Source organism: Pseudomonas sp. ok272 (assembly GCF_900109995.1).
Classification (GTDB): domain Bacteria; phylum Pseudomonadota; class Gammaproteobacteria; order Pseudomonadales; family Pseudomonadaceae; genus Aquipseudomonas.
In genome coordinates this window covers 55419-230936 of record NZ_FOCB01000009.1, presented here as the reverse complement: position 1 = coordinate 230936, position 175518 = coordinate 55419, and the positions used below count along the sequence as shown (strand labels likewise).

Here is a 175518-nt window from a genome sequence, read left to right as displayed (position 1 = left end):
GCAGCCTCTGTTACTGTCAAGCGGTTATTTTAAGAAGCTTTCAAAGTTTCCCTTGCAACTTCAACCACTTGCGCTTCCAATCTCTCGTCAGCGGGAGGCGAATTCTACAGCGTTACACGCTGCTGTCAACACCTCTTTCTCGCCGCTTTCGACCGAGAAGATCGAACCGTTGATAGTGTCAAACCAGCCGACCCTAACAACTCCTTCCAGGCTTCGATGAACTGAAGCAACCTGCTGCCGAAAACTGCATAACTCTTTGTTTACCAAGGAGTTTTCCGTTTCGACTGCGCCGGAAGTGGGGCGAATTATAGACTTCCAGGATCTCCCGTCAAGCATTGATTTGATTTATCTATCGAAAACGGCGGAACGCCCTAAAAACAGGGCTATCACACAAAACGACACAAACACTGCGCAGTATATTGCTCAAGCTGTTGCACTTGAGCATGATGTGCTCCATGCACACCACCTTGCTTCCTTATTACCTGGACGACGCCCCTCAATGAATGACCAACCCCGCAGCCTTGCATCGACTCTGTTCCCGGTTGGCCTGCTATTAATCGCCATGGCATCAATCCAGACCGGGGCATCCCTGGCCAAAAGCATGTTCCCGGTCGTGGGCGCGCAAGGCACTACGACCCTGCGCTTGATATTCGCCAGTGTGATCATGATTTTGCTGTTGCGCCCCTGGAAAGCTCGGCTCACCGCCCAGTCCCTGCGCACGGTCGTTGTCTACGGGGCGGCGCTGGGCGGCATGAACCTTCTCTTCTATATGTCACTACAGACCGTTCCACTCGGTATTGCGGTTGCGTTGGAGTTCACTGGCCCACTCGCGGTAGCTATATATGCATCACGCAAGGCCATCGACTTTCTATGGATCGGCCTGGCGATCGTTGGCTTGCTCCTGCTGATACCGACCGATGCTGCGAGCGCGAGTATTGACCTCGTGGGGGCAGGATACGCGCTGGCGGCCGGTGTTTGCTGGGCGCTGTATATCCTGTTTGGCCAGAAGGCCGGTGCCGACAACGGTGTTCAGACCGCCGCGCTCGGCGTGATGATTGCCGCGCTCTTTGTCACACCTTTCGGGATCGCCCATGCAGGGACTTCGTTGCTGACCTTTTCCATCATCCCCATAGCTCTTGGCGTGGCCGTGCTATCGACAGCCCTGCCATACACCCTGGAGATGATTGCCCTCACACGATTGCCCGCCCGTACCTTCGGTACCCTGATGAGTATCGAGCCCGCGTTTGGCGCGCTATCGGGCCTGGTTTTTCTCCACGAATACCTGTCTTTTGCGCAGTGGATGGCCATCTGTTGCATCATTCTGGCTTCCGTCGGGGCGACCCTGACCATGCGCCCTGAATCAAAACCCTTGATCGCCGCCGATTGAGATACATTCCTATAGGGGTCTGGTATTTGCCGGCCAATTAGGCCATGTTTAGCAACCACTTAATGGCTGGTATGGATTTTTCGAGTAGGAAAATCGAACAGAGCACAACGAAAGCGCACGCTGTCAGACTCGGGCATAAGACCCGAGACCGTATTAGGGAAGGGAATGAAGCGATTTTTGGTGTTTGTAGCTGTACTGGCTATCGCAGGTTGTGCGGCGACGTCTAAAACCGAAGTCAAACGCGGAAAAAAGGGGCTGCATATCAGTTGCTCCGGCCTCTCGTCCTCTTGGGATCAGTGCAACAAAACGGCTGCCAACGCCTGCGGCCCGAAAGGTTACAAGGTCATTGCCAAGTCCGGGGACGCCGGCGAAGAGCCGGGGGACTACCTCTTTGGCCTGAACCCAGCGGGTTACACCAGCCGCAGCATGATAGTGATCTGCAAGTAGCGTCTGCATCACTCCGTTGTTTTCTGACGTGCAATCTGGCGCCCTATTTCATCCTGGCTGGATTGCAAGACACTACGCTGCAGGTCCGTGTTCACCAGCATCCGCGCAACCACCAATGCGCCTACGCACTGCGAGAGAATCGCCCACGCCAGACTTTCGCTCTCCAGGATACGCGCCCAGCTCTCGTGCAGCCGGCAGATCCATCGCTCGGCTTGCTCGCGCACATCAACGGTAGAACGAGCAATCTCGGCCCCCAATGCCGGCAGCGCACAGCCTGACTCCGGGTGTTCGACATGGGCCATGCTCAAGTAATGCTTGAGACAACGCTCCAACTTGGCCCCGCTCAACTCCCCTTCCCCACTCAAGCGCGCCAGACTCTGACGCAGTTCACGCTCGACAATCGATGCAAACAGCTCATCCTTCGACGCGAAGTGGCTGTAGAACGCGCCACCACTCAGCCCAATGGCTTTCATCAAGCCGTCGACACCCACCGTAGAGAAACCTGCCGCCTTGGCCGACACCGAACTGCTTTCCAGCAGCTTCTCCCTGGTTTCCAGTTTGTGACTGGCCGAATAACGCATCGCTCTACCTCGAAATTTCATCGCCTTGACGTTCGCTGGATCGTAGCATAACGTTCGTTTAGCTAACGACCGTTTACCAAAGAGCGATAACGATGACTACTGCTATCAACAACAAGAAAGTCGTACTGGTTGTCGGTGCCGGTGATGCCACCGGCGGCGCCATTGCCAAGCGCTTCGCCCAGGAGGGTTATGTCGCGTGCGTCACCCGCCGCAGCGCCGACAAACTGCAACCCCTGGTGGAGGCCATCAAGGCCACGGGCGGTGAAGCCCATGGCTTTGCCTGTGATGCGCGCAAGGAAGAGGATGTCGTTGCCCTGGTCGAGCGGATCGAAACCCATATCGGCCCGATTGAAGCCTTCGTCTTTAATATCGGCGCCAATGTGCCCTGCAGCATTCTCGAAGAAACCGCCCGCAAGTACTTCAAGATCTGGGAAATGGCCTGCTTCTCCGGGTTTCTCAATGGCCGAGAAGTGGCCAAGCGCATGGCTACCCGCCAACGGGGCACCATCCTGTTTACCGGCGCCACCGCCGGCCTGCGCGGCGCCGCAGGTTTTGCTGCGTTTGCCGGCGCCAAGCATGGCATCCGCGCCCTGGCCCAAAGCATGGCTCGCGAACTGGGCCCAATGAACATTCACGTCGCCCATGTGGTCGTCGACGGGGCCATCGACACCGACTTTATCCGTAACAGCTTCCCGGAAAAGTACGCCCTCAAGGATCAAGACGGCATTCTCAACCCCGAGCACATCGCTGAAAACTACTGGTACCTGCACCGTCAGCCCCGCGACGCGTGGACGTTTGAACTGGACCTGCGCCCCTGGAATGAACGCTGGTAAGCCTGCCCCTACAACAATAATCAGAGTCCATCGACCATGAGCAAGAACGTAGAGTTTTACTTTGACCTCGGCAGCCCGGCAACTTACCTGGCCTACACCCAACTGCCGGCGATCTGCGAGCGCAGTGGCAGCCAACTGATCTACCACCCGATGCTGCTGGGCGGTGTATTCAAGGCCACCGGCAACGCCTCGCCGGCAGCGATCCCAGCCAAGGGCCGCTACATGTTCCTCGACCTGGAGCGCTACGCCAAACGCTATGGCGTACCGTTCAAGCTCAATCCGCACTTCCCCATCAATACCTTGCTGCTGATGCGCGCCGTCACGGGTATTCAACGGCGCCAGCCCGAACGTTTCCTCGACTTTATCGACTGCTTGTTCCGGGCGATGTGGGTAGACGGGCGCAACCTGAACGATCCGGCGACCGTTGCCGCGGTGTTGAGCGAGCACGGTTTTGATCCCCATCAGGTGCTGGCCCTGACGGCGGACGAGCAGGTGAAAGCCGCACTCAAGGACACGACCGAGCACGCGATCAAGCGAGGGGTGTTTGGCGCACCGAGCATGTTCGTCGATGGCCAGTTGTTCTTTGGTCAGGACCGCCTGGAGTTTGTTCGAGAGGCCCTGAGCTAAGGGCAATGCGCCGCCCGCCACAACGGGCGGCGCAATCCGGACTCAGATCGCGGCTGTACGAGCAGTCAGCCACGCCAAGGCGGCACCGTCCAGCAATGGGCTCAGTCGTCGGCGAACTTCGGCGTGATAGCCATTGAACCACTGGCGCTCGTCCTCGCTCAGCAACGACACATCCAGGCAACGTGTATCGATCGGGCACAGGGTCAGGGTTTCGAATTTGAGAAACTCACCGAACTCACTGCTACCCGCCACGCAGTTCAACACCAGGTTCTCGATCCGCACCCCCCAGCGGCCTGGACGATAGGTGCCCGGTTCGATCGAGGTGATCATCCCCGGTTGCATCGCGGTTTGTGGCGCGGGCGCCGCTTGATAGGCGATGACCTGTGGGCCTTCGTGCACATTGAGGAAGTAACCCACGCCGTGCCCGGTGCCATGACCGTAGTCAACCTGGTCGGCCCAGATCGGTGCGCGCGCGATGGCGTCGAGCAGCGGCGACAGAATGCCCCGTGGGAACTGCGCCCGGGACAAGGCAATCACGCCCTTGAGCACCCGGGTGCAATCGCGTTTCTGCTCAGCCGTCGGCGTGCCGACTGGCACCATCCGGGTAATGTCAGTCGTGCCACCTAGGTACTGGCCGCCGGAGTCGATCAACAACAGGCCATCACCCTCGATCACCGCATGCTCTTCGGGCGTCGCGTGATAGTGCGGCATCGCGCCGTTGGCGTTGTAGGCCGCGATGGTATTGAAGCTCAGCGACACATAGCCCGGCCGCCGCGTACGCGCAGCCGTCAGGTGCTCGTCGATGGTCAATTCGGTGATGCGCTCGCGCCCCAGTGCGCTGTCGAGCCAGGTGAAGAACTCGCAGAGCGCAGCACCGTCCTGCTCCATGGCCAGACGAATATGCTCGGCATCGGCCAGGCTTTTCTGCGACTTGGCCAGGGTGGTCGGATTCAACCCTTCTATCAGCCTGACGCCGCTATTGAGGTTGTCCAGCAAACCCACGGTCACCCGCGCAGGGTCGACCTGTAGGCTGGCACCCTCGGGTATCGCGGCCAGGGCCTGCACCACTTCGCTGTAGTCGCGCAGGGTCACGCCATCGTGTTCAAGCGCCGCACGCAGTGCCGTATCCACCTTGCTCAGGGCAACGAACAGGGTGGCCTGCTGCTGGCCGATCAGGGCAAAGGAAACGAATACCGGGTTGAACGACACATCGCCGCCCCGCAGGTTGAACAGCCAGGCGATGTCGTCGAGGGTGGCCATGAAGTGCCAGTCGGCACTACGCCCGCTCAGGGCTTCGCGCAACGTCGCGAGCTTTTCGCCACGGCTAACGGTGGCCTGCGGTGGCAAGTGCGGGTAGATCGGCTGCATCGGCAGGCTCGGCCGGTCGCTCCAGACTTCACTCAACAGATCGATGTCGGTGCGCAGGCGAGCGCCCCGCTCGGTCAGCTTGCTGCCCAAGGAGCGTGCCGAGGCCAGCGCCATCACCGCACCATCCACCGCAACAACACCCCCTTCAGGGGTTTGCTCGGCCAGCCACTCCAACGGCCCTGGCTGGCCTGGTTGCAGCTTGACCAACTCGATGCCACTGCCCTTGAGTTCCTTGGTCGCCTGTTCCCAATAGCGGCTATCGGCCCAGACCCCGGCGAAATCCTGGGTCACGATCAATGTGCCAACCGAGCCATGAAAGCCCGACAACCACTGGCGCCCCTGCCAATAACCCGGCAGGTATTCCGACAAGTGCGGGTCAGCCGACGGCACGAGCAACGCGTGGATGCCCTCCCGCGTCATCAGCTCACGGGTTTGCGCCAGGCGCTGGGGAACCGTTCCTTGGGTCAAAGGCTGTGTGCTCATCATGTCTCCTGCTAACCACTTTGATTGTGTTATAGCGCGCTGACTTATGGTCGGCGCATCAGGGTTGGGCGGTCGCCCAGAACGCCGGTGCAGTGGCGATTGCTGCCTTGATCAAATGAGCGGCCTGGTCGATATCCGGCTCGGTGGTGAAGCGCCCCAGGCTCAGGCGGATGGTCCGCCCCGCCGCCCGTGCGTCATGCCCCAGGGCCAGCAGCACATGGGAAGGCGCGTTGCTGGCGGAGTTACATGCCGAGGTCGCCGAGAATGCAATTGACGCGCTCAAGGCCTGGGAATTGAACTCGCCGTCATTGAACGTCAGGCTCAAGGTATGAGGGATGCGCTGGGTCGGGCTGCCGTTGAGTTGCAGGCCGGCGATACTGCCAAGCTGCTCAAGCAAGCGCGCGCGCAGCCGCGAGATGGCCTGGTGTTCTTCGGCAAAATGCTCGGTGGCCAACGCGAAAGCGGCGCCCATGCCAGCGATCTGATGGGTCGCCAGTGTGCCGGAACGCAAACCACCCTCGTGCCCGCCACCATGGATCTGCGCCTGTAAGCGCTGCTGGGCACGCGGGCCAACGTAGAGTGCACCGATGCCTTTGGGCCCATAGACCTTGTGCGCAGAAAACGACATCAAGTCCACCGGCCACTGGGCCAGGTCAATCGCCACTTTGCCGGCGCCTTGTGCGGCGTCGACATGGAACAGCGCACCGTGCTCACGCACCCGCTGGCCGATGGCCGGGATGTCGTTGACCGTGCCCAGTTCGTTGTTGACCAGCATCAGCGACACCAGGAAGGTGTCCTCGCGCAACGCCTCATTGACGGCCTGCACCGTGATCACGCCATCGGCGTCCGGCAGCAGGTAGGTGACATCGACCCCGCTCCCCTGCAGTTGCTTTGCCGTATCGAGAATGGCCTTGTGCTCGATTTGGCTGGTGATGATATGCCCGCCAGACACGCTGCGGGCCTGGGCCACGCCTTTGAGCGCGAGGTTGTTGGATTCAGTGGCGCCGGAGGTCCAGACGATCTGCTGGGCTTGCGCGCCCACCAGGCCAGCGACTTGCTCACGTGCCTGCTCGACCGAGCACCGGGCCTGCTGGCCAAACGCGTGGGAGCTGGAGGCCGGGTTGCCGAAGTTGCCGTTGAACCCCAGGCAATCAACCATCACCTGGATGACCCGCTCATCCACCGGCGTGGTAGCGGCGTAATCAAAATATAAAGGACGCTTATTCATAAAAGACTCGCAGAGCATGTTCCGGGATCAGCTGTATTGAATGGAGTCGCCGTACGGCGCCAACGGTAGATGGCGCACGGTAGCAGGCGTTCAGCAATACCCGATCGGATGCAGTTAAAGAAGCACAACTTCATTTAAAAGTGCGTAGGAACGCTCCTGAAGTTGAGCTTAACAGGCATCGGACACCCGGTTGAAGCGCCAGTCCGCTAAAGCGCGGGTGCCGCATCGGATCCGAGAGGGCCACCCACGGCGAGGCGATGCTCCAACTGAGCAGGCGCCGTCAGTGGCGAGAACCCTCGCGCTCGCTCGTCGTTATCGACTTTTGCTCAATTCACCAGGCTGCAGTGCAAGGCATTGTCGGCACTGCGCTCGATGCTGCGCAGCACTTGGAACGAGCCGAAGGTAACGCCCTTGGCCTGATGTGCACGGATCAACTGCCAAAAGTCCTGCTCACCGCTCTCGAAACGCTGGAATGCCGCCTCGCCCGCCTCCCGTGATTGCCATTGCAGGTAATTGAGCACGCGCCGCCCGTCATCGCTGGCCTGCACGCTGGCGCTGAGAAAGCCGGCGTGATGCTGGGCCAGGTGCTCGGTTTGCGCCGCCAGCGCACTCACCAGGCCCTGCTGCTGATGGGGCTCGATGTCGAACTCGATCAGTTGGGTGAAACTGCGATTGTTCTCTTGCGGTTGCATGAGGATTCCCCCTGGCGTGTAAGTCGCGTCTTGCGAATCAATGGCTGGCAGGATAAAACCTCTAGTTAAGTCAAGGTCAAGCGGTAAATACACATGATTAGCAGCCAGCACCTGCACAAAGAACTCACCGTCGGCCAATTGGCCGCACGCAGCGGCGTCGCGGTTACCGCCCTGCACTTCTATGAGTCCAAGGGGTTGATCAAGAGCAACCGCAACCCAGGCAATCAGCGGCGCTATCCCCGGGAAGTGCTGCGCCGGGTAGCACTGATCAAGGTCGCCCAACGCCTGGGGATCCCACTGGCGGAAATCGGCCAGGCGCTCAAGTCCCTGCCCGACCATCGCGCGCCCACGGCAGCCGACTGGAAACAACTGTCGGCACAGTGGAGCAACGACCTCGACGAACGCATCAAGCAATTGACCTTGCTGCGCGACAAGCTTAATGGCTGCATCGGTTGCGGCTGCTTGTCGATGGAGGCGTGCCCGCTGCGCAACCACGGGGATGCGCTGGCGGAACAGGGCCCGGGCGCGCAGTTACTGGAGCCGGGAGCCCATAGCGCACACATGCCCGACTGAGACGGTGCAGTTCGTCGGCTATCACGAGGTACTCAAGCCACCGGCCTATAGTGAATCGACCGCAAATCGGCGAAGGATTTGCACCCCTCCTCAACCGGCAATCAGGGAGAACCGTCATGAGCGTCAAACCCATCCCAGAGGGCTTCAACGGCATTACCCCCTACTTGGGCATCCACAAGGCCGCCGAGGCCATCGAGTTCTACAAGAACGCCTTCGGCGCCATCGAAACCATGCGCCTGGCGATGCCCGACGGCAGCGTCGGCCATGCGGAGCTACGGATCGACGGCTTCGCCATCATGCTTGGCACGCCCTGCGATGAAGGTCCGCTGAGCAACCCCGACACATCGCCTTCTGTCGGCTTGCATCTGTATGTCGACGATGTGGACAAGCGCTTCGCCCAGGCCATCAAGGCGGGGGGCATCGTGGTGTCTGCGGTCAAGGATCAGTTCTACGGCGACCGTTCGGGCACCTTGAAAGATCCCTTCGGCCATCTGTGGTTCCTGGCCACCCACAAGGAAGACCTGACCCAAGCGCAGATCGAACAGCGGGCCCGGGAGATGTTCAGCCAATAACCAAACCACCATCACCCATGTGGAGCGAGGCTTGCCCGCGAAGGCGGTAAACCTGACGACATTGATGTTGGATGGACTGGCCGGTTCGCGGGCGAGCCTCGCTCCTACGGGCTCAACCCAGATTCTTGCTCGCAATGGCGGTGACGAGCGACATGGCTAAGACAGTTGCTCCCACAGTGGGTTGAGGACAACCGCTAAAGATGAGTCGACTGGCAGGCTGTCTTCGCGAGCAAGCCCGCTCCCACCCTGGTCCTCGGCGAACACACATCCAGGGAGCAGCTCAATTCCTTGTAGGAGCGAGGCTTGCCCGCGAAGGCGGTAAACCTGACGACATTGATGTTGGATGGACCGGTCTCTTCGCGGGCAAGCCTCGCTCGGGCTCAACCCAGATTCTTGCTCGCGATGGCGGTGACGAGCGGCATGGCTAAGACAGTTGCTCCCACAGAGGGCTTCAGCGAGCACACGATCTGGGCCCGGCACCGCCCCCTTGTGGGAGCGAGCCTGCTCGCGAATGCCGTGGATCAGTCGCCCGATACGTTGACTGACACTACGCCTTCGCGAGCAGGCTCGCTCCCACAGGGAATTGAGAGGTAGGCGAGTCAGGCGGGTTGCAGGGGCATGGTCAGTTCGACCCGCAAGCCATCGGGGCGGCTGTCGAAGTGCAGCCCGCAACCGCAGCGCTGGACGATCGCATGGACAATCGCCAGGCCCAGGCCACAGCCATTGCTGGTGCCGTTGCGCCAGAAGCGTTGGGTCAGGTGTTGCAGATCGTCGTCCGGGATGCCCGGGCCATGGTCACGCACCAGGAAGCGTACGTGATTGCCAGAGGTTTCCAGGCTCAGCTCCACCGGCGTATCGGCCGGGGTGTGGCGCAAGGCGTTGTCCAGCAGGTTGCGCAGGGCGGCAATCGACAGTACCGCCGGCATGTGGACCGGGGCGTGCGAATAGCTGTCCGGCAAATGCAGTTTGATCCGCGTCGGGTCACCGTTGGCGGCGTCCTGGATGGCCAGGCGCGCCACCTGTTCGGCGTTGCACTGCACGCCATCGTCGAACGACAGGCTGCCCTCCACACGCGCCAGCAACAGCAATTGCTCAAGGGTCCGGTGCATGCGGTCGGCCCCCTCCTCGGCGCGGGCCAGGGATTGATCGCGGGCCGCGCCCTCGGTCATGCGTGCCACCTGCAAGTGGGTCTTGATCGCGGTCAGCGGGCTGCGCAGTTCGTGGGCCGCGTCGCCAGTCAGCCGCCGCTCGCGCTCGATGGCCTTGCCGATGCGCTGCAACAGTTGGTTCTGGGTGTCCAGCAGCGGTTGCAGCTCACGGGGTACCGGCGGGATCTGCAACGGCTCAAGGGAATCGGCGCTGCGCCGCTTCAAGGCATCGCGCATCCGATTGAGCGGCGCCAGGCCCTGGCCAATGCCCAGCCACAGCAGGCACAGGCAAACGAGCAAGGCCACGCCGACCGGCACCGAAGCGGCCAGCAAGATCGACATGTTCAACGCCTCGCGCTCGACCTGGCGGTCGGCGGTGGTGATGCGCAAATCGCCTCGGGCCAGGGTGAAGCTGCGCCAAACCGCGCCGTCGATCATCTGGTCGTGGAAGCCGATTTTTTCCGCCTCCAGGGTCTGTTCGGGGGTGGAGTGGCTACGGGCGAGGATTTCCCCGCGCAGGGAGCTGACCTGGCACGCCATCCCCCCGGGAATATTCAATTGCTCGGCACTCAAGTGGGTGCCCTCGCCTTTGCTCGCCAGCGGCGGCAGTTGCTCCAGCAGCCCGGCGACCATACGGGCCGACGCGACCAGACGCTGGTCGAGGGAAAACATCATCTGGTTACGCAGATCGCTGAGCATCCAGGCCGCGGCCAGCGCCCAAATCAGTGCAAAGGCGGCGCCCAGGGTCAGGGTCAGGCGCAAACGCAGACTCATCACTTCGATTGTTCTCCATCATCGGCCGGCCCCAGGCGATAGCCCAGGCCGCGCACCGTCTCGACGATGCCGTTGCCCAGCTTGCGGCGCAGGTGGTGGATGTGCACGTTGAGGGCGTTGCTTTCCAACTCATCGTTGAAGCCGTAGACGCTGTCCTTGAGTTGCTCGGTGGACAGCACCCGGCCACGGTTGTGCAACAAGGCTTGCAGCAACGATTGCTCGCGGCGCGACAGGTCGACGGGTTGCCCGGCGAGCAGGGTTTCGCGGGTGCTGGGGTCGTAGGTCAGGGCGCCGTGCTCGATCAGGTTGACGCTGCGCCCCGCGACGCGGCGCAGCAAGGTATGCAGGCGCGCAGCCAGTTCGCGCAGGTCGAAGGGTTTGAGCAGGTAGTCGTCCGCCCCGGCTTGCAGGCCATCGACCCGGTCGGTGACCGAATCGCGGGCGGTGAGGATCAGCACCGGGATCTCCAGGCCCTGACGACGCAACTGGGTCAGCAGCTTCAGACCGTCTTCATCGGGAAGTCCCAGGTCGAGCACCATCACGTCGAATTCCGCCACCTTGAGCATCGCCCGTGCCGCCGAGGCCGTCGCCACATGCTCCACGGTCAGACCCTGGGCCGTGAGGCCGGCAACAATGCCACTGGCGATCAACTCATCATCTTCACAAACCAGTACGTGCATGGGCGAACTCCATGGGCAAAGACGTGATTGCAGCAGGGGGGGATTAAGGCGCAATTATGGCAAGGACCACCGCAGACGAACAGCAAGCGTTTGCAACACCTTCCCCGGCGCCTCTTCTCCGCCCTATTGGTACTGGCAACGATTAACCATCGAAACATTCGCCTATCAAATAGTGCAGTTAAAATGCCGGGCAACACGATAGCCTTGGCGTGCAATACCCAACTCACTAACTTAACCATCCACCTGAAAGGAATCAGGCCATGCCTAAACTTGAAAACGTCGTCGCCGTGGATTGGCGATCCGGAAAAGACCGCTGCTATTTCTTCTTTAAAGACAGCAATACTTACACCCGCTTCAACATCGGCGACAACCAAGTCCCCGACGACTACCCCAGCGACGTAAAAGAAAGCAACTGGGGCGCGTTTCACCCCCACGTCAAGCACCTGCGTTTTGGCTTCAGCTCCAATGGAATCATGGGTGATCACGTTAAAGGTATCGACGACGATTTCCTTTGGCTATTTTACAAAGACAACGGCACACCCATGGTCTGCAAGTACGATCAAGATAAGGATAACGTGGCTGGCATGTACCCCCTGGCAACGACTTTTTGGGCACCGTTACTTCCTTACTTCGATCGAATCATTGCCGGAACTTGGTGGAAAGTATCAGGCTATCCTTATTTATTCCGCTTCCTTATGAACGACGGACGCTCCATTCAATTTGAGCCTCCTTGGAACAACTTCAAAGTCGAAACTATCAACTCACACACCTGGCCCGGACTGAGCCCTTATAAAGACCGGATCATTACCGCCGTGCAAAATGACCGTACCTTTGCCGACAGCTACTACTATGTGTTCCTGACCAACAATCAATACATTCGCTACAACATCGAAGAAAACAAGGCAGATTCCGGCCTGATCGATGTCGACGACGAGTCCTGGCCCGGGCTGCTGAGGGACTGACGACTCACCCAGGCGCCTTCGACGACGATGGCGCCTGGGTGTTGACGCCTGCGCGCCAAGGCGGGTTAATCACGGGTTAATCGCCACCCTTCATCGTGCACGCAATTGCACCTGGTACAAGGCTTACCCATGCGTCGTCTGTTCACACTGTTGCTGTTTGTCTTTGCTGGCCTGGCCCAGGCCGCGTCGAATCCATTCGAGACCAAAGCCGAGTTCTTGCCCGTGGCCAAGGCGTTCGTCTTCACCTCGGAAAAACTGGAGTCGGGCGAAACCCAGTTGTTCTGGCAAATCGCCGATGGCTACTACCTGTATCAGAAGCGCATGACCTTCAGCGGCCTGCCCGAGGCCCACAAACCCGCGCTGCCCGAGGGCGAGGCCCATAGCGACGAGTTCTTCGGCGACCAGCAGGTCTATCGCCAGGGCCTGGAACTGAAGATCCCGGCCGGGGCCAGCGGGCAGATTAAAGTCGGCTTCCAGGGCTGTGCCGATGCCGGCCTGTGTTACCCGCCGCAAACCCAGGTGGTGGACCTGGGCGGTGGTGCCGCGACAGTCACGACCAATGCGTCCCAAGCCCCGGATCAAGCCCTGGCCAGCGGCCTGCAACAGCGTGCGCTGGGCTGGAGCCTGTTGGTGTTCTTTGGCCTGGGCCTGTTGCTGGCCTTCGCCCCTTGCTCGTTGCCGATGCTGCCGATTCTCGCCGGCCTGATCGTCGGCAGCGGTGCCAGCCCCAAGCGCGGCTTTGCCCTGGCCGGCAGCTATGTGGTGAGCATGGCCCTGGTGTATGCGGCGCTGGGCGTGATCGCCGCGCTGCTGGGGGCCAACTTGCAGGCGCTGCTGCAGAACGCCTGGCTGCTGGGCAGCTTCGCGGTGATCTTTGTCCTGCTGTCGCTGCCGATGTTTGGCTTCTTCGAACTGCAACTGCCAGCGGCCCTGCGTGATCGCCTGGAAAACGCCAGCCGCAAACAAGGTGGCGGCAGCCTGCTCGGCGCCGGGGTCCTTGGCGCGTTGTCCGGCCTGCTGGTTGGCCCGTGCATGACCGCCCCGCTGGCCGGCGCCTTGCTGTACATCGCCCAAAGCGGCAATGCGCTGCACGGCGGGCTGATCCTGTTCGCCATGGGCCTGGGCATCGGCTTGCCGCTGCTGCTGCTGGTGACCGTTGGCAATCGTTTCCTGCCCAAGCCCGGTGCCTGGATGAACCTGCTCAAAGGCATCTTCGGCTTCCTGTTCCTGGGCACCGCCTTGGTGATGGTGCGCCCGGTGTTGGATGAGTCGCTGTGGGTCGGTCTGTGGGGTGCGTTGCTGCTGATCGTTGCCTACTGCGCCTGGCGCCAGACCGCTGGCTTTGGCCGCGCCGCCCATGTGTTCGGCAGCGTCGCGCTGCTGTCCGGGTTGTGGGGCAGCTTGCTGGTGATCGGTGCGGCCGGTGGCAGCGATGACCTGTTCAAGCCCCTGCAGGTGTTCCGCGCCCCCGCCTCAAGCGGTATCGCCAGCCCTACGGCCCACGACGCCTTCACCACGATCAAGGAGCCCGCCGCCCTGCAACGCGAACTGGACGCCGCACGCGCTCAAGGCCAGTGGGTACTGCTGGACTACTACGCCGACTGGTGCGTGTCGTGCAAGATCATGGAGAAACAGGTGTTCGGCAAACCCCAGGTGATGGAGGCGCTCAAAGACGTCCGCCTGTTGCGCCTGGACGTAACCGCCGACAACGCCGCGAGCCGCGAGCTGTTGGAGCGCTACAAGGTGCCTGGGCCTCCCAGCTTCGTGTGGATCGCCGGTGACGGCGAAGAACGCCGCAGCCAGCGCATCACCGGGGAAGTGGACGCCACCGGTTTCCTGCAACGCTGGAACATCACTCGGGACGCTCGCTGATGCTGACCTTCACCCTCGGCACCTTTGCCATTGCCCTCAACCACCTGCTGCTGATCAGTGCCCTGGTACTGGCGACCTTCGTCGGCTGGCGGGTGGCCAAGCGCGGCGGTGAAAACCCCGAGTCGGCGTTGTTCGGTTTGTTCCTGCTGGGCCTGCTCGCCGCCCGGATCAGCTTTGTCCTCGTCTATTGGTCTTACTACCGCAATGACGCCTGGCAAATTGTCGACCTGCGCGATGGCGGCTTCCTCGCCTGGCCCGGTGTCGTGACCCTGCTCCTGGCCTCCGCCGCCTGGGGCTGGCGACGCCCGGCCCTGCGCAAACCCCTGGGGTTCGGCGTGGGTAGCGGCGTGGTGTTCTGGGTGCTGGCCAGCCTGTCGCTGAACCTCTACGAACAAGGCACCCGCCTGCCCGACATCACCTTGCGCAATGCCGCCGGTGAAACCGTGCAGCTCACCGACTACAAGGGCGGGCCGTTGGTGATCAACCTCTGGGCCACCTGGTGCCCACCGTGCCGGCGAGAAATGCCGGTGCTGGAAAACGCCCAACAAAAGCGCTCCGACCTGACGTTCCTGTTCGTCAATCAGGGCGAAAGCATGCAAAGCGTCAGCACCTTCCTCGCCACCCAGGGCCTGAGCCTGTCCAACGTGTTGTTCGACAGCGGTGGCCGGCTGGGCCAGGCGGTGGGTTCCATGGCCTTGCCCACGACGCTGTTCTATGGCGCTGATGGGCGGCTACTGGGTAGCCACCTGGGCGAGCTGTCCGAAGCCAGCCTGGCCCGCGCCCTGGAAAACTTTGACGACGCCCCTCTTTCCGACACACCTTCAAGGAAAAAACTGCCATGCCCCGCTTCCGCCACCTGCTGACGCTGACCCTGGGCGCTGCCCTGTTGCACACACCCTGGGTCCAGGCCGAAGAACTGCCTGCGGCGATCCAGAAGATCCAGGCCAAAGGTGCCAAGATCATCGGCAGCTTCGACGCCCCCGACGGCCTGCGCGGGTATGCCGCGCAGTACCAGAACCGCGGCATGGCCCTGTACCTGACGCCTGATGGCAAGCATGTGTTGCTGGGTAACCTGTACGATGCCGACGGCAAGGACCTGAGCGCCGAGCCCCTGCAGAAGCTGGTCTACGCACCGATGGCCAAGGAAGTCTGGGCCAAGATGGACGCCAGCCACTGGATCGCCGACGGCAACAAGGATGCACCCCGGGTGGTCTACCTGTTCAGCGACCCGAACTGCCCTTACTGCAACATGTTCTGGGAGCAGGCTCGCCCGTGGGTCAAGGCGGGCAAGGTGCAGTTGCGGCACATCATGGTCGGCATCATCCGCGAAGACAGCCCGGGCAAATCCGCGGCCCTGCTGGCCAGCAAGGACCCGAGCAAGGCCCTCGACGAGCACGAGAAGGCCGGCAAGCAAAGCGCCCTCAAGCCACTGAAAACCATCCCGGCCGAGGTCCAGGCCAAGCTCGACGCCAACATGGCATTGATGGACGAACTGGAGCTGTCGGCCACCCCGGCGATCTTCTACATGGACGACAAGGGCGAGTTGCAGCAGCAACAAGGCGCGCCATCGCCAGACAAGCTGGCGAAGATCCTGGGGCCGAAGTAAACACCGGTTTGTGCTAAGGCCTGAGCGTCTACGACTGCCTCTGGGCGAGAAACCTGAGCAACGCCTCGGTGACAAACGAGGCGTTCTCCAGGCTGGAAATATGTCCGGCCTGCGGCACCAACACAGACGGGCAACCAATCAACCTAGCCATTTCCCGGGTCTCCTCGGGCGGCCTGGGTTGATCCTCTTCACCACACATCACCAGGGTGCTCAGCGGATCCAACGAACACAGCCGCGCCCGCACGTCGTCACGCCCAAACGTAATACGCCCCAGCGGCACGATACTCGAACGCAGGCGGTCCGAGGGCAGCGCAGCCAGTGACGCGCGAAACCCTTGGTAAAGTGCTGATTGAGGATCGATGCCCGGCCGGAAGAATATTGGCACGATGATGTCGAGCAGGTGCGGCGCAATCTCACCCGCATCGAAGATGTGTTGGAGCAGCGCGAAGTAGTAGTGTCGAGTCGCCTCGGGCTCGGCCCCGGCATAGGTGTCCATCAGCACCAAGCCGTTGACGCGCTGCGGGGCCGAAAGCACCAGGCGCACGCCCCACATGCCACCGACAGAAAGCCCCACGAGCGTCACCCGCTCAAGTGCCAGATGATCCAACAACGCCAGTGCCTGGCGCGCCACATCATCCAGCGAGGCGGTCTTCTGCGGCAGCGGCCCGGAGTCGCCGTGTCCCCACAGGTCCAAGGCAATGACCCGATAGAGTTGGGACAACGCCGTGATCTGCGGCGCCCACATGGTCTGGTCCCATAAATAACTGCCGGCCAGCAACACCGCCGGCCCCGCCCCTTGATCAATGTAGTGAAGCGATTGTCCATCAATCGTTACGAAGGGCATCCGTTCTCTCCTTTCAAATCGAATCGCCAGCCTGCCCCGCAAGGAAATGAGGGTCAATTCAAGCTTCGATAACGGATGTAACAACACTCAGGGCGCGCAAGACCGGTCATTGCCAAAAGCAGTTGCCAGATGGAATGACTCCTCCACCTCAATTGACAACGATTATCATTAAGCCTAGCTTGTCCGTCGACGCGTAGGACGGATCCGAACCGCTGACCGTCCTATTCCCTTTTTGCAATAAGGTGATTTCCATGACGGAAGCAGTATCCACAAGCAGGTGTGATTCACCGTTACTTCAAGCGTTCGTTGAAAACCGACTGATCCTGGTCAAGATCGCAGCCCGTATCACCGGCTGCCGCTCCCGCGCCGAAGACGTGGTACAGGACGCGTTCTTCCGTCTGCAATCGGCACCGCAGATCACGTCGTCGTTCAAGGCCCAACTCAGCTATCTGTTTCAGATCGTGCGTAACCTGGCGATCGACCATTACCGCAAGCAGGCGCTGGAGCACAAATACTCAGGCAGGGAGGAGGAAGGCTTGAATGTGGTCATCCATGGCGCTTCGCCCGAAACCTCGCACATCAACTTCCGCGCCCTGGAAAACATCGCCGCCGCCCTGGGCCAATTGCCTTGCCGCACCCGTTACGCCTTCGAGGCGTATCGCCTGCACGGCGTGCCACAAAAGGACATCGCCAAGGAGCTGGGCGTCTCGCCGACCTTGGTCAACTTCATGATTCGCGATGCCTTGGTGCATTGTCGCCAGGTCTCGGGGACACGTCGCGATACCGTTGCCCAGCGCCAGGATTGACGAACGCAGGTGGCGCGGCCGGACTTCAGCCCTGGGGCACCGGCACCAGCGCGATCTTGTAGGGCGCAAAAATCTTCAGCATCTGTCCGTTGTCCCGCAGACCTTGTAGCAGCTTGGCAAACGCCTCGCCGTCGATGGCCGCCGACGGACGAATCAGGGCGAAATGGTGATACACCTGATCGATGCGGTCCGAGACCAGCAACTGTGACCTGATCGGCTCATTGCGCAGCAGGTAGTCGCTCAAATAGGAGCGTGTGACCAGGGCGACGTCTGCCCGCCCACGCAAGACCATCAGCAAGTTGCTGTCGTGGGAATAGGTCAGCTTGGCGTTGTAGTTATCCGCGAGAACCCTGGGGTCGGGATTAAAATCGGCGAAGGCGTAGTGATAACCGCTGAACAGCGCCAAACGTTTGCCCCGCAGATCGGAAAAGTACGCCTGCCCTCGTGCCGGTTGCTGTTGTGCAACAAAGATCTCGGCATCCTCCAGGCCCATGTCGACGGCGGTGTGCGGCACCTCTTGCCAGCCCCAGGACGGGTTCTCGAAAACCGCCATGTCGATCCGGCCCTGCTTGAGATCACCGAAACGACGGGCCAGGGAGGTCGGCACCAACACAAAGGTAAAGTCCGTTTGCAACTGGTTGAGGGCGGCGATCATCTGCGGCAACAGGCCGGTGTCGACGCCGCTTTCAGGGCGGACCGTGTAGGGCGGAAAGTGTGCAGCGCCCACACGCACCACTTGCGAGGCCGACGTCGGCAACACGAACAGCACACCGAGGGCCATCAACAACATCCGCGAAGCCGTGCGAACCGGCAAAAACTTCAAAACACACCTACCTCTGAAATGCACCACATTGGATAAGCTAGGCGGTTTCAGCCGCTTCGACAAATGAATGATGGCTGTTGAGTACGTTTGATCCAAGCCATCACTTTTCTTCCAGCACCAGGATCAATGCTTCCTCGGCCAGTTGATCGAGGCTCATGCTGCCGTCCGCACGGAACCAGGTGGTGGTCCAGGACAGCGCCCCGGTCAAGAAGCGCCGGGTGATGAACACGTCGCCACGAATAAAACCCGCCACCTTGGCCTCTCCCAGCACCTGCAGCCAGATCTGCTCGTAGAGGTCGCGCAGGGCCAGCACCTGGGCCTGCCCGGCCTCTGACAAGGAGCGCCATTCATACACCAGCACCGCCATCGCCTCGCCGCTGCCACCCATGATCGACTGCAACTCGCAACGGATCAGCGCCAGCACCTGTTCGCGCACGCTGCCTGCCTGGGCCAGCGCGGCACGCATCAAGGCTGTGTTGTAGACCACGGTCTCCTCCATCACCGCCCGCAGAATTTCGTCTTTGCTTTTGAAGTGATGAAAGATGCTGCCCGACTGAATCCCCACCGCCCCGGCCAGGTCACGCACCGTGGTGCGTTCATAGCCCTTGTTGCGAAACAGGTGGGCCGCCATTTGCAGCAGCTTGCCGCGAGCGCTGTCCGGGTCGGTCAGTTGCCCGCTGTCGACCAGCTCACGCATTACCAACAGGGCTTTTTGCTCGTCCACCTATTGTCTCCTACAGTCGATCCAACACACATGCGGCCACGGATGAATACGCCGTGGATTGCGCGGGCAATTTAAGCTGGCCGGCGCGACCAAGCAAGCGCTTGGGTAGAAGATAGCCGACCATTTACAAACCAAGCGCTTGCTTGGTAGTCTCGACCCACTTCTGCCGGAGGCTTGCCATGAACAAAACCGTGCGCATTGGTTGCGCCAGTGCTTTCTGGGGCGACACCTCGACCGCCGCCGCCCAGCTCGTACACGGCGCCACGCTGGACTACCTGGTGTTCGACTACCTGGCAGAGATCACCATGTCGATATTGGCCGGGGGGCGCATGAAAGATCCCCAGGCCGGTTACGCCACCGACTTCATCGACGTCCTCGGCCCGCTCCTGGGCCAGATCAGCCAACAACAGATCAAGGTCATCAGCAATGCCGGCGGGGTCAATCCACTGGCCTGTGCGGCGGCGCTGCAAGCCGCGTGCGACCGGGCCGGCGTGCCGCTGAAGATCGCCGTGTTGCTGGGCGATGACCTGCAGCCGCAGTTCAAGCAACTGGCCGCCCACGCGGTGCGCGAGATGTTCAGCGACGAACCGCTGCCCGCCCTGTGCGTGTCCGCCAACGCCTACCTCGGCGCCCCGGGCATCGTCGAAGCCCTGCGCCTGGGGGCGGATATCGTCATCACTGGCCGCGTGGTCGACAGCGCCGTGGTCAGCGCCGCGCTGGTGCATGAATTCGCCTGGTCGTGGCAGGACTACGACAAGCTCGCCCAGGCCGCGCTGGCCGGGCACATCATCGAATGTGGCGCGCAATGCACCGGCGGCAACTTCACCGATTGGCGCCAGGTGCCGGACTACGAGCACATTGGCTTTCCCATCGTCGAAGTCAGTGCCAACGGCCAATTCACTGTCGGCAAGCCCGCGGGCAGCGGCGGGCTGGTCAGCACCCTGAGCGTCGGCGAGCAACTGCTGTATGAAATCGGCAACCCCCGTGCCTACCTGCTGCCCGATGTGGTCTGTGACTTCAGCCAGGTCCAGCTCCGACAACAGGGCCAGGACGTGGTCCACGTGCAAGGGGCCAAGGGTCTGCCGCCGAGCGCGCAGTACAAGGTCAGCGCCACCTACCCGGACGGCTTTCGCTGCACGGCCAGTTGCCTGATCGCCGGCATCGATGCGGTGGCCAAGGCCCAACGGGTGAGCGAGGCGATCATCAACAAGACCTCGGAGATCTTCAGGCAACGCGGCTGGGCGCCCTACAGCGAAGTGCACATCGAACTGCTCGGCAGCGAAGCCACCTATGGCCCCCACGGCCAACGCCAGGACAGCCGCGAAGTGGTGATCAAGCTGGGCGTGCGCCATCCGAGCAAACAGGCGCTGGTGCTGTTTTCCCGGGAAATCGCCCAGGCCGCGACCGGCATGGCCCCCGGCCTGACCGGTATCGTCGGCGGTCGCCCGACGGTGTATCCACTGATCCGCCTGTTCTCGTTCCTGATCGATAAAGACACCTGCACCCTGGAAGTCGATCTGCAAGGCCAGCGCCATGCCTGCGCCCTGCCCGCCCTCGATCACCTGGACAGCCGCGACCTGCCACTGCCCTTCACCCCACCCAAACCCCGGGGCCGGGCCGACGCCAGTGTGCCGCTGGTGAAACTGGCCGTGGCGCGCTCCGGCGACAAGGGCAATCACAGCAACATCGGCGTCATGGCCCGCCACCCCGACTACCTGCCGTGGATCGCCGAGGCGCTGACGCCAGAGGTGATCGTCGACTGGATGCGCCACGTGCTCGACCCGATCCACGGGCAAGTCCAGCGCTGGTACCTGCCCGGCAGCCACAGCCTGAACTTTCTGTTGGAGAACGCCCTGGGCGGCGGTGGCGTCGCCAGCCTGCGGATCGACCCGCAAGGCAAGGCGTTTGCCCAGCAACTGCTGGAAATCCAGATCCCGGTGCCGCAAAGCATCGCTGACCAAGTCAACTAGAGGGCGTGCACCGTGGCTTTTGATTCGATCTTCAAACCTGATCTGTTCGCCGGCCAGACCCTCATCGTCACCGGGGGCGGCAGTGGCATCGGCCGCTGCACCGCCCATGAACTGGCGGCCCTCGGCGCCCATGTGCTGTTGGTGGGGCGCAAGCCAGAGAAGCTGCAAGCCGTTGCCGCTGAGATCGCCGAGGACGGCGGCAAGGCCAGTTGGCAGGCCTGCGACATTCGCGACGAAGAGGCGGTCAAGCAGTTGGTGACACAACTGATCAAGGATCACGGGCCGATCCACGGCTTGGTCAACAATGCCGGTGGCCAATACCCGGCGCCCCTGGCCTCGATCAATCAAAAAGGATTCGAAACCGTGCTGCGCACCAACCTGGTGGGCGGCTTCCTGATGGCCCGGGAAGTGTTCAACCAGTCGATGAGCAAGACCGGTGGCGCCATCGTCAACATGCTGGCCGACATGTGGGGCGGCATGCCGGGCATGGGGCATTCGGGGGCGGCGCGTTCGGGCATGGACAACTTCACCAAGACCGCCGCGTTCGAGTGGGGCTACGCCGGGGTGCGGGTCAACGCGGTGGCACCAGGCTGGATTGCCTCCAGCGGCATGGACACCTACGAAGGCGCGTTCAAGGCCGTCATCCCGACCTTGCGCGAACACGTGCCGCTCAAGCGCATCGGCACCGAGTCCGAAGTCAGCGCGGCCATCGTGTTCCTGCTCAGCCCTGCCGCGTCTTTTGTCAGCGGCAGCACCTTGCGCATCGACGGCGCGGCGAGCCTGGGCAGTCGTGCGTGGCCGCTGCACAAGGCGCAGCACAGCGCGTCGTTCAATGGTTTCCATCGCGCCTATTTACCGGATGTGCTCAAGGGCGAGGACTGACCGATGCCGCAGATTGACTCCCAACTCGACCCCCACAGCCCGCAGTTCGCCCAGAACCGCGACGCCATGCTCGCCTGCATCGAACAGGTCCGCCACCTGGAGCGCAACCTGCTGGCCAAAGCGGCGGAGGCCAAGGCCAAGTTCGACCAGCGCGGGCAACTGCTGCCCCGCGAACGCCTGAACCTGCTGCTCGACCCCGGCGCGCCGTTCCTCGAACTGGCCAGCCTGGCCGGCTACAAGCTGCACGACGACAAGGACGGCAGCCAGGCCGGCGGCGGCCTGATCGCCGGGATTGGTTTTGTGTCCGGCGTCCGGGTGCTGGTGGTCGCCAACAACAGTGCAATCAAGGGCGGAACCATTTCCCCCACCGGCCTGAAAAAAACCCTGCGCCTGCAACAGATCGCCATGGACAACAAACTGCCGGTGATCACCCTCGCCGAGAGCGGCGGGGCCAACCTCAACTACGCCGCCGAGATCTTCATCGAAGGTGCGCGCAGCTTCGCCAACCAGGCACGGATGTCGGCCATGGGCTTGCCGCAGATCACCGTGGTGCACGGCTCGGCAACTGCCGGCGGGGCTTACCAACCGGGGCTTTCGGATTACGTGGTGGTGGTGCGCGGCAAGGCCAAGCTGTTTCTCGCCGGCCCCCCGTTGCTCAAGGCGGCCACCGGCGAAGTGGCCACCGACGAAGCGCTCGGTGGCGCCGAGATGCACGCGCAGATCGCCGGCACCGCCGAGTACCTGGCCGAAAATGATGCCGACGGCGTGCGCCTGGTGCGCGAGATCGTCAGCCTGCTGCCGTGGAATGCTCGACTGCCCGCACGCACGGCACCTGACTTCGATGAACCGCGCTACCCCATCGAGGAACTGCTGGGGCTGATCCCCGATGACCCGAAGAAACCCTACGATGTGCGGGAAATCATCGCGCGCATCGCCGACGGCTCGCGGTTCCTGGAGTTCAAGGCTGAGTTCGACCAACAAACCCTGTGCGGCCACCTGCAGATCCAGGGCCGGCCGTGCGGCTTCATTGGCAACAACGGCCCGATCACCCCGCAAGGTGCGAGCAAGGCGGCGCAGTTCATCCAACTGTGCGACCAGAGCCAGACCCCGCTGCTGTTCTTCCACAACACCACGGGCTTCATGGTGGGGACCGAGTCGGAGCAGCAAGGAATCATCAAGCACGGTTCCAAGCTGATCCAGGCCGTGGCCAACGCCCGGGTGCCCAAGCTGACCCTGGTGGTCGGCGGTTCCTACGGCGCCGGCAACTACGCCATGTGCGGGCGCGGCCTGGACCCACGTTTCATCTTCGCCTGGCCCAACAGCCGCACCGCCGTCATGGGCGGCGCGCAAGCCGGCAAGGTGCTGCGCATCGTCACCGAGGCCAAGCAGGTCAAGGACGGCCTGGTCCCCGACCCGAAGATGCTCGACATGCTCGAACAGGTCACCGCGCAGAAGCTCGACAGCCAATCCACCGCCCTGTATGGCAGCGCCAACCTGTGGGACGACGGGCTGATTGATCCACGGGACACGCGCACCTTGCTCGGCTACTTGCTGGACATCTGCCATGAGGCCGACGTCCGTCAACTGCAACCCAATAGTTTTGGCGTCGCCCGGTTCTGAGCCGGCCACAGGAGAACAATAAAAATGATCTTCACCCAGGAACACGAAGCCCTGCGTCGCACCATCCGCCAGTTCGTCGACAACGAGATCAACCCGCACGTCGATGAGTGGGAAAAGGCCGGGGGCTTTCCGATCCACGAAGTCTTTCGCAAGGCCGGCGACCTCGGCTTGCTGGGCATTTCCAAGCCGGAAAAGTTCGGCGGCATGGGCCTGGACTACAGCTACTCGGTGGTCGCCGCCGAGGAGTTCGGCACCATTCGTTGCGGCGGCGTCCCGATGGCGATCGGGGTGCAGACCGACATGTGCACCCCGGCGCTGGCCCGCTTCGGCTCCGATGCGCTGCGTGAGGAGTTCCTGCGACCGGCGATCACCGGCGAGCAAGTCGGTTGCATTGGCGTCTCGGAAGTCGGTGCCGGCTCCGACGTCGCCGGGCTCAAGACCACCGCCCGCAAGGACGGCGACGACTACGTGATCAACGGCAGCAAGATGTGGATCACCAACTCGCCGAGCGCCGACTTCATTTGCCTGTTGGCCAACACCTCGGACGACAAGGCGCACATCAACAAGTCGCTGATCATGGTGCCGATGAATACCCCCGGGATCAGCTTGAGCCCGCACCTGGACAAGCTCGGCATGCGCAGCTCGGAAACCGCCCAGGTGTTCTTCGACAACGTGCGCGTGCCCCAGCGCAACCGCATCGGCCACGAAGGCGCCGGCTTCATGATGCAGATGCTGCAGTTCCAGGAGGAACGCCTGTTCGGTGCCGCCAACATGATCAAGGGCCTGGAGTACTGCGTCGACAGCACCATCGAGTACTGCAAGGAACGCAAGACCTTCGGCAATGCCTTGATCGACAACCAGGTGATTCACTTCCGCCTGGCCGAGCTGTCGACTGAAATCGAATGCCTGCGGGCGTTGGTCTACCAGGCCACCGAGCAGTACATCAAAGGCCAGGACGTCACGCGCCTGGCGTCCATGGCCAAGCTCAAGGCCGGGCGCCTGGGCCGCGAAGTCACCGACAGTTGCCTGCAATACTGGGGCGGCATGGGCTTCATGTGGGACAACCCGGTGTCGCGCGCCTACCGCGACGTGCGCCTGGTGTCGATTGGCGGCGGTGCCGACGAGATCATGCTGGGGATCATCTGCAAACTGATGGGCACCCTGCCCGGGAAAAAAAAATGAGCCGCCTGCCCGCTTGCCAAACCCTGTTGCTGGAACTGCACAACGGCGTGCTGCACATCACCTTGAATCGCCCTGAATGCCGCAATGCCATGAGCCTGCAAATGGTCGCCGAGTTGCGCGCCGTGCTGGCGGCGGTGCGCGCTGACCGAGAGGTCCGCGCGTTGGTCCTTGGCGGTGCCGGTGGGCACTTTTGTGCCGGCGGCGACATCAAGGACATGGCCAACGCCCGCGCCCAGGGCGCAGACGCGTATCGCGACCTCAACCGAGCCTTCGGCGCCCTGCTCGAAGAAGCCCAGCACGTGCCGCAGGTGCTGATCAGCGTGCTGCAAGGCGCGGTGCTCGGCGGTGGCCTGGGCCTGGCCTGTGTCAGCGACGTAACCCTGGCTGACCACAACGCGCAGTTCGGCCTGCCGGAAACCAGCCTCGGCCTGCTGCCGGCGCAAATCGCCCCGTTCGTGGTGCAACGCATCGGCCTGACCCAGGCCCGGCGCCTGGCGTTGACCGCGGCGCGGTTCGACGGTATCGAGGCGCGGCGCCTGGGCCTGGTGCACTTCGTCGAGCAGGATGCACAGGCCTTGGCCGAGCGTCTCGATGGCGTGCTGGCCCATGTGCTGTGCTGCGCGCCAGAGGCCAATGCCCGCACCAAAAAACTCCTGCTGGCCAGCGCCGGGCAGCCCTCCGGTGCCCTGCTGGATGAAGCGGCGCAGTGGTTCAGCGAGGCGGTGACGGGGGCCGAAGGGACGGAGGGGACCCTGGCCTTTATGCACAAGCGCAAACCGAGTTGGGCGCCCGAATAGCTTCGCGAGCAGGCTCGCTCCCACCCTGGATCTTCGGTGAACACATAGGTTGCGCTCGACGATGATCCACGGTGGGAGCGAGCCTGATCGCGAAGAGGCCCCCACAGACACCGCACTCACCAAGGGAACCGACTATGCCCACCCTGCGCAAAATCCTCATCGCCAACCGCGGTGAAATCGCTTGCCGCATCCAGCGCACCGCCCAGGCCCTGGGTTATCGCACGGTGGCGGTGTTCAGCGACGCCGACGCCGATGCGCTGCACGTACGCCTGGCGGACGCAGCCGTACACATCGGCCCCGCCGCCGTGTCCCAGTCCTACCTCAACGGCCCGGCGATCATCGACGCGGCACGGCGCAGTGGCGCGGACGCGATTCACCCCGGCTACGGCTTCCTGTCGGAGAACGCCGGCTTCGCAACCGCCTGTGCCGAGGCGGGCCTGACCTTTATCGGTCCGAGCCCGGCCGCCATCGAACTGATGGGCAGCAAGCGCCTGTCGAAAATCGCCATGCTCAAGGCGGGCGTGCCCTGTATCGACGGCTATCAAGGGGCCGAGCAGGACGACGCGACCCTGAGCCGCGAGGCCGAACGTATCGGTTATCCGCTGATGATCAAGGCCAGCGCTGGCGGCGGCGGACGCGGCATGCGCCTGGTCTACGGCGCCGACCAGTTGCTCGCGCTGATCCGTACCGCCCGCAGTGAAGCCCAACATGCCTTTGGCAGCGCCGAGCTGATTCTCGAACAGGCCCTGATCGATCCGCGCCACGTGGAAATCCAGCTGTTCGGTGATCAGCACGGCAACCTGATCTACCTGGGTGAACGCGACTGCTCGATCCAACGCCGCCATCAGAAGGTCATCGAGGAAGCACCCTGCCCGGTGATGACGCCTGAGCTGCGCCGGGCCATGGGCGAGGCGGCGCTCAAGGCCGGTCGCGCGGTAGACTACGTCGGCGCCGGCACCGTGGAGTTCCTGCTCGATGCAACCGGCCGATTCTACTTCCTGGAAATGAACACGCGCTTGCAGGTCGAGCACCCGGTGACGGAGTTGATCAGCGGTGTGGACCTGGTCGCCTGGCAACTGGATATCGCCGCGGGCTCGCCCCTGCCGCTGCGTCAGGAGCAGGTCGAACTCAAGGGCCACGCCATGGAAGTGCGGCTGTATGCCGAAGACCCGGCCCACGGTTTCCTGCCGCAGACCGGCCAGGTCCAACGCTGGGAGCCGGCCATACGCGAGGGCGTGCGCATCGACCACGGCCTGCTGGAGGGGCAACAGGTCAGCCCGTTCTACGACCCGATGCTGGGTAAGCTCATCGCCCATGGCGCCACCCGCGAAGAAGCCCGGCGCAAGTTGCTGCGAGCGGTTGAGGACAGCGTGCTGCTGGGCGTGCAGACCAACCAGCGCCTGCTTGCCGGCCTGCTGCAGCACCCGCAATTCATCGCCGGTGATTTCAGTACCGGGTTTATCCCCGAGCACTTTTGCGATCACCCAAGCCTGCACCCACAAGCGCCCAGCATCACCGAACTGGCCATCGCCGCAGCGATCTTCCATGAACACTCGGCCCGCGCCCACAGCTCGGTACTGAAGGGCTGGCGCAACAACGCCGGCACGCCGTTGCAACAACCGATCGGTCTCGACGACCAGCGCTGGGCGAGCGAAGTCAGCGTCCTGGCCGATGGGCAGCTCGACATTCAAACGGCCGGGGAAACCCGGCGACTCAGGCTGATCGGCCTGGACGCCGGCTGGGCGCACCTGGAGATCGACGGCATACGCCAACGCTACGCCTATCAACTGGATAACGGCGCGTTGTGGTTGTTCACCCGCCCCGGCGCCCTGCGATTAGAGGACCTGCGCCTGGCCCCCGTCAGCGCCCTGGCCAGCGCCAGCAGCGGGACGCTGAAAGCGCCGATGGATGGCGCCATCGTCGAAGTGCTGGTGAACGAAGGCGCAACGGTGAGCAAAGGCCAGCTGTTGCTGGTGCTGGAAGCGATGAAAATGGAACATCCGCTCAAGGCCGGCATCGATGGCGTGATCAAGCGCTTGCAGGTCAGCCAGGGAGACCAGGTCAAGAACCGCCAGATTTTGCTGGAGGTTGAATAAGCCACTGGGCGGATCCGCCGAGGTTGGCTACGCTCTGCCTCATCAGGACGCGGATACCAGGAACCCTGCAATGCCTCATTGGCTGGTCATTGATCTCGAAGCGACAACAGATGAGGGTGGCTGGCCCGTCACCGAGATGGAGATCATCGAAATCGGCGCCACGCTGGTCAATCGCGCGGGCCGCGAGCTGGATCATTTCCAGCGCTTCGTCCGGCCGTTGCGACGACCACTGCTGACCCCTTTTTGCCGAACGCTGACACGCATCACCCAGGCCAACATCGACACCGCCCAACCCTTGAGCGAAGTGTGGCCGGTGTTCGAACGCTGGCTCGGCCAGCATCAGGCGCGCCTCGAAGGCTGGGCCAGTTGGGGCGACTACGACCGCAAGCAACTGCTGCAGGAGTGGCAGCGCCTGAACCTGGACAGCCTGCTAGGCCAGGTGCCCCACATGAACCTCAAGCAGCGGTTCGCCAAGGCTCGCCGCCTGGAACGCCCGCTGGGTCTCAACGGCGCCCTGCAACTGGCCGGCCTGCAGTTCAGCGGCCAGCAGCACCGCGCCCTGGAAGATGCTCGAAATACCGCGCGCCTGCTGCCGCTGATTCTTCCTTGAGGGCAACAGGTGACGGCTGAAAAGGCCTTGTGCATACTGGCCAGCCTTTTTAGCCCATTTCGAGGAATCGCCCATGTTTAAAGTCAACGAGTACTTCGACGGCACCGTCAAGTCGATCGCTTTTGGCACCGCCGAAGGTCCGGCCACTGTCGGCGTCATGGCACCGGGCGAATACGAATTCGGCACCAGCCAGCATGAAATCATGCACGTGGTCTCCGGCGCCCTGACCGTCAAACTGCCGGACAGCGGCACCTGGGAAACCTTCGCCGCCGGCAACCAGTTCAACGTACCCGCCAACAGCAAGTTCCAGCTCAAGGTGGCCGTCGACACAGCCTACCTGTGCGAATACCGCGGCTAAGGTTTTCAGCGTAAAAAAATGCCCGAGTCCAGCCAGGACCCGGGCATTTTTTATGGCTGGCGCCTTACTCCAGGATCGTCACCGGCATGCCGACCTCAAGACGGCCATTGCCATCGTTGACCAGGTTCTGGCCAAACATCGCCCCATCTTCCTGGGCCCGGTACTTTTGCAAAGTGGCCAGCGGCTCACGGTCATCGCTGCGCGAGCCGGTCTGCGGGTCGATGGTGGTCAAGATGCAGCGCGAGCATGGCTTGACCACGCGGAACTCGACATCGCCAATGCGGATGCGCTTCCAGCCATCCTCGGCAAAGGCCTCGCTGCCCTCGATCACCAGGTTGGGGCGAAAGCGCAGCATCTCCAACGGACGACCGACCTGCTGCGACAAATCGTCCAACGAAGCCTGGCCAATCAACAACAGTGGATAGCCATCGGCGAAGGCGACCTTGTCGTCATCCTTGCCGTAGCCCGCCTCCGTGGTGCGCGCCCGCTCTTCAGGTACTTGCACCAAGCGGGTGGGCTTGCCGATGAACTGGCTGACCCAGGCGGCGGCCGCGTCACCGGCATCCGGCACGCGCAAGGTATCGCGCCAGATGGTCACGCCCCGCAACGGGGCATCGGTTGCCGGCAAGGCCACCTCAATCGGCGGCTGCCCCGGCGCGCCCAGGGTCAGGCCACCGCTGGCATTCCACAAGGCCGAGAGTTGGCTCATCTGCGAGACGGCGCGTTGTGTCAGGAAGCGCCCGCTGGCCTCGTCCACCAGCATCCAGCGTCGATCACCGGCCAGGCCCAGTTTGTCCAGGTCGGCGTGCTGCATGACCTCGCCCTTGCCGGACTTGAGTGGATAACGGTACAGCGCGCTGAGACGCAACATGGCCTACTCCCTGATGGGCAAAAACGCCACCCTATACGAGCTTGATCGACGAATCAAAGGCTGACGTCACGCCAGCCGGCTGACCGTCCGATCAGGCCGGGACTTCATCGAGCATCAGGCGCTGGCGCACCACGTCGACCAACTTGTCCGGCTGGAACTTGGAGAGGAAATTGTCGCACCCCACCTTCTTCACCATCGAATCGTTGAAACTGCCGGACAGCGAGGTATGCAGCACCACATACAGCCCGCGCAGACGCGGATCGTTACGGATCTCGGTGGTCAGGCGGTAGCCGTCCATCTCCGGCATCTCGGCGTCGGTAAACACCATCAGCAACTTATCGGTCATGTTCACCCCGGTATCCGCCCAGGCCTTGAGCATGTTCAGGGCTTTGAGGCCGTCGCTGGCAATGTGCATCTTCACCCCGAGCTGGCCCAGGGTGTCACGCAGTTGCGACAAGGCAACATTGGAGTCGTCCACCAGCAGCACTTCGCGCCCGCGCGCACGCGCCAGGAGCGGGTCTTCAAGTTTTTCGCGCGAGACCTTGGCGTTGTACGGCACGATCTCGGCCAGGACTTTCTCGACATCAATGATCTCGACCAACTGGTCGTCGACCTTACTGATGGCGGTGAGGTAATGCTCGCGACCGGCACTGGCGGGCGGTGGCAGAATCGCTTCCCAGTTCATGTTGACGATGCGGTCCACACCACCGACCAGGAATGCCTGCACCGAACGGTTGTACTCAGTGACAATGATGGTGCTGCCGGGGCCCGGCACCAGCGGGCGCATGCCGATGGCCTGGGACAGGTCAATCACCGGCAGGGTCTGGCCACGCAGGTTGACCACCCCGCAGACAAACGGATGACGTTGCGGCATCAGGGTCAGCTTGGGCAGTTGCAGGACTTCCTGCACCTTGAAGACGTTGATCGCGAACAACTGCCGACCGGCCAGGCGAAACATGAGGATTTCCAGGCGATTCTCACCCACCAACTGGGTGCGCTGATCTACCGTGTCGAGAATGCCGGCCATTGATGACTCCTGGGCTTTTCTGATGAGTGACTCGGGCACGTTATCGGCGGGCTGCGCGACTTCTTGACCCTTGGATAAAATGCCATGCAAATCAATTGATGTCACATTAACATCATGCTCTACTGAGTTGCCCAACTCCGCTGTTTCCAGTCGGCGCCGCATCACGACCTATAAATCCGCCTTAGGTTCCACGGCATCAGGGATTCCCCTAGCCACAATCAGGACCACCCTGATATTCGCGATATCCAATAGCCATTAATGTGACGCCATTCTCACTGCACGAATGGAGTCAGGCTTTTGTTTGTGATCACCGAGTCAGCGCCAGGCCTAGACTTGAGCCCGCCACAAACAGTTGCCCACACTTCACGGCGGCACGTCACGAATTTTTGTCGTGACGCCAGCAAGGCGACTAACTCCATGTCGGACATGTCCATACCGAACGTCGTCCCGCACAAAAACTCGGAACGGTCCTACAGACTTTCGTTCTCCAGCAGCAGTAACTTACGCCCATTCACCAGACGCCAAATCGCACAATCAGACTTGATGGCGGGGAGAAAAGCATGCTGAACGATCGTATGACCCAACGCAGTCAACGCCTGCCCGATTTTCTCATCGAGGCTGAAATGCTCCTGGCCAAATCCGAAGAGTGTCTGGTCCACCTGCAACTGATCAACAACGATCAGGACGCCATCAATTGCATGCTCGATACGCTGCTGACCCTGGCGAACCGCGCAGATGCACTGGCGCTGGTTGCCGTGTCGTCATTCGCCAGATCCATTCATGCCGTGCTCAATCGCACCCACCAGCAGATCGACCTGCAAGACAAGGCACTGCGTGCGCTAAAGGAATGCTTCATCTTGATGGCATGGCAGCTTGAGCTGGTCGACATCAATACCGGAAAACTGGGCCTGGATGATGACGAACAGGCGCGCTTGCTCGCAGCGTTCATCGAGGAGATCGGGCGCACCCCGTTGCGCTTTCCCGTCCCGGCCCGAGACTATGCCTGCACCGCACTCCCGGCCAGGCATGCCTAGAACCTGCTATCGAACCCGTTAATTATCGACACTATTTGCAATAGTTGCGCGCGTCGTTTTTGAGAACGTCTTATCTTTTAACGACGCAAGTGAAATAAACCCCAACTACGCCTGGGCACTTTAAAGCATCCCGTGTGCCAATCCGGGCTTATATGTATAGCGAGCGCGACCAACCTAATCTTAAGTGGTAATATGCGGCCCAATTAATTGACGCTACATTAATGGCACTCTGACTCCAGATAAGCTCTTACCTCTGGAAAGTGCAAAACTCGATTTTGACAATCAGACTGCATTCACTTGAAGCCGATCACTCACCCAACCGCGTCTTCCAGACACCCCCCTGTCTCCCCTCATGACCGGCCTTTGGCTCCATCCACGCTGTACGCTCGCCTCAAATTCCTCATGAGCTGGCCGCCCTCGCGAAACAATGTACGCCGTTTCACGCTGACGCTCTGCATCGCTTCGGCGGCGGGTAGCCTGCTGATGTACTGCCTGTCCAGCCAGTTTCCGTTGGCATTGCTGGTGTTGAGCTTCGCCGCCACCGCGGGGGTCTGGATGCAGCATCGCTACTTGCTGAAATCCATCAAGTTCCAGCCACAGGAGCTGGCCGACCGCTTGCTGCAGGTACAGGAAAACGAGCGCCACCGCCTCAGCCGTGAACTGCACGACGATATTGGCCAGTTGCTGACCGCCGCCAAACTGCAAAGCGAATGGCTCAAGCGCCGTTTGCCGGACGAGCTGCAAAGCCACTGCGCGACGCTCTGCGAAACCCTGGAAGAAACACTGGCCAAGGTTCGCGACGTCTCCGCCATTCTCAATCCAAGGCAACTGGCCAGCCTTGGCCTGGAGGCCAGCCTACGGGCGCACCTGCTCAAGACCCTGGCCAACACAGGGGTGAACTGGAGCCTTGAATGCCAGCAACGACTGACCGGCATCCCGGAAGAAATGGCCGTGGCGGCCTTCCGTATCACCCAGGAAGCCGTCACCAATATGCTGCGCCATGCCCAAGCGATCAATCTATTGGTTCGCTTGCAACGCTCCCCTGACGGTCTTGTCCTGTTTATTAGCGATGACGGGCTGGGTTTCTATCCTGCCGCTCATCCCGGCAGCGAAGGGCAGCGCGGGATGGCCGGGATGGCCGAGCGGGTCGAACAACTGGGGGGCAAGCTGGCGGTCAACAGCGAACCGAGCAAGGGCACTCGGATCGAAGCGCTGTTTCCCTGGGCACCCCGCGCCCTCGAACGCGCCAGTGCCGATAGGGTTAGACCGTGATTTGTAACTTGCTTTTGGTGGATGACCACTCGCTCATCAGGGCCGGCGTGCGGGCGCTGGTGATGGACATTCCCGGCTATGCCGTGGTTGGCGAAGCCAATGATGGCGCCCAGGTGCTGGAGATGGTCGAGCAGTTGCACCCGGACATCATCTTGCTGGACCTTTCGATGAGAGAAATCGGCGGGTTGCAAGCACTGCAAACACTCAAGGCCGCCCACCCCAAATGCAAGGTGCTGATCCTGTCGATGCACACCGATCCGGCCATGATCATGCAGGCCCTTGAGTCCGGCGCCCATGGCTACCTGCTCAAGGACACCACCGCTACCGAACTGGCCCATGCACTTGACGCCTTGCGCAACAACGAGCGCTACCTCAGCCCTGCCATTGCCCATACAGTGATCAACCAGGCGCTGGACCGGGCACAAAACCCGCAAGGCCCCGACCACCACAATCTGACGGCGCGCCAACTGGAAATCCTGCGCTTGATCGTACGCGGCAAATCCACCCGGGAAATTGCCAACGGCTTGAGCCTGAGCATCAAGACGGTGGAGACCCATCGCTCGCAAATCATGAAGCGCTTGCAGATCTTCGACGTAGCAGGCCTGGTACTCTTTGCCGTGCGCGAACAGATCATCAGCCTCGACGACTAGTCAGCCGCTGACGTGGAGCAATGGCGAGCCCAATGGCAAATGCACGCGCAACACCTTGGGCCGCACGGAAAAACGCAAACGCTCGCCCTCCAGTGGCTCACCGTCGAGATTGATGTGCAGCCCCTCCGAGACCTTGATCTCGACCCACGGCAAGCGGGCGCGCACAAACATATTGTCGATCCCCCAACCTTCCGCCATCAAATCCCTGAGGGTGCCAACCCATTCCTGAGGCGCAGGCAAGATACTGATATCCAACAAACCATCATTCACCAACGCGTCTGGACACAGCACATGGCCGCCACCGGCCTGGCGGCCATTGCCGATCCCCAACGCAAGCAGGTCGCCCTGCCACTGAAAACCGGGGCCGTGCAGCTCACCGTAGGCGGCATGCAACTCGCCAAATCGCGTCAGCCCGGTGAAAAGATAGGCGGCACCGCCCAGAATCCTCTTCAACTCCTCAGAGGTGTTTGCCGTCACCTGGCTGCCGAATCCCCCCGTGGCCATATTGAGAAAGATCTGCCCATCGACCTCTCCCAGGTCTATGGCCTGCGCCGGCACATTCAGCAACTCAAGCGCCTCCTCCGGCACCAGAGAAATGCCCGCGGCACGGGAAAAATCATTGGCGGTGCCCAGTGGCAAGATCACCAGGCTGGCCTCACCCGGGTGCAGGGCCATCGTCTCGGCGATGTCGCGTAACGTGCCATCGCCACCGCCGGCAATCAGCTGTGTGTACCCCGCCGTCAGCGCCTCGCCCACCAGGCGCTGTGCGTCGCCCGCCTCCCACGTCAGGCGCACAGCCAGCTCCCAACCCTGCTGACGCTTGCGCTCAACCGCCGCGCGAACCTGTTCGTTGAGCGCCTGTTTACCATGCAAAATCAACAACGCCTTGCGTTCACTCATGAGTATTCTCCCGGCTGATCGAAGCACTCCTGACAGCTATTGACCTCACCCGCGCGTGAAAGAGCCACAGCGACGACGCCAATTAAAGAATCGGTCCGGAGCGCTCAACCGTTTCCACAGGTCGCGTTTTTTCGTACACGTTGTGAAGAATGCGCTGAATTGACGGTCATTGGAGATTGGTACACCTTGTGGCTGTCATTTTCTGAAATCGCTTGGGACTCACAAGGATGTGTACGCATATGGACAACACCGTCTTCGATGCCTTGAACCGCTCTGCCCGCACTACCACAGGTGATGTTGCCCATGCACAGCCATAATGAACGAATTCAGGCAGGCTCGACGGCGCCACCAATGGAGGATCGCCAGCCCCCTTGTGACTGCAAGTCCGCTCGTGCCAACGCGCTGGAATCCCAGCTCAAGAACCTACGCAGGGACCTGGAGAAAGTCCGGCTTGACGCCAGGTCGACCAAGTACCGACTTGCCTACTCGACAGGCACGGTGGTGGTCATCATCGGGCTTGTGGGCTGGATCGCCAACAGCCGCTTCGATCAGTTGGTCATGTTGCTCAATTGACCCACGAACGCACATTCGATCAGGCCCGACCCCATCAATCGATTGATCGCGAGCCTGATGGCCTAACCCAGAACCTCGCTCAACGGAATGAAGTTCACCCAATCGCCCTCAACCAAGGTGCGCTCCTCCAACACCTCCACCAGCCCTTCAGCCCAGGCTGCGCTACGCAGAACCCCCGAACTCTGGTTCTTGTAGATGATTGCCCGCCCTTGCTCCAGGCGGCCGCGCAAATACTCGCGACGATTACCGGCCTTCGGCCAGACAAACCCCGCAGGGACCTGAAACTGCATGGGCATCACGTCTTCTACACCCTGACGGCGCAGCAGGTAGGGCCGTGCCAGTAACGCAAAAGTCACCAGTGTCGATGCCGGGTTGCCCGGCAAGCCAATGACCGGTACCCCCTGAAAATGGCCGAAGGTCAGCGGTTTACCGGGTTTTATCGCCAGTTTCCACAACGCCAGCTCGCCCGCTTCGCGTAGCGCGATGCCGAGAAAGTCAGCCTCACCCACCGAAACACCACCCGTTGAAAGGATCAGGTCGACATTGTCCAGCGCCGAAAGGCGCGCACGGGTGGCGTCCAGATTGTCCGGTAAAATTCCAGCGTCAATCACTTCACAGCCCAGACGCTGCAGCCAACTGCACAGCAACACTCGATTACTGTTGTAGATCTGCCCCGCCCCCAACGGCTGTCCCGGCTCGACCAACTCATCTCCGGTCGACAGCACCGCAACACGGACCTTGCGCACGACCTCAAGCTCTGCACAGCCCAGCGATGCCGCCAGGCCTTGCTCAATCGGGCCCAGACGCGTGCCGGCAGACAAGATCAACTCACCCGCGGTAGCTTCCTGCCCCTGGGGACGTATGTTCTGTCCGGTGCGCATGGGCTCGGTAAAACGCACCCGAGAATCAGCCTGAACCTCGGTGTTTTCCTGCATCTCAACGTAATCGGCACCCACCGGAAGCGGTGCACCGGTAAAGATGCGCGCACATGTCCCCGGCGCCAATGGCTCCGGAACTTGCCCGGCATAGATCTTCTGGCTTACTGCCAGCGGCTCCCCCATCCAATCAGCCACGCACAAGGCATAACCGTCCATCGCGCTATTGGGCCAGGGTGGAAGATCAAGCGTCGATACCAAGTCATTGGCCAGCACCCGCCCTTGAGTCGCCGCCAACGGCAACCGTTCGCGCTCGACTATCGATGACGCTTCGGCCAATTCCAGCAACCGCGCCAACGCCACCTCGACCGGCATCAAGCTACCCGTCTTGCCCGGCTTACCCACGGGATTCACAAGGTGCCGCCTGTTTCAAGTGTGCGACGAAGTTGCACGGACGATGCCGCGCATCCAACTGCTCGGCGAGGATGCCATCCCAACCGGTGCGCACCGCATTGGTGGAGCCTGGCAAACAGCAGACCAACGTGGCGTTGGACAAGCCCGCCAATGCGCGGGACTGCACGGTCGAAGTGCCGATGTCGGCAACCGAAATCTGTCGGAACAACTCGCCGAATCCATCGACCTGTTTGTCCAGCAGGCAACTGACGGCTTCAGGGGTACTGTCACGCCCGGTGAAACCCGTCCCCCCCGTGATCAATACGACTTGCACCACATCGTCCGCGATCCACGTCGCAACTTGCGCACGGATTTTGTACAGGTCATCTTTAAGCAGAACGCGAGCCGCCAGGCTGTGTCCGGCCGCATTCAAGCGGTCGACGAAGACCTGCCCCGACGTATCAGTGTCCAGGGTTCGAGTATCACTGACGGTCAGCACAGCGATGTTCAGGGGTACGAAAGGTGCATCAGCCTTGGCTTTCATCGGCTCGTCCGGTTGTAGGAGAAACAGCCCGGTGTTATATCACAGCGCCTGATTTTTTTGCCGCACCCTGGAGAGGCGACATGCCCCTGAATACGCAGTTACCACCGTGCTCCATCCTGCTCCTGGCTGGCGGGCGCGGCCAGCGCATGGGCGGACAGGACAAGGGGTTGGTGATTTGGCAGGGGCAACCCCTGATTGCTCACGTGCATGCACAGACCCGTCCACTGACTGATGACCTGATCATTTCCTGCAATCGTAATTCGGCACAATACACGCGCTATGCCGATCAACTGGTGCACGATGACGAGGGGGATTTCCCCGGGCCATTGGCGGGTATCCGCGCCGGCCTGAAAGCCGCCCGGCACCCTCACCTACTGGTGTTGCCCTGTGATGCGCCATGCATTGATGCCGGACTGCTCGACTCGATGCGGGAAACCGCCAGCCAGCATCCCGAAGTGCCCTTGATGGTGCGCCAGGGGAACCACTGGGAGCCGTTGCTGAGTGTGATTCCATTGCGCTTGGCTCATGCTTTCGAACACGCGTGGCACGCAGGTGAACGCAGCCCCGGGCGCATCATGCGCAACCTCGGCGCCATTGCCCTACAGTGCCCGGAGAACGACCCTCGCCTGGCCAACCTGAATACCCCCGAACTGTTAAGCCAGCCTGTCCGCATGTCAGAATGACGGCATCAAGGAACTTGCACTTGAGCTTTACGTCTCAAGTGCGGCAATCAACAAATTCAATCTCTGGAGATCCCTCATGACTCAACGGACCCTCGCTACTCTCACGCTTGCCTTGGGCCTGGCTACCCTCGCGGGTTGCTCATCGCCAGCAGTCATCACCTTGAATGACGGTCGCGAAATCCAGTCGGTCGACACCCCTGAATTTGATTCCAAGACAGGCTTCTACGAATTTGAACAACTGGACGGAAAGCGAACCCAAATCAACAAGGATCAGGTGAGCACCGTTAAAGACCTGTGAGTCTTGATGCCCTATGACAGAGCCCGCATTACGCGGGCTCTGTCATGTATGGGTGGAAGAACATCCGGGCAGCGGCCAGCTACCAGGCCAGGCTGATCTGGCTTTCAAATGTCCGCTCCGATCCATTCAACGGGTCAATGAAGCGCAACCCTTTGGCCAATAGCTTCAATGGATTGGCGTAGTCGTCCACGGCATCTTTCACGACGTCGGGATAAAATGGGTCATTGCAGATTCCCGCCCCCAGTGCCGCCATGTGAACCCGCAATTGGTGCTTTTTACCGGTCACCGGAAACAGCGCGTAACGCCAGAGATCCGCTCTCGTTTCCACGACCTCAATGGCTGTCTCGGTGTTGCTCGCACCAGGTCCCTCTTGCATGCGAAAGAACGGTTCGCCATCGACCAGGCGACTCTTGTGCACCCGAGGGAACGACAAGTCGGGTAGCGCACGCGCGATGGCTTCGTAGTGTTTGTCGATTTTACGAGTTGGAAACAAAGACTGGTATGCCGAGCGGCTCGCGGGGTTAGCCGAAAACAGAACGAGTCCGGCGGTGTGTCGGTCAATACGGTGCAAAGGCACCAGGTGGGGATTATCCAGACGACGAATCAACCGGCGGAGCAAGGTTTGCTCGACGTATTCACCCGCGGGGGTGACCGGCAGGAAATGGGGTTTGTCGGCAACCACCAAGTGCTCATCCGCGTACAGGATTGTCTCAACCACCGGGATGTGTTTCTCATCCGGCACTTCGCGAAAGTAATGAATCCGCAATCCTTCCCTGTAGGCCAGATCCACGGCAATCCCACGCCCTTGAGCGTCCAGCACGCGACCACGGGCAATCCGGTCCAGCCACTGCTCGCGACCGATGGCGCTGAAGTGTTCACACAGGCAATCAAGTACCGTGGACCAGTTGCCCGAGGGCAGATACAGCGTGCTCGCCTGGTTCTGCGCTGCGCAAAATGCTGAGGTGGACATACGAAAACTCTTACCGTTAATGCAGGAAGGCATTATCCAGCAATGGCCTGAGCGTACCTAGCGAAGATTCCATACTGACAACGGCGAAGCCACCTACGCAGTGACCGGCTCGCGCAGTGCCGCGGCCTCGGTGAACTCCTTCAACCAACGCAGTACATCTACAGCCTCCCAACGAACGGGATCGTACAGGGCATACAACAGACCTTGATAACCGACGACATCCAATTGCCGGTGATAGCCAGCCCGTTGAAACAGGGCCTCGATCTCGGCAAAGCAGGTGTTGAAATGCAACTTGCTGAACGGTGTCTTGCCTTCCGTCACCAGCCCGTCCAGGCGTAATTCCTGTACCGCCTCACGCACCACCTCCGCCGACATTTTGTTCACGCTGGCTTTCAACTGTTCGACATTGACCATGCTGCATCCCTCTGATTTCGTATATCGCCCGCTTTGACGCAGTCGCTCAACCTTGCCCCACTCAGAACCGGCGCTTAAGTATCGATTGAGCTGGAAAGGGCAGCACGTTGAAGCGAGAGCAATCGCGACCGCCCGAAATACTGTATGCGCGTACAGTAGCCGAATAATCGAGAATACGCCAATGCATTTACCCGGCGACGCGACGCGCGGACCTACCGCGCCGGCAGACGAGAAACAGTCAGCCCAGGAATGCCACAATCTGTTCGGCGTCAAAGGGCCAGCCCAATTCTGCGCCGGTATCCACGCGCCGCAGCACCGGAATCCGCAAGCTGTAGGCTTCGAACAGCGATTCGCTGTCGGCTATATCCACCAACTCCACCAGCAGGCCGTGCTCGACCAACGGCATCAATTGCGCTTCAACCAGCTCACAGAGATGGCAACCAAGGGTGCCGAACAATTGACATTCAGGGGGCATGGCGAACAGACCGATAAGAAAGTGCTGGCCATTTTAGGCCCCTCGTCCATGGTCGTCGAGCGGAGCGGCCCGTTCGCGCCCCCCGTACAGTCAGATAGACGAACACTACACCTAACAGCGCCGCAGACCGTTGCGCAGTCTGTGGACCCCGCTTTCGCACCCGGTTGACAGCAAGCCGATTGGGCGCAAAAAGCTCAATAAAATCGATCATTGCCTCGATGTTCCCGCGGGGTTCGATTATTTAGGTTAAGGTTTTCATCATGCGCGCCCGGTTTCGGCGATGCCGAGCCCATTGGCGCAGCGCGACACGGCAAAAGCGGCACCCGCCACTTGCGCTGAACCTTCGCGCAATGCTCATACTCGAACCCTTCACACGCCACTTATGGAGATCACCATGGCTCGCAAAACAGCAAAGACTGCTCAAGAAATCCTGATGGAAGACTTTCAGACCCTGGTCAGCGACACCGAGCGCTTGCTGGAGCACACCGCCAGCCTGGCCGGTGATCAAGCCGATGAGCTGCGTGGTCAGATTCACGAAAGCCTGTTGCGAGCCCGCGAAACCCTGCAACTGACTCAGGACTCCCTCAGCGAGCGCGGCAAGGCCGCCGTCACCGCCACGCAAGACTACGTCGAGGCCAACCCTTGGCAGTCGGTGGGCATTGCTGCCGGGATCGGCTTTCTAATCGGCCTGCTGGCCACGCGTCGCTGATATGGCTATTGGTGAATCCGACGCGTCGGAAACAGGCACCCTTTCCTCACCGCGACGCCTAGGCGCCGCTTTTCTGGGGTTGTTGCATAGTCATGTCGAATTGTTCGGCATTGAACTGCAAGAGCAAAAAGCGCGCACCGTCAGTCTGTTGCTGTTCGCTGGACTTGCACTGGTGTTCGCCCTGTTGCTGTTGGTGGGGCTTTCAGCGCTGGTGTTGATTTTACTGTGGGACACCTATCGACTGGCCGGGATCATCGGCCTGTGTGTGTTCTATTTGCTGGCAGCGCTGTACTGCGCCTTGCGCTTGAAAGCAGCGATCTTCGATGAATCATCTCCGTTCAGCGCCACCCTCGAAGAGCTGGCCAACGATAGGGAGCGCCTGCTGCCATGAACTTGCCTGAAATCCCCAGGAACAGCTCTCGCCAGGAGATGCGCAAGGCACTGATCCGCCTGCGCATGGAAATGCATCGCCAGGAGATTCGGCACGAGTCCCGGCAACTGCTGCAACCCTTGCAGCGCGTACGCGGGCTTGGCCAGAGTTTCCAGGACGGCCTGGGCATCAAGCACGCGCCACTCTGGGGCGTCGCGGCGGTTACCTTGCTCGGATTTTTCACGGGCAAGGGGACCAAGGGCGGAGGGTTGCGCAACGTTTCTCGCCTGGCCAGGCTGGGTGCGGTGCTGTTGCCGCTGATCAAACTGGTGATGCAAGGTGGCTCGCACAAGTCCTGACTCACCGACAGGCAGGCTCCCGGCAATGGCTGGTGCCTGCCCAGAGAGAGGCACACCGGGTGGTCGTTCCACTTGCAGCCTGTGGCATGAACCGGGAAGCTAGGGCACCAGTCACCTGACGGAGAAACCAGCCTTGGATTGGCAAACCCTGCTGAATCGTGAACGCCTCGGAAAACCGGTGCACAGCCCACAAGAACTCGGCCGCAGCCCTTTTCACAAGGACCACGACCGCGTCATTTTTTCGGGAGCCTTCCGCCGCCTCGGCCGCAAGACACAGGTTCATCCGGTCTCCAGCAACGATCATATCCACACGCGCCTGACCCACTCACTGGAAGTCAGTTGCGTCGGTCGCTCACTGGGGATGCGTGTCGGTGAAACCATTCGTAGCGCCCTGCCTGACTGGTGCGAACCCAGTGACCTGGGCATGGTGGTGCAATCGGCCTGCCTGGCCCACGACATTGGCAACCCCCCTTTTGGTCACTCCGGCGAAGACGCCATCCGCTACTGGTTCCAACAAGCGGCGGGTAAAGGCTGGCTGGACGCAATGAGTGAGGTGGAGCGTGACGACTTCCTCAATTTCGAGGGCAACGCCCAAGGTTTCCGGGTCCTGACTCAACTTGAGTATCACCAGTTTGACGGTGGCACGCGCTTAACCTACGCAACGCTGGGCACATACCTGAAATACCCATGGACCGCGCGCCATGCCGACTCCCTGGGGTACAAGAAACACAAGTTCGGCTGTTACCAGAGCGAGCTGCCGCTGCTGGAGCAAATCGCCCATAAACTTGGCTTGCCGCAACTGGACGAGCAACGCTGGGCTCGACATCCTCTGGTGTACCTGATGGAGGCTGCCGACGACATCTGCTATGCCTTGATCGACTTGGAAGACGGCCTGGAAATGGAGCTGTTGGACTACGCCGAAGTGGAGTCCCTGCTGCTCGACCTGGTGGGCGATGATCTGCCGGAAACCTACCGTCAACTGGGGCCCACCGACTCTCGGCGCCGCAAGCTGGCCATCCTGCGCGGTAAAGCCATCGAGCACCTGACCAACGCCGCCGCACGCGCATTCGTCGAGCAGCAAGACGCACTGCTGGCAGGCACCCTGCACGGTGATCTGGTGGAGCATATGCATGGTCCGGCCAAACGCTGTGTGCTGAACGCCAAAGACATGGCGCGTAAGAAAATCTTCCAGGACAAACGTAAAACCCTCCACGAAATCGGTGCTTACACCACCCTGGAGATTTTATTGAACAGTTTTTGCGGCGCCGCCCTGGAGCAGCATGGCGGACGGGCTGCTTCGTTCAAAAACCGACGCATACTCGACCTGCTGGGCAACAGTGCGCCTGACCCCCATGGCTCGCTGCACGCCTCGTTTCTGCGAATGATCGACTTCATCGCAGGCATGACTGACAGCTATGCCAGCGAAATAGCGCTGGAAATGACTGGCCGCTCGGGACGCCTGTAACCTCAACCTCGATCAGTCGCTGTGGAAGTCCACTGCCGGCTGATCGGAGTTCCTACAAACTGTAATACTGGGAAATCCCCCTACAACTTACCCAGAGCAAACTGACTATTTGTTCTATACACATACGAAATATTCGTTCTATGCTATTTGGAGTCACCGAGAATGTCATGACCCAAAGATTTCCAGCAACAAAAAATGATACTACCTGCCACAACAACAATACGGCATCGATCACAACCTGAAATTGGTTAACTTGCATGGAACGCTCAATGACCCTATATAACCTGCGCATTATGCTGGTGGAGGACCACCCCTTTCAGTTGAAGGCCACCCAATACCTTCTCGAAAGTTATGGCTTCACTCAAGTCACTGCCGTCGACAATGCCGCCAACGCATTACAGTCAATGATACAGATGAACCCTCCCTTTGAGCTTTTACTGTGCGACCAATGCCTACCGGATCTTCCCGGCCTCGACTTGATTGGCATTGCGAGTCACCAACGGCTGATTCAGTACGCCATTCTGCTGAGCAGCCTTGACTCGAATGAACTGGACACACTCAAGCAGCGGGCACACGAACAACGCCTTCCACTACTGGGCTATTTGCCAAAACCGTTGAAACAATCGGAATTCTTAAACTTGCTGACGCCTACTGACGCAAACAACAACAAAAAGCATTGAACCTCATTCAACACCGACACAACAGACCACACGAACCCACATCAAATCGTAACTCTCCTACAAGATAAAAGCATGCACCCCGGCTGACAGATGGCTGTAAACCCCATCTTCTTTGCCGCATCTCTAGTTTACATGTAGTACCTTACCTTTTTTATTGTAGGAAATATCCTATATTGCACCCTTGACCCCGTCGGTTCATACGTCGCTTCCTTTATCTGAGCTAAGGTGCTCGCCTTATTTGCGCATGTTAGGGACTTGATTATGAACTCAGTTTTTATTGTCGACGATCACCCAGTCATTCGCTTGGCAGTCCGCATGTTGCTGGAACATGAGGGTTACAAAGTCGTCGGTGAATCCGACAACGGTGTCGACGCAATGCAGATGATTCGTGAGTGTATGCCAGACTTGATCATCCTCGATATTGGCATCCCAAAACTTGACGGGCTGGAAATACTCTCTCGCTTCAACGCAATGAGCACCCCGATCAAAACACTGGTATTGACCGCACAGACACCCACGCTTTTCGGAATCCGCTGCATGCAATCCGGTGCCTGTGGATATGTCTGCAAGCGAGAAGCGCTCAGCGAACTGGTCAGTGCGATCAAGGCCGTATTGTCTGGCTACAACTACTTCCCCAGCCAAGCGCTTAACCCAGTACACAGCGATGACCAGCAATACGCCGAACTCGAACTTTTCAAGTCGGTGAATGACCGGGAGCTGATGGTTTTACAACTGTTTGCCCAAGGTCGAACCAACAAGGAAATTGCCAAGGGCATGTTTCTCAGCAACAAGACCGTCAGCACCTACAAAAAACGGCTTATGCAGAAACTCAAAGCCCAGTCCTTGGTCGAGCTGATTGAGATGGCAAAACGAAACGCGCTAGTGTGAGAACCAGGATGCCCAAGCGTTTAAAGGACTATTTACTGTATTTGAGCACGGGATTTTTCCTGAGTACTCCGGTGTCGATTGCCGACACTGGCGTTGCCAACTACACGCTGCTCAGTCGCTCGGCGACCCGTCATATGGAGATCCAATTCGACCCCTCAAAATACCCATGGATACAGAGCAAACGCGAACTGATCCTGGGGACATCCGCGCCCGACTACCCACCTTTTGACTTGATGACCAACGGACGCGAATACGAGGGGATTACCGCCGACTACGCAGGCATTCTCGGCAATACCATCGGCTTACCCATCAAGGTCCGTCGCTATCTCTCACGAGAGGCGGCCATGCAGGCGCTGGAGGATGGCCAGATCGACCTGCTTGGCACGTCCAATGGATTCGAGGCCAGGCAATCGGGCATCGAACTGTCGACCCCCTATGCCATCGACCAGCCCGTTCTGGTCACGCGGGATGCCGAGACCCGCTCGCTCACGGACGGCCTTGCCGGGATGCGCCTGAGCATGGTCTATCACTACCTGCCGCGAGATGAAGTTGAAAAGCTCTATCCCAAGGCCATCATTACCTCATACCCGTCTTACCAGAACGCCATCAACGCCGTCGCGTTCGACCAGGCCGACGTCTTTCTTGGCGATACCATTTCAACCCACTACATGATCAACAAGGGGTATCTGAACAACGTTCGGATGGCCAATTTCGGCAAGCACGAGGCGCACGGGTTCAGCTTCGCGGTACTGAAAGACAATCAGCCCCTGCTGCAAATCCTCAACGCGGTGCTTGAGCAGGTCCCCACCAGCGAACGGGAAAACATTGCCAAACGCTGGAGTGCCGGCAGCGATATTCTTCTGACAGATCACAAGCTGCAATTGACCGACCGTGAACAGCGCTGGCTGGCGCAACATCCCGTCGTTCGCGTTGCGATCAACGAAACGTTCGCCCCTCTCACCTTTTTTGATGCCGACGGAGCGTTCAGGGGGATCGCCGCCGATCTTCTGGAACTGATCAGGCTGCGCACCGGTTTACGCTTCGAGGTTCAACGCAGTACCAGCGACCGCGAAATGATCCAGCAAGTACAAGACCATCGCGTTGACCTGATCGCCGCGATAATGCCCAGCACCGAGCGCGAGGCACTCTTGAGTTTCACCCGTCCCTACCTGGAGAACTCATTCGTACTGCTTACCCGCAAGACCGATACCAACCCCCTGAGCCTCGAACAACTGGACGGCAAGAGCCTGGCTATCATCCAGGGCAGTCCGCTGCTCGACTACCTGCGCAATCAGCACCCCGCGATCCACCTGGTCGAAACACCGGATACCTTCAGCGCCGTCGCATTGCTCGCCAAGGGCCAGGTCGAGGGGGCCGTCAGCTCACTGGTGGTCGCCAACTACTTTGTCTCATCACAACCCTTCGAGGACCAACTGCAGATCAGCGCAACCCTGGGCACTCAGCAAGCCGCCTTTTCGCTGGCAACGGCGAGCGACGCCCCGGAGCTGAACTCAATCCTCGACAAAGCCCTGCTGAGCATCGCCCCTGACGAGTTGGGCATCATCAATAGCCGCTGGCGTGGCTACACGGGCGCTGCCAACAGCGCCTGGCGCACCTACCATCGCCTGTTTTATCAAGTCATCGCGGGCAGTAGCCTGATGTTGCTGGTGCTACTGGCCTGGAACACCCATATGCGTCGACAGATCAAGCAGCGACAAAAGGCCGAGCGCGCGCTTCATGACCAGTTCGAGTTCATGCGCACGCTGGTCAACGGTACGCCCCATCCCATTTATGTCCGTGATCGCGACGGGCTGCTGGTCAGTTGCAACGACAGCTATCTGGCCGCTTTTTGCGCGAGGCGCGAAGACGTAATCGGCAAAGGCGTCATGCATGGGACCCTAAGCAATGCCTTTGAAGCCCAGGAGTTCCAGGCAGACTACCAACGCGTCATGGCCGAAGGGACGCCGTTGATTGTCGATCGATCGCTGCACATTGGCGGCAAGGACCTGACGATCTATCACTGGGTCTTGCCCTACAGGGACTCGACAGGCGAGGTCCAGGGCATCATCGGTGGCTGGATCGACATCAGTGAGCGGCGCCAATTGTTCGAGGAACTGCGATGCGCCAAAGAACAAGCGGATGAAGCGAACCGGGCCAAAAGCACCTTCCTGGCAACCATGAGCCATGAAATCCGCACGCCGATGAACGCCGTGATCGGCATGCTCGAACTGACACTCAAGCGCGCCGACCGGGACCACGTCGATCGTCCGGCCATCGAAACGGCCTACAGTTCGGCCAAGGACCTGCTGGGGCTGATTGGTGACATCCTCGACATTGCCCGAATCGAATCCGGACGCTTGAGCCTCGTACCGGAGCGCGTCAACCTGGGCAAGACGGTGGAAGCTGTCGTGCAAGTATTTGACGGCCTGGCCCGACAAAAAAACCTGCGCCTGGTCCTGGCGTTTCCCGCGGCCGCCGAACAGCCCGACGTTCTGACGGACCCGCTGCGCCTCAAGCAGATTCTGTCCAACCTGATCAGCAATGCGATCAAATTCACCGCCCAGGGCGAGGTCAATGTCACGTTGTTGCTGCAACAGGCTGCGGAACCTGATCAGTTGGAAATGCAGTTGCAGGTCGCCGATACCGGGGTCGGCATTAGCGAAGCCGATCAGCGACGCTTGTTCCAGCCCTTCTCCCAGGCTGACAACAGCGGGCAAATGGCCCGAAGTGGTGCCGGCCTGGGGTTGGTGATTTGCCGCAACCTGTGCGAGATGATGGGCGGCAGCCTGCACCTGACCAGCGAACTCGGGGTCGGCACGCAAGTCCGGGTGTGCCTACCGATGAGCGCCCTGCCCGACCAGGTCAGCGAAGAGGCGCCAGAAGCAGACATCATCGGTACACAAACGCCCCTCAAGGTCTTGGTGGTCGATGACCATCCGGCCAATCGTCTGCTGATGTGCGAACAATTGGGCTACCTGGGACATCAGTGCGTGACGGCCAACAACGGTGAAGAGGGTTTACATGCCTGGAAAGACGGCTGCTTCGACCTGGTGATCGCCGACTGCAACATGCCTGTAATGAACGGATACCAACTCACCCAGGCCATCCGCCGCCTTGAACAGGATGAACAACGCCCAGCCTGCACTGTACTGGGCTTCACCGCCAACGCCCAACCTGAAGAAAAACAGCGATGCCGCGATACCGGCATGGACGACTGCCTGTTCAAACCCATCAGCCTGGCGACCCTCAGCCAGCACCTTCGCACGCTCGAACCGCTGGCCTGTAACCAGGCCTTCAGCATGGACAGTCTGCGATCACTGACCGCAGGTGACCCGACGTTGGCTCAGCGGCTGCTCACCGAACTGCTCAACAGCAATCGCCTGGACCTTGAGGAGCTACTGGCGCTACCGCTGGACGGCAATCGGCAGGACTTTATCGACCTCGCACACAAGATCAAGGGCGCAGCGCGCATTGTCGCGGCCTCACGCTTGATGGACAGCTGCGAAGCACTGGAGCGGATGTGCCACGAACGCTTGCCCCAGGACCAACTCGAAACCCGCCGCCATGCGATACAACAGGCCATCCAGGCACTGGAGCAAGCCTTGCAAAGGCAGCTCGATATTCACCACCACCAGAAAGATGGAGGAATCAAGGCAGACTGATCTTGCCTTAACTATGCTTGGTCGCAGTGGCGTGCGTACCGACCATGGAGACACCTGCAATGACCAGCCCACCGCGCCCGGACCAACGTCGATTCCCGCTGCACGTGCACATCAGCGTCATGTTTACCTTGCTACTGCTGCTCACAGGCGTGGTGCTGGGCGTGTTCAATTATCGGCAAACTACCCGGATCATCCTCTCCAGCAGTGAAAAGCTGTTCGAACGTATCGAGCAGGGTGTGCGCCTTGACCTGCAAAACACCTACCGGCCCATTCGTCACCTGTTGAGCTTGTTGGTAGGCAGCCCCTCGGTAGAGGCCACCAACCTTGAGCAGCGCTTGGCGTTGCTCAAGCCCTTCACGCAAGCACTCAAGGACACCCCCGAGCTCGCATCGCTGTATGTCGGGTATGCCAATGGCGATTTTTTCATGGTTCGCCCACTGCGCAACGACCCGCTGAAGCAAACCCTCAAGGCGCCTGAAGGCGCCGCCTATCAAGTCTGGAGCATCGAGCGTGGTGTTCCCGGTGCGAATGTGCGCTCTGAGTCACTGTTCTACGATCCATCGCTGGCCCTGCTCGAACGCCGGGAAAACCCCGACGAGGCTTACGACCCGCGTATCCGCGCCTGGTTCGGCAAGGCAAGCCGCAACACCGACCAGATCACCACCGAGCCCTACATTTTCTTCTCCACCCACAACATCGGCACCACCCTCGCCCGCCATGGCAGCCCCAACACCGTGATCGCCGCCGACCTGACCTTGGCCCAACTGTCCGCGACGCTGGCCGAACATCAAGTGACCCCCAACACCGAAGTCGTACTGTTCGATGGCCAGGCGAACGCAATTGCCTACTCCAACAGTAACCCGTTGATTGTCGCTGGCCAGGGCGCACACCTGGCCAAAGTCCGGGACCTGAGCCCGGCATTGGCAGCGTTGCTCGACAACACCAACAGCCATGACAAACGGTTGAGCGTTGCCGGTCATCCCTGGATTTTTACCCGCACCAGCCTTCAGGAGGGCGGGCCACAGGGCCTGGAACTGGCCATCATGGTTCCCGAAGAGGAACTCCTGGCCGACGCCTATCGCATGCGCTGGCACGGTGCGTTGATCACCCTGGCAACCTTGCTGCTCTGCCTGCCATTGGGCTGGTTGACCTCCAGGGTCCTGGTCAAGCCCCTGCGGGCCCTAGTCCAGGAGGCCGACGCCATCCGTAGCTTCGACTTCAACTATCCCGTCACCCGACGTTCCCCCGTACTGGAAGTCGACCAACTCAGTGTCTCGATGGCACGCATGAAAGACACCCTGGCCAGCTTCTTCAAAATCACTGACAGCCTTTCGGCGCAGACCCGTCTCGAACCCCTGTTGCAACGGGTGCTGTTTGAAACGGTGAAGATTGGCCAGGCCCGGGCTGGGTTGATCTACCTCAGCGCCAACGATGGCAACCGATTGGAGCCCTACGGGCTGATCATCGACGACCAACCCCAGGCCCTTGCCGCATTCGACATCAAGGGCCATGACCCGGACGCACCTCACAGTCATCCCTGGCTCCAGTCGCTGCTCAGCCAGAACTCATTGGTGACCACCCTTGGCTTCGAGCAGGCGGGCGATCTGCAACGCGTGTTGCTGGAAATCAAATGCCCTAGCGTTCACCTGATCGGGATTCGCTTGCACAACCGCCACAACGAAACCGTCGGTGTGCTGGTCCTGCTCCTGGCTGATTCCGGCGCTGAAGCGGACCTGGATAAGCTACGCCCGGATCGAATCGCCTTCATTCAGGCGGTTTCCGGCGCAGCGGCCGTGAGTATCGAAAGCCAGCGCCTGCAGGCCCGGCAAAAGCAATTGATGGACTCATTCATTCAGTTACTGGCGGGCGCGATCGATGCCAAGAGTCCCTATACCGGTGGTCATTGTCAGCGCGTACCGGCGCTCACCTTGATGCTGGCCCAAGCCGCCGCCGCAAGCCAGGCCCCCGAGTTCATGGGCTACAAACCCAGCGACGACGAGTGGGAAGCGCTGCACATCGCGGCCTGGCTGCACGATTGCGGCAAAGTGACCACCCCGGAGTACGTGGTCGACAAAGCCACCAAGCTGGAAACACTCAACGACCGTATCCACGAGATCCGGACCCGCTTCGAAGTCCTCAAGCGCGATGCCTGGATCGACTACTGGCAAGGCATGGCAAACGGCGGCAGCGAGCCGCAATTGAGTGAGCAACGCGTGGCAACGCTGAACGCCCTCGACGACGACTTCGCGTTCGTTGCGCGCAGCAACCTGGGCGCCGAGGCCATGGCAGACACCGATCTGCAACGCTTGCAAAGCATCGCCCAGCGCACCTGGACCCGAACGCTGGATGATCGCCTGGGCGTGTCATGGGAGGAAAACCGACGCCAGGCACGTACGCCTGCGCCTGCCCTACCGTTCAGTGAACCCTTGCTGGCGGATAAACCCGAGCACCTGTTCGAACGCGCAAGCAGCGAGCTGATCGCACACGACAATCCCCAAGGCTTCAAGCTCGACGTGCCGCCGTACAAGTACAACCGCGGCGAACTCTACAACCTGAGCATCCCCCGCGGTACCCTGACCCGTGAAGAGCGCTACATCATCAATCATCACATGGTCCAGACCATCCTGATGCTCAGTCACCTGCCCTTCCCCAGCCACCTGAGCAATGTCGTGGAAATTGCCGGAGGGCATCACGAGAAAATGGATGGCACCGGTTATCCGAAACGCCTCAAGCGTGAAGAAATGAGCCTGTCGGCGCGGATGATGGCGATTGCCGATATCTTTGAGGCGCTGACCGCGGCCGACCGGCCCTATAAGAAAGCCAAGACCCTGAGTGAGGCCCTGGGCATCATGGCCTTTATGTGCCGCGATGCGCACATCGATCCGCAGTTGTTTGCGTTGTTCGTCAAGGAGCGAATCTATCAACAGTACGCTGACCAGTACCTTGAGCCCCAACAAGTCGATGCCGTGGACCCGGCAAGCCTGCTCGCCAAAGCAGGCTTGCGCAGTTGATCAGCAGTCGGTCAATCGCAGGAAGATCTCGACCAAACGCTCGATCCCGGCCTGGTCGTCGGCGCTGAAGCGCGCGAGCGACGGGCTGTCCAGATCGAGTACACCGATCAGCCGCCCGTCCTTGACCAACGGCACCACCAACTCGCTGTTCGAGGCGCTGTCGCAGGCGATATGCCCGGGGAAGGCGTGCACATCCTCGACCCGCTGGGTACTGCGCGTAGCGGCCGCCGCACCACAAACACCACGCCCGAACGCGATACGTACACACGCTATCTGTCCCTGGAAAGGCCCGAGCACCAACTCTTCGTCACGGTTGAGGTAGAAGCCAGCCCAGTTCAGGTCATCGAGTTGATGGAACAAAAAGGCCGAGAACTGCGCGGCATTGGCAATGAAGTCACGCTCATCGGCCAGCAGCGATTCCAACTGCGCCCACAGCAGGCCATACCCCTCAAGGCCGGCGCCGGTCTTTTGCAGATCGATCATGCCTTGTTCTCCAACAACTGGAGGCCGACCCAGTAGCGGGCGAATTGGTAGGCACAGCGGCCATTGCGGTTACCGCGCCCCGTCGCCCAGCGCACCGCGAGAATATCCAGCGCTTCATTACGCTCCCACTCAAGGCCGGCCTTGCGGGCCAGCTCGCCTACCCAATGTTCGACAACATTGAGGAAGTGCTCCTGGGTGAACGGATAAAACGACAGCCACAGACCAAATCGATCCGACAGGGCGATCTTGTCCTCGACGGCTTCGTTGGGATGGAGTTCGCCGTCCACTCTCTTCCAGTTTTCGTTATCGCTTTCCTTCTCCGGTACCAGGTGTCGGCGATTGGAGGTGGCATACAGCAACACGTTGTCCGGCGCCTGCTCCAGCGATCCGTCGAGTACGCTCTTGAGGACCCGATAATCACCTTCACCGGACTCGAAGGACAGGTCATCGCAAAACAACACGAAGCGCTGCGGCAACTTGGCCAGTTGCTCGACCACACGTGGCAGGTCCGCCAGATGATCGCGCTCAATCTCGATCAGGCGCAAGCCGGCCTGGGCGTGCTCAGCCAACAGGGCACGCACCAATGAGGATTTGCCGGTGCCACGCGAACCCCACAGCAACGCATGGTTGGCAGGCATGCCATCGAGGAACTGCTGGGTGTTTCGCCCCAACTGCTCCACCTGCTTGTCCACACCGATCAGGTCCGAAAGACGCATGTCCAGGCTGACCTCAAGCGGCAGCAGAAAACCACTGCGCCCCTCACGCTGCCAGCGGGCAGCCAGGCAGTGTGTCCAGTCGATGGCCGTACGCGGCGTTGGCAGCAATGGCTCGATACGAGCCAGCACCGCATCGGCGCGCTCAAGAAAAGCATTCAATCGGGAGTCCACGGTTTCTCCTCGGGCACGTTCACAATAATGATGACGATAGAAAAGGATACGCAGCGCAAGAGCAGCCCAATCAGGATAATGGCCCCTTAGCCTCGACCGATAACCGGTCATGTTCAGCTATGCTTCGCCCAGAAGGGAAACAAACGTGGTCCAGCATCCGATGGATATCAAGCTCACCAACCGCCTGTCTTTCAAACAAGCCAGGCTCACCGTGCTGGTGGGTTTTATTCTGGGAACACTGCTCAGCCTGCTGCAAATAGGCATCGATTATGCCAGCGAAGACGCATCCATCAATCAGGAAATACGCTCGCTACTGGAAATCAGCCACAGCCCTGCCTCACGGATCGCCTACAACATCGATGCAGAACTGGCCCAGGAACTGACCCTCGGCCTGTTGCGCTCGCCCGCCGTGATCGGTGCGACGTTAATCGACAACAACGATACGGTCCTGGCCAACGTATCGCGCCCCGAATCACAAAGCGCCTACCGGGTCATCAGTGACTTCCTGTTTGGCGCCAATCGACATTTCAACGACCGCCTGTTCCTGGAGCACTCGCCCGATGAGACCCTGGGGACACTGCAACTGAGTGTCGACACCTACGCGTTCGGCAGTCGCTTCCTACGTCGGGCAGAGGTCACCTTGATCAGCGGCTTTGCCCGAAGCCTGATACTCAGTGCGATTCTGCTGGCGTGTTTCTACGTAATGCTGACCCAGCCGCTGGTACGGATCATCCGCGAACTGAGCGGGCGAGCCCCCCACAGCGCGCAGCAGCCACCACTGGAATGCCCGGCGGCGCACGAGCACGACGAAATCGGCGTACTGGTCCAGGTCGCCAACCAGCAGTTCGAAAACATGACCACCGAAATCCAACAGCGACGCCGCGCCGAGAACCGCCTGACCGACTACCTGGAGCAGTTGGAAATCATGGTCTCCTCGCGGACCGCCGAACTCAAAGCCAGCAACCGCTGCCTGACGGCCTCTAACGAAGAACTGGAACACGCGCGCAAGACCGCCATGGACATGGCCCAGGCGCGCGCCGAGTTCCTGGCCAACATGAGTCACGAAATCCGCACGCCACTCAACGGTCTGCTGGGGATGATCGCCCTGTCCCTGGACAGCCCGTTGACCGCCGAGCAGCGCCAACAACTGTCGATCGCCCATGACTCCGGCAAGGTCCTGGTTGACCTGCTCAACGATATCCTCGACCTGTCGAAGTTCGATGCCGGGCACATGGAACTCGAACACATCCCCTTCGATCTCGGCTCATTGGTCGAGGACACGGCCAACCTGCTCTCGCAAAACGCCGCCCCCAGCGTCGAGTTGACCTGCCTGATCGACCCACAGTTTCCGGCCATGGTGCTGGGCGACCCGACCCGGGTGCGGCAAATCGTCAGCAACCTGTTGTCCAACGCCCTCAAATTCACCCGCTTTGGTCGGGTAGACGTGCGCCTGAGTGCCAATGGCGAGGGTGTGCGGATTGAAGTGTGCGACACCGGGATCGGCATTGCCGAGGATGCCCAGGTAAAGATTTTCCAACCCTTTACTCAGGCCGGAGCCGGCATCACCCGCCAGTTTGGCGGCACCGGGCTCGGATTGGCCCTGACCTTCAACCTGTGCAACGTCATGCAGGGTCGCTTGAGTATCCATTCGGAGTCCGGGTTCGGCAGCCAGTTCTGCGCCGACCTGCCCTTGCCGACCCACACACCGGCGGTGATGCCCGCCCCGCTTCAGGGACGGATCGTGGCGATCACCACGCCTGGCAGTGGCCTGGGCGAATTGCTCGGCAGCCTGCTTCCCGGCTGGGGTCTGGACTATCTGCAGCGCACCATCGATGACTCACTGATCGGGCTTGAGCCTGATGTGCTGATCACCGACTGCCCGGAATGCCTGTTCGGCCTGCGACCGACCTTCAGCGCGCCTATCCTGCTCGTCACCGCCTATGGCAACTTCCTGCCCAGCGAACAGACCACCGCCCTGGCCCCCCTGCAACAGTTGGCGCGTCCACTGGCGCGCAATGCGCTCTACCAGACACTGCGACGCATCGTGCAAGCCGACGGGCCCGTGGATAGCACGGGACACCTGCCACACCTGTCGCCCCAACGCCGGGCGCGAATTCTTCTGGTGGAAGACAACCCAGTCAATCAACTGGTGGCCAAAGGGATGCTCGGCAAGCTGGGCTGCGAGGTGATGGTCGCCGCCCACGGCGGCGAAGCCCTCGACCAGTTGGAGTTGAATCACTTTGACCTGGTGTTGATGGACTGCAACATGCCGGTCATGGACGGTTATGAGGCCAGCCGGCACATCCGCCGTAGCGGTCGCTGGCCGGACCTGCCGATTGTCGCACTGACCGCCAACGCCATGCCCGAAGAGCGCGAGCGCTGCCGGGCGGCGGGCATGAGCGACTACCTGGCCAAGCCGTTTCGCCGTGAAGAACTGGCGGCCTTGCTGGACTTGTGGGTACCCGCTAGTGTCCTGTCTCGGAAATAAGCTGTTCCCTTTTGACGGCACCTGTCGCCGCCATGCTGCGTTGCCACTCCTCGCCATAGCCCTGCTATGACTCGTCGCGGCGCCTTGCCTGGCAGCAACAGATGCTCGTCAAAAAGGTAACGTATTTCCAAGACAGGACACTAGGAAAGGGCCTTGATCTGCCCCAGCAACTGGTCAAGACCGGTACGCAATTCGCTCAAGTGGCGCAGATCGGCGCCGCTGTCACACAACAGTCGCGCCTTCAACGGGCCTACCTGCTCACGCAACGCCAGCCCTGCGGGGGCCAGGCTCAAGTGAACTTCACGCTCATCACGGGCCGAGCGCTGGCGTTGGACCAGTTGTAATTGCTCAAGGCGCTTGAGCAGTGGCGTGAGCGTGCCGGAATCCAGCGACAACCGCTCGCCCAGGGCCTTGACCGTCGGCTGCTCGGGCGCACGCTGCTGCCATTCCCACAACACCAGCATCACCAGGTATTGCGGGTAGGTCAGGCCCAATTGATCCAGCATCGGCTTATAGCCGCGGATCACCGCACGGGAGGCTGCGTACAACTTGAAGCAGAGCTGACTGTCGAGCGCCAGCGAATCGGCGGAGAAGTCATTCATTTGAGCAAGGCTTCAATCTCGGACGTCAGGTCCTCGGGCTTGGTGGCCGGGGCGAAGCGCTTGACCAACGTACCGTCGCGACCGATCAGGAACTTGGTGAAGTTCCACTTGATGCCCTGGGAACCCAATACCCCCGGGGCCCGCTTTTTCAGTTGAACGAACAGCGGGTGGGCATCGCTACCGTTGACGTCGATCTTCTTGAACAGTGGAAAACTCACGCCAAAGTTCAACTCACAGAACTCGGAAATCGCCCCTTCGTTACCCGGCTCCTGCTTGCCGAACTGATTGCAGGGAAAGCCCAGCACCACCAAGCCTTGATCCTTGTAGGTCTGCCACAACGCTTCCAGCCCTTTGTACTGTGGCGTGAAGCCACATTTGCTGGCGGTGTTGACCACCAACACCGCCTTGCCAGCGTAGTCGGCCAGGGTCTTTTGCTCACCCGTGATGGTGGTGCAGGGAATGCTCAGCAGGTTGTCGCTCATGGGGGTGGCTCCAAATGAGGGGGAAGTGCAGATAACCATAGCGAGCAATTAGATTGCGTGCAATTTAATTGCCTGGATTGTTACCCACTCCTCAGCAGCCGCGCTGGCCGGCGACGGCCCCTTCGCCTGCCAGCGCACTCCTAAAAGGCTGGTACTACTCGCGCGGGACCAGGTCCAGGCAGACCGAGTTGATGCAGTAGCGCAAACCGGTGGGCGGTGGGCCGTCCGGGAACACATGCCCCAGGTGCGCATCACATTTGGCGCAGACCACCTCGGTGCGGATCATGCCGTGGCTGACATCCCGAATCTCGACCATCGCACTCTCGCCGATGGGCGCGTAGAAGCTCGGCCAGCCGCAGCCTGAGTCAAACTTGGCGGTTGAATCGAACAGTGGCTCGTTGCAGCAAACGCAATGATAGACACCCTCGGTCTTCGTCCCGTTGTACTTGCCGGAAAACGGACGCTCGGTGCCCTTCAGGCGGCACACGTTGTACTGCTCCGGGTCGAGCATCGAACGCCATTCTTCCAGGGTTTTTTCCATCTTTTCCATCGTCTCACCTCGGCAACTGAAAAAGCCCGATCTGTACCTTTTCCACGGATCAGGCGGCACGTATGATTGCGCCTCGTTCGGACGCCAGTCTGGCAGTCGCGGTACACGCACTCAAACGGATTTTGATGCGCGCGCCTGGCTTGTGTCGGAACGCAGGATTCACAGTACGGTAGTTCTAAGCGTCTGGATCGTTCATTTTCGGGAACACATCGCCATGCAGGTCAGCAAATCGAACAAGCTCGCCAACGTCTGTTATGACATTCGCGGCCCAGTGCTCAAGCACGCCAAACGCCTGGAAGAGGAAGGCCATCGCATCCTCAAGCTGAACATCGGCAACCCGGCGCCCTTTGGTTTCGAAGCCCCCGATGAAATCCTCCAGGACGTGATCCGCAACTTGCCGACCGCCCAGGGCTACAGCGACTCCAAGGGCCTGTTCAGTGCGCGCAAGGCCGTCATGCAGTACTACCAGCAGAAGCAGGTCGAAGGCGTCGGCATCGAGGACATCTACCTGGGCAACGGCGTTTCCGAGCTGATCGTGATGTCGATGCAGGCCCTGCTCAACAACGGCGACGAAGTCCTGGTGCCGGCACCCGACTACCCGCTGTGGACCGCGGCCGTGAGCCTGTCGGGTGGCAACCCGGTGCACTACCTGTGTGATGAACAAGCCAACTGGTTCCCGGACCTGGCCGACATCAAGGCCAAGATCACCCCAAACACCAAAGCGCTGGTGATCATCAACCCGAACAACCCGACCGGGGCGGTGTATTCGCGCGAAGTGCTGCTGGGCATGCTCGAACTGGCGCGCCAACACAACCTGGTGGTGTTCTCCGACGAGATCTACGACAAGATCCTGTACGACGATGCCGTGCACATTTGCACCGCGTCCCTGGCACCGGACCTGCTGTGCCTGACCTTCAACGGCCTGTCCAAGTCCTATCGGGTGGCCGGCTTTCGCTCCGGCTGGATCGCCATTTCCGGCCCCAAGCAACACGCCCAGAGTTACATCGAAGGCATCGACATGCTGGCCAACATGCGCCTGTGTGCCAACGTGCCAAGCCAACACGCGATCCAGACTGCGCTGGGCGGCTACCAGAGCATCAATGACCTGGTCCTGCCACAAGGCCGCCTGCTGGAACAACGCAACCGCACCTGGGAGTTGCTCAACGACATTCCGGGCGTCAGCTGCGTGAAGCCGATGGGAGCGCTGTACGCTTTCCCGCGGATTGACCCGAAGGTATGCCCGATCCTCAACGATGAGAAGTTCGTGCTTGACCTGCTGCTCTCGGAAAAACTGCTGGTGGTCCAGGGCACGGCCTTCAACTGGCCATGGCCGGACCACTTCCGCGTGGTCACCCTGCCGCGGATCGACGACCTGGAGATGGCCATCGGCCGGATTGGCCACTTCCTCAAGTCCTATCGCCAGTAACCGCTGGTGCGCCGAAGGCCTTGCACAGGTCTTCGGCGATCCATTCAGCAACACATTACGAATTCTTCATCACGCACGCAGCCGCAACGCCCCAGGTTGTGCATGACAACGCATCAGCCCCAGCAATGACGGGCACTGCGAATGCACAATCGGCTTGAGAGTCGGTTCGATCACTCTCGGAAATGTCCTGCAAGCATCTACAATTTTGCTGTAGGACACAGTTTGAAATAGTCACCCGGTTGAATAGCCCGGTGTGGCACCTTATATACCCCGCAGTACGCGACATATTTAGCTTGAGGAGATTTCTACAACCATGATGCGCATCCTGCTGTTTTTGGCCACTAACCTGGCGGTCGTGCTGATTGCCAGCATCACCCTGAGCCTTTTCGGCTTCAACGGGTTCATGGCGGCCAATGGGGTTGATCTGAACCTCAATCAGCTGCTGATCTTCTGTGCGGTCTTTGGTTTCGCCGGCTCGATTTTCTCGCTGTTCATCTCCAAGTGGATGGCGAAGATGAGCACCAGCACCCAAATCATCAGCCAGCCGCGCACTCGCCATGAACAATGGCTGCTGCAGACCGTCGAGCAACTGTCCCGCGAAGCCGGGATCAAGATGCCTGAAGTCGGGATTTTCCCAGCCTACGAGGCCAACGCCTTCGCCACCGGCTGGAACAAGAACGACGCACTGGTCGCGGTCAGCCAGGGCCTGCTCGAACGCTTCTCGCCTGACGAAGTGAAAGCCGTGCTGGCCCACGAGATCGGCCACGTTGCCAACGGCGACATGGTCACGCTGGCACTGGTGCAAGGCGTGGTGAACACCTTCGTGATGTTCTTTGCGCGGATCATCGGTAATTTTGTCGACAAGGTGATCTTCAAGAACGAAGAAGGCCAGGGCATTGCCTACTACATCGCGACCATCTTCGCCGAACTGGTACTGGGCTTCCTGGCCAGCTCGATCGTCATGTGGTTCTCGCGCAAACGCGAATTCCGCGCAGACGAAGCCGGTGCTCGCCTGGCCGGTACTGCCGCCATGATCGGCGCCCTGCAACGCCTGCGCTCGGAACAAGGCTTGCCGGTGCACATGCCGGACACCTTGAACGCCTTCGGCATCAACGGTGGCATCAAGCAAGGGTTCGCTCGCATGTTCATGAGCCACCCGCCACTGGAAGAGCGTATCGAAGCGCTGCGTCGTCGCGGTTAAGCGCAACGGCAACAAACAAGAAGGGGCGACTGCAGTCGCCCCTTTTTTTGCCTGGATTACGCCCGGCCCAACCGATAGACCCGCTCTTCAAGGCGCGTTACACCGCCTTTGAGAAACTTCCCACTCTCAGCCAGGATATCTCGCACCTCGAGCACCTCGAGCTGCCAGCGAGCGCTGAGCAACGCCTGGACCTCTTGATCCGTCACACAAAACGGTGGCCCATCCAACTGCGTCTGGTCGTAGTCCAGGGTGATCAACAGGCCTGCGCAAGCCGGGGATAGAATCCGTAGCAGGTGCGCGACGTATCGCTCACGCATCTCAGGTGGCAAGGCAATCAACGCCGCACGGTCGTAGAGCGACGTACAGTCGGCCACGTCTTCGGCCGCCAAAGCAAAGAAGTCACCACACCACAATTCAATCGGGCCCGCAGCGTAGACCTTGAACACACCGCGCTCAGTGATGATCGGCGTCAGTTGGTGCTCTGCGAAAAACTCCCCCACCGCCTTTTCCGACAGCTCGACACCCAGGACGCGATAGCCCTGCCCCACCAGCCACACGAGGTCGAGACTTTTCCCACACAGGGGCACCAGCACCCGCGCCTCGTCCTGCAGCGCCAATCCTGGCCAGTAACGCTGTAAATAGGGGTTCACATCGGCTTGGTGGAACCCGATCTGATTGAGTTCCCAGCGCTTTTGCCAAAACTGCGGTTGCATAAGTCATCCTAAAAATTCGATCAATATGCGCTAAAACTAATATTAGATTTAGATCGTTGACCTGATTGAAGATGAGCCATCTTAACGCTCAGGAGCGCATCCATGTTTCCCAGCCTGTTTATCTCTCACGGCTCACCCATGCTGGCACTGGAACCCGGCGCCAGTGGACCGGCGCTGGCGCGCCTGGCCAGCGAGCTGCCAACGCCCAAGGCGATTGTGATTGTGTCCGCGCACTGGGAGAGCCAAGACCTGCGTGTCAGCAGCGGCGAGCACCCAGACACCTGGCATGACTTCGGCGGCTTCCCCGCCGCACTGTTTGCCGTGCAATACCCTGCCCCCGGTCAACCGCAGCTCGCGGCGCAGGTGGTCGAGTTGCTCAAGGCTGCCGACTTGCCCGCACAACTGGATGAGCAGCGCCCCTTCGACCATGGTGTCTGGGTGCCGCTGTCGCTGATGTATCCGCACGCGAACATCCCCGTGGTGCACGTCTCACTGCCAAGCCGCCAAGGTCCGGCCTTGCAAACCCGCATTGGCCGAGCGTTGTCCAGCCTGCGCGAACAGGGCGTCCTGCTGATCGGCTCGGGCAGCATCACCCACAACCTGCGCGAGCTGGACTGGCACGCTGGCCCGGAAAGCGTCGAACCCTGGGCCAAGGCGTTTCGCGACTGGATGATCGACAAGCTCGCGGCAAACGATGAGGCCGCGCTGCACGCCTATCGCCAGCAAGCGCCGTACGCGGAGCGTAGCCACCCCAGCGACGAGCACCTCCTGCCGCTGTACTTCGCCCGTGGCGCCGGTGGTGCGTTCAGCATCGCCCACCAAGGGTTCACCCTCGGTGCGTTGGGAATGGACATCTACCGGTTTGGCTGACCGGCACGCCGAATCACCCCTATCGCGAGCAGGCTCGCTCCCACAGGTGCGGCAGATAAAACGCGGGGGCGAACCTGCTCGCGATAGCGGGCAACCCCGCACAAAACACCAGGCATAAAAAATCCCCGAACCAGTCGGGGATTTTTTATGGTCGATCAATCAGCCCAAGGGCGGATCAATCTTCGCGGTAACGACGCAGCTTCAGCTGCTTACCGGCAACACGGGTGTCCTTCAGCTTGGTCAGAAGTTTCTCCAGACCATCTTCCGGCAGCTCCACCAGGGAGAAGCTGTCACGCACCTGGATGCGACCGATTGCTTCGCGAGCCAGGCCACCTTCGTTCAGGATGGCGCCCAGCAGGTTCTTGGCAGCGATACCATCACGCGCACCCAGCGCGGTACGGCAACGAGCACGACCTTCGGCCAATGGGACCGGCGCACGACGCTCACGATCACCACGGTCCGGACGATCACCGGAACGCTCTGGACGATCGCCACGCGGTGCATTGTTCGGCACCAATGGACGCTCTTTCTCGATAGCGGCCAGGGTCAGTGCTTGACCGTTGGTAGCCTTGCGCAGCAGGGCTGCAGCCAGTGCACGCGGCGTGCAACCGATATCGGCGGTCAGGCGATCCAGCAGGTCACCGTGGGTCGATTCGGCATCGGCTACCAGTGGCGACAGGCTGTTGGTCAGTTTCTTGATGCGCGCATCCAGAACAGCTTGGGCGTCTGGCAGGCGAACTTCAGCAACCTTCTGACCGGTGACACGCTCGATCACTTGCAGCATGCGGCGCTCACGCGGCGTCACCAGCAACAGCGCACGACCTTCACGGCCCGCACGACCGGTACGGCCGATACGGTGAACGTAGGATTCCGGATCGTATGGCATATCAACGTTGAACACGTGAGTGATACGCGGAACGTCCAGGCCACGAGCAGCAACGTCAGTCGCCACAACGATGTCCAGACGGCCATCCTTGAGGGATTCGATCACACGCTCACGTTGGTTCTGGGCGATGTCACCGTTCAGCGCAGCGGCTTTGTAGCCTTTGGCTTCCAGGGCACTGGCCAGGTCCAGGGTCGCTTGCTTGGTGCGCACGAACATGATCAGGGCGTCGAAGTCTTCCACTTCCAGCAGGCTCAATACAGCCGAAGTCTTCTGGTCAGCGTGAACCAACAGGTGAGCCTGTTCGATCGCAGTAACGGTCTGGGTCTTGGTCTGGATCTTTACGTGTTGCGGATCGCGCAGGTGGCGTTCGGCAATGGCACGGATCGATTGCGGCAAGGTGGCCGAGAACAATACGGTCTGGCGGGTCGGTGGCAAGGCCTTGAAGATAACTTCCAGGTCGTCCATGAAGCCCAGCTTGAGCATTTCGTCGGCTTCGTCGAGAACCAGGTGGTTCACGGTCGCCAGTACTTTTTCGTCGCGACGCAGGTGGTCGCACAGACGGCCCGGAGTGGCGACAACGATCTGTGCGCCATTACGGATTGCTTTCAATTGTGGGCCCATCGGCGCGCCGCCGTAGACAGCCACAACCGTTACACCTGGCATTTGCTTGGCGTAGGTTTCGAAAGCAGTTGCAACTTGCAGCGCCAACTCGCGGGTTGGCGCCAGGATCAGGGCTTGCGGCTCGCGCTTTGCAGGATCGATGCGATGCAGGATCGGCAGGGCGAACGCGGCGGTTTTACCCGTACCGGTTTGCGCCTGACCAATCATGTCGTGACCGGCCATGATGATCGGGATCGATTGCTGCTGAATAGCCGAAGGCTCTTCGTAGCCAGTCGCGATGACGGCTGCAAGAATGTTCGGATTAAGATTAAAAGCGGCGAAGCCGCCGGTTTCCTGGGTCATGGGTCTGCCTCTAAGTGCATCCGCAAAGACCCATGCTCCAAAGCTGCGCGTGCCGTGTTGAGACTCAAGAGTCGCCCTGGCAGCTTTGTCGGCGGGGATTTGCGAAAACGAATGAATGAAAAGAATCGTCAAGGAAGAGTCCGCTTTGCGGACGTGCAGCCGAAGCTGGCTTCGGGGAATTGCTCTGCCTAAACGCGGCCCGGCTAAAGGCCGGCGCGCACTATACCGGAATTCGCCAAAAAAGGGAGGTTTTTTTATCGGAAAACGCCAACGGACACAGGAGCGTCACAGGCTTTGCGGATAATCGTACAACGGTCTATTTTGCAAAGGCCCGGCCCCGTTGGTCATCGAGCTTAAACGGTTCATCTTGCAGCCGTCGACCATTGGTCCGAGAGCCCCTTCCCCGCCCGAGGATTTACCCATGAATCAAGCCGGTTGCAGTCGTGTCAGCCAAGAAAAACGTGGTCATGTACTGCTGCTGGGGTTGGACCGGGTGGCCAAGCGCAATGCGTTTGACCTGGACCTGCTCAATGCCCTTAGCCTGGCCTACGGCGACTTCGAAGCCGATGACGAAGCACGGGTGGCCGTGGTCTTTGCCCATGGCGAGCACTTTACCGCAGGCCTGGACCTGGCCAACGCCAGCACCGCTTTGGCCCAGGGCTGGCAGATTCCCAGTGGCGGCTGCGATCCGTGGGGCGTGTTCGCCGGCGCCCGGGTCAACAAACCGGTGATTGTTGCCGCCCAAGGCTACTGCATGACCATCGGCATTGAATTGATGTTGGCCGCCGATATCAACCTGTGCGCCAGCAACACCCGCTTCGCCCAGATGGAGGTGCAACGAGGACTTTTCCCCTTTGGCGGTGCCACCTTGCGCCTGCCCCAGGTGGCCGGATGGGGCAATGCCATGCGTTGGTTGCTGACCGGCGACGAATTCGACGCCCACGAAGCACTGCGCCTGGGCCTGGTGCAAGAGGTCATGGCCAGCGAGGACCTGCTGCCTCGCGCCATCGAATTGGCTCAACGCATCGCGCGCCAGGCCCCGCTGGGGGTTCAGGCCACCTTGCAATCGGCCCGCCAGGCGCACGTCGAAGGTGAGGCCGCGGCGGCATTGGCGCTACCGGCCCTGGTCAAGACGATCCTGGGCAGTGAAGATGCGAAGGAAGGCGTGCGATCACTGATTGAGCGGCGCTCCGGGGTATTCAAAGGTCTCTAGCTGGAAACCATCGCGAGCAGGCTCGCTCCCACACAGGATCTACCGCGCTCCCAATCCACTGTGGGAGCGCGCCTGCTCGCGATGAGCGCCCGCCACTTACGTGGCGGGGCGAATGGCCTTGATCAGGTTCTGCAGCGAATAGCCCAAGCGTGGCGCCAGCGCTTCTGCGCGCGCGGTCAGGCCTTGCATATCCAGCGTCTGGTCCAGTTCGGATGGCACCAGCAGGATCACGTTGCCCTCCTTCACCGGCAGCTCCCAGTAATGGCGGTGGTAGAGCCCACGCAACAACGCCGCCCCCAACGGCTTGCCATCATCGGTGGCCCACTGGTTGATCACCAGCCATCCACCGGGATTCAGGCGCTTCTGGCAGTTTTCCAGGAAACTCCAGGCCAAATGACCAACGCCCGGCCCGACATCGGTGTACAGGTCGACGAAAATCAGGTCCGCAGGCTCGGCGGTCTCAAGCAACTCAAGGGCATCGCCGATGCGGATGTACAGGCGTGGATCATCGTCCAGCCCCAGGTACTCAATGGCCAGGCGTGGCACGTCCGGTCGCAACTCAATCGCCTCGACGTCTTCGAGCGGCAAAAACTTCAGGCAGGCCTGCGTCAGGGTACCGGCCCCCAATCCCAGGAATAACGCGCTTTCCGGCTGCTCATGGCACAACGCACCAATCAACATGGCGCGGGTGTAGTCGTACTCCAGCCAGCTCGGGTCCGCCGTGAACACACAGCTTTGCTCGATGGCATCGCCAAACTCGAGAAAGCGATAGTCCGCCACTTCCAGCACGCGGATCATGCCGAACTCATCGTGCACCTCGGCGAGCAAATGCTCGACGCGCTCCTCAGTCATTTCGTCTCCTGATATTGCCCGGCGCTTGTCCCGGCAACGCAATCATTCGTCCCGCATTGCGCGGCAAAGGCGCGATTGTCTGCCAAGCGCGAGGAACAGGTCACGCACTAATTGCTGATAACATGAGGCCCCGTGCGTAAACCCTAGAGAACGTGATGAGCCAACCCTGGAGCCCTGACAGCTGGCGCGCCCTGCCGATCCAGCAACAACCCCGTTACCCTGACGCCGCGCATTTGCAGGCCGTCGAGCAAAGCTTGGCCAGTTACCCGCCACTCGTCTTTGCCGGTGAGGCCCGGGAGTTGCGCCGCCAGTTTGCCGAGGTAACGCAGGGTCGGGCGTTTCTATTGCAGGGTGGCGACTGCGCAGAAAGCTTCGCCGAGTTTTCTGCGGCCAAGATCCGCGACACCTTCAAGGTGCTGCTGCAAATGGCGATTGTCATGACCTTCGCCGCCGGTTGCCCGGTGGTCAAGGTCGGGCGCATGGCCGGGCAGTTCGCCAAGCCGCGCTCGGCCAACGACGAGACGATCAATGGCGTGACCCTGCCGGCCTACCGGGGCGACATCGTCAACGGCATCGGTTTCGACGAAAAGAGCCGCGTCCCCGATCCCGAGCGTCTGCTGCAGTCCTACCACCAGTCCACCGCGACCCTGAACCTGCTGCGAGCCTTTGCCCAGGGCGGCTTCGCCGACCTGCACCAGGTGCACAAATGGAACCTGGACTTCATCGCCAACTCGGCCCTGGCCGAAAAGTACAGCCACCTGGCCAACCGCATCGATGAAACCCTGGCCTTCATGCGGGCCTGCGGCATGGACAGCTCACCGCAACTGCGTGAAACCAGCTTCTTCACCGCCCATGAAGCCTTGCTGCTGAACTACGAAGAGGCCTTCGTACGCCGTGACAGCCTGACCAATGACTACTACGACTGCTCGGCCCACATGTTGTGGATCGGCGACCGCACCCGTCAGCTCGATGGCGCCCACGTCGAGTTCCTGCGCGGGGTGAACAACCCGATCGGGGTCAAGGTCGGCCCAAGCATGAACCCCGAAGACCTGATCCGCCTGATCGACGTGCTCAACCCGGACAACGATCCCGGCCGCCTGAACCTGATCGCCCGCATGGGCGCGAACAAGGTCGGCGATCATCTGCCGCAACTGATTCGTGCGGTGGAACGCGAAGGCAAGCAGGTGCTGTGGAGTTGCGACCCGATGCACGGCAACACCATCAAGGCCAGCAGCGGCTACAAGACCCGGGACTTTGCGCAGATTCTCGGCGAGGTCAAACAGTTCTTCCAGGTGCACGAGGCCGAAGGCAGCTATGCCGGTGGTATCCACATCGAGATGACGGGGCAGAACGTCACCGAATGCATTGGCGGCGCACGCCCGATTACCGAAGATGGCCTGTCGGATCGCTATCACACCCACTGCGACCCGCGGATGAACGCCGATCAGTCGCTGGAGCTGGCGTTCCTGATTGCCGAGACCTTGAAGCAGGTGCAGCGCTGAGTCGCTAGCGCGTTCAGACGCGGCCCTGCGCCAACGCCACTCGTAACCGTGCCGCACTCGCCCTTGGGCAATTGAGTTGAATCTGCGTCAGGCCCAGCCAATCGGCCAACTGACGCAGGTTCAGCGCCAACGCCTGCATCCCTTCATCATCCAGGCCTTGCGGCTCTTCGTGCACCGCATGCACCGCCAACCTGCCAGCCGCTCGCTCGGCGCGCAGGTCAACCCGCGCGGCAATCCGTTCATGGTGCAGGAACGGCAGCACGTAGTAGCCGTACACCCGCTTGTGTGCCGGGGTGTAGATTTCCAGGCGATAGCGAAAGTCGAACAGGCGCTCGGTGCGGCTGCGCTCCCAGATCAATGAGTCGAACGGTGAAAGCAATGCACTGGCCGCGACTTTACGCGGCACCTTTGGGCTTGGCAGGCAGTACGCCTGTTGCTTCCAACCCTGCACCTGGCACCGCTCCAGCGCGCCCTCCTCGACCAGCTCAGCCAAGCCATTTCGACACTCCACCAGGCTCAGGCGAAAGTAGTCACGCAAGTCCTTTTCAGTCGCGACGCCCAGCGCCTGGGCGGCATGCAGCAACAAGCCTCGCTGTGCACTGGCTTCGTCAAGCAAGGGCTGCCTGAGAATCGGCTCGGGAATCACCCGCTCCGGCAGATCGTACAGCCGCTCAAAACCACGCCGCCCCGCGACAGTCACTTCGCCTGCCGAAAACAACCACTCCAGCGCCTTTTTTTCCGCGCTCCAGTCCCACCAGGGGCCGGCCCGTTCCTGGCGCGTCGACAAACTGCCCGCGCCCAGCGCCCCTCGCTCCTGGACCGCAACCAGGACCCGACGAATGGTGTCTTGCTGCTCGCGCCCGAAACGGGCCAGTTGCTGGTAGATCCCCTCGCCTTGCGCCGCACGCTGCATCCGCCAGCGCAGCAACGGGTACATCGACAGCGGCAACAACGAGGCTTCATGCCCCCAATACTCGAACAAGGTGCGCTGGCGGCCCTGGCTCCAGGCGGCCTGGTCGAGTAGATCGGCGGAGTAACTGCCCAGGCGAGAAAACAGCGGCAGGTAGTGCGAACGCACCAAGGCATTGACCGAATCAATTTGCACCAGCCCCAGGCGCTCCATCAGGCGGTTAAGGTGGGCCGCCTTGACCGCCGCTGGCGGCTGGCGCCCGGAGAAACCTTGGGCAACCAGCGCCAGCCGACGAGCCTGCTGGAGGGAAAAGGACAGTTCTGCGGGCATGTGGATCTCCTTGTCTGCTCGCAAACTACCTCAGTGCGCAGCCGCTTGTGTAGGGTTGGCGTACTCATTTATGCATCGCGTCGTCCCAGAACGGCCGGACCACTTCACGCGCCACATCGGCCCGACTCATGCCAATATCCTTGTCTGGGCCCAGGCGCAGGGTTTCTGCCCCAATGAGCAAACGCCGCTGCCGCTGGCGATGTTCAACAGCGATTGTTTTTGCCGGCTGTGGGCCTGCAATGCGCTGGACACCAGCGGGCGTGAGTATCGGATCGCCTACAACAGCTCCAGCCTGTCAGCGATCATGGCGGTGGTCAGCGCCGGCCTGGCCGTCACTGCCCAACTGGAAAGCCTGATCACCGCCGACCTGCGCATCCTTGGCGAAGATGAGGGCCTGCCACTGCTGCCCGAGGCCAGCATCATGCTGCTGCGCAACCCGCACCGCCCCTCGCCCATCACCGAGTGCCTGGCCGAGCATATTGTCGAGGGCTTCAAACTTTAAAGGCGAGCATCACCGCGCACAGCACCAGGAACCCACAGAACAAGCCGCGCAACCATCGCTCCGGCATGGCATGGGCGACTTTCACCCCCCAACTGATGCTGAGCAGGCCGCCCACCGCCATGGGCAGCGCGATGCCCCAGTCAACCTGATCGTGGGCGGCATAGGTCACCAGGGTCACGCCCGTGCTCGGCAGGGCCAACGCCAGCGCCAGGCCTTGGGCGACCACTTGCGTGGTGCCGAACACGCTCGTCAGCACCGGGGTCGCCACCACCGCGCCGCCCACACCAAACAACCCGCCCATCGCCCCCGAGGCAGCCCCCAGCACACCCAGCCACGGCCATGCGTAACGCATCTGCGCACTGGCGGGCACTGGCGCCATGAACATGCGCACCAGGTTGTACGCCGACAAGGCCAACAGAAACGCGACAAACCCGATGCGCATGAGCTGCGCGTCGATGCCCACCGCCCAGATCGAGCCGATCCAGGCAAAGCAGAAGCCCATCGAGGCCAGGGGCAAGGCGTGGCGCAGTGCGATACGGTTGCGCTGGTGATAACGCCACAGCGCCAGCATCACGTTGGGCACGACCATCACCAATGCTGTCCCCTGGGCAATCTGCTGGTCCAGGCCGAACAACACGCCGAGCACGGGAATGGCGATCAAGCCGCCGCCAATCCCGAACAAACCACCCACCGTGCCAAGGGCCGCGCCCAACAGCAGGTACATCGCTAACTCAATCACAAACCCGCTCCCCTGACGCTTGCCATAAAAAAACCCGACTCGACGGTCGGGCTTTTTCTTTCCAGCAAAGAGCGCTGCTTACTTAGCACGGCCTTTGTAGGAACCGCCTTCGCGGGTGTCGATCTCGATCTTGTCACCGATTTCGATGAAGTCAGCTACTTGCAACTCAGTACCGTTGCTCAGCTTGGCAGGCTTCATGACTTTGCCGGAAGTGTCGCCGCGAGCGGAACCTTCGGTGTAGTCGACGACGCGCACGATGGTGGTCGGCAGCTCTACGGAAACCAGGCGGTCTTCGAAGAATACGGCTTCACATACGTCGGTCATGCCTTCTTCAACGAAAGGCAGAACGGCTTCGATGTCTTCAGCGTTCAGCTCGTACATGGTGTAGTCGGTGGTGTCCATGAACGTGTAGCTGTCGCCGCTGATGAAGGACAGGGTCGCTTCTTTGCGGTCGAGGATCACGTCGTCCAGCTTGTCGTCAGCGCTGTAAACCGTTTCAGTCTTGTAGCCGGTCAACAGGTTCTTCAGCTTGGTCTTCATGATCGCGCTGTTACGGCCGGACTTGGTGAATTCAGCTTTCTGAACCAACCAAGGATCGTTGTCGATACGGATAACCATACCGGGCTTGAGTTCTTTACCAGTTTTCATTGCGAATATCCGAATTTGGATGGGATTTACATAAATCTAGGCCGCGTATCATATCTAATTTAGGTAAAACTGTACCAGCGCTGAGGCAAGATCGGTTTGCAACCCCTGTTCCAGACACCACGACCGGGCATGGTCCTGCAGTTGCGGCCAGTGTTGTTGCGCCGCAATCCACGCCGAAGCCATCCCCGAACCGCTGTTCCAGGCCCGCCACAATCCCTCCAGCGCCACCTTTGCCGCAGGCGACAGGCCTTGGGTGTACAACGCCAGGAAGGCTTCCAGCTTGTCCAGGTGGACATCATCTTCCTGCTGGTAAATGTGCCACACCATCGGACGAGCGGCCCATTGGGCCCTGACGAATGAGTCCTCGCCACGCACGGCATTGAAGTCGCAGCACCAGAGCAGCAGGTCGTACTGGTCCTGCCGGACGAATGGCAGCACCTGCACCGTCAGGGCGCCACGTGTTTGCACGGCACCGACCGGTAGTTCGTCGACGCCCAGCCAGCGCGCCACATCCCCAAGAATCCGCCCCTCTGGCACCAACAGATGAGTGGCCTGCGCATCACCGGCCATGACGTCCAGCCATTCCCCCAGGCCTGGGTTCTCGTAGGCGAACAACGAGATCAGCCGCGCGCCCTCGACACGTTCGACGCCCAGCCCCTGTAGCCACTCGCGCTGCGCCTGCGGGTTGGCCTGGAACTGTTCGCGGCGCAGTAACAGGTCGCGCTCGCGCAACAAGCCGCCGGTGCCCGCCTCGAAGCCAGGGAAGAAGAAATACTTTTGCACGTGCTTGTACTTGACCGAAGGCAAACCGTGGCAGCCGACGATCCAGTCTTCGGCGCTCAGGTAATCGAGGTTCAGCCAAAGCGGCGGCGTGTCTCGGAGCGCCATGGATTCCATGTAGGCGCCCGGCAACTGGCAAGCGAATGCCGCGATCACCACGTCGGCGGCCTCGGTCGGCTGCCAGTCAGCCAGCCACTGGCACACCTGCACGCCTTGCTGCCATTGCTGGCCGACGTTGATATCGAGCTCAGGACACAAGCGCTCGAATGCCCGCAGGTCGTCGACCCACAACCGCACCGCACACGAATGCTCGGCCACCAACTGGCGAGCCAGGCGCCAGGTCACGCCAATGTCACCGTAGTTATCGACGACCGTACAAAAGATATCCCAGCGGGTTTTCAGTTCAGGCATTCCAGGCTCCCGTTGGCAAAGGCACCGATTGTCCGCATAAATTACCCCGCGCAGAAGGGCCGACGACGATTAATCTTCATGCGACAATCGCCCCTCGCCCGCGACCATCCGCCAGGAGGCAGCCATGCCCTACCGTCCCGCCCCGCGCCATCCATTACAGATCCGCCTCAGAGCCCTGCCATTGAGTGCCAGCATTGCCCTGGGAATGTGGCTGGGTTTTATCGCCATCGCCCTGACCTGCTGGCTCGCGTTGCGTGTGCTGTTCACCGAACAATTGGCCCCCGTCGCCCAGGCCGTGCAGCAACTGGCTCAACCACCCGTTGAGCGCCCCGTACCGGACATTCCGTCACAGAGCCCACTGTTCGAACACTACACAGAGAACCTGCGCAAGAACGCGCAACAACAGGCGCTTGACCAGGCACGCAGTAACAGCCGCAACCTGTCGAACCCCAACTGCCAATTCTGGTTGCAACAAGACCAGACCGCGCCGAGCGAAAAGAGCCGCGCCAACGTCCTGCAGTTTTGCGACTGACCATGAACAAACACATCGTTCACCAACTGATCCTCGACAAGCTGCGCATTGACCTCGACATTGCGCAGCGCGCCGCACAGACCGCCTACGAAACCGCGACCCACGAAGAGAACATCGCCGAGAACAAGTACGACACCCTTGGCCTGGAAGCGTCCTACCTCGCGGCAGGGCAGGCCAAGCGCGTGGAGGAAATCAGGCAGTCGCTGGCATTGTGCGAAAGCCTGGTATTGCGGCCTTATGACGAAGAAAGGGGGCTTGAAGTGGGTGCCCTGCTCGGCCTGGAGGACGAAAAGGGTCGTGAACAGTGGCTGTTCCTGGCCCCCGACGCGGCAGGCTTGAAGGTCGATCTGGTGGGGCAGCAAATTACCGTCATCACCCCGCGCTCACCGCTGGGCAAAAGCCTGCTGGGCAAGTACGAAGGCGATGAGGTCGAGATCGTGGTGGCGGGTACTCGGCAACAGTTCACTGTCACCGAGGTGATCTGAGGTTTAGTGAACCGGTAGTTCAACGCCATCGAACAGTTCTTCCAGTTCCTGCTTGTTGTGGCACTGGATGGCTTTGGCCATGACTTCGCGGGTCAGGTGCGGTGCGAACTTCTCGATGAAGTCGCACATGAAGCCGCGCAGGAAGGTGCCGCGACGGAAGCCGATCTTGGTGACGCTGGACTCGAACAGCTCGCTGGCATCAAGTACCACCAAGTCGCTGTCGAGCTTGCTGTCGACGGCCATCTTGGCAACGATGCCGACACCCAATCCCAGGCGAACATAGGTCTTGATCACGTCGGCATCCGCTGCAGTGAACACCACTTTCGGGGTCAGGCCGCGATGGCTGAAGGCCTCGTCCAACTTCGAACGACCGGTGAACCCGAACACGTAGGTCACGATCGGGTATTCAGCCAGTGCCTCCAGGGTCAGCTTCGGCAGCTTGGTCAACGGGTGGCCTTGTGGCACCACCACACAACGGTTCCAGCGGTAGCACGGCATCATCACCAGGTCACCGAACAACTCCAGGGCCTCGGTAGCGATGGCAAAATCCACGGTGCCGTCCGCTGCCATTTCGGCGATCTGCATCGGTGAGCCCTGGTGCATGTGCAGGGCTACGTCGGGATACTGCTTGATGAAGTTACTGATGACCGGCGGCAGCGCATAACGTGCCTGGGTATGGGTGGTGGCGATCGACAGGGTGCCTTTTTTCTCGTTGGAGAACTCCTGGGCGATCTGCTTGATGCTCTCGACCTTGCGCAGGATTTCGCCTGCGGTGGTGATGATCCGTTCGCCGGCCGGGGTCACGCGGGTCAGGTGCTTGCCGCTGCGGGCAAAGACCTCGACGCCCAGTTCATCTTCCAGCAGACGGATTTGCTTACTGATACCCGGTTGGGAGGTGTACAGGCTTTGGGCAGTGGCGGAAACGTTGAGGTCGTGGTGCGCCACTTCCCAGATGTAGCGCAATTGTTGGAGCTTCATATGAATCCCTCAAAGCAGATAGACGCCACGGGCATCAGCGACGGTATATAACTATATTAATGGTTTGAAGAATAAATCTAGAACTTTTCAATCAAAAGGCCAGCATGCTCGCCTCAACTGTCTCCGTGGCGCCGGCGCTGCAACAAAGGCACCAGGTAAACCGGCACCTGGGACAACTGCAAGACTCGCGTCGCTGTGCGCCCCAAGGGGGCCTCACCGCCTGCACCATGACTGTGGCTGCCCAAGATCAGCAAATCCACCGAGAGTTTCTGCACCTGCTCGAGAATCACCTGCGAAGGATCCCCTTGGAAGACTCTGACCGATTGAATCAGTTCCAGGTCCTGCTGCCCCTCACCCAACTCCTCGCGAATGTTATCCAGCACCCGCTGCTCGATATTGGCCATCACTGCACTCAAGCCCTGGCGATGAAATTCATTCAAGGCCTGCTCGTCCAGGTAGCTCTGCAACACTGACTCGGCAAACAACCCCATGGGTTCAACCGCATGAACCACATAAAGGTCAGCCTTGAAGGTTCGTGCCAAAGCCAGTGCATGTTGCATCACAAATGGAGCGTAGAGGCCGAGGTCAGTGGCGTACAACATCGAATGAATCATATGACCTCCTCAAGTGCCAAGGTGGCGGAGATTGATTCAGCTTAGCAGTGCCGCGCCAACTGCGAGATGCCACACCTGAGCGCTCAATTCTTCAGTTCATTACTGATGCCATGGGGAACATGGCCGGTGGCAACCACTTCACGCGCCAGCTCGCAATGACCGGCCTGATCGTCGAAGAACACATCGGCGGCGAAGGCTTCGAGGAAGGCCGACTTGGTCAGGCCACCCAGGAACAGGGATTCGTCGAGGCGGATGTCCCATTCACGCAAGGTACGGATCACCCGCTCATGGGCGGGCGCCGAACGCGCGGTCACCAACGCCGTGCGTATCGGGCAACTGTCGTCCGGGAACTCGCGCTGAAGGGCATTCAGGGCCGCGAGAAACCCTTTGAACGGGCCGCCGCGCAACGGCTCGCGCGCCGCCTCGCGCTCACTGGCCTGGAACGCCGCAAGGCCTCCGGCCTGATAGACGCGCTCGGACTCATCGGAAAACAGCACCGCATCACCGTCAAACGCGATGCGCAACTCCTCGCTCGCCGCGCGGCTCGCGCCCCCCGACAAAATGGTCGCGGCCGCAAAACCGGCGTCCAACGCGCTGCGCACGTCATCGGCATGGGTGGAGAGAAACAGGTCGCAACCAAAAGCTTTCAGGTAGGGATACGGGCTACGCCCACCGACAAACGCTGCCCGGGAAATCGCCAGGCCGTAGTGATGGATCGAGTTGAACACCCGCAAACCGGTGTCGGCACTGTTGCGCGACACCAGCACCACTTCGACCCGATCCTTGCCCAGGCTCACATTGAGATTGAGCAACTTTTGCACCAGGGGAAAGGCATCGCCAGGCGCGAGCATCTCGTCTTCATGCTCGATCTGGTACTGCCGATACGCCTCGACCCCGCTGGCTAGGTAGACCTTGTGGCTCTCACTCAAGTCGAACAGCGCCCGCGAAGAAATCGCCAGGACCAGTTTGTTGTCTATGCCTTTTGCCACGTGTGCTCCCCCAGGTTGAAAGCCTCAACCGTTACGCCGCTCAGTAAACCGCAAGGCCAGATACAACGCTGGCAAGTCATGGCAACTCCTCTGGATCCCGGCTTAGCGCCAACCGCAACGCCGCGTTCAGCTCGGCACGGCTCAGGCGCGACTGCAGCGCCCCATAAAACTCACCGTCGCGCACCACAAACAGCGCCGGCAAATGAAACACCTGATAGCGCTGCACCACACCGCCGTTGTTCCCCGCATCGATCCAGCACAACTGGTCGATCTCAAGCCCCAACGCCGGGAGTTGCTGGCGCGCCCAGCGACAGCTGGAGCACCCCACACTGGTAACCACCACCAACGAAACCCCGCTCATGGCCAACAGCCGCTGATCGGTATCGAAATCGGTCAGCTCCCATTCGGCCACTATACTGGGGGAGATCATGTCGAATGACCGACACTTGGAGTCTGCATTCATGGGGCGTTTTATTCCTCATCCTGACGACGTGCCCGTCGAGTTAACCTTGCGCAAGCACCAGTGCATTTCCCGACAAGAGCTGCACACTATCAGCCTCGGCGGCGTGGCTTGCAATTACCACCGCGCCTGGCGCAAAGGAACGGCCCTGCAAGTGCGCATGCCGACCTTGAGCGAAAATGTCTGCTATCTGGGCTATGTCGCCTGGTGCCTGCGCCGCAAGCATGGCTATCTGGTTGGCATCGCATTCATCGATGAGCAAACCTTGTTCCAGGCTCGGATGGGCGAGCAGGTTTGCCAGATCGAACGCTACTGCCGGCTGCACCCTCCTCGCACGGAGCCACAAAACGTCCAGGCGCTTGCGCTGCAATGGGTCGATCAACACGCCAGCGAGTACTCCAACGAGACTGTTCACCAGGCATTTACAACGCCTGCTGGGCATTAAACCCGTGCCTGCCCATTGTCGAGCAACTGTGTAACGCGCTAAGGTTCGGCTCCCCGCTGCGCTTAAATCATGCTGTGCTCCGCCGCGCGGGGATCGCTGGCGGCCGGCACCCGTGACCTGACGAGTAACACGATGGCTGATTTACCGATCAATGACCTAAACGTCGCCTCCAACGAGACGCTGATCACTCCTGACCAGCTCAAGCGCGATATCCCTTTGAGCGACGCTGCCTTGCAGACCGTGACCAAGGGCCGCGAAGTGATTCGCAATATCCTGGATGGCACTGACCACCGCCTGTTCGTCGTTATCGGGCCTTGCTCGATCCACGACCTCAAGGCCGCACACGAATATGCCGAGCGCCTCAAGGTCCTCGCCGCTGAAGTGTCCGATACCCTGTATCTGGTCATGCGGGTCTATTTCGAGAAGCCGCGCACTACCGTCGGCTGGAAAGGCCTGATCAACGATCCGTACCTGGACGACTCCTTCAAGATCCAGGATGGCCTGCACATCGGTCGCAAACTGCTGCTGGACCTGGCCGAAATGGGCCTGCCGACCGCGACCGAAGCCCTCGACCCGATTTCGCCGCAGTACCTGCAGGACCTGATCAGTTGGTCAGCCATTGGCGCGCGTACCACCGAATCCCAGACTCACCGGGAAATGGCCTCGGGCCTGTCCTCGGCTGTCGGCTTCAAGAACGGCACCGACGGCGGCCTGACCGTTGCCATCAACGCCCTGCAATCGGTGTCCAGCCCGCACCGCTTCCTGGGGATCAACCAGGAAGGTGGCGTATCGATCGTCACCACCAAAGGCAACGCTTATGGGCATGTCGTCCTGCGCGGTGGCAATGGTAAGCCGAACTACGATTCGGTCAGCGTCGCACTCTGCGAGCAAGCGCTGAACAAGGCCAAGATCAAGCCCAACATCATGGTCGACTGCAGCCACGCCAACTCCAACAAGGATCCGGCACTGCAGCCGCTGGTCATGGAAAACGTCGCCAACCAGATCCTTGAAGGCAACCAGTCGATCATCGGCCTGATGGTCGAGAGTCATTTGAACTGGGGTTGCCAGGCGATTCCTAAAGACCTCGCCGAGTTGCAATACGGCGTGTCGATCACCGATGCCTGCATCGACTGGTCCGCCACCGAAACCACCTTGCGCAGCATGCACGCCAAGCTCAAGGACGTACTGCCTAAACGTCAACGCTCCTGAACGACGTTTAGCTAGCGCACACAAAAACGCCGGGCAATGCCCGGCGTTTTTTATCGGGGAACCCCGTCAGAGCTTGGCAGCATGCCGCTGGTGGCGCTCCATGTAGCGCTCCACATAGGAGCACGACGGAATGACGGTGTAACCCATTTGCTCCGCATACTCGAGCGCCTGCTCGGTCAACGCCGCCGCGATACCACGGCCACGCAGTGCGTTCGGCACAAACGTACGATAGATATCCAGGGTTTGCTTACCCAGGTCCATATAGGTCAGGTAGGCACGATGACCGTCCACATTGGTCTCGAACTGATGACCAGCCTGGTCATGGTGGATGGACAACGCCTCGCTCATCACTGCTCCTCGCGGGTCTTGAATTGACCCCTACCTTACCGATGTTTTTCCGGCGAAGGAACCTCTACGCCACCCCGTGCCTGCCTGGACACCGAGAAAAAGCTGTACCCATCCCGCAGGGCTTGCACGTATCAAATAGTAGGCACCAAAGGCAAAATTGCTCAAGGCACGCTCGTCATCACGTCATCTGCGCTGATTCGACACAGCTTGGCTCAAGGCAGCTCGACCGAACATCCCAAGGGTCGATAGCCTGAACATTGCCGGATATTGAGACGTGAGACGAGCACCGCTAGTTAAAGTCACCTCAACAGGCAAAAGTGACGTGAGAAACCCCACAATCGCTAAACGAAAGTGTAGATAAGTCAATATAGAACAGCTTTAGCTCTACACTGTGAAATTGCGGTCAGCGAGTGTCGAGGTTTTTTCAGCGGATCGCTCAGGACGGGCGTCCTGCCTGGATGCTTTTCATACAGCCCACTCAAAAAGTTGCTCGAAAAAGAATCAGCGCCTACAATTTTTTTGCTTCTTGCGCTACGTCAGTTTACTTACTACAACTAATGGGTAGTATGTACGCCGGCTGTTTCCTCACTCTGGGGAGATAGCCATTAAATAGAAAGTCCTTGAAGGGGAACACGATGAACAACGTTCTGAAATTCTCTGCTCTGGCTCTGGCCGCAGTTCTGGCTACCGGTTGCAGCAGCGTATCGAAAGAAACCGAAGCACGTCTGACCGCTACTGAAGACGCAGCTGCTCGCTCCCAGGCTCGTGCAGACGAAGCTTACCGTAAAGCTGATGAAGCTCTGGCTGCTGCTCAAAAAGCACAACAGACTGCTGACGAAGCTAACGAGCGTGCTCTGCGCATGCTGGAAAAAGCTAGCCGCAAGTAATAATCCCTAGGGATTGTTATCAAGCCGATCCGTTTTTTGGGTCGGCTTTTTTATTGCCTGGCATTTGTCACTGCAATAAAAAACCCGCCGAAGCGATCAGGCTTCGGCGGGTCGATTGAAGCCGTTACTGCAGGTCGAGTGGCACGCTAGAAGCGACCGGCGCAGTGCCAGCGGGACTCGCCACCGCGATCTCAACCGGCAAGCCATCTTCAGCGGCGACCACGTCACGCACCACATCCCAGTTCATGCGCATGTTGCCGGTGATGTCTTCGCGCTTGAGCATGGCGTTGATTACCGCGGTGTGCTTATCGACCACCGACGGGTTGCCCTTGTCGTCGATCGGCGTATGCGCCTCGAGGTAGACGTTCCCGCCACTCACGCCGAATTTGTACGGTTCATTGAGAATGCGTACCGAAGTGCCCACCGGCACCATGCCCGCCATCTCCAGCACGTTGTCGTTGAACATACGGAAGCAACCGTGGCTGGTCCGCATGCCGATGCCAAACTTCTTGTTTGAACCATGGATCAGGTAACCGGGCGTGCCCAAAGTGAACTTGAACGGCCCCAACGGGTTATCCGGGCCAGCAGGCACGACGTTTGGCAACGGATCGCCATCGGCGGCGTGCTCAGCCTTGATCGAGGCCGGAGGGGTCCAGGTCGGGTTCGGGGTCTTGGCAACGATGCTGGTCTTGGTAATCGGCGAGCCCCAGCCTTCACGGCCGATCCCCAGCGGGAAGGTGTAAACCACGTTCCGGCCTTTGGGGTAGTAGTACAGCCGGTACTCAGCCAGGTTGATCACAATCCCTTCGCGCGGGCCTGGCGGCAATATGAAGCGGGTCGGCAGGACAATCTCGGTGCCCGCGCCTGGCAACCAGGGATCGACGCCCGGGTTGGCCGCCACCATCTCCAGGTACCCCAGGTCATAGGTGGTCCCCAGGTCGGCGAAGGTATCTTCGTACTTGGCCGTGACCGTTTGCACCTGGCCGACGATATCTTCGCCCGGCGGTGGTAAAGGCAGCTCCAACGCAGCGACAGGACCTGCCACACACAGGGCGGCAAGAGACAGGCAGCGGGCGACGGCAGGAAAGCGCGGCAACATCCGGAAAATCCTTTGCGTAAGCAACAGAGGGAGGAAAAAAGCGATTGTACACCCGCGCCTATAAATTCAGCGAACCGGGTCGATGGGCTGCCTGGGCGTCAGAGTTCGAAGCGCAGCTCGGGCCAGATCGGCGACGTACCGCGCTTTTGCGACTCAAGGATTGCCCGGCACAGCGAGCACAGGCGCTGATCCTGGAACACCCGGCGATTGACGCTCGACCAACGTGGCTGCGCTGGCAGCAAGGAACCGCACAAGGTGCGGTCGGCCGAACCGCCCAGCTCCAATTGACGCGTCACCAGATGCACCCGGACTTCCTGGCAGGCAAACAGATCCAGCTGTTCGTCAGGCTCGATCAGTTGGTAGGCAAACAGGGACCAGGCAGGACGCGGCATCAGGGGCTCCAAATCAGGGGGGCGCCACATTAGCTGAAAGACCGCGCCTAGAAAAGCGTCATAACAACGGTTTTAGCGCCGGCCAGACATTTTCCAGCAACTGGCCCTGGGCGTTGACGGCTGGATGAATGCCATCGGCCTGCATCAACTCGGGCTTGCCCGCAATGCCTTCAAGGAAAAACGGTACCAGGGCAATGTCCTTTTCCTTCCCCAGATCGGTATAGACCTGCGCGAATGCCGTGGTGTAGCGCACGCCATAATTGGGCGGCAGTTGCATACCCAGCAGCAGCACCTTGGCACCACCGGCCCTGGCACTGTCGATCATCGACGCAAGATTTTGTTTCAATTGCGTTGGCAGTTGCCCGCGCAGGCCATCGTTGCCTCCCAACTCAAGGACCACCACCTCGGGCTGATGCTCTGCAAGCAGCGCTGGCAGGCGCGCATGGCCACCCGAGCTGGTGTCTCCGCTGATGGACGCATTGATCACCGTGTCGCTGAATCCTTCCTGTTTGAGCCGTTGCTCAAGCAACGATACCCACCCTAGCCGGGTATCCAGGCCGAAACCCGCGCTGATACTATCGCCAACGATCAGGACAGTACCCGCCGCTGCGTTCTGGGCCATGCACATCAGGGCCAGGCCAGCACTCAAAAACCACACACGCATCGGACTCTCCATGGGCGCAAGCATTCTCACTGCGCGGAACCTTAGCAAAGTGGTTCCCAGCGCGGAAGGTGAACTGACCATCCTGCACCAACTCGACCTGGAACTCGACAAGGGCGACAGCCTGGCAATCGTCGGCAGTTCCGGCTCAGGAAAATCCACCCTGCTGGGCCTGCTGGCCGGCCTTGATTTGCCCAGCAGTGGCGAGGTCACCCTGGCCGGCTTCGCCTTGAGCCAGTTGGATGAAGATCAGCGCGCGCGCATCCGGGCCGAGCACGTGGGATTTGTGTTCCAGTCGTTCCAGTTGCTCGACAGCCTCAATGCCCTGGAAAACGTCATGCTGCCGCTGGAGCTCGATGGTCGCAAGGACGCCCGGGAACGAGCCACCGAATTGCTGCGCCGCGTCGGCCTGGGCCAACGCCTGAGCCATTCGCCGCGCCAGCTCTCCGGCGGTGAACAGCAGCGCGTCGCCATCGCCCGGGCCTTCGCCGCCGAACCGGATGTACTGTTTGCCGATGAACCGACCGGCAACCTCGACACCCACACCGGCGAACACATCAGCGACCTGTTGTTTGAACTGAACAAGGAAAGCGGCACCACCTTGGTGCTGGTCACCCACGATGAACGCCTGGCACATCGCTGCCACCGCCTGATCCGCCTTGAAGCCGGCCTGTTGGTCGCCCCCCTGGAGCCCTGATGGCACGCCTGCCGGTGTTGCGCTTGTTCAGCCTTGCCATCCGCCAGCTCCTGCGCGATGCCCGCGCCGGAGAGCTGCGGGTGCTGTTCTTCGCCCTCGTGGTGGCGGTCGCCGCAAGCACGGCCATCGGATACTTCGGTGCCCGTCTCAATGGCGCGATGATGATGCGTGCCACCGAATTCCTCGGCGCCGACCTGCTGCTCGAAGGCAGCTCGCCAGCCACTGAACAGCAGGTGCGCGGCGGCACGGACCTGGGCCTGCAACACGCACAGGTGGTGGAGTTTTCCAGCGTCATCGCCACCGACAACGGCATCCAGCTGTCGAGTATCAAGGCCGCCGACGAGGCCTACCCACTGCGCGGTGAGTTGAAGAGCGCGCCGCAGCCCTTCGCCCCTGAGGATGTCGGTGGCGGCCCCAAGCCCGGCGAAGCCTGGGCCGAAGCGCGCCTACTGACCGCCCTGAACCTGAAGGTCGGCGACAGCATCGACGTCGGCCTGAAAACCCTGCGCCTGAGCCGCGTGCTGACGTACGAACCGGATCGCGCCGGCAACTTCTACAGCCTAACGCCCCGAGTCCTGATCAACCTCGCCGACCTTCCGGCCACCGGCGTCGTGCAACCCGGCAGCCGGGTCAGCTACCGAGAACTGTGGCGCGGCGATGCCCCAGGACTGGAGGCCTATCGCCAACAGATCACCCCAGGGCTGGCGGCCAACCAACGGCTCCAGGACGCCCGCGACGGCAACCGGCAGATCGGTGGTGCCCTGGGCAAGGCCGAGCGCTACTTGAACATGGCCAGCCTGGTCGCGGTCTTGTTGTCGGGCGTGGCCGTAGCGCTCTCGGCCAGCCGCTTTGCCACTCGTCGGTTCGACGCCAGCGCCTTGCTGCGCTGCCTCGGCCTGTCGCGCCGGGAAACCCTGCTGCTGTTCAGTTTGCAGCTCATGGTGCTGGGATTGTTGGCCAGCCTGAGCGGCGCCTTGATTGGCTGGTTCGCGCAACTGGGGCTGTTCGCCTTGCTCGGCAATCTACTGCCCAGCGACGTACCACCGGGAGGCCTGCTGCCCGCCCTCGCCGGTATCGGTACTGGCCTGGTGGCCCTGGCCGGGTTTGCCTTGCCGCCATTGGCCGCCCTCGGGCGTGTACCGCCATTGCGGGTCCTGCGTCGCGACATGCTACCGATCCCGCCGAGCACCTGGATGGTCTATGGCGCCGCACTGGCGGCGCTGGGCCTGATCATGTGGCGCTTGAGCCTGGACCTGGTGCTGACCTTCGCCCTGCTGGGCGGGGGCGTGATTGCCGCGCTGGTGCTTGGCGGCCTGTTGCTGCTGGTCCTTAAAAGCCTGCGGCGCCTGCTGGCCCGAGCACCGTTGCCCTGGCGCCTGGGCCTGGGTCAACTGTTGCGTCATCCTTTGGCGGCGGCCGGGCAGTCCTTGGCTTTCGGCTTGATCCTGTTGTCGATGGCCCTGATCGCCCTGCTGCGGGGCGAGTTGCTCGACACCTGGCAGAACCAGTTGCCAAAAAATGCCCCGAACTATTTCGCCCTGAACATCCTGCCTGCCGACAAGCAGGCCTTCATCGATCGCCTGGTCGAACTCTCGGCCCAATCGGCGCCGCTGTACCCGGTGGTGCCGGGACGGCTGATCAGCGTCAATGGCGAGCCTGTGCGAGGTATCGTCAGCAAGGACTCCGAAGGCGACCGTGCCATCCAGCGCGACCTGAGCCTGACCTGGGCTGCCGATTTACCGCCCGGCAACAGCATCACCGAGGGGGCGTGGTGGTCGGCCGAACCGCAAGGCGATATCCCCGGCGTTTCAGTGGAAGGCAAAGTGGCCACGAGCCTGAAGCTCAAGCTCGGCGATCACTTGGTCTTCACCGTTGCGGGCGTCAACCGCGAGGCGAAAGTCACCAGCCTGCGGACGATCAACTGGGACAACTTCCAACCGAACTTCTTCATGATCTTCCAGCCCGGCACCTTGAAGGACCTGCCCGCCACCTACCTGACCAGCTTTTACCTGGCCGCTGGTCACGACCAGCAGATCATCGATTTGTCCCGGGCGTTCCCGGCCGTGACGATCCTGCAGGTCGAAGCCTTGCTGGCGCAACTGCGCAGCATCCTTGGGCAGGTAACGCTGGCGGTGGAGTATGTGCTGCTGTTCGTACTGGCGGCAGGCATGGCGGTGCTGTTTTCCGGCCTGCAGGCCACCCTGGATGAGCGTATCCGCCAGGGTGCTCTATTGCGCGCGCTGGGCGCCGAACGGCAACTGCTGGTCAAGGCCCGTCGGATCGAATTCGGCTTGCTGGGCGCGGTCAGCGGCCTGCTGGCGGCCGTGGGTTCGGAACTGGTGAGCCTGGCGCTGTATCGCTATGCATTCGACCTGCAATGGCAGCCCCATCCATGGCTGTTGCTGCTGCCATTGATGGGCGCCCTGATGGTCGGTGGCGCCGGCGTGTTCGGTACGCGCCGGGCACTCAATGCCAGCCCGCTGACAGTCTTGCGCGAGGGTTGATAGACTCAATGCTTTCTCAACACAAGAAGCCGCAATGAGCCGTTATCGCCCTCCTCGTCCCGCTGGCACGGCCCTGATCACGCCAGAAGGCGAAGCGCGGATGCGCGCCGAGTTCCATGAACTCTGGCATGTGCGTCGCCCGCAGGTCACCCAGTCGGTGAGCGAGGCCGCCGCGCAGGGTGATCGCTCCGAGAACGCCGAGTACACCTACGGCAAAAAGATGCTGCGCGAGATCGACAGTCGCGTGCGGTTTCTCACCAAACGCCTGGAAGCACTCAAAGTCGTCAGTGAAAAGCCCAGCGACCCGAACAAAGTCTATTTCGGGGCCTGGGTCACCATTGAAAATGAAGAAGGCAAGGAATCGCGCTATCGCATCGTTGGCCCGGATGAGCTGGACCTCAAGCAAGGCTTGATCAGCATCGATTCACCCTTGGCGCGAGCGTTGATTGGTAAAGCACTGGACGCCGAAGTGCGGGTGCTGACACCGGACGGCGAACAGCTCGTGTACATCACCGCCATCGACTATCCCTGAGCTTCAGCGTCGGGCAATCAGGCCCTGGCGGGCGACACGGATCAGTTGCTTGATCACCTCGCCCGCGTCCTCGGCACCCGGCGATTGAATCACCGCCAGGTCAAAGCTATCGCTGGCAAAGCGCACCAGCGACTCACCGTCCTCGACAAACTGGATCAGGAACGCTGCCGGCCCACCATTACGACGTGGCCAGCCATCCAGATAACGCAGGAGCGTGGGCTGGTGATGACCGCCAAGGAGGATTTTCGGGTTGCGTTGGGTCAGGTGAGCCGTGATCGGCGCGGGACGTACGGGAGGGCGCAATGCATTCATCATGTCGTGTCTCTGCCTCAAAAGTCTGCATGGCAGGTGAGAGGCAACACCGAACCAGCGCTTTAGCGGTATTTCGAAGCCTGTTTCGGGCTTCTATCGGTAACTGATCGAGTTACCTGGCGCCCCGCAAGTAGCTGTTTAAATCGGCGCATGGGAAACATCCTAGAGAAGCTGACGGGACAGTGTCAAGAATCCCCGGCAACAAAAAAGGCCCGCTGCGTGCGGGCCTATGGGTTGATCCAGAGCGGTTAGCCGGCGATGGCCCGGTCCACCGACAACTTGCCGGCGCCTTCGATCAGTACCGCGAGGCTGCCACCGAGCAGTGCCAGGGCAAACTCGTACCCGCCGTTGGCCATGAACAGGCCGTGGCTGATGTGCACGGTAAAAATCGCAACCAGCGACACAACGGTCAGCCCCAGCGCCGCAGGACGCGCCAGCAAGCCGATGATCAGCGCCAGGCCAGCGAAGAACTCGGTGCCCCCGGACAACATCGCCATCAGGTGACCCGGCGTCAGGCCGAGGCTTTCCATGTACTGCGCCGTGCCGGCCAGACCGCCGCCACCGAACCAGCCAAAGAGCTTCTGCGAGCCGTGGGCCGCGAAGATGATGCCGACGCAAATCCGCACTATCGTCAGCCCGTAGCCTGCGCGAGTGGAAAGTACGTTATTGACCAGTGTGCTCATGCTCTGTCATCCATTGTGAGTGTGTAGGAATTGGCCGTGATACTAATCAATAAATACCCTGTTGAAAGCGCAAAAAACCCGTCATAACCATCAGCGTAGCCGATCATTTTCGCGCAGCAACTTTCTGCTCTCTGGGCTCCAACGACGCGCGCTCCCGGTCATAGGCCAGATAATACTTGTTCACACTGTTGACGTAGCTGACCGGGCCCATTCCCACCTGTTCCATGGCAACGCGTTCGACCTGAAAGAACCATTGATTGGGGTTCAAGCCCCGCCGCTTGGCCTCGGCCCGCATGCCTTGCACCCGCTCCGGGCCGATGTTGTACGCCGCCAGCACAAAAGCCATGCGCTCGCGTTCATTGAGTTTGGGGCTGGAGAAGAACTTACGGCGGATCAACGCCAGGTACTTGGCCCCCGCCTGCACATTGCTGTCCAACGACTCGATATTCTTGACGCCCACCCGCTGCGCCGCCGACGGGGTGATTTGCATCAACCCCGTTGGCCCGCTGCCGCTGCGGGCATTGGGTTGCAGGGACGACTCCTTGAACGCCAGCGCGGCCAGGTTCAGCCAGTCCATCCCCTGCTCCTTCGCGTGCTTTTGCAACACCGGACGCACCTGCTCCAGGCGCTGGCGATCGGCACGGGCCAGCGGGTAACGCACCTGGTACAAGCGTCGGTAAATGCGCAGGAACGCCACATCCTGGTCGGACGGCGTTTTATAGGTGGTCAGGAACCGATCGATACTGGCCCGCAACATCGAGGCATCGCGGCGCACGAACCAGAACTCCTCGCCGGGGGAACTGATGCTCACTTGCCGATCGAAGCGCAACTTGGGCAGGATTTTGCCCCAGCGCTCGGCAATCGGTTGCTCGACAATGGTCAGGTGGAAGATCCCGCCCTGGACCATCTCCAGCACGTCTTCCACGGCCAGGCTCGGGTCAACCCACTCGATCTTCACCGGTGGTTGCTTGTGCAGCGCCAGCTTCTGGTTGATCTGACTGATCGCCTCCCCGGCTGCGCTCCCAGCGGGCAGCGCCAGGGTCTTGCCGGAAAGCTGCTCCAGCTTGGTGTAGCGGCGCTCACCTTTGATCCCCACCAGCAGCAGCGGGACATTGCTGATGATCGGCTCACTGCTGCTGACTGCGCGCGCAGTCTGATCGTCGAGCAACTCCCCGGGGGCGACCAGATCGCCCTCCCCGCGCTGTAACGCGCCAAGCAGTTGATCCTTGGCCTTGGGGATGATTTTGAGGGAAATTTCCTGGCCGTCGCGGGCACGGCTGTTGAGGTATTGCTCGAAGGCGCGCAGACGGTGGTACTCCACGCCAATGCTCTGGCCCTGGACCTCACCGGAACTGTTGCGGCTCTGATTGACCAGCACCCGCAGCACCCGGCTGGCGCGGATCTCTACCAGATCGCGGACCTTACCGGTGTGCACCGCTTCAACGGGCCCCGCCAGCCGAGCGACCGCCGGCAACGGCAGTAGCATCGACAAACACAGCACGAGTAAAACCTGGAGTCGCGTCATCCGTTCTCCGGAAAGAATACTGCCCCACCGCCCGAGAAGCTGGACAGGAGGACGACAGAAACAGAGCGCCTTGAGCGCTGGCAACGTGCGAAAGGTCGTAACCACGACAAGCAACACCCTTGTCGAAGCCCCCTTCCGACAGCAAAAGACAGCTTTAACTCTTTGTAGTTCTTGGCTTTTTTATTAGGTCGAGAGCTCTGGTATGCTTTCCGGCCAAAGGGCTAGGGTAGCACCATGCAACTCATCGATATCGGCGTCAACCTGACCAACCCCAGTTTTGCCGACAAACACCAGGCGGTGCTTGATCGTGCTTATGCCGCGGGTATCTGCCAGTTGGTGCTGACCGGCACCAGTGTCGAGGGCAGCGAACATGCCCTGCAACTGTGCCAGCAGTTGGATGACAGCGGGCAACGCCTGTTCAGCACCGCCGGTATTCATCCCCACTCGGCCAGTGACTGGAACGCCGACAGCGCGCGGGATTTACGCAATCTGCTCAAAGAGCCAAGCGTGCGGGCCGTCGGGGAATGCGGGCTGGATTTCAATCGCGATTTCTCCCCGCGCGCGCAGCAGGAGAAAGTCCTCGAAGAGCACCTGGCCTTGGCCGTCGAACTGCAACTGCCGGTGTTCCTCCATGAACGCGACGCCAACCAGCGCCTGCTGGAGATCCTGCGCGACTTCCGCGACCATCTGCCCGCGGCCGTGGTGCATTGCTTTACCGGCGAACAGAAAGCGCTGTTCAGCTACCTGGACCTGGACCTGCATATCGGCATCACCGGCTGGATCTGCGATGAACGGCGCGGCACCCACCTGCATCCCCTGGTACGCGATATCGCCCGTGGCCGCCTGATGCTGGAAAGCGACGCGCCATACCTCCTGCCCCGCAGCCTGCGCCCCAAGCCGAAGAACGGTCGCAACGAACCGGCCTATCTCACCGAGGTGCTGCGCGAAGTCGCGCTGCATCGCGATGAAAGCCTGGAAGACCTGGCAGCGCACAGCACGGCCTGCGCGCGCGCGTTCTTTGGATTGCCCACCGTCGATTGAAGCCACTGTTGATCCACATCAAACCAGACACCTCTGAATAGCGGCACAATAATGGCACCTTGCCAATACTGTTTCCGCTATCAGAGAAGACCTCCATGGGTGCCTGGCTTAGCAATATCTCGTTGAAGTACAAATTCTGGGCGGTCAACGCTGTCGCCTTCGTCACCACCTTGCTGCTGGTGCTGTACGCCGTGCAGCTTGAGCAACAGGCGCGCAACCAAGCGTCGCAACAGGCCGCCGCCCTACAAGCGCAGTTGATCGGCGCCTGGCCTGCCGGTCAGTCCGTGCCTCCCGCTGAACATCGGTTGCGCTTCAAAACGGGCCAGACACCCATGCTCAACGATCAGCCCATACCGGAGTTGAGCGGCGCCAGCGGCTGGGTCGAGATCAACCCAATGCCGCTGTTTGGCGACAACCTGCTGATCGGTGCCCAGGTGGTAGACCGTGCAGAGGGCGAACAGGTTGCCGTGCTCGCTTATGGTCCGAGCCTGAGCCAGGTGTTCAGTGAGCGCTTTACCCACTACGCGGTGGCCGTGTTCATTCTGATGCTGGCGATGCTCGGCGCTTCACAGCTGTTGATCCGTTTTCTGCTCAGCCAGCTCAATACTCTCAAGGACGTGATGCTTCACGTCGAAAAGACTGGTGACTTGTCCGCGCGTGTACCGCTGTCCTGTACGGACGAGGTCGGTCAGATGGCCAGCGCGTTCAACGCGATGCAGGCCGGTTACCAGCGAGTGGTCGGCACCGTGGCCAACACCGCTCGCCAACTGGACGAAGGTGCTGCCCGCCTGGCCGCCAGCATGAACGAAGTGCGTCACGGCATGCTCGGCCAGCAAAGCGAAACCGACCAAGCCGCCACCGCCATCAACGAGATGACGGCCACGGTCTATCACATCGCCCAGCATGCCGGCGCCACGCGCGACTTGTCGCAAACCGCCGATGCCCTCGCCGGCAGCGGCCAGCAGGTGGTGAGCCGGGTGCAAGTGTCGATTGCCGGGCTGTCCACCGGGGTGCAACAGACCGCCGAGATGATTCAGCGTCTGGCCGAAGACAGCCAGAAGATCAATGGCGTGGTCAGCGTGATCCACAGTATCGCCGAGCAAACCAACCTGCTGGCCCTCAACGCCGCCATCGAGGCCGCTCGCGCAGGTGAGATGGGGCGAGGCTTTGCCGTGGTTGCCGATGAAGTGCGCAACCTGGCCAAGCGGGTGCAGGCGTCCACTGACGAAATCACCCTGATGGTCTCGGCGCTGCAAGCCGGCACCCGGGATGCGGTGGACTTCATGCAGGAGAGTTCATTCAAGGCCGATGACTGTGTGCAACAGGCCCAGGAAGCGGGTATCGCCCTGGGGGAAATTACCGGTGCCGTGGCGCAGATGCGCGAGAGCAACACGCAGATTGCCGTGGCGGCGGAACAGCAGAGCCAGGTGGCCGAAGAAATGAACCGCGCCGTGGTGAGCATCCGCGACGTCACCGAGAATACCGTGCAGCAGACCGTGGAGTCCGCCACCACCAGCAACGAGCTGGCGAAGCTGGCCGGCGAACTGAGCCAGGCAATCGGGCAGCTCAAGCTGTAAGGCACCGTTCGCGAGCAGGCTCGCTCCCACAAGGACTCACAACGCAGACCCCTGTGGGAGCGAGCCCGCTCGCGAAGGCGTCAAACCAAGCGACATCGACCTGTCAAAGCCCCGCCTATCACTTCAATAGCCAATGTTGATTCGCCCTCCCCCCTGCCCCCACCTATTCTTTCGTCATGTGTCCCACACAAGATCAAGGAGTCGTCACATGGGCAAACGTCATCCCAACCTCCCCACCTGGCAATGGCGGGTCTACCCGGACAATCATCAGCACCCCACCAACCTGGTGCTGCACCTGATTGCCGTGCCGTTGTTCATCGTCGCGTTCCTGCTGATAGTGTCCGGCGTGTTCAGTCTGAGCTTCCCGAGCATCGCCATCGGTGTCATCGGTTTGCTCGCCGCCCTGGGCCTGCAACGTCATGGCCATCGCCTCGAAGCGCAAGCCTCGGAACCTTTCAGTGATCGCCAGGATGCGGTATCGCGCTTGCTGGTCGAGCAGTTCCTGACGTTCCCGCGGTTTGTCCTGAGCGGCGGCTGGTGGCGCGCCTGGCGCCAGCGTCACCGCCGCTGAGGCTTAGCCGAAGATCGTCACGGTCTGGCGGCTGAGTGCGATCAACTGGCCGTCGGCACTCCACAGCTTGGCGGCGGCGTGGCCGTAACCGCCGTGGGCGTGCTCGGTTTCCACCAGGTACTTGCACCAGTCCAGGGTGCTCAGGCCCAGCAATGGCTGGACGAATTCAATGGTCCAGGTCAGGGTGCTGCCGGCCACGAATTTCTTCAGGTGCGGCAGCACCGACGGTGGCCACCCATCCACCAGCGCCAGGATATGCGACTCCGTCAGCGGCTCATCTTTCACATCACCGCGCAAGCGCGTCCAGCCGCCCATGTCCCGTGATGTGTTACCGGTGAACGGCAAGCCACCGACGCTCCAGCGCATGGCCAAGTGACGCATGAACTCGGGGGTCATGCCCTTGATGTAAGGCAATTCCTGGCACTCGTCCCAGTGCTTCATGTCAGGCGCCGGCAGCGCCAGCACTTCGACTTCCGAAGGACGGGATGCACCGAAGCTGCCCTGTACCAGCGTCACGACCTGGCCCTTTTGCATGACACGGCCCAGCACCTGGCTAACCGCCTTGCCTTCACGCAAGACGTCCACTTCAAAGTTGACCGGCACATCGGGCTCGACCGGCCCGACAAAGCTGATCGCCAGCGAACGCACCGGACGATCGGCCGACACCTTGGCGCGCATGGCTTCGTACTGCAATGCCGCGACCAGCCCACCAAAACTGGCCCGACCCTGGGCCCACTCGGCCGGGATAGACAACTCACGGGGCGAGTTGCGTACGGCGTCGAGCAAATCTGAAAAGCGCATGAAAACCTCTGGGCTGGAAAAAGATGAGGGGATCTTAACCAGCCAACAGCCCCTGCACAGCACCTATTCCAGCCAAATAGGCTGACAGATAGGCCGCTTCAGCGTTTAAAACACGTCGCACTGAGCTTATCGAGCACCCGGTCCGCCCGCGCCTGGGCCTTGACCATCGTCGCCTGCCACCCCGTCACACACGGCTGTAAGTCGGCTTCATGCTCGGCACGGGCCAGCCATTGCCAGCAATCATGCCAATCGCCCAAGGCTTGCTGTGCAGACTTGAGACGGGGCATGGCGGCCTTGGGCAAGCGATCCAGCTCAGGGTAGGCTTCGATCGCGTAGCGCACACGCTTGATCAGCAAGCGCAGGCGATGGCGGTCGTGGGCCGGGTCATGCAGGGCGACGTCCAGCGTGTTCCATTGCTTGGCCAAGCGTTTCTCGATGCGCTGGCGCAAGCCCTTGAGCAAGCCTTGTCGCTCGCAGGCACGCAAGAACCGGGGAAACGCATCGAGAACCATCAACAACTGCGCCAACTCGGGACTGGCCGCCACCTGTGGATAAGCCTGCGCCATCTGGACCATGCGCCGCTCCGCCGCCTGGGGCTGACCGTGCTTGAGCAAATAGCTGGCCAGCACTTCGCGGTCGCGCAGCGGTGTGGTCAGGCTGCCAACACCGGCCGCCGCCGCCTCAAGCTGCTCGACACCGGGCACCCCGCGCAACGGTCGCAACAGGCTGCGCAGACGGCGCACCGCGATGCGCAGGTCATGCAGCGCCTCAGGGTCGGTGCTGGCACTCAGACGAGCCTGGCAGGCCAGCAAACGCACTTCCAACCCCAGCACCTGGGCCACCAACCGATCAACCAACACCGCCATCTCGTGCTTCCTCCTGCGTAGACACCGTCCTGTTTGCGAACCTACGCCCATGCTGGACGCAACGCCTGACGCTTACCTTGCGCCAGATCATGCCAGGCTCAACGACCCGCACGGGACTCACGGATGTAGAAGCGTGCCTTCTGGGCCTTGTTGGTGCAGCCTTCAAACGCCTCGAATTGCTGCTGGGTCTTGGCCCCGGTCAACAGCGACAACGCTTTGGAGTAGCTCACGGTGCCCGCAAAGCCTTCGGCCTTGGCCAGGTCCAGCTCTTGCCAGGCGCTGTCTATCTCAGTACCGCAACTGTCGCGATACGCAGTCTTCCCCGCGCAACCGGCCAGCACCAATGCAATCAACGGTAGACAGATCCAGGCTTTCATCAATGACACCTCAATTAGGTAGAGAAACAAGTGTGCTGGGTATGACGGCCGGCACGTGAAAAAGTGCCTCGGCCCATCCTTGGAAACTATAGCGCTCGCGAGGATACCTATGTGCCAGCATCGAGTGGCGAAAAAACCTCTCCACGCTCAAAGCACAGACCTTCTGGATTGAAGCACACCCTACAATGAGCGCATTGTTCAGACTTGTTTGCCAGAAGGACGACTACATGAAGAAGCGTGTCGCATTGGTGCTGGGCTCGGGTGGCGCCCGAGGCTACGCCCATATCGGGGTCATCGAAGAGATTGAGCGTCGCGGCTACGACATCGCCTGCATTGCCGGATGCTCCATGGGATCGGTGGTCGGGGGCATCTACGCCGCCGGCAAGCTCAAGGAGTACCGCCAATGGATCGAGAGCCTGGACTACCTCGATGTGCTGCGCCTGGTCGACGTGAGTTTTCGCCTGGGCGCCATTCGCGGTGAAAAGGTCTTCGGCCAGATCCGCAAGATCGTCGGTGAGATCAACATCGAAGACTTGCGCATTCCCTACACGGCGGTCGCCACCGACCTCACCAACCAGCAAGAGATCTGGTTCCAGGAAGGTTGCCTGCACCAGGCCATGCGCGCGTCGGCAGCGATCCCCAGTTTGTTCACCCCGGTGATCCAGGGCAATCGCACCTTGGTGGACGGCGGCCTGCTCAACCCGCTGCCGATCGTGCCCGTGGTGTCGAGCCATTGCGACCTGATCATCGCGGTCAACCTCAACGCCACCAACCAGAAACACTATCAGCTGCCGGTGATCCAGCGTCCGGCGGCCTTTAAAAACCGCTTCGACAACCTGGTCAACTCCCTGGGTTCGCACCTGCCGTTTCGCCGCAAACAGGCCGAGCAATTGCTGATACTGGAGGCGCTGCACAGCGAGGCAGCCGAGATCAACCCATGGATCGAATCCGCCGAGCCCGAGGCCCAGCAACCGGCAGCCTCGCCGGAAAACGAAGGCGCGCCCAGCTCCGCGACCGGTTCGTTCATCATCGACAACGTCGGGCCCGCGTCGCTGCTGGACTTGATCAACCAGAGTTTCGAGGTGATGCAGACCTCATTGGCCCAGTACAAAATCGCCGGGTATCCACCGGACATCCTGATCAACGTGCCGAAGCGGGTCTGCCGCTTCTTCGAGTTCTACAAGGCCCCGGAACTGATCGCCCTGGGACGGGAGATCGCCAGCGACACGCTGGATCGGTATGAACATGAGCGCGATTGACTAGCTGACGGTTTTTGGCTGGTCTGTTCGCGAGCAGGCTCGCTCCCACAAGGGATATCACTGGCCTTTGTGGGAGCGAGCCTGCTCGCGAAGGGGGCGGACCAGTCAAGTCAAACTCCAGCCTCCAACAACCGATACCCCACGCCCGCCTCGGTGAGGATAAACCGCGGTCGCGTCGGGTCATCCGCCAGCTTCTGGCGCAAGTGCCCGACCACGATCCGCAGGTAATGGCTGTCGTCGGTATGGGTAGGACCCCAGATGTCCTTGAGCAATTGCTGCTGGGTGATGACTCGCCCGGCATGCCGCGCCAGTTGCGCCAGCACCGCATACTCCTTGCGGGTCAGGGCAACCTCGACCCCGTCGAGCAGCACACGACGGTAGGCCAGGTCCACCGTCAGGGGGCCGAACTTGAGGGCCGCCTCCGCCGCTTCGCCGGCCGGTGCCTGGCGCAACAAGGCGCGCACGCGCGCGAGAAACTCCTGGATGCCAAACGGCTTGGTCACGTAGTCATTGGCCCCGCCATCCAGGGCCTCGACCTTCTGCTCCTCACTGGCACGCACCGACAGCACCAGCACCGGCACCGCCGACCACTCGCGGAACTCGCGCAGCACCTGCTGGCCGTCCATGTCGGGCAGGCCGAGGTCGAGCACCAGCAAGTCCGGCTTGTTCAGCGCGGCCAGGGCCAGGCCTTCAGTGCCGGTTCCGGCTTCAAGCACTTTGTAACCTTGGGAGGTCAGGCTGATGCGCAGGAACTTGCGGATCTGCGGCTCATCATCGATGACCAATAGGGTCGCGGTCTGGCTCATGGTTGCCCATCAACAAAATAAAGTGACGACAGAGTAGCGCAGGCACCATCAGGCTTCACTTTCGAACCCCGGCTGCGCCTGCAATGGCAAATGCAGGGTGATGCAGGTGCCGCGCCCGTCGATGCCGTCCGCCACGCTGATGCGCCCGCCGTGGGCGCCGACCATGCCCTGACAAATGGCCAGCCCCAGCCCGGTGCCCTGCCCGCCGCGGTCGCCCCGGGCGGCGGTGTAGAACATGTCGAAGATCTTCGCTCGCTCGTCCTCGGGAATCCCCGGGCCTTCGTCGCTGACCGAAAAAAACACTTCCGTGTCGGTAGTCCCGGCGCTCAACTGCAAACGACCGTTGGCCGGGGAAAACCGCGCCGCGTTCTCCAGCACGTTGACCAGCGCTTGCTCGATCAACGCGGCATGCACGTACAGCAGCGGCAACTCGCCGGGCACATCGATGCTGACCTGGAGCGGCGCCAGCACGGCGCGGAGGCGGTTGAGGGAGCTACCGACGATATCGGCCGGCGACACCCAGTCCCGCGCCAGCTTCAAGGCCCCATGGCCCAGGCGGGTCATGTCCAGCAGGTTCTGGATGTAGCGATCCAACCGCTCGGCTTCATCACGCGTGCCTTCGAGCAACTCGCGACGATCCTCCAACGGGATCGCCTCGCCCAGTGCCAGCAGGCTGTCGATGCTGCCGCGCATGGACGTCAGCGGCGTACGCAAGTCGTGGGACACCGAGGCCAGCAAGGCGCTGCGCAGCTGCTCGGTTTCCCCGTGCAAACGGGCGGCTTCCAGGTCTTCGGCCAACTGCGCCCGGGCCAATGCCTGGGCCAGCGGCTGGCTCAATGCGGTCAACAAACGGCGGCGCTGGCCGCTAAGCTGCTCGCCCTCCTTGGCACAGACACCGAGCAAACCCAGCGGCCCGTCCTCTACCGACAAGGGCCACCACCACCAACGGCCAAGCGGCAGCGTGCCGGTGCCCATGCCAGCGGGTTGATCGTGCTGCCAGGCCCAGTCGGCGGCGGCGCGTTCGGTTTCGTTAAGTGCCAGTCCCTCACCGGCTTCCACCTTCCAGCCGCCCTGCCCGTCCCGGTTCAGCAGGCACAATTGCAGATCGCTCCAGCCCATCAAGTGCTGCGCGGCGGCGCTGACCACCGCCTGCCTGTCGGTCGCGGCCGTCAGCTTGCGCGACAGATCGAGCAGTTCCGAGGTTTCCTCCTGGGTATCACGCAAGGCTTGCAACTGCCGACGCTGGCGGGCGGCGAGGTTGCCGGTCAGTGCCGCCATCAGCAGGAAGAACAGCAAGGTCAACACGTCTTCTTCACGCTGGATGGCGAAGGAAAAGTTCGGCGGGATGAAGAGAAAGTCGTAGGCCATGAAGGACAGCGCCGCGCAGGCCAGTGCCGGCCCGAGGCTGCTGCGCACCGCCACCAGCAACACCGCCGCGAGGAACACCAGGGAGATGTTCGGCAGCGGCAGCACACTCGACACCACCCAGGCCAGGCCACTGGCCAACACCGTCGCCAGCAGCGCCAGGGCATAGTCGAACCAGGCCAGTGAACGAGCCGAGCGCGTGCGCGGCTGATGCGGCTGCGCATCGCTGTCCAGCACGTTGATTTCCAGGCCCCGGGCATTGCGCAGCAAACGCGAAGCCAATCCGCCGCCCAACCAGCGACGGCGTAGGCGCGGGCGCGACTGGCCCACCAGCACCAGGCTCGCCCGACGCTCGGCGGCATGTTGAATCAGGGTCTTGGCCACCTCGCCCCCGGCACGCAGCAACACCACCTCGCCCCCCAGGCGCTCGGCCAGTTGCTGGGCGTTTTGCAGGCGTACGCGCGACTGTTCGTCACGCACACTGCCGTTGTCCACGTGCACCAGGCTCCAGGGCAAATGCCGGCGCTGGGCAACTCGGCTGGCGTGACGGACCAAGCGCTCGGCCTGGTCGTCGCCGTCGACCCCCACCAACAATCGACCCCGCACCGCTGGCGCTGCCTGCCCCAACTGGCGATAGCCGCGACTGAGGTCGTCATCGACTTGCGCCGCAGCGGTTTGCATCGCCAGTTCGCGCAGGGCGGTGAGGTTGGTCTGGGTGAAAAAGGCATCGATGGCCGCGCGGGCCTGCTCCGGCACATAGACCTTGCCGTCGCGCAGGCGCTCCAGCAACTCACGGGGCGGCAGGTCGATCAACAGCAGTTCATAGGCTTCTTGCAGGACCCAGTCGGGCAGGGTTTCGCGCACCTGCACCCCGGTGATCCCGCGCACCTGATCGTTGAGGCTTTCCAGGTGCTGGACGTTGACCGTGGTGAACACGTCGATGCCCGCCGCGAGCAGTTCCTGGATGTCTTGCCAGCGCTTGGCATGCCGACTGCCGGGCGCGTTGCTGTGGGCCAACTCGTCGACCAGCACCAGCTTCGGCTTGGCCTTGAGCAGGCCATCGAGGTCCATTTCCTCTAGCATCACGCCCCGGTATTCCGAGCGCAGCAACGGCTGTTGTGGCAAGCCGCCGAGCAGTGCTTCGGTTTCCGCCCGGCCGTGGGTTTCCACCACCCCGGCGATGACCTTCACGCCTTGGCGCAGCTGGGTATGGGCGGCCTGGAGCATGGCGTAGGTCTTGCCGACGCCGGGGGCGGCGCCAAGGAACACCTTGAGCCGACCACGACCATCGCGGGGTAGATCAGCTAACAGTGCGTCGGCACGGCCGGAGTCACTCATGCTTGGAACTCTCTTCATTCAGGTGTTGATGCAGTGATTGTTCAATCGCCTTCGCGAGCAGGCTCGCTCCCACATGGGCAGCAATGATCCTGTGGGAGCGAACCTGTTCGCGAATGGCCATCACACGGTGCTAGAGCTTCTCCAGCGCGATGTTCAATTCCAGCACATTCACCACCGGCGGCCCTACCAGCGGCTGCTCGATATGGGCATCCAGCAATCGCTGGAGCGTGGACACTGGTATGTCACGCGCGGCTGCAACCCGCGCCAGTTGATAGGCAATCGCGGCCGGTGGCAAGTGGGGATCCAGGCCACTGCCGGAGGTGGTCAGCAACGCCAGGGGGACCGGTCCCTGCCCGGGGACCACCTGCTGGTTGGCGGCCTCGATTACGCGGGTCGCCAGGGCCGGGTTACTCGGCGCCAGGTTGCTCGCACCGCTGGCCACGGTGGCGAACGCGCCCGCCGAAGGCCGTGGATGAAACCAGGCGTCACCGACAAAATCCTGGGCGATCAGCGATGAGCCGCGGACCTTGCCGTCGGCATCGCGCACCAGGCTGCCATTGGCCTGATCCGGGAACGCGACCTGGGCCACACCGGTCACCACCAACGGGTAGGCGACGCCGGTGATCAAGGTCATCAACACAAGCAGGCTCAAGGCCGGACGAATCATTGTGGACATTTCAAAACCCTCAATTCAGGTTGGAAGCCGCGCACAGGGCGCGGCGTCCAGCGGTTACACCAGGTGCAAAGCGGTCAGCAGCATGTCGATCAGCTTGATCCCCACGAATGGCACCACGATGCCACCCACGCCGTAGATCAACAGGTTGCGGCGCAGCAGATGGGCTGCGCTCGCGGCCTGTACCCGCACCCCGCGCAGTGCCAGCGGGATCAACGCGACGATGATCAGGGCGTTGAAGACAATGGCCGAGAGGATCGCGCTCTGCGGACTGCTCAGGTGCATGATGTTCAGCACGCCCAGCTGTGGGTAAATCGAAGCGAACAGCGCCGGCAGAATCGCGAAGTACTTAGCCACGTCGTTGGCGATGGAGAACGTGGTCAACGCACCACGGGTCACCAGCAACTCCTTGCCGATCTGCACCACGTCCAGCAACTTGGTCGGGTCGCTATCGAGATCGACCATGTTGGCGGCTTCGCGAGCAGCCTGGGTGCCGTCGTTCATCGCCATGCCGACGTCAGCCTGGGCCAGCGCCGGCGCGTCGTTGGCACCGTCGCCACACATGGCCACCAGGCGACCGTCATTTTGCTCATGACGAATGCGCGCCAGCTTTTTCTCCGGTGTGGCTTCGGCCAGCACGTCATCGACCCCCGCCTCAGCGGCAATCGCGGCGGCGGTCAGCGGGTTGTCGCCCGTGACCATGACGGTGCGAATCCCCAGCTTGCGCAGCTCGGCGAAGCGCTCACGAATACCCGGCTTGACCACGTCCTTGAGGTGGATCGCGCCGAGCAACTTGCCCTCGGCACACACCAGCAATGGCGTCCCGCCGCTCTGGGCGATCTTGTCGATCTCGCGGGACATCGGCGCCGGTACCTCGGCACGGGTCAAGCCGACGAAGGCCAGCACCGAATCGACAGCGCCCTTACGGTACACGCGGCCTTGATAGTCCACGCCGGACAAGCGAGTTTCGGCAGTGAACGGCACGGGCGTCAGCACCTCGGCGCACGGCTCTGCTTGTGGATAGAGCTCGCGCAGGTACTCGACAATCGACTTGCCTTCAGCGGTGTCATCAGCCAGGGACGCGAACAAGGCGCCTTCGGCCAGTTCCTTGGTGCTGACGCCAGGTGCTGCATAGATGGCGGTGCAACGACGGTTACCAAAGGTGATGGTGCCGGTCTTGTCCAGCAGCAGCACATGCACATCACCCGCCGCCTCGACCGCACGGCCGGACTTGGCGATCACGTTCAAGCGCACCAGGCGGTCCATGCCGGCAATACCAATGGCCGACAACAAGCCGCCGATGGTCGTCGGAATCAACGTGACCAGCAGCGCCACCAGGAACACCAGCGGCAGGTTGCCGTTGGCGAAGTGGGCGAACGGCTGCAAGGTCACGACCACCACCAGGAAGATCATGGTCAGGCCGATCAGCAGGATGTCCAGCGCCACCTCGTTCGGGGTCTTCTGCCGCTTGGCACCTTCCACCAGGGCGATCATCCGATCCAGGGTCGACTCGCCGGGATTGGCGGTGATACGCACCATCAACCAGTCGGACACCAACCGGGTATTGCCGGTGACCGCCGAACGGTCGCCACCGGACTCTCGAATCACTGGCGCCGACTCACCGGTAATCGCCGCTTCGTTAACGGCGGCGATGCCTTCGATCACCTCACCGTCGCCGGGAATCATTTCTCCGGCTTCAACCCGCACCACATCACCTTTGCGCAGGCTGGCGGCCGGTACCACCTGAAAGCTGCCATCGGCTTTTTTGCGCCGCGCGCTCAAGCCTTCGCTGCCCGCCTTGAGGCTGTCGGCCCGCGCCTTGCCACGGCCCTCGGCCAAGGCTTCGGCGAAGTTGGCGAACAACACGGTGAACCACAGCCACAGGGCAATTTGCGCCGCGACAAAGGTCGGTACGGCCACATCCGGAATAAAGCACAGCACGGTGGTGAGAATGGCGGTCAACTCGACCACCAGCATCACCGGCGAGCGCTTGAGCTGCCGAGGATCGAGCTTGACGAAGGCTTGTACCAGCGCCGGCCGCCACAGGGCCGAGATCGCGGTTTTCGGTTGCTCCGGGGCCTTGGCGACCACCGGTTTGTTCGTTGCGGGCATGTTCATTATCCAGCTCCTAAAACGAGGCTCAGAAGCCCAGGCTCAAGTGTTCGGCAATAGGCCCCAGCGCCAGGGACGGCAGGAAGGTCAGGCCGCCCACCAGCAAGATGGTCACGGTCAGCAGGGTGACGAACAGCGGGCCATGGGTCGGGAAACTATTCTGGCCAGTTGGCGCGCTCTTCTTCATCGCCAGGCTGCCGGCCAGGGCCAGTACCGGGAGGATGTAACCGAAGCGGCCAATCAACATGCCCAAGCCCAGCATCAGGTTGTGGAAAGGTGTGTTCGCGCCCAGGCCGGCAAAGGCCGAGCCGTTGTTGGCGCTGGCTGAGGTGTAGGCATACAGCAACTGACTGAAACCATGAGGCCCGGGGTTCGTGATCGTGGCGGCGGGGCCTGGCAGGCTGGTCGCAAGCGCGCCCAGTACCAGCACGCCGACCGGCATCACCAGCAAGGTGACGACCAACAATTGGACTTCCTTGGCCTGCAACTTCTTGCCCAGGTATTCCGGCGTGCGACCGATCATCAGGCCCGCGAGGAATACGGCGATCAATACGTTGAGCAGCATCCCGTAGAGACCGGCACCGACACCGCCGAAGATCACCTCGCCGACCATCATGTTGATCAACGCCACCATGCCACTGAGCGGGTTGAGGCTGTCATGCATGCCATTGACCGAACCGTTGGACGCCGCCGTGGTGGTCACCGACCAGAGTACGGTGGCGGTAGTGCCAAAGCGCGATTCCTTGCCTTCCAGCGGGGCCGTCTGTTCAACAGCAACGTTGTTCAGGGTGGGGTTCGGCTGGTACTCCGCCCACAGCGATAGCGCACCACCAATCAAGAACAACGCAAGCATGCAGGCGATGATTGCCCGGCTCTGGCGCAGGTCCTTGACGTAGTGACCGAAGGTGAACACCAGGGCGACCGGGATCAGGATGATCGAAGTGACTTCGAACAGGTTGCTCCAGGCGGTCGGGTTCTCGAACGGGTGCGCCGAGTTGACGCCGAAGAAACCACCTCCGTTGGTGCCCAACTGCTTGATCGCAATCTGGCTGGCGGCCGGGCCCAGTGGGATGACCTGGTCAACGCCCTGCAGGGTCAGCGCGCTGACATACTGCGCGAAGGTTTGTGGCACGCCCTGCCACACCAGAAACAGTGCCAGCAGTAGGCACAGCGGCAACAAGCCGTAGAGGGTGGCGCGGGTCATGTCGACCCAGAAATTGCCCAGGGTCTTGGTCGACTTACGGCCAATGCCCCGGCACAAGGCAACCAGCACAGCCAGGCCGGTGGCGGCGCTGACGAAGTTCTGCACGGTCAGGCCGACCATCTGGCTCAAGTAGCTCAGGGTCGCTTCACCGCTGTAGGACTGCCAGTTGGTATTGGTCATGAAGCTGACGGCGGTGTTGAACGCCTGCGTCCACTCCTGGCCCGGCAGATTCTGCGGGTTGAGGGGCAAGTAGTTCTGGAACAGCAGGATGCTGAACAACAGCAAAAAGCCCGCGAAGTTGAACGCAAGCAAGGCCAAGGTGTACTTCTGCCACGTCTGTTCACTCTGCGGGTCGACCCCAGCCACGCGATAACAGCCGCGCTCCACTGGCCCGAGGATCGGTGTTAGCCAGGTGCGCTGGCCCTCCATCACCTTGTAGTAGAACTTGCCCAGGAACGGTGCCGGAATCAGCACCACGGCAAAGAAGGCGATGATCAGCCAATAGTCATAACTGTGCATAGCCGCTCCTAGTTCTGATCCGCGCGCAATAGCGCGACCAATAGATAAATGAACAGTCCCACCGCCAATAGCAGGGACACCCCGTCCAGAACGCTCATGGAATTTCTCCGTCGTACGGCGACTGCCGCGTGTGGAGCCATTGTCCGCAGCCAGGCTGTAAAGGAACGAGACCCAGAGGGCGCTCGCGGCATAAAGAAAGCGTAAAGAGTGGCTTTACGTCGGGGTTACGGGCCTGCGTATCGAGGCAGATGAGCGCTTGGGTGAGGTGATTGCAGCAGAACAGGCCTAGAATGAAACCCATGAGAAAGGCAACGACTCATACGTGGATAAGCACGGCGCTCGCGCGAAATCCTTCGCACGCGCCCCTGCACTTGAGGAGAGCCCTATGCCTTGGTATGCCTGGATGATTCTGATCGTAGCCATCGGATCGATTGTCGGTGGACTGATGATGCTGCGCGATACCGCGAACAAGGTCGAGTTGACCGACGAACAGCGCAGGCGCGTGGCCGAACGCAACGCGGAAATGGATGCCAAGGACGCAAAGGATCGTTGATCGTCCATTAATCCATGAGTTTTCACTGCACGTGCCAGCTGTTTCCGTGAAGTACAGCTAAGTTGGACGCATCTGCATGCTTTTTAGAAGTAGAAGTACAGTCACCATTCCATGATCCGTGGTTAATATGGCGCATCGTCGTGGAGATCTTCAGATGCGCTACTCACAGGACCACAAAGCCCAGACCCATCAGCGCATCATCAACGAAGCCTCAGCGCGCTTTCGTCGCGACGGCATCGGCGCCACCGGCCTACAGCCCCTGATGAATGCGCTCGGCCTGACCCATGGCGGCTTTTACTCGCACTTCAAGTCCAAGGACGAACTAGTAGAAAAGGCCCTGCAAGCGGCTGGCAGCGAGCTGGACGGCCTTTGCGCGCAGCTGTTCGCGCAAGCGCGCCCCCTGGATGCATTCATCGACAGCTATCTGTCAGAGTGGCACAAGACCTCGCCCCATGAAGGCTGCCCGCTACCGACCATGTCCTCGGAAATGGGATTGCGTGGCCAAGCCAGCTCGACGACCGATGCGGTGCTCAATGCCCGGCTCGAACAGATAAAACAATCGCTCAACAACGAAAACGCCGCTGATGAAAGTATCGTCATCATGTCGACCCTGGTCGGCGCGCTGCTGCTGTCGCGCAGTGTCGAGAACGCAGAGCTAGCTCAGCGGATTCTCGATGTCACACGTGAACACCTGAAACGCCGGGGTCAGGACGAGTAGCGCGAAGCCGCGACGCGCCTGGCGCACCAACAAAAAGGCCGGTCAATGACCGGCCTCTGGCGCCTATGCTTCTACATCCTCAGTTCACTTCGAGTTTGTCGCGGTTCTTGTCCAGAATCGCCTTGCCGATGCCTTTGACCTCCAGCAACTCATCTACCGACGAAAATGGCCCATTACTATCACGGTACGCAACAATCGCCTTGGCTTTAGCCTCTCCAACTCCAGAGAGTCCGCGCTGCAACGTGACAGAGTCCGCTCCGTTCAAATTGATCCTGGCAGATTCAACCGGCGCCGACGCCTGCACCGCCAGTGGCATTGCACTCGTTTCAAGCTTGGCCGCCGGCTCTGCAAAAGCGGCAATTGAAGCGCTGGTCATCAGAGCAAAAACCAGAGAATAGAAGTAGCCTGTACGCATAAATGACACTCCATGACATTGATTTGGGAGAAGCAACTTTTCCGAAGTTGCCTTCCAAACCTAGGTCATGGGGTGATTCTGTCAAAAATGTGTCCGTTACAGGGTATGTAACAGTCAGGGCTCGAGACGACGCTGCTGGTAGATCCAGTCGACGATTTCACTATCGGGGGTATACCCGCTGACCGTTTCGCGCAAAAGTTGGCGCACGCGGGGGTAGTCATCGCGCTCGACAGCGCTAAGAAGCTCGCTCAACTTCTCCTTGAGCACCTCCCACGCCAGATGGTCTTCGTTTGCCGTCATGATCATAGGATGCTGGGTGGCCGCAACGTTGTCACCGATCAGCAACTCCTCATACAGCTTTTCGCCCGGACGCAGCCCCGTAAATTCAATCGCAATTTCACCATTGGGATTCTTTTCCGAGCGTACGCTCAGGCCGGACAGATGAATCATCTTTTCCGCCAGCTCGGCAATCCTCACCGGTTCGCCCATGTCCAGCACGAACACATCACCGCCCTGCCCCATTGAACCGGCCTGGATGACCAATTGGGCCGCTTCCGGGATGGTCATGAAGTAACGCGTGATCTTCGGATGAGTGACGGTGAGCGGTCCGCCTGACTTGATTTGGCCATGGAACAGCGGGATCACCGAACCCGACGAGCCCAGCACATTGCCAAAGCGCACCATGGTGAATCGAGTCTTGTTGACGCGCGATACATTTCCCTTCTCACCAAACAGAACGGGGGCCATCTCCCGACTCAACGCCTGCAACGTCAACTCCGCCAAACGCTTGGTGCTGCCCATCACGTTGGTCGGTCGCACCGCTTTATCGGTAGAGATCAGCACAAAGTTAGCCACACCCGCCTGCAACGCAGCCTGTGCCGTGTTGAGCGTTCCCATCACATTGTTCAACACGCCTTCAGCGATGTTGTGCTCGACCATCGGGACATGTTTGTACGCTGCGGCGTGATAGACCGTATCCACACTCCAGGTTTTCATCACATCCAACAGCTTGTGGGGATGGCGAATCGATCCCAGGATAGGCAGCAACCGAACAGGCGAAGACTCACGCGTACCGCGCTTTTCAAGCTCGGACAAAATGCTGTAGAGGTTGAACTCACTGTGCTCGAACAGCAGAAGCGTGGCCGGCCCGATGGAGAAAATCTGCCGACACAGCTCCGCGCCAATTGAGCCACCGGCGCCAGTCACCATCACGGTCTTACCCTTGATACAGCGGGCCAACAGATCAGGCTGTGCCGGAACCGAATCCCTTCCCAGCAAGTCCGCGATATCCACTTCCTGGATATCCTCGACCTTGACCCGCCCACTGGCCAGATCAGTGAAATTAGGCACACTGCGCACGTGAAGAGGAAACGCCTCCAGCAGATTGAGAATCTCCCTACGCCGTGCCCGAGTGGACGATGGCAGCGCCAGCAGAATCTCCTGCGCACCGGTGACATCGATCATTTGTTGAATATGCTGGGGCTGGTAGACCTGTAAACCTGCGATCGAGCGTTCCGCAATGCTTGCGTCGTCATCGATAAAAGCCACAGGGCGCATCACCCGCCCCATGCGCAGCGCGGCGACAAGCTGATTACCCGCGACACCCGCCCCGTAAATCGCAACCTTGGTCAAGCCATCGTCGCGGTTGGTGAACGGCACATGCTGCGCAGCATTGAACCAGTCACCGAGGAAGTACTGGCGCATGCACAGGCGCAGGCCGCCAATGATGACCAGGCTTAGCCACCAGTAGTTGAAGATGATGGAGCGCGGCACGACAGCTTGATGATTGCTGTACCAGTAGACCACCACTGCCAGCAGCAACGACGAAAGACTCACCGCCTTGACGATGGCGATGAGCGCGTCATTGCCGAAGTAACGCATGACGGCCCGGTACATGCCGAAGCGGATGAAGAGAGGAATGGCGATGATCGGGGCGCAGATGAACAGCCAGAAATGGATCCTGACAGGGTTGTACATATCGTCGATGCCGAGGCGGACGATGAAGGCTAGCCAGAGGGAGATCCAAACCAGAAGGACATCAGTCAGAACCTGAATCAGCCTTTTTTGTCTGCGAGGCAACCCTAGCAAGAAAACACGAGTTTTATCCATACACCTCAACCGGATTGGTTTGATCCATCTTGAATCTGCGGTAATTGTACTGCAAGGAGAACGCGAACCTGATTTTTTGATATGGGTGTTTATACCCTCGTACCCCGACCCTGGTCTAGAAGAGGAGCCATGGCTTTTCTCGCATAGTCACCACGCCCCTGCAGACGAGCAAACAGGTATGGCTAGAATCTATGTATGCGATCCACAAACCCCACTTATCCTATGGCCGTGGTATGAAATCAGGTATCCGACTCGGATACGTGCTCCACTTAGGGTCTTACCCCAAATAACGGGTCGGCTATCTGCTGACCTCGCTCCAGCCCTTCAGCCGTCAACCAAATCGACTTGTTCTTGGCGCAGATGAGAGCTTTGGCGCCGAAATGATACTGGTTACCTTTCTTGGCTTGATGCATTTCAGGGTCGCGTTTGCCATCTTTGTTCCTGGTCGAACTAGGTTCTGTACGAAATCCTTTGAAACCGCCGTCACCGCACTTGAATACCGATATTCGGTAGAGTTCGCGCCCATCGAAGGCAGGAGGCCACGATGGTGAAACGGTACGAAATTCCCGATGCAGCCTGGGAGCTGGTTGCTGACCTCTTTGAACAACCCCGGCGCAATGGTCGGCCGAGAGCCGATGATCGTTTGATGCTCAATGGCGTGCTCTGGGTGCTTTGCTCAGGCGCCGCATGGCGCGACATGCCCGAGCGCTTCGGGCCGTGGTCAACGGTCTACCAACGGTTTCGGGATTGGCGTAACCAAGGAACGTTCGACCTGATGCTCAGGCGGCTGCACATTAAGCTGAACGAGCAAGGATTGATCGACCTGGAAACATGGATGATCGATTCCACAGCTGTACGCGCACCCCGAGCTTCATCAGGCGCCGGGAAAAAAGGGGGCCTGATGAACCTGCAGACCATGCGTTAGGCCGCAGTCGCGGAGGCCTGACGACCAAGATTCATATGCTTTGCGACGCCAACGGTATACCGCTGCGTTTTCTACTTTCGGGCGGACAAGCCAGTGATATCTCGTATGCCCAGCCACTGCTCGATGAAGCCTATATCCCCAGTTTGCGCGGTCGTCCTCGCAAACGATGTCGCTGGCTTTTGGCCGACAAAGGCTACGATGCTGAGGCTCTGCGTCGCTACTGTGACCGTTACCGGATGCAGCCGGTAATCCCTCTGCGATCCATGAAACGCAAACCCAAGCCCGGTTTGCCTCGCTTGTTTGATCGGCCAAAATACCGGCAGCGCAACATCATCGAGCGCATGTTCGGCTGGCTGAAAGAAAACCGCCGCATCGTCACACGCTTCGACAAGCTCGCGAAAAGTTGTGCAGCGATGGTCTCGTTAGCTTGTGCTATGCGGTGTTTGCGACATTACTTTTCGTACAGTGCCTAGGTTGCCTCCCTGTGTAATCGGGGATTGACCAATAGACAGCAACAGTGCCCGAACCGACACGCGAACGGGTGCCAGCATCGTACCTGGACAGACATTTCGACCCATCCTCTTTAAAATACGACTTTTACGACTCCACGGACAGGTAGACAATACGGATAGCCTTGGCAACTCAGAAAACAGCTCTGATTTGATTGCGTTTTCCGTCGAGACTAGGAAATTACACACTTCGTTCCCTTACTGGGTATTCCGACTCGGTAATATTTGAGATTGAGAATGAACACGCAGTCACATCACACGTTAGGCACACTTCGTAACAAAGACGCTATGGAGCTTGCCAACGTAAAGGTCGCGATATTACTTTGCACTTACAATGGCGCCGAGTTTCTAGACGAACAACTGCAATCAATCATCAGACAGACACATAAAAATTGGGTTATCTACGCATCCGATGATGGGTCTGATGACGATACTTTAGGCCTCCTTACATCAGCTCAACAATCGTTAGGAGAGAGTCGTCTAGTCATTTTTAATGGCCCTCGCCAAGGCTTCGCCAAAAACTTTCTCTCACTTATCAAAAACGAGTCCATCACGGCAGACTACTTCGCATTCAGCGATCAGGACGATATCTGGTTCGAAGACAAGCTGGAGCGAAGTATCACCCAACTGCATTTTGCCTCCGGGACACCTGCGTTCTATTGCTCCAGAACACGTCTGATATCGGCTGACAAACGTGTTTTGGGCTTTTCCCCCTTATTTTCAGCACCACCTCACTTTTGCAACGCCTTGGTTCAAAGCATCGCTGGGGCCAACACTATGCTGATCAACACCCAGGCTCGAGCCTTACTAGCGCTAACGCCGGAAGATGCGGTAATCGTGGCCCACGATTGGCTGACTTACCTTCTCATCACCGGCTGCGGGGGTAAGGTTATCTACGACCCATTGCCCACTCTCGATTATCGTCAGCATAGTGGCAATCTGATAGGTGCCAATGCAGGTTTTAACGACAAACTGGTACGAATCAGCAAAATGTGGTCAGGCCGATTCAGTGAGTGGAGCAATCAAAACTTGCTAGTTCTCGAGAGTTTCCAACAAAAACTGACTCAAAATAGCCAATTAACACTCGACAGATTCAAGACTGCTCGTAAAAGCTCTTTTTTTCAAAGAATACGCTTGATGAAGAAAGCGGGGGTTTACCGTCAGACTGCTCAGGGTAACGTCAGCCTTTTTGCCGCTGTATGCCTGAACTGTATCTGACAGATACTCCTGAAGACTGCAGTTTGGACAACGGCCATCGGAGAAACTCTGACTGACCAGCAACCTTAGACGTAGATGCCCCTACACTCCACATATGGTAAGGTTCCGCCCGCCAGCGGCGAGGGCTGATCATCAAATTGCCATCAGCCTTTGAGTGAAACAGATGAGTTCGGGTGGTGGTCGATAATGATGGACCGGCATGTCTGAACTGAAGGCATCCACAGCAAAACGATCAGCCAAACTAGCGATGCGCTCTGGAGGCATTTTGCCCTTGGGAAAGAAACCTAACCTAGCCATCGCTCACTCTGCCGCTAGTGTCATGTGAAAGGACGCTGCGACATCCGACCAAATCAACGCAAGAGAGACCGAGGGAACGAGATGAGACGAGTTGGCGTGACTCCCGCTGCACAGTCAGGTAATAAACAGCTTTGTGTGAGAGCGGTCCCCTCACTTTTTCACTGCCAAGCATCAGAAAAACCAGCGTCTTGGAACGATACCCTTTGCCTTTGTGTCTACACCGGGCGCGCCTTAAAAATCCTGATAGCTTTACAAGTGCGTCTTTCCCCCTGCTCGGCGAAAGGCCCTCACCCGCACTCTCAACGAAGCTCCTTTACCATAAAAGACCGCTGCCAAATTCTGAATGAAACACCTTTGCTCCCTAAAGGTGCCATTTTCTTCCACCCTGATCCTGTATAAAAACAGACTGGAAAAATCTTGCAACATCGGAGGCATCTAATTAATGCGATCGTATAGCTCTAACCCTGTGGAAATACCGAAAAGCATATGGAAATATTCGGGGTTGATTTTCGAGTTAATCAAACGCGAGGTCGCCGGAAAGTACAAAGGGTCTTTTCTTGGTACATTTTGGTCCTTCTTTAACCCGATACTGATGCTGACCGTCTACACCTTTGTTTTTAGCGTCGTTTTCAAAGCACGCTGGAATAATGTCGAAAGCTCCAAAGGTGAATTTGCACTAATTTTGTTCTCCGGGCTTATCATCTTCAACATGTTTGCCGAATGCTTCACTCGGGCGCCCAGTACAATTTTGCATAACGCCAACTATGTAAAGAAAATCGTTTTCCCGCTAGAGATACTTCCAATTATCTCAATGGGTGCGGCCCTATTCCATCTTTTTATCAGCCTTATCGTGTGGCTACTGTTCCACTTCGCTATTCTGGGCTTACCCCCCATCACTAGTCTTCTGTTACCCATCACGCTACTTCCACTCATATTCATGACATTGGGCTTTTCGTGGTTTTTGGCATCCATGGGTGTATACCTAAGAGACGTGTCACAAATCATCGGTATATTAACAACTGCACTAATGTTCCTCTCTCCAATTTTTTATCCGCTTTCTTCATTACCAAAAGAGTATCAGAGTCTTTTCTTACTCAACCCATTAACTTCAGCCATAGAACAGTCCAGATCTATCCTCATCTACGGAAATCTACCTAACTGGAAAATGTTTGGGGTTTCAATGGTCATCTCATTAGTTATCTTGTGGCTCGGTTTCGCCTGGTTCCAAAAAACACGCAAGGGGTTCTCTGATGTGCTCTGAAACAGTTGTCAGCGTAAAAAATTTGAGCAAATGCTTTCAGATTTATGATTCCCCTAGAGACAGACTAAAGCAGTTCTTGTTTCCCCGCTTCAGTTCGTCCGAAAAAAAGTACTTTAGAGAGTTCTGGGCCCTAAAAGATTTGTCATTCGATATAAAACGTGGTGAAACGATTGGAATCATTGGGCGTAACGGCGCCGGAAAGTCCACACTGCTGCAGATTATCTGCGGAACGTTGTCCGCATCTTCGGGCAATGTAGTCGTACACGGGCGAATAGCTGCTCTGCTGGAGTTGGGAGCAGGGTTCAATCCGGACTTTACCGGCAGGGAAAATGTTTATCTAAATGGTAGTGTACTTGGCCTGTCAAAAACCGAGATAGATAATCGCTTCGAAGAAATTGAAAAATTTGCGGATATTGGGGATTTTATCGATCAACCCGTAAAGTCGTATTCCAGTGGGATGTATGTAAGGCTAGCCTTTTCCGTACAAGCTTGCGTTGATCCTGAGATATTAATCGTCGACGAAGCACTTTCAGTTGGAGATATTGGTTTCCAATACAAATGCTTCAAACGAATGGAGCAACTTAAGAAACAGGGTGTAACCATTATCATGGTCACGCACTCTACCGGCAGCATTCTGGAGTATGCAGATCGCTGCATCGTTGTCGATGGCGGGAAAATAATCATCGATACTGAGGATGTCCTGGCTGCGGTGCTAGCCTATGAAAAAGGGATGCTAAAATCTCAGGTAGCTATCGAAATAGAGAGTAAAACTAATTCGAAAGACAACATTCATAGCAATACCGACTTGAAAAAACTGCAGCAGTCCGAGCAGAATAAAGACTTCAATGAAAAACGATTCGGAACCGCCCGCGCGATCATACGAAAACTCGACATTATAAAATCAGATGGTAGTTACTTCAACGAAAGCCCGGTTATTCGTTGCGGAGAAGAAATAACATTCAGAATGGAAGTTACATCATCAGAAGACATAGATGATGTGATATTAGGCATCTCACTCTCCAAGGCACAGGGAGGCGACGTCTGGGGTGACAACAACCTAAACGCATCGCAACCACTTCATCTGAAAATTGGTACTCAAGTTTTTGAATACCTAGTCAAGCTACCGATCAGTCCCGGAGAGTATCTCGTACACTGTGGCTTGTCCTGTAATGCTCGTGGTGAACGCGAGGAACTCGACCAAAGACGCCCTATGGAACAAATCAAATTCTGGTCAGCTCGCAATCAAGTAGGCGTAGTGTTTGCTCCGATCAAGGTTCTACAAGGGGTAGAAAAATGATTGCTGTATTCCTTCCACCTTATGCATTTAGGGGTGTTCCCGCACCCTACCTGTGGGTTTTTTACCGTTTTCTGAAAATTCATGATGAAAAGATCATGTTCATTGTTGGTGAGGAATACTTGCCCGAGCGCACCAGCGAGCAATCAGCGGCGCGCTGGGAATTTCTGGAAAGCTCACAAGAAAGGCTAGGCTACACAATCCCGACCTCTGAAGATATCGCTAGGCATGACCTGTGTTTTTTGTCACCCAATCTATTCAATGAGTTTTTATCGAATCACAACGGTAATCCAAACGCGACATTTAAAGAACTTCTGACACAACAAATTCCCGAATTAACATCAGAAATCGAAACCATTCTTAGTCCTTATAAAGGGAACCTCGAAGCTATTATTACATGGTGTAACTGCCCATCTCTGTCGGCTGCTGCCAATAAGTTTTGCGTTCCTGTCATACATCTTGAACTCGGCCCATTGCGAGACCCTGACTATCAATCGACTATGTACGTTGACTTTAGCGGCGTCAATGGCAATACCGAGGCGCAATCCCGCTATGAGGCGCTCCAAAAGCCGATCAACATGAGGATTTCCACCCGCCAACTTCTGGACTACTTCCTGACGAAAAAGGCGGTAAAGCTCGCGGAAGTTGTTGATGCCCAAAACCTTAAAATAGGGATCGTGCATCAAGTGGAGGATGACTCAAACTTGATTGCGTTTGGCAATGGCTTCGACAATCGAAGTACACTCTCGTATGCGCAGCTAAACTTTCCAATCAATGAAATATTAGTTAGAAGTCACCCCGGCAGTTTATTTCAAGTCAAGCCAGGTGACTTTGCTGTGGACGAGTCGGAAAACAGCATAAAATTTATAGAGAAATGCAAAAAGCTTCTCACGATCAACTCGAGTGTTGGACTGGAAGCCCTACTACAATCAAAGACTGTAGAGGTCTTGGGTGAGTGCTCCTACAAATTTATAATTGAAGCAGAATCTGCCAAGGAACAGACAGACCGTCTTACTTTCTATTTATTTGCTTACCTGGTTCCTTCTGGGCTCGCATTTGACTTTAACTATATAAGATTCCGCATCCGCACGAAAAACGAATCAGACATAGTTAAATACCATCTTAGTCATTACTCATCAGACAAAAACATTTTAGAACAAAAAGAATCACTCAACGACATGATAGAAGCCGAAGTTTACGCTCAGAAGATCACAAACCTTAATAAGTCCATCGACGAACGCAACAAGACCGTCGACGACCTAAATAAAACCGTCGAGAACCTCAATCAAGCTATCCAGTCGCATTCAGCAGACCTCAACACGCTCACACGGAAGGTTGTGTCGACCGAACAGCACGCAGTTCTATTGTCATCTGCCATGAGAAAAGAGAACGAAGAACTCGAAAAACAATTACAGGATGCACTACAAAACCTAAAGGCCGTCGAACGACTTTTATTTATTTCCCAAGCTCATGTCGATGGCCTGCTGAAGAGCACATCCTGGAGTATAACTCGCCCACTGCGCGCAATTCGAAACCAACTGTATAGAATACAGCAACTCAAAAAAGCATTTTCGATAGCACGCTTACACTTTGGTTCTCCTGTTACACTCGGCAAAAAAGCCTTCACCATTTACCGCAGAGAAGGGCTCAGTGGCGTACGTGCCCGCGTGAAACATCTACTTGAAAGTAGTTCCTTAGGGACACAAATCCCGGAGCATAGAGCGCGTAGTGAGTCACGCGAGATTCAACGCCATGCATCGTCGGTAGATATCATTGTCTGTGTGCACAATGCACTTTCTGATGTAAAAAACTGCCTGGAATCCATCAACTGCTACACCCTGCCACCATTCCGCTTAATTATCGTTGATGACGGCAGCGCTGCAGAGACTCAGGAGTTCTTGTCTGACTATGCCAAACACCAGGGCTGTGTCATTCATAGGAATGAAATCGCAGGCGGCTATACGAAAGCAGCCAACTGTGGCCTAAAGCTATCGGATGCCGAATACTCAGTTCTTCTCAACAGTGACACTATCGTAACACCGTACTGGCTGGAAAGACTGCTGGATTGTGCCAATAGCGATTCAAAAATTGGCGTAGTCGGCCCACTCAGCAATACGGCATCCTGGCAATCGGTACCTGAGATTTTCGACGCGAAAGGTGATTGGACCGACAACCCGTTGCCCAAAGGACTAACGATCCAAGAGTACGCAGACGAAATCGCCAGAGAATCTCTACGCATCTATCCTAAAGTCGGCTTCATCAACGGCTTCTGCTTTTTAATAAAACGCAGTCTTATGGCCGAAATCGGTATTTTCGATGAGGAAGTGTTCGGTCGCGGCTATGGTGAAGAAAACGATTTTTGCTTGCGCGCGGCGAAAGCCGGTTGGCAACTCGCTATCGCGGACGATGCCTACGTTTATCATGCACAGTCCAAGAGTTATTCACATGAAAGGCGAATGGAACTTTCTAAAGCGGCGGGGGTGAATCTCGCCAACAAACACGGACAAGCGATAATTGATCAGCAACTCAACATCACCGCCAACCACCCAGCACTCGAATACATCAGGAAGCGCACGTCTTTAATAGAAGAAAAAATGGAGACTCGCAAATCTCTCGAGTCATTCCAAGGAAAAAGATTGCTGTTTGTGCTACCAGCAAGAACTGCAGGTGGCGGCGGAAACATCATTCTTTTGGAGGCAGCTAAACTCATTGCTAATGGAGTGGATGCGCACATAGTAAACTTGCGTTCCAACAAAGAGATTTTCGAGGCCAACCACCCAGACAACAAAGTACCTACTCACTACATATACAACCCCGAAGAACTCCCAGATATCTCCCAGCACTTTGATGCCGTAATAGCCACCTTGTACCTGACCGTAGAATGGATACTGCCACTAGTCAAACAAAACAGCACTGCGATATTTGCATACTATATACAGGACTTCGAGCCAAACTTCTTTACTGAAGGTTCGACGGAGTATATACGCGCCTGGAATAGCTATACATTGATCGACCAAATGAAATTAGTTACTAAAACCAAATGGAATCGCGACATACTGAAACAACATTTGGGAGTGGACTGCAAAGTCATTGGTGCAGATTTTGACGATAAAAAGTTCCATCCGGACTCTGTTTTCCGTATCAATAGTCAATCACTGACTATTACCGCGATGGTTCGCCCGGCTACACCGCGTCGATCCCCAGAATTAACGATGCGAGTATTACGTCGTTTGAAATCCACACTGGGGAACGCCATCACCATCAAAACATTTGGAGCAGAACAGTCAGATCCGGCCTATCAGAGCTTAACGAATGACTTTCAGCATGAATGCCTCGGGGAACTCAATGCCGTGCAGGTTTCTGAGTTACTCAGAGAGACTGACGTATTCCTCGATTATTCGGCATTCCAGGCAATGGGGCTGACTGCAATGGAGGCCTCTTCAAGCGGAGCTGTCAACGTCGGCCCCATCAATGGAGGGCTCTCGGAGGTCATCATTGACGACGAAACAGGTATTCTGGTTGATACCCGTGATGAAGAAGTGTGCTTCATCAAAACATTAGAGATCATTCGCGATACTCAACGGCGTATTGACATCGGTAAGAAATCCTTGGACATGACAAAATACTACCCTGAGCAAGCGGTGCTTAAACTGATGACCAGTCTTTTTAACGATCACGCGGGGATACAAAGATGAGTCCTTTATCTCCTATCAGAGTGCACGTGCTGTACGAAAGCTCAAACGGCGCAGAACCCCACGGCTGCAGCGTTATTCGGTTGTTACGCCCATTGTCACACCCATCGATCAGCGAACAGATAGAACTAACCTATGGCACCAAGATTCCTGAGCACCCGATCGATGTGGTGATTATCGAAAGGCTCTGGGTACATCAGTTCAATACAATTGAGCTATTACTACAACTCAGAAGTTTAAAATCTCGCGACATAACAATAATTTACGAAACGGACGATGACTTATTAAATGTCAACTCTCGAATTGGTGATCGCGAGTGGCCTACGCCGGACCAAAAAAATATAATCCGATTGTTAGCCAGAGAAGCCGACGGCATAATAGTCTCCACTAAAAACCTCGCAAAAACTTTTTCAATGCTGAATAGCAATATTCATGTAATTGAAAACTCTTTGGACGAAACACTTTTTTATCGAAATACTAAAACGACAATCAATAAGAAAATAAAATTCGGCTACATGGGTACATTCACGCATTTGGAAGACCTGATATTTGTATCCGCAGCCATTAAAAACGCGCTAATAAGATTCGAACCCAACGTAGAGTTCGAAATTGTCGGAATTGGTGACGAATACACCATACAAAATATTTTTGGAGAGACTCCGGTATCGATTAAGCGTGTCCCCGAAAATAGTGTTCCGTACGAAAAGTTCTGCCACTGGATGTCTGAAAATTTACAATGGGACTTTGGTATAGCACCACTGCTTAAATCTATATTCACAGACTCCAAATCTGATATTAAATTCCTTGACTACTCCTTAGTCGGAATCCCTGGAATATACTCTAATGTTCCTGCCTACGCAGACACTGTGCAGAATAACATCACGGGGATTTTATGTGACAACTCTATAGACCAGTGGACTACGCAGATAGAGAGAATGATCACTTCAAAAAATTTGCGCCTCCAATTATCGGATGCTGCATATGAACACACGAAAAATAATAGAACTTTACAACTCAACGCGACTTTATTTCTTCAAGCAATACTTGCCATTAAAAACGCTTAAGCTTACGAAAAAGAGGGCCTTAGGCCCTCTTCAGCTACTCCGTTCAACTGCTTATCCAACGAACACCGCCAGCCAAACTCAGGGCATCCGCAGAACGACTCTCAGCTTCTCTATTGTATAACGTAACGGTGCAGTAAACTTCCAGCTACTGGAGTTTTTAAGCGCTGCTACCACCATACGACTGTCCGCAAGTTCTTGCTTAACTACCTCCAACTCATGCTTAACTTTCTCCACTTTCAGTTCAAGCGGTTCTTTTTCTCGTTTTGATTTTGAGTGCTGCCCCTCTAACCCCCTTCGAGACCCAACTTTTTCCTCCTTTCGATATTGCTCCAACACCACAACCTCAGCAACATAATGTTGGAACAAGGGAGAGGTTACACAAGCTTCATTATTGATTTTTTGGAGCAAGGCAAGACGTTGTTTATAAAAATCTTCATTTATCCACTTAGCCTGCTCTGCTTTATTACGAAAATGCACATGAAACTCACCACCCATTGCCTCGATACTTAAGAGGTCGAGTTTAGTCAAACCAAGAAAGCTCAACTCTTTAAAAATAAGCTCAAATGACGACGGTGTAAACGTCCAGCAGTGGACGTCTATATATGCCGTATCTTTGGATAAGACTCGTGCTTTCCAAATATCAAATGTCTCAGCAAGTGTTTCAAACGGCTCAATATTGGTGGCCTTTACCCCCGTATGAAATCCGCTGACGGAAACACCGTCCAACACTTGCCTTGCATAAAGGGAACTGTGTTCAAATATTTGTGCTGCACTGGGTTGGACTCTGTTAGTAAAGTGTGAATCCAACACATCAGCCAGCGAGCTATTGGGACGAAAAAAATCAAAACAACCGCGTCGGTCTGGAATGGCCATACTCAGCACACCACCAGGTTTCAAAACTCTCTCACACCCTTGAAAGAACTTTATAAGGTCCGGGACGTGCTCAAGATTATGAGAAGAAACGATATAATCAAATGCGCCGAGCGCATTAATACCTTCTACCAACTCTGCGATCTGCGAGGAGGATCCTACGAGGTCGACATCTTCGATATCACCTTCCTGCTCTTTGCTAATTGAAGGGTCGGCGTTAGCTCGAGCCTTAAGCGTCAAGGTGTCAAAGACATCCAGAACAGTACAATCATAACCTGCGCTTTTCGGCGTAAGTGGATTACACCACGGACCAATTTCAATACCTTTGGCTCCAGGTAAAATAAATTGCGTGACTTTCTGACGACGGTCCATCTACACCTCGTATTTTTATAGTTATTTATCTCACCAATCGCTAATGCCAAATAGCCTGCCTACCTCAGCGATCATCACTGACGACAAACAACCTACCGACATGCATACTTCTCCAGTAGTTCAGAAACATAACTGCTCAATGCCATCAATAGCAAGAAACATTCTAGCGCTCCCTCTAACAAACCTCTCTGAAAAAATTCATTCCAAGCCTGCCACACGGGCTATCCACTCGCCCATTATTACCTGCCGCCGGCTTTAAACTATCACTTATATACACTGTTCAAGCTCAGACTCTCCCGCCTTGAACACACAAACCATCCACATAATCGGTGTATAAGCCAAACACAAACCCAAAGGACCACTCAGCGATCCTGAGCCGACCCAATACGCAATCGGAAAAAGCCACAATACGTTAACACCTACTACCACAGCAGTTACGACCCCGTGACTTTTAAACTTTCGAGATGCATATTGATAGGCGTGGGATCGATGAGCGTTATACACTTTCTCGCCACGCACCAAACGCCGAATCAACGTCCAGGTAGCGTCCACGATAAACACACCAAGTAATATCAACCAACTCCATAACAATTCACTTGCAATAGTGGCGGCATGAAGAGCGAATATACCTAAAACAATGCCGAGAAATCCGCTTCCGGCATCCCCCATAAATATGCGTGCAGGTGGAAAGTTCCAATAGAAAAAGCCAGAAACCGCTACGGCCAAAAAAAGTGGCGGCCATACAAGCCCGGTATACCCATTCAACCAGTACACTATGCACATCGCTGCGCATACGCTGATCGCTTCAGCGCTAGCCAAGCCATCAATACCATCCATGAAGTTATAGAGGTTAAGCATCCAAACCAGATAAATCAAAGTCAGGGTATTACCGAACCACCCCAGGTCGACGAAGGCCCCGAAAAACAGGAGAGGGGGGAGTCCGCTCAACCAAAAAAGAGCCCAACTTGCAGCAATGAAATGCCCCAGAAGACGCCATCTCGCAGCTATATGACCGTGGTCATCAGCAAATCCAACAGTGGCAATTATCAAGCCAGCCCCCATCACGCCGAACACAAGGACTGGCTCCAGCAACCCCAGCATAGCAAGGACCGGTAGCGCCAGAAGAAAAGAAATGACAATGGCCACTCCTCCCCCACGAGGGGTAGGAACGATATGTGAACTCCGCTCATTGGGTATGTCCATCAGGCTCTTGGACAAAGCGTAATAGCGCAATCCATGCGTCAATACCCAAGAGACGGCAAGCACCGCCATTAGCAACCACCAAACTGTCATTTCGTTTACTTTCCCAGATAGTAACCCGCGGTCTGATACACGGATTTGTCCATGTTAATGGCTAGTGTCCACGCCAACAATTCGCGTTGTTTATTGATATCGGCTTTAAGTGAATCGCAGATATGTTGAGTTATGGTTCGCTTGCTCAATGTAGCGGCAACCAGGCTCAATAGCCATCCAGGTATCGCTTATCATTGCGCACTGAACCAGTTTCAGCGTAGCTTTCACATTGACCTTGCGAAATTCAGCCAATACATCCACCGCAGTTACGTTCAAGGCATGCACTCGGGCAACCAGGAATGACTAGCTGAACATCATCGAGTGCGGATGAGGCCGACGAAAGCCCAGGATATAGCCCATGTAACCGGGTAGCGCGCGTACCGCTGCGATCGGTTTTAGCTCCTTGCCCACCAACTGCCCGAAGACTAACGCCTCTCCAATATACCCACTTGCCTCGGTGACCAATACCTTAGAGACGGTCATTTGCTTTTCTTCCCTATCAATGCAGTAGCCCAGCAAATACAAAAGAAGAGTACTTTATCCCGTACTCTTCGCCGGCAACGCCACGCACTGAAGGAAAGTTGGATCAGTTGAATTCGGTGCAATTTCAGCCATGTTTGCACGAAAGGATCGCCCCCCTGCCCTACCGACAGCGCAATTAACTGAACCTGACTGAACCACCAACCGTCGTGAATGGTTTTGTAGCGAGCAATCAACGGGCTCAAGCCTTTGTTGGCACCTATTTGGTTACGGTCATGCTGCCGATAATCCATAGACGGCACAGGATCGATATACCAGCGGTAACCATGGCTACGTGCGAAGGCATAGCAATACCAGTCATGCAGGCTGACATCTTGCAACTGCTGCCAATTAGCGAGCAATGACCCCTTTAGCAAGTCCGCCAGCTTCTTGCTCATCACGTAGGTACAGCCGGGGCCGGCCGCTTCGAACAGGAAGTCCCATGCAACTTGAGGTTGCGCCTTATTCAGCACATGGGTACTGCCGTCCGGCCAGAACGCCGTGACATTGCTGGAGTAGCCTTCTACATGATGAGCTAGAATAGCTTGGGTAGCACGCTGGAGTTTATTCGAATGCCAAACATCATCCTGATCGGCAAAGGCGACAAAATCATAGCTTTCAAAGTCGATATCACGAATGAGGCGGAAGAAGTTGCGGGAGGCTCCGCCAAAACTACCAGAAGTCGGCAAAATTAAAACCTCGGGGTGCTTAGCGGCATATGCCGCGCACCAAGCTTCGGTACCGTCAGTGGAAGGATCGATACTGATATAAACGGTTACTTCGACAGCTAACTGGTCGAGAATCGAGGCTACCTGCTCCTCGATCCACTGCATACCATTATACGCAGCCAGCAAAACCACAACCTTGGGATGTTTTACTCGCACGCCATTCCTCCCAAGGCTGGTTAAACGCTACTATTCGAAGAGATTGAGCTTCCGAATCAGAGGGAAGGCAAGTCCAGAAGTTTCTGCAAGTACTGACCATAGCCCGTTTTCTTCAGAGCGTCTGCCTGAGCCCCCAACTGCTCGGCAGTGATCCAACCGTTGTGATAAGCGATCTCTTCGAGGCACGCCACCTTCAGGCCTTGACGCTGCTCGATGGTGTGCACGAAGTGACTGGCTTCGAGCAAGGAGTCATGAGTGCCGGTATCGAGCCAGGCGAAGCCACGGCCCAGCATCTCTACGTTGAGCGCTTTTCGATCGAGATAAGCGAGGTTTACATCCGTGATTTCCAACTCGCCGCGCTCTGATGGCTTGATGCTTTTAGCAATCTCGACAACATCATTGTCATAGAAGTACAACCCGGTAACTGCGTAGTTGGACTTAGGCTTGAGAGGCTTCTCTTCGATACTCAGCGCGCGACCGGTTTTGTCGAACTCAACAACCCCAAAACGTTCCGGATCAGACACATGGTAGCCGAAGACCGTTGCGCCACTCTGCTGCGTACTGGCTGAACGCAAATTGTCAGAGAAGTGCTGACCATAGAAAATATTGTCGCCCAAAATCAGACAGCACGGATCCTTGCCAATGAACTCCTCACCGATAATGAAGGCTTGTGCCAGACCGTCCGGGCTAGGTTGTTCCGCGTAGGTCAACTTAATGCCGTAGAGGCTGCCGTCACCCAGCAACTTACGGAAGCAAGGCAGGTCTTCAGGCGTCGATATAATCAGAATCTCGCGCATGCCTGCCAGCATCAGTACCGACAGCGGATAAAAGATCATCGGTTTGTCGTAGATCGGCAGCATCTGCTTCGAGACACCAAGGGTCAACGGGTGCAGCCGCGTGCCTGAACCACCCGCGAGAATGATGCCTTTACGATTTGTCGTGTTGATCATTTATTGAGAACTTCCATAAGCATTCGGGTTACACCACTTTGCCAATCCGGCAAGTGTAGAGAAAAATTGTCACGCAGCTTCTGAGTGTTCAAACGTGAGTTCAAAGGGCGGCGCGCAGGTGTTGGATAGGCTACGGTCTCGATCGGGTTAAGCGTTGTCACAGCCAGTTGCTCGCCCTGGAGACGGGAAAAACCGATAACGTGGCTAGCATAGCCGTACCAGGACACTTCACCACCAGCGGCCAAGTGATAAAGCCCCCCGAGCTCAGGATTTTGCACGACTTTTTGAAGGGCTAGCGCGGTGATATCGGCGATCAGGTCTGCACCCGTAGGGGCTCCTACCTGATCAGCAATTATGCTCAACGTCTCGCGATCCTTGGCCAATCTCAGCATGGTCTTGGCAAAGTTATTACCGCGCGCAGCATAGACCCAACTGGTACGGAAGATCAGGTGCTTGCAACCGGAGGCAATGATGGCCTGTTCGCCCGCCAGCTTGCTGGCACCGTAGCGATTCACCGGGGCGACTGCGTCGGTCTCCTCCCATGGCTTCGTACCCTGCCCGCTAAAGACATAGTCGGTGGAGTAATGGATCAGCCAGGAGTCGAGCGCTTTGGCTTCCTCAGCCATGACCTGGCTCGCCTGGCCATTCACACGGTCAGCAAGCTCTGCTTCGGACTCAGCCTTATCGACAGCCGTATAAGCCGCGGCATTGACAATGACGTCGGGCTTGACCTGACGAATCGTTGCACGAAGCGCATCGAGATCAGACAGGTCACCGCTCAAACCATCGGCCGGATGGCGGTCAAGTGCGATCAACTCACCAAGCGGTGCGAGGGAACGCTGGAGCTCCCACCCCACTTGGCCATTTTTTCCCAGCAGAAGGATTTTCATGCCTTGCTCGAACGATCCGCGTAGTTCTGATCAATCCACTGCTGGTAGCTGCCGCTCTTCACGTGCTCTACCCATTCAGTGTTGCTGAGGTACCATTCGACCGTTTTGCGAATACCGGTTTCGAATGTTTCTTCCGGGGTCCAGCCCAACTCACGCTGGATTTTGCTTGCATCGATTGCGTAGCGCTGGTCATGCCCTGGACGATCCTGAACATAAGTGATCAGGCTGGCGTGCGGACGATGAGCCGAATCAGGGCGCAGTTCGTCCAACAGTGCACAAAGCGTATGCACCACTTCGATATTTTGCTTCTCGTTATGGCCGCCGATATTGTAGGTCTCCCCCAAAACACCTTCGGTCACGACTTTGTACAGTGCACGAGCGTGGTCTTCGACGTAGAGCCAGTCACGAACCTGGTTGCCTTTGCCATAGACCGGCAATGGCTTGCCTTCCAGCGCATTGAGAATGATCAATGGGATCAACTTCTCAGGGAAGTGGCACGGGCCGTAGTTGTTCGAGCAATTGGTGACCAAGGTTGGCAGGCCGTAGGTACGACTCCAGGCACGAACCAAGTGATCTGAACTGGCTTTGCTGGCCGAGTATGGCGAGCTAGGCTGATAAGGCGTGGTTTCAGTGAAGAGGTCTTCCGGACCTTCAAGGTCTCCGTAAACTTCATCAGTCGAAATGTGGTGGAACCGGAAAGCCGCTTTACGCTCACTTCCCAAGGCCGCCCAATAGTGGCGCGCGGCCTCTAGCAACGTGTAGGTACCAATGATATTGGTCTGGATGAACTCAGACGGACCGGAAATCGAACGGTCGACATGGGACTCAGCGGCCAAATGCATGATTGCATCCGGTTGATGCTCACGCAGCACACGGTCGATCTGGTCACGATCGCAGATGTCAACTCGCTCGAAGACATAGCGCGCACTCTGGCTAACTTCGGCCAATGACTCAAGGTTACCTGCATACGTCAACTTGTCGACGTTCACGACAGAGTCAGTTGTATTGGAGATGATGTGACGAATGACAGCCGAGCCAATGAATCCAGCGCCGCCAGTTACTAGAATTTTCACGCAAACCATACCCTTGAGTTACAGGCCTCACCCTTAACCGGGCGCTGCCTAATCCATGAATGCAAAAACCTTCAAGCCGGGCCGAGCCTTTACAGAGTCCGTACTTGCCGAACCAGAGACACATCGCAGTTCGGACAGGCGCGACATTTTACAGTTTAATCGGGGTTTTACTAATGGATATAGACAAACTGTAGCGCGGTCTCTTTGCTAGATGCTGCCAGATTAGACGCGCTTTCTGCGTAAGGTTCGACGCAAGAACCAACTGAGTCCAGGCCCGAGCAACATTCCGACGAGTAGCGCCAAAACCATCATGACGGATATCGGCAACTGCGGCCCAGCCCACCCCAGGAACAACAAAGAAACGGGCTGCTGATTCTCCAGCACGAATGCGAGCACCACCAGAATCAACAACAAAATCAAAGCAACAAGGAGCACTTTTTTGAGGTTACGCATGATTCACTCCTTGAGCGCCGAGTATCAAACCCCCTCCTCCTCTTCCTCATTCACTCGATCACGCAATTCCTTGCCCGGCTTGAAATGCGGCACAAACTTGCCATCAAGGCTGACGGACTGACCGGTCTTAGGATTGCGACCTACACGCGGGGCGCGGTAGTGCAGTGAGAAGCTGCCAAAGCCACGGATCTCGATGCGATCACCGGTAGCCAGGCACTGGGACATTTGTTCAAGCATAGTCTTGATGGCCAACTCCACATCCTTGGATGAGAGCAGCCCTTGATGGGTGACAATTCGTTCGATCAACTCCGACTTCGTCATATTTTTCCCTTCTTTTTCAAGCAGCTAGATCAGCGCTTCAAAGGTTTTAGCATGCCCAACGGAATTTGAAAAGCCCAAGCATTGACTTATCTGCGCGACCGCTCAAGTGACATTTCCAGAACACCAGATCCAGCCTGAGCAAACAGTACCCCATGTATTAACTACCTACAGATGACCAACATAGTACGGGTGAGGTATCCCGCCGGATTCCAGCCAAACGGGTAGTCCTGATCCTCCTCCCTGGCATCACTGGACCTGGCAACAACCTTGTACCCGTCAGCCCTGCACTCGCTGTCTGCACGCGCGTAACACCGCTCCCAGCCCGAACCAAGCCCCGAACAGTCGATCTCAACCCCACTGACCCCACGCACCACGTGGGTCTTGGCATTGGTGGTGCAGCCCACCAGAGTCAGCACAACGAACACTACTAAAAACCTGCCCATTCGCCTCCCAAGGACCACACCCTTCATCCGACCAGCCCTAGCTTCAGGCTAAGCCTAGCCCAAATAAAGAAACCTCTACCAAAAAAGATCTGCGACTTCAGAGACTTGGTTTCAATACCTCCACCACAACCGACAAATCGCAGGCACAAAAAAGGGCGACCGAAGTCGCCCTTTTTCTATGGTCTGACAGAACTTAGTTCTGCTTTTCCATCTGTGCACGCAACAGGTCGCCCAGAGTGGTAGGACCAGCAGCAATGTCAGAGGTAGCTGGCTTGTCGCGCAGACTCTGGATTGCTTCTTTCTCTTCAGCATCGTCTTTCGACTTGATGGAGAGCTGGATTACGCGGCTCTTGCGGTCAACGCTGATGATCTTGGCTTCTACTTCTTCGCCTTCTTTCAGAACGTTACGCGCGTCTTCAACGCGGTCACGGCTGATTTCGGAGGCTTTCAGAGTCGCTTCGATGTCGTCAGCCAAAGTGATGATGGCGCCTTTAGCGTCAACTTCTTTCACGATGCCTTTAACGATTGCGCCTTTGTCGTTCTCTTGAACGTACTCGGAGAACGGATCGCTTTCCAGTTGCTTGATACCCAGGGAGATACGCTCGCGCTCTGGGTCAACCGACAGGATAACGGTGTCCAGCTCGTCGCCCTTCTTGAAGCGACGAACAGCTTCTTCGCCCACTTCGTTCCAGGAGATGTCGGACAGGTGAACCAGGCCGTCGATGCCGCCGTCCAGACCAATGAAGATACCGAAATCGGTGATCGACTTGATGGTGCCGGAGATTTTATCGCCCTTGTTGAACTGGCCAGAGAAATCTTCCCATGGGTTAGATTTGCACTGCTTGATGCCGAGGGAGATACGACGACGCTCTTCGTCGATGTCCAGAACCATAACTTCCACTTCGTCGCCGACTTGTACGACTTTCGAAGGGTGGATGTTTTTGTTGGTCCAGTCCATTTCGGAAACGTGTACCAGGCCTTCAACGCCTTCTTCCAGCTCAGCGAAGCAGCCGTAGTCGGTCAGGTTGGTTACACGCGCGGTAACGCGGGTGCTTTCTGGGTAACGGGCTTTGATAGCAACCCATGGATCTTCACCCAGTTGCTTGAGGCCCAGGGAAACACGATTGCGCTCGCGATCGTACTTCAGAACCTTGACATCGATCTCATCGCCAACGTTGACGATTTCCGATGGATGCTTGATACGCTTCCAAGCCATGTCGGTAATGTGCAGCAGGCCATCGACGCCACCCAGATCGACGAATGCGCCGTAATCGGTGAGGTTCTTGACGATACCTTTGACTTGTTGGCCTTCCTGCAGGGATTCCAGCAGAGCTTCACGCTCAGCGGAGTTCTCGGCTTCGAGGACGCTACGACGGGAAACAACAACGTTGTTGCGTTTCTGGTCGAGCTTGATGACCTTGAATTCCAGCTCTTTGCCTTCCAGGTGCGTGGTGTCACGCACAGGACGGACGTCAACCAGAGAACCAGGCAGGAACGCACGGATGCCGTTAACGTCGACAGTGAAGCCGCCTTTAACCTTACCGTTGATAACGCCCTTGACCACTTCTTCGGCTGCGAAGGCTGCTTCCAGAACGATCCAGCATTCAGCGCGCTTGGCTTTTTCACGGGACAGCTTGGTTTCACCAAAGCCGTCTTCAACCGAATCCAGAGCAACGTGAACTTCGTCACCGACGTTGATGTTCAGCTCGCCAGCGTCGTTGTAGAACTGCTCAAGCGGGATGAGTGCTTCAGACTTCAGGCCAGCGTGAACGGTTACCCAACGAGCCTGGTAATCGATATCAACGATAACACCGGTGATGATGGAGCCTGCCTGAAGATTCAGGGTTTTTAGGCTTTCTTCAAAGAGTTCCGCAAAGCTTTCGCTCATTTTAATTCCTGTTGATAAGGGCGAAGAATACGCCCATCTGCCACATCCCAGACGATGTGGGTTACGTTCATATAAAAGAAAGACCGCAAGACTATGACTGGTCCCCCGCGGTATTTCTTGGTCATCCGGCGATATCGCGCAGGGCGATTTCGCTCATGATGCGTTCCATTACCTGCTCGATGGACAACTCCGTGGAATCCAGTTGAATCGCGTCGACCGCCGGCTTGAGCGGGGCTACCGCTCGCTGGGTGTCGCGCTCATCGCGCACACGGATCTCATCTAGCAGACTCGACAGACTAACATCCTCGCCCTTGCCCTTCAACTGCAAATATCGACGGCGTGCCCGTTCTTCGGCGCTGGCCGTCAGAAAAATCTTCAAGGGGGCGTCGGGAAACACCACTGTGCCCATGTCGCGGCCATCGGCCACCAGCCCTGGAGCCTCCTGAAATGCCCGCTGGCGCTGCAACAAGGCATCACGCACCGCCGGCAACGAAGCGACCATGGAGGCCCCGGCCCCAACGGTTTCGGTACGGATCACGCTGCTGACATCTTCACCCTCAAGGATAATCTGCTGCAGTTTGCCCGGTTCGGCACCAATGAACTGCACATCCAGGTGGGCAGCCAGCTTCACCAACAACTCTTCATTGGCCATGCCGACGCCATGATTGGTAGCCGCGAATGCCAACAGACGGTACAGCGCACCAGAATCCAGCAGATTCCAACCCAGTTTCCTGGCGAGCATTCCAGCGACGGTACCCTTACCGGAGCCACTAGGACCGTCAATGGTGATAACCGGTGCAATGCTGATCACGACTGAGCCTCTTCGGCGACACGAATACCGACCTGCGCGCACAGCGCGAGGAAGTTGGGGAACGACGTTGCGACGTTGGCGCAGTCATGGATGCGGATCGGCGCATTGGCGCGCAACGAAGCAATGCTGAACGACATGGCAATCCGGTGATCGCCGTGACCATGCACCTCGCCACCGCCGATCTGGCCGCCATCAATGATAATGCCGTCCGGAGTCGGCTCGCACTTGACGCCCAATGCCAGCAGGCCATCCGCCATCACTTGGATCCGATCAGACTCCTTGACCCGCAGCTCTTCGGCGCCACGCAAAATGGTCCGCCCCTCAGCGCAAGCCGCGGCAACGAACAGCACCGGGAACTCATCGATTGCCAACGGAACCAGCTCCTCGGGAATCTCGATACCCTTGAGTTTAGCTGCCCGTACGCGCAGGTCAGCCACAGGTTCGCCACCGACTTCACGTTGATTCTCCAGGGTGATGTCAGCCCCCATCAAGCGCAGGATATCGATCACACCGGTACGAGTCGGATTGATCCCGACATGCTCAAGCACCAGGTCCGAACCTTCGGCAATCGAGGCGGCCACCAGGAAGAACGCCGACGAGGAGATATCGCCTGGCACTTCGATGTGGGTGGCGCTGAGCTTATGGCCAGACTCGACCGACGCCGTAGCGCCTTCGACCGCCACCGGGTAACCAAAACCACGGAGCATGCGCTCGGTATGGTCGCGGGTTGGCGCAGGCTCGGTGACCGTGGTCTTGCCTTCGGCATAGAGACCCGCCAACAGCAGGCAGGATTTAACCTGGGCACTGGCCATTGGCATGGTATAGGTCAGGCCTTTGAGCTTGCTGCCACCGCGAATGATCATCGGAGGACGACCTTCGGCAGCGGTCTCGATCACTGCGCCCATTTCACGCAATGGGTTCGCCACGCGATTCATCGGGCGCTTGGACAACGATGCGTCACCCGTCAGGGTGCTATCGAAGCTTTGCGCAGCCAGCAGACCGGACAACAGGCGCATCGACGTACCGGAGTTACCCAGATAGATCGGGCCAGGCGCCGGCTTCAGGCCGTGCAGGCCGACGCCGTGCACGGTCACACGACCATGGTGCGGACCTTCAATCACCACACCCATGTCCCGGAAGGCCTGAATCGTAGCCAGGGCGTCTTCACCTTCAAGAAAACCCTCGACCTCGGTAACACCCTCGGCCAGGGAGCCAAGCATGATCGAGCGGTGGGAAATCGATTTATCGCCCGGTACACGAATCCGCCCAGTCAGGCGGCCACCAGGTTGTGCCAGGAAAATCAGGTCGTTGGAGTTCATAGCGTCCACATAGGCCCGGCGGGCCAGGATTTTACTGAAATGCTCGCGGGCAACCCGGGCGCGAGTGAAAACGCCCAGCAGTTGATGCCCGTCCCCTGCATCGACCGCGTCGCGCAAGGCGTCGAGGTCGCTGCGAAATGTATCAAGTGTGCGCAGGACAGCGTCGCGGTTAGCGAGAAAAATGTCATGCCACATCACCGGGTCGCTACCGGCGATTCTTGTGAAATCGCGAAAGCCACCCGCAGCGTAACGGAAGATCTCAAGGTTTTCATTGCGCTTGGCCAACGAGTCGACCAGACCGAACGCCAGCAAATGCGGCAGATGGCTGGTCGCAGCCAGCACCTCATCGTGACGCTCGACCTGCATGTGCTCGACATCGGCACCCAGCTCCCGCCAGAGCCGGTCAACCAGCGCCAGTGCGGCAGGGTCGGTTTGCTCCAGCGGCGTGAGGATCACCTTGTGCCGGCGGAAAAGCTGGGCATTCGACGCCTCTACCCCACTCTGCTCGGAACCCGCGATCGGATGCCCCGGCACGAAGCGCGCCGGCATGCCGCCGAACGCCTCGGTGGCTGCACGCACCACATTGCCCTTGGCGCTGCCGACGTCGGTCAGGATTGCCGAACCCAAGTCCATGCCAGCCAGGCGCACCAGGAGTTTTTCCATGGCCAGGATCGGCACAGCCAATTGAATGACATCCGCCCCAACGCACGCAGCCGCCAGATCATCCTCACAACGATCCACCACCCCCAACTCAACCGCCAACTGGCGCGATTGCGGGTCAAGGTCGACACCGACGACTTCCTGGCACAGGCCGCTCTCACGCAAGCCTTTGGCAAACGACCCACCGATCAACCCCAGGCCGACCACCACCAGGCGGCCAATTCCGGGCACAGCAGGTTGCACGGTCATGACATCAACCACGAGCCAGAACCTTGGCCAGCGCCTGAAGGAACCGGTTGTTTTCGGCTGGCAGGCCGATGGTGATGCGCAGATGGTTCGGCATGCCGTAGTTGGCCACCGGACGCACGATCACACCCTCGCGCAACAAACCCTGGAAGATCGGCGCGGCCTCCTGGCCCAGATCAACGCAAATAAAGTTGCCCTTGGAAGGAATCCAGCCCAACCCCAGCTCGCGAAAACCCAGCTCAAGCTGCTGCATGCCAGACTCGTTCAGGCGCCGGCTTTCAGCCAGGTATTCGTCGTCCCTTAGCGCAGCGCAGGCCGCAGCCAGCGCCAGACTGTTCACGTTGAAGGGTTGGCGAACGCGGTTCAGCACATCAGCCACCACCGCCGTCGACAGACCATAACCAACGCGCAGCGCTGCCAGGCCGTAGGCCTTGGAGAAGGTCCGCGATACCAGCAAGTTCGGGTAAGCGGCGAGGAAATCCAGGCCGTCAGGCAACTCGCTGCCTTCGGCGTACTCGATATAGGCCTCATCCAGCACCACCAGTACACGCGCTGGCACATCCTGGAGAAACTCATCCAGGGCCTCGGCGCTAAACCAGGTCCCGGTCGGGTTGTTCGGGTTAGCGATAAACACTACGCGAGTGTTGCTGTCGATCGCCTCCAGCATGGCGGACAGGTCATGCCCCCAGTCCTTGGCCGGAATCACGCGCGCATCGGCACCGACCGCCTGGGTGACGATCGGATAGACCGCAAAGGCGTGCTCGCTGAACACCGCATTCAAGCCCGGCGCCAGATAGGCGCGCGCCACCAACTCAAGAATGTCGTTGGAGCCATTGCCCAGCGTCACTTGATTGAGTTCGACACGGCATTGCTCGGCCAACAGGGTCTTGAGCGCAAAGCCATTGCCATCCGGATAGCGGGTCAACTCGGCCAGCGCTTCACGAATGGCCGCCAGCGCCTTGGGACTGGCACCCAGCGGATTCTCGTTGCTCGCCAGTTTGACGATGCTGGCCGGATCGATGTCCAGCTCGCGAGCCAGTTCGTCCACGGGCTTGCCCGGAACGTAAGGCGAAAGTTGTTGCACGCCCGGCTGTGCCAGAGCGAGGAAGTCGCCACTCATTTGTTAACGCCCTTAGAGAACTGCTTTGGGGTAGGAACCCAACACTTTAAGTGCCACTGCTTCCTGACTGATTTGTTCCAGCACGCTCTTGACCAGCGGGTCGCGATGGTGACCGACGAAGTCGATGAAGAACACGTAGGTCCACTTGCCACTGCGCGACGGACGGGTTTCGATCCGCGTCAGGTCGATGCCATTGTCGTGGAACGGCACCAGCAACTCGTGCAGCGCACCCGGCTTGTTGCTCATCGACACAATGATCGAGGTCTTGTCGTCGCCGGTCGGCGGCACTTCCTGACTGCCGATCATCAGGAATCGCGTGGAGTTGTCCGGGCGATCCTCGATTTTCTCCGCCAGGCGAGTCAAACCATACAGGCCTGCAGCCATGTCGCCGGCAATCGCTGCCGAATTCCACTCACCCTTGACCCGCTTCGCCGCTTCAGCGTTGCTCGATACCGCCACGCGCTCGACGTTCGGGTAGTGCGCGTCCAGCCATTTGCGACACTGCGCCAGGGACTGGGCGTGGGAGTAGATGCGACTGATACTGTCGGTCTTGGTGTTCTCGCCCACCAGCAGATGATGGTGAATGCGCAGCTCAACTTCGCCGCAGATGACCATATCGTGCTCAAGGAAGCTATCGAGGGTGTGGTTGACCGCACCCTCGGTAGAGTTTTCCACCGGCACCACACCAAAGTTCACCGCGCCGGCCGCCACTTCACGGAACACTTCGTCAATTGCCGCCATCGGCTTGCTGATCACGGCATGACCGAAATGTTTCATGGCCGCGGCCTGGGTGAAGGTCCCCTCAGGACCGAGGTAGGCCACTTTCAGCGGCTGCTCCAGCGCCAGGCACGACGACATGATCTCGCGGAACAACCGCGCCATCTCTTCGTTGCCCAGCGGCCCCTGGTTGCGCTCCATCACTCGCTTGAGCACCTGGGCTTCACGCTCGGGACGATAGAACACCGGCACTTCGCCTTCAGCCAGCGACGCCATTTTGACCCGGGCGACTTCCTGGGCGCAGCGCGCACGCTCACTGATCAGCTCCAGGACTTTGGTGTCCAGGGCATCAATGCGAACGCGCAGGGCCTTGAGTTCTTGCTCAGACATTAGCCGTGTTCCTTCTCGAACTCTGCCATGTACGAAACCAGCGCATTGACGGCATTGATGTCGACCGCGTTGTAGATAGAGGCACGCATGCCGCCCACCGAACGGTGACCCTTGAGGTTCAGCAAACCGCGCGCCTCGGCACCAACCAGGAACGGCTTGTCGAGGCGGTCGTCGGCCAGGCGGAAAGGGACGTTCATCCACGAGCGGTCGGACACGTTAATGGGGTTGCTGTACAAGCCGCTGGCATCGATAAAGCCGTACAGCGTGCGCTGCTTGACCTCATTGAGCTTGCCGATGGCTTCGACACCGCCCTGCTCTTTCAGCCACTCGAACACCAGGCCGGACAAGTACCAGGCCAGGGTCGGCGGGGTGTTGTACATCGAGCCGTTGTCGGCCGCGACCTTGTAGTCAAGCATGGTCGGGCACAGCGAGCGCGCACGACCCAGCAGGTCTTCACGCACGATGTTGACGACGATGCCGCTCGGGCCGATGTTCTTCTGGGCACCGGCGTAGATCATGCCGAAGCGCGAGATATCCACTGGGCGCGAGAGAATGTCCGAGGACATATCCGCCACCAGCGGTACATCGCCGGTTTCCGGGATCCACTGGAACTCCAGGCCGCCAATGGTTTCGTTCGGCGCGTAGTGTACGTAGGCCGCGTCTTGCGACAGCTTCCATTCGTTCTGACCGGGAATCGCGAAGTAGTCGTAAGGCTTGGCGGTCGCAGCTACGTTGACGTGGCCGTAGCGCGAGGCTTCTTCGATGGCTTTCTGCGACCAGATACCGGTGTCGATATAGTCGGCCGTACCGCCTTCCGGCAACAGGTTCAGAGGAATTTGGGCAAATTGCTGGCTAGCGCCACCTTGCAGGAACAGCACTTTATAGTTCGAGGGGATATTCAGCAGATCACGCAGATCCTGCTCGGCCTTGGTCGCAATGGACACGAACTCATCGCTGCGATGGCTCATTTCCATGACCGAGAGGCCCTTGCCGTGCCAGTCGAGCAACTCGGACTGGGCACGCAACAGGACAGCTTCAGGCAGCGCAGCGGGACCTGCGCAGAAGTTATAGGCTCGTTTGCTCACATCCACTCTCGCTATGCAATCACGGTAGCGGACAGAGCAAACACTCTGCCCTGCTACGATTTGGTTAGTCTTGCGGCTCTTCTTCGTCAGCGGCATCAGCCTGCTGGCTTTCGATCATGTCGTCCGGCTCGGCGCCTGCGTCAATTTCCACGCCCTCCAGCTCAGCACCCTCTTCGCCTTCGAGCTCTTCGCCCTCGACTTCCGACGGTTCCTGAACCCGCTCAAGGCCAACCAGCGTTTCATCGCTAGCCAGCTTGATCAGCGTGACGCCCTGGGTGTTGCGACCCAGGCTCGACACTTCGTCAACCCGGGTGCGCACCAACGTACCCTGGTCGGAAATCAACATGATCTCCTCGCCATCGAGCACTTGCACCGCGCCGACCAGACGGCCGTTACGGTCGTTGCTGACCATGGCGATAACACCCTGGCCGCCACGCTTGTACTCAGGGAACTCACTGATAGCGGTACGCTTGCCATAGCCACGCGCCGAAGCGGTGAGGATCTGGCTGCCATCTTCCGGGATCAGCATGGAAATCAGCTTCTGGCCTTCCGGCAGACGCATGCCGCGCACACCGCGGGCAGTACGGCCCATGGCGCGAACGTCGGATTCCTTGAAGCGCGTCACCTTGCCACCGTCGGAGAACAGCATGACTTCGCGCTCGCCATCGGTGATGGCGGCCGAAATCAGTACGTCGCCCTCGTCCAGCTCCAGCGCGATCAGGCCCACGCTGCGCTGACGACTGAAGGATTCCAGCGGCGTCTTCTTCACGGTGCCTTTGGCAGTGGCCATGAAGATGAAGTGCCCTTCGGTGTATTCCTCGACCGGCAGCATGGTGGTGATGTACTCGTCACTGTCCAACGGCAGCAGGTTGACCAACGGACGACCACGGGCGGCACGAGATGCTTCCGGGATTTCGTAGGTTTTCAGCCAGTAGACCTTGCCCTTGCTGGAGAACAGCAGCAGCGTGGTGTGGCTGTTGGCGACCAGCAGGTGAGCAATGTAGTCCTCATCCTTGACGCCGGTAGCCGACTTGCCTTTACCGCCACGACGCTGAGCCTGGTACGCAGCCAACGGCTGGGTCTTGGCGTAGCCACCGTGGGAAATCGTCACGACGCGCTCTTCTTCCGGGATCATGTCACCCAGGGTCAGGTCCAGGCGCGCATCGAGGATCTCGGTGCGGCGCACGTCGCCGTATTCGGCACGGATCACTTCCAGCTCTTCGCGGATCACTTCCATCAGGCGCGTGGCGCTGCTGAGGATGCGGATCAGCTCGCCGATCTGGTTGAGGATCTCTTGATACTCGGCCAGCAGCTTCTCGTGCTCCAGGCCGGTCAGGCGGTGCAGGCGCAGCTCCAGAATGGCTTGTGCCTGTTCTGGCGACAGGAAGTACTTGCCCTCGCGCAGGCCGTATTGCGGGTCCAGGGTCTCTGGACGGCACGAATCGGCGCCGGCACGCTCGACCATCGCTACCACGGCGGAAGATTCCCAGGCAGTGCTGATCAGCGCTTCCTTGGCTTCCGACGGCGTTGGCGAGGCCTTGATCAGGGCAATTACCGGGTCGATGTTCGACAAGGCAACTGCTTGACCTTCAAGGATGTGACCACGCTCGCGCGCCTTGCGCAGTTCGAACACGGTACGACGGGTGACGACTTCGCGACGGTGACGTACGAAGGCTTCCAGCAGGTCCTTGAGGTTCAGGATCCGCGGACGGCCGTCGATCAGCGCCACGATGTTGATGCCGAACACCGCCTGCAACTGGGTCTGGGCGTAGAGGTTGTTAAGAATCACCTCTGGCACTTCACCACGACGCAGTTCGATCACCACGCGCATACCGTCTTTATCGGACTCGTCGCGCAGCTCGGTAATGCCTTCGAGCTTCTTCTCCTTGACCAGCTCGGCGATCTTCTCGATCAGACGCGCCTTGTTCAACTGGTACGGGAGTTCGGTGATGACGATCTGCTGGCGACCACCGACCTTGTCGATGTCTTCGATCATCGAGCGGGCGCGCATGTAAATGCGACCGCGACCGGTACGGTAGGCTTCGATGATGCCGGCGCGACCGTTGATGATCGCGGCGGTCGGGAAGTCCGGACCCGGGATGTAGTGCATCAACTCATCGATGGTCAACTCAGGGTTGTCGATGAGGGCCAGGCAACCGTCGATGACTTCACCGAGGTTGTGCGGCGGGATGTTGGTCGCCATGCCCACGGCGATACCGCTGGAGCCGTTGACCAGCAGGTTGGGAACACGGGTCGGCATGACCGCGGGGATCATTTCGGTGCCGTCGTAGTTCGGCACCCAGTCCACGGTTTCCTTGTGCAGGTCAGCCAGCAGCTCATGCGCCAACTTGGTCATGCGCACTTCGGTGTATCGCATCGCCGCGGCGTTGTCGCCGTCGACCGAACCGAAGTTGCCTTGACCGTCTACCAGCAGGTAACGCAGCGAGAATGGCTGCGCCATACGAACGATGGTGTCGTACACCGCGGTATCACCGTGCGGGTGATACTTACCGATCACGTCACCGACAACACGGGCAGATTTCTTGTACGGCTTGTTGAAGTCGTTACCCAGCTCGCTCATCGCGAACAGCACACGCCGATGCACGGGCTTCAAGCCATCGCGCGCATCAGGCAGTGCCCGACCGACAATTACGCTCATCGCGTAGTCGAGGTAGGACTGTTTCAGCTCGTCTTCGATATTGACCGGGAGGATTTCTTTGGCCAGTTCGCCCATGAGAAGCCTGATTCCTTTTTCTGGTGAAACCTCGTCACATCCAAATGGGACGAACGAAGCTCGCCGACGCAGACTGAGTGCCATGCACCGACTTACGACAAATCAACAAGTTAAGCCATGGATTTGCGCAGTAAGGACAACCCCGCGGGACTGCCTTGGAAACCGCCGGATGTTATCACAAGAGCCGCCACGCACCTATCCCCCTGACGCGCATGGAGCATAGTTAGTTGACCGATGACAGCCTTAACGGGGACGAGAGAGGCTCAGAGCAGCGTTGACTGGAGAATCCAGGGCTGAATGCAGCCGATTTATTGACTTTTCCGGCTCCTTCGCGAGCAGGCTCGCCCCCACAAGAGATCGTTCGAGCCCGCGCGCCAATCAAATGTGGGAGCGAGCCTGCTCGCGAATGAAGTTGATCGGGCCCGCCGCCGTGTCAATGCAAGCGCTTGCGGCACATCAACTGCGCCATCTTCGCCGCATCCGGGCGCTCGACGATGCCTTTTTCGGTAACGATGGCATCAATCAAGTCGGCCGGCGTCACGTCGAACACCGGATTGAAGGCCTCGACATCCGCCCCCACGCGCTTGCCGCCCACCTCCAGCAACTCGCTGCCGTCGCGTTCTTCAATCGGGATCTCGTCACCGCTGGCCAGGTTCATGTCGATGGTCGAACTGGGGGCCACCACCATAAAGCGCACACCATGGTGCATCGCGTTGACCGCCAGTTGATAGGTGCCGATCTTATTGGCAACGTCACCGTTGGCGGTGATCCGGTCCGCCCCCACGATCACCCAGGTAATGCCCTTGGTCTTCATGATGTGGGCCGCCGCCGAGTCGACATTGAGGGTCACCGGGATGCCTTCGTTGGCCAGCTCCCACGCGGTCAGGCGCGAACCCTGTAGCCAGGGCCGGGTTTCGTCGGCATACACCCGCTCGACCATGCCTTCTATAAAGGCGCCGCGAATCACCCCCAAGGCCGTCCCGAAACCACCCGTGGCCAGTGCGCCGGTGTTGCAGTGGGTCAGGATCGCCTGCGCATTGCCCTGGTGCTTGCGGATCAGCTCCACCCCCAGCTGCGCCATGGTCAGGTTCGCTTCGCGATCACTCTCATGAATCGCCAGCGCCTCGGCCTCAAGCGCTGCCAGGGGATCGGCATGGCTCTTCAGTCGCGCCAGGCGTTCGCGCATACGGCCCAGGGCCCAGAACAGGTTGACGGCGGTCGGCCGCGAATCGGCCAGCAGGGCAAAATCCTGTTCCAGCGCGGCCTGCCAATCGCCGCCCTCGGCAAACCGTGCACGAGCGGCCAGCACCACGCCATAGGCGGCGCTGATGCCGATAGCCGGCGCCCCCCGCACCACCATCGAGCGAATGGCCTCGGCCACGCCGGCGGCGCTGGTGTAGGCAATCCACGTTTCCTCGAACGGCAAAATGCGCTGATCCAGCAGGTACAGGGCACCATCGCGCCAATCGATGGCCTTCACCTTCTCCGCAGCCAACAGTCGATCGCGCATCTCTCACCCCGTACTCATCAACAAAAGCGGCTGATTATAGCGATCCCCCCGCGAAGACGCTCGGGTATACTTCGCCATCCTTTATAAAAGCACTGGACCGAACCTTCGATGCCGACCCCCGCTGCTGCGCTCGACCTACTCTTGCTGCCGACCTGGCTGGTGCCCGTGGAACCGGCTGGCGTGGTGCTCAAGGATCACGGCCTGGGCATTCGCGACGGGCGCATTGCCTTCATCGGCCCGCGCGATGCCGCGCTCAAGCTCATGGCAACCGAGGTCCGCGAGCTGCCGGGCATGTTGCTCAGCCCCGGCCTGATCAATGCCCACGGGCATGCGGCGATGACACTGTTCCGCGGCCTGGCCGATGACCTGCCCTTGATGACCTGGCTGGAGCAACACATCTGGCCGGCCGAGGGCAAATGGGTCGATGAAGCGTTCGTGCGCGATGGCACCGACCTGGCGATTGCCGAACAGATCAAGGGCGGGATTACCTGCTTCTCAGACATGTACTTCTTCCCCAAGGTTGCCAGCGAACGCGTGCACAACAGTGGCATTCGCGCACAAATCGCCATTCCGATCCTCGACTTCCCGATCCCCGGCGCCAGCAGTGCCGACGAGGCGATTCGCCAGGGCGTCGAGTTGTTCGGCGAACTCAAGCATCACCCACGGATCAAAATCGCCTTCGGGCCCCATGCACCGTACACCGTGAGCGATGAGAACCTGGAAAAGGTCCGGATCATCACCGAGGAGCTGGACGCCGCCATTCACATGCACGTCCACGAGACCGCCTTCGAGGTGCAGCAATCGCTTGAGCAGCGCGGCGAGCGTCCCTTGGCCCGCCTTGCACGCCTGGGTTTGCTGGGTCCGCGCTTGCAGGCCGTGCACATGACGCAAGTCAGTGAGCAAGACCTGGCGTTACTGGTAGAAAGCAACACCAGCGTGGTTCATTGCCCCGAGTCGAACCTCAAGCTGGCCAGCGGCTTTTGCCCGGTGGAGCGACTGTGGCAGGCCGGGGTCAATGTGGCCGTTGGCACCGATGGCGCCGCCAGCAACAATGACCTGGACCTGCTGGGCGAAACCCGCACCGCCGCGCTGCTGGCCAAGGCCGTTGCCGGTTCGGCCACCGCCCTGGATGCCCATCGCGCCCTGCGCATGGCCACCCTCAACGGCGCCCGGGCACTGGGCCTGGAGAGCGACGTCGGGTCGCTGGAAGTCGGCAAGTGTGCCGACCTGGTGGCCTTTGACTTGACTGGCCTGGCCCAGCAACCCATCTATGACCCGGTTTCACAGCTGATTTATGCCACCAGCCGGGACTGCGTGAAACACCTTTGGGTGGCTGGCAAGCAATTGCTCGACGACCGGCGCCTGACGCGCCTTGATGAACACCAGATCGTCGCCAGCGCTACCGCCTGGGGCCGACGTATCGGCGGCCACACCGAATAGACCCAAGCCTTGAGCTGAACCTCAAGGCCGACAGCACAATTCTTTAGATTCAAGAGGACCATCCATGAGCAACGTCGACCACGCTGAAATTGCCAAGTTCGAAGCCCTGGCCCACCGCTGGTGGGACCGCGAAAGCGAGTTCAAGCCACTGCACGACATCAACCCGCTGCGGGTCAACTGGATTGACGAACGCGTCAAGCTGGCCGGCAAGAAGGTCCTGGACGTCGGCTGCGGCGGCGGCATCCTCAGCGAATCGATGGCCCAGCGCGGCGCCACCGTGATGGGCATCGACATGGGCGAAGCACCGCTGGCGGTCGCGCAGCTCCATCAACTGGAGTCCGGCGTGAGCGTGGAATACCGGCAGATCACGGCCGAAGCCCTGGCCGAAGAGATGCCCGAGCAGTTCGACGTCGTCACCTGCCTGGAAATGCTCGAACACGTACCGGACCCATCGTCCGTGATTCGCGCCTGCTTCCGCATGGTCAAGCCGGGTGGCCAGGTGTTCTTCTCCACCATCAACCGCAACCCCAAGGCCTACCTGTTCGCGATCGTCGGCGCCGAATACATCATGAAGCTGCTGCCGCGCGGCACCCACGACTTCAAGAAGTTCATCCGCCCTTCCGAGCTGGGCGCCTGGAGCCGTGCCGCGGGCCTGAGCGTCAAGGACATCATTGGCCTGACCTATAACCCGCTGACCAAGCACTACAAGCTGGCGTCCGACGTCGACGTCAACTACATGATCCAGACCCTGCGCGAGGAGTAAGCCGATGGCCATCAGAGCAGTTCTTTTCGACATGGACGGCACCCTGCTCGACACCGCGCCGGACTTCATTGCCATCTGCCAGGCGATGCGCGCCGATCGCGGCCTGCCGCCGATGAATGACCAGCACATCCGCGACGAAATTTCCGGCGGCGCCCGGGCGATGGTTGCGGTGACGTTTGCCATGGACCCCGAGTCCCCGGGCTTCGAGGCGCTGCGCCTGGAGTTCCTGGAGCGCTACCTGATCGGCTGTGCGGTGCACAGCAAGCTGTTCGATGGCATGGCTGAATTGCTGGCGGACATCGAGAACGCCAACCTGATCTGGGGCGTGGTCACCAACAAACCGCTGCGCTTCGCCGAGCCGATCATGCAACAGCTGGGGCTGGCCGAACGCTCCGCGCTGCTGATCTGCCCGGACCACGTGAAGAACAGCAAGCCAGATCCGGAGCCCCTGATCCTGGCGTGCCGCATGCTCGATCTGGACCCGGCCACCGTCCTGTTCGTGGGCGATGACCTGCGTGATATCGAATCAGGCCGCGATGCCGGCACCAAGACCGCCGCGGTGACCTACGGCTACATTCACCCGGACGACAACCCCAAGCATTGGGGCGCCGACGTGGTCGTGGACCATCCGCTGGAGCTGCGCAAGGTGCTGGATAACGCACTGTGCCGCTGCTGAGTCCCGACCGGCCTGCTTAATTTTTGTAGAGGTATTTTATGTTTGATTACACCGCCCGCCCTGAACTGCTCAAGGACCGGGTCATCCTGGTCACCGGCGCTGGCCGCGGGATCGGCGCTGCCGCCGCCAAGACCTACGCGGCGCACGGCGCCACCGTGCTGCTGCTGGGCAAGACCGAAGCCAACCTGACCCAGGTCTACGACGAAATCGAAGCCGCCGGCCACCCACAGCCAGCCGTGATTCCGTTCAACCTGGAGACCGCGCTGCCACACCAGTTCGACGAACTGGCGGCCATGATCGAAACCGAATTCGGCCACCTCGATGGCCTGCTGCACAACGCCTCGATCATCGGCCCGCGCACGCCCCTGGAGCAGCTATCCGGCGAAAACTTCATGCGCGTGATGCACGTCAACGTCAATGCCATGTTCATGCTGACCAGCACCCTGCTGCCGCTGCTCAAGCTGTCCAAGGACGCCTCGGTGATCTTCACCTCCAGCAGCGTCGGCCGCAAAGGTCGTGCCTACTGGGGTGCCTACGGCGTCTCGAAGTTCGCCACCGAAGGTCTGATGCAAACCCTCGCCGATGAAGTCGAGACCGTCGCCCCAATGCGCGCCAACAGCATCAACCCGGGCGCGACCCGCACCAGCATGCGGGCGCAGGCGTACCCAGGGGAAAACCCGCTGAACAACCCGACGCCCGAAGACATCATGCCGGTCTACCTGTACCTGATGGGGCCGGACAGCACCGGCGTCAATGGCCAGGCGTTCGACGCTCAATAACCCCCGCCGCTATCGCCGCGACGGCTTTCCGTCGCGGCATGCTCGTCTTTACCCCACAAAGCAGTCTAGACTCTAGCCAAACGTCCTACGGGACTGATGGATCAGTATGATGCGCAGCTTCTCCGCCCTCACCCTGCCTGTAAGACAGCATTCCTGCCTAGGGCCCATGCCATATGAAATCGCCGATCCAGACCAACGCAATTGACTTTGATAGCGCCAAATTGCAGCGCCTGGGCTTTGGACAAATTCCTCCGCTGTTGGCACGCCCCGCGAGCCTGGGCGAGTTGCGCCAGCAGATGGGCCAGCAATTGCAAACCAGCCTGGAACCACAGCGCATCCTGGGCCTGTTCTTCCGCGAAGTTCAGCGCCTGGTGCCACTGGACGCACTCAGTTATGAACACAAGACTAGCGATCTGCGCCTGGAGTTCGGCCAGCGAGGGCACCATTGCGCGAGCTACAGCCTCAGCCATGAAGGTCAAGACCTTGGCGAACTGGTGTTCCGGCGCAACCAGCGCTTCAGTGAACAGGACCAGGCCAACCTGGAGTCGCTGCTGTCCGCGCTGCTGTTCCCGATCCGCAATGCCTTGCTCTATCGGGCCGCGACCCAAAGCGCATTGCGCGATCCGCTGACAGGCGCCGGCAACCGCATCGCCATGGATCAGACCCTGCATCGGGAAATCGACATGGCGCGCCGGCACATGCAACCGCTGTCACTGCTGATGCTCGACATCGACCACTTCAAGCGCATCAATGACAGCCACGGCCATCGCACTGGCGATGAAGTGCTCAAGGCCGTTGCGATCTCGATCAAGCATCAACTGCGTAACGTCGACATGGTGTTTCGCTTTGGCGGCGAGGAGTTTTTGATCCTGCTCTCCAACACCAGCCGTGAGGCGGCCGCCATGGTGGGAGAGCGCCTGCGGTATGCCGCACAAGCACAGGACTTTCGGGTCGATGAGATGCTGCTCGAACTGACCGTAAGCTTGGGCTGCTCGACGTTACTGCCGGGAGAGTCGGCGCAAAGCTTGCTGCGACGCGCCGACAGTGCGCTTTATGTGGCCAAGCGCGAGGGACGCAATCGCCTGGCAATGGCCGGATAAGGCCGGGGGCAATACCTGTGGGAGCGAGCCTGCTCGCGAAACGGGGGGTGCCAGTCAACACCGGTGTAATCCCCATCTTCGCGAGCAGGCTCGCTCCCACAGTGGTTTTGAGTTAAAGAATCAACCTTCGACCAACGCCATTCGCTCACGCGCTACCGAAGGTTTCACCTGGTGCTCCAACTGCATGCAGCGCTCCAGGAACAGGTACATATAGTCGTAGCTTTTACACACCGCCTGACGCAACTCGAGCTGTAGCGCGTGGGTGGGGTTGTGGCCCGCCAGGGTGCAGATAATCTCCAGGGCTTCCCAAGGGTGGGCATCGTCGTACTGGGCGTGCATCTTCAGCCACTTCATCGCGCGCTTGCGGTCGTCCTCGGGAAACGATGCCGCGTAGATCCCGTTGGAACATACCAGCGCCGACCACTCCCCCGTCGCACCTTCGATCGCATAGTTGGTCGCGGCAATGGCGACGATCAGCGAATCCGCCGAGCTGGTATGCCAGCACCAGTGACTCAGCGCATGCAGCTCAGGGGCCACTTGCTGCGCCTGCAGGTCCTCCAGGCTGACGCCATGCGCACGGCTCCAGTGCAGCCAATAGTCAGCGTGGTTGAGTTCGACTCGAATGTTACGCATCAGCCAGCGACGCGCCATGTCCTCGCCAGGGTGGCGGGCGAAGCGGGTCTTGGTGAGGTTTTGTGCCATGTACAAGGCAAACTGCTCGACGACCGGCCAGCCACCGATCAGGTACTGGCGCATGGTCCTGGCACTGAGCTTGTTATCACGCATCCGCTGATACAGTTCATGCTCTACAACCCGACGCTTGCTCTCGCTGCAGTCCTGGATCAATTGCTGAGCCCAGGCAGGGTAACTTGCAGCTTCCATAAGCGGGCCGGATCTGTTGAAAGTATCGATCACTGTCGCACTCCTTTTGATTGTGATTGTACGGATCAACAAGAGACTTCAACGGAACGTACCAGGCGCCTTGAATAACAGCGGCTGCGGTCTGGTGGGCCGACATTGCAAACTGTCACAGGTAAACAATTGAGGGCGCTGGATAGTGTAGCCCTGGGCATAATCCACGCCGATCTCCAGCAATGCCTGCTCGATCTGCGGTGTTTCAACAAACTCGGCAATTGTGCGCTTACCCATGACATGTCCGATGTGGTTGATCACTTCGACCATTGCACGGTTAATCGGGTCGTCCAGCATATCCTTTACGAAACTCCCATCGATCTTCAGGAAGTCTACAGGTAAATGTTTCAGATACGCGAAAGAGGACATTCCGGCACAAAAGTCATCCAGGGAAAAATGGCAGCCTAACCCTTTGAGCTCATTAATAAATCTGATTGCACTGCCCAAATTGGAGATGGCGCTTGTCTCAGTGATTTCAAAACAAATCATTTCAGGCGCAATGCCATAGGCAATGAACTGCTCACGCAGGAAGACCAGGAAGGCCTCATCGCCGATGGTGGTGCCTGACAGATTGATCGCACACATGGCCAGCGGCCCTTCGCGATTTTCCGCCCTGCACTGGGCGATAATCTTGAACACATTCTCGACCACCCAACGATCCAGGGAAGTCATCAATCCGTAGCGCTCGGCGGCCGGAATGAAACTGTTGGGCAAAATCATCCGCCCGGCTTCATCGTGCAGGCGCAGCAGGATTTCGATGTGCCCGCCACCGTTCTCCACATGCCCCAGCGCGCAGATCTCCTGGGCATACAGGCAGAAACGATTCTCTTCGAGCGCGATATGCAGGCGTTGTACCCAGGCCATTTCACCAAAGCGCAGGGACAGTTCGGAGTCGTCGGCGTGATAGACCTGCACCCGGTTGCGGCCTTTTTCCTTGGCCATGTAGCAGGCCATGTCGGCGGCACGCAACGACGCTTCAAGGGTGGTCGGGGTCTGCGCAATGTGGACCATGCCGATACTGACGGTGGTCACGAATGGCCGCCCCTTCCAGACAAAGTGCAGGTTCTGCACGGTCTGGCGCAGGACTTCGGCGACTTTTTCCGAGGCCTCCGGTGAACAGTTTTCCAGCAGGATGCCAAACTCATCCCCCCCCAGCCGCGCCAGGGTGTCACCTTCGCGCAACCCCGACTGCAGCAGCGCACAGATATGGCGCAACAGCTCGTCACCCGCGGCATGCCCGCAGGTGTCGTTGACCAGTTTGAATTGATCCAGGTCGAGGAACATCAAGGCGTGTCGGGCCGGCTGGCGCGTCAAGCTGTGCAGCGCCTGCTCCAGGCGGTATTCGAACTCGCGGCGGTTGGCCAGCCCGGTCAGCGCATCGTGCGTGGCTTGCCACGACAGGTTAGCGATGTACTGGCGCTCCTGGGTCATGTCATGCAGCACCAGCACCGTGCCGCTGACTTTGCTGGCCGTGTGAATCGACGAACCCACCAGTGTGACGGAAACGGTGCTGCCATCCAGGCGCTGGATCAGCTTGGCGTGATCGCTGCCAGCGCTGAGCTGACCGCTGAGAATATGCTCGATCAGGGTAAAGCCATCGGCCTGGGCGTTCTCATCCAGCAGATTGAACAGTGCCGCCAGCGGTAGCCCCACAGCCTGCTCGGCCTTCCAGTGCGTCAACAGCTCGGCCGCCGGATTCATGTAGGTGATAACGCCCTCCACATCCGTGGTGATCACCCCGTCACCAATAGACTGCAGGGTGATCTGGGCCCGCTCTTTTTCCAGTTGCAAGGCACTGGCAAACTCATGGCGCTGCGCCAGGAGTTTGCGGGTACGCAGCAAGGCAAGGGCGATGAGACCGAGCGCGGTGGCCAGGTTGGTGAATAACAACAGCCGCAGAATGACGCGGGAGCCCTCGCCCAGGGCATCACTGAACGCCTTGGCGGCCGGCGTCACGTCTTCGTTGATGGCAAAAATCTGCGCCTTCCAGCGCTGGATATCGGCCTGCGTCGCCTGATTGCCCTGGATCTGCCCGTGCATCTCGCGAGCGACGTTATCCAGCTGCATCAAATAGGCATCGCCCACCGTCCAGTGCTTGATGGCGGTTTCCAGATAGCTGAAGTGACGGAAGTTCAGGTACAACCAGATCAGGCTCGGCACGTCGTCCGGGTGGTTGCCGCCCTGGAGAATGCCACGCCGTGCCGCCTCCAGATCCGGCGGCTGATGGTCCAGGGCAAGGCGCATTTCATGATCGCCCCGGGGAATCGCCATGACGTCCTGGTATTTGAGGAATATCGACGGGTCGCGGCTATCGGCATAAAAGTTGAGGTAGTAGATGGCATCCTTCTGGCCCTTGGACCACAGGCTCTCGCCAGCGACATAGCCGCGCACCGCCGAGAGCACATACAGGCTCACCCCACCCAGCAATGCTTGAAAGAGCACGACGGCAATAAATGGCCAGACGATGCCCAACAACCGTGGAGTTCCGAGCGTCCGCTTTTGCTTCATGAGGTCCCTTGTCCAACACTGCCCGATGAACACCTGAAAGCACAGATTAGGCTAATTTTCGCCGTGGTGGCGGCAATCGGCTTCGATCAAAACCGATTGAGCGACAACGCTGTGATCAATAGGCATCCGCTGCTGATCCCCTGCTGGAGGGCTCGCGCAGTAAACACAGAAACCGCAGTAACACTCAAGGCCGCTGTGCTTGCTGCAAATGCCCATAGAGCTTGGCGTACAACCCACCGTCCGCAATCAACTGCTGATGGTCACCGTCTTCGGCGATCCTTCCGCCATCGAACACCAGCACGCGGTCAGCTTGTTTCACCGCCGATAGCCGATGGGCAATGATCAGCGTGGTGCGCGCCTTGAGAAACAGCCCCATGGCCTGGTGCAGGTTGTATTCGGTCGCGGCATCGAGGGCCGAGGTGGCCTCGTCGAGAATCACCACTTTAGGTTCGGCCAGGACCATACGGGCGATGGCCAGGCGCTGGCGCTGGCCACCGGACAACCGCACCCCGGAGCGCCCGACGATACTGTCCAGCCCCTGCGGCAGCGCCTTAACCGTCGCTTCGAGTTGGGCGATCTCCAGCGCCTTCCAGCAGGCGTCGTCACTGCGTTCACGGCCCATGGTCAGGTTGGCGCGAATGGTGTCGTTGAACAGCGCCGGGTGCTGCAGCACCACCGCGACATTCTCCCGCACGGTGTCCAGGCCGATGTCTTGCTGGGTCACACCACCGAAGCGAATCGTCCCGGCCTGGGGCGTATACAAGCCCAGCAGCAATTGCACCAGGGTACTTTTGCCGCCGCCGCTGGCGCCGACAATGGCGACTTTTTCACCGGGGGCGATGGACAGGTTCAACTGATCCAGCACCGGTTCTTCGCCATAACCAAAGCTCAAGCCCTGGACGTCGATGCCTACGGTCTGACGCCCTTTGAACGGGTCCACACCGCCTGGATACTGCGGCTCGTCGGCCCGCGACAGCAGCTCATTGATCCGCGTCAGCGCGCCACCGGCCGCGTAATAGGCGTATTGCAGGTTGAGCAGTTGTTCGACCGGACCAATCATGAACCACAGGTAGCTGAACACCGCCAGCATCTGGCCGATGGACAGGTCGGAGAACAGCACCGTCAGCATGGCGGCCGCGCGGAAGATATCGATGCCGAACTGGAACAGCAAACCGCTGGCGCGACTTGAGGCGTCACTCTTCCATTGTGAGTTGACCGCATAGTTGCGCACGTCTTTGGCCCGTGCACCGAGCCGGCCCAGGAAAAAGCCCTGGCGGTTGCCGGCGCGTACTTCCTGGATCGCATCCAGGGTTTCGGTCAGGGCCTGGGTGAACCGCGACGTGCTGTCGTTTTCCAGCTTTTTCAGGTGCTTGACCCGCTTGCCCAATTGCACCGTGGCGTAGATCACCAGCGGGTTGAACAGCAGGATCAACAACGCCAGCTTCCAGTGCATCCACATCAGGATCCCCGCCGTGCCCACCAACGTAAGCATGGCTACCAGGAAGCGGCTGAGGGTTTCACCGACAAACTTATCGATCGTGTCCAGGTCCGTGACCAGGTGCGTGGTGACGGTTCCGCTGCCCAGGCTTTCGTATTCCCCCAGGGAGATCCGCTTGAGCCGCTCGATCAGCCTGATCCGGATACGGTAGACGATGTCCTTGGCCAACCCGGCAAACAGCTTCGCCTGCACCACGTTGAATACCAACGCCGCACAACGCAGGCCGAGGGTCACCACCAACATCAAGCCGATGTAGCCGGCGGCACTTTGCCAGCCGTCAGGCAGGAAGCGGTTCATCACTTTCAGGGCAGAGTCGCCATGCCCCAGCAGCACTTCGTCCACCAACAACGGCAAGAGCAGGGGAATGGGCACGCTGCACAGGGTTGCCAGTACCGCGACACCATTGGCGGCCCACAGGGCTTTCTTGTGCTTGAGCGCCATGGCGCGGATGTTGGCCCAGCTCAGTCGATCAAGATGCGTGGGGGGTAGCACATCGTCAGGCAACTCAGACACAGGTCGCGCGCTCCAGCCAGCGACCGAGCAATGGCGACAATTCACTGAGGGGTTGGTAACCGTTGGTCAGTAGCGCCAACTGCCCGTTGCGCTCGGCCAGCAGGGTCGGGAACCCGGCGATCCCCAGGTCCTGGACCCAGGTGAAGTCCGCCACAGTCGCGGCATGCTGGTCGGCACGATCAAAGGCGGCCGCGAACTCGATACGCGGCAACCCCGCCTGCTCGGCCAATTCCACCAGCACGCTGGCATGGGTCACGTCGCGCCCTTGCGCGTAGAAAGCGTGCTGGATGAGCTTGAGCAGGCGCCACGCGCAATCCGGCGCCAGGCTACGGGCCGTGACCAGCGCCCGGCAGGCCGGCTCGGTGTCGTAGACAAAACCGTCGGGCAACGCGCCTTCGAGCTTGAATGGCTGGCCGGTCGCGGCGGTCACCGCCTGCCAGTGTTCGAGGATATAGCGCCGGGTGGAAGGCTCCAGGGCTGCACCGTTGCCCGTGCGCAAGCCACCCACCACCACGTGCACGTCAACGCCGGCGGCGTGCGCCTGCTCTACCAACGCCTCGGCCACCGGGGCAAAGCCCCAGCACCAGGAACACATCGGATCCATTACATAGAGCAGGCGCGCGGACATGGTTCAGGCCTCGGTGTTGGATTGCTTGTAGTTGTAGCCAATCGGATGCGGCTGGTTGCGGGCCTTGGCCAGTTCAATCTGCTTTTGCCGGTCGATTGCACTGCGACGGGTCTTCTCACTCAGCTTATCCCAGCAATGTGGGCAACTGATGCCAGCGACATAGTGCTCCGATACCCGGTCTTCGATGCTCACCGGCGTACGGCAGGCGTGGCATTGATCGTAGTCACCCTCGCTCAGGTCATGACGCACGGTGACGCGGTTATCGAACACAAAGCAGTCACCCTGCCATTTGGTCTCTTGCTGCGGCACTTCTTCGAGGTACTTGAGAATCCCGCCCTTGAGATGGAACACCTCATCGAAGCCTTGGCTGAGCATGTAGCTCGACGCCTTCTCGCAACGGATACCGCCGGTGCAGAACATCGCGACCTTCTTGTGTACGGCCGGGTCGAAGTGGGCTTTGATGTAGTCGGGGAATTCGCGGAAGCTGGTGGTCTTTGGGTCGATTGCCCCTTCAAAGGTGCCGATCGACACTTCATAGTCGTTACGGGTATCGATCAACAGGACTTCGGGGTCGCTGATCAACGCGTTCCAGTTCTGCGGCTCGACATAGGTGCCCACCTGCTTGTTCGGGTCGACGCCGTCGACACCCAGGGTCACGATCTCTTTCTTGAGCTTGACCTTGGTGCGGTAGAACGGCTGCTCGTCGCAGTACGACTCTTTATGGTCGATGTCGTCCATGCGCGGGTCGTTCTTGAGCCAGGCCATCAGCCCGTCGATGCCTTCGCGGCTACCGGAGACGGTGCCGTTGATGCCCTCTTCGGCGATCAGCAGGGTGCCCTTGATGCCGTTGTCGACCATCGCTTGCAGCAATGGCTCGCGCAGGGCGACGTAGTCTTGCAGGGTGACGAACTTATACAGTGCCGCCACGACAATCTGTTGTGTCATGGGTATTTCTCCAGGTGGCTACCCTCGTAAAGGGTGAACCGGATGCGAAAAAAAACGCGCCGGCTAAGCGGCGCGTTGCGGATTCTAGCAAAAAACCCAGGCTTAATGCTTGCTACCGCCGGCACAGGTCGGCGAGGCAGGTGCCGCGCCGGTCTTGGCCCACTCTTCAGGCGTGTAGGTGTGCAGCGCCAATGCGTGGAACTCCCCCATCAGCTCACCCAGGGTCGCGTAGACCTTCTGGTGGCGCTTGACGCTATTGAGCCCGGCGAACTGCTCGCTGACCACCACGGCCTTGAAGTGGGTCTGCAACCCACGGCTGTGCATGTGGCTTTCATCCAGCACCGCCAGATGCGCCGGGTGCAAGGCCTCCAGCACCGACTCAATACGTTGTTGCATGCTCATTGCGGGCTCCGCTTAAGGCTTTTTCTTGGCTGGGGTCGCGGCTTTCGGCTCAAGCTCGCTGGTCATGTCGGCCAGCAGCTTGTTGACCACAGGCACTGCGCTTTCCAGCTTGGCCTGGGTCAGTTGGGCCGATTGCTGGGTCAGCTGAGGCATTTTTTCCAGGACCTTCTTGCCCAGTGGCGACTGGTAGAACGCGACCAGGTCCTTGAGCTCGGACTCGCTGAAGTTGCTGGTGTACAGCTTGACCATATCGGGCTTGAGCTTGTTCCAGCCAATGGCCTGGTCCAGCGCGGCGTTGGCCTTGGCCTGGTAGGTTTCCAGCAGGGCACGCTTGGATTCAGGGGCCTTGGTTTGCTCGAAGCGCTGGGCAAACATTTGCTGCACTTGCATGTACACCGGGGTGCCCAGCTTGTCAGCGTGCGCCAGGGTCAGGAAGGTCTCGGCACTGGCGTTGTGGCTGGCGGTGTCGGCAAGAACCTGGCCGCTGGCACACACCAGAGCAACTGCGGTACAGATGGCGCGAAGACGGGTCATCGAGTTTCCTTTTTCAATCTGGCGAGGTAAAACCCCAAGGGGGGCCATTCTGCACCTAAAAAACTCGGGGGCTCAACCCCTACGCCTGATCCCGCTTGATTGGCAAGGCATGAACGGTAGAAAAAGCGACTGATGGAACCCCAGCCGACAATCACGACCTAAACTTTGCTCTCAGCCCTGAAGGAATGTGACCCATGAGCCGTATTGAAACAGACAGCCTTGGTCCGGTCGAAGTCCCGGATCAAGCCTACTGGGGCGCGCAGACACAACGCTCGTTGATCAACTTCGCCATCGGCACCGAACACATGCCGCTGGCGGTGCTTCACGCGCTGGCCCTGATCAAGAAAGCCGCGGCCCGGGTCAACAGCCGCAACGGCGACCTGCCCGCCGACATCGCCCGGTTGATCGAACAGGCCGCCGACGAAGTGCTGGCCGGCGATCACGACGACCAATTCCCCCTGGTGGTCTGGCAGACCGGTAGCGGCACCCAGAGCAACATGAACGCCAACGAAGTGATTGCCGGACGCGCCAACGAACTGGCCGGCAACCCCCGTGGCGGCAAGGTGCCCGTGCACCCCAACGATCACGTCAATCGCTCGCAAAGCTCCAATGACTGCTTCCCCACCGCCATGCACATTGCCACCGTCCAGGCGGTGCAGCACCACCTGCTGCCGGCGATCAACGAGCTGTCAGGCGGGCTGGCCGAACTGGCGGCACGCCATATGAAGCTGGTGAAGACCGGGCGCACCCACATGATGGACGCCACCCCCATTACCTTCGGCCAGGAAGTCTCGGCTTTCATCGCCCAACTCGACTACGCCGAGCGGGCGATCCGCAACGCCCTGCCAGCGGTCTGCGAACTGGCCCAGGGTGGCACGGCCGTGGGCACCGGGCTCAATTCCCCCCATGGCTTTGGCGAAGCGATTGCCGCCGAACTCGCCGCCCTGTCCGGCCTGCCGTTCGTCACGGCGCCCAACAAGTTCGCCGCACTGGCCGGCCATGAACCGCTGACCAGTCTGTCCGGGGCCCTGAAAACCCTGGCCGTGACGCTGATGAAGATCGCCAACGACCTGCGCCTGCTCGGCTCCGGCCCGCGTGCCGGCTTCGCCGAGGTCAAGTTGCCGGCCAACGAGCCCGGCAGCTCGATCATGCCCGGCAAGGTCAACCCGACCCAATGCGAGGCCCTGTCGATGCTGGCCTGCCAGGTGCTGGGCAACGACGTGGCGATCGGCTTTGCCGCCAGCCAAGGACACCTGCAATTGAACGTGTTCAAGCCGGTGATCATCCACAACCTGCTGCAATCGATTCGCCTGCTGGCCGACGGCTGCAGCAACTTCCAGCAGCACTGCATCGCCGGGTTGGAGCCGGATGCCGGGCAAATGGCCGCGCACCTGGAGCGCGGCCTGATGCTGGTGACGGCGCTGAACCCGCACATCGGCTACGACAAGTCAGCCGAGATCGCCAAGAAGGCCTACAGCGAAGGGTTGACCCTGCGCGAGGCGGCATTGCAGTTGGGGTACCTGACGGATGCGCAGTTCGATGCGTGGGTGCGGCCGGAAAATATGCTGGAGGCGGGGGGCAAGGGTTGAGCCTGAGGTAATTTGGCGCCTGGTAGACCGTCTTCGCGGGCAAGCCTTAATGCCAGTCAGTTAAGGCGTCAAACCTGTGGGAGCGAGCCTGCTCGCGAAGACGGCAACACAGCCAACATCTCCGTTGACTGACCTACTGCTATCGCGAGCAGGCTCGCTCCCACGTGGGTTTCGCTTAACTGACTGGCATTAGGGCACGCCCCTCCATCCTCAGCCAGACACCACCCGCGCCCGCCGAGCCTTGAGCCCAGCGATCAACGACGGTGCCAGCGCCACCGACGCCGAGCCCAGCACCACCAGGACCGCGCCACCATAACCCAGGCCGTTGATCTGCTCGGCGTGCACATAGTCGGGCCACAACCAGGCGGCAATCGCCACCGCCACGAACGTCACCAGTGGGGTAATCGCCAGGGTCGCACTGACCCGCGACGCCTCCCAATGGGCCAGCGCCTCGGCAAACGCGCCATAGGCAATCAGCGTATTGAAACAGCAGGCCAGCAACAGCCAGCCTTGCAACGGGCTCAGTTGCAGCGCCTCCATGGGATGCACCCAAGGCAACAGCAAAAGCGCGCAGGACAGGTAAATCACCATCATCACCTGCAACGAATTCCACACCGTCAGCAATTGCTTCTGGCCCAGGGCGTAGAACACCCAGATGGTGGTGGCGAGCAGAATCGTCAGGACCCCGGCGGTGTAGGTGCCCAGGGAGGTCAACAGTTCCGTCAGCCGCTGGTTGAAGAACAAGGCAAAGCCAATGATCAGCACCACCATGCCCATGCCCTGCCCCAGACTGAAACGCTCCTTGAACAGGAACACACTGGCGATAATCAAGAAGATCGGCCCCATCTGCACCACCAATTGCGCGGTACCGGGGCTCAACATCTTCAGCCCGACCAGGTACAACACGTAGTTGCCGAGCAGCCCGCACACCGCCATCGCCACCAGCCAGCCACCGCGCCGGCCGAGGGCTTTCGGACTGGGCAAGCGTTTGACAGCGGCCAGGTAGATGAACAGGCACAAGCCGGACACCATCAGGCGAAACCAGGTCACGGTGATCGGGTCCATCACCTGCAGTACCTGTTTGAGCTTGATCGGCAGAATGCCCCAGAGCAGCGCGGTCAGCAGGGTCAGGGATAAGCCATAGACCCAGCGGCCGGAAGAGATGTGCATGAGCGCCCCAAAAACCAGAGGTGAAGGAGCGGGCATTCTAGGGGGATGCGGTGCGTTTTGGGTAAAGATCGTTGCCACGCGGTGAACGGCCCTCGGTATTTTACCGGGCACGCGTGAGCGGCGTGCCCGGCGCCGGCCTTCGAGCCCCTCGTAAACGCTCATCCGGGGTGGCTTCAGCCCTACCGTGTTAGTGGATCACGGCACGCCCATCACCAGTACCCCGCTCCCGCTGATGGTCCCGGGGGTCGGCAGGGACCCCGCTCGCCGAACGAGGGAAAACGTCACGTCGTCGCCGCCTACGCTGTTGGTGATGCGGGTCAGGAACGAGCCGCCCACTTGCACCGCAGAGCCCGCACGAACAAGCGCGGTGCCCACGTCCGGGCTCGTCATCATCAGCAGGCGTGTATCGAATGACGACGCGATACCTCGATAGCTAATGGTGATCGGCGTGGTTATCCCGGGGTCCGGGCATGTGTAGGTCAGTCGGCGGTCGGTGCGCACGGTCGTTGTCAGCGGATCGGTGCCTATTGCCCTCTGGTGTACGGTGCCGAAGTCTATGTTGATCGGGTTGTTATTGTTGATCGTGCAGGTAGACGGGGAGACTTCGAAGTTGTTAGCAGCGGTGTACGTGACCGTGAGTTCCGGCCGAGTGGCGTCGTAGTTGTTCGAACTGGTGAGACGCAAGAGGCCAAGGCTGTCGCCTATTCGAACATTGATCGGGTTAGACGGATCGTTGCGCAGCAAAATATAAGGTGTGATATCGATCGGGTAACCGATCCCGTTGTTAGGCATCGTGGCCACCCTTATGCCCACCGGGACCGGGACGTTCTGGAAAGAGCCATTGATTCGCAAACCAGCCCGTTCGCCGACAAACTTGGGACCGGGCGTCCAGGGAGCTCCTGAGCTATTCCCGGTTGACCAATAATCCGCCCCCCAAGCGGGACCCGCTCCAGCAGTGAATCGACATTCAAGCCGAGCCCCCTCCAGTAGAATCCTCACGCGATCTTCATCGAGCCGTACACTCACCGGTACAGTCAGGTGAGTGACGCGCGCCCATTCACCTCCATTGACCCGACAATCGACGGCCTGCGCGGTCGTCGTCACAGCAGTCAGGGCAAGCAGCACAGCGGCTCCATATAGTCGTTTCATTTTGATCTCTCGTTGCACCTGCGCCCAGGCACAGCCCCACGAACACTCGGTCCGTGTGTTAACGCCGCGCAGGGGAGGTTTGAGGTTTGTCCGAGGCTGGTTTCAGCCTATGAATGACGGTGCACCGCTACGGGTAGTCCAGCGTAAACGTAGAGGTCACCGTGTACGGGCCGTGCCCTATGGTTTGATCCCGGATGGCGTTCGGCTCACCTTGCACATAGGCCTTGAGCTCGATCACGTTGTTGCCCGTGCTCAACACCTGCTCGTCGCTGACGGCATTCAGGGGCAATGGCTTATCGCTCAGGGTCTCGATACCCACCCCAATACCTGAGGCACCACTGCCACCATCCAGCGCGAGCAATCCGGGCAGCGCCAGGTTTTCCCTGCCGCCGAACATGATCGTGACCGTGTTGCCGACCGTGGTATTACAGTCGTCCAGGTGCAGCCTGAAGCCCTTCCCCCGTGAACGGGTGTTGATGTAGAGATGCTTGCTGCTCAGGTCCCAAAGCTCCAGCGTGATGGCCTCGTCGCCAGGGCGAATCGTGCAGGCCTGCTCAACCAGGTTGCCCTTGAAGCTCAGGTTGTCCGCCGCGTGCCCTTTGGGCATCAGGCCGAAGGTGAGCAGAAATATCAGCCCGACACAGGACCAACACCGATGAACGATTTCTTGTCGCATGGACTCAGCTCCTACTCGTATTCGGCCAACAGCGTAGCCACCGCCGTAAACCTTGCGGGCGCCAGCATTGCTCCTGGCCGTTTGACGGGGACCACCTCCAGTCTCGGCGGCGACGACAGCGTGATATCCAGCGGCGTATTGAGTTGAAACGGCGCATTGTTCTGAAAGATCCGAATGCCCAGCTCCGGCACACTGGTTTGCACCGCGGCGCCATCAAACACCGTTGACGTACCGTTGACACTCAACTTCAGTAGCCACGGGAGCGTGTCGGTACCACAGTTGATGGCGTACCCGACGCCCCTGCGGTACTTCACGCCATCGACGCGTTTTACCCCGACATCCCCAAAATCGACTTCAATCGTATTCCCAGCATCAATCGTGCAAGGGGGTGGCTCATTGAGCGTTCCACTGAACGTCAGATTGGCTGACGCGCCACTGCACAGACCGATGGAACACAAGGCGAGCAACGCTCGCTGCTGCCAACCTGTCATTGATCGTTCCTCTTCATTGGTATTCGACCACCAGGGTCGCGGCGGCATCGAACGCCCCACCCGTCAGCCTGCTGCCCACGCGTTTGACAGGCACCGCCTGCACCACTGGAAAGTTGGGGTAGGTAAAATTCACCGCCGTATTCAGCGGCCAGTCGGCGCCATTCACGAACAGCTTGACCCCGAGATCCGGCTTGCGGGTCAAGAGCACGCGGCTATCAAACGACGCCCCTGGCCCCTTGAGTTCCAGCGTCATCGCATTACTGAACGGGGCGCTGCAGGTGACGGTGTAAGGCACATCCCGACGATAATTGACCCCGTCAACCCGTGACGTCAGCAGGTCAGCCCCAAACGGCACATCGAGCGTAGTGCCGCCGTTAATGACACACGGCGGCGGCGCGACGATGACCGCACGCAGGATCAGACTGACCTCTGCCTGCACACCCTGGCTGACGGCCCACAACAGGCCGCCACCGATAAGAAAGGCCCATGGGCCGGTTGCCTTAGCCATTACTCTGCCCTTACTCATAATTGAGCCTGAAATCGACGACGGCGCGAAACACCCCGCTGGTCAACGGCGCCAAGGTGCGTGTCGGCTGGACATTCCACGTCTGCGTGTTGCTGCCCACGGCCAAAAACAATGGCTCGCCCCTTGAACCCAGCTGTACATCCCGCCCCAGCGCATCCGTCAAGCGCAGGCCCATCCCGGTGATGCCTTGCACTTTGACCAGGCGTGGGTCATCGGCATCGGCCGGTGCGATAAACGCGACCGACAGCACCGGTTGATGGGCACTCCATGTCAGGTTGCCCGTACGCTCACTGCGGATGCTGCCGGCAGTGCGCTGGCAATCGGTAAACCGCAGTTGAAAGGGCATGGCGCTCGCCTGGTCGCCGGGCCGCTGCAACTGGCTGGCCGAGACGACACCCAAGTCAATCGTTTGGTGGAGCGATGTCATTTCCAGGCTGCACGGGATCTCATGCATGGCCCCGGTAATATTCAGCAGCCCTACCATGCCCTCGACATCCTCCTCGGCCTGGGCGTGAGCGCTCCCCACCAAGGCCAGTAACAGGCCGCCCAGGACCTTCACAGTTTGCGATTTCATGACGTTCTCCCCCGGCAGGCGCTACGGCTTAGGCGGTGATGCTTGCGCGTTCACTTGGCACGTGTCGCCACTGCAGGTGAAGGCCAGCAACGGACGCCCGCCGTAATCATTCACATAGGCCAAGTAGGGTGTTGTACCGAGTGCCTTGGCAGTCGGCCCCAAGGTCAGCATGCCTTTGGGCGGGACCATCAGCGGCTCGAAGCCCTGCACGGTTTTGCCGTCCTTGCTGCTGCGCGCATCCACCAGCGTCACGTAGTAGGGCGTCGGGTTGTGCACCTGATAACGGTCGCCTTCGCGGGTCAGGGTCAGCTTTTCTTGCCACGGGTTGGAAAAGTCCTGCTGGCTTGGGGTAATGGCTTGCGGTCGGTAGAACAACTTAATCCGGGTCTGCAGTGCGATTTGCAGGGTGTTGGACTTATCGCTGCGCGGCGGGATCTCCCTCAAGTTGAAGTAGTAGACCGTCTCTCGGTCCTGCGGTAACAACTTGGCCGCCGGCAACGCCTGAACTTTCAGCTGACTTTGTTTCCCGGGCTCCAAGCGTTGGACCGGCGGCAGCACAATCAATGGCGTGGAAATCTTTTTACCCGCTTCATCCTCAATCCAGCCCTGGGCCAAATACGGCAGCTGGGTATTGTTATTGGTGATGTTCACGCTGGTGGCCTCTTTGCCTCCATCGAAAATCACTCGGGTACGATCCAGGCCGACAGCGGCAGTGGCCCCCTGGCTCAAGCCTAGAGCCAGCAGCGCGAACGCCTGGGGGGTGAGACGCGTGTTCAACATCATGAGGATAAGTTCTCCGTATCGGTGTGCTTGCCGGGCAGCGTGGCCGGCTCAGGTAACGCGTGAACAGTGGCGAGGCTCTGGCAGTGCAGGTGCAGGGCATCCGTCAAGCCATCCGCCGGTAACGTGCCGGGAAGTGTGAGGACGCATTGCTCATCACCGGCCCAACTGACGATCATCTGCTCGCCCGCCTTGATACCGCTCAGGTAAACATTGCCGTCGTCGTTCACAATCCCGGTGTCCTGTTGCTTGATGTTCTTCACCGTCGCGCCGAAGGGCGGTGAACTGCCATCCGGCAGGCGCAGCACCGCCATGGCCTTCTCACCGGCAATCACTTCCAGTGAGCGATAGCCAATCGCCCCTTCGGTCAGCGTCAGTTGCGTGACGGATTGCGTCGCTTCGACATTGCTCGGCAAACGCTCCAGATCGACACTGGCGGCCGTCCGCTGGTAGCTGCTGATATCGGCGATAACGGCCTTGCCGAAGGCGTTACTGCGGGTCGGTGAGCCGTAGCCCCGCACCGGCACATCGGGCACACCACCGGTATCGACCATCAGACGGGTGCCGCCGGTGCCATGGGTCCGATGCAGTGCCGCACCGTAAGGCGTGAGCGTGCCGCCACCGCGCGCCGACACACCGAGGCTGCTGTAACTGCCTTCTTGCTGACTGGCGCTGACATCAATGTCAGCCTGGTCACCCCTATGGCTCAGATAACCACTGACGGCGTTATCGCTGGCACTGAGTTGGTAGTTGTTACGCTCATCGAGGCGATCACTGTAGCGCGTTGAAAACGTGTTACTGCCGGCGGCGCGACTACCATCCAACGACAGCGTGCCGCTGCGCCCCAACGGCAGACTGACCGTCAGCGACAGGCCGTTGTCCCGATAGTGGTATTCCTGGTTGCGGTACATGTTCAAGGACATGCTCATGTTTTTGACCGTGCCCACATTGAAGTAACGCGACACCGACACGTTCCAACGCTGAGTGTCCGGTCGATCCCAATAGGTTTGTTTGTTGTAACTGGCGTAGACGGTCGCCCCTGCATCACGAAACTGCTTGTTAACGGTCGCCGTATAAAGTGCCTTACTTGCGCCAATCGGTTTCCAATTGTCACCGCCTTCGTGGTATTCCCCGCGTCCGCCGAGTTCGCCATTCAAGCCGTAATGACGAGCATCCAGGTACTCACTCATGCTCAGAAAGCCCCTCTCGGAAAACCGATAACCGGCGAAGGTGACTTGGCTGTCATACTGTTCAAAGTGCTTGGAGTATTGAAGGCGGTAGGATTTACCCGAGAGCGTCTCGTTCCAAACGTTTGCGTGAGATTGGGTAACATCCAACGAGAGGGCCCCGAACATCAGCAAGTCCCGCCCTGCCCCAACGGATAACGCCTGGTAGTTGTTATCCGTTATGCCGCCACCAAACAGCGACCAACCATTGTCGACGCCCCAGGAGAACTCTCCGGTCCCGAAAAAATCGCCCTCTGCACCGTACTGAAGATTGGACGGTCGCCCAGCCGCCAGCTTGTAGCGAACTTGCCCTGGCCGCGTCAGGTAAGGAACGCCTGCCGTATCGATCTGGAAGTGGTGGACCGAACCGTCCTGTTCTTCCACCCGCACATCCAGCGTCCCCGTCACCGCATCCTGAAGGTCCTGAATACGAAACGGCCCCGCTGCCACCAGGGTTTCATACAGCACACGGCCCTGTTGGCTGATAACCACCTTGGCATTGGTTTTGGCCACCCCAACCACTTCCGGAGCGTAACCACGCAAGTTGGGGGGCAATTGGTTTTCATCCGACTTGAGCCCCACCCCGGTAAAACGGAAGCTGTCAAACAAGTCCGAATACAGGTAATCCTCACCCACCACCAAGCGCGCCTTCAGCGCCGGAATGGCGCGATAAGCGTAGTAACGACTCCATTCCAGCTTTTGATAGTCGGACGCCCCCTCGCGACGATTCTCCACACGCCCCTGCCAATCGCCCCTCAGGCGCCAGGCCCCGGCATTGGCCCCGAGCGTTCCGTTACCACTGAGGTTGTTGCGGGCCCTGTCATTGCGTTGATAGTTCGATTGCGCCGTCAGGTTGTAGTCAATCAACAGCCCCGGCACCCCCTCATCCCAGCGCGAAGGCGGATCCCAGTTAGCGGCGCTGTATTCAAGATAGGCTTGAGGCAGGTTGATGTTCAGCGTGGAGGTGGCCAGATCACCTCTGACCTCCATACCCGGCAAGCTCTGCACCTCCAGGCACTGCCCGCCGTTCCACCACGTGAGTGTGCCGGCTTCGGACCTCTTCAGACCCAACTGCTCGACAAGACCGGGCGACAAACAGGCCTGACTGCCTTTGGGATCATCATCGGGGGGATAGAACGCCACCGATTGCTCAGCAATAGGCTGGGTATTGATCTGCACGACCATCGAGTAAGTGCCAGGCAGGATAAACCCGCTGCGCGCAAACCGAGACAAGTCGATATTGGTGCGATCACTCAGATCAAGAACATCGGTATTGAACTCGATATCCCCGGCCCCCATCGCAGTGCCTGCCAGTGATATCAACCCGCCAAGGAGGCTGGGTCGCAGCGTATTTTTGACCTTCAACGTCTTCAACATGAAAGCAGCCCATCAATGTTCAAAAGTATTCCAACTTGAACCGCACCGCGGCACTGTGGGATCCAACGATCATCGGCAGTCCGTTGCCAACCAAGCGAAGTGTGTAATGCAGCGTCATATCGCCCTCAGCCAACGGCCTCGGGTTCATCCGTTCACCCGGCACACTCTCCTCGCCGGCAGAATCCACAATATGCAGAGCCACCCCCTGCGAGCCGCCAAAGACCGCAAACGAGCGCCCCTCTCTATCCCTGGGGCCATCAAACGTCACACGCAGATGCTCCCAATCAGGCAGGCTTGCGCCCGGGCGCAACGGGTCTGGGCGCGTCAATGAACAATTGATCAAGCGCAGCTCAAAGGGGTGTGGTTCGCCCCTGGCGTTTCGCACAATCCGGCCCAACGGTTCGGGAGGCATCTCGATGGTTTGATCGGCACTGGCCAGTTCCAGCCCGCAGGCTGAATCAACCACCTCTCCCCCCAGCGTGACGAGCCCATCGCCTTGCGCAGACGCCTGCGCAACAACACCTGGACTGATGAACATCGTCAAAGAAGAGGCGACAGCGAGACTTATGAATGTTTTCACCTGTATCCCCCGCCTGTTTCCCCCCGCCACACTCAGTGGCGGGGGAAAAACTTACTGATAAGCCAAGGTGAAGTTGGTGATTGCGCTGAAATCACCGGGGACGATCGGGCCGGTCGCGGCACCCTGCACATAGGCACCGAACTCCAGTGTGTTATCACCGGCGACAATGATCTGCGGGGCCGTAGCGACACCCAACTTAATCAGGTCACCGCCATGGGTCATCATGATGCCCACGCCGCCGGCACTGCCGACGGTGCCCAGTGCGCCAGGTACCACGCTCGACGGCGCGCCCGTGAAAGTCGCGTTTACCGTGTTATCCGTGAGGTCGGACAAATTGCAGCCTTCAAGTTCGACTAGCACACGGCGGGCTTCCGACTTGCCACCCGATTCCAACTGTTGTTTCGCGATCGCCCCCAAGTGAATGGTCTGGTCCACGGAGTCCGGTTTAATCGAGCAAGCGCCCGAGTGGACCGAGCCCAAAAACGTCACCGTTCCATCTGCCGCCTGAGCAACGGAAATCGAACCCATCAGCAGTCCGAGCGACAACAGCATAGTTTTAACGTTGGTATTCATTCACAGATTCCCACATAACAAACTTCATTAAAGGAGCCCTGGCGCAGCGAGGCTGCAGGACTTATTAAACAAGCGGTAGTTCAATGCCATCAGCCGACTGCCCCTGCCTCACCTTTCCAACTAGTTGCATTGCAAGTCAGGAGTTCGTCCAACGCCAGGCAAGTGTCTACGCCTCACTTGTTCAAGTAAGCCATCCTTTTCGTTTAATGAAGTAGTCTTGTCATATCAAGACAGATAGGAAAACAATGGCAATCTGCCAACAAACTAAAACAGACTGAAGGAATTAGACTACACGCACTTTAATGAGAATAGTTTAGACAAAAATACGTCCGTAAGACTAAGACTACATACACTAAAAAACAACAGTGATTACTTAATCAATTCAACTATCAAGTCGAATCACGAGAAGGGAAGTGTCTGCCGCGCGCAGTGAACCGCTGGTACGACTGAATACCCGCCAGCACGCAAGTCGCTCAGCCCTGATGATGACTAAACAGCAGACGTACAGAGGGGGAGCAAGCTCCCCCTCTGTTTTTTGCGCGTGAAAGCCATCAATGCATTAGTGTCCTGTCTTGGAAATACGTTACCTTTTTGACGAGCATCTGTTGCTGCCAGGCAAGGCGCCGCGACGAGTCATAGCAGGGCTATGGCGAGGAGTGGCAACGCAGCATGGCGGCGACAGGTGCCGTCAAAAGGGAACAGCTTATTTCCGAGACAGGACACTAGCGCACCGCTTCAAACAAACCACTGGCGCCCATGCCACCGCCCACACACATGGTGACGATGCCGTAACGCAGATTGCGCCGCTGCAGTTCGCGCACCAGGTGGCCGACTTGACGCGAGCCGGTCATGCCAAAGGGGTGGCCGATGGAAATCGAGCCGCCATTGACGTTGTACCTGGCATTGTCGATTTCAAGGCGATCGCGCGCATACAGACACTGGGAAGCGAACGCTTCGTTCAGCTCCCACAGGTCGATATCGGCCACCTGCAACCCACGGGCCTTGAGCAACTTGGGCACCGAGAACACCGGGCCGATGCCCATCTCGTCGGGCTCGCACCCGGCCACGGTGAAGCCGCGGAAAAACGCCTTGGGCTTGAGGCCCAGCTCCAGCGCCTTCTCCAGGCTCATCACCAAGGTCATCGACGCGCCATCGGACAACTGCGACGAGTTCCCCGCCGTCACCGAACCGTCCTCGGCGAACACCGGCTTCAACCCGGCCAAGCTTTCGTACGTCGTATCGGGACGGTTGCAGTCATCACGCTCCACGGCACCGTCGAGAATCTGCACCTCGCCGGTGTTTTTGTCCTCGACCTTGTACTTGACCGCCATCGGTACGATTTCATCATCAAACAACCCTGCCGCCTGGGCCTGGGCGGTACGGAGCTGGCTTTGCAGGGCATAGCGGTCCTGCGCCTCGCGGCTGACGTTATAGCGCCGCGCGACCACCTCCGCAGTCTGGCCCATGGGGAAGTAAATGCCCGGTGCCTGCTCCTTGAGCAGCGGGTTGATCAGGTGGTCGGTGTTGACACTTTTCATCGTCAGGCTGATGGACTCAACCCCGCCGGCGACGATGATGTCACTGCACCCCGAGGCGATCTGGTTAGCGGCAATGGCAATCGCCTGCAACCCCGAGGAGCAGAAGCGGTTGAGGGTCATGCCCGCGGTACCGGTGCCCAACTGCGAAAGCACGGCAACGTTACGCCCGATATTGAACCCCTGGGCGCCTTCGTTGGAACCCGCACCGACGATGCAATCCTCGACACTGGCCGGATCGATGTGATTACGCGCCAGCAGCGCATTGACGCAATGGGCGGCCATATCGTCAGGGCGCGTCTGATTGAACTTGCCCCGAAAAGACTTGGCCAGGCCCGTGCGCACGCTATCGACGATCACTACTTCACGCATGGCATACCTCATTGTTGTTGTCGTTGAAGGAAGTCAACCGAGCATAAAGCCCGCAACCGACCGACCGCGACAATCATTCACCTGACGTATGTAAAACCATGGGATTGACCGCCGGCCCTAAGCGGGGGGCATCAGGAAGGGATTGGATGGCTGGAAGCCCGCTCCCACCCTGGTCCACGGCGAACACACATCCGGGGGCAGCTCAATTCCTTGTAGGAGCGAGGCTTGCCCGCGAAGGCGGTAAGCCTGACGACATCAATGTTGAATGGGCTGGCCGGTTCGCGGGCAAGCCTCGCTCCTACGGGCTCAACCCAGATTCCTGCTCGCGATGGCGGTGACGAGCGGCATGGCTAAGACAGTTGCTCCCACCAAAAGCAAAATCACCATCACCATCACCATCACCATCACCATCACCACCATCACCACCACCACCACCACCACCACCAAACTCCCAACCACCCCGCACCGCCCTTCACCACTCAACAGGCCGAGCGTTAGCTCGCCTGCCGCTCTTGATCTGGCTCTTGATCTTGATCCACCCGCCCCATCGGCAGGCTGAGTGGAGGTATGCCTCTGGGGACTGGCGCGCAGCGCCGTTCGACGCAGTCGAACTCATCGCATGGAGGTGCAGCGAAGCAAACCGGAGGCGATGCCCCCAGAGGGATACCGGAACGAAGGAACCCCGAGCCCTAGCGAGGGGCCGGACGCTCGGGGCGAGACCTTTGCTTCCTTTGGGGCGTTTGCCAAAGGGAGTCGACCGTCAGGGCGAAACCAACAGTCGCCACACCCGCAGCAACGGATATGTACACCACCCGCCAGAGATAGGCCGGCCGGAAGGCCGCCTCGCGAGCGGGCTCGCTCCCACAGTGGACCTGGGTACATCCACAAGAGCCAGGCCGGCCGGAAGGCCGCCTTCGCTGGCAAGCCGGGCTCGCTCCCACAAAGGCTCCAGGCTCCAGGCTGTACGCAAAACACTACTTCTTGCGCGCCCTCTCATGCCTATCCGCCTTCTCGAACGCCTCTTCCAACGCCCGGTTAATGGTGCGCACCACCTTGACCCTGGCCCAGCGCTTGTCATTGGCCTCCACCAACGTCCAGGGCGCCACCTCCGTGCTGGTACGGTCGACCATATCGCCGACAGCCGCACGGTAGTCATCCCACTTCTCGCGGTTGCGCCAGTCCTCCTCCGTGATCTTGAAACGCTTGAACGGAATCTCCTCACGCTCCTGGAAACGCTCCAACTGCGTCTGCTTATCGATGGCCAGCCAAAACTTGACCACGATCACATTGGACGCGTTGACCTGCTCTTCGAAATCATTGATCTCGCCATAGGCGCGCATCCAATCGGCAGGGCTGCAAAAGCCTTCGATACGCTCCACCAACACCCGGCCGTACCACGAACGGTCGAAAACAGTGAACTTGCCACGTGCCGGAATGTGCCGCCAGAAGCGCCACAGGTACGGTTGCGCCCGCTCCTCTTCGGTGGGCGCGGCAATCGGCACGATGCTGTACTGGCGCGGATCGAGCGCTGCCGCCAGACGTCGGATCGCCCCGCCCTTGCCGGCCGCGTCATTGCCTTCGAACACCGCCACCAACGCGTGCTTGCGCATGCGCTTGTCACGCATCAAGCCAGCCAGGCGGGCCTGCTCGGTGATCAACTGCTCCTCGTAATCCGTCTTCTCCAGGCGCCGGCTCAGGTCCAGGGCGTCCAGCAGGCTGCGCTGGTCGACGCTGCGGGTCAGTGGCGCGGCACTGACCTTGTCCGGGTTGACCGCCGGGCGCTTGAGGGCACTTTGCAGGCCTTCGAGCAGCAGCTTGCCCACGGTCAGGCTGCGGTAGTTCGGGTCTACGCCCTCAATGATGTGCCACGGCGCATAGTCACGGCTGGTGCGACGAATCACCCGCTCGCCGTACTTCACGAACCGGTCGTAGGTTTCCGATTGCTGCCAGTCCAGCGGGCTGATGCGCCAGCTGTGCAACGGGTCGTCCTGCAACGACTTGAGGCGCGCCTTCATTTGTTTCTTGGACAGGTGGAACCAGAACTTGAAGATCAGCGCGCCTTCATCGCAGAGCATTTTTTCCAGGCGCTCGGCCTGGTTGATGCCTTGGTCCAGCACCGCGTCCTTGAACAGGCCATGGACCCGACCCTGGAGCATCTGGCTGTACCAGTTGCCGAAGAACACGCCCATGCGGCCCTTGGCCGGAAGCATGCGCCAGTACCGCCAGGCCGGTGGCCGGGCGAGTTCTTCATCGGTTTGCTGGTCGAACGTACGCACCTCGATCAGGCGCGGGTCCATCCATTCGTTCAGCAACTTGACCGTCTCGCCCTTGCCCGCGCCTTCAATGCCGTTGATCAACACGATCACCGGGAAACGGCCCTGCTGCTTGAGTTCGAACTGGGCCTCCAGCAAGGCCTCGCGCAGCGCCGGCACTTCGGTTTCATAGGTTTTTTTGTCGATCGCATGACCGATTTCGGCTGACTCGAACATGAACGGCTCCCAGGCAAGATGGAGCAAGACTAGCGGATTGCCCGGCGCTTTGTTCGGGCAATGGCCGCACCGTTGCCGTGGATCAATCCCCCGCCCCCACCTCACCCTTCCGGGACATGGCAAATGCCCAGGTCCTGGTGCTTGATCATTTGCTGGGTCAGGCGCTCCACCACCTCGACGATCGCTTGTCGCCGGGGCGCGCGCAGGGCTTCCATCTGCGCGAGGTATTCGCCGTCGGTGAGGCTTTGTCGGCTCTCGAAAAGCCTCTGTTGTTGCACATCGAAGGGCTCGGTCGCCGCAAGAAACTCACGGGGAAACTGCTGCTTGAGATGGCCCTTCCAAAATGACAGTTGGGCAATGAACCCCATGAATGCGGGGGACAACTCGGCCGTGCGTACCTGATCATGCGCCGCCTCCAGGCCATCACGGGTCACGTTGGCAAACGCCGCGAACTGCGTATGTTTGGGCTGCCCCGGCAGTTCCAGGGTCTTGGCCAGGCCGACGCGAAACGCCAGGCTGACTTCCAAAGGGTCCGGCGAGGCATGCTCCGTGGCATGGGCCCGGGCTATTTTTTCCAGCTCACTGAGGCGAAACAAGCCACGACCCAGTTTCAACAGCCCTCCAGGGCTACCCTGGGTGCGTCCGGGACGATGGGTCGCTCGCTCCACCTCCATCAGCACTTCCAGTTGGCTGAAAATGTCGGCAGCCCCGTCCGCGCAGTTCACCGGATGCGCCGCCAGTTGAAAGACCTGCTCACGCAGTTCGACGCTGTCATGGGTCGACTGCAAGACCTCCCAGACCCGCCGGCTCAAATCCTCGCGCACGTAGCGACTGTCTGCGGTGCCGGACAACTGGGCCAACAGTTCGAACAGCGGTGCCGACTCCCCATCATCACGCAAGTTAGCCCAGACGTTGCGTTTAAGGGCATTGCGCGTGGCCACTTCGTCCGGCAACCACAACCCCCGGGCCTTCAACTCGGTGAACCGTGTTTGATCGTCCTCCACCACGCCCATGCCGATGCCGACATCCTCACGGTAGCGCGCCAGTGCCGTCATCGCCGTCGCCGCCAGCGGGTTCCCCCCCAGGTTGATCGCCTGGCTGAAACTGCGGGTGGAGGTGAACAGCCACTCAGGCAGGAGCGTGATCCAGTTATCGCGCAGATCCGCCTGTTCCAGGTAGGCCAGACGCCCAAGCCCGGTGGGCAGGTCGGTGATGTGGGTGTCCTGCAGCAACAGGGTCTCCAGGTTGCCCATGTGGCTGACATCCACATGACCATCGAGCGGATTGTGGCTCAGGTCCAGGCGGCGCAATGTGCTCATGTCGGCCAGCTTTTTGCGGGTGTACTCGGTCAGCGCCAGCAGGTTGCGGGCCAGGGACAGGCTGTCGAGTTCGGGCATCCGGGACAGGTATTCCGGCAACCGGGTCAACCGGTTGCGGTCCAGATCCAGGCGTTTCACGCCCTTGAAACACTTGAGGAAGTACGCGACGTCATCGCCCAGGCGCATGTTTTTGAGTGACAACTGCCGGACATGGTCGAAACGAATCTGCGGCGGTAAGTTCGGCAATGCGCCTACGCGCATGTCATCCAGGGTCAGGCTGGCAACCGGCAGCTGTCGCTCATCGAGCACCACGCTCTGGCGCCGCCAACAGGCCTCGATGCGCTCGGCCACTTGCTGGCGGCTGTGACGAATGTCTCGCAGGCCCGGTTGGTACTCCAGGTCCTGGAGGTTGCTTTTCCAGTGCTTGAGAATCGCCCGCAGGCGCTCCAGGTCCAGGGTCATGCGCTCTACCGCCTTGGCCCGGGACAACTCATCGACACCGCAGGCCAGCAGCAGGTCAGTGGCTTGTGCGTCACTGAACGTGGGATAGAGCCGCTTCACCTTGCCCAGCAGCACACGGCTGCGGGCCGCCGCCCCGGCCGGTGAGTCCGCCAACCGGCAGGGCGTTTCTACCGTCTGGGGTTCGTGGGCCTGATCGGAGAACGCCTCGGCGGCCAGCTCACGCTCGCTCTGCACCTGGGCAGCCACCAAGCGTCGCAGGCGCCAGCCGTTATCGGCCTCCACCACTGGCAGCCCCAAGGCGATGCGCTGGTGGTCGGCCAGGGGGCGCTCAATGGCCTCGAACAAACCGTCGGGGCCTGAGCGGACATCGCTCAGGCTCAGCGCATTGCCATCGAACGCCTGGAAACCGGCTGGCGAGCGGACTATCACCCGCCGCTCGCGGGCACCTGCGATGGCTCCCAGGGCCAGCAACTCACCCTGTGGCGAGTCCTGGCGCAATTCCAACTGTAGCGTGCGGTCCCACCCCCCAAGGCGCGGCAACAGGCGCACGGCGACGCACTCGGTGTCGAGGCCGGCCAACTCTGGCTGCTCGAATCCCGCCAGGGCGCGGTCCAGTCGTTGCTCCTCAAGGGCCCCGCGCACCGCTTCAGCCAGGGCCATGGGGACACGCTGCTGCTCGCGCAGTGTTTGCCAGTCCAATGAAGACGCCTGGGCCATCAACTCGCGCATGACCCGGTACGGCAATTGCGGATAGGTGCTTCGTATCAATAACCACTCCGGCGGCACCCGTGCTTCGCAGGATTGGTACAACTGCTCGAACAGCGGCTTGCGATACGCCTTGAGGTGCGCGAGCAATCGATGCACCAGGGTCGCGTGCTCCTGATGGGCCGCAACGCCCTCACCCAACAAGCCGTTCTTTTGTTCCTGATCCAACTGGGAAAGCACCCCGTCAAATACCTGCCCCTCCTTCACCGCCTGTTCGGTGAGGGTCACACGCAGGCTGGTCTCGTCAAAAAACGCGCTGTCGGGGTAACGCGCGGTGACGCGGCCCTGGGCATCCACCACGTCGAAGTAACGCCCTTCGGGCCAGCCCGGCAACAACGGCAAGACGTGCATCTGCAGGGTCGCGCTTTCAGCGTTGAGGTAAACACCGCGCTCCAGCAGCCAGATCAGGTCGCGAATGGATTGCTCGAGCCTGAAACGTTCGTACAGGTCGCGAAAGCGCGCGGGAAACGGCAGGCATTCCCGGGCCAAGTGATAGGCCCAGTGATAGGGTTTGCCCATGATGTCATTGACCAGTCGCAGCTTGCGCGAGTCGAGCGCCGGGTGACGGCTCGCCGGCTCCAGACGGGAAAACAGATAATTCTGATCGTCCCACTCTTCTGGTCGTTCGAAGGAAAAGCGCCAGGCGCCCTCACCGTTGTGCAACAAGGCCGGACGATAGGCCGTGGGGCGCGCGCGGTGGATCGCCCGCCACTGATCCAGCCGGGCGTCAAAGGCCACCTGGTGGACGTAGCCATTGACCTTGACGTACCAATGGCCACCCACCGCGTAGAGGCCTTGCGCGTCTGCCACTGCGTTATCGACAAGACGCTGGTCATGGGTGTACGGCGCAATGTCCGCACGCCAGAACCGCGGGTTGCCATCACTGGAACGCACGGCCTCCAGCTCGCGAAAGTAGCCTTCGAGGTTCAGTCGGGTCCGTGTGAGTACCTTGCCGACGACCTTGCTCCCCGCCGCAAACAGCACCATCGAGGTGATGTTTTGCGCCACGGCCACCAATTGCTTGAAGGCCTCCTCCTTGTCCCCCCGCTGCCAGTCCTCAATACCGTCATACACCTCGCCGAGCATCTGCCCCACGGCCACGCCCGTCATCAACAGCCCCAGCGCCGGTACAACAAAACCGGCGAGGTTGAGCAGCGTCAACCCGGCATCCAGATACGCCAGCAAACGCTGCTGGCGGGCTTGCTCGTCCACATCCTCGACCGGCACCGCCAGCGTGCGCGCGTCGATTTGCAGCTTGCCCACGTAGGTTGCGAAAAAATGCCGCGCCAGGCTGACCTCGATGGGCTTGCTCTCCAGCACACCCACGCTGCGCTGCGGATCGAATCGACTGAAGAAACCGAGCCGGTCAACCTCCCCCAGGTACCCCGTGAAGAACGTGCGATAGCTGGCGACTTCCAGCTTCAAGTCCAGGTAGGTCTTGAAGTCGTTGAGCGAGGGGTACTCAAAGAACGGACGCCGCGGCTCATTCGGCATGTAGACCAGGCAAGGATCCTGCGGGTAGTCGGCAATCGGCCGGCCGGAGAACACCACAACGCTCCACAGGCAACTGTCGAGCGCATTCAGGCCTTGCCAGATGACCGGGCGGCCATGAAACAACAGGTCCTTGGCCTCTGCAGGGCCCAGGTTGCGGTCAAGCAGTGCACACACCAGGGCATGGCTGTCCGGGCTGATATCCCCACGCATGAGGGCGATATGGGCATCGATTCTGACATCCAGGGTTTTCATCCAGCCGATATCGACCGCGACCCCGTTGATATAGGCATCATCGCCGGCCTCACCCGCATTCAGGTAGAACACCTCGGCGATGTGTTGCTGGTACAAGCGGCCCAGATCCAGCTCCCGGCAGCCTTGGGCGAACGCCGACGGGGTAAGCCCGATAACGGCCTGCGGGACCGCTGCTGATTGCAGCACAGACTCGGGAGGGTATCGATCCACTCGCGTCTCATCTTCGGTGAAGTTCTGCAGGGCCATGTGCAACACGCTGTGCTTCTCTCGCTTGATGACCCGCGAATACTGCAACGGCAGGACGTCTTTCTCGTACTCATAGTAAGCGCGGACAAACAGGTCCTTTTCCGGGTCCACCGATACCTGCCACCGCGCCTGGCAGTAAGCCTTCAAGTGTGCGCTGCAAAACTCATCCAGCGAACGCAGCCGCCGCAGGCGCCCGGCGACGGCGTCCCTGGCCTCTTCAACCTGCGAGGCGTCTGTCTCCAGTGCCTCCAGCACACCCGGCGGGGCATTGACCATCCAGCCCGGCAGACGCTTTTGCAGCACCTGGGCCTTGGCCAGATCGCCGGTCATGTCCAGCAAGGCGGCTTGTAACTGCTGCTGGGTCAGTTGAGTCAAGGCGTGGGTCAAATCATCCTGTGTGGGCATCGGCAATGTTCCTTATTGCTCGTTGATCAGGCCTCCACGATACCCCGGTGCTGACGCTCAAATGACGCGGTTAGTTGATCGGTCCGGGGGGTGTTCGCCGCAGTTTTTTCCATGCAAAAAGCAGCGGGCTACCACCCACGCTGTTCACCGCAGCGCGTCCCGAGGTCGCCGCTACATTCGTGGCGAGCACGCTCGCTCGCCACGGCCAGGTTTAATGTCGAGATGAGCTTCGTTGGCGTGTCCCGTGATCGGCTAGAATGGCCGCCTTGTCTTGCCCGAGTTGCCCATGAACCCCGTACAGCCCAATGCCCAGCTCGACTGGGACGACCAGGGACGCCCACGCTCGCGGGTGTTCGACGACGTGTACTTTTCCGACCAGTCGGGTCTGGAAGAAACCCGCTACGTGTTCATCGAACAGAACCGCCTGGGCGAGCGCTTTGCCGCGCTCTTGCCGGGCGAGCGGTTGGTCATTGGCGAGACCGGCTTCGGCACCGGGCTGAACTTCCTGTGCGCCTGGCAGTTGTTCGAGCAGCAGGCTCACGGCGGCGCGCGGCTGCACTTCATCAGCGTCGAAAAGTACCCGCTGAGCCGGACCGACCTGCAACGGGCCCTGGCGCTGTGGCCGGACCTCAAGCCGTGGGCCGATCAGTTATTGAACCAGTACGTGGCCATCCACCCAGGTTTTCAGCGCCTGGTGCTGGACCACGGCCGCGTCACCCTGACGCTGTTGATCGGCGACGCGCTGGAGCAACTGCCGCAGTTGGATGCGCAGGTCGACGCGTGGTTTCTCGATGGTTTTGCCCCCGCCAAGAACCCCGACATGTGGACGGCCGAACTGTTCGCCGAACTGGCACGCCTGGCGGCGCCCGACTCGACCATCAGCACCTTCACCAGCACCGGCTGGGTGCGCCGCCTGCTCAATGGCGCAGGCTTCAAAATGCGCCGTACGCCGGGCATCGGCCACAAGTGGGAGATCCTGCGCGGCACGTTCGTCGGTTGGCCTGCCGAGACACCGCGACCGGCGACGGTCAAACCCTGGTTCGCCCGCCCTGCCCAGGTGATCGAACAACGTCACGCGATGGTCATCGGCGCCGGCCTGGCCGGGTGCGCCACGGCGTCCAGCCTCGCCGCACGCGGCTGGCAGGTCAGTCTGTTGGAACGCCATGCCGATCTGGCGCAAGAGGCCTCGGGCAATCCCCAGGGCGTGCTGTACCTCAAGCTCTCGGCCCACGGCACCGCGCTGTCGCAACTGATCGTCAGCGGTTTCGGGCACACCCGGCGCCTGCTGGAACACTTGCACCGGGGCCTGGACTGGGATGATTGCGGGGTGCTGCAACTGGCGTTCAATGCCAAGGAAGCCGAGCGCCAGGCGAAGCTGGTCAGTGCGTTTGCCGCCGACTTGGTGCATCCCCTGGATCAGGCCCAGGCCCAGGCCCGGGCCGGCGTAGCCCTGGACCACGGCGGGCTGTTTTACCCCGAGGGCGGTTGGGTGCACCCGCCGGCCCTGTGCCGTTGGCAGGCGACTCACGCCCACGTGCAGATGCTGACCCACCACGATGCCCTGGCGCTGCGCAAGGTCGATGACCAATGGCAGGCCTGGAACGGCGACACCCTGCTGGCCAGCGCACCGGTGGTGATCCTCGCCGGCGCCGCCGAGATCAAGCGCTTTGCCCCGAGCGCCGAGCTGCCACTCAAGCGCATTCGCGGGCAAATCACCCGCCTGGCACAGACCACCGCGAGCCAAGACCTGGCCACGGTGGTGTGCGCCGAAGGCTACGTCGCCCCGGCGCGCCTGGGCGAACACACCCTCGGCGCCAGCTTCGACTTCCACAGCGAGGACCTGACGCCCAGCACCGCCGAGCACCTGGGCAACCTGGACATGCTCAAGCAAATCTCCAGCGACCTGCTGGCCCGCCTGCACGTCGAACAGTTGGACCCGAGCGCCCTGCAAGGCCGTGCGGCGTTCCGCTGCACCAGCCCCGACTACCTGCCGATTGTCGGCCCGCTCGCCGACCACCCCGCCTTTGCCCAGGCCTACGCCGCCCTGGCCAAGGACGCCCGGCAAGTACCGGACATCGCCTGCCCGTGGCTGGACGGCTTGTACGTCAACAGCGGCCACGGTTCGCGCGGCTTGATCACCGCGCCGCTGTCCGGCGAATTGCTCGCCGCCTGGCTGGACAACGAACCCTTGCCGTTGCCCAGGAGCGTGGCCGAGGCCTGTCACCCGAATCGTTTCGCCCTGCGCCAGTTGATCCGCCACACCCCAACCAAGGGTTAGTCGACCTACGGCACGGGGCACGCGGTCGGCGCATCATCCGACAACGACTCCAGGGTCAAGCGCCGGTAGGTGCGTTCCTGGGCCTGCTCCTGCTCGCGCTGGATCTCATCGACCTGATCGCGGTAAGCCTGGTCCGTCAACGCCTGGGACCGGCTGAACGCGGCATGCATGCGCTGGTGGAAGGGTAGGTTGAGGCGTTCGAAGACGGCGGCAAACCGTCGCCGCAGATGCGTCAGCCAAAACGGTTGCTGCACCAGGAAATCCGGTAGCCGGGTACTCAACTCGGCCTGCCGGACCTCGCCCTCGGCGCGATTCAGTGCATCGCTGGTGACGCCACTCAAGCTCGCATAGCGCATGTGCTGGGGTTGCCCCGGCAGCTCAAGCTCGCGGGCCAGGCCGGTGCGATAGGCCAGGCTGACCTCCAACGGATCGACATGTGGATGCTGCTCCCGGAACGTCTGCGCGATGTTTTCCAGTTGATCCAAGCGAAACAACCCCCGCCCCAGCTTCGCCATGGCGTTCGCCTTGAACGTCGGGCTGCCCACCAGCCGCGACGCCTTGTCGATCTCGACCAGCACTTCCAGGCTGCTGAAGTTAAGCGCGGCCGCATCATCGCAATTGATCGGGGTGGCCGCCCGGTCGAAGATCTCGCTGCGCAGCGCGGCATCGGTCGACGCGGCGTGCAGCACGTCCCACACCCGGCGCACCATGTCTTCGTGCACATAGCTGGTGTCGGCCGCCCCGCCCAGTTCGGCCAACAGCTTGAACAGGCCTTCGCTGGCCGGATCGTCCTTGAGCCCCTGCCAGATAGCGCTGCGCGACGACGTGGGGAGATGCTCATGGCCAAGCCACAGTTCACGCGCCGCTTGCTCATTGAGGCGCACGATATCGTCCTCGACGTAACCCATACCGACCCCCACGGTGTTGCGGTAGGTCAACAAGGCCTCCCGGCTACTCTCGGACAAAGGGTTGAGTCGCAGGTTGATGGCTCGGCTGAAGCGCCGGGACATGCGGAACAACCAGGCCGGCAAGGTACTGATGTCGTTGCCGCGCAGGTCCACAAGTTCCAGGTTCGGCAAGCGCTGCAAGCCCTCGGGCACACTCCTGGCGCGGGTATCGCGCAACAGCAGACAGCGCAAATCGAACAGCCGGCTGACATCCGGTGCGTCACCCAGCGGGTTGTCGTTCAGACTGAGGGTTCGCAAGCGCGTCAGGCCGGCAAGACGACGACGCCCATAGTCGTTGAGCTGCAACTGGTTGCTGTCCAGGTACACCTGCTTGAGTTCAGCCAGGTGCGAGAGCACCTCGGGGACTCGGGTCAATCGGTTGCGCGTCAGGTCCAGGCTCTCGATCTCGGGGAAATGCTTGAGGAAGTACGCGGCATCGTCCCCCAGCCCCATGTGGCCCAGGGAAAGGCGCCGCACATGCCTGAACTCGACCTGCGCCGGCAAGGTCGGCAAGCTACCGACCTGCAGGTTGTCCAGTTCAAGGCCGGGCACGCTGACGTTGTATTCATCGCTTACCTTGAGCATATGCCGCCAGCAGCGCTCGATGCGGTTGGCGACGATCTCGCGACTGCGCCGCAACTCGATGCGCGCCAGCAGCGAGGACCCGCCTTGGGCGTCCTGGGACCGCCAGGTTCGCAGCGCCGCACGCAAGGCCTGATGCTGCTGTTGCAGGGCCTTGAAGGCCGTCGCCCGGGTCACGTGATCGCTGCCCAGGTTGTCGATAAAGGCATGCAATTGCGCGTCATCGAGCAGGGGGAACAGGTGACGAACCTTGCGCAGCAGACTGGCCGGGTGGGGCGCCAGCTCCGCAGGCGAGGCCTGGGCGCACGCCAGCCACGCCGTGTCCGGTTCCGCCAGTTCCCCGTGTACCGCACGGACCGCCAGGGGCCGATCATCTTCAGCCAGGCGCATCAACTTGGCCTGCAACTGCCACTTGCGCACGCTTTCCTCACCTATCCCCAACGCCGTGTGTTCCTCACGGCTCAGGGCATTGAGCAGCGCCTGGTAAAAACTCTCCGGGCCCTCGACAGGCACGCCCAGTGATTGCCCTGCCCGGTCGAATGCCTGGTACGTTTCGCCCGCGCGAACCAGCACGTTGCGTGGCGACGCGCCCCGACCAAAGGTATCGAGCAACGGGCCATCGACCGTGTTGTCGCGCACCTCGAACACCCCTTCACGCGGCCACCCCTCGAGACGGGCGAGCAATCTGCCGATCATGCGATAGGTGTCGTCGTTGGCCAGTTCCGGCACGTACAGCCCGCAGATGGCGCGATCCACCTGCACCGCGTCCCAGGCCTCGCGGGCTTTTTGCGCCAGGTGCAGGGGCACTCGCCGGCGCTGACTGAGAATCTGTTGCTCAACCGTCGACATCTCGCCGCGTAGCTGGCGGATCAGCCTGACGGGCAGTTGCGGGAACACCTCGCGCACCAGCGATGACTTGGCAGAGGCGGTGCTGTCGTAGGCCGCATATAGCAAGTCGAACACCCGCTTATGCTGCTGCTTCAAGGTCTGGATCAACCGCCCCGCCAACAACGCACGTGCCTGAGTCAGGCCTGGGTGACTTCCCAGCAAGCCCAGGGTTTCTTCCTCACTCAACGTACGGAGCAAAGTGTCCAGCACCAGCCCCTTGGCCACTTCCTGCTCAGTGATAAGAATGCTCAGGTCTGCGTAATCAAACGGCGCGACCTCCGGATAACGCGCAGCCACTTCGCCCGCACTGTCCAGCACCTCGAAGAAGCGCCCCTTGGGCCAGCCGGGCAACAAGGGCAAGGTGTTCATTTTGGCCACCGCCGTCTCCGGGTCGTGATAGTGCCCCTGCTCCAGTTGCCAGCGCAGGTCACGCACCTGCTGGTCGAGGCGAAAACGGTTGACGCAATCTTCGAACCTGGCAGGCAGCGGCCGACTCTCCCGGGCCAACTGCTGTGCCTGCGCCAAGTCCAGCCCGGTAATGGCCCGGGCATAGTTCATGACGCGTGGCGCCAAGTTGCCCAGGCGCGGGTCAATGCGTCTCAGCGCGTAGTCGGCATCAGACCACTCATGCTCATGTACATGCCGCCAGCCGCGCTCGCCGTTGTGCTCAAGGGGCAGGCGATAGGCGTCCTCACGTGTGGGGTGATGGATGGACCATTGGCCCGATGGCGCGTCGTAGCCAACCTGGTAAAGGTCACCCTCGAGGCGCAGGTAATGCGCGCCATTACGCTGATAGAGGCCCTTGGGATCGGGGGTCAATCCCTCGATTACGCTTTCGGGCTGGCGGTAGGGCCGCAGGTTCACGCGCCAGAGCCTGGAGCTGCCATCGGCGCGGTGAATGACTTCGAACTGTGCAAAGTGCTCCTGAGTGCTCACGTTCAGCCGCCCCAGCGCCGAGCCCACCACCTTGCCCGCCGCCGCGAACGCCGCCAGCGACGCCAGGCTCTGCGCCACCGAAAGCACATGGCCCAGGGCCTCGTGCCGATCCTGGTGGCGCCAATCCTGGACCGCTTCATAGGTCTCGCCGAGCATCTCCCCGATGGCGACCCCCAACATCAATTGCCCCAGGACCGGCACAAAAAAACCGGCCACATTGGCCAGTGTCAGCCCCGCGTCCAGGTAGCGCATAAATCGGGCGTCGCGCTGCTGGGCATCGACATCACCGTTGGGCACCACCAGGACACGGGCGTCCAGCAGCGCCCTGCCGGTATAGGCATTGAACACAAAATCGGAGAAGCGGGTCGCGGCGGGCAGCGGTTCGAGCGACCCCAGGCCCTGTTCGTCATCCATCCGTCGAAAGAACTCATCCCGATCGACCTCACTCAGGTAACGCTCGAACCGCTTGCGATAGGACGGCACCCGCAGTTTCAGGCCCAGGTACAGCTTGAAGGCTTCCGGGGAGGGGTATTCATAGAGCGGGCGCACCGGTTCGTTGGGCAGATAGACCACACACTGGCCGGCAAAGGCAGAGTCGGTTCCGGTACTGGAGAACACCAGCGCTCCCCACAGGCAGCAGCCATGAATCTTCAGGCCCTGCCACTTGAGCTTGCGCCCTTGGGGCAGGTGGTCGGCGGCGAGGGGTGGCGCCCCGTCGAACTCGTTCAACGTGAGCAACTGGCGATACGTCGACTCACTGATATGCGCCATGGCGTAGGCGATGTGCAGGTCGATCTGCATATCCAGGGATTTGAGCCGGGAAATATCCACCGCTGCCGGGCTGTACGAAGCGTACGCCGGGTCCTCGACAGCCGGCGCCCACTTGAAGACCTCGCGTACGTGCGCCTGGTAGCGCTTGCCCAGGTCAAGTTGGCGACAATAGCGGGCAAACTGGACCGGGCTGACCTGGGCCGCTTTTTTTGTGCCACTGCTCAGGATCACCGCGCGCGGGGACAAATCGCTGCCCTGGGCCTCACCCTCGGTAAAGCCCTGCATGGCCGCGTGTACCAGCGTTCGATAGTCGTACGTCACCTCTTCGGCCACGCCCCCCAGATCGCCTCCGGTAATCACCCGCCTGGGCAGTTCCAGCAGGTCGAGTTCAACGTCCAGCGGCCCCTCCCACTCAGGCGGTAGGTGCTGGCGCAACTGGCGCGCGCAGAATTGTTCGGGCGGTTCTAGCTCTCGCAGGTACTGCTCGACCCTGAGCTGATACCGCAGGCTGCTGGCTAGCGCCTGCTCCAGCGCCTTCAACACCGCTTCCTGGGTCGTGTACAACCAACGTGGAAGTGTCTCGTCCAGCACCTGGGCGTGATCCAGGTCCCCCGTCAGCTCCAGCAACGCGGCGAGGCGTTGTTCGTTGCTCAGCGCCGGTGCAGGCGGGTCGGTATCGTTCATCACAGACATTGGCAATGCTCCTTATTGCACATGACAGTGCTGCCCACGATACCGCTGCCACCCGGCTGATCCAGCGCAAAAAACTGGGCATAACCCAGCCTCTGCCCGCCACTATTTGCATGTATTACAGACGTATGTAACACCACGAATGCAAGGGTGGGCCGTGGATACTTATAACCGATCGATCTAAAACTCCAGAAAACCCACAGGGTCAGTTCTTCAGTACCCCACGTTTGGGTACACCCTCCCCAACGGCAAAACCGGTAAGGAATTTATGTGCGGATTAGCTGGCGAGTTACGTTTTGATCATCAACCGGCCGACCTGGCCGCCCTTGAACGCATCACCCATCACTTGGCCCCGCGTGGCCCCGACGCCTGGGGGTTGCACAGTCAGGGACCAATGGCCCTGGGTCATCGGCGCCTGAAGATCATGGACCTGTCTGACCGCTCGGCGCAGCCGATGGTCGACAGCGCGCTCGGCCTGTCGCTGGCGTTCAACGGGGCGATCTACAACTTCCCCGAACTGCGTTGCGAGCTGGAAAGCCTGGGCTATGTTTTCTATTCCGAGGGCGACACCGAAGTGCTGCTCAAGGGCTATCACGCCTGGGGCCCTGAGCTGCTTGGCAAACTCAACGGCATGTTTGCCATCGCCATCTGGGAGCGTGACCACCAGCGCTTGTTTCTGGCCCGTGACCGCCTCGGTGTCAAACCCTTGTACCTGTCGCGCACCGGGCAGCGCCTGCGCTTTGCCTCGACCTTGCCGGCACTGCTCAAGGGCGGCGACATCAACCCAATGCTCGACCCCGTGGCGCTCAATCACTACCTGAACTTTCACGCCGTGGTCCCGGCGCCCCGCACCTTGCTGATGGGGGTCGAGAAGCTGCCACCGGCCACCTGGATGCGCATCGAAGCGGACGGTCGCACCGAGCAGCACACCTGGTGGACGTTGCCCTATGGCCCGCGTGCCGATGAGCTGAACCTGACCCTCGACGACTGGTGCGAGCGGGTGCTCGACAGCACCCGCGAGGCGGTCGCGATTCGTCAGCGCGCGGCGGTGGAGGTCGGCGTGCTGCTTTCCGGTGGCGTCGACTCCAGCTTGCTGGTGGGCCTGCTG

The 175518-nt window shown here is 59.7% G+C and carries 157 protein-coding genes and 2 pseudogenes (1 of these 159 cut by a window edge); 69 read left to right on the top strand and 90 right to left on the bottom strand.

All coding sequences use genetic code 11. The features are described from left to right. The first annotated feature begins 499 nt into the window (after window positions 1-499). Complete coding sequence (gene rhtA, locus BMW74_RS15285; protein ID WP_093422409.1) at window positions 500-1387, top strand: threonine/homoserine exporter RhtA; 888 nt, start codon at window positions 500-502, stop codon at window positions 1385-1387. Between the two features lie 165 nt (window positions 1388-1552). Further along, window positions 1553-1834, top strand: a complete 282-nt coding sequence (locus tag BMW74_RS15280; protein WP_093422405.1) for a hypothetical protein — start codon at window positions 1553-1555, stop codon at window positions 1832-1834. 8 nt (window positions 1835-1842) lie between these two features. Here BMW74_RS15280 and BMW74_RS15275 read toward each other — a convergent pair whose 3' ends face one another. Then, window positions 1843-2415 carry a TetR/AcrR family transcriptional regulator gene (locus BMW74_RS15275; protein WP_093422402.1) on the bottom strand — a complete coding sequence of 191 codons (573 nt, stop codon included), beginning with the start codon at window positions 2413-2415 and terminating at the stop codon, window positions 1843-1845. Window positions 2416-2507: 92 nt separating this feature from the next. Between BMW74_RS15275 and BMW74_RS15270 the strand changes: the two genes are divergently transcribed. Both BMW74_RS15270 and BMW74_RS15265 read left to right on the top strand, forming a co-directional pair. After that, entirely contained in the window at window positions 2508-3248 is a 741-nt protein-coding gene (locus tag BMW74_RS15270) for an SDR family oxidoreductase (RefSeq protein ID WP_093422398.1), read from the top strand. Window positions 3249-3284: 36 nt separating this feature from the next. After that, a complete protein-coding gene (locus tag BMW74_RS15265; RefSeq protein ID WP_093422394.1) occupies window positions 3285-3875 on the top strand; it encodes a 2-hydroxychromene-2-carboxylate isomerase in 591 nt (196 codons plus the stop codon). Between the two features lie 42 nt (window positions 3876-3917). On the opposite strand, the gene BMW74_RS15260 is transcribed toward BMW74_RS15265, so the two are convergent. The 3 genes from BMW74_RS15260 to BMW74_RS15250 form a co-directional block, all read right to left on the bottom strand. Then, window positions 3918-5726, bottom strand: a complete 1809-nt coding sequence (locus BMW74_RS15260; RefSeq protein ID WP_093422389.1) for an aminopeptidase P family protein — start codon at window positions 5724-5726, stop codon at window positions 3918-3920. 58 nt (window positions 5727-5784) lie between these two features. Next, window positions 5785-6954: a cysteine desulfurase family protein gene (locus tag BMW74_RS15255; RefSeq protein ID WP_093422384.1), complete on the bottom strand. Its 1170-nt coding sequence runs from the start codon at window positions 6952-6954 to the stop codon at window positions 5785-5787. Window positions 6955-7280: 326 nt separating this feature from the next. Beyond that, window positions 7281-7646, bottom strand: a complete 366-nt coding sequence (locus tag BMW74_RS15250; protein WP_093422379.1) for an antibiotic biosynthesis monooxygenase — start codon at window positions 7644-7646, stop codon at window positions 7281-7283. A 93-nt stretch (window positions 7647-7739) separates the two neighbouring features. Here BMW74_RS15250 and soxR point away from each other — a divergent pair, with 93 nt between their 5' ends. Continuing rightward, window positions 7740-8219 carry a redox-sensitive transcriptional activator SoxR gene (gene soxR, locus BMW74_RS15245; protein ID WP_093422374.1) on the top strand — a complete coding sequence of 160 codons (480 nt, stop codon included), beginning with the start codon at window positions 7740-7742 and terminating at the stop codon, window positions 8217-8219. A 116-nt stretch (window positions 8220-8335) separates the two neighbouring features. After that, a complete protein-coding gene (locus BMW74_RS15240; RefSeq protein WP_093422371.1) occupies window positions 8336-8791 on the top strand; it encodes a VOC family protein in 456 nt (151 codons plus the stop codon). Window positions 8792-9390: 599 nt separating this feature from the next. Here the strand turns inward: BMW74_RS15240 and BMW74_RS15230 are convergent. Together BMW74_RS15230 and BMW74_RS15225 are read right to left on the bottom strand one after the other, a co-directional pair. Further along, a complete protein-coding gene (locus BMW74_RS15230; protein WP_093422362.1) occupies window positions 9391-10716 on the bottom strand; it encodes an ATP-binding protein in 1326 nt (441 codons plus the stop codon). Continuing rightward, the gene (locus BMW74_RS15225; RefSeq protein ID WP_093422358.1) at window positions 10713-11393 is read right to left on the bottom strand and encodes a response regulator; all 681 of its coding nucleotides are present in this window, start codon (window positions 11391-11393) and stop codon (window positions 10713-10715) included. The genes BMW74_RS15230 and BMW74_RS15225 overlap by 4 nt, the downstream gene beginning before the upstream one ends. A 260-nt stretch (window positions 11394-11653) precedes the next feature. Here BMW74_RS15225 and BMW74_RS15220 point away from each other — a divergent pair, with 260 nt between their 5' ends. The 4 genes from BMW74_RS15220 (at window position 11654) to dsbG (ending at window position 15833) form a co-directional block, all read left to right on the top strand. Continuing rightward, complete coding sequence (locus tag BMW74_RS15220) at window positions 11654-12355, top strand: hypothetical protein (RefSeq protein ID WP_093422353.1); 702 nt, start codon at window positions 11654-11656, stop codon at window positions 12353-12355. A gap of 129 nt (window positions 12356-12484) precedes the next feature. Next, window positions 12485-14227: a protein-disulfide reductase DsbD gene (dsbD, locus tag BMW74_RS15215; protein ID WP_093422348.1), complete on the top strand. Its 1743-nt coding sequence runs from the start codon at window positions 12485-12487 to the stop codon at window positions 14225-14227. Further along, on the top strand, window positions 14227-15090 hold the full coding sequence (locus BMW74_RS15210; RefSeq protein ID WP_093422343.1) for a TlpA disulfide reductase family protein: 864 nt from the start codon (window positions 14227-14229) through the stop codon (window positions 15088-15090). Before dsbD ends, BMW74_RS15210 begins: the two co-directional genes overlap by 1 nt. Further along, window positions 15066-15833, top strand: coding sequence for a thiol:disulfide interchange protein DsbG (gene dsbG / locus BMW74_RS15205; RefSeq protein WP_093422337.1), 768 nt, complete (start codon window positions 15066-15068; stop codon window positions 15831-15833). Before BMW74_RS15210 ends, dsbG begins: the two co-directional genes overlap by 25 nt. 28 nt (window positions 15834-15861) lie before the next feature. Here the strand turns inward: dsbG and BMW74_RS15200 are convergent, their stop codons facing one another. Then, window positions 15862-16677: an alpha/beta fold hydrolase gene (locus BMW74_RS15200; protein WP_093422333.1), complete on the bottom strand. Its 816-nt coding sequence runs from the start codon at window positions 16675-16677 to the stop codon at window positions 15862-15864. Window positions 16678-16928: 251 nt separating this feature from the next. On the opposite strand from BMW74_RS15200, the gene BMW74_RS15195 reads away from it, so the two are divergent. Then, on the top strand, window positions 16929-17483 hold the full coding sequence (locus BMW74_RS15195; protein ID WP_093422328.1) for an RNA polymerase factor sigma-70: 555 nt from the start codon (window positions 16929-16931) through the stop codon (window positions 17481-17483). 25 nt (window positions 17484-17508) lie between these two features. On the opposite strand, the gene BMW74_RS15190 is transcribed toward BMW74_RS15195, so the two are convergent. Then, window positions 17509-18273, bottom strand: a complete 765-nt coding sequence (locus tag BMW74_RS15190) for a substrate-binding periplasmic protein (protein WP_093422320.1) — start codon at window positions 18271-18273, stop codon at window positions 17509-17511. Window positions 18274-18406: 133 nt separating this feature from the next. Then, the gene (locus BMW74_RS15185; RefSeq protein ID WP_093422315.1) at window positions 18407-19030 is read right to left on the bottom strand and encodes a TetR/AcrR family transcriptional regulator; all 624 of its coding nucleotides are present in this window, start codon (window positions 19028-19030) and stop codon (window positions 18407-18409) included. A gap of 179 nt (window positions 19031-19209) precedes the next feature. On the opposite strand from BMW74_RS15185, the gene BMW74_RS15180 reads away from it, so the two are divergent. From BMW74_RS15180 to BMW74_RS15145, 8 genes are all read left to right on the top strand, one after another. Beyond that, window positions 19210-21000: an acyclic terpene utilization AtuA family protein gene (locus tag BMW74_RS15180; RefSeq protein ID WP_093422310.1), complete on the top strand. Its 1791-nt coding sequence runs from the start codon at window positions 19210-19212 to the stop codon at window positions 20998-21000. A 12-nt stretch (window positions 21001-21012) separates the two neighbouring features. Then, window positions 21013-21882: an SDR family oxidoreductase gene (locus BMW74_RS15175; protein WP_093422304.1), complete on the top strand. Its 870-nt coding sequence runs from the start codon at window positions 21013-21015 to the stop codon at window positions 21880-21882. A gap of 3 nt (window positions 21883-21885) precedes the next feature. Then, window positions 21886-23502 (top strand): geranyl-CoA carboxylase subunit beta, encoded by a 1617-nt coding sequence (gene atuC / locus BMW74_RS15170; RefSeq protein WP_093422299.1) that lies wholly within the window; start codon window positions 21886-21888, stop codon window positions 23500-23502. A gap of 24 nt (window positions 23503-23526) precedes the next feature. Further along, a complete protein-coding gene (gene atuD / locus BMW74_RS15165) occupies window positions 23527-24684 on the top strand; it encodes a citronellyl-CoA dehydrogenase (protein WP_093422294.1) in 1158 nt (385 codons plus the stop codon). After that, window positions 24681-25481, top strand: coding sequence for an enoyl-CoA hydratase/isomerase family protein (locus tag BMW74_RS15160; RefSeq protein ID WP_093422289.1), 801 nt, complete (start codon window positions 24681-24683; stop codon window positions 25479-25481). The genes atuD and BMW74_RS15160 overlap by 4 nt, the downstream gene beginning before the upstream one ends. 134 nt (window positions 25482-25615) lie before the next feature. Further along, a complete protein-coding gene (locus BMW74_RS15155) occupies window positions 25616-27577 on the top strand; it encodes an acetyl/propionyl/methylcrotonyl-CoA carboxylase subunit alpha (protein WP_093422286.1) in 1962 nt (653 codons plus the stop codon). A gap of 70 nt (window positions 27578-27647) precedes the next feature. Continuing rightward, window positions 27648-28187, top strand: coding sequence for a 3'-5' exonuclease (locus BMW74_RS15150; RefSeq protein ID WP_093422281.1), 540 nt, complete (start codon window positions 27648-27650; stop codon window positions 28185-28187). Window positions 28188-28260: 73 nt separating this feature from the next. Next, complete coding sequence (locus BMW74_RS15145) at window positions 28261-28545, top strand: pyrimidine/purine nucleoside phosphorylase (RefSeq protein WP_093422277.1); 285 nt, start codon at window positions 28261-28263, stop codon at window positions 28543-28545. Between the two features lie 64 nt (window positions 28546-28609). Here the strand turns inward: BMW74_RS15145 and BMW74_RS15140 are convergent, their stop codons facing one another. Both BMW74_RS15140 and BMW74_RS15135 read right to left on the bottom strand, forming a co-directional pair. After that, on the bottom strand, window positions 28610-29416 hold the full coding sequence (locus BMW74_RS15140) for an MOSC domain-containing protein (RefSeq protein ID WP_093422273.1): 807 nt from the start codon (window positions 29414-29416) through the stop codon (window positions 28610-28612). A 91-nt stretch (window positions 29417-29507) separates the two neighbouring features. Continuing rightward, window positions 29508-30443: a chemotaxis protein CheV gene (locus BMW74_RS15135; protein WP_093422268.1), complete on the bottom strand. Its 936-nt coding sequence runs from the start codon at window positions 30441-30443 to the stop codon at window positions 29508-29510. A 560-nt stretch (window positions 30444-31003) separates the two neighbouring features. Here BMW74_RS15135 and BMW74_RS15130 point away from each other — a divergent pair. The 3 genes from BMW74_RS15130 to BMW74_RS15120 all read left to right on the top strand — a co-directional run bounded on the left by BMW74_RS15130 (window position 31004) and on the right by BMW74_RS15120 (window position 33399). Further along, the gene (locus tag BMW74_RS15130) at window positions 31004-31477 is read left to right on the top strand and encodes a hypothetical protein (protein WP_093422263.1); all 474 of its coding nucleotides are present in this window, start codon (window positions 31004-31006) and stop codon (window positions 31475-31477) included. A gap of 378 nt (window positions 31478-31855) precedes the next feature. Next, window positions 31856-32749, top strand: coding sequence for a sensor histidine kinase (locus BMW74_RS15125; RefSeq protein ID WP_093422448.1), 894 nt, complete (start codon window positions 31856-31858; stop codon window positions 32747-32749). Further along, entirely contained in the window at window positions 32746-33399 is a 654-nt protein-coding gene (locus BMW74_RS15120) for a response regulator (protein WP_093422259.1), read from the top strand. The genes BMW74_RS15125 and BMW74_RS15120 overlap by 4 nt, the downstream gene beginning before the upstream one ends. Here the strand turns inward: BMW74_RS15120 and yegS are convergent, their stop codons facing one another. Further along, entirely contained in the window at window positions 33400-34299 is a 900-nt protein-coding gene (gene yegS, locus BMW74_RS15115; protein WP_093422255.1) for a lipid kinase YegS, read from the bottom strand. 303 nt (window positions 34300-34602) lie between these two features. On the opposite strand from yegS, the gene BMW74_RS15110 reads away from it, so the two are divergent. After that, window positions 34603-34872, top strand: a complete 270-nt coding sequence (locus BMW74_RS15110) for a hypothetical protein (protein ID WP_371911755.1) — start codon at window positions 34603-34605, stop codon at window positions 34870-34872. Between the two features lie 62 nt (window positions 34873-34934). On the opposite strand, the gene glp is transcribed toward BMW74_RS15110, so the two are convergent. Both glp and moaB read right to left on the bottom strand, forming a co-directional pair. Then, window positions 34935-36122 (bottom strand): molybdopterin molybdotransferase MoeA, encoded by a 1188-nt coding sequence (gene glp / locus BMW74_RS15105; RefSeq protein ID WP_175479230.1) that lies wholly within the window; start codon window positions 36120-36122, stop codon window positions 34935-34937. 22 nt (window positions 36123-36144) lie between these two features. Next, entirely contained in the window at window positions 36145-36684 is a 540-nt protein-coding gene (moaB, locus tag BMW74_RS15100) for a molybdenum cofactor biosynthesis protein B (RefSeq protein ID WP_093422240.1), read from the bottom strand. Between the two features lie 80 nt (window positions 36685-36764). On the opposite strand from moaB, the gene mobA reads away from it, so the two are divergent. Then, complete coding sequence (gene mobA / locus BMW74_RS15095; RefSeq protein WP_093422236.1) at window positions 36765-37367, top strand: molybdenum cofactor guanylyltransferase MobA; 603 nt, start codon at window positions 36765-36767, stop codon at window positions 37365-37367. Window positions 37368-37443: 76 nt separating this feature from the next. Next, window positions 37444-37665 carry a YgdI/YgdR family lipoprotein gene (locus BMW74_RS15090; protein WP_093422232.1) on the top strand — a complete coding sequence of 74 codons (222 nt, stop codon included), beginning with the start codon at window positions 37444-37446 and terminating at the stop codon, window positions 37663-37665. Window positions 37666-37744: 79 nt separating this feature from the next. Here BMW74_RS15090 and BMW74_RS15085 read toward each other — a convergent pair whose 3' ends face one another. The 3 genes from BMW74_RS15085 to BMW74_RS15075 all read right to left on the bottom strand — a co-directional run bounded on the left by BMW74_RS15085 (window position 37745) and on the right by BMW74_RS15075 (window position 39524). Next, window positions 37745-38635 (bottom strand): pseudouridine synthase, encoded by an 891-nt coding sequence (locus tag BMW74_RS15085; protein ID WP_093422228.1) that lies wholly within the window; start codon window positions 38633-38635, stop codon window positions 37745-37747. Between the two features lie 93 nt (window positions 38636-38728). Next, entirely contained in the window at window positions 38729-39049 is a 321-nt protein-coding gene (locus tag BMW74_RS15080) for a transcriptional regulator (protein ID WP_093422224.1), read from the bottom strand. 238 nt (window positions 39050-39287) lie between these two features. After that, the gene (locus tag BMW74_RS15075; RefSeq protein ID WP_093422219.1) at window positions 39288-39524 is read right to left on the bottom strand and encodes a glutaredoxin family protein; all 237 of its coding nucleotides are present in this window, start codon (window positions 39522-39524) and stop codon (window positions 39288-39290) included. Window positions 39525-39918: 394 nt separating this feature from the next. Between BMW74_RS15075 and BMW74_RS15070 the strand changes: the two genes are divergently transcribed. The 8 genes from BMW74_RS15070 to BMW74_RS15035 all read left to right on the top strand — a co-directional run bounded on the left by BMW74_RS15070 (window position 39919) and on the right by BMW74_RS15035 (window position 50668). Continuing rightward, the gene (locus tag BMW74_RS15070) at window positions 39919-40233 is read left to right on the top strand and encodes an ElaB/YgaM/YqjD family protein (RefSeq protein WP_093422214.1); all 315 of its coding nucleotides are present in this window, start codon (window positions 39919-39921) and stop codon (window positions 40231-40233) included. A 1-nt stretch (window position 40234) separates the two neighbouring features. Then, complete coding sequence (locus BMW74_RS15065; protein ID WP_093422210.1) at window positions 40235-40624, top strand: phage holin family protein; 390 nt, start codon at window positions 40235-40237, stop codon at window positions 40622-40624. Further along, complete coding sequence (locus BMW74_RS15060) at window positions 40621-40962, top strand: hypothetical protein (RefSeq protein ID WP_093422205.1); 342 nt, start codon at window positions 40621-40623, stop codon at window positions 40960-40962. Before BMW74_RS15065 ends, BMW74_RS15060 begins: the two co-directional genes overlap by 4 nt. 133 nt (window positions 40963-41095) lie before the next feature. Further along, entirely contained in the window at window positions 41096-42427 is a 1332-nt protein-coding gene (locus tag BMW74_RS15055; protein WP_093422201.1) for a deoxyguanosinetriphosphate triphosphohydrolase, read from the top strand. Window positions 42428-42696: 269 nt separating this feature from the next. Further along, window positions 42697-43107 carry a response regulator gene (locus tag BMW74_RS15050; protein ID WP_093422196.1) on the top strand — a complete coding sequence of 137 codons (411 nt, stop codon included), beginning with the start codon at window positions 42697-42699 and terminating at the stop codon, window positions 43105-43107. Window positions 43108-43368: 261 nt separating this feature from the next. Next, window positions 43369-43995, top strand: a complete 627-nt coding sequence (locus tag BMW74_RS15045) for a response regulator transcription factor (RefSeq protein WP_093422443.1) — start codon at window positions 43369-43371, stop codon at window positions 43993-43995. An 8-nt stretch (window positions 43996-44003) separates the two neighbouring features. After that, the gene (locus BMW74_RS15040) at window positions 44004-47657 is read left to right on the top strand and encodes a transporter substrate-binding domain-containing protein (protein ID WP_093422191.1); all 3654 of its coding nucleotides are present in this window, start codon (window positions 44004-44006) and stop codon (window positions 47655-47657) included. Between the two features lie 59 nt (window positions 47658-47716). Continuing rightward, on the top strand, window positions 47717-50668 hold the full coding sequence (locus tag BMW74_RS15035) for an HD domain-containing phosphohydrolase (RefSeq protein WP_093422186.1): 2952 nt from the start codon (window positions 47717-47719) through the stop codon (window positions 50666-50668). Here BMW74_RS15035 and BMW74_RS15030 read toward each other — a convergent pair whose 3' ends face one another. Together BMW74_RS15030 and BMW74_RS15025 are read right to left on the bottom strand one after the other, a co-directional pair. Next, entirely contained in the window at window positions 50669-51151 is a 483-nt protein-coding gene (locus tag BMW74_RS15030; RefSeq protein WP_093422181.1) for a GAF domain-containing protein, read from the bottom strand. Further along, entirely contained in the window at window positions 51148-52038 is an 891-nt protein-coding gene (locus BMW74_RS15025) for an ATP-binding protein (protein ID WP_093422177.1), read from the bottom strand. The genes BMW74_RS15030 and BMW74_RS15025 overlap by 4 nt, the downstream gene beginning before the upstream one ends. 160 nt (window positions 52039-52198) lie before the next feature. On the opposite strand from BMW74_RS15025, the gene BMW74_RS15020 reads away from it, so the two are divergent. After that, entirely contained in the window at window positions 52199-54526 is a 2328-nt protein-coding gene (locus BMW74_RS15020) for a response regulator (protein ID WP_093422173.1), read from the top strand. Window positions 54527-54666: 140 nt separating this feature from the next. Here the strand turns inward: BMW74_RS15020 and BMW74_RS15015 are convergent, their stop codons facing one another. The 3 genes from BMW74_RS15015 to msrB all read right to left on the bottom strand — a co-directional run bounded on the left by BMW74_RS15015 (window position 54667) and on the right by msrB (window position 56160). Continuing rightward, complete coding sequence (locus BMW74_RS15015; protein WP_093422168.1) at window positions 54667-55128, bottom strand: MarR family winged helix-turn-helix transcriptional regulator; 462 nt, start codon at window positions 55126-55128, stop codon at window positions 54667-54669. Further along, window positions 55125-55610 (bottom strand): glutathione peroxidase, encoded by a 486-nt coding sequence (locus BMW74_RS15010; protein WP_093422163.1) that lies wholly within the window; start codon window positions 55608-55610, stop codon window positions 55125-55127. Before BMW74_RS15010 ends, BMW74_RS15015 begins: the two co-directional genes overlap by 4 nt. 154 nt (window positions 55611-55764) lie before the next feature. Continuing rightward, a complete protein-coding gene (gene msrB / locus BMW74_RS15005; RefSeq protein ID WP_093422160.1) occupies window positions 55765-56160 on the bottom strand; it encodes a peptide-methionine (R)-S-oxide reductase MsrB in 396 nt (131 codons plus the stop codon). Between the two features lie 214 nt (window positions 56161-56374). On the opposite strand from msrB, the gene BMW74_RS15000 reads away from it, so the two are divergent. Together BMW74_RS15000 and htpX are read left to right on the top strand one after the other, a co-directional pair. Further along, the gene (locus BMW74_RS15000) at window positions 56375-57586 is read left to right on the top strand and encodes a pyridoxal phosphate-dependent aminotransferase (protein WP_093422156.1); all 1212 of its coding nucleotides are present in this window, start codon (window positions 56375-56377) and stop codon (window positions 57584-57586) included. A gap of 313 nt (window positions 57587-57899) precedes the next feature. Beyond that, window positions 57900-58787: a protease HtpX gene (gene htpX, locus BMW74_RS14995; RefSeq protein WP_093422153.1), complete on the top strand. Its 888-nt coding sequence runs from the start codon at window positions 57900-57902 to the stop codon at window positions 58785-58787. Between the two features lie 56 nt (window positions 58788-58843). Here the strand turns inward: htpX and BMW74_RS14990 are convergent, their stop codons facing one another. Continuing rightward, on the bottom strand, window positions 58844-59500 hold the full coding sequence (locus BMW74_RS14990) for a thiopurine S-methyltransferase (protein WP_093422149.1): 657 nt from the start codon (window positions 59498-59500) through the stop codon (window positions 58844-58846). 102 nt (window positions 59501-59602) lie between these two features. Between BMW74_RS14990 and BMW74_RS14985 the strand changes: the two genes are divergently transcribed. Beyond that, window positions 59603-60370 carry a DODA-type extradiol aromatic ring-opening family dioxygenase gene (locus BMW74_RS14985; protein ID WP_093422146.1) on the top strand — a complete coding sequence of 256 codons (768 nt, stop codon included), beginning with the start codon at window positions 59603-59605 and terminating at the stop codon, window positions 60368-60370. Window positions 60371-60545: 175 nt separating this feature from the next. On the opposite strand, the gene BMW74_RS14980 is transcribed toward BMW74_RS14985, so the two are convergent. After that, window positions 60546-62219 carry a DEAD/DEAH box helicase gene (locus BMW74_RS14980; protein ID WP_093422143.1) on the bottom strand — a complete coding sequence of 558 codons (1674 nt, stop codon included), beginning with the start codon at window positions 62217-62219 and terminating at the stop codon, window positions 60546-60548. A gap of 421 nt (window positions 62220-62640) precedes the next feature. On the opposite strand from BMW74_RS14980, the gene BMW74_RS14970 reads away from it, so the two are divergent. Next, on the top strand, window positions 62641-63432 hold the full coding sequence (locus BMW74_RS14970) for a crotonase/enoyl-CoA hydratase family protein (protein WP_093422139.1): 792 nt from the start codon (window positions 62641-62643) through the stop codon (window positions 63430-63432). Between the two features lie 96 nt (window positions 63433-63528). Here the strand turns inward: BMW74_RS14970 and BMW74_RS14965 are convergent, their stop codons facing one another. Continuing rightward, on the bottom strand, window positions 63529-64284 hold the full coding sequence (locus tag BMW74_RS14965) for a spermidine synthase (RefSeq protein ID WP_093422135.1): 756 nt from the start codon (window positions 64282-64284) through the stop codon (window positions 63529-63531). A 155-nt stretch (window positions 64285-64439) separates the two neighbouring features. Between BMW74_RS14965 and BMW74_RS14960 the strand changes: the two genes are divergently transcribed. Then, entirely contained in the window at window positions 64440-65786 is a 1347-nt protein-coding gene (locus BMW74_RS14960) for a class II 3-deoxy-7-phosphoheptulonate synthase (protein ID WP_093422130.1), read from the top strand. Window positions 65787-65799: 13 nt separating this feature from the next. Here BMW74_RS14960 and BMW74_RS14955 read toward each other — a convergent pair whose 3' ends face one another. Continuing rightward, a complete protein-coding gene (locus BMW74_RS14955; protein ID WP_093422125.1) occupies window positions 65800-67026 on the bottom strand; it encodes a winged helix-turn-helix domain-containing protein in 1227 nt (408 codons plus the stop codon). 142 nt (window positions 67027-67168) lie between these two features. Between BMW74_RS14955 and BMW74_RS14950 the strand changes: the two are divergent. Continuing rightward, window positions 67169-67528, top strand: a pseudogene (locus tag BMW74_RS14950) (LysR substrate-binding domain-containing protein); the annotation flags it as partial. On the opposite strand, the gene BMW74_RS14945 reads toward BMW74_RS14950, so the two are convergent. From BMW74_RS14945 to earP, 3 genes are all read right to left on the bottom strand, one after another. Next, window positions 67518-68267, bottom strand: a complete 750-nt coding sequence (locus tag BMW74_RS14945; protein ID WP_093422121.1) for a sulfite exporter TauE/SafE family protein — start codon at window positions 68265-68267, stop codon at window positions 67518-67520. The pseudogene BMW74_RS14950 and the gene BMW74_RS14945 overlap by 11 nt on opposite strands. 78 nt (window positions 68268-68345) lie before the next feature. Beyond that, on the bottom strand, window positions 68346-68915 hold the full coding sequence (gene efp / locus BMW74_RS14940; protein WP_093422116.1) for an elongation factor P: 570 nt from the start codon (window positions 68913-68915) through the stop codon (window positions 68346-68348). A 54-nt stretch (window positions 68916-68969) separates the two neighbouring features. Next, on the bottom strand, window positions 68970-70106 hold the full coding sequence (gene earP, locus BMW74_RS14935; RefSeq protein WP_093422111.1) for an elongation factor P maturation arginine rhamnosyltransferase EarP: 1137 nt from the start codon (window positions 70104-70106) through the stop codon (window positions 68970-68972). A 124-nt stretch (window positions 70107-70230) separates the two neighbouring features. Here earP and BMW74_RS14930 point away from each other — a divergent pair, with 124 nt between their 5' ends. After that, window positions 70231-70638 carry a hypothetical protein gene (locus BMW74_RS14930; RefSeq protein WP_093422107.1) on the top strand — a complete coding sequence of 136 codons (408 nt, stop codon included), beginning with the start codon at window positions 70231-70233 and terminating at the stop codon, window positions 70636-70638. A gap of 2 nt (window positions 70639-70640) precedes the next feature. Beyond that, on the top strand, window positions 70641-71123 hold the full coding sequence (locus BMW74_RS14925; RefSeq protein WP_093422103.1) for a GreA/GreB family elongation factor: 483 nt from the start codon (window positions 70641-70643) through the stop codon (window positions 71121-71123). A gap of 3 nt (window positions 71124-71126) precedes the next feature. Here the strand turns inward: BMW74_RS14925 and cysB are convergent, their stop codons facing one another. The 4 genes from cysB to BMW74_RS14905 form a co-directional block, all read right to left on the bottom strand. Beyond that, window positions 71127-72101: an HTH-type transcriptional regulator CysB gene (gene cysB, locus BMW74_RS14920; RefSeq protein ID WP_093422099.1), complete on the bottom strand. Its 975-nt coding sequence runs from the start codon at window positions 72099-72101 to the stop codon at window positions 71127-71129. 113 nt (window positions 72102-72214) lie between these two features. Then, window positions 72215-72715 (bottom strand): universal stress protein, encoded by a 501-nt coding sequence (locus tag BMW74_RS14915; RefSeq protein ID WP_093422095.1) that lies wholly within the window; start codon window positions 72713-72715, stop codon window positions 72215-72217. Window positions 72716-72798: 83 nt separating this feature from the next. Next, window positions 72799-73704, bottom strand: a complete 906-nt coding sequence (locus BMW74_RS14910) for a 5'-nucleotidase (RefSeq protein ID WP_093422090.1) — start codon at window positions 73702-73704, stop codon at window positions 72799-72801. Window positions 73705-73780: 76 nt separating this feature from the next. Beyond that, window positions 73781-74167 (bottom strand): YbbN family protein, encoded by a 387-nt coding sequence (locus BMW74_RS14905; RefSeq protein WP_093422085.1) that lies wholly within the window; start codon window positions 74165-74167, stop codon window positions 73781-73783. Here BMW74_RS14905 and BMW74_RS14900 point away from each other — a divergent pair. Further along, window positions 74166-74609 (top strand): PilZ domain-containing protein, encoded by a 444-nt coding sequence (locus BMW74_RS14900; protein WP_093422080.1) that lies wholly within the window; start codon window positions 74166-74168, stop codon window positions 74607-74609. The genes BMW74_RS14905 and BMW74_RS14900 overlap by 2 nt on opposite strands. Window positions 74610-74741: 132 nt before the next feature. Next, window positions 74742-75818, top strand: coding sequence for a 3-deoxy-7-phosphoheptulonate synthase (locus tag BMW74_RS14895; RefSeq protein WP_093422075.1), 1077 nt, complete (start codon window positions 74742-74744; stop codon window positions 75816-75818). Window positions 75819-75884: 66 nt separating this feature from the next. On the opposite strand, the gene BMW74_RS14890 is transcribed toward BMW74_RS14895, so the two are convergent. Next, window positions 75885-76166: a GNAT family N-acetyltransferase gene (locus tag BMW74_RS14890; RefSeq protein ID WP_093422070.1), complete on the bottom strand. Its 282-nt coding sequence runs from the start codon at window positions 76164-76166 to the stop codon at window positions 75885-75887. Window positions 76167-76801: 635 nt separating this feature from the next. Here BMW74_RS14890 and oprI point away from each other — a divergent pair. Then, window positions 76802-77053 (top strand): outer membrane lipoprotei OprI, encoded by a 252-nt coding sequence (gene oprI / locus BMW74_RS14885; protein WP_003172710.1) that lies wholly within the window; start codon window positions 76802-76804, stop codon window positions 77051-77053. Window positions 77054-77177: 124 nt separating this feature from the next. Here the strand turns inward: oprI and BMW74_RS14880 are convergent, their stop codons facing one another. From BMW74_RS14880 to BMW74_RS14870, 3 genes are all read right to left on the bottom strand, one after another. Further along, window positions 77178-78152, bottom strand: coding sequence for a L,D-transpeptidase family protein (locus BMW74_RS14880; protein WP_093422065.1), 975 nt, complete (start codon window positions 78150-78152; stop codon window positions 77178-77180). A 98-nt stretch (window positions 78153-78250) separates the two neighbouring features. Further along, window positions 78251-78544 (bottom strand): hypothetical protein, encoded by a 294-nt coding sequence (locus tag BMW74_RS14875; protein WP_093422061.1) that lies wholly within the window; start codon window positions 78542-78544, stop codon window positions 78251-78253. A gap of 58 nt (window positions 78545-78602) precedes the next feature. After that, a complete protein-coding gene (locus tag BMW74_RS14870) occupies window positions 78603-79208 on the bottom strand; it encodes an arylesterase (protein WP_093422057.1) in 606 nt (201 codons plus the stop codon). A 10-nt stretch (window positions 79209-79218) separates the two neighbouring features. On the opposite strand from BMW74_RS14870, the gene BMW74_RS14865 reads away from it, so the two are divergent. The 3 genes from BMW74_RS14865 to greB are packed head-to-tail and all read left to right on the top strand — an operon-like array spanning window position 79219 to window position 82938. Then, the gene (locus BMW74_RS14865) at window positions 79219-79902 is read left to right on the top strand and encodes an ABC transporter ATP-binding protein (RefSeq protein ID WP_093422053.1); all 684 of its coding nucleotides are present in this window, start codon (window positions 79219-79221) and stop codon (window positions 79900-79902) included. Continuing rightward, window positions 79902-82406, top strand: coding sequence for an ABC transporter permease (locus BMW74_RS14860; protein ID WP_093422047.1), 2505 nt, complete (start codon window positions 79902-79904; stop codon window positions 82404-82406). Before BMW74_RS14865 ends, BMW74_RS14860 begins: the two co-directional genes overlap by 1 nt. A 34-nt stretch (window positions 82407-82440) precedes the next feature. Then, a complete protein-coding gene (gene greB / locus BMW74_RS14855) occupies window positions 82441-82938 on the top strand; it encodes a transcription elongation factor GreB (protein ID WP_093422042.1) in 498 nt (165 codons plus the stop codon). 3 nt (window positions 82939-82941) lie between these two features. Here greB and BMW74_RS14850 read toward each other — a convergent pair whose 3' ends face one another. The 3 genes from BMW74_RS14850 to BMW74_RS14840 form a co-directional block, all read right to left on the bottom strand. Further along, the gene (locus BMW74_RS14850) at window positions 82942-83250 is read right to left on the bottom strand and encodes a hypothetical protein (protein ID WP_093422438.1); all 309 of its coding nucleotides are present in this window, start codon (window positions 83248-83250) and stop codon (window positions 82942-82944) included. 248 nt (window positions 83251-83498) lie between these two features. Then, entirely contained in the window at window positions 83499-83933 is a 435-nt protein-coding gene (locus BMW74_RS14845; protein WP_093422038.1) for a DoxX family protein, read from the bottom strand. 103 nt (window positions 83934-84036) lie between these two features. After that, window positions 84037-85458, bottom strand: coding sequence for an MltF family protein (locus tag BMW74_RS14840; RefSeq protein WP_093422034.1), 1422 nt, complete (start codon window positions 85456-85458; stop codon window positions 84037-84039). 234 nt (window positions 85459-85692) lie between these two features. Between BMW74_RS14840 and BMW74_RS14835 the strand changes: the two genes are divergently transcribed. The 3 genes from BMW74_RS14835 to BMW74_RS14825 all read left to right on the top strand — a co-directional run bounded on the left by BMW74_RS14835 (window position 85693) and on the right by BMW74_RS14825 (window position 88647). Beyond that, window positions 85693-86499: a TatD family hydrolase gene (locus BMW74_RS14835; RefSeq protein ID WP_093422030.1), complete on the top strand. Its 807-nt coding sequence runs from the start codon at window positions 85693-85695 to the stop codon at window positions 86497-86499. A 95-nt stretch (window positions 86500-86594) separates the two neighbouring features. Beyond that, window positions 86595-88076 (top strand): methyl-accepting chemotaxis protein, encoded by a 1482-nt coding sequence (locus BMW74_RS14830; protein WP_093422025.1) that lies wholly within the window; start codon window positions 86595-86597, stop codon window positions 88074-88076. Window positions 88077-88284: 208 nt separating this feature from the next. Next, entirely contained in the window at window positions 88285-88647 is a 363-nt protein-coding gene (locus BMW74_RS14825) for an Mpo1-like protein (protein ID WP_093422021.1), read from the top strand. A 3-nt stretch (window positions 88648-88650) separates the two neighbouring features. On the opposite strand, the gene BMW74_RS14820 is transcribed toward BMW74_RS14825, so the two are convergent. The 3 genes from BMW74_RS14820 to BMW74_RS14810 form a co-directional block, all read right to left on the bottom strand. After that, window positions 88651-89448 carry an acyl-CoA thioesterase gene (locus BMW74_RS14820; protein WP_093422016.1) on the bottom strand — a complete coding sequence of 266 codons (798 nt, stop codon included), beginning with the start codon at window positions 89446-89448 and terminating at the stop codon, window positions 88651-88653. Between the two features lie 98 nt (window positions 89449-89546). Then, on the bottom strand, window positions 89547-90314 hold the full coding sequence (locus BMW74_RS14815) for a CHAD domain-containing protein (protein ID WP_093422012.1): 768 nt from the start codon (window positions 90312-90314) through the stop codon (window positions 89547-89549). A gap of 98 nt (window positions 90315-90412) precedes the next feature. Then, on the bottom strand, window positions 90413-90691 hold the full coding sequence (locus BMW74_RS14810; protein ID WP_093422008.1) for a hypothetical protein: 279 nt from the start codon (window positions 90689-90691) through the stop codon (window positions 90413-90415). A 227-nt stretch (window positions 90692-90918) separates the two neighbouring features. Here BMW74_RS14810 and BMW74_RS14805 point away from each other — a divergent pair, with 227 nt between their 5' ends. Next, window positions 90919-91950, top strand: a complete 1032-nt coding sequence (locus BMW74_RS14805) for a patatin-like phospholipase family protein (protein ID WP_093422003.1) — start codon at window positions 90919-90921, stop codon at window positions 91948-91950. Window positions 91951-92060: 110 nt separating this feature from the next. Here the strand turns inward: BMW74_RS14805 and BMW74_RS14800 are convergent, their stop codons facing one another. From BMW74_RS14800 to kdpF, 6 genes are all read right to left on the bottom strand, one after another. Further along, window positions 92061-92756 (bottom strand): response regulator, encoded by a 696-nt coding sequence (locus BMW74_RS14800; RefSeq protein WP_093421998.1) that lies wholly within the window; start codon window positions 92754-92756, stop codon window positions 92061-92063. 48 nt (window positions 92757-92804) lie between these two features. Next, complete coding sequence (locus tag BMW74_RS14795; RefSeq protein ID WP_093421993.1) at window positions 92805-95459, bottom strand: sensor histidine kinase; 2655 nt, start codon at window positions 95457-95459, stop codon at window positions 92805-92807. A 130-nt stretch (window positions 95460-95589) separates the two neighbouring features. Beyond that, entirely contained in the window at window positions 95590-96135 is a 546-nt protein-coding gene (gene kdpC / locus BMW74_RS14790) for a potassium-transporting ATPase subunit KdpC (RefSeq protein ID WP_093421988.1), read from the bottom strand. A gap of 54 nt (window positions 96136-96189) precedes the next feature. Continuing rightward, window positions 96190-98250 carry a potassium-transporting ATPase subunit KdpB gene (gene kdpB / locus BMW74_RS14785; RefSeq protein ID WP_093421983.1) on the bottom strand — a complete coding sequence of 687 codons (2061 nt, stop codon included), beginning with the start codon at window positions 98248-98250 and terminating at the stop codon, window positions 96190-96192. 22 nt (window positions 98251-98272) lie between these two features. Further along, window positions 98273-99967 carry a potassium-transporting ATPase subunit KdpA gene (gene kdpA / locus BMW74_RS14780; protein WP_093421979.1) on the bottom strand — a complete coding sequence of 565 codons (1695 nt, stop codon included), beginning with the start codon at window positions 99965-99967 and terminating at the stop codon, window positions 98273-98275. A gap of 8 nt (window positions 99968-99975) precedes the next feature. Then, window positions 99976-100065, bottom strand: coding sequence for a K(+)-transporting ATPase subunit F (kdpF, locus tag BMW74_RS14775; RefSeq protein WP_093421975.1), 90 nt, complete (start codon window positions 100063-100065; stop codon window positions 99976-99978). Window positions 100066-100352: 287 nt separating this feature from the next. On the opposite strand from kdpF, the gene BMW74_RS14770 reads away from it, so the two are divergent. Then, window positions 100353-100520, top strand: coding sequence for a DUF2897 family protein (locus BMW74_RS14770; RefSeq protein WP_093421970.1), 168 nt, complete (start codon window positions 100353-100355; stop codon window positions 100518-100520). A gap of 154 nt (window positions 100521-100674) precedes the next feature. Beyond that, window positions 100675-101238 (top strand): TetR/AcrR family transcriptional regulator, encoded by a 564-nt coding sequence (locus BMW74_RS14765; protein ID WP_093421966.1) that lies wholly within the window; start codon window positions 100675-100677, stop codon window positions 101236-101238. A gap of 79 nt (window positions 101239-101317) precedes the next feature. On the opposite strand, the gene BMW74_RS14760 is transcribed toward BMW74_RS14765, so the two are convergent. The 3 genes and pseudogenes from BMW74_RS14760 to BMW74_RS25720 form a co-directional block, all read right to left on the bottom strand. Then, window positions 101318-101653: a ComEA family DNA-binding protein gene (locus BMW74_RS14760; RefSeq protein WP_093421961.1), complete on the bottom strand. Its 336-nt coding sequence runs from the start codon at window positions 101651-101653 to the stop codon at window positions 101318-101320. A gap of 114 nt (window positions 101654-101767) precedes the next feature. Further along, complete coding sequence (locus BMW74_RS14755; RefSeq protein WP_093421957.1) at window positions 101768-103762, bottom strand: polysaccharide biosynthesis protein; 1995 nt, start codon at window positions 103760-103762, stop codon at window positions 101768-101770. A 341-nt stretch (window positions 103763-104103) separates the two neighbouring features. Next, window positions 104104-104217 (bottom strand): annotated as a pseudogene (locus tag BMW74_RS25720) (IS5/IS1182 family transposase); the annotation flags it as partial. Between the two features lie 89 nt (window positions 104218-104306). Between BMW74_RS25720 and BMW74_RS14750 the strand changes: the two are divergent. The 6 genes from BMW74_RS14750 to BMW74_RS14725 all read left to right on the top strand — a co-directional run bounded on the left by BMW74_RS14750 (window position 104307) and on the right by BMW74_RS14725 (window position 114022). Further along, window positions 104307-105160 (top strand): IS5 family transposase gene (locus tag BMW74_RS14750; RefSeq protein ID WP_093421952.1). Its coding sequence is split into 2 segments (ribosomal slippage): window positions 104307-104648 and window positions 104651-105160, totalling 852 coding nucleotides; the frame shifts between segments, so codons are not numbered across the junction. A gap of 273 nt (window positions 105161-105433) precedes the next feature. Next, the gene (locus BMW74_RS14745) at window positions 105434-106414 is read left to right on the top strand and encodes a glycosyltransferase family 2 protein (protein WP_256562576.1); all 981 of its coding nucleotides are present in this window, start codon (window positions 105434-105436) and stop codon (window positions 106412-106414) included. A gap of 739 nt (window positions 106415-107153) precedes the next feature. Beyond that, on the top strand, window positions 107154-107972 hold the full coding sequence (locus tag BMW74_RS14740) for an ABC transporter permease (protein ID WP_093421947.1): 819 nt from the start codon (window positions 107154-107156) through the stop codon (window positions 107970-107972). Continuing rightward, on the top strand, window positions 107962-109269 hold the full coding sequence (locus tag BMW74_RS14735) for an ABC transporter ATP-binding protein (RefSeq protein WP_093421942.1): 1308 nt from the start codon (window positions 107962-107964) through the stop codon (window positions 109267-109269). The genes BMW74_RS14740 and BMW74_RS14735 overlap by 11 nt, the downstream gene beginning before the upstream one ends. Then, window positions 109266-112961 carry a GT99 family glycosyltransferase N-terminal domain-containing protein gene (locus BMW74_RS14730; protein WP_093421937.1) on the top strand — a complete coding sequence of 1232 codons (3696 nt, stop codon included), beginning with the start codon at window positions 109266-109268 and terminating at the stop codon, window positions 112959-112961. The genes BMW74_RS14735 and BMW74_RS14730 overlap by 4 nt, the downstream gene beginning before the upstream one ends. Next, window positions 112958-114022 (top strand): glycosyltransferase family protein, encoded by a 1065-nt coding sequence (locus tag BMW74_RS14725; RefSeq protein WP_093421932.1) that lies wholly within the window; start codon window positions 112958-112960, stop codon window positions 114020-114022. The genes BMW74_RS14730 and BMW74_RS14725 overlap by 4 nt, the downstream gene beginning before the upstream one ends. A gap of 78 nt (window positions 114023-114100) precedes the next feature. Here the strand turns inward: BMW74_RS14725 and BMW74_RS14720 are convergent, their stop codons facing one another. The 17 genes from BMW74_RS14720 to mtnA all read right to left on the bottom strand — a co-directional run bounded on the left by BMW74_RS14720 (window position 114101) and on the right by mtnA (window position 134570). Then, window positions 114101-115264, bottom strand: coding sequence for a class I SAM-dependent methyltransferase (locus tag BMW74_RS14720; protein ID WP_093421928.1), 1164 nt, complete (start codon window positions 115262-115264; stop codon window positions 114101-114103). Between the two features lie 267 nt (window positions 115265-115531). Then, the gene (locus BMW74_RS14715) at window positions 115532-116557 is read right to left on the bottom strand and encodes an MraY family glycosyltransferase (protein WP_093421924.1); all 1026 of its coding nucleotides are present in this window, start codon (window positions 116555-116557) and stop codon (window positions 115532-115534) included. Between the two features lie 479 nt (window positions 116558-117036). Further along, window positions 117037-117960, bottom strand: coding sequence for a glycosyltransferase (locus BMW74_RS14705; RefSeq protein ID WP_093421921.1), 924 nt, complete (start codon window positions 117958-117960; stop codon window positions 117037-117039). 56 nt (window positions 117961-118016) lie between these two features. Beyond that, the gene (gene rfbA, locus BMW74_RS14700) at window positions 118017-118907 is read right to left on the bottom strand and encodes a glucose-1-phosphate thymidylyltransferase RfbA (RefSeq protein WP_093422428.1); all 891 of its coding nucleotides are present in this window, start codon (window positions 118905-118907) and stop codon (window positions 118017-118019) included. Beyond that, a complete protein-coding gene (gene rfbD, locus BMW74_RS14695; protein ID WP_093421918.1) occupies window positions 118907-119800 on the bottom strand; it encodes a dTDP-4-dehydrorhamnose reductase in 894 nt (297 codons plus the stop codon). The genes rfbA and rfbD overlap by 1 nt, the downstream gene beginning before the upstream one ends. Further along, entirely contained in the window at window positions 119797-120873 is a 1077-nt protein-coding gene (gene rfbB, locus BMW74_RS14690) for a dTDP-glucose 4,6-dehydratase (protein WP_093421915.1), read from the bottom strand. The genes rfbD and rfbB overlap by 4 nt, the downstream gene beginning before the upstream one ends. 222 nt (window positions 120874-121095) lie before the next feature. Then, a complete protein-coding gene (locus tag BMW74_RS14685) occupies window positions 121096-121326 on the bottom strand; it encodes a LapA family protein (protein ID WP_093421912.1) in 231 nt (76 codons plus the stop codon). A 24-nt stretch (window positions 121327-121350) separates the two neighbouring features. Beyond that, on the bottom strand, window positions 121351-121647 hold the full coding sequence (gene ihfB, locus BMW74_RS14680; RefSeq protein WP_003189779.1) for an integration host factor subunit beta: 297 nt from the start codon (window positions 121645-121647) through the stop codon (window positions 121351-121353). A 161-nt stretch (window positions 121648-121808) separates the two neighbouring features. Continuing rightward, entirely contained in the window at window positions 121809-122090 is a 282-nt protein-coding gene (locus BMW74_RS25480) for a hypothetical protein (protein WP_093422422.1), read from the bottom strand. A 193-nt stretch (window positions 122091-122283) separates the two neighbouring features. Beyond that, window positions 122284-123978: a 30S ribosomal protein S1 gene (rpsA, locus tag BMW74_RS14670; protein ID WP_014337228.1), complete on the bottom strand. Its 1695-nt coding sequence runs from the start codon at window positions 123976-123978 to the stop codon at window positions 122284-122286. A 121-nt stretch (window positions 123979-124099) separates the two neighbouring features. Next, window positions 124100-124789, bottom strand: coding sequence for a (d)CMP kinase (cmk, locus tag BMW74_RS14665; protein ID WP_093421908.1), 690 nt, complete (start codon window positions 124787-124789; stop codon window positions 124100-124102). Next, window positions 124786-127017: a bifunctional prephenate dehydrogenase/3-phosphoshikimate 1-carboxyvinyltransferase gene (locus BMW74_RS14660; protein ID WP_093421905.1), complete on the bottom strand. Its 2232-nt coding sequence runs from the start codon at window positions 127015-127017 to the stop codon at window positions 124786-124788. The genes cmk and BMW74_RS14660 overlap by 4 nt, the downstream gene beginning before the upstream one ends. Before the next feature lie 4 nt (window positions 127018-127021). Then, window positions 127022-128134: a histidinol-phosphate transaminase gene (hisC, locus tag BMW74_RS14655; protein ID WP_093421902.1), complete on the bottom strand. Its 1113-nt coding sequence runs from the start codon at window positions 128132-128134 to the stop codon at window positions 127022-127024. 12 nt (window positions 128135-128146) lie between these two features. Next, the gene (gene pheA, locus BMW74_RS14650) at window positions 128147-129241 is read right to left on the bottom strand and encodes a prephenate dehydratase (RefSeq protein WP_093421899.1); all 1095 of its coding nucleotides are present in this window, start codon (window positions 129239-129241) and stop codon (window positions 128147-128149) included. Next, a complete protein-coding gene (gene serC, locus BMW74_RS14645; RefSeq protein ID WP_093422417.1) occupies window positions 129241-130326 on the bottom strand; it encodes a 3-phosphoserine/phosphohydroxythreonine transaminase in 1086 nt (361 codons plus the stop codon). Before serC ends, pheA begins: the two co-directional genes overlap by 1 nt. A gap of 64 nt (window positions 130327-130390) precedes the next feature. Continuing rightward, window positions 130391-133060 (bottom strand): DNA gyrase subunit A, encoded by a 2670-nt coding sequence (gene gyrA / locus BMW74_RS14640; protein WP_093421896.1) that lies wholly within the window; start codon window positions 133058-133060, stop codon window positions 130391-130393. Between the two features lie 433 nt (window positions 133061-133493). After that, a complete protein-coding gene (mtnA, locus tag BMW74_RS14635; protein ID WP_093421892.1) occupies window positions 133494-134570 on the bottom strand; it encodes an S-methyl-5-thioribose-1-phosphate isomerase in 1077 nt (358 codons plus the stop codon). A gap of 108 nt (window positions 134571-134678) precedes the next feature. Here mtnA and BMW74_RS14630 point away from each other — a divergent pair, with 108 nt between their 5' ends. The 5 genes from BMW74_RS14630 (at window position 134679) to BMW74_RS14610 (ending at window position 139328) form a co-directional block, all read left to right on the top strand. Then, complete coding sequence (locus BMW74_RS14630) at window positions 134679-136010, top strand: TRZ/ATZ family hydrolase (RefSeq protein WP_093421887.1); 1332 nt, start codon at window positions 134679-134681, stop codon at window positions 136008-136010. A gap of 64 nt (window positions 136011-136074) precedes the next feature. Then, window positions 136075-136773, top strand: a complete 699-nt coding sequence (gene ubiG, locus BMW74_RS14625) for a bifunctional 2-polyprenyl-6-hydroxyphenol methylase/3-demethylubiquinol 3-O-methyltransferase UbiG (protein WP_093421882.1) — start codon at window positions 136075-136077, stop codon at window positions 136771-136773. A gap of 4 nt (window positions 136774-136777) precedes the next feature. Next, complete coding sequence (gene mupP / locus BMW74_RS14620; RefSeq protein WP_093421878.1) at window positions 136778-137449, top strand: N-acetylmuramic acid 6-phosphate phosphatase MupP; 672 nt, start codon at window positions 136778-136780, stop codon at window positions 137447-137449. Window positions 137450-137487: 38 nt separating this feature from the next. After that, complete coding sequence (locus BMW74_RS14615) at window positions 137488-138228, top strand: YciK family oxidoreductase (protein WP_093421873.1); 741 nt, start codon at window positions 137488-137490, stop codon at window positions 138226-138228. Between the two features lie 173 nt (window positions 138229-138401). Beyond that, window positions 138402-139328 (top strand): GGDEF domain-containing protein, encoded by a 927-nt coding sequence (locus BMW74_RS14610; RefSeq protein WP_093421868.1) that lies wholly within the window; start codon window positions 138402-138404, stop codon window positions 139326-139328. Window positions 139329-139448: 120 nt separating this feature from the next. On the opposite strand, the gene BMW74_RS14605 is transcribed toward BMW74_RS14610, so the two are convergent. From BMW74_RS14605 to BMW74_RS14575, 7 genes are all read right to left on the bottom strand, one after another. After that, window positions 139449-140210 carry an iron-containing redox enzyme family protein gene (locus BMW74_RS14605; RefSeq protein WP_371911754.1) on the bottom strand — a complete coding sequence of 254 codons (762 nt, stop codon included), beginning with the start codon at window positions 140208-140210 and terminating at the stop codon, window positions 139449-139451. A 78-nt stretch (window positions 140211-140288) separates the two neighbouring features. Next, entirely contained in the window at window positions 140289-142748 is a 2460-nt protein-coding gene (locus BMW74_RS14600) for an EAL domain-containing protein (RefSeq protein ID WP_093421858.1), read from the bottom strand. 184 nt (window positions 142749-142932) lie between these two features. Continuing rightward, entirely contained in the window at window positions 142933-144687 is a 1755-nt protein-coding gene (locus BMW74_RS14595; protein WP_175479228.1) for an ABC transporter ATP-binding protein, read from the bottom strand. 64 nt (window positions 144688-144751) lie between these two features. Further along, complete coding sequence (locus BMW74_RS14590; protein ID WP_175479229.1) at window positions 144752-145354, bottom strand: DsbA family protein; 603 nt, start codon at window positions 145352-145354, stop codon at window positions 144752-144754. A gap of 36 nt (window positions 145355-145390) precedes the next feature. Continuing rightward, on the bottom strand, window positions 145391-146332 hold the full coding sequence (locus BMW74_RS14585) for an oxygen-dependent tRNA uridine(34) hydroxylase TrhO (protein WP_093421843.1): 942 nt from the start codon (window positions 146330-146332) through the stop codon (window positions 145391-145393). A 102-nt stretch (window positions 146333-146434) separates the two neighbouring features. Then, on the bottom strand, window positions 146435-146734 hold the full coding sequence (locus tag BMW74_RS14580; protein WP_093421838.1) for a BolA family protein: 300 nt from the start codon (window positions 146732-146734) through the stop codon (window positions 146435-146437). A 12-nt stretch (window positions 146735-146746) separates the two neighbouring features. After that, a complete protein-coding gene (locus BMW74_RS14575; protein WP_093421833.1) occupies window positions 146747-147268 on the bottom strand; it encodes a DUF2059 domain-containing protein in 522 nt (173 codons plus the stop codon). Between the two features lie 194 nt (window positions 147269-147462). On the opposite strand from BMW74_RS14575, the gene BMW74_RS14570 reads away from it, so the two are divergent. Beyond that, a complete protein-coding gene (locus BMW74_RS14570; protein ID WP_093421830.1) occupies window positions 147463-148857 on the top strand; it encodes a class II fumarate hydratase in 1395 nt (464 codons plus the stop codon). A gap of 210 nt (window positions 148858-149067) precedes the next feature. Here the strand turns inward: BMW74_RS14570 and BMW74_RS14565 are convergent, their stop codons facing one another. The 11 genes from BMW74_RS14565 to BMW74_RS14515 all read right to left on the bottom strand — a co-directional run bounded on the left by BMW74_RS14565 (window position 149068) and on the right by BMW74_RS14515 (window position 159886). Next, complete coding sequence (locus BMW74_RS14565; protein WP_093421827.1) at window positions 149068-150027, bottom strand: DMT family transporter; 960 nt, start codon at window positions 150025-150027, stop codon at window positions 149068-149070. A gap of 195 nt (window positions 150028-150222) precedes the next feature. Continuing rightward, the gene (locus BMW74_RS14560) at window positions 150223-151176 is read right to left on the bottom strand and encodes a fimbrial protein (protein ID WP_093421824.1); all 954 of its coding nucleotides are present in this window, start codon (window positions 151174-151176) and stop codon (window positions 150223-150225) included. 127 nt (window positions 151177-151303) lie between these two features. After that, window positions 151304-151852 carry a fimbrial protein gene (locus BMW74_RS14555; RefSeq protein WP_093421821.1) on the bottom strand — a complete coding sequence of 183 codons (549 nt, stop codon included), beginning with the start codon at window positions 151850-151852 and terminating at the stop codon, window positions 151304-151306. 11 nt (window positions 151853-151863) lie between these two features. Further along, a complete protein-coding gene (locus tag BMW74_RS14550) occupies window positions 151864-152343 on the bottom strand; it encodes a fimbrial protein (protein ID WP_093421817.1) in 480 nt (159 codons plus the stop codon). Window positions 152344-152356: 13 nt separating this feature from the next. Then, window positions 152357-152851, bottom strand: coding sequence for a fimbrial protein (locus BMW74_RS14545; protein WP_093421813.1), 495 nt, complete (start codon window positions 152849-152851; stop codon window positions 152357-152359). 10 nt (window positions 152852-152861) lie between these two features. Further along, a complete protein-coding gene (locus BMW74_RS14540; protein WP_093421810.1) occupies window positions 152862-153443 on the bottom strand; it encodes a fimbrial protein in 582 nt (193 codons plus the stop codon). 21 nt (window positions 153444-153464) lie between these two features. Further along, the gene (locus tag BMW74_RS14535; RefSeq protein ID WP_093421806.1) at window positions 153465-154226 is read right to left on the bottom strand and encodes a fimbria/pilus periplasmic chaperone; all 762 of its coding nucleotides are present in this window, start codon (window positions 154224-154226) and stop codon (window positions 153465-153467) included. Continuing rightward, the gene (locus BMW74_RS14530; protein ID WP_175479226.1) at window positions 154223-156826 is read right to left on the bottom strand and encodes an outer membrane usher protein; all 2604 of its coding nucleotides are present in this window, start codon (window positions 156824-156826) and stop codon (window positions 154223-154225) included. The genes BMW74_RS14535 and BMW74_RS14530 overlap by 4 nt, the downstream gene beginning before the upstream one ends. Window positions 156827-156845: 19 nt before the next feature. After that, the gene (locus BMW74_RS14525) at window positions 156846-157406 is read right to left on the bottom strand and encodes a fimbrial protein (RefSeq protein WP_093421796.1); all 561 of its coding nucleotides are present in this window, start codon (window positions 157404-157406) and stop codon (window positions 156846-156848) included. A 51-nt stretch (window positions 157407-157457) separates the two neighbouring features. Continuing rightward, a complete protein-coding gene (locus BMW74_RS14520; RefSeq protein WP_093421791.1) occupies window positions 157458-157979 on the bottom strand; it encodes a fimbrial protein in 522 nt (173 codons plus the stop codon). Window positions 157980-158701: 722 nt separating this feature from the next. After that, on the bottom strand, window positions 158702-159886 hold the full coding sequence (locus BMW74_RS14515) for a thiolase family protein (protein ID WP_093421782.1): 1185 nt from the start codon (window positions 159884-159886) through the stop codon (window positions 158702-158704). Window positions 159887-160232: 346 nt separating this feature from the next. Between BMW74_RS14515 and BMW74_RS25225 the strand changes: the two genes are divergently transcribed. Further along, window positions 160233-160445 carry a hypothetical protein gene (locus tag BMW74_RS25225; RefSeq protein ID WP_175479225.1) on the top strand — a complete coding sequence of 71 codons (213 nt, stop codon included), beginning with the start codon at window positions 160233-160235 and terminating at the stop codon, window positions 160443-160445. Window positions 160446-160860: 415 nt separating this feature from the next. Here the strand turns inward: BMW74_RS25225 and pap are convergent, their stop codons facing one another. Together pap and BMW74_RS14505 are read right to left on the bottom strand one after the other, a co-directional pair. Beyond that, window positions 160861-162375, bottom strand: coding sequence for a polyphosphate:AMP phosphotransferase (gene pap / locus BMW74_RS14510; RefSeq protein ID WP_093421767.1), 1515 nt, complete (start codon window positions 162373-162375; stop codon window positions 160861-160863). A 101-nt stretch (window positions 162376-162476) separates the two neighbouring features. Then, the gene (locus BMW74_RS14505; RefSeq protein ID WP_093421762.1) at window positions 162477-167318 is read right to left on the bottom strand and encodes an NEL-type E3 ubiquitin ligase domain-containing protein; all 4842 of its coding nucleotides are present in this window, start codon (window positions 167316-167318) and stop codon (window positions 162477-162479) included. A 286-nt stretch (window positions 167319-167604) separates the two neighbouring features. On the opposite strand from BMW74_RS14505, the gene mnmC reads away from it, so the two are divergent. Next, window positions 167605-169596 (top strand): bifunctional tRNA (5-methylaminomethyl-2-thiouridine)(34)-methyltransferase MnmC2/FAD-dependent 5-carboxymethylaminomethyl-2-thiouridine(34) oxidoreductase MnmC1, encoded by a 1992-nt coding sequence (mnmC, locus tag BMW74_RS14500; protein ID WP_093421758.1) that lies wholly within the window; start codon window positions 167605-167607, stop codon window positions 169594-169596. A 5-nt stretch (window positions 169597-169601) separates the two neighbouring features. On the opposite strand, the gene BMW74_RS14495 is transcribed toward mnmC, so the two are convergent. Beyond that, window positions 169602-174413 carry an NEL-type E3 ubiquitin ligase domain-containing protein gene (locus BMW74_RS14495; protein ID WP_093421754.1) on the bottom strand — a complete coding sequence of 1604 codons (4812 nt, stop codon included), beginning with the start codon at window positions 174411-174413 and terminating at the stop codon, window positions 169602-169604. 265 nt (window positions 174414-174678) lie between these two features. Between BMW74_RS14495 and BMW74_RS14490 the strand changes: the two genes are divergently transcribed. Continuing rightward, window positions 174679-175518: the 5' end (the start) of an N-acetylglutaminylglutamine amidotransferase gene (locus BMW74_RS14490; RefSeq protein ID WP_093421749.1), read on the top strand. The gene runs 933 nt beyond the window's last position; only the first 840 of its 1773 coding nucleotides appear in the window; the start codon lies at window positions 174679-174681; its stop codon lies beyond the right edge, outside the window.

Excerpts from the sequence above, each read along its gene's own strand:
- rhtA (WP_093422409.1), top strand. The coding sequence starts at position 500 with ATGAATGACCAACCCCGCAGCCTTGCATCGACTCTGTTCCCGGTTGGC.
- BMW74_RS15280 (WP_093422405.1), top strand. The coding sequence starts at position 1,553 with ATGAAGCGATTTTTGGTGTTTGTAGCTGTACTGGCTATCGCAGGTTGT.
- BMW74_RS15275 (WP_093422402.1), bottom strand. The coding sequence starts at position 2,415 with ATGCGTTATTCGGCCAGTCACAAACTGGAAACCAGGGAGAAGCTGCTG.
- BMW74_RS15270 (WP_093422398.1), top strand. The coding sequence starts at position 2,508 with ATGACTACTGCTATCAACAACAAGAAAGTCGTACTGGTTGTCGGTGCC.
- BMW74_RS15265 (WP_093422394.1), top strand. The coding sequence starts at position 3,285 with ATGAGCAAGAACGTAGAGTTTTACTTTGACCTCGGCAGCCCGGCAACT.
- BMW74_RS15260 (WP_093422389.1), bottom strand. The coding sequence starts at position 5,726 with ATGAGCACACAGCCTTTGACCCAAGGAACGGTTCCCCAGCGCCTGGCG.
- BMW74_RS15255 (WP_093422384.1), bottom strand. The coding sequence starts at position 6,954 with ATGAATAAGCGTCCTTTATATTTTGATTACGCCGCTACCACGCCGGTG.
- BMW74_RS15250 (WP_093422379.1), bottom strand. The coding sequence starts at position 7,646 with ATGCAACCGCAAGAGAACAATCGCAGTTTCACCCAACTGATCGAGTTC.
- soxR (WP_093422374.1), top strand. The coding sequence starts at position 7,740 with ATGATTAGCAGCCAGCACCTGCACAAAGAACTCACCGTCGGCCAATTG.
- BMW74_RS15240 (WP_093422371.1), top strand. The coding sequence starts at position 8,336 with ATGAGCGTCAAACCCATCCCAGAGGGCTTCAACGGCATTACCCCCTAC.
- BMW74_RS15225 (WP_093422358.1), bottom strand. The coding sequence starts at position 11,393 with ATGCACGTACTGGTTTGTGAAGATGATGAGTTGATCGCCAGTGGCATT.
- BMW74_RS15220 (WP_093422353.1), top strand. The coding sequence starts at position 11,654 with ATGCCTAAACTTGAAAACGTCGTCGCCGTGGATTGGCGATCCGGAAAA.
- dsbD (WP_093422348.1), top strand. The coding sequence starts at position 12,485 with ATGCGTCGTCTGTTCACACTGTTGCTGTTTGTCTTTGCTGGCCTGGCC.
- BMW74_RS15210 (WP_093422343.1), top strand. The coding sequence starts at position 14,227 with ATGCTGACCTTCACCCTCGGCACCTTTGCCATTGCCCTCAACCACCTG.
- dsbG (WP_093422337.1), top strand. The coding sequence starts at position 15,066 with ATGCCCCGCTTCCGCCACCTGCTGACGCTGACCCTGGGCGCTGCCCTG.
- BMW74_RS15200 (WP_093422333.1), bottom strand. The coding sequence starts at position 16,677 with ATGCCCTTCGTAACGATTGATGGACAATCGCTTCACTACATTGATCAA.
- BMW74_RS15195 (WP_093422328.1), top strand. The coding sequence starts at position 16,929 with ATGACGGAAGCAGTATCCACAAGCAGGTGTGATTCACCGTTACTTCAA.
- BMW74_RS15190 (WP_093422320.1), bottom strand. The coding sequence starts at position 18,273 with ATGTTGTTGATGGCCCTCGGTGTGCTGTTCGTGTTGCCGACGTCGGCC.
- BMW74_RS15180 (WP_093422310.1), top strand. The coding sequence starts at position 19,210 with ATGAACAAAACCGTGCGCATTGGTTGCGCCAGTGCTTTCTGGGGCGAC.
- atuC (WP_093422299.1), top strand. The coding sequence starts at position 21,886 with ATGCCGCAGATTGACTCCCAACTCGACCCCCACAGCCCGCAGTTCGCC.
- atuD (WP_093422294.1), top strand. The coding sequence starts at position 23,527 with ATGATCTTCACCCAGGAACACGAAGCCCTGCGTCGCACCATCCGCCAG.
- BMW74_RS15160 (WP_093422289.1), top strand. The coding sequence starts at position 24,681 with ATGAGCCGCCTGCCCGCTTGCCAAACCCTGTTGCTGGAACTGCACAAC.
- BMW74_RS15155 (WP_093422286.1), top strand. The coding sequence starts at position 25,616 with ATGCCCACCCTGCGCAAAATCCTCATCGCCAACCGCGGTGAAATCGCT.
- BMW74_RS15150 (WP_093422281.1), top strand. The coding sequence starts at position 27,648 with ATGCCTCATTGGCTGGTCATTGATCTCGAAGCGACAACAGATGAGGGT.
- BMW74_RS15145 (WP_093422277.1), top strand. The coding sequence starts at position 28,261 with ATGTTTAAAGTCAACGAGTACTTCGACGGCACCGTCAAGTCGATCGCT.
- BMW74_RS15140 (WP_093422273.1), bottom strand. The coding sequence starts at position 29,416 with ATGTTGCGTCTCAGCGCGCTGTACCGTTATCCACTCAAGTCCGGCAAG.
- BMW74_RS15135 (WP_093422268.1), bottom strand. The coding sequence starts at position 30,443 with ATGGCCGGCATTCTCGACACGGTAGATCAGCGCACCCAGTTGGTGGGT.
- BMW74_RS15130 (WP_093422263.1), top strand. The coding sequence starts at position 31,004 with ATGCTGAACGATCGTATGACCCAACGCAGTCAACGCCTGCCCGATTTT.
- yegS (WP_093422255.1), bottom strand. The coding sequence starts at position 34,299 with ATGAGTGAACGCAAGGCGTTGTTGATTTTGCATGGTAAACAGGCGCTC.
- BMW74_RS15110 (WP_371911755.1), top strand. The coding sequence starts at position 34,603 with ATGCACAGCCATAATGAACGAATTCAGGCAGGCTCGACGGCGCCACCA.
- glp (WP_175479230.1), bottom strand. The coding sequence starts at position 36,122 with ATGCCGGTCGAGGTGGCGTTGGCGCGGTTGCTGGAATTGGCCGAAGCG.
- moaB (WP_093422240.1), bottom strand. The coding sequence starts at position 36,684 with ATGAAAGCCAAGGCTGATGCACCTTTCGTACCCCTGAACATCGCTGTG.
- mobA (WP_093422236.1), top strand. The coding sequence starts at position 36,765 with ATGCCCCTGAATACGCAGTTACCACCGTGCTCCATCCTGCTCCTGGCT.
- BMW74_RS15090 (WP_093422232.1), top strand. The coding sequence starts at position 37,444 with ATGACTCAACGGACCCTCGCTACTCTCACGCTTGCCTTGGGCCTGGCT.
- BMW74_RS15085 (WP_093422228.1), bottom strand. The coding sequence starts at position 38,635 with ATGTCCACCTCAGCATTTTGCGCAGCGCAGAACCAGGCGAGCACGCTG.
- BMW74_RS15080 (WP_093422224.1), bottom strand. The coding sequence starts at position 39,049 with ATGGTCAATGTCGAACAGTTGAAAGCCAGCGTGAACAAAATGTCGGCG.
- BMW74_RS15075 (WP_093422219.1), bottom strand. The coding sequence starts at position 39,524 with ATGCCCCCTGAATGTCAATTGTTCGGCACCCTTGGTTGCCATCTCTGT.
- BMW74_RS15070 (WP_093422214.1), top strand. The coding sequence starts at position 39,919 with ATGGCTCGCAAAACAGCAAAGACTGCTCAAGAAATCCTGATGGAAGAC.
- BMW74_RS15065 (WP_093422210.1), top strand. The coding sequence starts at position 40,235 with ATGGCTATTGGTGAATCCGACGCGTCGGAAACAGGCACCCTTTCCTCA.
- BMW74_RS15060 (WP_093422205.1), top strand. The coding sequence starts at position 40,621 with ATGAACTTGCCTGAAATCCCCAGGAACAGCTCTCGCCAGGAGATGCGC.
- BMW74_RS15050 (WP_093422196.1), top strand. The coding sequence starts at position 42,697 with ATGACCCTATATAACCTGCGCATTATGCTGGTGGAGGACCACCCCTTT.
- BMW74_RS15045 (WP_093422443.1), top strand. The coding sequence starts at position 43,369 with ATGAACTCAGTTTTTATTGTCGACGATCACCCAGTCATTCGCTTGGCA.
- BMW74_RS15040 (WP_093422191.1), top strand. The coding sequence starts at position 44,004 with ATGCCCAAGCGTTTAAAGGACTATTTACTGTATTTGAGCACGGGATTT.
- BMW74_RS15035 (WP_093422186.1), top strand. The coding sequence starts at position 47,717 with ATGACCAGCCCACCGCGCCCGGACCAACGTCGATTCCCGCTGCACGTG.
- BMW74_RS15030 (WP_093422181.1), bottom strand. The coding sequence starts at position 51,151 with ATGATCGATCTGCAAAAGACCGGCGCCGGCCTTGAGGGGTATGGCCTG.
- BMW74_RS15020 (WP_093422173.1), top strand. The coding sequence starts at position 52,199 with ATGGATATCAAGCTCACCAACCGCCTGTCTTTCAAACAAGCCAGGCTC.
- BMW74_RS15015 (WP_093422168.1), bottom strand. The coding sequence starts at position 55,128 with ATGAATGACTTCTCCGCCGATTCGCTGGCGCTCGACAGTCAGCTCTGC.
- BMW74_RS15010 (WP_093422163.1), bottom strand. The coding sequence starts at position 55,610 with ATGAGCGACAACCTGCTGAGCATTCCCTGCACCACCATCACGGGTGAG.
- msrB (WP_093422160.1), bottom strand. The coding sequence starts at position 56,160 with ATGGAAAAGATGGAAAAAACCCTGGAAGAATGGCGTTCGATGCTCGAC.
- BMW74_RS15000 (WP_093422156.1), top strand. The coding sequence starts at position 56,375 with ATGCAGGTCAGCAAATCGAACAAGCTCGCCAACGTCTGTTATGACATT.
- htpX (WP_093422153.1), top strand. The coding sequence starts at position 57,900 with ATGATGCGCATCCTGCTGTTTTTGGCCACTAACCTGGCGGTCGTGCTG.
- BMW74_RS14990 (WP_093422149.1), bottom strand. The coding sequence starts at position 59,500 with ATGCAACCGCAGTTTTGGCAAAAGCGCTGGGAACTCAATCAGATCGGG.
- BMW74_RS14985 (WP_093422146.1), top strand. The coding sequence starts at position 59,603 with ATGTTTCCCAGCCTGTTTATCTCTCACGGCTCACCCATGCTGGCACTG.
- BMW74_RS14980 (WP_093422143.1), bottom strand. The coding sequence starts at position 62,219 with ATGACCCAGGAAACCGGCGGCTTCGCCGCTTTTAATCTTAATCCGAAC.
- BMW74_RS14970 (WP_093422139.1), top strand. The coding sequence starts at position 62,641 with ATGAATCAAGCCGGTTGCAGTCGTGTCAGCCAAGAAAAACGTGGTCAT.
- BMW74_RS14965 (WP_093422135.1), bottom strand. The coding sequence starts at position 64,284 with ATGACTGAGGAGCGCGTCGAGCATTTGCTCGCCGAGGTGCACGATGAG.
- BMW74_RS14960 (WP_093422130.1), top strand. The coding sequence starts at position 64,440 with ATGAGCCAACCCTGGAGCCCTGACAGCTGGCGCGCCCTGCCGATCCAG.
- BMW74_RS14955 (WP_093422125.1), bottom strand. The coding sequence starts at position 67,026 with ATGCCCGCAGAACTGTCCTTTTCCCTCCAGCAGGCTCGTCGGCTGGCG.
- efp (WP_093422116.1), bottom strand. The coding sequence starts at position 68,915 with ATGAAAACTGGTAAAGAACTCAAGCCCGGTATGGTTATCCGTATCGAC.
- earP (WP_093422111.1), bottom strand. The coding sequence starts at position 70,106 with ATGCCTGAACTGAAAACCCGCTGGGATATCTTTTGTACGGTCGTCGAT.
- BMW74_RS14930 (WP_093422107.1), top strand. The coding sequence starts at position 70,231 with ATGCCCTACCGTCCCGCCCCGCGCCATCCATTACAGATCCGCCTCAGA.
- BMW74_RS14925 (WP_093422103.1), top strand. The coding sequence starts at position 70,641 with ATGAACAAACACATCGTTCACCAACTGATCCTCGACAAGCTGCGCATT.
- cysB (WP_093422099.1), bottom strand. The coding sequence starts at position 72,101 with ATGAAGCTCCAACAATTGCGCTACATCTGGGAAGTGGCGCACCACGAC.
- BMW74_RS14915 (WP_093422095.1), bottom strand. The coding sequence starts at position 72,715 with ATGATTCATTCGATGTTGTACGCCACTGACCTCGGCCTCTACGCTCCA.
- BMW74_RS14900 (WP_093422080.1), top strand. The coding sequence starts at position 74,166 with ATGGGGCGTTTTATTCCTCATCCTGACGACGTGCCCGTCGAGTTAACC.
- BMW74_RS14905 (WP_093422085.1), bottom strand. The coding sequence starts at position 74,167 with ATGAATGCAGACTCCAAGTGTCGGTCATTCGACATGATCTCCCCCAGT.
- BMW74_RS14895 (WP_093422075.1), top strand. The coding sequence starts at position 74,742 with ATGGCTGATTTACCGATCAATGACCTAAACGTCGCCTCCAACGAGACG.
- BMW74_RS14890 (WP_093422070.1), bottom strand. The coding sequence starts at position 76,166 with ATGAGCGAGGCGTTGTCCATCCACCATGACCAGGCTGGTCATCAGTTC.
- oprI (WP_003172710.1), top strand. The coding sequence starts at position 76,802 with ATGAACAACGTTCTGAAATTCTCTGCTCTGGCTCTGGCCGCAGTTCTG.
- BMW74_RS14880 (WP_093422065.1), bottom strand. The coding sequence starts at position 78,152 with ATGTTGCCGCGCTTTCCTGCCGTCGCCCGCTGCCTGTCTCTTGCCGCC.
- BMW74_RS14875 (WP_093422061.1), bottom strand. The coding sequence starts at position 78,544 with ATGCCGCGTCCTGCCTGGTCCCTGTTTGCCTACCAACTGATCGAGCCT.
- BMW74_RS14870 (WP_093422057.1), bottom strand. The coding sequence starts at position 79,208 with ATGCGTGTGTGGTTTTTGAGTGCTGGCCTGGCCCTGATGTGCATGGCC.
- BMW74_RS14865 (WP_093422053.1), top strand. The coding sequence starts at position 79,219 with ATGGGCGCAAGCATTCTCACTGCGCGGAACCTTAGCAAAGTGGTTCCC.
- BMW74_RS14860 (WP_093422047.1), top strand. The coding sequence starts at position 79,902 with ATGGCACGCCTGCCGGTGTTGCGCTTGTTCAGCCTTGCCATCCGCCAG.
- greB (WP_093422042.1), top strand. The coding sequence starts at position 82,441 with ATGAGCCGTTATCGCCCTCCTCGTCCCGCTGGCACGGCCCTGATCACG.
- BMW74_RS14850 (WP_093422438.1), bottom strand. The coding sequence starts at position 83,250 with ATGAATGCATTGCGCCCTCCCGTACGTCCCGCGCCGATCACGGCTCAC.
- BMW74_RS14845 (WP_093422038.1), bottom strand. The coding sequence starts at position 83,933 with ATGAGCACACTGGTCAATAACGTACTTTCCACTCGCGCAGGCTACGGG.
- BMW74_RS14840 (WP_093422034.1), bottom strand. The coding sequence starts at position 85,458 with ATGACGCGACTCCAGGTTTTACTCGTGCTGTGTTTGTCGATGCTACTG.
- BMW74_RS14835 (WP_093422030.1), top strand. The coding sequence starts at position 85,693 with ATGCAACTCATCGATATCGGCGTCAACCTGACCAACCCCAGTTTTGCC.
- BMW74_RS14830 (WP_093422025.1), top strand. The coding sequence starts at position 86,595 with ATGGGTGCCTGGCTTAGCAATATCTCGTTGAAGTACAAATTCTGGGCG.
- BMW74_RS14825 (WP_093422021.1), top strand. The coding sequence starts at position 88,285 with ATGGGCAAACGTCATCCCAACCTCCCCACCTGGCAATGGCGGGTCTAC.
- BMW74_RS14820 (WP_093422016.1), bottom strand. The coding sequence starts at position 89,448 with ATGCGCTTTTCAGATTTGCTCGACGCCGTACGCAACTCGCCCCGTGAG.
- BMW74_RS14815 (WP_093422012.1), bottom strand. The coding sequence starts at position 90,314 with ATGGCGGTGTTGGTTGATCGGTTGGTGGCCCAGGTGCTGGGGTTGGAA.
- BMW74_RS14810 (WP_093422008.1), bottom strand. The coding sequence starts at position 90,691 with ATGAAAGCCTGGATCTGTCTACCGTTGATTGCATTGGTGCTGGCCGGT.
- BMW74_RS14805 (WP_093422003.1), top strand. The coding sequence starts at position 90,919 with ATGAAGAAGCGTGTCGCATTGGTGCTGGGCTCGGGTGGCGCCCGAGGC.
- BMW74_RS14800 (WP_093421998.1), bottom strand. The coding sequence starts at position 92,756 with ATGAGCCAGACCGCGACCCTATTGGTCATCGATGATGAGCCGCAGATC.
- BMW74_RS14795 (WP_093421993.1), bottom strand. The coding sequence starts at position 95,459 with ATGAGTGACTCCGGCCGTGCCGACGCACTGTTAGCTGATCTACCCCGC.
- kdpC (WP_093421988.1), bottom strand. The coding sequence starts at position 96,135 with ATGTCCACAATGATTCGTCCGGCCTTGAGCCTGCTTGTGTTGATGACC.
- kdpB (WP_093421983.1), bottom strand. The coding sequence starts at position 98,250 with ATGAACATGCCCGCAACGAACAAACCGGTGGTCGCCAAGGCCCCGGAG.
- kdpA (WP_093421979.1), bottom strand. The coding sequence starts at position 99,967 with ATGCACAGTTATGACTATTGGCTGATCATCGCCTTCTTTGCCGTGGTG.
- kdpF (WP_093421975.1), bottom strand. The coding sequence starts at position 100,065 with ATGAGCGTTCTGGACGGGGTGTCCCTGCTATTGGCGGTGGGACTGTTC.
- BMW74_RS14770 (WP_093421970.1), top strand. The coding sequence starts at position 100,353 with ATGCCTTGGTATGCCTGGATGATTCTGATCGTAGCCATCGGATCGATT.
- BMW74_RS14765 (WP_093421966.1), top strand. The coding sequence starts at position 100,675 with ATGCGCTACTCACAGGACCACAAAGCCCAGACCCATCAGCGCATCATC.
- BMW74_RS14760 (WP_093421961.1), bottom strand. The coding sequence starts at position 101,653 with ATGCGTACAGGCTACTTCTATTCTCTGGTTTTTGCTCTGATGACCAGC.
- BMW74_RS14755 (WP_093421957.1), bottom strand. The coding sequence starts at position 103,762 with ATGGATAAAACTCGTGTTTTCTTGCTAGGGTTGCCTCGCAGACAAAAA.
- BMW74_RS14745 (WP_256562576.1), top strand. The coding sequence starts at position 105,434 with ATGAACACGCAGTCACATCACACGTTAGGCACACTTCGTAACAAAGAC.
- BMW74_RS14740 (WP_093421947.1), top strand. The coding sequence starts at position 107,154 with ATGCGATCGTATAGCTCTAACCCTGTGGAAATACCGAAAAGCATATGG.
- BMW74_RS14735 (WP_093421942.1), top strand. The coding sequence starts at position 107,962 with ATGTGCTCTGAAACAGTTGTCAGCGTAAAAAATTTGAGCAAATGCTTT.
- BMW74_RS14730 (WP_093421937.1), top strand. The coding sequence starts at position 109,266 with ATGATTGCTGTATTCCTTCCACCTTATGCATTTAGGGGTGTTCCCGCA.
- BMW74_RS14725 (WP_093421932.1), top strand. The coding sequence starts at position 112,958 with ATGAGTCCTTTATCTCCTATCAGAGTGCACGTGCTGTACGAAAGCTCA.
- BMW74_RS14720 (WP_093421928.1), bottom strand. The coding sequence starts at position 115,264 with ATGGACCGTCGTCAGAAAGTCACGCAATTTATTTTACCTGGAGCCAAA.
- BMW74_RS14715 (WP_093421924.1), bottom strand. The coding sequence starts at position 116,557 with ATGACAGTTTGGTGGTTGCTAATGGCGGTGCTTGCCGTCTCTTGGGTA.
- rfbD (WP_093421918.1), bottom strand. The coding sequence starts at position 119,800 with ATGAAAATCCTTCTGCTGGGAAAAAATGGCCAAGTGGGGTGGGAGCTC.
- BMW74_RS14685 (WP_093421912.1), bottom strand. The coding sequence starts at position 121,326 with ATGCGTAACCTCAAAAAAGTGCTCCTTGTTGCTTTGATTTTGTTGTTG.
- ihfB (WP_003189779.1), bottom strand. The coding sequence starts at position 121,647 with ATGACGAAGTCGGAGTTGATCGAACGAATTGTCACCCATCAAGGGCTG.
- BMW74_RS25480 (WP_093422422.1), bottom strand. The coding sequence starts at position 122,090 with ATGGGCAGGTTTTTAGTAGTGTTCGTTGTGCTGACTCTGGTGGGCTGC.
- rpsA (WP_014337228.1), bottom strand. The coding sequence starts at position 123,978 with ATGAGCGAAAGCTTTGCGGAACTCTTTGAAGAAAGCCTAAAAACCCTG.
- BMW74_RS14660 (WP_093421905.1), bottom strand. The coding sequence starts at position 127,017 with ATGACCGTGCAACCTGCTGTGCCCGGAATTGGCCGCCTGGTGGTGGTC.
- hisC (WP_093421902.1), bottom strand. The coding sequence starts at position 128,134 with ATGAGTGGCGACTTCCTCGCTCTGGCACAGCCGGGCGTGCAACAACTT.
- pheA (WP_093421899.1), bottom strand. The coding sequence starts at position 129,241 with ATGTCTGAGCAAGAACTCAAGGCCCTGCGCGTTCGCATTGATGCCCTG.
- gyrA (WP_093421896.1), bottom strand. The coding sequence starts at position 133,060 with ATGGGCGAACTGGCCAAAGAAATCCTCCCGGTCAATATCGAAGACGAG.
- mtnA (WP_093421892.1), bottom strand. The coding sequence starts at position 134,570 with ATGCGCGATCGACTGTTGGCTGCGGAGAAGGTGAAGGCCATCGATTGG.
- BMW74_RS14630 (WP_093421887.1), top strand. The coding sequence starts at position 134,679 with ATGCCGACCCCCGCTGCTGCGCTCGACCTACTCTTGCTGCCGACCTGG.
- ubiG (WP_093421882.1), top strand. The coding sequence starts at position 136,075 with ATGAGCAACGTCGACCACGCTGAAATTGCCAAGTTCGAAGCCCTGGCC.
- mupP (WP_093421878.1), top strand. The coding sequence starts at position 136,778 with ATGGCCATCAGAGCAGTTCTTTTCGACATGGACGGCACCCTGCTCGAC.
- BMW74_RS14615 (WP_093421873.1), top strand. The coding sequence starts at position 137,488 with ATGTTTGATTACACCGCCCGCCCTGAACTGCTCAAGGACCGGGTCATC.
- BMW74_RS14610 (WP_093421868.1), top strand. The coding sequence starts at position 138,402 with ATGAAATCGCCGATCCAGACCAACGCAATTGACTTTGATAGCGCCAAA.
- BMW74_RS14605 (WP_371911754.1), bottom strand. The coding sequence starts at position 140,210 with ATGGAAGCTGCAAGTTACCCTGCCTGGGCTCAGCAATTGATCCAGGAC.
- BMW74_RS14600 (WP_093421858.1), bottom strand. The coding sequence starts at position 142,748 with ATGAAGCAAAAGCGGACGCTCGGAACTCCACGGTTGTTGGGCATCGTC.
- BMW74_RS14595 (WP_175479228.1), bottom strand. The coding sequence starts at position 144,687 with ATGGCGCTCAAGCACAAGAAAGCCCTGTGGGCCGCCAATGGTGTCGCG.
- BMW74_RS14590 (WP_175479229.1), bottom strand. The coding sequence starts at position 145,354 with ATGTGTTCCTGGTGCTGGGGCTTTGCCCCGGTGGCCGAGGCGTTGGTA.
- BMW74_RS14585 (WP_093421843.1), bottom strand. The coding sequence starts at position 146,332 with ATGACACAACAGATTGTCGTGGCGGCACTGTATAAGTTCGTCACCCTG.
- BMW74_RS14580 (WP_093421838.1), bottom strand. The coding sequence starts at position 146,734 with ATGAGCATGCAACAACGTATTGAGTCGGTGCTGGAGGCCTTGCACCCG.
- BMW74_RS14575 (WP_093421833.1), bottom strand. The coding sequence starts at position 147,268 with ATGACCCGTCTTCGCGCCATCTGTACCGCAGTTGCTCTGGTGTGTGCC.
- BMW74_RS14570 (WP_093421830.1), top strand. The coding sequence starts at position 147,463 with ATGAGCCGTATTGAAACAGACAGCCTTGGTCCGGTCGAAGTCCCGGAT.
- BMW74_RS14565 (WP_093421827.1), bottom strand. The coding sequence starts at position 150,027 with ATGCACATCTCTTCCGGCCGCTGGGTCTATGGCTTATCCCTGACCCTG.
- BMW74_RS14560 (WP_093421824.1), bottom strand. The coding sequence starts at position 151,176 with ATGAAACGACTATATGGAGCCGCTGTGCTGCTTGCCCTGACTGCTGTG.
- BMW74_RS14555 (WP_093421821.1), bottom strand. The coding sequence starts at position 151,852 with ATGCGACAAGAAATCGTTCATCGGTGTTGGTCCTGTGTCGGGCTGATA.
- BMW74_RS14550 (WP_093421817.1), bottom strand. The coding sequence starts at position 152,343 with ATGACAGGTTGGCAGCAGCGAGCGTTGCTCGCCTTGTGTTCCATCGGT.
- BMW74_RS14545 (WP_093421813.1), bottom strand. The coding sequence starts at position 152,851 with ATGGCTAAGGCAACCGGCCCATGGGCCTTTCTTATCGGTGGCGGCCTG.
- BMW74_RS14540 (WP_093421810.1), bottom strand. The coding sequence starts at position 153,443 with ATGAAATCGCAAACTGTGAAGGTCCTGGGCGGCCTGTTACTGGCCTTG.
- BMW74_RS14535 (WP_093421806.1), bottom strand. The coding sequence starts at position 154,226 with ATGATGTTGAACACGCGTCTCACCCCCCAGGCGTTCGCGCTGCTGGCT.
- BMW74_RS14530 (WP_175479226.1), bottom strand. The coding sequence starts at position 156,826 with ATGTTGAAGACGTTGAAGGTCAAAAATACGCTGCGACCCAGCCTCCTT.
- BMW74_RS14520 (WP_093421791.1), bottom strand. The coding sequence starts at position 157,979 with ATGAATACCAACGTTAAAACTATGCTGTTGTCGCTCGGACTGCTGATG.
- BMW74_RS14515 (WP_093421782.1), bottom strand. The coding sequence starts at position 159,886 with ATGCGTGAAGTAGTGATCGTCGATAGCGTGCGCACGGGCCTGGCCAAG.
- BMW74_RS25225 (WP_175479225.1), top strand. The coding sequence starts at position 160,233 with ATGGCTAAGACAGTTGCTCCCACCAAAAGCAAAATCACCATCACCATC.
- pap (WP_093421767.1), bottom strand. The coding sequence starts at position 162,375 with ATGTTCGAGTCAGCCGAAATCGGTCATGCGATCGACAAAAAAACCTAT.
- BMW74_RS14505 (WP_093421762.1), bottom strand. The coding sequence starts at position 167,318 with ATGCCCACACAGGATGATTTGACCCACGCCTTGACTCAACTGACCCAG.
- mnmC (WP_093421758.1), top strand. The coding sequence starts at position 167,605 with ATGAACCCCGTACAGCCCAATGCCCAGCTCGACTGGGACGACCAGGGA.
- BMW74_RS14495 (WP_093421754.1), bottom strand. The coding sequence starts at position 174,413 with ATGTCTGTGATGAACGATACCGACCCGCCTGCACCGGCGCTGAGCAAC.